Origin of the sequence: Cupriavidus consociatus (assembly GCF_017814975.1) — a bacterium.
GTDB lineage: Bacteria > Pseudomonadota > Gammaproteobacteria > Burkholderiales > Burkholderiaceae > Cupriavidus > Cupriavidus consociatus.
Genome location: NZ_JAGIQA010000006.1, coordinates 1 through 223,379, shown reverse-complemented (window position 1 = coordinate 223,379; position 223,379 = coordinate 1). Strand labels below are relative to the sequence as shown.

213 protein-coding genes and 3 tRNA genes (1 of these 216 running past the window's edge) are annotated in these 223,379 nt (G+C 66.8%); 87 read left to right on the top strand and 129 right to left on the bottom strand.

The window, feature by feature from the left end:
• From J8I82_RS11045 to J8I82_RS11030, 4 genes are all read left to right on the top strand, one after another.
• Nucleotides 1–445, top strand: partial view of a cupin domain-containing protein gene (locus tag J8I82_RS11045; protein WP_209757218.1) — the 3' portion only. The gene continues 62 nt to the left of window position 1, outside the view; only the last 445 of its 507 coding nucleotides appear in the window; its start codon lies off the left edge, out of view; the stop codon is at nucleotides 443–445.
• Between the two features lie 187 nt (nucleotides 446–632).
• Nucleotides 633–881, top strand: a complete 249-nt coding sequence (locus J8I82_RS11040) for a hypothetical protein (protein ID WP_209757216.1) — start codon at nucleotides 633–635, stop codon at nucleotides 879–881.
• Between the two features lie 3 nt (nucleotides 882–884).
• Entirely contained in the window at nucleotides 885–1,178 is a 294-nt protein-coding gene (locus J8I82_RS11035) for a hypothetical protein (RefSeq protein WP_209757214.1), read from the top strand.
• Nucleotides 1,179–1,291: 113 nt separating this feature from the next.
• Nucleotides 1,292–1,516, top strand: coding sequence for a DUF2188 domain-containing protein (locus tag J8I82_RS11030; protein WP_209757212.1), 225 nt, complete (start codon nucleotides 1,292–1,294; stop codon nucleotides 1,514–1,516).
• Between the two features lie 9 nt (nucleotides 1,517–1,525).
• Here the strand turns inward: J8I82_RS11030 and J8I82_RS11025 are convergent, their stop codons facing one another.
• Both J8I82_RS11025 and J8I82_RS11020 read right to left on the bottom strand, forming a co-directional pair.
• Nucleotides 1,526–1,693 (bottom strand): hypothetical protein, encoded by a 168-nt coding sequence (locus J8I82_RS11025; RefSeq protein WP_209757210.1) that lies wholly within the window; start codon nucleotides 1,691–1,693, stop codon nucleotides 1,526–1,528.
• A gap of 108 nt (nucleotides 1,694–1,801) precedes the next feature.
• On the bottom strand, nucleotides 1,802–2,083 hold the full coding sequence (locus J8I82_RS11020; protein ID WP_245179611.1) for a hypothetical protein: 282 nt from the start codon (nucleotides 2,081–2,083) through the stop codon (nucleotides 1,802–1,804).
• A gap of 124 nt (nucleotides 2,084–2,207) precedes the next feature.
• Here J8I82_RS11020 and J8I82_RS11015 point away from each other — a divergent pair, with 124 nt between their 5' ends.
• Together J8I82_RS11015 and J8I82_RS11010 are read left to right on the top strand one after the other, a co-directional pair.
• Nucleotides 2,208–2,693 (top strand): DUF927 domain-containing protein, encoded by a 486-nt coding sequence (locus J8I82_RS11015; protein ID WP_209757208.1) that lies wholly within the window; start codon nucleotides 2,208–2,210, stop codon nucleotides 2,691–2,693.
• Nucleotides 2,665–2,991, top strand: coding sequence for a hypothetical protein (locus tag J8I82_RS11010; protein ID WP_209757206.1), 327 nt, complete (start codon nucleotides 2,665–2,667; stop codon nucleotides 2,989–2,991). The genes J8I82_RS11015 and J8I82_RS11010 overlap by 29 nt, the downstream gene beginning before the upstream one ends.
• Nucleotides 2,992–3,383: 392 nt before the next feature.
• On the opposite strand, the gene J8I82_RS11005 is transcribed toward J8I82_RS11010, so the two are convergent.
• Complete coding sequence (locus J8I82_RS11005; protein ID WP_209757204.1) at nucleotides 3,384–4,397, bottom strand: DUF932 domain-containing protein; 1,014 nt, start codon at nucleotides 4,395–4,397, stop codon at nucleotides 3,384–3,386.
• A gap of 1,046 nt (nucleotides 4,398–5,443) precedes the next feature.
• Between J8I82_RS11005 and J8I82_RS11000 the strand changes: the two genes are divergently transcribed.
• Nucleotides 5,444–6,568, top strand: a complete 1,125-nt coding sequence (locus J8I82_RS11000) for a sensor histidine kinase (protein ID WP_209757202.1) — start codon at nucleotides 5,444–5,446, stop codon at nucleotides 6,566–6,568.
• A 181-nt stretch (nucleotides 6,569–6,749) separates the two neighbouring features.
• On the opposite strand, the gene J8I82_RS10995 is transcribed toward J8I82_RS11000, so the two are convergent.
• From J8I82_RS10995 to J8I82_RS10950, 10 genes are all read right to left on the bottom strand, one after another.
• Entirely contained in the window at nucleotides 6,750–7,406 is a 657-nt protein-coding gene (locus tag J8I82_RS10995; RefSeq protein ID WP_209757200.1) for a hypothetical protein, read from the bottom strand.
• Nucleotides 7,407–7,425: 19 nt separating this feature from the next.
• Nucleotides 7,426–8,463 carry an AraC family transcriptional regulator gene (locus J8I82_RS10990; RefSeq protein ID WP_209757198.1) on the bottom strand — a complete coding sequence of 346 codons (1,038 nt, stop codon included), beginning with the start codon at nucleotides 8,461–8,463 and terminating at the stop codon, nucleotides 7,426–7,428.
• Nucleotides 8,464–8,599: 136 nt separating this feature from the next.
• Complete coding sequence (locus J8I82_RS10985; protein WP_209757197.1) at nucleotides 8,600–8,932, bottom strand: Rieske (2Fe-2S) protein; 333 nt, start codon at nucleotides 8,930–8,932, stop codon at nucleotides 8,600–8,602.
• Between the two features lie 14 nt (nucleotides 8,933–8,946).
• Nucleotides 8,947–9,372: a carboxymuconolactone decarboxylase family protein gene (locus J8I82_RS10980; RefSeq protein ID WP_209757196.1), complete on the bottom strand. Its 426-nt coding sequence runs from the start codon at nucleotides 9,370–9,372 to the stop codon at nucleotides 8,947–8,949.
• Between the two features lie 19 nt (nucleotides 9,373–9,391).
• Complete coding sequence (locus tag J8I82_RS10975) at nucleotides 9,392–11,041, bottom strand: fatty acid--CoA ligase (protein ID WP_209757194.1); 1,650 nt, start codon at nucleotides 11,039–11,041, stop codon at nucleotides 9,392–9,394.
• An 8-nt stretch (nucleotides 11,042–11,049) separates the two neighbouring features.
• Nucleotides 11,050–11,898 (bottom strand): TauD/TfdA dioxygenase family protein, encoded by an 849-nt coding sequence (locus J8I82_RS10970; RefSeq protein ID WP_209757192.1) that lies wholly within the window; start codon nucleotides 11,896–11,898, stop codon nucleotides 11,050–11,052.
• 16 nt (nucleotides 11,899–11,914) lie between these two features.
• Nucleotides 11,915–12,895 carry a quinone oxidoreductase family protein gene (locus tag J8I82_RS10965; protein WP_209757190.1) on the bottom strand — a complete coding sequence of 327 codons (981 nt, stop codon included), beginning with the start codon at nucleotides 12,893–12,895 and terminating at the stop codon, nucleotides 11,915–11,917.
• Between the two features lie 399 nt (nucleotides 12,896–13,294).
• On the bottom strand, nucleotides 13,295–15,307 hold the full coding sequence (locus J8I82_RS10960) for an acetoacetate--CoA ligase (protein ID WP_209757188.1): 2,013 nt from the start codon (nucleotides 15,305–15,307) through the stop codon (nucleotides 13,295–13,297).
• 65 nt (nucleotides 15,308–15,372) lie between these two features.
• Nucleotides 15,373–16,710, bottom strand: a complete 1,338-nt coding sequence (locus J8I82_RS10955; RefSeq protein WP_209757186.1) for an MFS transporter — start codon at nucleotides 16,708–16,710, stop codon at nucleotides 15,373–15,375.
• A gap of 165 nt (nucleotides 16,711–16,875) precedes the next feature.
• A complete protein-coding gene (locus tag J8I82_RS10950; RefSeq protein WP_209757184.1) occupies nucleotides 16,876–17,934 on the bottom strand; it encodes a beta-keto acid cleavage family enzyme in 1,059 nt (352 codons plus the stop codon).
• Between the two features lie 211 nt (nucleotides 17,935–18,145).
• Between J8I82_RS10950 and J8I82_RS10945 the strand changes: the two genes are divergently transcribed.
• Entirely contained in the window at nucleotides 18,146–19,138 is a 993-nt protein-coding gene (locus tag J8I82_RS10945) for an AraC family transcriptional regulator (RefSeq protein WP_209757342.1), read from the top strand.
• Between the two features lie 4 nt (nucleotides 19,139–19,142).
• Here J8I82_RS10945 and J8I82_RS10940 read toward each other — a convergent pair whose 3' ends face one another.
• Nucleotides 19,143–20,207 (bottom strand): AraC family transcriptional regulator, encoded by a 1,065-nt coding sequence (locus J8I82_RS10940; RefSeq protein WP_209757182.1) that lies wholly within the window; start codon nucleotides 20,205–20,207, stop codon nucleotides 19,143–19,145.
• A gap of 138 nt (nucleotides 20,208–20,345) precedes the next feature.
• Here J8I82_RS10940 and J8I82_RS10935 point away from each other — a divergent pair, with 138 nt between their 5' ends.
• From J8I82_RS10935 to J8I82_RS10915, 5 genes are all read left to right on the top strand, one after another.
• Nucleotides 20,346–21,317: a quinone oxidoreductase family protein gene (locus tag J8I82_RS10935; protein WP_209757180.1), complete on the top strand. Its 972-nt coding sequence runs from the start codon at nucleotides 20,346–20,348 to the stop codon at nucleotides 21,315–21,317.
• A gap of 58 nt (nucleotides 21,318–21,375) precedes the next feature.
• Nucleotides 21,376–22,224, top strand: a complete 849-nt coding sequence (locus J8I82_RS10930) for a TauD/TfdA dioxygenase family protein (protein WP_209757178.1) — start codon at nucleotides 21,376–21,378, stop codon at nucleotides 22,222–22,224.
• Between the two features lie 39 nt (nucleotides 22,225–22,263).
• Nucleotides 22,264–22,812, top strand: a complete 549-nt coding sequence (locus J8I82_RS10925) for an RBBP9/YdeN family alpha/beta hydrolase (RefSeq protein ID WP_209757170.1) — start codon at nucleotides 22,264–22,266, stop codon at nucleotides 22,810–22,812.
• A 67-nt stretch (nucleotides 22,813–22,879) separates the two neighbouring features.
• Nucleotides 22,880–23,932 carry a beta-keto acid cleavage family enzyme gene (locus J8I82_RS10920; RefSeq protein WP_209757339.1) on the top strand — a complete coding sequence of 351 codons (1,053 nt, stop codon included), beginning with the start codon at nucleotides 22,880–22,882 and terminating at the stop codon, nucleotides 23,930–23,932.
• 77 nt (nucleotides 23,933–24,009) lie between these two features.
• The gene (locus J8I82_RS10915; RefSeq protein WP_209757169.1) at nucleotides 24,010–24,981 is read left to right on the top strand and encodes a Bug family tripartite tricarboxylate transporter substrate binding protein; all 972 of its coding nucleotides are present in this window, start codon (nucleotides 24,010–24,012) and stop codon (nucleotides 24,979–24,981) included.
• 519 nt (nucleotides 24,982–25,500) lie between these two features.
• Here the strand turns inward: J8I82_RS10915 and J8I82_RS10910 are convergent.
• The 15 genes from J8I82_RS10910 to J8I82_RS10840 all read right to left on the bottom strand — a co-directional run bounded on the left by J8I82_RS10910 (nucleotide 25,501) and on the right by J8I82_RS10840 (nucleotide 38,462).
• Nucleotides 25,501–25,788 carry a hypothetical protein gene (locus J8I82_RS10910; protein ID WP_209757167.1) on the bottom strand — a complete coding sequence of 96 codons (288 nt, stop codon included), beginning with the start codon at nucleotides 25,786–25,788 and terminating at the stop codon, nucleotides 25,501–25,503.
• Between the two features lie 118 nt (nucleotides 25,789–25,906).
• Nucleotides 25,907–26,137, bottom strand: a complete 231-nt coding sequence (locus J8I82_RS10905; RefSeq protein WP_209757165.1) for a hypothetical protein — start codon at nucleotides 26,135–26,137, stop codon at nucleotides 25,907–25,909.
• A gap of 123 nt (nucleotides 26,138–26,260) precedes the next feature.
• Nucleotides 26,261–26,337, bottom strand: a tRNA-Pro gene (locus J8I82_RS10900).
• A gap of 56 nt (nucleotides 26,338–26,393) precedes the next feature.
• Nucleotides 26,394–26,816, bottom strand: a complete 423-nt coding sequence (locus tag J8I82_RS10895) for a MerR family transcriptional regulator (protein WP_209757162.1) — start codon at nucleotides 26,814–26,816, stop codon at nucleotides 26,394–26,396.
• A gap of 132 nt (nucleotides 26,817–26,948) precedes the next feature.
• Nucleotides 26,949–27,359, bottom strand: coding sequence for an integration host factor subunit alpha (locus J8I82_RS10890; RefSeq protein ID WP_063238522.1), 411 nt, complete (start codon nucleotides 27,357–27,359; stop codon nucleotides 26,949–26,951).
• Nucleotides 27,360–27,448: 89 nt separating this feature from the next.
• Entirely contained in the window at nucleotides 27,449–29,896 is a 2,448-nt protein-coding gene (gene pheT, locus J8I82_RS10885; RefSeq protein ID WP_209757160.1) for a phenylalanine--tRNA ligase subunit beta, read from the bottom strand.
• 59 nt (nucleotides 29,897–29,955) lie between these two features.
• Nucleotides 29,956–30,987 carry a phenylalanine--tRNA ligase subunit alpha gene (pheS, locus tag J8I82_RS10880; RefSeq protein WP_209757158.1) on the bottom strand — a complete coding sequence of 344 codons (1,032 nt, stop codon included), beginning with the start codon at nucleotides 30,985–30,987 and terminating at the stop codon, nucleotides 29,956–29,958.
• Between the two features lie 250 nt (nucleotides 30,988–31,237).
• A complete protein-coding gene (gene rplT / locus J8I82_RS10875) occupies nucleotides 31,238–31,594 on the bottom strand; it encodes a 50S ribosomal protein L20 (RefSeq protein ID WP_008650487.1) in 357 nt (118 codons plus the stop codon).
• A 28-nt stretch (nucleotides 31,595–31,622) separates the two neighbouring features.
• Nucleotides 31,623–31,820: a 50S ribosomal protein L35 gene (gene rpmI, locus J8I82_RS10870; RefSeq protein WP_006575466.1), complete on the bottom strand. Its 198-nt coding sequence runs from the start codon at nucleotides 31,818–31,820 to the stop codon at nucleotides 31,623–31,625.
• Nucleotides 31,821–31,986: 166 nt separating this feature from the next.
• On the bottom strand, nucleotides 31,987–32,508 hold the full coding sequence (infC, locus tag J8I82_RS10865) for a translation initiation factor IF-3 (protein ID WP_081479471.1): 522 nt from the start codon (nucleotides 32,506–32,508) through the stop codon (nucleotides 31,987–31,989).
• Between the two features lie 47 nt (nucleotides 32,509–32,555).
• The gene (gene thrS / locus J8I82_RS10860; protein WP_209757156.1) at nucleotides 32,556–34,463 is read right to left on the bottom strand and encodes a threonine--tRNA ligase; all 1,908 of its coding nucleotides are present in this window, start codon (nucleotides 34,461–34,463) and stop codon (nucleotides 32,556–32,558) included.
• Nucleotides 34,464–34,829: 366 nt separating this feature from the next.
• Nucleotides 34,830–34,906 (bottom strand) — tRNA-Val (locus tag J8I82_RS10855).
• Between the two features lie 21 nt (nucleotides 34,907–34,927).
• A complete protein-coding gene (locus J8I82_RS10850) occupies nucleotides 34,928–37,153 on the bottom strand; it encodes a RelA/SpoT family protein (protein ID WP_209757154.1) in 2,226 nt (741 codons plus the stop codon).
• Between the two features lie 15 nt (nucleotides 37,154–37,168).
• Nucleotides 37,169–37,531, bottom strand: a complete 363-nt coding sequence (locus J8I82_RS10845; RefSeq protein ID WP_063238517.1) for a RidA family protein — start codon at nucleotides 37,529–37,531, stop codon at nucleotides 37,169–37,171.
• 52 nt (nucleotides 37,532–37,583) lie between these two features.
• Nucleotides 37,584–38,462, bottom strand: a complete 879-nt coding sequence (locus J8I82_RS10840) for an alpha/beta fold hydrolase (RefSeq protein ID WP_209757152.1) — start codon at nucleotides 38,460–38,462, stop codon at nucleotides 37,584–37,586.
• A gap of 229 nt (nucleotides 38,463–38,691) precedes the next feature.
• On the opposite strand from J8I82_RS10840, the gene J8I82_RS10835 reads away from it, so the two are divergent.
• Entirely contained in the window at nucleotides 38,692–39,468 is a 777-nt protein-coding gene (locus J8I82_RS10835) for a 3-hydroxybutyrate dehydrogenase (RefSeq protein WP_209757150.1), read from the top strand.
• A gap of 22 nt (nucleotides 39,469–39,490) precedes the next feature.
• On the top strand, nucleotides 39,491–39,979 hold the full coding sequence (locus J8I82_RS10830; RefSeq protein ID WP_209757149.1) for a DUF411 domain-containing protein: 489 nt from the start codon (nucleotides 39,491–39,493) through the stop codon (nucleotides 39,977–39,979).
• A 52-nt stretch (nucleotides 39,980–40,031) separates the two neighbouring features.
• Here the strand turns inward: J8I82_RS10830 and J8I82_RS10825 are convergent, their stop codons facing one another.
• From J8I82_RS10825 to J8I82_RS10815, 3 genes are all read right to left on the bottom strand, one after another.
• Nucleotides 40,032–40,412 carry a putative zinc-binding protein gene (locus J8I82_RS10825; protein ID WP_209757147.1) on the bottom strand — a complete coding sequence of 127 codons (381 nt, stop codon included), beginning with the start codon at nucleotides 40,410–40,412 and terminating at the stop codon, nucleotides 40,032–40,034.
• 202 nt (nucleotides 40,413–40,614) lie between these two features.
• The gene (locus J8I82_RS10820; protein ID WP_029047737.1) at nucleotides 40,615–41,253 is read right to left on the bottom strand and encodes a CoA transferase subunit B; all 639 of its coding nucleotides are present in this window, start codon (nucleotides 41,251–41,253) and stop codon (nucleotides 40,615–40,617) included.
• Nucleotides 41,254–41,265: 12 nt separating this feature from the next.
• Nucleotides 41,266–41,967: a CoA transferase subunit A gene (locus J8I82_RS10815; RefSeq protein WP_209757145.1), complete on the bottom strand. Its 702-nt coding sequence runs from the start codon at nucleotides 41,965–41,967 to the stop codon at nucleotides 41,266–41,268.
• Between the two features lie 189 nt (nucleotides 41,968–42,156).
• On the opposite strand from J8I82_RS10815, the gene J8I82_RS10810 reads away from it, so the two are divergent.
• Nucleotides 42,157–42,702, top strand: a complete 546-nt coding sequence (locus tag J8I82_RS10810; protein ID WP_209757143.1) for a PAS and helix-turn-helix domain-containing protein — start codon at nucleotides 42,157–42,159, stop codon at nucleotides 42,700–42,702.
• A 121-nt stretch (nucleotides 42,703–42,823) separates the two neighbouring features.
• On the opposite strand, the gene J8I82_RS10805 is transcribed toward J8I82_RS10810, so the two are convergent.
• The 5 genes from J8I82_RS10805 to J8I82_RS10785 form a co-directional block, all read right to left on the bottom strand.
• Nucleotides 42,824–43,225 carry an acyl-CoA thioesterase gene (locus J8I82_RS10805; RefSeq protein ID WP_209757141.1) on the bottom strand — a complete coding sequence of 134 codons (402 nt, stop codon included), beginning with the start codon at nucleotides 43,223–43,225 and terminating at the stop codon, nucleotides 42,824–42,826.
• Nucleotides 43,226–43,277: 52 nt separating this feature from the next.
• Nucleotides 43,278–44,306: a DctP family TRAP transporter solute-binding subunit gene (locus J8I82_RS10800; RefSeq protein ID WP_209757139.1), complete on the bottom strand. Its 1,029-nt coding sequence runs from the start codon at nucleotides 44,304–44,306 to the stop codon at nucleotides 43,278–43,280.
• Nucleotides 44,307–44,388: 82 nt separating this feature from the next.
• Nucleotides 44,389–45,693 (bottom strand): TRAP transporter large permease, encoded by a 1,305-nt coding sequence (locus tag J8I82_RS10795; protein ID WP_207951277.1) that lies wholly within the window; start codon nucleotides 45,691–45,693, stop codon nucleotides 44,389–44,391.
• Nucleotides 45,690–46,292: a TRAP transporter small permease gene (locus J8I82_RS10790; protein WP_209757138.1), complete on the bottom strand. Its 603-nt coding sequence runs from the start codon at nucleotides 46,290–46,292 to the stop codon at nucleotides 45,690–45,692. The genes J8I82_RS10795 and J8I82_RS10790 overlap by 4 nt, the downstream gene beginning before the upstream one ends.
• Nucleotides 46,293–46,572: 280 nt before the next feature.
• A complete protein-coding gene (locus J8I82_RS10785) occupies nucleotides 46,573–47,358 on the bottom strand; it encodes an SDR family oxidoreductase (RefSeq protein WP_029049693.1) in 786 nt (261 codons plus the stop codon).
• Nucleotides 47,359–47,660: 302 nt separating this feature from the next.
• Between J8I82_RS10785 and J8I82_RS10780 the strand changes: the two genes are divergently transcribed.
• The gene (locus J8I82_RS10780) at nucleotides 47,661–49,349 is read left to right on the top strand and encodes an electron transfer flavoprotein-ubiquinone oxidoreductase (protein WP_209757136.1); all 1,689 of its coding nucleotides are present in this window, start codon (nucleotides 47,661–47,663) and stop codon (nucleotides 49,347–49,349) included.
• A gap of 80 nt (nucleotides 49,350–49,429) precedes the next feature.
• Here the strand turns inward: J8I82_RS10780 and J8I82_RS10775 are convergent, their stop codons facing one another.
• Nucleotides 49,430–50,350 (bottom strand): flagellar brake protein, encoded by a 921-nt coding sequence (locus J8I82_RS10775; protein ID WP_209757135.1) that lies wholly within the window; start codon nucleotides 50,348–50,350, stop codon nucleotides 49,430–49,432.
• A 244-nt stretch (nucleotides 50,351–50,594) separates the two neighbouring features.
• Between J8I82_RS10775 and J8I82_RS10770 the strand changes: the two genes are divergently transcribed.
• Both J8I82_RS10770 and J8I82_RS10765 read left to right on the top strand, forming a co-directional pair.
• Nucleotides 50,595–51,305, top strand: a complete 711-nt coding sequence (locus tag J8I82_RS10770; RefSeq protein ID WP_209757133.1) for a FadR/GntR family transcriptional regulator — start codon at nucleotides 50,595–50,597, stop codon at nucleotides 51,303–51,305.
• Nucleotides 51,306–51,360: 55 nt separating this feature from the next.
• Complete coding sequence (locus J8I82_RS10765; RefSeq protein WP_209757131.1) at nucleotides 51,361–52,467, top strand: NAD(P)/FAD-dependent oxidoreductase; 1,107 nt, start codon at nucleotides 51,361–51,363, stop codon at nucleotides 52,465–52,467.
• On the opposite strand, the gene J8I82_RS10760 is transcribed toward J8I82_RS10765, so the two are convergent.
• The 5 genes from J8I82_RS10760 to J8I82_RS10740 all read right to left on the bottom strand — a co-directional run bounded on the left by J8I82_RS10760 (nucleotide 52,389) and on the right by J8I82_RS10740 (nucleotide 58,134).
• Nucleotides 52,389–53,660, bottom strand: coding sequence for an MFS transporter (locus tag J8I82_RS10760; RefSeq protein WP_209757129.1), 1,272 nt, complete (start codon nucleotides 53,658–53,660; stop codon nucleotides 52,389–52,391). The genes J8I82_RS10765 and J8I82_RS10760 overlap by 79 nt on opposite strands.
• Before the next feature lies 1 nt (nucleotide 53,661).
• Entirely contained in the window at nucleotides 53,662–54,780 is a 1,119-nt protein-coding gene (aroC, locus tag J8I82_RS10755; RefSeq protein ID WP_209757127.1) for a chorismate synthase, read from the bottom strand.
• A 74-nt stretch (nucleotides 54,781–54,854) separates the two neighbouring features.
• A complete protein-coding gene (locus tag J8I82_RS10750) occupies nucleotides 54,855–55,577 on the bottom strand; it encodes a glutathione S-transferase C-terminal domain-containing protein (protein WP_209757125.1) in 723 nt (240 codons plus the stop codon).
• Between the two features lie 32 nt (nucleotides 55,578–55,609).
• Nucleotides 55,610–57,508: an MFS transporter gene (locus tag J8I82_RS10745; RefSeq protein ID WP_209757123.1), complete on the bottom strand. Its 1,899-nt coding sequence runs from the start codon at nucleotides 57,506–57,508 to the stop codon at nucleotides 55,610–55,612.
• Nucleotides 57,509–57,690: 182 nt separating this feature from the next.
• Nucleotides 57,691–58,134 (bottom strand): CBS domain-containing protein, encoded by a 444-nt coding sequence (locus J8I82_RS10740; RefSeq protein ID WP_133097465.1) that lies wholly within the window; start codon nucleotides 58,132–58,134, stop codon nucleotides 57,691–57,693.
• A gap of 237 nt (nucleotides 58,135–58,371) precedes the next feature.
• Here J8I82_RS10740 and J8I82_RS10735 point away from each other — a divergent pair, with 237 nt between their 5' ends.
• The 3 genes from J8I82_RS10735 to J8I82_RS10725 all read left to right on the top strand — a co-directional run bounded on the left by J8I82_RS10735 (nucleotide 58,372) and on the right by J8I82_RS10725 (nucleotide 60,920).
• A complete protein-coding gene (locus tag J8I82_RS10735) occupies nucleotides 58,372–59,679 on the top strand; it encodes an O-acetylhomoserine aminocarboxypropyltransferase (RefSeq protein WP_209757121.1) in 1,308 nt (435 codons plus the stop codon).
• Nucleotides 59,679–60,503, top strand: coding sequence for an alpha/beta fold hydrolase (locus J8I82_RS10730; RefSeq protein WP_209757119.1), 825 nt, complete (start codon nucleotides 59,679–59,681; stop codon nucleotides 60,501–60,503). The genes J8I82_RS10735 and J8I82_RS10730 overlap by 1 nt, the downstream gene beginning before the upstream one ends.
• Before the next feature lie 99 nt (nucleotides 60,504–60,602).
• Nucleotides 60,603–60,920 carry an Mpo1-like protein gene (locus J8I82_RS10725; RefSeq protein ID WP_209757117.1) on the top strand — a complete coding sequence of 106 codons (318 nt, stop codon included), beginning with the start codon at nucleotides 60,603–60,605 and terminating at the stop codon, nucleotides 60,918–60,920.
• Nucleotides 60,921–60,947: 27 nt separating this feature from the next.
• On the opposite strand, the gene J8I82_RS10720 is transcribed toward J8I82_RS10725, so the two are convergent.
• Nucleotides 60,948–62,288, bottom strand: a complete 1,341-nt coding sequence (locus tag J8I82_RS10720; protein ID WP_209757115.1) for a YihY family inner membrane protein — start codon at nucleotides 62,286–62,288, stop codon at nucleotides 60,948–60,950.
• A 185-nt stretch (nucleotides 62,289–62,473) separates the two neighbouring features.
• Between J8I82_RS10720 and wrbA the strand changes: the two genes are divergently transcribed.
• The 3 genes from wrbA to J8I82_RS10705 are packed head-to-tail and all read left to right on the top strand — an operon-like array spanning nucleotide 62,474 to nucleotide 64,930.
• Complete coding sequence (gene wrbA, locus J8I82_RS10715; protein ID WP_209757113.1) at nucleotides 62,474–63,076, top strand: NAD(P)H:quinone oxidoreductase; 603 nt, start codon at nucleotides 62,474–62,476, stop codon at nucleotides 63,074–63,076.
• On the top strand, nucleotides 63,073–63,480 hold the full coding sequence (locus J8I82_RS10710; RefSeq protein WP_209757111.1) for a DUF2069 domain-containing protein: 408 nt from the start codon (nucleotides 63,073–63,075) through the stop codon (nucleotides 63,478–63,480). Before wrbA ends, J8I82_RS10710 begins: the two co-directional genes overlap by 4 nt.
• A 31-nt stretch (nucleotides 63,481–63,511) precedes the next feature.
• Entirely contained in the window at nucleotides 63,512–64,930 is a 1,419-nt protein-coding gene (locus J8I82_RS10705) for an FAD-binding oxidoreductase (protein WP_209757109.1), read from the top strand.
• Nucleotides 64,931–64,936: 6 nt separating this feature from the next.
• Here the strand turns inward: J8I82_RS10705 and J8I82_RS10700 are convergent, their stop codons facing one another.
• The 8 genes from J8I82_RS10700 to J8I82_RS10665 all read right to left on the bottom strand — a co-directional run bounded on the left by J8I82_RS10700 (nucleotide 64,937) and on the right by J8I82_RS10665 (nucleotide 73,505).
• Nucleotides 64,937–65,803 (bottom strand): N-formylglutamate amidohydrolase, encoded by an 867-nt coding sequence (locus J8I82_RS10700; protein WP_209757107.1) that lies wholly within the window; start codon nucleotides 65,801–65,803, stop codon nucleotides 64,937–64,939.
• 2 nt (nucleotides 65,804–65,805) lie between these two features.
• The gene (locus tag J8I82_RS10695) at nucleotides 65,806–66,846 is read right to left on the bottom strand and encodes a porin (RefSeq protein ID WP_209757106.1); all 1,041 of its coding nucleotides are present in this window, start codon (nucleotides 66,844–66,846) and stop codon (nucleotides 65,806–65,808) included.
• Nucleotides 66,847–67,011: 165 nt separating this feature from the next.
• A complete protein-coding gene (locus tag J8I82_RS10690) occupies nucleotides 67,012–67,971 on the bottom strand; it encodes an ABC transporter ATP-binding protein (protein ID WP_209757104.1) in 960 nt (319 codons plus the stop codon).
• A complete protein-coding gene (locus tag J8I82_RS10685) occupies nucleotides 67,968–68,936 on the bottom strand; it encodes an ABC transporter ATP-binding protein (RefSeq protein ID WP_209757102.1) in 969 nt (322 codons plus the stop codon). The genes J8I82_RS10690 and J8I82_RS10685 overlap by 4 nt, the downstream gene beginning before the upstream one ends.
• 15 nt (nucleotides 68,937–68,951) lie before the next feature.
• The gene (locus J8I82_RS10680) at nucleotides 68,952–69,911 is read right to left on the bottom strand and encodes an ABC transporter permease (RefSeq protein WP_209757100.1); all 960 of its coding nucleotides are present in this window, start codon (nucleotides 69,909–69,911) and stop codon (nucleotides 68,952–68,954) included.
• Nucleotides 69,912–69,961: 50 nt separating this feature from the next.
• Nucleotides 69,962–70,933 (bottom strand): ABC transporter permease, encoded by a 972-nt coding sequence (locus J8I82_RS10675; protein ID WP_209757098.1) that lies wholly within the window; start codon nucleotides 70,931–70,933, stop codon nucleotides 69,962–69,964.
• Nucleotides 70,934–70,961: 28 nt separating this feature from the next.
• Complete coding sequence (locus J8I82_RS10670; RefSeq protein ID WP_209757096.1) at nucleotides 70,962–72,596, bottom strand: ABC transporter substrate-binding protein; 1,635 nt, start codon at nucleotides 72,594–72,596, stop codon at nucleotides 70,962–70,964.
• Nucleotides 72,597–72,746: 150 nt separating this feature from the next.
• The gene (locus tag J8I82_RS10665) at nucleotides 72,747–73,505 is read right to left on the bottom strand and encodes an IclR family transcriptional regulator (RefSeq protein WP_209757094.1); all 759 of its coding nucleotides are present in this window, start codon (nucleotides 73,503–73,505) and stop codon (nucleotides 72,747–72,749) included.
• A gap of 202 nt (nucleotides 73,506–73,707) precedes the next feature.
• Here J8I82_RS10665 and J8I82_RS10660 point away from each other — a divergent pair, with 202 nt between their 5' ends.
• From J8I82_RS10660 to J8I82_RS10625, 8 genes are all read left to right on the top strand, one after another.
• On the top strand, nucleotides 73,708–75,261 hold the full coding sequence (locus J8I82_RS10660; protein ID WP_209757092.1) for a long-chain-fatty-acid--CoA ligase: 1,554 nt from the start codon (nucleotides 73,708–73,710) through the stop codon (nucleotides 75,259–75,261).
• Nucleotides 75,262–75,833: 572 nt separating this feature from the next.
• Entirely contained in the window at nucleotides 75,834–76,814 is a 981-nt protein-coding gene (locus J8I82_RS10655; protein ID WP_209757090.1) for a Bug family tripartite tricarboxylate transporter substrate binding protein, read from the top strand.
• Between the two features lie 242 nt (nucleotides 76,815–77,056).
• Nucleotides 77,057–79,900, top strand: coding sequence for a winged helix-turn-helix domain-containing protein (locus J8I82_RS10650; RefSeq protein ID WP_209757088.1), 2,844 nt, complete (start codon nucleotides 77,057–77,059; stop codon nucleotides 79,898–79,900).
• A 298-nt stretch (nucleotides 79,901–80,198) separates the two neighbouring features.
• On the top strand, nucleotides 80,199–81,338 hold the full coding sequence (locus J8I82_RS10645) for an acyl-CoA dehydrogenase family protein (RefSeq protein ID WP_209757086.1): 1,140 nt from the start codon (nucleotides 80,199–80,201) through the stop codon (nucleotides 81,336–81,338).
• Between the two features lie 37 nt (nucleotides 81,339–81,375).
• Complete coding sequence (locus J8I82_RS10640) at nucleotides 81,376–82,563, top strand: lipid-transfer protein (RefSeq protein ID WP_209757084.1); 1,188 nt, start codon at nucleotides 81,376–81,378, stop codon at nucleotides 82,561–82,563.
• 26 nt (nucleotides 82,564–82,589) lie between these two features.
• Nucleotides 82,590–83,030 carry a MaoC family dehydratase N-terminal domain-containing protein gene (locus J8I82_RS10635; protein WP_209757082.1) on the top strand — a complete coding sequence of 147 codons (441 nt, stop codon included), beginning with the start codon at nucleotides 82,590–82,592 and terminating at the stop codon, nucleotides 83,028–83,030.
• A gap of 14 nt (nucleotides 83,031–83,044) precedes the next feature.
• Nucleotides 83,045–83,473 carry a MaoC family dehydratase gene (locus tag J8I82_RS10630; protein WP_209757080.1) on the top strand — a complete coding sequence of 143 codons (429 nt, stop codon included), beginning with the start codon at nucleotides 83,045–83,047 and terminating at the stop codon, nucleotides 83,471–83,473.
• 27 nt (nucleotides 83,474–83,500) lie between these two features.
• A complete protein-coding gene (locus tag J8I82_RS10625; RefSeq protein WP_209757078.1) occupies nucleotides 83,501–84,325 on the top strand; it encodes an SDR family NAD(P)-dependent oxidoreductase in 825 nt (274 codons plus the stop codon).
• Nucleotides 84,326–84,601: 276 nt separating this feature from the next.
• Here the strand turns inward: J8I82_RS10625 and J8I82_RS10620 are convergent, their stop codons facing one another.
• Nucleotides 84,602–88,111, bottom strand: a complete 3,510-nt coding sequence (locus J8I82_RS10620; protein WP_209757076.1) for a pyruvate carboxylase — start codon at nucleotides 88,109–88,111, stop codon at nucleotides 84,602–84,604.
• A 713-nt stretch (nucleotides 88,112–88,824) separates the two neighbouring features.
• Here J8I82_RS10620 and J8I82_RS10615 point away from each other — a divergent pair.
• The gene (locus J8I82_RS10615; protein WP_209757074.1) at nucleotides 88,825–89,595 is read left to right on the top strand and encodes a ferredoxin--NADP reductase; all 771 of its coding nucleotides are present in this window, start codon (nucleotides 88,825–88,827) and stop codon (nucleotides 89,593–89,595) included.
• A 64-nt stretch (nucleotides 89,596–89,659) separates the two neighbouring features.
• Here the strand turns inward: J8I82_RS10615 and J8I82_RS10610 are convergent, their stop codons facing one another.
• A complete protein-coding gene (locus tag J8I82_RS10610) occupies nucleotides 89,660–89,914 on the bottom strand; it encodes an RNA-binding protein (RefSeq protein ID WP_209757072.1) in 255 nt (84 codons plus the stop codon).
• A gap of 227 nt (nucleotides 89,915–90,141) precedes the next feature.
• On the opposite strand from J8I82_RS10610, the gene J8I82_RS10605 reads away from it, so the two are divergent.
• Nucleotides 90,142–90,492: a hypothetical protein gene (locus J8I82_RS10605; protein ID WP_209757070.1), complete on the top strand. Its 351-nt coding sequence runs from the start codon at nucleotides 90,142–90,144 to the stop codon at nucleotides 90,490–90,492.
• A 115-nt stretch (nucleotides 90,493–90,607) separates the two neighbouring features.
• On the opposite strand, the gene J8I82_RS10600 is transcribed toward J8I82_RS10605, so the two are convergent.
• The 6 genes from J8I82_RS10600 to cysS form a co-directional block, all read right to left on the bottom strand.
• Nucleotides 90,608–90,701 (bottom strand) — tRNA-Ser (locus J8I82_RS10600).
• Nucleotides 90,702–90,831: 130 nt separating this feature from the next.
• Nucleotides 90,832–92,082, bottom strand: coding sequence for an aspartate kinase (locus J8I82_RS10595; protein WP_063238703.1), 1,251 nt, complete (start codon nucleotides 92,080–92,082; stop codon nucleotides 90,832–90,834).
• Between the two features lie 133 nt (nucleotides 92,083–92,215).
• A complete protein-coding gene (gene tilS, locus J8I82_RS10590; protein ID WP_209757068.1) occupies nucleotides 92,216–93,655 on the bottom strand; it encodes a tRNA lysidine(34) synthetase TilS in 1,440 nt (479 codons plus the stop codon).
• The gene (locus J8I82_RS10585) at nucleotides 93,621–94,592 is read right to left on the bottom strand and encodes an acetyl-CoA carboxylase carboxyltransferase subunit alpha (RefSeq protein ID WP_029046926.1); all 972 of its coding nucleotides are present in this window, start codon (nucleotides 94,590–94,592) and stop codon (nucleotides 93,621–93,623) included. Before J8I82_RS10585 ends, tilS begins: the two co-directional genes overlap by 35 nt.
• A gap of 115 nt (nucleotides 94,593–94,707) precedes the next feature.
• Nucleotides 94,708–95,523, bottom strand: a complete 816-nt coding sequence (locus tag J8I82_RS10580; protein WP_209757066.1) for a DNA-3-methyladenine glycosylase family protein — start codon at nucleotides 95,521–95,523, stop codon at nucleotides 94,708–94,710.
• The gene (gene cysS / locus J8I82_RS10575) at nucleotides 95,520–96,908 is read right to left on the bottom strand and encodes a cysteine--tRNA ligase (RefSeq protein ID WP_209757064.1); all 1,389 of its coding nucleotides are present in this window, start codon (nucleotides 96,906–96,908) and stop codon (nucleotides 95,520–95,522) included. The genes J8I82_RS10580 and cysS overlap by 4 nt, the downstream gene beginning before the upstream one ends.
• Nucleotides 96,909–97,113: 205 nt before the next feature.
• On the opposite strand from cysS, the gene J8I82_RS10570 reads away from it, so the two are divergent.
• The 4 genes from J8I82_RS10570 (at nucleotide 97,114) to J8I82_RS10555 (ending at nucleotide 99,921) form a co-directional block, all read left to right on the top strand.
• The gene (locus J8I82_RS10570) at nucleotides 97,114–97,869 is read left to right on the top strand and encodes a tetratricopeptide repeat protein (protein ID WP_209757062.1); all 756 of its coding nucleotides are present in this window, start codon (nucleotides 97,114–97,116) and stop codon (nucleotides 97,867–97,869) included.
• Between the two features lie 72 nt (nucleotides 97,870–97,941).
• A complete protein-coding gene (locus J8I82_RS10565; RefSeq protein ID WP_133097495.1) occupies nucleotides 97,942–98,526 on the top strand; it encodes a peptidylprolyl isomerase in 585 nt (194 codons plus the stop codon).
• A gap of 20 nt (nucleotides 98,527–98,546) precedes the next feature.
• Nucleotides 98,547–99,047, top strand: a complete 501-nt coding sequence (locus J8I82_RS10560; RefSeq protein WP_029046921.1) for a peptidylprolyl isomerase — start codon at nucleotides 98,547–98,549, stop codon at nucleotides 99,045–99,047.
• Nucleotides 99,048–99,123: 76 nt separating this feature from the next.
• Complete coding sequence (locus J8I82_RS10555) at nucleotides 99,124–99,921, top strand: UDP-2,3-diacylglucosamine diphosphatase (RefSeq protein WP_209757060.1); 798 nt, start codon at nucleotides 99,124–99,126, stop codon at nucleotides 99,919–99,921.
• A gap of 45 nt (nucleotides 99,922–99,966) precedes the next feature.
• Here J8I82_RS10555 and cysE read toward each other — a convergent pair whose 3' ends face one another.
• Nucleotides 99,967–100,710 carry a serine O-acetyltransferase gene (gene cysE, locus J8I82_RS10550; protein WP_209757058.1) on the bottom strand — a complete coding sequence of 248 codons (744 nt, stop codon included), beginning with the start codon at nucleotides 100,708–100,710 and terminating at the stop codon, nucleotides 99,967–99,969.
• Between the two features lie 308 nt (nucleotides 100,711–101,018).
• A complete protein-coding gene (locus J8I82_RS10545; RefSeq protein ID WP_209757056.1) occupies nucleotides 101,019–101,867 on the bottom strand; it encodes an RNA methyltransferase in 849 nt (282 codons plus the stop codon).
• A 191-nt stretch (nucleotides 101,868–102,058) separates the two neighbouring features.
• On the opposite strand from J8I82_RS10545, the gene J8I82_RS10540 reads away from it, so the two are divergent.
• The 6 genes from J8I82_RS10540 to J8I82_RS10515 all read left to right on the top strand — a co-directional run bounded on the left by J8I82_RS10540 (nucleotide 102,059) and on the right by J8I82_RS10515 (nucleotide 108,904).
• A complete protein-coding gene (locus J8I82_RS10540; protein WP_209757054.1) occupies nucleotides 102,059–102,880 on the top strand; it encodes an inositol monophosphatase family protein in 822 nt (273 codons plus the stop codon).
• A gap of 224 nt (nucleotides 102,881–103,104) precedes the next feature.
• Nucleotides 103,105–103,320: an HP1242/YdcH family protein gene (locus J8I82_RS10535; protein ID WP_209757052.1), complete on the top strand. Its 216-nt coding sequence runs from the start codon at nucleotides 103,105–103,107 to the stop codon at nucleotides 103,318–103,320.
• A gap of 14 nt (nucleotides 103,321–103,334) precedes the next feature.
• Nucleotides 103,335–104,450, top strand: a complete 1,116-nt coding sequence (ppk2, locus tag J8I82_RS10530) for a polyphosphate kinase 2 (protein WP_245179610.1) — start codon at nucleotides 103,335–103,337, stop codon at nucleotides 104,448–104,450.
• A 63-nt stretch (nucleotides 104,451–104,513) separates the two neighbouring features.
• Nucleotides 104,514–104,948, top strand: a complete 435-nt coding sequence (locus J8I82_RS10525; protein WP_209757050.1) for a universal stress protein — start codon at nucleotides 104,514–104,516, stop codon at nucleotides 104,946–104,948.
• A gap of 216 nt (nucleotides 104,949–105,164) precedes the next feature.
• Nucleotides 105,165–107,873: a DNA mismatch repair protein MutS gene (gene mutS, locus J8I82_RS10520; RefSeq protein WP_245179624.1), complete on the top strand. Its 2,709-nt coding sequence runs from the start codon at nucleotides 105,165–105,167 to the stop codon at nucleotides 107,871–107,873.
• A complete protein-coding gene (locus J8I82_RS10515) occupies nucleotides 107,870–108,904 on the top strand; it encodes a metallophosphoesterase (protein ID WP_209757046.1) in 1,035 nt (344 codons plus the stop codon). The genes mutS and J8I82_RS10515 overlap by 4 nt, the downstream gene beginning before the upstream one ends.
• 82 nt (nucleotides 108,905–108,986) lie before the next feature.
• Here the strand turns inward: J8I82_RS10515 and J8I82_RS10510 are convergent, their stop codons facing one another.
• Nucleotides 108,987–109,514 (bottom strand): FKBP-type peptidyl-prolyl cis-trans isomerase, encoded by a 528-nt coding sequence (locus tag J8I82_RS10510; RefSeq protein ID WP_029046911.1) that lies wholly within the window; start codon nucleotides 109,512–109,514, stop codon nucleotides 108,987–108,989.
• Nucleotides 109,515–109,525: 11 nt separating this feature from the next.
• Here J8I82_RS10510 and J8I82_RS10505 point away from each other — a divergent pair, with 11 nt between their 5' ends.
• Both J8I82_RS10505 and J8I82_RS38265 read left to right on the top strand, forming a co-directional pair.
• Nucleotides 109,526–110,731 carry a cupin domain-containing protein gene (locus J8I82_RS10505; protein WP_209757044.1) on the top strand — a complete coding sequence of 402 codons (1,206 nt, stop codon included), beginning with the start codon at nucleotides 109,526–109,528 and terminating at the stop codon, nucleotides 110,729–110,731.
• Between the two features lie 198 nt (nucleotides 110,732–110,929).
• The gene (locus tag J8I82_RS38265) at nucleotides 110,930–111,172 is read left to right on the top strand and encodes a hypothetical protein (protein ID WP_245179608.1); all 243 of its coding nucleotides are present in this window, start codon (nucleotides 110,930–110,932) and stop codon (nucleotides 111,170–111,172) included.
• A gap of 76 nt (nucleotides 111,173–111,248) precedes the next feature.
• Here J8I82_RS38265 and J8I82_RS10500 read toward each other — a convergent pair whose 3' ends face one another.
• The 7 genes from J8I82_RS10500 to J8I82_RS10470 form a co-directional block, all read right to left on the bottom strand.
• Nucleotides 111,249–112,037, bottom strand: a complete 789-nt coding sequence (locus tag J8I82_RS10500) for an MBL fold metallo-hydrolase (protein ID WP_209757042.1) — start codon at nucleotides 112,035–112,037, stop codon at nucleotides 111,249–111,251.
• 72 nt (nucleotides 112,038–112,109) lie between these two features.
• Nucleotides 112,110–113,342 (bottom strand): NlpB/DapX family lipoprotein, encoded by a 1,233-nt coding sequence (gene bamC / locus J8I82_RS10495; RefSeq protein ID WP_209757040.1) that lies wholly within the window; start codon nucleotides 113,340–113,342, stop codon nucleotides 112,110–112,112.
• Between the two features lie 48 nt (nucleotides 113,343–113,390).
• Entirely contained in the window at nucleotides 113,391–114,275 is an 885-nt protein-coding gene (dapA, locus tag J8I82_RS10490) for a 4-hydroxy-tetrahydrodipicolinate synthase (protein WP_209757038.1), read from the bottom strand.
• A 147-nt stretch (nucleotides 114,276–114,422) separates the two neighbouring features.
• Nucleotides 114,423–115,013, bottom strand: a complete 591-nt coding sequence (locus tag J8I82_RS10485; protein ID WP_209757036.1) for a class I SAM-dependent methyltransferase — start codon at nucleotides 115,011–115,013, stop codon at nucleotides 114,423–114,425.
• Between the two features lie 11 nt (nucleotides 115,014–115,024).
• Nucleotides 115,025–115,690, bottom strand: coding sequence for a site-2 protease family protein (locus J8I82_RS10480; RefSeq protein WP_209757034.1), 666 nt, complete (start codon nucleotides 115,688–115,690; stop codon nucleotides 115,025–115,027).
• 85 nt (nucleotides 115,691–115,775) lie between these two features.
• Nucleotides 115,776–116,399, bottom strand: coding sequence for an L-threonylcarbamoyladenylate synthase (locus J8I82_RS10475; protein ID WP_209757032.1), 624 nt, complete (start codon nucleotides 116,397–116,399; stop codon nucleotides 115,776–115,778).
• Between the two features lie 28 nt (nucleotides 116,400–116,427).
• The gene (locus J8I82_RS10470) at nucleotides 116,428–117,273 is read right to left on the bottom strand and encodes a 3',5'-nucleoside bisphosphate phosphatase (RefSeq protein WP_209757030.1); all 846 of its coding nucleotides are present in this window, start codon (nucleotides 117,271–117,273) and stop codon (nucleotides 116,428–116,430) included.
• Between the two features lie 183 nt (nucleotides 117,274–117,456).
• Between J8I82_RS10470 and J8I82_RS10465 the strand changes: the two genes are divergently transcribed.
• Nucleotides 117,457–118,539, top strand: coding sequence for an NAD(P)/FAD-dependent oxidoreductase (locus tag J8I82_RS10465; RefSeq protein WP_209757335.1), 1,083 nt, complete (start codon nucleotides 117,457–117,459; stop codon nucleotides 118,537–118,539).
• Nucleotides 118,540–118,554: 15 nt separating this feature from the next.
• Here J8I82_RS10465 and J8I82_RS10460 read toward each other — a convergent pair whose 3' ends face one another.
• Nucleotides 118,555–119,448, bottom strand: coding sequence for an alpha/beta fold hydrolase (locus tag J8I82_RS10460; RefSeq protein WP_209757027.1), 894 nt, complete (start codon nucleotides 119,446–119,448; stop codon nucleotides 118,555–118,557).
• A gap of 159 nt (nucleotides 119,449–119,607) precedes the next feature.
• Here J8I82_RS10460 and J8I82_RS10455 point away from each other — a divergent pair, with 159 nt between their 5' ends.
• Nucleotides 119,608–121,347: an acetate--CoA ligase gene (locus tag J8I82_RS10455; protein WP_209757025.1), complete on the top strand. Its 1,740-nt coding sequence runs from the start codon at nucleotides 119,608–119,610 to the stop codon at nucleotides 121,345–121,347.
• Here the strand turns inward: J8I82_RS10455 and J8I82_RS10450 are convergent.
• The gene (locus J8I82_RS10450; RefSeq protein WP_209757023.1) at nucleotides 121,344–122,198 is read right to left on the bottom strand and encodes a ferritin-like domain-containing protein; all 855 of its coding nucleotides are present in this window, start codon (nucleotides 122,196–122,198) and stop codon (nucleotides 121,344–121,346) included. The genes J8I82_RS10455 and J8I82_RS10450 overlap by 4 nt on opposite strands.
• A 148-nt stretch (nucleotides 122,199–122,346) precedes the next feature.
• Here J8I82_RS10450 and J8I82_RS10445 point away from each other — a divergent pair, with 148 nt between their 5' ends.
• The 3 genes from J8I82_RS10445 to J8I82_RS10435 all read left to right on the top strand — a co-directional run bounded on the left by J8I82_RS10445 (nucleotide 122,347) and on the right by J8I82_RS10435 (nucleotide 124,487).
• Entirely contained in the window at nucleotides 122,347–122,871 is a 525-nt protein-coding gene (locus tag J8I82_RS10445; protein ID WP_209757021.1) for a gamma carbonic anhydrase family protein, read from the top strand.
• 48 nt (nucleotides 122,872–122,919) lie between these two features.
• Nucleotides 122,920–123,927: an Hsp33 family molecular chaperone HslO gene (hslO, locus tag J8I82_RS10440; protein ID WP_209757019.1), complete on the top strand. Its 1,008-nt coding sequence runs from the start codon at nucleotides 122,920–122,922 to the stop codon at nucleotides 123,925–123,927.
• Between the two features lie 128 nt (nucleotides 123,928–124,055).
• Nucleotides 124,056–124,487 (top strand): hypothetical protein, encoded by a 432-nt coding sequence (locus J8I82_RS10435; RefSeq protein ID WP_209757017.1) that lies wholly within the window; start codon nucleotides 124,056–124,058, stop codon nucleotides 124,485–124,487.
• A 39-nt stretch (nucleotides 124,488–124,526) separates the two neighbouring features.
• Here the strand turns inward: J8I82_RS10435 and ftsB are convergent, their stop codons facing one another.
• The 12 genes from ftsB to edd all read right to left on the bottom strand — a co-directional run bounded on the left by ftsB (nucleotide 124,527) and on the right by edd (nucleotide 137,516).
• On the bottom strand, nucleotides 124,527–124,868 hold the full coding sequence (gene ftsB, locus J8I82_RS10430; protein WP_029046895.1) for a cell division protein FtsB: 342 nt from the start codon (nucleotides 124,866–124,868) through the stop codon (nucleotides 124,527–124,529).
• A gap of 168 nt (nucleotides 124,869–125,036) precedes the next feature.
• On the bottom strand, nucleotides 125,037–126,326 hold the full coding sequence (gene eno, locus J8I82_RS10425) for a phosphopyruvate hydratase (RefSeq protein WP_209757015.1): 1,290 nt from the start codon (nucleotides 126,324–126,326) through the stop codon (nucleotides 125,037–125,039).
• Between the two features lie 88 nt (nucleotides 126,327–126,414).
• Nucleotides 126,415–126,708: a DUF1330 domain-containing protein gene (locus tag J8I82_RS10420; protein ID WP_010808997.1), complete on the bottom strand. Its 294-nt coding sequence runs from the start codon at nucleotides 126,706–126,708 to the stop codon at nucleotides 126,415–126,417.
• A gap of 91 nt (nucleotides 126,709–126,799) precedes the next feature.
• Nucleotides 126,800–127,669, bottom strand: a complete 870-nt coding sequence (gene kdsA / locus J8I82_RS10415) for a 3-deoxy-8-phosphooctulonate synthase (RefSeq protein WP_209757000.1) — start codon at nucleotides 127,667–127,669, stop codon at nucleotides 126,800–126,802.
• Nucleotides 127,670–127,696: 27 nt separating this feature from the next.
• The gene (pyrG, locus tag J8I82_RS10410) at nucleotides 127,697–129,349 is read right to left on the bottom strand and encodes a CTP synthase (RefSeq protein WP_209756998.1); all 1,653 of its coding nucleotides are present in this window, start codon (nucleotides 129,347–129,349) and stop codon (nucleotides 127,697–127,699) included.
• Nucleotides 129,350–129,514: 165 nt separating this feature from the next.
• The gene (locus J8I82_RS10405; RefSeq protein ID WP_209756996.1) at nucleotides 129,515–130,321 is read right to left on the bottom strand and encodes an alpha/beta fold hydrolase; all 807 of its coding nucleotides are present in this window, start codon (nucleotides 130,319–130,321) and stop codon (nucleotides 129,515–129,517) included.
• 12 nt (nucleotides 130,322–130,333) lie between these two features.
• On the bottom strand, nucleotides 130,334–131,155 hold the full coding sequence (locus J8I82_RS10400; RefSeq protein WP_209756994.1) for a proteasome-type protease: 822 nt from the start codon (nucleotides 131,153–131,155) through the stop codon (nucleotides 130,334–130,336).
• 132 nt (nucleotides 131,156–131,287) lie between these two features.
• Nucleotides 131,288–132,133 (bottom strand): transglutaminase family protein, encoded by an 846-nt coding sequence (locus J8I82_RS10395; protein WP_209756992.1) that lies wholly within the window; start codon nucleotides 132,131–132,133, stop codon nucleotides 131,288–131,290.
• A 51-nt stretch (nucleotides 132,134–132,184) separates the two neighbouring features.
• A complete protein-coding gene (locus tag J8I82_RS10390) occupies nucleotides 132,185–133,138 on the bottom strand; it encodes an alpha-E domain-containing protein (RefSeq protein WP_209756990.1) in 954 nt (317 codons plus the stop codon).
• Between the two features lie 67 nt (nucleotides 133,139–133,205).
• Entirely contained in the window at nucleotides 133,206–134,681 is a 1,476-nt protein-coding gene (locus J8I82_RS10385; RefSeq protein WP_209756988.1) for a circularly permuted type 2 ATP-grasp protein, read from the bottom strand.
• Between the two features lie 314 nt (nucleotides 134,682–134,995).
• Nucleotides 134,996–135,481, bottom strand: coding sequence for a gluconokinase (locus J8I82_RS10380; RefSeq protein WP_209756987.1), 486 nt, complete (start codon nucleotides 135,479–135,481; stop codon nucleotides 134,996–134,998).
• A 139-nt stretch (nucleotides 135,482–135,620) separates the two neighbouring features.
• Entirely contained in the window at nucleotides 135,621–137,516 is a 1,896-nt protein-coding gene (gene edd, locus J8I82_RS10375; RefSeq protein WP_209756986.1) for a phosphogluconate dehydratase, read from the bottom strand.
• Nucleotides 137,517–137,771: 255 nt separating this feature from the next.
• Here edd and J8I82_RS10370 point away from each other — a divergent pair, with 255 nt between their 5' ends.
• On the top strand, nucleotides 137,772–138,722 hold the full coding sequence (locus J8I82_RS10370) for a MurR/RpiR family transcriptional regulator (RefSeq protein ID WP_209756984.1): 951 nt from the start codon (nucleotides 137,772–137,774) through the stop codon (nucleotides 138,720–138,722).
• On the opposite strand, the gene J8I82_RS10365 is transcribed toward J8I82_RS10370, so the two are convergent.
• The 4 genes from J8I82_RS10365 to J8I82_RS10350 all read right to left on the bottom strand — a co-directional run bounded on the left by J8I82_RS10365 (nucleotide 138,719) and on the right by J8I82_RS10350 (nucleotide 144,096).
• Nucleotides 138,719–141,166 (bottom strand): DNA internalization-related competence protein ComEC/Rec2, encoded by a 2,448-nt coding sequence (locus J8I82_RS10365; protein WP_209756982.1) that lies wholly within the window; start codon nucleotides 141,164–141,166, stop codon nucleotides 138,719–138,721. The genes J8I82_RS10370 and J8I82_RS10365 overlap by 4 nt on opposite strands.
• 71 nt (nucleotides 141,167–141,237) lie before the next feature.
• A complete protein-coding gene (locus J8I82_RS10360) occupies nucleotides 141,238–142,089 on the bottom strand; it encodes a TatD family hydrolase (RefSeq protein WP_209756980.1) in 852 nt (283 codons plus the stop codon).
• A 23-nt stretch (nucleotides 142,090–142,112) separates the two neighbouring features.
• Nucleotides 142,113–142,853 (bottom strand): lipoprotein-releasing ABC transporter ATP-binding protein LolD, encoded by a 741-nt coding sequence (gene lolD, locus J8I82_RS10355; protein WP_209756978.1) that lies wholly within the window; start codon nucleotides 142,851–142,853, stop codon nucleotides 142,113–142,115.
• Nucleotides 142,846–144,096 carry a lipoprotein-releasing ABC transporter permease subunit gene (locus J8I82_RS10350; protein WP_209756976.1) on the bottom strand — a complete coding sequence of 417 codons (1,251 nt, stop codon included), beginning with the start codon at nucleotides 144,094–144,096 and terminating at the stop codon, nucleotides 142,846–142,848. The genes lolD and J8I82_RS10350 overlap by 8 nt, the downstream gene beginning before the upstream one ends.
• Before the next feature lie 147 nt (nucleotides 144,097–144,243).
• Here J8I82_RS10350 and J8I82_RS10345 point away from each other — a divergent pair, with 147 nt between their 5' ends.
• Both J8I82_RS10345 and recJ read left to right on the top strand, forming a co-directional pair.
• A complete protein-coding gene (locus J8I82_RS10345; RefSeq protein WP_209757333.1) occupies nucleotides 144,244–145,350 on the top strand; it encodes a hypothetical protein in 1,107 nt (368 codons plus the stop codon).
• Between the two features lie 62 nt (nucleotides 145,351–145,412).
• The gene (recJ, locus tag J8I82_RS10340; protein WP_209756974.1) at nucleotides 145,413–147,110 is read left to right on the top strand and encodes a single-stranded-DNA-specific exonuclease RecJ; all 1,698 of its coding nucleotides are present in this window, start codon (nucleotides 145,413–145,415) and stop codon (nucleotides 147,108–147,110) included.
• Nucleotides 147,111–147,137: 27 nt separating this feature from the next.
• On the opposite strand, the gene J8I82_RS10335 is transcribed toward recJ, so the two are convergent.
• Nucleotides 147,138–147,851: a peptidoglycan DD-metalloendopeptidase family protein gene (locus J8I82_RS10335; RefSeq protein ID WP_209756972.1), complete on the bottom strand. Its 714-nt coding sequence runs from the start codon at nucleotides 147,849–147,851 to the stop codon at nucleotides 147,138–147,140.
• A gap of 202 nt (nucleotides 147,852–148,053) precedes the next feature.
• Here J8I82_RS10335 and prfB point away from each other — a divergent pair.
• From prfB to J8I82_RS10315, 4 genes are all read left to right on the top strand, one after another.
• Nucleotides 148,054–149,158, top strand: a protein-coding gene (gene prfB / locus J8I82_RS10330) for a peptide chain release factor 2 (RefSeq protein WP_209756970.1) whose coding sequence is annotated in 2 segments (ribosomal slippage) — nucleotides 148,054–148,134 and nucleotides 148,136–149,158 — 1,104 coding nt in all. Because the reading frame shifts where the segments join, the coding sequence is not laid out codon by codon here.
• Nucleotides 149,159–149,299: 141 nt separating this feature from the next.
• Nucleotides 149,300–150,058, top strand: coding sequence for an SDR family oxidoreductase (locus J8I82_RS10325; RefSeq protein WP_209756968.1), 759 nt, complete (start codon nucleotides 149,300–149,302; stop codon nucleotides 150,056–150,058).
• 51 nt (nucleotides 150,059–150,109) lie between these two features.
• Nucleotides 150,110–151,666, top strand: a complete 1,557-nt coding sequence (gene lysS, locus J8I82_RS10320; protein WP_209756966.1) for a lysine--tRNA ligase — start codon at nucleotides 150,110–150,112, stop codon at nucleotides 151,664–151,666.
• Nucleotides 151,667–151,907: 241 nt separating this feature from the next.
• On the top strand, nucleotides 151,908–152,672 hold the full coding sequence (locus tag J8I82_RS10315) for a glycine zipper 2TM domain-containing protein (RefSeq protein WP_209756964.1): 765 nt from the start codon (nucleotides 151,908–151,910) through the stop codon (nucleotides 152,670–152,672).
• A gap of 77 nt (nucleotides 152,673–152,749) precedes the next feature.
• On the opposite strand, the gene iscX is transcribed toward J8I82_RS10315, so the two are convergent.
• From iscX to uvrB, 15 genes are all read right to left on the bottom strand, one after another.
• Nucleotides 152,750–152,944 (bottom strand): Fe-S cluster assembly protein IscX, encoded by a 195-nt coding sequence (iscX, locus tag J8I82_RS10310; RefSeq protein WP_209756962.1) that lies wholly within the window; start codon nucleotides 152,942–152,944, stop codon nucleotides 152,750–152,752.
• Nucleotides 152,945–152,978: 34 nt separating this feature from the next.
• Nucleotides 152,979–153,317, bottom strand: a complete 339-nt coding sequence (gene fdx, locus J8I82_RS10305; RefSeq protein WP_209756960.1) for an ISC system 2Fe-2S type ferredoxin — start codon at nucleotides 153,315–153,317, stop codon at nucleotides 152,979–152,981.
• A 40-nt stretch (nucleotides 153,318–153,357) separates the two neighbouring features.
• On the bottom strand, nucleotides 153,358–155,223 hold the full coding sequence (gene hscA / locus J8I82_RS10300) for a Fe-S protein assembly chaperone HscA (protein WP_209756958.1): 1,866 nt from the start codon (nucleotides 155,221–155,223) through the stop codon (nucleotides 153,358–153,360).
• A gap of 96 nt (nucleotides 155,224–155,319) precedes the next feature.
• On the bottom strand, nucleotides 155,320–155,838 hold the full coding sequence (gene hscB, locus J8I82_RS10295) for a Fe-S protein assembly co-chaperone HscB (RefSeq protein ID WP_209756957.1): 519 nt from the start codon (nucleotides 155,836–155,838) through the stop codon (nucleotides 155,320–155,322).
• 55 nt (nucleotides 155,839–155,893) lie between these two features.
• Nucleotides 155,894–156,133 (bottom strand): DUF3565 domain-containing protein, encoded by a 240-nt coding sequence (locus J8I82_RS10290; protein WP_209756955.1) that lies wholly within the window; start codon nucleotides 156,131–156,133, stop codon nucleotides 155,894–155,896.
• Between the two features lie 30 nt (nucleotides 156,134–156,163).
• Nucleotides 156,164–156,484, bottom strand: coding sequence for an iron-sulfur cluster assembly protein IscA (gene iscA, locus J8I82_RS10285; protein WP_010809024.1), 321 nt, complete (start codon nucleotides 156,482–156,484; stop codon nucleotides 156,164–156,166).
• Nucleotides 156,485–156,525: 41 nt separating this feature from the next.
• Nucleotides 156,526–156,924: a Fe-S cluster assembly scaffold IscU gene (gene iscU / locus J8I82_RS10280; protein ID WP_010809025.1), complete on the bottom strand. Its 399-nt coding sequence runs from the start codon at nucleotides 156,922–156,924 to the stop codon at nucleotides 156,526–156,528.
• A 75-nt stretch (nucleotides 156,925–156,999) separates the two neighbouring features.
• On the bottom strand, nucleotides 157,000–158,223 hold the full coding sequence (locus J8I82_RS10275) for an IscS subfamily cysteine desulfurase (protein WP_284183053.1): 1,224 nt from the start codon (nucleotides 158,221–158,223) through the stop codon (nucleotides 157,000–157,002).
• Nucleotides 158,224–158,290: 67 nt separating this feature from the next.
• Nucleotides 158,291–158,845: a Fe-S cluster assembly transcriptional regulator IscR gene (iscR, locus tag J8I82_RS10270; RefSeq protein ID WP_209756951.1), complete on the bottom strand. Its 555-nt coding sequence runs from the start codon at nucleotides 158,843–158,845 to the stop codon at nucleotides 158,291–158,293.
• A 96-nt stretch (nucleotides 158,846–158,941) separates the two neighbouring features.
• Nucleotides 158,942–161,026, bottom strand: coding sequence for a site-specific recombinase (locus tag J8I82_RS10265; RefSeq protein WP_209756949.1), 2,085 nt, complete (start codon nucleotides 161,024–161,026; stop codon nucleotides 158,942–158,944).
• Nucleotides 161,027–161,113: 87 nt separating this feature from the next.
• Entirely contained in the window at nucleotides 161,114–161,602 is a 489-nt protein-coding gene (locus J8I82_RS10260; protein ID WP_209756947.1) for a low molecular weight protein-tyrosine-phosphatase, read from the bottom strand.
• A 154-nt stretch (nucleotides 161,603–161,756) separates the two neighbouring features.
• Nucleotides 161,757–161,999 (bottom strand): hypothetical protein, encoded by a 243-nt coding sequence (locus J8I82_RS10255; RefSeq protein ID WP_209756945.1) that lies wholly within the window; start codon nucleotides 161,997–161,999, stop codon nucleotides 161,757–161,759.
• Nucleotides 162,000–162,035: 36 nt separating this feature from the next.
• Nucleotides 162,036–162,257, bottom strand: coding sequence for a hypothetical protein (locus J8I82_RS10250; RefSeq protein ID WP_209756942.1), 222 nt, complete (start codon nucleotides 162,255–162,257; stop codon nucleotides 162,036–162,038).
• A 20-nt stretch (nucleotides 162,258–162,277) separates the two neighbouring features.
• On the bottom strand, nucleotides 162,278–162,580 hold the full coding sequence (locus J8I82_RS10245; protein ID WP_209756940.1) for a putative quinol monooxygenase: 303 nt from the start codon (nucleotides 162,578–162,580) through the stop codon (nucleotides 162,278–162,280).
• A 75-nt stretch (nucleotides 162,581–162,655) separates the two neighbouring features.
• Nucleotides 162,656–164,740, bottom strand: a complete 2,085-nt coding sequence (gene uvrB / locus J8I82_RS10240) for an excinuclease ABC subunit UvrB (protein ID WP_209756939.1) — start codon at nucleotides 164,738–164,740, stop codon at nucleotides 162,656–162,658.
• A gap of 246 nt (nucleotides 164,741–164,986) precedes the next feature.
• On the opposite strand from uvrB, the gene J8I82_RS10235 reads away from it, so the two are divergent.
• Both J8I82_RS10235 and J8I82_RS10230 read left to right on the top strand, forming a co-directional pair.
• Nucleotides 164,987–166,183 carry an amino acid aminotransferase gene (locus tag J8I82_RS10235; RefSeq protein ID WP_209756937.1) on the top strand — a complete coding sequence of 399 codons (1,197 nt, stop codon included), beginning with the start codon at nucleotides 164,987–164,989 and terminating at the stop codon, nucleotides 166,181–166,183.
• A gap of 316 nt (nucleotides 166,184–166,499) precedes the next feature.
• Nucleotides 166,500–167,756 (top strand): polyhydroxyalkanoate depolymerase, encoded by a 1,257-nt coding sequence (locus J8I82_RS10230; RefSeq protein ID WP_209756935.1) that lies wholly within the window; start codon nucleotides 166,500–166,502, stop codon nucleotides 167,754–167,756.
• 45 nt (nucleotides 167,757–167,801) lie between these two features.
• Here the strand turns inward: J8I82_RS10230 and J8I82_RS10225 are convergent, their stop codons facing one another.
• Complete coding sequence (locus tag J8I82_RS10225; RefSeq protein WP_209756933.1) at nucleotides 167,802–168,458, bottom strand: TetR/AcrR family transcriptional regulator; 657 nt, start codon at nucleotides 168,456–168,458, stop codon at nucleotides 167,802–167,804.
• 312 nt (nucleotides 168,459–168,770) lie between these two features.
• Here J8I82_RS10225 and rsxB point away from each other — a divergent pair, with 312 nt between their 5' ends.
• Together rsxB and nth are read left to right on the top strand one after the other, a co-directional pair.
• Nucleotides 168,771–169,580: an electron transport complex subunit RsxB gene (gene rsxB, locus J8I82_RS10220; RefSeq protein WP_209756931.1), complete on the top strand. Its 810-nt coding sequence runs from the start codon at nucleotides 168,771–168,773 to the stop codon at nucleotides 169,578–169,580.
• Complete coding sequence (nth, locus tag J8I82_RS10215) at nucleotides 169,577–170,221, top strand: endonuclease III (RefSeq protein WP_209756929.1); 645 nt, start codon at nucleotides 169,577–169,579, stop codon at nucleotides 170,219–170,221. The genes rsxB and nth overlap by 4 nt, the downstream gene beginning before the upstream one ends.
• An 18-nt stretch (nucleotides 170,222–170,239) precedes the next feature.
• Here the strand turns inward: nth and J8I82_RS10210 are convergent, their stop codons facing one another.
• A complete protein-coding gene (locus J8I82_RS10210) occupies nucleotides 170,240–170,866 on the bottom strand; it encodes a TetR/AcrR family transcriptional regulator (RefSeq protein WP_209756927.1) in 627 nt (208 codons plus the stop codon).
• A gap of 87 nt (nucleotides 170,867–170,953) precedes the next feature.
• Here J8I82_RS10210 and J8I82_RS10205 point away from each other — a divergent pair, with 87 nt between their 5' ends.
• From J8I82_RS10205 to J8I82_RS10195, 3 genes are read left to right on the top strand one after another with little or no spacing between them, the layout of a single operon-like run.
• On the top strand, nucleotides 170,954–172,519 hold the full coding sequence (locus J8I82_RS10205) for a flavin-containing monooxygenase (protein ID WP_209756925.1): 1,566 nt from the start codon (nucleotides 170,954–170,956) through the stop codon (nucleotides 172,517–172,519).
• Nucleotides 172,516–173,496 (top strand): alpha/beta fold hydrolase, encoded by a 981-nt coding sequence (locus J8I82_RS10200; protein ID WP_209756923.1) that lies wholly within the window; start codon nucleotides 172,516–172,518, stop codon nucleotides 173,494–173,496. The genes J8I82_RS10205 and J8I82_RS10200 overlap by 4 nt, the downstream gene beginning before the upstream one ends.
• Before the next feature lie 17 nt (nucleotides 173,497–173,513).
• A complete protein-coding gene (locus tag J8I82_RS10195) occupies nucleotides 173,514–174,239 on the top strand; it encodes a Coq4 family protein (RefSeq protein ID WP_209756922.1) in 726 nt (241 codons plus the stop codon).
• Nucleotides 174,240–174,314: 75 nt separating this feature from the next.
• Here the strand turns inward: J8I82_RS10195 and J8I82_RS10190 are convergent, their stop codons facing one another.
• Both J8I82_RS10190 and J8I82_RS10185 read right to left on the bottom strand, forming a co-directional pair.
• Nucleotides 174,315–174,902 carry a malonic semialdehyde reductase gene (locus J8I82_RS10190; RefSeq protein ID WP_209756921.1) on the bottom strand — a complete coding sequence of 196 codons (588 nt, stop codon included), beginning with the start codon at nucleotides 174,900–174,902 and terminating at the stop codon, nucleotides 174,315–174,317.
• 88 nt (nucleotides 174,903–174,990) lie between these two features.
• Entirely contained in the window at nucleotides 174,991–175,932 is a 942-nt protein-coding gene (locus tag J8I82_RS10185; RefSeq protein WP_209756920.1) for a DMT family transporter, read from the bottom strand.
• A gap of 91 nt (nucleotides 175,933–176,023) precedes the next feature.
• Here J8I82_RS10185 and J8I82_RS10180 point away from each other — a divergent pair, with 91 nt between their 5' ends.
• On the top strand, nucleotides 176,024–176,455 hold the full coding sequence (locus J8I82_RS10180; RefSeq protein ID WP_209756919.1) for a DUF1841 family protein: 432 nt from the start codon (nucleotides 176,024–176,026) through the stop codon (nucleotides 176,453–176,455).
• Nucleotides 176,456–176,595: 140 nt separating this feature from the next.
• Nucleotides 176,596–177,876: a phospholipase A gene (locus tag J8I82_RS10175; protein ID WP_209756918.1), complete on the top strand. Its 1,281-nt coding sequence runs from the start codon at nucleotides 176,596–176,598 to the stop codon at nucleotides 177,874–177,876.
• A gap of 27 nt (nucleotides 177,877–177,903) precedes the next feature.
• Here the strand turns inward: J8I82_RS10175 and J8I82_RS10170 are convergent, their stop codons facing one another.
• Nucleotides 177,904–178,341: a thioredoxin family protein gene (locus J8I82_RS10170; protein ID WP_209756917.1), complete on the bottom strand. Its 438-nt coding sequence runs from the start codon at nucleotides 178,339–178,341 to the stop codon at nucleotides 177,904–177,906.
• Between the two features lie 85 nt (nucleotides 178,342–178,426).
• Nucleotides 178,427–178,981: a nucleotide exchange factor GrpE gene (gene grpE, locus J8I82_RS10165; RefSeq protein ID WP_209756916.1), complete on the bottom strand. Its 555-nt coding sequence runs from the start codon at nucleotides 178,979–178,981 to the stop codon at nucleotides 178,427–178,429.
• Between grpE and J8I82_RS10160 the strand changes: the two genes are divergently transcribed.
• Nucleotides 178,980–179,429: a hypothetical protein gene (locus J8I82_RS10160; RefSeq protein ID WP_209757357.1), complete on the top strand. Its 450-nt coding sequence runs from the start codon at nucleotides 178,980–178,982 to the stop codon at nucleotides 179,427–179,429. The genes grpE and J8I82_RS10160 overlap by 2 nt on opposite strands.
• Before the next feature lie 87 nt (nucleotides 179,430–179,516).
• Here the strand turns inward: J8I82_RS10160 and J8I82_RS10155 are convergent, their stop codons facing one another.
• The 3 genes from J8I82_RS10155 to hrcA all read right to left on the bottom strand — a co-directional run bounded on the left by J8I82_RS10155 (nucleotide 179,517) and on the right by hrcA (nucleotide 182,165).
• Complete coding sequence (locus J8I82_RS10155; RefSeq protein ID WP_209756914.1) at nucleotides 179,517–179,912, bottom strand: RNA-binding S4 domain-containing protein; 396 nt, start codon at nucleotides 179,910–179,912, stop codon at nucleotides 179,517–179,519.
• Nucleotides 179,909–181,024: a ferrochelatase gene (gene hemH, locus J8I82_RS10150; protein ID WP_209756912.1), complete on the bottom strand. Its 1,116-nt coding sequence runs from the start codon at nucleotides 181,022–181,024 to the stop codon at nucleotides 179,909–179,911. The genes J8I82_RS10155 and hemH overlap by 4 nt, the downstream gene beginning before the upstream one ends.
• 103 nt (nucleotides 181,025–181,127) lie before the next feature.
• A complete protein-coding gene (hrcA, locus tag J8I82_RS10145; protein WP_209756910.1) occupies nucleotides 181,128–182,165 on the bottom strand; it encodes a heat-inducible transcriptional repressor HrcA in 1,038 nt (345 codons plus the stop codon).
• A gap of 103 nt (nucleotides 182,166–182,268) precedes the next feature.
• Here hrcA and J8I82_RS10140 point away from each other — a divergent pair, with 103 nt between their 5' ends.
• From J8I82_RS10140 to mprA, 4 genes are all read left to right on the top strand, one after another.
• A complete protein-coding gene (locus tag J8I82_RS10140) occupies nucleotides 182,269–183,186 on the top strand; it encodes an NAD kinase (protein ID WP_209756908.1) in 918 nt (305 codons plus the stop codon).
• A 78-nt stretch (nucleotides 183,187–183,264) separates the two neighbouring features.
• Complete coding sequence (recN, locus tag J8I82_RS10135; RefSeq protein WP_209756906.1) at nucleotides 183,265–185,013, top strand: DNA repair protein RecN; 1,749 nt, start codon at nucleotides 183,265–183,267, stop codon at nucleotides 185,011–185,013.
• 78 nt (nucleotides 185,014–185,091) lie between these two features.
• Complete coding sequence (locus tag J8I82_RS10130; RefSeq protein ID WP_209756903.1) at nucleotides 185,092–185,535, top strand: hypothetical protein; 444 nt, start codon at nucleotides 185,092–185,094, stop codon at nucleotides 185,533–185,535.
• Between the two features lie 137 nt (nucleotides 185,536–185,672).
• Nucleotides 185,673–187,313 (top strand): MprA protease, GlyGly-CTERM protein-sorting domain-containing form, encoded by a 1,641-nt coding sequence (gene mprA / locus J8I82_RS10125; protein ID WP_209756901.1) that lies wholly within the window; start codon nucleotides 185,673–185,675, stop codon nucleotides 187,311–187,313.
• A gap of 26 nt (nucleotides 187,314–187,339) precedes the next feature.
• Here mprA and rrtA read toward each other — a convergent pair whose 3' ends face one another.
• The gene (rrtA, locus tag J8I82_RS10120; RefSeq protein WP_284183052.1) at nucleotides 187,340–187,963 is read right to left on the bottom strand and encodes a rhombosortase; all 624 of its coding nucleotides are present in this window, start codon (nucleotides 187,961–187,963) and stop codon (nucleotides 187,340–187,342) included.
• A 25-nt stretch (nucleotides 187,964–187,988) separates the two neighbouring features.
• Nucleotides 187,989–190,880 (bottom strand): bifunctional [glutamate--ammonia ligase]-adenylyl-L-tyrosine phosphorylase/[glutamate--ammonia-ligase] adenylyltransferase, encoded by a 2,892-nt coding sequence (gene glnE / locus J8I82_RS10115; protein WP_431831541.1) that lies wholly within the window; start codon nucleotides 190,878–190,880, stop codon nucleotides 187,989–187,991.
• A gap of 297 nt (nucleotides 190,881–191,177) precedes the next feature.
• Between glnE and J8I82_RS10110 the strand changes: the two genes are divergently transcribed.
• The 3 genes from J8I82_RS10110 to tldD all read left to right on the top strand — a co-directional run bounded on the left by J8I82_RS10110 (nucleotide 191,178) and on the right by tldD (nucleotide 198,023).
• The gene (locus J8I82_RS10110) at nucleotides 191,178–195,572 is read left to right on the top strand and encodes a YhdP family protein (protein ID WP_209756898.1); all 4,395 of its coding nucleotides are present in this window, start codon (nucleotides 191,178–191,180) and stop codon (nucleotides 195,570–195,572) included.
• A gap of 50 nt (nucleotides 195,573–195,622) precedes the next feature.
• Nucleotides 195,623–196,444: a carbon-nitrogen hydrolase family protein gene (locus J8I82_RS10105; RefSeq protein ID WP_209756896.1), complete on the top strand. Its 822-nt coding sequence runs from the start codon at nucleotides 195,623–195,625 to the stop codon at nucleotides 196,442–196,444.
• 118 nt (nucleotides 196,445–196,562) lie between these two features.
• Nucleotides 196,563–198,023 carry a metalloprotease TldD gene (gene tldD / locus J8I82_RS10100; protein ID WP_209756894.1) on the top strand — a complete coding sequence of 487 codons (1,461 nt, stop codon included), beginning with the start codon at nucleotides 196,563–196,565 and terminating at the stop codon, nucleotides 198,021–198,023.
• A gap of 52 nt (nucleotides 198,024–198,075) precedes the next feature.
• Here the strand turns inward: tldD and J8I82_RS10095 are convergent, their stop codons facing one another.
• Both J8I82_RS10095 and J8I82_RS10090 read right to left on the bottom strand, forming a co-directional pair.
• On the bottom strand, nucleotides 198,076–199,140 hold the full coding sequence (locus J8I82_RS10095) for a class I SAM-dependent methyltransferase (protein ID WP_209756892.1): 1,065 nt from the start codon (nucleotides 199,138–199,140) through the stop codon (nucleotides 198,076–198,078).
• 119 nt (nucleotides 199,141–199,259) lie between these two features.
• Complete coding sequence (locus tag J8I82_RS10090; RefSeq protein WP_209756890.1) at nucleotides 199,260–199,430, bottom strand: hypothetical protein; 171 nt, start codon at nucleotides 199,428–199,430, stop codon at nucleotides 199,260–199,262.
• A 169-nt stretch (nucleotides 199,431–199,599) separates the two neighbouring features.
• Between J8I82_RS10090 and aroG the strand changes: the two genes are divergently transcribed.
• Entirely contained in the window at nucleotides 199,600–200,679 is a 1,080-nt protein-coding gene (aroG, locus tag J8I82_RS10085) for a 3-deoxy-7-phosphoheptulonate synthase AroG (protein WP_209756888.1), read from the top strand.
• A 34-nt stretch (nucleotides 200,680–200,713) separates the two neighbouring features.
• On the opposite strand, the gene J8I82_RS10080 is transcribed toward aroG, so the two are convergent.
• The 6 genes from J8I82_RS10080 to nosZ all read right to left on the bottom strand — a co-directional run bounded on the left by J8I82_RS10080 (nucleotide 200,714) and on the right by nosZ (nucleotide 208,881).
• A complete protein-coding gene (locus J8I82_RS10080; protein ID WP_209756886.1) occupies nucleotides 200,714–201,247 on the bottom strand; it encodes a nitrous oxide reductase accessory protein NosL in 534 nt (177 codons plus the stop codon).
• Complete coding sequence (locus J8I82_RS10075; protein WP_209756884.1) at nucleotides 201,247–202,086, bottom strand: ABC transporter permease; 840 nt, start codon at nucleotides 202,084–202,086, stop codon at nucleotides 201,247–201,249. The genes J8I82_RS10080 and J8I82_RS10075 overlap by 1 nt, the downstream gene beginning before the upstream one ends.
• Nucleotides 202,083–203,009 (bottom strand): ABC transporter ATP-binding protein, encoded by a 927-nt coding sequence (locus J8I82_RS10070; RefSeq protein ID WP_245179606.1) that lies wholly within the window; start codon nucleotides 203,007–203,009, stop codon nucleotides 202,083–202,085. Before J8I82_RS10070 ends, J8I82_RS10075 begins: the two co-directional genes overlap by 4 nt.
• Nucleotide 203,010: 1 nt before the next feature.
• Nucleotides 203,011–204,267: a nitrous oxide reductase family maturation protein NosD gene (locus J8I82_RS10065; RefSeq protein WP_209756880.1), complete on the bottom strand. Its 1,257-nt coding sequence runs from the start codon at nucleotides 204,265–204,267 to the stop codon at nucleotides 203,011–203,013.
• Nucleotides 204,264–206,873: a NosR/NirI family protein gene (locus tag J8I82_RS10060; protein WP_209756878.1), complete on the bottom strand. Its 2,610-nt coding sequence runs from the start codon at nucleotides 206,871–206,873 to the stop codon at nucleotides 204,264–204,266. The genes J8I82_RS10065 and J8I82_RS10060 overlap by 4 nt, the downstream gene beginning before the upstream one ends.
• A gap of 70 nt (nucleotides 206,874–206,943) precedes the next feature.
• Nucleotides 206,944–208,881 carry a TAT-dependent nitrous-oxide reductase gene (gene nosZ, locus J8I82_RS10055; protein ID WP_209756876.1) on the bottom strand — a complete coding sequence of 646 codons (1,938 nt, stop codon included), beginning with the start codon at nucleotides 208,879–208,881 and terminating at the stop codon, nucleotides 206,944–206,946.
• Between the two features lie 332 nt (nucleotides 208,882–209,213).
• Between nosZ and J8I82_RS10050 the strand changes: the two genes are divergently transcribed.
• The gene (locus J8I82_RS10050; RefSeq protein WP_209757320.1) at nucleotides 209,214–210,227 is read left to right on the top strand and encodes an FAD:protein FMN transferase; all 1,014 of its coding nucleotides are present in this window, start codon (nucleotides 209,214–209,216) and stop codon (nucleotides 210,225–210,227) included.
• An 89-nt stretch (nucleotides 210,228–210,316) separates the two neighbouring features.
• Here J8I82_RS10050 and J8I82_RS10045 read toward each other — a convergent pair whose 3' ends face one another.
• Nucleotides 210,317–210,715: a c-type cytochrome gene (locus tag J8I82_RS10045; protein ID WP_209756874.1), complete on the bottom strand. Its 399-nt coding sequence runs from the start codon at nucleotides 210,713–210,715 to the stop codon at nucleotides 210,317–210,319.
• Nucleotides 210,716–210,725: 10 nt separating this feature from the next.
• Nucleotides 210,726–211,073, bottom strand: coding sequence for a c-type cytochrome (locus J8I82_RS10040; protein WP_209756872.1), 348 nt, complete (start codon nucleotides 211,071–211,073; stop codon nucleotides 210,726–210,728).
• Between the two features lie 557 nt (nucleotides 211,074–211,630).
• Between J8I82_RS10040 and J8I82_RS10035 the strand changes: the two genes are divergently transcribed.
• From J8I82_RS10035 to J8I82_RS10025, 3 genes are read left to right on the top strand one after another with little or no spacing between them, the layout of a single operon-like run.
• Nucleotides 211,631–212,521 (top strand): AAA family ATPase, encoded by an 891-nt coding sequence (locus J8I82_RS10035; protein ID WP_209756870.1) that lies wholly within the window; start codon nucleotides 211,631–211,633, stop codon nucleotides 212,519–212,521.
• A 14-nt stretch (nucleotides 212,522–212,535) separates the two neighbouring features.
• Entirely contained in the window at nucleotides 212,536–213,129 is a 594-nt protein-coding gene (locus J8I82_RS10030; protein WP_209756868.1) for a GNAT family N-acetyltransferase, read from the top strand.
• Nucleotides 213,130–213,159: 30 nt separating this feature from the next.
• Nucleotides 213,160–214,335 (top strand): vWA domain-containing protein, encoded by a 1,176-nt coding sequence (locus J8I82_RS10025; protein WP_029046819.1) that lies wholly within the window; start codon nucleotides 213,160–213,162, stop codon nucleotides 214,333–214,335.
• An 86-nt stretch (nucleotides 214,336–214,421) separates the two neighbouring features.
• Here J8I82_RS10025 and J8I82_RS10020 read toward each other — a convergent pair whose 3' ends face one another.
• Complete coding sequence (locus J8I82_RS10020) at nucleotides 214,422–215,330, bottom strand: LysR family transcriptional regulator (RefSeq protein WP_209756865.1); 909 nt, start codon at nucleotides 215,328–215,330, stop codon at nucleotides 214,422–214,424.
• A 125-nt stretch (nucleotides 215,331–215,455) separates the two neighbouring features.
• On the opposite strand from J8I82_RS10020, the gene J8I82_RS10015 reads away from it, so the two are divergent.
• The 3 genes from J8I82_RS10015 to J8I82_RS10005 all read left to right on the top strand — a co-directional run bounded on the left by J8I82_RS10015 (nucleotide 215,456) and on the right by J8I82_RS10005 (nucleotide 218,375).
• The gene (locus J8I82_RS10015; RefSeq protein WP_209756863.1) at nucleotides 215,456–216,442 is read left to right on the top strand and encodes a Bug family tripartite tricarboxylate transporter substrate binding protein; all 987 of its coding nucleotides are present in this window, start codon (nucleotides 215,456–215,458) and stop codon (nucleotides 216,440–216,442) included.
• Between the two features lie 13 nt (nucleotides 216,443–216,455).
• A complete protein-coding gene (locus J8I82_RS10010) occupies nucleotides 216,456–217,343 on the top strand; it encodes an N-formylglutamate amidohydrolase (protein WP_209756861.1) in 888 nt (295 codons plus the stop codon).
• A 264-nt stretch (nucleotides 217,344–217,607) separates the two neighbouring features.
• The gene (locus tag J8I82_RS10005) at nucleotides 217,608–218,375 is read left to right on the top strand and encodes a BspC domain-containing protein (protein ID WP_431831540.1); all 768 of its coding nucleotides are present in this window, start codon (nucleotides 217,608–217,610) and stop codon (nucleotides 218,373–218,375) included.
• 84 nt (nucleotides 218,376–218,459) lie between these two features.
• Here the strand turns inward: J8I82_RS10005 and J8I82_RS10000 are convergent, their stop codons facing one another.
• Nucleotides 218,460–219,602: a M14 family metallopeptidase gene (locus J8I82_RS10000; RefSeq protein WP_209756858.1), complete on the bottom strand. Its 1,143-nt coding sequence runs from the start codon at nucleotides 219,600–219,602 to the stop codon at nucleotides 218,460–218,462.
• Between the two features lie 41 nt (nucleotides 219,603–219,643).
• Nucleotides 219,644–220,429, bottom strand: a complete 786-nt coding sequence (gene yaaA / locus J8I82_RS09995; RefSeq protein ID WP_209756856.1) for a peroxide stress protein YaaA — start codon at nucleotides 220,427–220,429, stop codon at nucleotides 219,644–219,646.
• A 49-nt stretch (nucleotides 220,430–220,478) separates the two neighbouring features.
• Here yaaA and J8I82_RS09990 point away from each other — a divergent pair, with 49 nt between their 5' ends.
• Together J8I82_RS09990 and J8I82_RS09985 are read left to right on the top strand one after the other, a co-directional pair.
• Nucleotides 220,479–221,027, top strand: a complete 549-nt coding sequence (locus tag J8I82_RS09990; protein WP_209756854.1) for a PIN domain-containing protein — start codon at nucleotides 220,479–220,481, stop codon at nucleotides 221,025–221,027.
• Nucleotides 221,028–221,098: 71 nt separating this feature from the next.
• Nucleotides 221,099–222,271 (top strand): pyridoxal phosphate-dependent aminotransferase, encoded by a 1,173-nt coding sequence (locus tag J8I82_RS09985; protein ID WP_209756852.1) that lies wholly within the window; start codon nucleotides 221,099–221,101, stop codon nucleotides 222,269–222,271.
• A gap of 122 nt (nucleotides 222,272–222,393) precedes the next feature.
• On the opposite strand, the gene J8I82_RS09980 is transcribed toward J8I82_RS09985, so the two are convergent.
• Entirely contained in the window at nucleotides 222,394–223,038 is a 645-nt protein-coding gene (locus J8I82_RS09980; protein WP_209756850.1) for a glutathione S-transferase, read from the bottom strand.
• 186 nt (nucleotides 223,039–223,224) lie between these two features.
• Between J8I82_RS09980 and J8I82_RS09975 the strand changes: the two genes are divergently transcribed.
• Nucleotides 223,225–223,379, top strand: a 155-nt coding sequence (locus J8I82_RS09975) for a 3-hydroxyacyl-CoA dehydrogenase NAD-binding domain-containing protein (RefSeq protein WP_245179618.1), incomplete at its 3' end; no start/stop codon positions are given.

Sequence of the window (223,379 nt, the reverse complement as noted above, 5' to 3'; positions counted from 1 at the left end):
GGAAGGCGGCTTCTACCGCGAGACCTACCGCAGCGAAGAACGCGTCGTGTGCGCCGACCAGCGTACGCGCGAAGCCTGTACCGCGATCTACTACATGCTGTGCGGCAACGACTATTCGGCGTGGCACCGCATCCGTTCCGACGAGTTGTGGCACTTTCATGCCGGTTCACCGATAGACGTGCACAGCATCGCCGACGGTGGCATCGTCACGCAGCGTCTCGGCGATCCGCTGCGCCACCCCGGCGCATCCGTCCAGGCGGTGGTACCCGCCGGCCGATGGTTTGCCGCGGAACGCGTTGACCTGGGCGACGGCGTCGACTTTGCGCTGGTCGGTTGCACCGTGTCACCCGCCTTCCAGTTCAGCGAGTTCGAACTGGCCGATGCGGCCGCGCTGGCGAGCCTGGCAAGCGGCCATGACGCTCTGCTGCGCCGGCTCTCGCGATAGCGCGCGGCAAAAAACAGCCCGCTGCCGCGGGGTGCGGGCGGACCGGTCAGGACTGCGGCGCCAGTCTACGCGGCCACGGCGCGCGCCCATTGGCAAAGAACCCGGGTATCCCCACCGCTTTTTCCATCGACAGTCCGCGCAGCAGCGCTATACTGTATATCCATACAGTACTTTTCCAGTGCGCCCCATGTCACCCGAACCCGCCAACTGCCCCGTCTGCGGCGCCGCCGCCGAGCGCCTGCGCGCCGCGCCGCGCGGCTATCGCTACACCTGCCCCAGCTGCGGCACCTTCCAGATCAGCTCTCGTGCGCTGTCGCGCCGTCCCGGCCTGCCCGCCTCGGCGCGCGAGGATATCCGCCGGCTGCGCGCCTACGGCCACCTCCCGCTGCTGGACCTGACCCGGGATGGCGTCAGCATCAGTCCCGGCAGGCCCTGACCGATGGGCAACAACAAGCTCGCTTCCCGCTGCCACGTGCCGGCAGCGGCGCCCGACAGCTACCCGGTCCCGGGTGCCAACGGCATCCTGGGCCGCATCCCCGGCCATTACATTGCCGCCGCACTGGGCACGCTCGGCCCCGCCACGCGCGACGCCCCCGCCCACCGCGAAGTGCTGCTCGAAGCCGGCCACGCCGGCACGGTACGGCTGTTTGTTGAAAAGAAGCAGGCGCGCCATGGCCGGTACACGCATTACTACTGGTCCGCATACCGTGCCGAGCCAGAGCAACGGCCGTAGCAGGTGTGTCTTGCCGGTGTCTCATGCACGGCGCACGGATGTCGGACAACGACCGATACCGGCACGCCGCGCAGGCATCGAGACTGGATGCATCGACACAACCGGAGACCGCCATGCCAGGCAACAACATCCATGTCGTTCCCGTCGAGCACGGCTGGGCAATCGAATCCGAGGGCGGCACCGGCGGGCGCCAGCTGTTTGCGTCGCAGGAAGACGCGATCGCCGCCGGCACGGAAAAAGCGAAGCAACTGCGCGTCGAACTACTGGTTCACGGCCGCGACGGCCAGATCCGCATGCGCAACAGCTTCGGCAACGACCCGTCCGATATCAAGGGGTAGTGGTACAGGCTACTCGCCAGCGGACTCCTGCCCGCTGCCACCGAGATACAACCCCTCGACGCGCGACCGCGTCGCATAGTAGGCAAGTATCAACGACGCGGTCAGCGCAAGTCCCGCCACCGCCAGCGCGATACAGGTGGTACCGGCAATCCCCATCCCATGGTCCTTGTCCGACATGCCGTCCTCCGTCGTTGCAACAGGGCGATGATCCTGTCATGCCATGGCCGCAGCCAGAGCATTCACTATAGGCGCAATGCGGAAACGCCTGCGGCAAAGGTCACGCGTTCATGAACGCTTGCATTCGACCTTCTCTTCATATTCCCCGTCGTCGTCCCATTTACGCTCAATCAGGCACGGACCGTCGCGGAACTTCTCCTTGTGCTCATAACCGCGCGGACCGCCCTTGCACTTGCGCTCTTCCTTGTATTCGCCATCCCGCTTGACCTCGCGCTCGATCTTGCAGGGGCCGCTGCGGAATTTCTCCTTGTACTCGCCGCCGGCATGTGAGACGGACGAGGCCAGCAGGCAGGAGAAGATGACGATGGGGGTAAGGTGTGTGCGTGCCATGGGAGCGACCTGCGCGAGGGACCACCGAGCATAACAACCGCCGCCGCGAGCGGCTGTATCAAAGCGTTACGGCGCATCCCATCCGTGCGCCCCGGAAGGTCTGGCCGCCCTGCATAACGATGGCGTGCTGATCCTGGATGAACTGTCGCAGATCGATCCGCGGGAGGCGGGTGACGCCGCCTATCTGCTGGCGAACGGACAGGGCAAGGTGCGCGCCACGCGGACCGGCACGGCGCGGCAAGCCGCCCACTGGCGCCTGCTGTTCCTGTCGGCGGGCGAGGAATCGCTGTCGACGCTGATGTTGGGGGTGGGCAAGAAGGCCAATGCCGGGCAGGAAATCCGCCTCGCCGATTTCGAAGCCGACGCCGGCGCAGGCATGGGCGCCTTCGAAACGCTCCACGGCCACGCCACTTCCGGGGAATTGTCGGTGGCGATCAAGGCCGCTGCGGCCCGTTACTACGGTACCGTGGGCATCGCGTGGCAGGGGCTGGCAGGACGGCGAATCGTGGCGGGCTGCCAAAGCCTGTTTCAACTCCTGGCTGGAATCGTTCGGCGGCGCCAGCAACCGCGAGGAACGCGCCATGCTGGCCCAGGTGCGTGCGTTTTTTGAGACCCACGGTGCCAGCCGCTTCGAATACCTGGCATCCGATCAAGATCAGCGCATCCCCAACCGTGCCGGGTTCTACCGCAATGGCGAGGCGGGCCAGCGCGAATTCCTGGTACTGTCCGAAGCCTTCCGGCGCGAGGTATGCCAAGACTTCGATCCCAAGACGGTAGTGCGTGCACTGGTTTCAGCCGGCTGGCTGGCGTTGGATGGCGGCAAGCCGCAGCGGCGCGAGCGTTTGCCCGGTCTTGGCCGGGTGCGCTGCTATGTCTTCACCTCGCGGATGTGGGAGGACGAATCTTGACCTAGACTTCCCGCTTCTTCGCCAGGCTTAGAATTGCGCGTGTCCCGAATGTCCCGCAGGTCCCAAGGGCTGCAAACCCAATGGCTTCAAGGAATTGCGGGCGATCGGGAATGGGACATAGGACATGCCCCCCGAATGTCCCACGTGTCCAACGTGGGGCCCCAGCAAGATAGCGACGACGTGCCCCGCACCAGGCTGGGACACCGACGGACATACCAGTCCTCCTCTCGCGTCCCAAGGCAGAGCAGCCGAAAACCCCTTGCCAGACAAGGCTGCGGAACCCTTGGGACACGCGGGACATGTGGGACACGCGAAAACTCGGTGAAGCCGACATGCCCCCCATCGGACATGTGAGACACAGGACATGCTTTCGAATCCGACGTGTACCGCTGCTACAGTGCAAGTTCGTTCCGGATCCGCGCATACGCGCTGCTCTTGAAGTCATTGCCGGCGCCGAACATCTGGTGTGCGAAAGGAACATCCTTGACGCGCTGGACATGATCGACCCACGCCGTGATGGCATTCAATGCCCCCCACCAGGTCTCCGTTTCCGCCGGCACCGGCTGGTTGCTCGCGCGCTGCCGGCAGCCATCCCGGCGAATACTCAACATCGCCTGGCGTGATGCGCGTATGTGGTCGAGACGGGTTGCGTAGGCCTGGGCCATGGCCTTGTTGGTCGCCGCCGACGCTGGTCGCAGGGGGTCTGGCAGAATTTTCTCCAGAAAGGCTTTGAAAGCAGCGTTGTCACAGGCTGCAGCCGCCATTTTCCGCATGATCTCCTGCTGAGCCGATTGATCGGCCAGCAGCAGCCTAAAAAATGCCCTGGCTTCATACTTCAACTGACCGAGGGTCAGATCATGCCCCCGCCGGAAAAACGTGCCGGCCTCGCGCGCGCGCGTGGCCAACGTCAAGGTGTTGTTGCAGACCACGCGGACCGTGGTCAGGCGGATATCGATCGCGCGCGAGCCGTCGTGACTGTTGCTGAAGAGCAGATAGGTATTGAGTTCATCGCTGTCCCCCACTCGAATGGGTTGGGTAAGTGCCCCCTGCAGCCACACCACCTCGCCCTGCTTGAGATAGCCGCCGGTCTCATACTTGCCGCCGCCAAGCAACTCATCGAACAGCGCCATGCCGTCACGATTCTGGAGCGGCTGGAACTGCGGGTGCACCACACCCAGCACGCGCCCTGACTGGCCCCGCTTGCGATCGTCCCGTACGATCGCGACGCGCTGTGGCACCTGCGATTTGGGCTCCCTGGTCACAGACAGGAGTTTCGTGCTGACCGTCCAGTCCAGCCCGCCGGCGCGGATGGCGCCCTCCAGATCCGGCGGGGCTGGCAACGGCTCACCAAGCCCGTGCCAGGGGACCTCGCCCACATAGAACATCTTGCCAATCAGGTGCGGCATTTTCAGCTCCCAGATAGATGTTTGCAGCCATGACAGGCTCCCATGTAGTTTCTCCGTACAGAGTTCGCCTGCCATTGCCACCGTTTTCGACGGACCAGCCCTTTCCGGCGGGGCACTACGTGACTAGCCACATGGCCAAATCGCCGATGATGTTGCGCAATCTCCTTGCAGTCGCGGAAGGTTGACCCAAAGAGAATTTGTGCAGCGCCCGCGAGGAAGCGAGTCGCGTGAAAAAAAGAAGGCCGGCAAGCGCGCCCTTAGCGCGGCAGTGTGTCGTGATCGCGCGGATTGGCGCTTGGACACGAACCTGATCTTCATACGCGGTGCCCCATCTGTTGCAACGCTTCTATGCTGTTCCTGAAATGCGGTATCCAACCAGGTATCCCACGGCCACCCCAACCCGCGCTTTGCATCGGTGAGCAGGGGCAATCAGATTGATCGGACGGCTAGTGCTCCTGCAAAGTGCCCGGGTCAATTGATTATTACGTCAAGGCGGGCAAAAAAATGTGCCCTAGATAACACGACAGCGGGTTACGGGGTTGCGTTTCATACAGCCGAGCGGCTGCACTATGCAATTCGTCAGGAACCAGAGCGCACGAAACTTCCGACCGACCGAATGCCGTCTGACCCAGGCACCGCTTCAAGACCGCAAACAAGTGCGACGAGAAACGATCGACGCCGGCCACCGCTCCCGTTAACGTTCCCAGACACTGCTATCTCAGTCACGTCCGAAGGAGCGCTACATTCTGCTGCTACGCAACCTAAGATAGTGGGCGGTTGGGCTGGGTTACCAGTGGTGGTTACCGGTTACCAGTGGTTACCACGCAACCCGGGAGGCATGTCCGGCCTCGACTAAGCCCCCTTCGCCCGACGACTGGCCACAGAGCAGCATCGGCAGCAGTATCGCGCTCATTTACCGCGCCAGGAACATATGAACCTTGGATCACCTGCAGGCGACCATTCGACGCGCCTTGATTTCCCGTACTTGGCCAAAAGTCCTATTCTCCAGACGTGCAGGGTCCTAACAATCTCTTTCGTGAGCAGGCATGCGGCTAGCTGACTTTATCTTGCGGGACATGGCGCATATTTTGGCCGAATGGGAGGCATTTGCGACGACCATGCTGCCGGCCGCAAGAAACCTGAATTCCCTGGCACTACGCGACCACGCACCCCAGATCCTGCAGGCCGTGGCCAAGGATCTGTCGACCCTGCAGACGGAGGAGGCTCAGCGTGAAAAATCACTGGGACGAGCCCCCAAGCTGCCAGGGGCGCCGGAAACTGCGGCGCAAACTCATGCCCTGATGCGCGCACGCGCCGGCTTCAATATTAACCAGTTGGTCGCTGAGTACCGGGCCCTTCGTGCCAGCGTGCTGCGGTTGTGGATGGACGAGTTCCAGTTGGTCGCCGCGGACTTGGATGACATGGTGAGGTTCAACGAAGCTATCGATCAGGCAGTCGCGGAATCAGTGGACTTTTTCAATGCGCAGGTAGAGCAGTCTCGCAATCTTTTGCTCGGGATGCTGGGGCATGATCTGCGCAGTCCGCTGCAGACTATCCTGGCGACCGCCGAATATTTATCCGCACTGAACGCCGGGGAGAAGGTCTCGGAAGCCGCAGCACGATTGATTCGAAGCGGTGCCAGCATGAATGCCCTTCTGAATGATCTTTGTGATTTCAACCGAACACAACTCGGCTTGGGGATCAACGTCGATCCCAATCACGTCGATCTGGCTAATGTGGTTGCCGACATCGTGGATCAGTTGCGTGCAGCCAATCCAGACCGTCGCATCGATCTGGAGGTGAAGGGCAACATGCTGGGGGTCTGGGACGGTTCGCGCCTGCAGCAGTTGCTTTCTAATCTGGTCCTCAATGCGATCAGGTACGGCGCACCGGACAAGCCGGTTCGGGTTGTGGTAACCGGTCATGACACGGACGTCCGGCTCGAGGTTATAAACAGCGGGGCCGCCATTGACGGGCAGACGCTGGAGCGGATCTTTGACCCGCTGACCAGAGGCCTGAATGCAGAAGACAACAAGATGAGTGGCCTCGGGCTTGGGCTGTACATCGCGAGCGAAATTGCTAAAGCACATCAGGGATCAATCGACGTTCGGTCAGACCAATCGGAAACCGCATTTGACGTGCGTCTGCCGCGCGTCGCGCTTAGCAAATGACTGGAGTCTGAACGTGGTGCAAAGACGTATGTAGGCGCAGCATCGCATTGCAATCGCCAAGGGCGGTACACGACCCATCTCAGCTATTGGCTTTCGATCGACTGCAACGACAGCTTTCGAGTGCAAAGCCGTCGTTTCTCAGCGAGAGCCAGGTCCGCGATCTTTGGTCAAATCGGCTGCATTATGTACCAGCCGCTTGCCTCGAAATGGACCAACTCACGAACAGGCTTGCAGCAGGCCTGTGTTGCGTCCACCTGGTGCTGCAAATTCGGCACTTGTGCTCGCACGCTTCGGTCAGCACACCGCTGGCAACCAATCGGAAATACATTGCGGAGAGGGGATGCAATGCGTCGTGGCCGTGGGAAGTCCGCGCGTCGCTGCGCAGGGCTTCGCATTGTCGGCAAAGCACCGTCTCCGCCGGCTTCATGGCCGGCTTGGATGCCTCATTCACCTGGGATTTGCAGGGCCTGGCTTGGCGATCCGCTTCCGCATTTATCGCTGGCCAGCTCGAGCGCATTCGCCGGACCGCCGTCCAGTACAACACACGCATCGCACTGGAACCCGTATGGACGGCTGCCAGACGGCAACGCTCGCTCTGGTGATGCATGGGGATGCCAAACTCCACTGCCGAAGCGAAGCACACGACCCTCTCGTGGGCGTCGCCTTGATCCAGGATATCGTTGATCACCGCGGACACGTTCCGGGCGTAGTCGCCGACACCATCGAGAGTCCGCAAGATCGACTGGCGATGCACCCGCCGGCTCATCGTCCGCACCTCGCGATGCAGGCGGCCCAGTGTCGGCAGCATGGCATCGGCCGATTTTCTTTGGTTCTGCATGGTTGGTTCCTTGTTCCCGTCACGGCGCAGACGCGGATTGGACCGAGTCCGCAGGCCGACCGCGCCATTCCGACACACTGCAACCAAACCGCATGGCGAACCACCTGGAAAAAACGCAAAGCGAAGTGAATCCAAGCAATGCTGCAACTTCCGAGAGCGGTCGTTCAATATTTGCGATGTAGCGCACCGCGAGATCGGCGCGCACTTCATGGAGAATCGTCAGGTAGCTCTGGCCGGAAAGCCGGAGCTTGCGATGGACCGTGCGGCGATCGATCCCCAACTGCCGGGCGACCTCGTCGGCCGAGCATTTGCCTTGCGGCAGCATGCATGCAACCAGCCGCCTCACATTGTCAGGCATGCTTTCCCCCCGTTCGGCGAGCATGGAATCGAGATGTCTGCGCGCTTCGGATACTGTGGAACGGTCGTAGGCCTTCAACGGGACTTCGAGGTCGTCGGCGCGATACGTGATGCCGTCGAACTCCTGGCTGAACGACACCGTTGCGCCGAACAGTCGGGTATGCGTGGCCGTGTTGGCGGGTGCCGCGTGGGTGAAATAGACGCGGTGCGGTACCAGGGGCACGCCGTGCAGGCGCCCGAGCAGGCAATGCAGCGCGCGATGGATCGCCCCGACAACCAGCTCGATGGATTGGCGCAGGCCGCCGTCACCCGTGCCGAGCAGTTCGGCCCGCACCGTGACCAGTTCGCCGGATCCTTCGATATGAAGCGAAAGCGCCTCGTTGTGCAGGCGCAGATAGCGTGCCATCGCATCGAGAGCCATGCGCAGACTGGGCGCTTCCCGCATGGCAAGCCCCAGGGGGCCCAGGTCGGCGAGCTGGCGGGATTCGGCCATGCGCAGGCCGAAGTCGATCTGGCCTGACGCGGCCGCCGAGGCCTCGAGGAGATGGCTCACGGCCTCGACCGGGACGCGGATGTCCGTGTCGAGCAGGGCATAGCGGCTCAGGCTGGCCTTGGCCAAAAGCTGATGGGGATTCAGTCCTGCGGACCGCGCCACTTCGGCGTAGTTGGCCAGACTCCCGCTGCGCAGCAGGTAGGGCATGGTGTGTCTCCAGAAGTCTCGGGATGCCGGCGAAGGTGCCCCCGGCGCCGTCATACCGCAAGTCGCATGGACTGATAAAAATGCCGCGAGGAGAGATGCATCCAGCCAAACCTCGGTGGGCAGGGCAGTGCCCGGATCATGGCGTGCCGGCGCCGTCCACCAGCAACGCCAGGCTGTCTCCAGTCGCCTGGACGGTAAATCTACGCGGGCACAGGCTTGCCGAGCCGGGCTCACAGGGCTTCGCGAGATCGAACCGCAAGCCGTGGGCGGGGCATTGCAGGACGGTCCCCTGCAGCTTCCCGCTGGCCAGTGACGCGCCGTTGTGGGGACAAGAGTTGTCGATGGCGTGGAAGGTCCCGTCGATGTTGAACAGCACGATGCTCCTGCCGTCGATAAAGATGAGCTTGCGCTGGCCGGGCGAGAGTTCGTCCATCCTGGCGACCGTGACTGGCTTCTGCGTGACGTCCATCTGGGTTTCCTCCGTCATGCCACCGCACGCTCGTTGGCGTCCCCAACGTCCGTGACGTCCGATCCATTGCGCGCGCGCTCCAGTTCCTCGATCAGCAGCGGGCCGCCGAGGCTCATCGAGTGAATGCCCAGCACGCTGACGAGTTGCAGCACCGCGGTGATCTGTTCCCGCGTGGCCCCAAGTTCGAGCGCCTTGCGGATATGGCGCTGCGTACCAGACGCGTACAGGTGCGTGCAGGACGCGTCCACCGCAATGCAGATGAACTCGATGGTTTTTGGGTCCAGCACGCCCGCCTTCAGCGGATGCATGCCCATTGCCACGAACCGTTCCGTCCAGACCGGATCGAGTTCAGCGGCCGCATCCCAGTCAGAATTCCAGTAGCCGCTGGCCCGCAGTTCATCGCAGACTGGCGTGGCGGTCGGATCGGCATCACGGTTCATGCTGGTCTCCAGGGACGGGTTATTGGACGGCACGCTCGCGCAGCAACTTCTTGTTGATCTTGCCGACGCTCGTCTTCGGGATCTCGGCGACGAAGGCGATGCGGTCCGGATCGGGTACCGCGTACTTGCTGATGCGCTTCGAATCGACGTGCTGCATCAGTCCGTCACGGATCGCTTCCACGCCCACGTTCGCGTCGGGCTTGCGCACCACGAACGCCATCGGCCGTTCGCCCCACTTCTCGTCACGCACGCCGACCACCGCGCACTCCTGCACGCCGGCCACGCCCGTGATCAGGCTTTCGACCTCGATGGAGGACACCCACTCGCCGCCCGTCTTGATCACGTCCTTGATGCGGTCGACGATCCGGACGAAGCCATCCTGGCCCATGACGGCGATATCCTGCGTATGCAGGTAGCTGGCGGCCCAAAGTTCTTCCGATGCTTCCGGCTTGCCGACATAACCCTTCGTCAGGAAAGGCGAGCGCAGCACGACTTCGCCCTGTTGCTTCCCGTCGCGCGCTACGTCATTCAGGTTGCCGTCGACAATGCGGAAGTCGACGAACGGCACCGGGCGGCCGGTTGCGCAGCGCATCCGCACCTCTTCCTGGCGATCCTTCGGCTGGTATCCCGGCGGCAGTTGCGCCAGGGAGACGATGGGGCCGGTTTCCGACATGCCATAGGCGGTGAACACGTCCATGCCACGATCGAGCGCCGCCTCGCACAGCGCCGGCGGCATGGCCGAACCGCCGATGATCAGCTTCCAGCCGGACAGGTCCTTGCCTTGCACGTCGGACGCATCGAGCAGCATCTGGAGGATAGTCGGCACGCAGTGGGAGAACGTCACGCCCTCCGACTCGCGCAGGCTGACCAGCCGCTCGGGGATGTAGCGGCCTGGCAGCACGGTCTTGAGCCCCAGCATGATCGCGATGTACGGCATGCCCCAGGCCAGCACGTGGAACATGGGCGTGATCGGCATGTAGACGTCCTCACGGTGCAGGCGCTGCCCCTCGCGCGGCGAGCACAGGCTCATGGCGGTGGACATCGCATGCATGACGATGTCGCGGTGGCTGTAGGCGACACCTTTGGGGTCGCCGGTCGTGCCGGTCGTGTAGAACGTCGCGGCCTTGGTCCGTTCGTCGAACTCGGGGAAGTCGAAGTCGGCCGAAGCCTGGTCCATCAGCGCCTCGTATTCGCCGGCCAACGGCAGGGTATTGGCCGGAACCGCCTCACCGTCGGCGATGACGATCACGCGCCGCAACGACTTCAGTTCCGCCTTGATCTCCTCCAGCATGGGGACGAAGTCGGCATGTACGAGGATGACTTCCGCCTTCGAGTCGTTCAGCGTATAGAGGATCTGCTGCGCCGATAGCCGCACATTCACCGTGAACAGCGTGGCGCCCATCATCGGAATGGCGAAATAGCTTTCGAGGTAGCGGTGGCTGTCCCAGTCCATGACCGCGACGGTGGTGCCGTGGCGGACGTTCAGCGCCCGCAGCACGGAGGCGAGCTGGCCGATGCGCTCGCGGAATTGCCTGAAGCGGTAGCGGCGCTCGCCGCGGTACGTGATTTCCTGCTCGCCGTGGATGCTCATCGCATTCAGCAGCAACTGCTTGACCAGCAGCGGGAAGGCATAGGCCGACGGCGTCGGCGTGATCAGGTTCTCTTGCATGTCGGTGCTCAGAAAGGCTTGGTTCCGATGATCCCGGCGCGCTCCATCTTGCGATGGCATGGCGGGTAGTCCATGACGGCGTAGTGCTGCGTGGCGCTGTTGTCCCAGATCGCCACGCTGTTGGGCTGCCAGCGCCAGCGCACCTGGTATTCGGGGATGGTGGCCTGGCTGATGAGGTAGCGCAGCAGGTCGGCAGCGCCAGGATTGGCGTCGGCGCCATAGCGCACGCGGGCGGGCGTGTGGAAATTGGTGAAGTGGGTCGTGAAGACGTTGACGTAGAGGACCTTCTCGCCAGTCTCAGGGTGGGTGCGCACGACGGGGTGCTCCGCATCCGGGTACTGCGCCTTGAGCGCCAGCCGCTTCTCGATGGGCATCACGGCCCCGAACGTCGCTTCGATGCTGTGGCGGGCACGCAGATCTGCGATCTCGGCCTTGACGTGTGCCGGCAGCCGCTCATAGGCCAGTACCATGTTGGCCCACATGGTGTCGCCCCCGACCGGCGGGCATTCAACGCAGCGCAGCACCGCGCCGAACTGCGGCGCCTCGCGCCAGGTGGTGTCGGAGTGCCAGGAATTCTCGTAGCGGTCGTTTGGCTGCGCCGGCGTGCGGTAGATCCGCACCAGGCCCGGATGCTCCGGGTCGCTGCCGGCGACCGGGTGATCTTCCAGTTCGCCGAAGCGGCGGGCGAAGGCCACGTGTTCCGCGCGGCTGATGTGCTGGTCACGCAGGAAGATGACACGGTGCTCCAGCAGCGCGCTACGGAGTTCGGCAAAGAGGCCGTCGTCGTGGATGGCGTCGGCGAGCTTCACGCCGGTGATTTCTGCGCCCAGCGCATGGGTCAGTTGCTCGATATGCATGATGCGGGTCCCGTCGTCAGAGGATGAAGACCGACGAGCCTGTCGTCTTGCGCGACTCCAGGTCGCGGTGGGCCTGCGCCGCATCTTCCAGGCCGTAGCGCTGGTTGGTCTCGATGCGGATGCGGCCGGACGCCACGTGGTCGAACAGTTCGCCTGCGAGGGCGGCTTTTTCGACGGGGTCGGCGATGTAGTCGGCCAGCGCCGGGCGGGTCAGGTAAGGCGAACCCTTGAGGCCGAGGATGTGTGGATTGAACGGCGGGATCGGGCCCGACGACGTGCCCACGCACACCACCAGGCCACGGCGCTTGACTGAGTCCAGGCTGGCTTCGAAAGTGTCCTTGCCGACGCTGTCGAGCACTACATTGACGCCGACGCCGTCGGTCAGTTCGCGCACGCGCTTGGCGATGTCCTCGGTGCTGTAGTTGATGGTGTGGTCACAACCGTGGGCGCGCGCCACTTCGGCCTTGGCTTCGCTGGAGACGGTGCCAATCACCGTCAGTCCGAGCAGCTTGGCCCATTGCGACACGATCAGCCCGACCCCGCCGGCAGCGGCGTGCAGCAGGATGGTGTCGCCGCGCTTGTAGTCATAGATGCGGCGCATCAGGTAGGACGACGTCAGGCCGCGCATGGTCATCGCGGCGGCGGTCTCGCAGGCGATGCCGTCGGGCAGGCGGATCAGCGGGGCAGCGGGGATCAGGCGCTCGGTGCAGTAGGCGCCGAGCGTGTTGTAGGCGCCGGTGTAGGTCACGCGATCGCCGACCGACACATTGGTCACGTCCGGCCCCACGGCCACCACCACGCCAGCGCCCTCGGTGCCGATGCCCGACGGCAGCGGCGCCGGATACAGGCCGGTGCGGAAATAGATGTCGGCAAAGTTCAGCCCCACAGCTTCGTGGCGCAGTCGCACCTGGCCCGGGCCGGGTTCTCCGACTTCAACATCTTCATAACGGAGGACCTCGGGACCACCGGTTTCATGAAAGCGGACAGCTTTAGCCATCTTTGTCTCCTGATTCGTTCTGTGATTGGTTGGGGTTACCGGGCGACCGCGGCGCGCGGCTCGCGCGCAAAGCCGGCATTCCCAGGCCAGGCTCTCGGGATTCGCCATGGGCTCCACTATAGGTGCCCGATGTATTGGCCTTTTCATTTGAGGCGCCATAGTTTTTCGTTTGTGCGCCACCCCGCGGGAAGTGCTGTGCGTTGGCCAAACATGCAGGGGTGGGGTCGAGCGGGGGACCTTGCGCGCTATCGGCAGGTTGCGGGACGTGTCGGGATATCGCCGCAGTATCTCCCGCGGCAGATTGGCCCACCCCATTGGCAAAATGCGTGCGCCCCCGTGGGCGCACGAATCACCCTCAGCGGAGAAAGGTCAAACTCGGCATCTGTGATTGACTGGGGATTAGTGGGCGGCCGCAGCGCGGTCGTGCGCAAAGCCGGCATACCAGGCCAGGCTTTCGGGATTCGCCATGGTGTCGGGATTCGCCACTTTCTCCAGTGGCTGCCCCAACAGCAGTTTCTTGATCGGCAGTTCCATCTTCTTGCCGGACAGCGTGCGCGGGATGGCGGCCACCTGGAAGACGTCGTTGGGCACGTGCCGGGCGGACAGCGCCACCTTGATGCGCTCGCGGATGGTGCCCTGCAGTTCGGGCGTCAGTTCGACGTCGGGCCGCAGCACGACGAACAGCGGCATGTAGGACTCGCGGCCCAGGTATTCAAGGTCGACGACCATGCTGTCCAGCACCTCTGGCAGTTCCTCGACGGCGCGGTACAGCTCGCTCGTGCCCATGCGGATGCCGTGCCGGTTGATGGTGGCGTCCGAGCGGCCGTAGATGACGGCTCCGCCGCGTGGCGTGATGCGCACCCAGTCGCCGTGGCGCCAGATGCCGGGGTAGGTGTCGAAGTAGCTGTCGCGGTAGCGCAGGTTGTCCTGGTCGTTCCAGAAGCAGAGCGGCATCGACGGCATGGGCGCGGTGCAGACCAGTTCGCCGACCTCGTCGATCAGCGGCCGGCCGGCTTCGTCGAAGGCCTCGACGCGGGCGCCCAGGCAGCGGCACTGCATCTCGCCGAGGTAGACGGGCAGCGTCGGCACGCCGGCCACGAAGCAGCCCGCGAAGTCGGTGCCGCCGGACAGTGCGTTGATCCAGACGGGGCCGACGTGGTCGAGGATCCAGCGGTAGCCCTCCGGCGACAGCGGCGATCCGGTCGACCCGATGCCGCGCAGGTGCGACAGGTCGGCCACGGCACGCGGCTCGACGCCGGCCTTCAGGCACGACTGGAAGTAGGCAGCGCCGGCGCCAAAGAAGTCGATCTTCTCCTCACCGATGAAACGCCAGAGCGTCTCCATGTTCGGGTAGCCGGGGTTGCCGTCGAACAGGCACACCGTCGCCCCGGCGAGCAGGCCGCCGACCTGCAGGTTCCACATGATCCAGCCGGTGCTGGCCTGCCAGTAGAAGCGGTCGCCCGGATTCAGGTCGAGATGCAGCGTGGTGAGCTTGACATGCTCCAGCACGATGCCGCCCTGCGAGTGCACGATGGGCTTGGGCAGGCCGGTCGTCCCGGACGAGTAGACGATCCACAGCGGGTGGTCGAAGGGCACGAGTTCCGGGTCGAGCGGGACGTCCATCGCCGTCGCTTCGGCCCAGGTGATGCCGCCGCGGAAGTCGTAGCACGATGTTTCCTGCGCCAGACCGGGCACCAGGATGACGCGCTCCACGCTCGGCAACTGCTCGAGCAAGGTGTGCAGCAGCGGCTGGCGATTGAACGCCTTGCCGCCATAGCGATAACCGTCGACGGCGATCAGCACCTTGGGCTCGATCTGGCGAAAGCGATCCAGGACCGCCAGCTCGCCCATATCCGGAGAGCAGGCGGACCACACCGCACCAATGCTCGCCACCGCCAGGAACGCAACAATGGTCTGGGGGGTGTTGGGCAGGAACGCCGCCACGCGGTCGCCCCGGTCCACACCCATGCCGCGCAGTGTCGCGGCCACCGACGCCACCTGGCGTTCGAGTTCGGCCCAGCTTATCTCGCCTGTCTCGCCGGACTCGTTGCGATGGACGATGGCGGGGTGTTCTGCGGTGGCGTGGCGGAACACCTGCTCGACGTAGTTCATCTGCACGCCGGGGAACCAGGTCGCGCCCGGCATGCCGGCGTCCGCGAGCGCCACGCGAGGCGGGCGTGGCGTCCGGATGTCGGCCCATTGCCACAGCGCCAGCCAGAAGGCGTCGATCTCTTCCACCGACCACTGCCACAAGGCGTTGTAGTCGGCGAAGACAAGGCCGCGCTCCTGCTCGATCCAGCGCATGAAGGCCGTGATGCGCGCGCGGCGGACGACATCCGGCGAAGGCGCCCACGCGGGGGCTTCGGCTTCAGGCAAGCGGGCTACGGACGCCGAGGTAGTGGAATTGCACATTGCTGGATACTCAAGGTGGCTGCGTCGTGTCACGACACAGCCGGAAGGTGAAAGTCAGCGCGGTCTCAGGCGGATACCGCGACCGGGGACACTGCGGGCGTGGCGGCATCGATGCGGACGTCGGCAACCTTGGCCAGGTCCGCTTCATACGTACGCATGGCGCGCAGGAAGCACAGCGCGGCAAGCAGCCCGAAGGCAGGCATGACCGCAAGCGCCGTCTGCAGGCCCCACGCATCGGATACCAGGCCGCCCACGAAGGGCCCGACAGCCAGCCCGAGGAGGTTCTGGAACAGGGCCAGCATTGCCGCCCCCGTAGAACGCAGGCCGGGATGGATCACGTTGAACACCACGCTGGAAGCGGGCGCGACCGTGCACATCATCAGCAGGCCGCCGAAGGCAGTCAGCAGAAACTGCGCGTTGGCACCCATCGGGACGCCGAAGGCGGTCATGAAAACCAGCAGCGTCGCGGTGGACAGCGAGGCCATCAGCACCAGCTTGTTGCGCGGACGACGGACAGCGACGGCATCGGCCGCCACGCCCCAGAAGAAGGATCCCGCTGCGCCGCAGAGCACGATGATCGCGGCCAGCATGGCCGCCTTGTCGGCGGCGGCGCCGTGATACCGGTTGAAGTAGCTGGGCAGCCACGACCAGATCGTCGAGACGACAATGAGCTGGCACGCCGCGCCGATGCATGTCCACCAGACGGTAGGTGAACCAGTCAGTGCGCGCACGGTCTGCGTGACGAAGCCCATCGTCGATGGCTGGCGCTCGGTGCGCGGTGCAATCTCTACGGTCTTGTAATCCGGCACCAGCAAGTACAGGACGGCCAGGATCAGGCCGGGAACTCCAACCACGCCGAACGCGGCTTCCCAGCCCCAGCGCGCTGCGACGACGCCGCCCAGCACTACGCCCAGCACGGAGCCGATCGATGCCGCCGCGAGGAAGGCGCCCAGCAGCGTGGCGCGCAGCCGCTTGGGAAACAGGCTCGCGATCAGGGCGCCGCCGACCGAGCCGTATCCAGTTTCGCCCGCACCGACGATGGCACGGGCCAGGAAGAGCTGGCTGTAGTTGCGGGTGAACATGCAGGAGATCGTGGCAAGGCTCCACACCGTTGCCATCACGAAAATACTCTTGACCCGCCCGAAGCGGTCGGCGAGCAGCGCCACCGGCAGGCCGCCAGCGGCAACGACGATCGAGATGATCGACACCAGGCCGCCGAGCTGCATGTCCGACAGCCCCCAGGCAGCTTTCAGGTGCGGGAACAGCGAGACGATGACCTGCCGGTCGATGTAGTCGAACAGCATCAGCGCGAAGGTCATGGCAAAGGCGAACCAGGCCTTCGGCTTGCTGACGAGGTAGCCGTCGCGGTCATTGTTGCCCGGGGCGGCGGAATGGAAGTTCATGATGCGGTCTCCGAGTCGGGGGCTTTTTCTTTGAAAGCCCCCTGTGTATTCGGTCGGTGCGGTCGGTGCGGTCGGTGCGGTCGGTGCGGTCGGTGCGGTCGGTGCGGTCGGTGCGGTCGGTGCGGTCGGTGCCTGGCCCACGCTGGTGGGCCAGGCGGCACGCCGTCAGGCTACGGCGCGCAGCGGCACGCCCCGGACTCCCGGCAGACGGTTGGGCGCCATGCCGTTGGCAGCGAGCGTCTCGTCGACGCTGTCGTACCAGGTGCCAATGCGGTAGATCTCGCGCGCTTCCTTGCCGCTGGCAATTTCGCGGCCGAGTTCATTGGCGACGCGCACGCACTGCTGGATCTGCTGCACAGAGGTCATGCGGTTGCCGCGCTGGTCCGTCAGCGTGTCTTCCGTGCCGACGCGCGGATGGAAGCCCATGGCCATCGACATCATGTTGATCGGCAGGACATTGCGCAGAAGAGACTCGGACGTGACACAGATGCCATCTGCCGCGCGTTGCAGGAGATGCATGAAGTTGAACGGGTTGGGGCCGTCCACGCCACCGGCGATGCCGATCCAGGTCAGGTTCACCGGGCCCTTGTAGATGCCGCGCCGGATCATGCGCTCGAGCGTCTCGTAGGAGTGAATACCGGCGAGCTGGAAGTGCGGCTGGATGCCGGCAGCCTGCAGGCGTCGCAGGTGCTCCTCCACCCAGCCCGGGCCGGCCGGCACGGTCATTTCGCGGTAGGCATGCTGCAAGGCCGGCTCGGAAAGAGTCGTACCCGCCACGGTGTCGGGCGTCATCAGTTCCATGATGTTCATCTGGGTGGTGTTGATGGCCACCGTCACCTGGTCCGGCTTGGGATCGAGTTCCGCCAACATGTGCCGGGTGTCATCCGACAGCCACTTCGCTGCCTGGCCTTCGTCTTCCGGCGCGAACGAGATCGAGCCGCCCACCTGGATGATCATCTCAGGCACGGCCTTGCGCACGCCGGCGATCAGTTCGTTGAACTTCGACAGGCGCTTGGAGCCTTTGCCGTCCAACTCCCGCACATGCAGGTGGAGCACGCGGGCGCCAGCCTCATAGCAGTCGACTGCCTTCTGGATCTGCTCCTCCATGGTCACTGCGATGTCCTCCGGGAAGTCGGAGGGCATCCACTCGGGGGCGTACGGCGCGACGGTGATGACCACCTTCTGTTGATTTTCGGGGTGGAGCGAATCGTCAAGGAATTGCATGGTTGTCTCCTGTGGGAAAGGCGCTGCTTTGGCGCTCCTGGGCTTGCCGGGAGGCGCGGTTCGGCATGGGCTCCACTGTAGGCGGGCGATGCATTAAACTTTTCGCTTCAGGCGCCATAGTTTTTCGTTTTCGCGCCACTCCGCGTAAACGCGAAGAAGTAACGCGTGCGCGGCCTTTCCAAATGACGAGGACAAGAAAGTGGCCGATCCGATGGTCCGCGCACGGGCCCTGAGTGGCTTTTTGCAGGTGGCAAGACGCTTCGGGCTGGCTCCGCAGGATCTTCTGCGGCAAGTCGGTCTGGATGCGGCCGTGCTGGCGGATTCCGAGCGCCGCCTGCCCATTTCATCCGTTTGCCAATTACTGGAGACGGCTGCCGGAAAGTCCAACTGTGCGACGTTCGGGTTGCAGATGGCCGATACACGCCAGCCCTTCGATTTCGGCATGATCGAGCTGGTGCTGTCGCACAAGCGCACGTTGCGCGAGGTCTTGCTGGCTGCGGTGCAGTACCGCCATTTGCTGAACGAAGCCCTGACCATCCATGTGGAGAGCGGCGGCGACAAGGTCGTGGTGCGCGAGGAGATCATGGCGTCCCCAGGCATTTCGACGCGTCAGGCGACGGAACTCGCGGTCGGGCTGCTGTCGCGCACCTGCGTTGGACTGCTGGGCGAGCATTGGAAGCCCTGGAGCGTAAATTTCACGCATCCGGCTCCGGAAGACCGGCGTTTTCATCGCCAGTTTTTTGGCTGCCCGGTCGAGTTCGACAGCGACTTCAACGGTCTCGTCTGCGCGGCGGCGGATCTGGATCGCCCCAATCCCAATGCGGACCCTGAGCTGGTGAAGTACGCCGAAAGCATGGCCCGTCCGCTCAATGTTTCGGGTCCCGAGTCCATCGTGCTCGACGTGCGCAAGACCATCCACCTTTTGCTGCCGATCGAACAAGCCACCGTGGACGAGGTCGCCCTGTATCTGCATCTGAGCGTGCGGACCATGCAGCGTCAGCTTGAGGCGACGGGCACGAGTTTCTCGAACCTTGTCGAGGACGTGCGCCAGGAGCTTGCCGTGCGGTACCTGACCAACAGGCGCTACCCCATCGGTCAGGTGGCGACGCTGCTGGGCTATTCCCGCCAGTCCTCGTTTACGCAGTGGTTCACTGCACGATTCGGTACTACCCCGCGTGCCTGGCGTGCCGCGCGCGGCAAGTAGCGGGTCATTTGGCGCGCGTGTTCGGGTGGGATGGCCGTGTGGCGCGCCAGGTGCGCGGCGCCATGCCGAAGCGCCGGGAAAACCATTGGGTAAAGGACGCCTGCTGTGTGTAACCGAGCAGCGAGGCTACCCGCCCGATCGGGTAGCGCTCGTTGCTCATATAACGGACGGCAAGCTCCTGCCGTACTTCATCGAGCAGGTTTGAAAACGTGGTCTCCGCGTCTTCGAGATGGCGCTGAAGGGATCGCACGCTCAGGTGCAGGTGACGCGCCACGTGCTCGGTCGTGGCCTGCTCGACCGGGAGCAACAGGTAGATCGCGTTGCGGACCTCGGCGCTGATGGTCTGCCGGCCGCCGGCGCTGGCGGACTCGGCGAGTCCCTCCGCGTAGCGCACCAGTTCGGGATCCGCCATCGGGTTCAGCCGGTCCAAATCGCTCGCAAGGCAGACGAAGCCGTTGAACTCGCTCTCGAACACCAGCGGGCAGCCGAAGATCCGGCTGTGGACCCGGAGGTCCGCCGGGGCGGCATGCGTGAAATGTATGCTGGCGGGACGCCAGTCCGGTCCCAGCACCGCGCCACAGGTACGCACCAGGACGCCGACTGCAAGCTCCATTGTCTGCCGCGGCCAGACGCCGATATCACAGAGATTTTCCTCACGAACAATCACCTGCGAACCGGTGGTCTCGACGTAAAGTCCGAGGGCGTCATTGAGCAGGTGACGGTAATGCATCATCGCATTCAATACTTCCCGCAACGTCCGCTTGTGCGCGAGCAGCACGCCGATGACGCCAAAGTCGAACGCCGTGCGCGCTTCGGCCATCTGGATGCCCACGGAAGGCGTCGATGATTCCGCAGCGGTCGCTTCGAGCAGGTGACACAGCGACGCAAACGGAATGCGCTGTTCCCGGTTCATCAGGGTGGCCGGGTCAAGGCCGAATCGGCGCATGAACTCGTGAGGGTTCAGGCCGAGCCGCAGGGCTACCTGCGGGTAGCTGGTGAGCGCAGCGGCTCGCGCATCAGGACTGTTTTCCGACACTTGGTTTCTCTGGCGAGTGATGGTCACTGGCATGCCTCGGTGTTTACGCGCACTGGCGCCAATTATTAAAAACATGGCGCGAAAACTAAAAGGCAATTCGCGCTGCCGCCATATAGTAGCCAACAACTTCACCGCGTGCTGCAGACAGCCAGCGCTAATTGGGAGAACTAGATGCCACAGGCAATCCGCTTGTACGAAACCGGGGGCCCGGAAGTCCTGAAGCTCGAAGACGTGGACGTCGGCGAGCCGGGACCAGGCCAAGCGCGCGTGCGACATAGCTATATCGCCGTCAACTTTATCGACGTCTATCACCGCACTGGCTACTACCCACTGGCCCTGCCGAGTGGCCTGGGCTCGGATGCCGTGGGGGTCGTCGAGGCGGTCGGCCCCGGCGTGACTGATGTTCGCGCGGGTGACCGCGTCGGCTACCTGATGGGACCCCAGGGCGCCTATTCAGATGTTCGCGTGATGCCTGCGAACGTCCTGATTCCCCTGCCCGATGGCGTCTCCGATCGTACGGCGTCAACGCTGATCATGAAGGGAATGACCGCCCAGTACCTGTTCCGCCAGGTCTACCCGCTCAAGGGTGGGGAGACGATTCTCTACCACGCCGCGGCGGGCGGTGTAGGTCTGATTGCCTGCCAATGGGCGCGCGCCTTGGGTGTGACGATGATCGGCACCGTCAGCAGCGACGAGAAAGCCGAGATCGCCAGGGCGAACGGCTGTACGCACACGATCGTCACGTCTCGCGAAAACATCGCCGAGCGCGTGCGCGAACTTACCGACGGCAAGGGCGTGCCAGTGGTGTTCGATTCCGTCGGCAAGGACACGCTGCAGGCGTCGCTGGACAGCCTTCAGGTGCGCGGCACCTTGGTCAGCAATGGGAGCAGTTCGGGCCCGGTGTCGTTCGATGCGCTGACCCTCGCGCTGAAGGGCTCCATCTGGGTCACGCGCCCGGCGATGGCGCACTACGCAACGCCGCGCTCGCACATGCTGTCGATGGCTACGGAACTGTTCGATCTCGTGCTGGCCGGAAAGATCTCGAGCGAACCGAAACAGACCTACGCGCTGCGCGACGCCGCCGACGCCCATCGCGCGCTGGAATCGCGGCAGACGACTGGCGCCACCGTGCTGGTGCCTTGAACAGCGCGCATAGCACTGGAACCTCCGCATCGACCGAACTTCTTCTCCCTATTGCACCATGCGAATCGAGCAACTGACTCATGCGCTGGGCGCCGAAATCACCGGTGTCAAGCTGGCCGATGCCATTCACGACGACGCTCTGTTTGCGGAACTCCGCAAGGCCTTGCTCAGGCACCGTGTGCTGTTTCTCCGTGGGCAGGATTTCACTCGCGCCGAGCATGCCGCGTTCGCACGCCGCTTCGGCGAACTGGAGGATCATCCGGTCGCGGGCTCGGACCCGGAAAACCCCGGCCTCGTCCGCATCTACAAGAAGCCCGACCAGCCGCCTGACCGCTATGAGAACGCCTGGCATTCGGATGCCACGTGGCGTGAAGCGCCGCCATTTGGCGCCGTGCTGCGATGCGTGGAATGCCCGCCACTCGGCGGCGACACCATGTGGGCGAACATGGTCCTCGCCTATGAAAAACTGCCGGACCGGGTCAAGACGCAGATCGCTGACCTGCGTGCCCGTCACAGCATCGAGGCCACCTTCGGCGCGGCCATGCCGATGGAGAAGCGGCTTGCCCTCAAGGCGCAATACCCCGACGCCGAGCACCCGGTGGTCCGGACGCACCCGGAGACCGGCGAAAAGCTCCTGTACGTCAATGTATTCACTACGCACTTCACCAACTTCCACACCGCGGCGCATGTCCGCTATGGCCAGGATGCCAACCCGGGAGCCGGCGAGCTGCTCCGGTACCTGATCAGCCAGGCATACGTCCCCGAGTACCAGGTGCGCTGGCGCTGGCAACCCAACAGCGTGGCGATCTGGGACAACAGTGCCACACAGCACTACGCCGTCATGGACTACCCGCCCTGCCATCGCAAGATGGAGCGAGCCGGAATCATCGGCAGCAAGCCGTTCTGAGTCGGGACAGTGATCCACCAAACCAAGGCATGCCCTGAAATGAACCCTACGATTCTGATCGTCCCCGGCCTGCGCGATCACGTGGCCGAACACTGGCAGACACTGCTGGAAGCGCAATTGCCCAACGCCGTCTCCGTGCCACCGCTTGAACGGGACAGGCTGAGCTGCGCGGCGCGCGTGGCGGCGCTGGATGCGGTACTGGCCCGCATCAGCGGCCCCGTGATCCTGGTCGCCCATAGCGCCGGTGTCATGACGACCGTGCACTGGGCAAGGCAGTGCGACCGGCAGATTCACGGCGCCTTGCTCGCAACGCCGCCCGACATGGAAACCCCGTTGCCGGCCGGGCATACACCACGCGACGAACTCGAGCGGAATGGCTGGCTGCCGATTCCCCGCGTTGCGCTGCCGTTCCCGAGCATCGTGGCGGCGAGCCGCAATGATCCGCTGGCCAGCTTCGCGCGGGTGGCAGAAATGGCTAACGACTGGGGCAGCCGCCTCGCCGAGCTTGGTGAAGTCGGCCACCTCAATCCTGCCGCCGGCTATGGCGAATGGCCGCTGGCGCGCGACCTGATCCGCGAACTGATCTGACCGATTGGGGCCATCGATCCCCGTTGCAGCATCCATTTCAATCCAGATTCCAACCAAGGAGACAACCGTGCAATTCCTTGATGATTCCCTGTTGCCCGAGAACCAGGAACCCCTGGTCATCCAGGTGGCACCCTACGGCCCGCAGTGGCTGCCCAGCGACTCGGACGATATCGCTGTGAGTATGGATGAACAGGTCCAGAAAGCGGTCGATTGCTATAACGCCGGCGCCACGGTGCTGCACGTGCATGTGCGCGAGGCCGATGGCAAAGGCAGCAAGCGGCTGTCCATGTTCAACGAACTGCTTGCACGCCTGCGCGAAGCCGTACCGAAGATGATTCTGCAGGTGGGCGGCTCCATTTCCTTTGCGCCAGAGAACGACGGGGCGGCTGCCAAATGGCTGAGCGACGATACGCGCCACATGCTGGCTGAACTTAGCCCCAAGCCGGACCAGGTGACGATCGTGGTCAACAGCGCCACGATGAACGTCACCGAGATGCATCCGCCGGAGGAATACGCGGGGACGTCCATGGCCGAGCCGGCGATGTACGAGGCGTACCGCAACATGTCCTACGAGGCCGGGCCCGTGTTTGTGGAAGAGCATCTCAAGCGCCTGCAAGCCGCCGGCATCCAGCCGCATTTCATGGTCGGCCAGATCGCCAAGATGGAATCCATCGAGCGGCTGATTCGCCGAGGCATCTACAAAGGGCCGCTGCTGGTGAACTGGGTACAGCTCGGCGGGGGCTCCGAAGGACCGAATCCGCGCAACCTGCTGGAAATGGCCAACCGCTTGCCCGATAACGCGGTCTTCACCGTGGAGTCCTTTATGCGCTACGTCCATCCGCTGACCACAATGGCGATCGCAATGGGCTTCCATGCGCGCTGCGGCATCGAAGACACGCTTTGGGGCCGCAAGGGAGAGCGTATGACGTCCGTGCAGCAAGTGGAGCGCCTGGTGAACATGTCCCGCAGCCTGTACCGGGAAGTGGCGACCGCTGACGAGGCCCGTCGCATCTATCGTATCGGCGAGCAGTACGAGACCACGGACGAGACGCTCAGGAAGGTGGGCTACCTGCCCAACCGCAAAGAGGGCCGGACCGGTCAGCCGTCCTGGACGGCCTGAGGCGCGACCACTGATCAAAACCGGGCCCGCTCGCGCATCGAACCAGCGGGTTCCAGCAATCACGATTGGAGACAAGAATGTCCATCTGGAGATCGCTCGGTCTGGCAGCCGGTATGCTCCTTACGTCTGGCTATGTGCATGCGGCGCCCGCCGATTCGGGGCCGATCCGGATCATTGTTACCGGCCCAGCCGGGGGGACGGTGGACACCATCGCCAGGGTGTTTGCTGGTTCAATGCCGTCCGTCATTCCCAACGCGGTGCCTGTCGTGGAGAATCTGCCGGGCGGCAGCGGCGTCGTTGCAATTCGCGAGCTCCTGAAATCGCCGAAGAACGGATCGACGCTGCTGATCGGAACCAACGCTTTCGCGTCAGAAGCTCCCCATATCATCAAGATGTCAGTCGACCCGCTGAAAGCGTTGACGCCGGTGACCGACCTGGCGCGAAGCGGGCTGGTGTTCGTGGCCGGCAACAGCGTGCCTGTGAGCACTTTCCAGGAAGCGCTTAGCTATGCCAGACAGAATCGGGGCAAGACGCAATACGCATCATTTGGGCTCGGGACCCAGTCCCATATCCTCGGCGTAGAACTGAACAGGATTGCCGGGCTCGATATGGTGCATGTCGCGTACAAGGGATCTCCGCCGGCGTTGACTGACATCATGGGTGGCCATGTGCAGTTCATGTTCGACGGTCCGGCCACATCGCTGCCATTCGTGAAGTCCAACCGGTTGAAGGCCCTTGCAACCACGGCGCCTCAGCGTCTTTCCAGCCTTCCGAGCGTTCCTACCGTCGCGGAGCTGGGCTATCCGAAGTTGACGCAAGTCGTATGGATCGGACTATGGATTGCCTCCGGCACGTCGCCCGATGTCAGCGCCCAGCTACGCAAGTCGGCCATGGCCATCGTGCAGTCGCCTGCATTCCGCAAGAAGATTGCGGAGATCGGGATGGAGCCCCCGCTAGGCGTGCCCATGGAAGAACTGGCGGCTCAGTTGAGCGAGTCGTCCCGGCGCCATGCCCAGAAGCTGAAGGAGATCGGCTATGTTCCGGACTAGGCGGCCTCGATTGTTTCAAATGGCTGTGGCGGACGGGGAACTAAATGTACCGACCGCCAGCAGAAGTCCGTTTTTGAGATTGGAGCCGACGTTCGAATGACGGGGCAAGGCGATGGACATGTGGCTGGAACTGGCCGAACTCGGCCGTCGGACATCGACTCGCCCCTGAAATCGGCGATGAACCAAAAAAAGATTCGAGCCGAACCACTGAACACCGCCGGATAGCGCCGCCTTGCCGGCGCATTGAGCAATTCCGTGCCAGCGAACGACTGCCTGGCTTGCCATCCCAAGGAGCCAGCCAATCAACCAGGCACTACTTTTTCGCTCGCGCGGTCCACCGCGACGGCGCTCGGCTAATACGTGCAGCGATGCCTGCCAGCGGCTGACGCTGCCGCATCGTGCCAGTAACGTCGACGATAAAGCCCGTTTGGATTGGCTGCCTACGTGAAGCCCTATCGTGCCTTCACCGCCAGCAACAACACGCCATGGCCTGCTGCTGCCGGCAGGCGAGCAACGCCGTCACTGTCCTTTGCGAGCAATTGACAATGAGTCATCCGGCGCCTGCGGCTCCTTGCGCAGGAACGCCGGAACATCATAGTCATCGTCCGGACTGGACAGTTCGGAGACGTGGCGCCGTACGCGAAACCGCATGCCATTCTCGCCATGGACGCACATGGTGACGTAATCTGCGTTCTCCAGCCTGCGGGTTCTCGCTCGATCGAGATAAACGATGACCTTCCAGGCCACCCACAGGCCGACCAGCACCAGCGAGATCGTTCCGACGAGAATGATGACTGTATCGTGCATAGCCATGCTCCGTTCAGCGTGACGACCTAAAGCGACAAAGAGCGGCTGCAAACCCCAAAGCATCCACTGGGCAAACCTCCCTTGGTGCGAGCCATCCGCGTCTAAGGGTATTCGAGAACTAGAGCCTGCCCGCGGCCGGCGGCATTCCCGGCTGTGCCCTTAGCGCCTCATACAATTGAGCCGGTCCGAGCAGAATATCATCCGGCAGATCTGCTCCGACCCGCATGGGTTTGCCGAAGCCGGCACGCGCGACCTCGCCATCGAGCGGCTGGTCAACGAATCGCCGAAGATGGGCTGGCTGATCGCTGGCCCCCGAAACGATCAGGCCGTTGACGAACCTGATGGACATGCGCTGCCCCCCATCGTCAGCCAGCTTGGCGCGCTGTGGGGGACAACGTGGGGGACAAATCGGCCGCGACACCTGAAAAACAAAACGGGTTACAGACTTGCATCTGTAACCCGTTGATTTGACTGGTCGGGGCGAGAGGATTTGAACCTCCGACCACCTGCACCCCATGCAGGTACGCTACCAGGCTGCGCTACGCCCCGAAAGAAGAAGATTATATCAGAAGCATTTCCCGTATGACTAGCTCCGGGCGCACAAATTATCCGCGCTTAGCGATCTCGCGCAACTGCGCGAGCAGGTGCTGCACCTCGACCAGTTCGTTGCGCAGACCGGCTACATCGATCGACAAGGCTGCCGGGCTTTCCTCGCGGCGTTCGTCAGCGGCTTCCGCCGCAGCGGCGGTGTGATGACGTCCTTCGTCGAGCCGGTTGCGTGCGCCGTTGATGGTGAAGCCCTGCTCGTACAGCAGCTCGCGGATGCGCCGGATCAGCAGCACTTCATGGTGCTGGTAGTAGCGGCGGTTGCCGCGGCGCTTGACCGGCTTGAGCTGCGTGAACTCCTGCTCCCAGTAGCGCAGGACATGCGGCTTGACGGCGCAAAGCTCGCTCACCTCACCGATGGTGAAGTAGCGCTTGGCCGGGATCGGCGGCAACGCGATGCGTTCGCTGGATTTGTCCGACATGCAGTGTGTAGACGAGCGTCAGGCCATGCCGGCCATAAGGTTGGCGCGCAGGTTTTGCGCGCCCAGAAGGATACCGATGCAGGCCTGCGGAAGCAATCCGCCTTTCGGGTGAAGCGATAACGCGGCAAAGCGTCAGCCGGCGATATCCGCGCGCTCTTCGACCAGGCCCTTGAGTTTCTGGCTGGCGTGGAACGTCACGACCCGGCGCGCGGTGATCGGAATCACTTCACCGGTCTTGGGATTGCGGCCGGGACGCTGCGGCTTGTCGCGCAACTGGAAATTGCCGAAGCCGGACAGCTTGACGCTGTCGCCCTGCTCCAGCGCTTCGCGGATGACGTCGAAGAAGGCTTCGACCATGTCCTTGGATTCGCGCTTGTTCAGGCCGACCTGGTCGAACAGCATCTCGGCAAGTTCGGCCTTGGTCAGCGTGGGAACTTCGGGCGCGCGCGTATCCGGCGTCGCGTCGTCAAGGGTGGAAGCCTGCCGGTCGCTCATGTCACCCAGTGCTGCAGCGGTCATGGAATTCGCGTCTCGATCATTCATGTCGATCGCTCTAGTGTCTGTCTGGCGATCCGCCCGGGGCCAGGCCCGGGCGCCCTTGTTTATCGTAAGCCGTCGCTAGTGGCGTCGGTCTAGCCGCGCAGCCGGGCCTGGAAGGCCTCTGTCAGCGCGTCGACCATGCAGCGCACTGCGCTGTCGACGGTTTCGTCCTGGAGGGTCGACCCAGTATCTTGCAAGGTCACCCGGAACGCAAGGCTTTTCTCGTCCGCGCCGATGGCGGCCGAAGCGGCCTTGGGGCGGAACTCGTCAAACAGCACCAGGCCCTGGCAGAAGCGGCCATAGCCCTGCTTTTCCAGCGCTGCGCGCATGGCGTCGAGCATGTCCTGCACGCGTACCGATTGCTTCACCACCACTGCCAGGTCGCGCACGGCGGCCGGGAACTTGGAGATTTCGGTGTACGCAGGCAGGCCGGTCTCGCGCAGCGCGTCGAGCTCCAGTTCGAACAGCACCGGTGCGTGCTGCAGTTCGTATTCCTGCAGCCAGCGCGGATGCAGTTCACCGACCACGCCAACCGGCTTGCCATCGACCAGCACGCGCGCGGCGCGGCCAGGATGCAGCGCCGGGTGCGCCACCGGCTCGAAGCGCGGCACGCGCGGATGGAACAGCGCCTCGACATCGCCCTTCACGTCGAAGAAATCGACATTGCGCGTGGCGATCCCCCACTGCTCTTCGAACGCCGGGCCATAGGCGATGCCCGCGGCCATCATCGGCTGGTGGTAGCCGGCCACCGTCAGGCCGCCATCCTTCACGTTCTCGTCGCGATGGAACACGCGGCCCACTTCAAACATGCGCACGCGCGCGGCCTTGCGGTTCAGGTTGTAGCGCACCTTGTCGACCAGGCCGCCGACCAGCGACGAACGCATCACGGCCAGCTGGCTGGCGATCGGGTTCAGCAGGCGGATCGGCTTGTCGTTGGCGGCGAAGTCGCGCTCCCACTTCTCTTCGACGAAGGCGAAGTTGATGACTTCCTGGTAGTCGCGCGCAGCCAGCGCGTGGCGCACCACGTGCGTCGAACGGCGGGCTTCGTGGGTCGGACGCATTTCGCTTTCGGCGACCGGCGGACGCGCCGGGATGCGCTCGAAGCCGTAGATGCGCGCGACTTCCTCGATCAGGTCTTCCTCGATCTCGATGTCGAAGCGGTAGCTCGGCGGTGTGACTTCAAACACTTCGCCTTCGGCGCCTTGCGCGCGCGTGAACGGCAGTTGCAGACGCTGGAACACATCGGCGATGGCGGCCGGCGACAGCTCGATGCCCAGTACGCGCTCGGCGCGCGCCACGCGCAGGCTGACTGGCTTGCGCACCGGCAGGTTGACCACGTGGTCGTCCACCGGACCGGCCTGGCCGCCGCAGATCTCGAGGATCAACGCCGTGATGCGCTCGATATGCTCGACTGTGGTGGCGTAGTCCACGCCGCGCTCGAAACGGTGCCCAGCGTCGGTCGAGAAGTTGTAGCGGCGGCTGCGGCCCTGGATCGCGGCCGGCCACCAGAATGCGGCTTCGAGGTAGATGTCGGTGGTGTCCAGCGTGACGGCAGTGCTGTCGCCACCCATGATGCCGGCCAGGCTTTCGATTTCCTTGTCATCGGCGATCACGCCGACCTGCTCGTCGACCTCGATGGTATTGCCGTTCAGCAGCTTGATCTGTTCGCCCTTGCGGCCCCAGCGCACGTCGAGGCCGCCGTGGATCTTGTGCAGGTCGAACACGTGCGACGGACGGCCCAGCTCCAGCATCACGTAGTTCGAGATATCGACCAGCGCGGACACGCTGCGCTGGCCCGAGCGCTCCAGGCGCTGCACCATCCACTGCGGCGTGACGGCACGCGCATTGACGCCGCGGATGATGCGGCCGGAGAAGCGGCCGCACAGGTCGGGCGCCGACACCTTGACCGGCAGCTTGTCCTGGATCGTCACCGGCACCGGCTTCATGTCGGGCAGGTTCAGCGCGGCACCGGTCAGGGCCGCCACTTCGCGCGCAACGCCGTGGATCGACAGGCAATCCGCCTTGTTCGGCGTCAGCTTGATGACGAAGACCTGGTCATCCAGGTCAAGGTACTCGCGGATATTCTGGCCGACCGACGCATCTTCCGGCAGTACCAACAGGCCGCCGTGCTCTTCGGACAGCTTCAGTTCACGCGCCGAGCACAGCATGCCGTAGCTGTCCACGCCACGCAGCTTGCCGACCTTGATCTCGAACGGCTGGCCGCCGTCCTCTGCCGGCGGCAGCATCGCGCCGACCAGTGCGCACGGCACCTTGATGCCGGGCTTGACGTTGGGCGCGCCGCAGACGATCTGCAGGGTTTCGCCGGTGCCGGCATCGACCTGGCACACGTTGAGGCGGTCAGCGTTGGGATGTCGCTCGGTCGACAGCACGTGCGCGACCACCACCTTGTCGAACGGCGGCGCGACCGGGCCCACCTCTTCCACTTCCAGCCCAGCCATGGTCAGGCTGTGCGACAGCGCGTCGGTGGAAATCTTTTCAGGGTTGGCGAAGGTGCGAAGCCAGGATTCCGAGAATTGCATGGCGCTTCTGATCCGGTAAGTATTCTGTGTAGTCGGTGACGAGTTTGACGATGCGCCTGTCAGGCGAACTGGCGCAGGAAGCGCACGTCGCCCTCGAAGAACAGGCGCAGGTCGTTGATGCCATAGCGCAGCATGGTCAGGCGCTCGAGGCCGGAGCCGAACGCGAAACCGATATAGCGCTCGGGATCGAGGCCCATGTTGCGCAGCACGTTCGGGTGCACCTGCCCCGAACCGGAAATTTCCAGCCATTTCCCATTGCCGAAGGCCATGTCGATTTCCGCCGACGGCTCGGTGAACGGGAAGTACGACGGACGGAAGCGCACGTGGATGTCATCGCGCTCGAAGAACTTGCGCAGGAAATCGGTGTACACGCCCTTCAGGTCGGCAAAGCTGACGTCCTCGCCGATCCACAGGCCTTCCACCTGGTTGAACATCGGCGAGTGGGTGGCGTCGCTGTCGACGCGATAGGTGCGGCCAGGGCAGATCACCTTGATCGGCGGCATCGCCTTGCCCGCGTACTTCTCCACGTGCATCTTCGCGTAGCGCACCTGCATCGGGCTGGTGTGCGTGCGCAGCAGCAGGAGCTTGTCGTCGCTGTCGCGGCCGTCGACGTAGAAGGTATCCTGCATCGAACGCGCCGGATGGTTGTCCGGGTTGTTCAGCGCGGTGAAGTTCATCCAGTCGGTTTCGATCTCGGGGCCGTCGGCCACGTCGAAGCCGATCGAGCCGAAGATCTGCTCGACACGCTCCCACGTGCGCATCACCGGATGCAGGCTGCCGCGGCCAACCGCGCGGCCCGGCAGCGTGACGTCGATGGCTTCGGCGGCCAGGCGTGCGTTCATCAGCGCATCGGCCAGCGCCTGGCGTCGCGCCTGCAGCGCGGCTTCCACTTGCTGCTTGACCTGGTTGATGCGCGCGCCCTCGCTCTTGCGGGTCTCCGGGTCAAGCTTGCCGAGGCCCTTGAGCAGTTCGGTCAGCGCGCCGGTCTTGCCCAGGAAGCGGGCCTTTTCGTTTTCCAGCGTGGCGTTGTCATTGGCGGCGGCGAAAGCGGCCTGGGCGTCAGCGACGATTTGGTCCAGATCCTGGGACATGGCGGCGGTCGTGGAGTGTTCTGACGTCGGCGGTGCAATGTCAAAAGACAAAGCCGGCCCGACGCGGGTTGGCACTACGTGCGGTATGCGTTTCCGGATGCCGCCTCGATAACAAACGCAAAGCGGTATCCGGAACCGCAAATAAAAACGGGGCTCGGTGAGGAGCCCCGTTTCAGCGGACCTTGCGGTCAGCGGTCGACCTTGCGGTCGGTGCTTGCCCGGCGGCGCTTACGCGCTGCCGCAGCCGGCATCAGGCAACGGTGGCTTTCACCTGGTTGACGATGGCGGCAAAGGCAGGCTTGTCGTGAATAGCCATGTCCGACAGCACCTTGCGGTCCAGTTCAATCGAGGCCTTCTTCAGACCGTTCATGAACACGCTGTAGGTCATGCCATGCTCACGCGTCGCGGCATTGATACGCGCAATCCACAGAGCGCGGAACACGCGCTTCTTGTTGCGGCGATCGCGGTACGCGTACTGACCAGCACGCATGACCGCCTGCTTGGCGATGCGATAGACATTATTGCGACGGCCGCGGTAACCCTTGGCAGCGTCGATAACTTTCTTGTGACGGGCCCGTGCAGTGACCCCACGCTTTACTCGAGGCATGTAATTCTCCTTTCGTTTTCGTCAGGGGTTATGCGTAAGGCATCATCGCGCGAACCGACTTCAGGTTCGTCTCATGGACGTCCTGAGTACCGCGCAGTTGACGCTTGTTCTTGGTGGTCTTCTTGGTCAGGATGTGACGCTTGAAGGCCTGGCCACGCTTGAACGAACCGTTCGGACGGGCAGTAAAGCGCTTGGAAGCGCTTTTCTTCGTCTTCATCTTCGGCATGAAAAACTCCAGCTCATATGACATGCATGCAGGTGGACGGCTCACGCCGACGCTTGCAAGACCCGCATCCACTTGTTGTTGCACGATGCCCTTGCGGGCACGCGCGACTTCCGCACGAAGCAACGCCGGGAAGCACTGGCATCCCGGCCGCGGCACCGCGCAAGAATTACTTCTTCTTCTTGGGGGCGAGCACCATCACCATCTGGCGCCCTTCCATCTTCGGCATCTGCTCGACCTGACCGATCTCTTCCAGATCCGCCTTCAGGCGTTCGAGCATGCGCGCGCCGATTTCCTGGTGGGCCATCTCGCGACCACGGAACCGCAGCGTGATCTTGGTCTTGTCGCCATCTTCCAGGAAGCGCTTCAGGTTGCGCAGCTTGACGTTGTAGTCGCCATCATCCGTACCCGGCCGGAACTTGACTTCCTTGACCTGGATGATCTTCTGCTTCAGCTTGGCCTCGTGGGCGCGCTTGGCTTCCTCGTACTTGAACTTCCCGTAATCCATGATCCGGGCGACGGGCGGAGTCGCGTTGGGGGCGATCTCCACCAGGTCCAAGTCCTTGTCCTCAGCCAGCCGCAGAGCGTCCATGAACTTGACGATGCCGAGCTGCTCGTTATCAACCCCTACCAGGCGCAGTTCAGGCGCGCTGATTTCCCGGTTGATGCGATGACCTTTGTCCGTAGCGATGTTGCGTTACCTCAAGAAGACAAAAAAACAAGCCGTGCTCACCACCCTCAGGCTTTGCTGGCGACGTCGTGTTGCAGACGCTCAACAAACGCGGAGACGGGCATCACACCCAGATCCACGTTGCCACGGGCACGCACGGCCACTTGATTGGCATCCCTTTCCTTGTCGCCTACCACTAGCAGGTAAGGAACCTTCTGAAGGGAATGCTCGCGGATTTTATACGTAATTTTCTCGTTGCGCAAATCGGCCTTGGCCCTAAACCCTTGTTTTTGCAGCAATTGCACGACGTTTTCGGCGTATTCGGCCTGCGAATCCGCAATATTCATGACCACTACCTGCTCCGGCGCAAGCCAGGCGGGCAGCGCGCCGGCGTGGTTTTCCAGCAAAATGCCCAGGAAGCGCTCGAATGAGCCCAGGATCGCGCGATGCAGCATCACCGGGCGCTTGCGCGAGTTGTCCTCGGAGACGTATTCGGCACCCAGGCGCTCCGGCAGCACCAGGTCGAGCTGCAACGTGCCGCATTGCCACGAGCGGCCGATCGCGTCCTTGATGTGGTACTCCACCTTCGGGCCATAGAACGCGCCCTCGCCCGGCAGCTCTTCCCATTCCACGCCGCAGGCGCGCAGCGCCAGGCGCAGGCCTTCCTCGGCGTGGTCCCAGACCTCGTCGGAGCCGGCGCGCTGATCGGGGCGCAGTGACAGCTTCACCGAAACGTTCTTGAAGCCGAAGTCGTCGTAGACCGAGAAGGCCAGTTCATTGAACGCCTTGGCCTCGGCCACGATCTGCTCTTCCGTGCAGAAGATGTGGGCATCGTCCTGCACAAAGCCGCGCACGCGCATCAGGCCATGCAGCGCGCCCGAAGGCTCGTTGCGGTGGCAGGCGCCAAACTCAGCCAGGCGCAGCGGCAGGTCGCGGTACGAGCGCAGGCCGTGGTTGAAGATCTGCACGTGGCCCGGGCAGTTCATCGGCTTGATCGCGTAGTCGTGCTTCTCCGACTCCGTCACAAACATGTTCTCTTTGTAGTTCTGCCAGTGGCCGGACTTTTCCCAGAGCGAACGGTCCATCACCTGCGGCGTGCGCACCTCGTCGTAGCCAGCGTCGCCCAGGCGGCCGCGCATGTATTGCTCGACGGCCTGCCACACCTGCCAGCCCTTCGGGTGCCAGAACACCATGCCGGGCGCCTCTTCCTGCAGGTGGAACAGGTCGAGCGTCTTGCCCAGCTTGCGGTGGTCGCGCTTCTCGGCCTCTTCCAGCATGTGCAGGTAGGCTTCCTGGTCTTCCTTTTTGGCCCAGGCCGTGCCGTAGACGCGCTGCAGCATCTCGTTGTTGGAGTCGCCGCGCCAGTAGGCGCCGGCCACCTTCATCAGCTTGAAGACCTTGAGCTTGCCCGTCGACGGCACATGGGGGCCGCGGCACAGGTCGACGAAATTGCCTTCGCGGTACAGGCCGATTTCCTGGTCGGCCGGGATCGACGCGATGATCTCGGCCTTGTACTTCTCGCCCATCGACTCGAACAGCGCCACCGCCTCATCGCGGTTCCACACTTCGCGCGTGACCTTCTCGTCCTTGCGGGAGAGCTCCGTCATCTTCTTCTCGATGGCGGCCAGGTCTTCCGGCGTGAAGGGACGCTTGTAGGCGAAGTCGTAATAGAAGCCATTCTCGATCACCGGCCCGATCGTTACCTGCGCTTCCGGATACAGTTCCTTGACGGCATAGGCAAGCAAGTGCGCCGTGGAGTGGCGGATGACGTCGACGCCGTCGGCGTCCTTGTCCGTGACGATGGCCAGCTGGGCGTCGTCCTCGATCCTGTAGCTCGTGTCGACCAGCTTGCCGTCCACCTTGCCGGCCAGCGCGGCCTTGGCCAGGCCGGTGCCGATGCTCTGCGCCACTTCGGCAACCGTTACCGGGCCCGGGAACTCGCGGCGGGACCCATCCGGCAGCGTGATTGCGATCATTTGGACTCTCCAGGATTCCGCCGGCGGCGCGCTGCGCCTGAGCCGGGCGGATCAAACTGCATCTTGCGGGCACCGGTCCGCGGCTGCGCGACCCGGCGATTGTTCGATTGTTTTTTGCTGCACACTTCGCACCGCCGAAACGCGCGAGAGCGGCAGCTTATCAGGCTGCCGGCAGGCGACAGACGAAAAAAAACGCGGCCAAGGCCGCGTTTCTCTTTGTCAAACCCGTTTCAACCGGGTCGGAAGGCGCACCTCGACTACTGTCGCTTGCCAGCGGTAGTAGTTCGCGGTGTCATAAACATGGTGCCTTTCCGTTCCATTTCAGGTTGAATCGGACTTGCCGCACTTCGTTGTACTGCAATTCGTTGGTAGGCTCGATTGGACTCGAACCAACGACCCCCACCATGTCAAGGTGGTGCTCTAACCAGCTGAGCTACGAGCCTAGCGAAGACGCAAGTATAGCATCACTTTCTTTTTGCCTGCAATACCCCCTGCACCTCTTCGATCAGTGACAACGCGCGCTGCAACTGCGTGGCCTCCGACACCTCCGCGGTGAACTGCATGCGTGCCACGCCCTTGCTCGACAACGTCTTTACGCCGGTGACGTTGATCTTCTCGCGCGACAGCACCTCCGAGATATCGCGCAGCAGCCCTTGCCGGTCAATCGCTTCGACATGGATGTCGACCGGATAGACCGCGGCATGGCTCTTCTTGCCCCACTCGGTCTGGATAACCCGCTCCGGCGCGCGCGCCGACAATTGCTGGAAGGTATGGCAGTTGCGCCGGTGGATCGACACCCCGCGTCCGCGCGTGACAAAGCCGACGATATCGTCCGGCGGCGCCGGCTTGCAGCAGCGCGACATCTGCGTCATCAGCGAATCCACGCCCACCACCAGCACGCCGCTCTTGGCGCCACGCGCCACGCTGGTCGCGCGGCTCTTCTTGGTGACGGCGTCTTCTTCGCTGAGCGGCGCCTGAATTTCGCCTTCCGGGTGACGCAGCGCGTGCTCGACATGGCGCAGGCTGAACTCGTCCTTTGCCACCGCGGCAAACAGGTCGTCGGGCGTCTTGAAGCTCAGCCGCGCGGCCAGGTCTTCCAGCTTGACCGCGGTCTTGCCCTCGCGCTGCAGGGTCTTGTCGATCAGCGCGCGGCCCTGCGCGATGGTCTCCTGCGAATCGAGCGCATTGAACCACGCCCGCACCTTGGCGCGCGCACGGCTGCTGGCCAGGTAGCCAAGCTCCGCGTTGAGCCAGTCGCGCGACGGCCCGCCCTGCTTGACCGCGATGATCTCGACAGTCTGGCCGTTCTTCAGCGTGGTATTCTGCGGCACCATGGTGCCGTCCACGCGCGCGCCGCGGCAGCGGTGGCCCAGGTCGCTGTGCAGGTAATAGGCAAAGTCCAGCGGCGTGGCGCCCTGCGGCAGCGCCACCACGCGGGCCTGCGGTGTCAGCACATAGATGTGGTCGTCGATCGCGGCGTGCTTGAGCTGCTCCCACTCGTCGTGCGCCACGCTGTGGTCGGCATCATCCTTCCATGCCAGCAGCTGGCGCAGCCAGGCGATTTTCTCGTCGTAGCGTTCGCTGGCGGAGAACTGCCCACCGTAGCCCTTGCTGCCCGCTTCCTTGTAGCGCCAGTGGGCCGCCACGCCGTATTCGGCGAAGTGGTGCATCTCGTGCGTGCGGATCTGCACCTCGAAGGCGCGGCCATCATCGCCGATCACCACCGTGTGCAGCGACTTGTAGCCGTTGGCCTTGGGGCGCGAAATGTAATCGTCGAACTCGCGCGGGATCGGCTGCCAGATGTGGTGGACGATACCCAGCACCGTATAGCAGTCCTTGATATCGTCGACGATCACGCGGAAGGCGCGCACATCGTACAGGTCGGCGAAATCCAGCTCCTTGCCGCGCATCTTCTTCCAGATGCTGTAGATGTGCTTGGGCCGGCCGCTCACCTCGGCACGAATGCCCGCGGCCGTCAGCTCGGACTGCAGCCGCGCGATCGCGCCGGCGATATAGCCTTCGCGCTCGATGCGCTTTTCGTCCAGCAGCCTGGCGATGCGCTTGTAGGTGTCGGGCTGCTCGAAGCGGAACGCCAGGTCTTCCAGTTCCCACTTCATCTGCCAGATACCCAGGCGGTTGGCCAGCGGCGCGTAGATGTCGAGCGTTTCGCGCGCCACGCCCGGGGTCGGCGTGCGCTTGGTCTCGGCCATCCAGCGCAGCGTCTGCAGCCGCGAGGCCAGCCGCACCAGCACCACGCGGATGTCCTGCGCGAACGCCAGCAGCATCTTGCGCAGCGCCTCGACCTGTTCGTGGCGCGCCTGCGCCTCGTTCTTCGACGGCGCGGCCGCTTCCACATCAGGGCGATTGCCGGCGATGGCACCAATGCGCAGCAGTTGCCGCACACCATTGACCAGCCGCGCCACTTCCTCGCCGAAGCGCGGCTCGATCTCGGCTTCGGTCTCGGGCACGAATGCCGCCAACCCGAACAGGCAGGCGGCCGCGCGCGCGGCATCGTCTACGCGCAGGCCATCGAGAATGCGCAGCATCCCCTCGGCGTGCGCCTGCACAGTCTCGCCCGTAGGCAGCGCCACGCCGGTGCCGTGCTCGCGCACGTACGCCAGCGCACGGCCCACCAGTTCAGCATCCGGAATGCCTACGACCCGGCCAGCCAGGTCGGTCGACGTCACCATGTCCCTACGCCTGCATCAGTTGAGCGCAGCGGTCACCACCACTTCGATCAGGTAATCGGGATTGGCCAGGCGGGCTTCCACCGTCGCGCGGGGGGGCGTGTTGCCTTGTGGCACCCAGGCGTCCCAGACCTCGTTCATCTCGCCGATCAGATCGACATTGGTGAGGAAGATCTGGCACGACAGGATGCGGGTCTTGTCGCTGCCGGCCTCGGCCAGCAGCCGGTCGATATGGCCGAGCACCTCGCGCGTCTGGCCGCGGATATCGGCCTTGGGGTCGACCTCGGGCACCTGTCCGGCGAGGTAGACCACGCCGTTGTAGACCGCATATTCGGACAAACGCTTGCCCACGTGGGCGCGCTTCAGTTCAAGGTTACTCATGACAATGCGTTGATCGATAAAAGGACAAAGCCGCCGTGCGATGCGCGCAAACTCACCCGACAAAAAACTGCCGGGCGATCGCGATCTGCGCCGGATCGACAAAGGTTGGTGCATGCCCCACTTCAGGGACTTCCACCGAGCTCACATGCTTGCCGCGCGCCACCATCTCGGCGACGGTCTCGCGCAGCAGCAGGTCGGACTGGGCGCCGCGCACCACCAGCACCGAGGCTTCAATGGCCTCGAAGCTGCGCCACAGCGCGGCCTCGCCCGCCGCCACCGTTTCCGGCGTGGACTTGCGGAAGGGCATGGCCAGCTGCGGGTCGTAATGCAAGCCCCATTCCAGGCCATCGCCGCCCTGCACCGGCTTCAGGATGGCGGCGTTCAGCTCGCGCCACTGCTCCGGCGTGTGGCGGCCGAACGAAGCGCTGATGGTCTGCAGGTAAGCCAGGCCCTCCTCGAAGGTCTTGAAGCGTACCGGCAGGCCCAGGTAGGCACCGATGCGCTCCACCGCCGACGGCGCGATCCTGGGGCCAACGTCGTTCAGCAGCAGCTTGCGCACCGGCGACCCGGGCAGCCCCGCCAGCCCCATGCCGATCAGCCCGCCCATCGAGGTGCCGAACCAGTCCACCTTCTCCACGTTGAGCCGCGCGATCAGGGTGACCATGTCGGACACGTACTGCGGCACGATGTAGCTGTCCGGATTGACCAGCCATTCCGAGCGGCCGCGCCCGACCACGTCGGGGCATACCACGCGATAGTCGCCGCACAGCGCGCTGGCAACCGCATCAAAGTCGCGGCCGGTGCGCGTCAGCCCGTGCGCGCACACCAGCACGCGAGGATTCGCGGGATCCCCCCATTCGTGATAGGCCATGCGGTGCAGGCCCGCCGGACTGATGCACTGGACAAAACCGAGGCGCGGACTGGCAGACATCTGGACTCCCTGACGGACGCGGCCGGGGCCGCGAAAAAGCGGCGCTGCCGGTGGTTGAGCAAAACTGGATTGTACGCCGCACCGGGTACAATGCCACAGCACACTGTCTGCGCCACCGCACGCGCCCGCACGTCGATGCGTGCCGGTGCGTGGCTGTGCCAGACCAGGCGGTCCCGGCCACCCGGGCCGCCCTTTCCTTTCTGTGGAATCTCTCTCGATGGAGGCTTACATGCTCAAAGGCAAGACCGCTCTGGTAACTGGCTCGACCAGCGGTATCGGGCTCGGCATCGCAAAGGCGCTGGCGGCCCAGGGCGCCAACATCATCGTCAATGGCTTTGGTGACGCGGACGCCGCAAAGAACGAGATCGCGCAGGCCGGCCAGGGCATCCAGGTCGGCTACCACGGCGCGGACATGAGCAAGGCGGCAGAGATCGAGGACATGATGCGCTATGCGCAGTCCGACTTCGGCGGCGCCGACATCCTGGTCAACAACGCCGGCATCCAGCACGTGGCCCCGATCGAGGACTTTCCCACCGAGCGCTGGGACGCGATCATCGCCATCAACCTGACTTCCGCGTTCCACACCACCCGCCTTGCACTGCCCGGCATGCGCCAGAAGAACTGGGGCCGCATCATCAACGTGGCCTCGGCGCACGGGCTGGTGGCGTCGGCACAGAAATCGGCCTACGTGGCAGCCAAGCATGGCATCGTCGGTTTGACCAAGGTGACCGCGCTGGAAACCGCGCAGACCGGCGTGACCGCCAACGCGATCTGCCCTGGCTGGGTGCTGACGCCGCTGGTGCAGAAGCAGGTCGAAGCCCGCGCGCAGAAGGAAGGCATCCCGGTCGAGCAGGCCAAGCGCGAGCTGGTGCTGGAGAAGCAGCCCTCGGGCGAGTTCGTGACGCCCGACGAACTGGGCGCGCTGGCCGTGTTCCTGTCGTCCGACGCGGCCCGCCAGGTACGTGGCGCGATCTGGAACATGGATGGCGGCTGGGTGGCGCAGTAAGGCGGCACAGCAAGGAGCAACGATGCAACGACGACGTTTTCTCGGCACCCTGGGCGCGCTGGCGCTCGGCACGCTCGCCGTGGGTGTGCCGGGGCCCGCGGCCGATGCCTTTGCGCAGGCCAAGCCCCTCGCCATCGAGGTCTACAAGAGCCCGCTGTGCGGCTGCTGCGAGGAATGGGTCAAGCACCTGCGTGCCAACGGCTTCGCCGTGACGGTGCATGACGTCGAGGATACCGGCGACTACCGCAAGCGCTTCGGCATGCCGGAGCGCTTTGGCTCCTGCCACACCGGCTATATCGGCGGCTACGCGATCGAAGGGCACGTGCCGGCAGCCGATATCCGCAAGCTGCTGGCAGCCAAGCCCAAGGCGGTGGGGCTGGCGGTGCCTGGCATGCCGGTCGGTTCGCCAGGCATGGAACAGGGTTCGCGCAAGGATCCCTTCGACGTGCTGCTGGTCAAGGCCGACGGCGCGGCCTCGGTGTTCACCCGTTACAACAAGCCGGCGGCCTGACGCGCCACCTTGCCGGATGCGCCGCCGCGCGTCCGGCCTGCCCTACACGGCCCTACACACCCGCAAGGCGCTCCAGAGCCGCCTCGACTTCCCGCCACACCGCCTCGGTCTCGCCCTCGGTGCATTCGCCGTGCTGGCGCTTGACCGCACCCAGCCGATTCAGCACCAGGTGCTGGTCCGGCACCACGCCCACGTTTGCCAGGCAAGCCTGCACGCACGCCAGCGGGCAGCCGTCCAGCGCCAGGATCGGCCGGCCTGATCGCGCTACGCGCGTCAGCGCCGGCACGCTACCGCCCACGCCGCTGATGCACGACATTTCGGCGCGGCCGCCGCGGTCCAGCCGCACCGCGCAGGCATTGGCCAGTTGCGCCACGCTGGAGCAGCCGGAGCAGGCGTACACCAGTGGCAGGGATCGGGTGGGGGAAGCCGGCATCGCGCACCTTCCGTCAGGACTTGTATTGGCAGGACCACGCCTGCTGGGAAGCGGCCAGCATAGTCACATGTGCGGGGACGGGCCATTCGCCGATAGAGCTAGCCCGCACGGCCGATCGGCGTAGTCAGCTCCCGGGCACCAAATGAAAAAGCCCTGTGGCGCAATGCGCCACAGGGCCCGTCAGGCAATGCCGGAGGCTTGCTTACAGCAGCGGCGCGCCGGTCTTGGCCTGGATTTCCTCGCGGCTGACGCCCGGGGCGGTCTCGACCAGCTTCAGGCCGTCGGCAGTCACGTCCATCACGCCCAGGTCGGTGATGATGCGATTGACCACGCCCACGCCGGTCAGCGGCAGGTTGCACTGCTTCAGGATCTTGATGTCCTCGGTGCCGTCCTTTTTCTTGGCGGTGTGTTCCATCAGCACCACCACGCGGCCGACGCCGGCGACCAGGTCCATCGCACCGCCCATGCCCTTGACCATCTTGCCCGGGATCATCCAGTTGGCCAGGTCGCCCTTCTCGCTGACCTGCATCGCGCCCAGGATGGCCAGGTTGATGTGGCCGCCGCGGATCATCGCGAAGGAATCGGCCGACGAGAAGATCGACGAGCCCGGCAGCGTCGTCACGGTCTGCTTGCCGGCATTGATCATGTCGGCGTCGACCTGGTCTTCAGTCGGGAACGGGCCGATGCCCAGCAGGCCGTTCTCGGACTGCAGCCACACTTCCATGCCCTCGGGCACCCAGTTCGCGACCAGCGTCGGCAGGCCGATGCCCAGGTTGACGTAGAAACCGTCCTGCAGCTCGGCCGCGGCGCGCGCGGCCATTTCGTCACGTGTCCATGCCATGATGGTGTCTCCTTAGCTGGCCGCGCGCACGGTGCGCTGCTCGATGCGTTTCTCGGGGTTGGTGTTCAGCACCAGGCGCTTCACGAAGATGCCGGCCAGGTGGATCTCGTCCGGGTCCAGCTCGCCGGTCTCGACGATCTGCTCGACCTCGGCCACGGTGAACTTGCCCGCCATCGCGCACATCGGGTTGAAGTTGCGCGCGGTGCGGCGGAACACCAGGTTGCCGGCCTTGTCGGCCTTCCAGGCCTTGACCAGCGCCACGTCGGCGGTCAGCGAACGCTCCATCACGTACTTCTCGCCATCGAACTCGCGGATTTCCTTGCCTTCGGCGACGATGGTGCCGACCCCGGTCTTGGTGAAGAACGCCGGGATGCCGGAGCCGCCGGCGCGCAGCTTCTCGGCCAGGGTGCCTTGCGGGGTGAATTCCAGCTCAAGTTCGCCGGCCAGGTACTGGCGCTCGAATTCCTTGTTCTCGCCCACGTAGGACGAGATCATCTTCCTGATCTGGCGGGTGGCCAGCAGCAGGCCCAGGCCGAAGCCGTCGACGCCGGCATTGTTGGAGATGCAGGTGAGCTGCTTGGCGCCGCTGTCGCGCAGCGCGACGATCAGTGCCTCGGGGATGCCGCACAGGCCGAAACCGCCAACGGCGATCGTCTGGCCGTCGCGGACGACGCCTGCAAGCGCTTCTGCGGCGCTGGCGTAGACCTTGTTCATGTTCGCTCCTTCCTCGGTAGTTCCTCGGGGTTCCGCTGTCGTGCTTCCGCCGCCCGCTTGTGCGGTGGGCGACGCAGGGAAATTGTAACGGTACAATCGGCGCAGTCGGCGACCGGCGCCGTCTCTCGTCCGACCGACAGGATACGCAAGCCCCGCCGGCTACGCCATTACGTAAAAATACATAAGTAGATGCCCGCCATCGACTACCGGACCGCTTTCCAATTCGCCCCCGTGGGCCTGGTGCTGTCACGCGAGCGCGTGATCGAGGACTGCAACGAAGAAGTCTGCCGCATCTTTGGCACCACGCGCGAGGCTCTGCTGGGCCAGTCGTTCCAGGTACTCTACCCCACCGCCGACGAATTCGAGCGCACCGGCGCCCGCATCGCGCCGATCATGAACAAGCATGGCATGTATTCGGACGAGCGCATCATGAAACGCGCGGGCGGCGAACTGTTCTGGTGCCACGTAACTGGCCGCGCGCTGGACCGCGCGCAGCCGCTGGGCGCGGGGATCTGGACCTTTGAGGACCTGTCGCAGAAGCGGCAGGTGACGGCCGAACTGACCGCGCGCGAACGCGAGATCGCGGCGCAACTGGTGGAAGGGAAAACCAGCAAGCAGATCGGCAAGCTGCTGGCGATCAGCCCGCGCACGGTGGACATCTACCGGGCGCGGCTGATGAAGAAGTACGGGGCGAGTACGTCGGTGGACCTGGTGCAGCGGCTGGTGAACCACTAGACAAGCACCACCAGACAAACACCTACCGCAACGAGATCGGTTTTGGGTGCGCCCAGGCCGCCCGGACTGGCCTAAGCAAAGTGTTCTCCCTCTCCCGCATGCGGGAGAGGGGAGCAAACCGTCAGTCTTCGATAATCGCGCGGATCTCCGGCGGCACCGGCACCGATTTTTCCTCCGCGTAATCACACCACACCACCTTCGCCCCACCTTCGGCCCACACCACGCCAGGCAGATCGGTGCGCCGGATTTCCATGCTCGTCTCGAAACTGGTACGCCCCAGTTGCCCCGCATAAACCCGGCATTCAATATCGCCCGGATAGCGCAACTGCTTCAGGAAGGTCATATGCGCATTGATGATGACCGGCCCCTGCCCTTGCGGATCCTTGCCACCACGCCCCAGCGACGCGAACCACTCGATACGCGCCTGCTCCAGGTACTGGAAATAGACGGTGTTGTTGACATGGCCCATCGCATCCATGTCGCCCCACCGGATCGGCATGACCACCGTATAGACGTGTTTCATCAGAACCTCCAATGCAACAGGCCCGCCAACACTGGCGGGCCTGCTTGATGGCTTAGCGCTTGGCGATCGCGCCTTCAGCCTTGGTCACCAGGTCGGTGCCGATCTGCTTCTTCCACTTGTCATAGACCTTGGCGGTCGCCTTGCGGAAGGCGTCATGCTCGGCCGGGGTCAGGTGCGTGACCTTGACGCCGTGGGTTTCCATTTCCTTCCAGGCGGGTGCGCCGGCCTCGGCCAGGCCCTTGCGGGCCAGCGCGATCTCCTGCTTGCCGGCGTCGATGGCGGCCTGCCTGACGATCTCGCGGTCGGCCGGGGTCCAGCTTTCCCAGATCTGCTTGTTGACCACGAAGATCAGCGGGTCAGCCACGTAGCCCCATGTGGTGACGAACTTCTGGCCCACTGTGTACAGCTTGGCGGCGGCGAACACCGACTGCGGATTCTCCTGGCCATCGACCGCGCCCGAGGCCATCGCCGGCTGCGCGTCGGCCCAGCTCATCTGGGTCGGGTTGGCGCCCAGCGCGTTGAAGGTCTCGATGTACAGCGGCGAGCCCACCACGCGCAGCTTCAGGCCCTTGAGATCTTCCGGCTTGCGCAGCTCGCGCTTGGAGTTCGACACCTCGCGGAAGCCGTTCTCGCCCCAGGCCAGCGGCACCACGCCGGCCTTCTCCAGCGTAGAGAAGATCGACTTGCCGACTTCGCCCTGCGTCAGCGCGTCCAGCGCCTTGTAGTCGGGCATCAGGAACGGCAGGGAGAACAGGTTCAGTTCCTTGACCTGCGGCGACCAGTTGATGGTCGAGCCGACCGCCATATCGATCACGCCCTGGCGGATCGCCGAGAACTCGCGGGTCTGGTCGCCGGCCACCAGCGAGGTGCCGGGGTACAGCTTGATATTGATGCGGCCATTGGTGCGCTGCTTCACCAGGTCGGCCCAGATCTCGCCGCCCTTGCCCCACGGGAAGGCCGGGCCGAGCACCAGCGACATCTTGTACTCGGACTTGTAGGTCTGGGCCATCGCGCCGGCAGGGGCGAAGGCGGAAGCGGCAATGGCGGCGGCCGTTGCAAGCATCAGGGCACGACGTTTCATTTCATCTCCTCTCGGGAAAGGTCAGTTCTTGTTTGTGAATGCAGAAAGACGTCAACAGCGATCAACGGGCGATCAATAGCGATCAATAGCCGAGGTACTCCGGCAGCCAGGTCGCCAGCGGCGGATAGGCCAGCACCATCAGCATGGCGATGAACATGGCCAGCAGCATCCAGATCACCCAGGGCACGGTTTCTTCCATGCGCACGCGGGCGATCCGGCACGACACCATCAGGTTCACGGCCAGCGGCGGCGTGAACTGGCCGAGCGCAACCTTCAGCGTCAGCACCACGCCGAACCACACCGGGTTCCAGTGGAAGGCGTTGGCGATCGGCAGCAGCAGCGGCACGAAGATCAGGAAGATCGAGATGCCGTCGAGGAACATGCCGACCGTCATCAGCAGCAGCACGATCAGCGCCAGCACGCCGTATTCGCCCAGCCCCGAGGTGGCGATCGCCTGCGCCAGCGGATCGATCACGCCGAGTGTCGACAGCGCATAGGCGAAGATGCCGGCCAGCGCGACCACCAGCAGGATCACCGCCGAGGTTTCGGCCGCTTCCTGGAAGATCGTGAACAGGTCGCGCATGCCGATGCTGCGATACACCACCATGCCGACGAAGAGGCCATAGACGACAGCGACCACGGCAGCTTCGGTCGGCGTGAACCAGCCCGCGCGCATGCCGCCGAGGATCAGGAACGGCGCCACCAGGCCCCATGCCGCTTCGCGCAGGCTCTTCCAGAACGGCGGGCGCGGCAGCGCGGCTTCGGCAGCGCCCATGTTGTGCTTGCGCGCCAGCCACACTGCCGGCACGATCAGCGCGACGCCGGCCAGCACGCCGGGGATCATGCCCGCGGCGAACAGCGCCGGCACCGACGCCCCGGGCACCAGCACGCTGTAGATGATGAAGGCCACCGACGGCGGGATCAGGATGTCGGTCGCGGCCGCCGCGCCGACCACCGCGGCGCTGTACGAGCCGGGATAGCCGGCACGCGACATCGCCGCGATCATCACGCCGCCGACCGCGGCCGCGTTGGCCGGGCCGGAACCGGAAATGCCGCCGAGGAACATCGCCACAAGGATCGCCACCAGCGGCAGCATGCCCGGTCCGCGCCCGACCACGGCAATGGCGAAGGTCACCAGCCGCTGCGCCACGCCGGAACGGTCGAAGATCGACCCCACCAGCACGAACATCGGAATCGCCAGCAGCGGGTACTTGGCCAGCCCGGCGTAGAAGTTCTGCGGCACCGCCAGCAGGCCGAACATCTGGGTATCCAGGTTGGACAGGCCGATCGCAACCAGGCCGCCCAGCCCCAGCGACACGCCGATGGGCACCCCCAGCAGCATCAGGCCGATAAAGACCACGAACAGGATGATGGCAACCAGCGTCATTGCAAACGCTCCTTCTCCATCCGGTTCTCTTCATGCAGCGTCTTGAGCGCTCGCACGTTGCGCAGCGCCAGGCCCAGCGCGCGCAGCGCAATGCCGGCCGACAGCACCGGCAGCCAGATCGAGTACCACCAGCTCGGCACGCCGATGCCGGGCGAGGTTTCGCCGAAGGTGTACTCATCCCACGTAATGCGCGCGCCCAGCACCGCCAGCGCGATGAACATCACCGCCACCGCCATTGCCGACAGGATCGCCAGCCGGCGCTGGCGCGCCCCGCTGCCGCGCTCAAAGAAGAATTCGATGCGGATATTGCGATCGCGTGCCACCGCCGCGCTGCCGGCGACCAGCGCCAGCACAATCATCAGGAAGACCGAGAATTCCTCGGTCCAGGCAAACGACTCGTCGGTGAAATAGCGGACTACCACGTTGGCAAAGGTGATGCCGACCAGCAGCAGCATCACGATCACGCCAATCCAGTCCTCGAGGCGGGGTGAAACCCGGAATTCAGCGTCCTGCGCTTCGTCTGCCGCCCGCGGAATCACCGCGGAATCGACGACGTGTTGCGGCACGGCATTGCGCCGTGCCTCTTCTTGTTGCTCCATCTCCCCGGCCTCCGGTCCAGGGCCGCTTCGGGCCATGCGGCCACTGCGGCATTTTTTGCTTGTATGTAAAGACTTAGTCTAAAGACATGGCGGATTATGCCAAGACTGGCACACCGTGCATCAACTTTCTTTTATCGGAAACGGGAAGCCGCGCTCGAAAGCCCGCCCCCAAGGGGACCGGATAGCCCTGGGGTGGCCCATTGCATGCGCCGCCGCGCGCTTGTGGCGCGCGGGCGGGGAGCGGTCGGAAAGCCGGGCGGCGCTGCGCCGTCGGCCGCGCTCAGACCATGCCGTCGTCGGCGGTAATCACGGCGCCGTTGATGAATTGCGACTGGTCGGACGCCAGCAGCAACAGCAGGCCGTCAAGATCGTCGGGCTTGCCCAGGCGCTTGCGCGGCAGCATCTGGATCAGTTTCTGGCCGGCGTCCGAGTCCCAGTGATGGTGGTTGATCTCGGTATCGATATAGCCGGGACAGATGGCGTTGGTATTGATGCCGTGGCGCGCCCATTCCAGCGCCATGGCCTTGGTCATGTGCACCACCGACGCCTTGCTCATGCAATAGATGCCGATTTGCGACAGCACCTTCAGGCCAGCCACCGACGCGACATTGACGATGCGCGCCTGCGGCAGCGGGCTGCCGTTCTTCTCGGCGCCCTTGGCCCGCGCGATCATGCGCTTGGCGACTTCCTGCGCGACGAAGAAGGCGCCGCGCGTATTGGTGTCGAAGACGAAATCGAAATCGTCGGGCGTGACATCGGTCAGCTTCTGCGTGGTCGACACACCCGAGTTGTTGACCAGGATGTCGATCGAGCCGGCTTCGGTTTCCGCATGCGCCACGGCTGCGCGGATACTGTCCGGATCGGTGACGTCCAGCCGCACCACGTGCGCGCTGCCGCCCTCGGCCTCGATTGCCGCACGCAGTTCCTTGAGACGCTCGGTGCGGCGCGAGGCCAGCACGACCTTGGCGCCAGCTGCCGCCAGCACCGTGGCGAAACGCGAGCCCAGCCCGCTCGAAGCGCCGGTGACCAGCGCTACCTTGCCTTCCAGATTGATCGACAAACCCATGATGACCTCTTGTGCGGGCGCCCTTCCAGCCTCTTCGGGTGCGGAAGGCAGCATATCGAAAAAAAGAACGACCGTTCCAAAAAAATCCTTGCCTGTGGGTGGCGAGTCCCGGACAATGCCGGAGATTCTAAGAACTTGGCCTACAAAGGGAAAGAGGGAAAACGAGCGATCCGGCCGGCTATCGGCCGCAAACAGCCGTCAAAATCCATCCCGATGCCCCGCCGGCGCAAGTTCGAGCAGAACGATCACCGCACTTCCCACAATTGCATAGCTAGCAGCAAAGAAATAGAGGGTTAGAGACAATGGATCAGCAACAGCTCCTGGAGCAGTTCGGCCCGCGTGAAGCCATGGAATACGACGTGGTCGTCGTCGGCGGCGGCCCCGCCGGCCTGGCCACGGCCATCCGCCTGAAGCAACTCGCGCAGGAGAAGGGCAGCGACGTCAACGTATGCGTGCTGGAAAAGGGTTCCGAGCCCGGCGCGCATATCCTGTCGGGCGCCATCATGGATCCGCGCGCCCTCAACGAGCTGTTCCCGAACTGGCAGGAACTGGGCGCGCCGCTGAACCAGCCGGTCACCGAAGACAAGTTCCTGTTCCTGAACGAGTCGGGCTCGAAGGGCACGCCGCCCGCGCTGCTGCCCGAGTGCTTCCACAACCACGGCAACTACATCATCAGCCTGTCGAACTTCGTGCGCTGGCTGGGCCAGCAGGCCGAGGCGCTGGGCGTCGAAATCTTCCCGGGCTTCCCGGCCGCCGAGGTGCTGTATAACGAAGACGGCTCGGTCAAGGGCGTGGCCACCGGCAACATGGGCATCAGCAAGGAAGGCGAGCCCACTGACAACTTCCAGCTCGGCATGGAACTGCATGCCAAGTACACCATCTTCGCCGAAGGCGCGCGCGGCCACCTGGGCAGGCAGCTGATCGACAAGTTCGGCCTGGCTGCCGGCAAGGATCCGCAGAGCTATGGCATCGGCCTGAAGGAATTGTGGGAAATCGACCCGGCCAAGCACAAGCCCGGCCTGGTGGTTCACACCGCAGGCTGGCCGCTGGATCCGGCCACCTACGGCGGCTCGTTCCTGTACCACATGGAAGACAACAAGGTCGCGGTCGGCTTTGTGGTCGGCCTGGACTACACCAACCCTTGGCTGTCGCCGTTCGAGGAATTCCAGCGCTTCAAGACGCACCCGGAAATCCGCCAGTACTTCGAAGGCGGAAAGCGCCTGTCGTACGGCGCGCGCGCCATCACCGCCGGCGGCCTGCTGTCGCTGCCCAAGACCGTGTTCCCGGGCGGCGCGCTGGTCGGCTGCGATGCCGGCTACCTGAACGCCTCGCGCATCAAGGGCAGCCACGCCGCGATCAAGACCGGCATGCTGGCCGCCGAGGCCGCCTATGACGCGCTGCAGGGCGGCCGCCAGCACGACGAGCTGACCGCCTACCCCGCCGCGTTCGAGCAGAGCTGGCTGTACAAGGAGCTGCTGCAGGCCAAGAACTTCAAGCAATGGTTCAAGAAGGGCCGCACCACCGCGACGCTGATGACCGGCATCGAGCAATGGCTGCTGCCCAAGCTCGGCATCCGCAACCCGCCCTGGACCATCCACCGCGTCAAGCCGGACCATGTGTACCTGAAGCCGGCGGCCGAGTGCGAGAAGATCGTCTACCCGAAGCCGGATGGCAAGCTGACCTTCGATCGCCTCAGCTCGGTGTTCATCAGCAACACCAACCACGAGGAAAACCAGCCGGCGCACCTGACGCTGAAGGACGCCAGCGTGCCGGTCAGCATCAACTGGGACAAGTTCGCCGGCCCCGAGTCGCGCTACTGCCCGGCGGGTGTGTACGAGTTCGTGCAGGACGAGACCTCGGGCAAGGAACGGCTGCAGATCAACGCGCAGAACTGCGTGCACTGCAAGACCTGCGATATCAAGGACCCGACGCAGAACATCGTGTGGGTCACGCCGGAAGGCGGCGGCGGTCCGAACTACGTCGGCATGTAAGGCTCCCGGCGCGCAAGCGCCCGGCGCATGGAACGGCACCGGTTTCCCGGTGCCGTTTTTTTTGACTGGCGGCGTGCAGGCTACAGCGGCAGGCGCGTCGTCGACAGCAGCTGTTCGTAGATGTAGCACTGCAGCAGCGCCATCTCGCGCTCTGCAAGCAGGTCGAAGGCCACGCCGAAGGCAGGGAAATCGCCATCCTCCTGGCCGATCGCGCCTGGCGCCGCCCTGACCCAGCCGTCGACGATGACTTCACTGTCGAACGACGCGGCCCGGAGCTGGAAACGCAGCCGCACGCGGCTGCCCGGCGCGGGCGACGGCGCGGTGGTCTGCACCAGCGCACCGCCGGTGCTGAGGTCGGACAGCAACGCCAGCCGCGCCGTGCCCGCCCGCACCGCGACGGACACGCCATGATCGCCGTCGTCGTCTTCCGGGGGCTCGGTCAGGTATGCCGCCAGCCGCGTCGGCACGCGCGCCGCCTTGCGGACCGGGGTCGCATGCAGGTTGGTCGGCGCCGACAGCACCAGGTAGCGGAACGGACTGCGGCAGACGGCGGTGATGGTCGAAGTAAAGCTGTGGATCGCCTGTCCGGAGAAGCCGCGCAGCAGCACGGTGTCGCCCGCCTGCAGCGGCAGGTCGCGTCCGCCCAGCTGCGGCCAGGTCACGAACAGCCCCTGCTCGATAAAGCCGATCAGGCGGCTGGCGGCGGCGCGTGCGGACTCGCCTTCATGCTTGATGTGGAGCAGCGTGCCGACCTGCAGGCCGAGCGGCCCGGGCATCGCGCGAGCGCCGGTATCGGCATCGGTATCGCCGCTGTGGTCGCCGTCGTCACTGTCGCTGCCATTGCCGGCGCGGCAGAGCACGCCGTGCCGGAACACCAGCGCAAGGTCGCGCGCATCGGGGATGACGCTGCCGCTGCCGAGCACCAGGTTGCCGTCGCCGTCGAGCAGCGACCAGGGCAGCGGGTGTCCGACCGGAAGATCGTTGGGAGTGAGCTGGATCATGGCTGTTTGCAAAGGGCCCCGCGCTTGTCGCCGCGCACGGTGCATGGCAAATCCACGGCGGAGCTGCCGGGCAGTATTCGCCACCTGTATCCGGGTTCTATCGGCCGCAGGCCGCAGAAGTTGAGCGAATACCGACGGGTGTAGGCCGACATGTGTAGCACCGGCCATTTACGGAAAACTTGACGCGCGACAACTTCGGCGCCACAATCGCACAAAGCTGTCTGACAGCCTGACATATCCATCCATGACCCTGCACCGCCCGGCCTCGCTGGCCAGCCGCATCGCCCAGTCTTTGCACGACGACATCCTCGCCGGCCGCTACACCGCGGGCGGACGCCTGCCCGCGGAAGCAAGCCTGGCCGACACCTTCGGTGTGAGCCGGCCGATCGTGCGCGAAGCCATCGCCCAGCTCAAGGCCGACGGCGTGCTGGTCACGCGCAAGGGCTCTGGCGCTTTTGTTTCGGAAACCCCGGGGGGCCAGGCCTGGCGCGTGGCGAGCGCGCCGGATGGCGGGCCCACGCTGGCGCAGCTGTTCGAGTTGCGCCGCGTGGTCGAAACCGCCTGCGCCGAGATGGCGGCCGAGCGCCGCACCACGGCCGATGTCGACGCGATCCGCGCCGCGCTCGCTGCCATGCAGGCGCAGGCCGACGGCCATGGCGACATGGCCAGCGCGGCCGCCGCCGACATGGCTTTCCACCACGCCATCGCCGAAGCCGCGCACAACCCCTGTTTCACCGGGCTGACCGATTTCGTCAGCCAGCAAATGCTGGCGGCACGCCAACGCGCCTGGGAGAACACCGCGCGGCTCGGCGCCGCCACCGGCGCCCCGCGCGCAGCCGACATCGAGCACACCGCGCTGGCCGACGCGATCGCCGCCGGCAATGCCGCGGCGGCGCGCGAGGCCGCGCAGCGGCACCTGTCCGCGGCGGCGGCGCGGCTGGGGCTGGCGGGCTGACGCCCGCCACAAAGTAATGAGCACGGCAACAAACCACAGCAACAAGGAAACGAGCATGGAAAAGGTGGACTGCGTCGTCATCGGCGCCGGTGTCGTAGGACTGGCAGCCGCGCGCGCCCTTGCGCTGCAGGGCCGCGAGGTGATCATCCTGGAAGCGGAGAACGCCTTCGGCACCATCACCAGCGCGCGCAACAGCGAAGTCATCCACGCCGGCATCTACTATCCCGCCGGTTCGCTGAAGGCAGAGTTATGTGTACGCGGCAAGGCCATGCTGTACGACTACTGCGCCACGCACCACGTGGCGCACCAGCGCTGCGGCAAGCTGATCGTCGCTACCAGCGCGGCGCAGGTGGCCACGCTCGACGGCATCCGCGCCAAGGCGGCGGCCAACGGCGTTGACGACTTGCGGCTGCTCTCGCGTGACGAAGCGCAGGCGCTGGAGCCGCAGCTGCAATGCCATGCCGCGCTGCTGTCGCCCTCCACCGGCATCGTTGACAGCCACGGCCTCATGACCGCGCTGCTGGGGGATGCCGAGAACGCGGGGGCGATGCTGGCGGTGCAGTCGCCGGTGCTGGGCGGCGCGATCACGGCGGACGGGATCCGGCTGGAAGTAGGCAGCGAGGATGGCGGCGCCACCACGCTGCTGGCGCGCACGGTGGTGAACTCGGCAGGCCTGACCGCGCCGGAACTGGCGCGCCGCCTCGAGGGCATGCCCGAGGCCCATATCCCGCCGCAGTATTACGCCAAGGGCTGCTATTTCACGCTGGCCGGGCGCGCGCCGTTCACACGGCTGATCTACCCGGTGCCCGAAGCCGCCGGCCTGGGCGTGCACCTGACGCTGGACCTCGGCGGCCAGGCGCGCTTCGGCCCTAACGTGCGCTGGATCGACGATATCGAGTACAGCGTCGACCCGGCCGATGCCGACAGTTTCTATGACGAGGTACGCCGCTACTGGCCGGGACTGGCCGACGGCGCGCTGCAGCCGGGCTATGCCGGCATTCGCCCCAAGATCAGCGGCCCGCACGAGCTGGCGGCGGACTTCCGCATCGACGGCCCCGCCGTGCACGGCGTGCCGGGGCTGCTTCACCTGTTCGGTATCGAGTCGCCGGGGCTGACCTCGTCACTGGCGATCGCCGAGCGCGTCTGCGCCGCGCTGGCCTGAGTCGCATCGCCGCCTGCGCGGAAGCTCATCGCCGCGCAGAAGGCGCCGGCCGCCGCGGCCACGGCGGCCAGCCCGAAGGTGTGTTCGGGCGCCAGCGCATTCCAGGTCCAGCCCATCACCAGCCCGCCCAGCGTGCCGCCGACGCCGTAGGAAATGCCGGTGTACAGCGCCTGCCCGCGCCCCTGCAACGGGCCGGCGAACCACGCCTGCAGCCGCTTCAGGCTGGCACTGTGGTGCGCGGCGAAGGTGGCCGCGTGCAACACCTGCACCAGCGCCATCAGCCAGGCAAACTGCGCGAAGTAGCCGGTCAGGCCAAAGCGGACGGCCGCCAGCACGAATGTGCCCGCCAGGATGGTTCGCAGCGCGAAGCGCGCGAACAACAGGCCCTGGTAGTAGAAGAAGACGATCTCCGCGACCACGCCAATGGTCCACATCACGCCGATGGCGAACTTGCTGTAGCCAAGCTTCTCCAGCCACAGCGAATAGAACACGTACAGCGCGGCGTGCGCGAACATCATCAGGAAGGCCGACGCCAGGAACCACGCCACGTCCGGCCGGCGCAGCAGCGGCAATGCCCGCGGCGCGGGCAGGCGCGGCCCGTCATCGGCGGCATCGCGCATGGTCAGCACCACGCCCGCCAGAATCGCCAGCAGGCCGCTGGCCACCCACGGGAAGGCGCGCATGCCGACCGCCTCGAACAGCGCGCCGCCGGCCAGCACCGCGCCGATAAAGCCGACCGAGCCGAACATGCGGATGCGGCCATAGCTATGGTCGAAGGCGCCGTGGCGGCGCAGCGTGGAGATCGTGAGGGCATCGCCCAGCGGCGACATCGCGCTGGTGAGCAGGCTCAGCGTCAGCATCATCGCCATCATGCCGCCGTAGCTGCCCACGCCGGGCAGCATCAGGAACGCCAGCAGCGAGGTGAACGCGCTCACGCGCAGGATGCGCACGCGCGTGTGCATCACATCGGACAGCCAGCCCCACAGGTAGGGCCCGACGATGCGGCTGACCTGGAAGCTGGCCATCAGCACGCCGATCTGCACCGGATCGAAACCGCGATCGGCGAAATACAGGCTCACGTACGGCGAGATGACGCCGACGTAGCCGTAGTAGCCGAGATAGAAGAGCCCGAAGCGGGCATAGTCCGGGCGAGCGGCGCCCGCTGCGCCGCCAGCCTCAGGAAAGGTGGTCAACTCAGCGCGTTGGCCGGCCTGCGCCGGCCTGCGCCGGAATATGCGGCGTGTCGGTCTTGACGTCGCCGCACTGCGCGCGGTGGCGCAGCGCGTGGTCCATCAGCACCAGCGCCAGCATGGCCTCGGCGATCGGCGTGGCGCGGATGCCGACGCACGGGTCGTGGCGGCCGAAGGTCTCGACCGTGGCGGCGTTGCCGGCCTTGTCGATCGACTCGCGCGGCGTGCGGATCGAGGACGTCGGCTTGATCGCCAGCGACACGGTGACGTCCTGCCCGGTGGAAATGCCACCGAGCACACCGCCGGCATTGTTGGTGCGGAAGCCCTCGGCGGTCAGCTCGTCGCCATGGACACTGCCGCGTTGCGACACGCTGTCGAAGCCGGCGCCGATCTCCACGCCCTTGACCGCGTTGATGCCCATCATCGCATGCGCGATGTCGGCGTCGAGGCGGTCGAACAATGGCTCGCCCAGCCCGACCGGCACGTTGCTGGCCACCACCTCGATGCGCGCGCCGACCGAATCGCCGTCGCGGCGCAGCGCGTCCATATAGGTTTCCAGCTCGGGAATGATGTCGGCGTTGGGCGCGAAGAACGGGTTTTCGGGCACATGCGACCAGTCGGCGAACGGCACCGCGATCTCGCCCAGTTGCGACATGTAGCCCCGGATCTCGGTGCCGTACTGCTCGCGCAGCCATTTCTTGGCCACCGCCGCCGCTGCCACCACCGGCGCTGTCAGGCGCGCCGACGAGCGGCCGCCGCCGCGATAGTCGCGGATACCGTACTTCTGCCAGTAGGTGTAGTCGGCATGGCCCGGGCGGAAGGTCTCGACGATATTGCCGTAGTCCTTGCTGCGCTGGTCGGTATTGCGGATCAGCAGGCAGATCGGCGTGCCGGTGGTCTTGCCCTCGAACACGCCGGACAGGATCTCGACCTGGTCGGGTTCCTTGCGTTGGGTGACGTGGCGCGAGGTGCCCGGCTTGCGGCGGTCCAGGTCGCCCTGGATATCGGCCTCGCTCAGCGCCATGCCCGGCGGGCAGCCATCCACCACCGCGCCGATGGCGGGGCCGTGCGATTCGCCGAAGGTGGTGACAGTGAAGAGCAGGCCAAGGGTGTTGCCGGACATGATGGAAACCGCACAGGAATTGGGGACGGCCTCCATTGTAAGGCCATTGCCCGCCCGCGGGCGGCCCGGCTGGCTCAGGCTGCCGCGGTTTCCGGTGCGAATCCGGGGTAGAACTCCGCCCGCATCCGGTCCATATAGGCGACGAGGTTGGCATGCCCTTCCGCCGCGGTGCGGATCGGCGTGTCGAACGTGGGGCACAGCAGGCTGCCGGCAAAGGCGAACAGCGTGGCGTCGGCGCCGCATGGCTTGTCGCCCATCAGGTAGCGCTTGTCGCCCAGGATATCGGCGATCGAGGCCACGCCCTTGCTGGCCAGCGCCACCAGTTCTTCCTCGCTGTGCCGGCCCAGGCCCTGCCCCCACAGCGTCTTCCTGACCTTGTAGCGCACCAGCCGCTCGGCCAGGCCGCGCACCGGCGCCGGCACGCCGCGGAAGAACTGCGCCGGCCCTTTGTCGAAATTGGCCTGGTCGAGCCACCGCACCCGCGCCACCGCCCAGTACAGGTGATCTTCCATCAGCTTCTCGGCGGCCCAGGCGATGCCGCGCTCGGCCGGGCTCAGGCCGGCGTCGAAGTCGATGTGGTAGGTCTTCTCGATATGCCAGCGGATCATGGTCGAGTCCGCCACGATCCGGCCCATGTCGTCCAGGTACGGCAGCTTGCCCTTGGGCGCGCGCCGCAGGCTGCCGGGGCGGGCGTGGTACGGAAGGCCGGCAAGCTTGAGCAGCATCTCGGCCTTGGTGACAAACGGGCTGGCGTCAGGCAGCCCGAAGGCCGGACCGAAGGTATAGAGCGTGATCATCGTGGGTCGGGTCCGCTTAGGGAAACATGCGTTCAGCGCCAGTCGCCGCGCAGCGTCTGCACCATCTGCTGCAGCCCCTCGGGCGTGGCCGTCTCCGGCGGCACCGGCTCGCCCACCACCAGTTCCAGCCGGTTCAGGATGCCGCGGCGGAACGGCCGCGACATCGCCGGCGCGTCCTTGCGCGAGAAGAAGCTGCCCCACAGCCCTCGCAACGCCATCGGCACCACCGGCACCGGCGTGCGGCGGATGATCTGCTGCACGCCCTGGCGGAACGGGTTGATCTCGCCGGTGGCGGTGATCTTGCCCTCCGGGAAGATGCAGACCAGGTCCCCTTCCTGCAGTGCCTGCGCCACGCTGTCATAGGCGCGCCTGAGCATCTCCGGGTTTTCGTGGGCGGGCGCAATCGGGATCGCGCGGGCCTGGCGGAAGAACCACGACAGCAGCGGCACGCCGAAGATGCGGTAGTCCATGACGAAGCGCACCGGACGCGGGCTGCATGCCATCAGCACCACCGCATCGGCAAAGCTGACATGGTTGCAGACCAGCACGGCGGGCCCGTCGGCGGGAATGCGCTCGGCGTTCACGCGGCGCAGCCGGTACAACGTATGCACCAGGATCCAGGCGATAAAGCGCAGCAGGAATTCCGGCACCAGCGAGTAGATATAGACCGCCACCACCGCATTGAGCAGCCCCACCACCAGGTACAGCTGCGGAATGCTGTAGCCGGCCATCGCCATCGCCACGCCCAGCAGCGACGCTGCGATCATGAAGAAGCTGTTCAGGATATTGTTGGCGGCGATGATGCGCGCGCGGTGGGTGGGCGCGCTGCGGCTCTGGATCAGCGCGTACAGCGGCACGCTGTAGAAGCCCCCGAACATCGCCAGCAGGAACAGGTCGGCCAGCACGCGCCAGTGCCGCGCCTCGGCCAGGAAGCCGCCGATGCCGGTCAGCGCGGCCGGCGGCTGCCCGTGGCTGGCAAAGTACAGGTCGATGGCGAACACCGTCATGCCGATCGAGCCGAACGGCACCAGCCCTACCTCGACATGGCGCCCGGACAGCCGCTCGCACAGCAGCGAGCCGGTACCGATGCCCAGCGAGAACACCGCCAGCAGCAGCGTGACCACGTTCTGGTCGCCGCCCAGCACGTCCTTGGCATAGCTGAAGAAGGAGGTCAGGAAGGTCGCGCCGAGGAACCACAGCCACGAGATCCCGAGCAGGCTCTGGAATACCGTGCGGTTGCCGTGCGCCAGCACCAGGTTGCGCCAGGTCTCGGAAAACGGGTTCCAGTTGATGCGCAGTTCAGGCTGGGGCGCCGGCGACACCGGGATCCGGCCCGACACCACGCGCCCGGCCACGGCGATCGCCACGCACACGGCGCCGACGTACAGCGGCCCCACCACCGTGCCGCCCTGCTGCAGTCCCGCCAGCTCGCCACCGACCAGCGTGCCGATCAGGATCGCGACGAAGGTGCCCATCTCGACCAGCCCGTTGCCGCCGACCAGCTCGCTTTCATCCAGGTGCTGCGGCAGGTAGGCAAATTTGACCGGCCCGAACAGCGTCGAATGCAGCCCCATCAGGAAGGTGCCGGCGTAGAGCAGCGGCGCGCTATGCCAGGCAAAGCCGGCCAGGCCCAGCACCATGATGGCGATTTCCAGCGACTTCACCAGCCGGATCAGGCGCGACTTCTCGATCTTGTCGGCGACCTGCCCGCTGGTGGCGGAGAACAGCACGAACGGCGCGATAAAGATGGCCGAGATCAGGAAGGCGGCGCTGCGCGCGTCCACGCCCTCGAACAGCGCCGTGTGGTAGGTCACCAGCGAGGTGAAGGCGACCTTGAAGACGTTGTCGTTCATCGCGCCCAGGAACTGGGTCCAGAAGAACGGGGCGAAGCGGCGCGCGCCGAGCAGTCGGAACTGGCTGTGTTGGCTCATGGATGACCGGTCGGCCTGCTAGGGCCGCCGCGGAAATGGATACGCCGGCAAGTTTGCCGGAGCCGGAAACCGGCCGCCATCATGCCACCACCACGCGGCCGCGCAGCGCCAGTCGCAACAATTTTCCGAAGGGACCTACAGGATGGGCTGCCCGCCGGCCGGGGCCGGCGCAGGCCGGGCGTTCAGGCCCGCTCTTCCGGCCAGTCGCGGATATAGGCCTTGAGCATCTTGTTCTCGAAGCTCTGGTCCTCGACCACCGCCTTGGCAACGTCGTAGAAGGAAATCACCCCCATCAGCGTGCGGTTGTCGAGCACCGGCAGGTAGCGGGTGTGACGCTCAAGCATCATCCGGCGGACTTCGTTCACGTCGGTTTCCATGGTGCAGGTCAGCGGCGCATCGTCCATCACCTTGCGGATGCTGCTGGTGCCGAGGGTGCCGCCGTTGCGGGCCAGGGTCTCGATGATCTCGCGGAAAGTCAGCATCCCGACCAGGTCGCCGTATTCCATCACCACCAGCGAGCCGATGTCGCGCTCTGCCATGGTGTTGACTGCGAGCAGCAAGGAGGTGTCAGGCGTCACGGTGTAGAGCGTATTGCCCTTGATCTGCAGGATGTCGCTGACTTTCATGTTGGTCTCCGCTGCCTTGTACTGAGCTGTGCTGATTTGCGCCGAACGCATCGCGGGGGCGATGCCGGTCGCTTCGTTATCTGTTCCGGGATGTGCGGGCAGAGATGCCCGTGCGACCGATCCTAGCCCAAACCAGCCGGCAAAGTAAAGCAGGAGGCCGGTTTGCGGGTGATCGGCCAGCGTGGGCGTGCGCACGATGCTACGATGCTGGCCGGAGACAACCACACCCGACCGACCATGTCCGGAACCCGCTTCGATACGCTGGCGCTGCACGCCGGCGCCGCGCCCGACCCCGCCACCGGGGCGCGCGCGACCCCCATCCACCTGACCACCTCCTTCGTGTTCCGCGACAGCGAGCACGCGGCGTCGCTGTTCAACATGGAGCGAGCGGGCCACGTCTATTCGCGCATCTCCAACCCGACCGTGGCCGTGCTGGAAGAGCGCATCGCCGCGCTGGAGAACGGCGCCGGCGCGATCGCCACCGCCTCGGGCCAGGCCGCGCTGCACCTCGCCGTGGCCACGCTGATGGGCGCAGGCTCGCACGTGGTGGCCTCGTCGGCGCTGTACGGCGGCTCGCACAACCTGCTGCACTACACGCTGCGCCGCTTCGGCATCGAGACCACCTTCGTCAAGGCGCGCGACATCGACGCCTGGCGCGCCGCGATCCGCCCCAACACCAGGCTGCTGTTCGGCGAGACGCTGGGCAATCCGGGCCTGGACGTGCTCGACATCCCCACGCTGGCGCAGCTCGGCCAGGACCACGGCATCCCGCTGCTGGTCGATTCGACCTTCACCACGCCCTACCTGATGCGGCCGTTCGATCTCGGCGCGGGCCTGCTCTACCACTCGGCCACCAAGTTCCTGGGCGGCCATGGCACCACCATCGGCGGCGTGCTGGTGGAAGGCGGGACGTTCGACTTCGAGAAGTCGGGCCGCTTCCCGGAGCTGTCAGAGCCGTACGAAGGCTTCCACAACATGGTGTTCACCGAGGAAAGCACGGTGGCGCCCTTCCTGCTGCGCGCGCGCCGCGAAGGCCTGCGCGACTTCGGCGCCTGCATGAACCCGATGGCTGCGTGGCAGCTGCTGCAGGGCGTGGAGACGCTGCCGCTGCGCATGAGCCGCCATGTCGACAACACCCGCAAGGTGGTGCAGTTCCTGGCCTCGAACCCGATGGTGGAATCGGTGTCCTACCCCGAGCTGGAATCGCACCCCGACTACGAGCTGGCCAAGCGCCTGCTGCCGCGCGGCTGCGGCGCGGTGTTCAGCTTCAATCTGAAGGGCAACCGCCTGGCGGGCCAGCGCTTTATCGAAAGCATGTCGCTGTTCTCGCACCTCGCCAATGTCGGCGATGCGCGGTCGCTGGTGATCCACCCGGCGTCGACCACGCACTTCCGCATGGACGCGGCGGCGCTGCAGTCAGCCGGTATCGCCGAAGGCACGATCCGCCTGTCGATCGGCCTGGAAGATCCCGACGACCTGATCGACGACCTCAAGCGCGGCCTGAAGGCCGCCGAGAAGACCATGAGCAAGGGAGGCCAGGCCTGATGGAACTGAACGTTGCGGGCCAGACGGCCTACGCCTATACCGGCGGCAAACCCTTCGATTCCGCCCTGCCCTGCGCCGTATTCGTCCATGGCGCGCAGAACGACCACAGCGTGTGGGCGCTGCAGACGCGCTGGTTCGCCAACCACGGCTTCTCGGTGCTGGCGGTGGACCTGCCCGGCCACAACCGCAGCCAGGGCACGCCGCTGGCCACCGTCGAGGCAATGGCCGACTGGGTGATGGCGCTGGTGGCCGCCACCGGCGTCAAGGCGCCGGCCTTCGTGTTCGGGCACAGCATGGGTTCGCTGATCGCGCTGGAATGCGCGGCGCGGCATCCGCAGGCGGTGCGCGGCATCGCCCTGCTGGCCACGGCCTATCCGATGAAGGTTTCCGATGCGCTGCTCGATGCCTCGCTGAACCGCGAGAGCGAGGCCATCGCCATGGTCAACGCCTGGTCGCATTCGAGCCTGGCCAACAAGCCCTCGTCGCCGGGTCCCGGTGCCTGGATGCACGGCGGCAGCCAGCGGCTGATGGAGCGCGTGTCGCGCAACAACCCCCAGGCACACGTGTTCCACAACGACTTCTCCGCCTGCAATGCCTATGCGCACGGCGAGCAAGCCGCCGCCGCGGCGGCCTGCCCGGCGCTGTTCATCACCGGCAGCAAGGACATGATGACCTCGCCCAAGGCGGCGCAGGCGCTGGCCGGCAAGATGGCAAAGGCGAGCATGGTATCGGTGCCATGCGGGCATGCGCTGATGGGCGAGCGCCCGGACGAAGTGCTGGACGCGCTGGCGGGCTTTGCGCGCAAGGTGGTGGCGGCCGGCTGATGGTGCGCCGGATGGCTGGCCGGCCACGCCGGCGGCCATCCTCCCTGCAGGGGCATGGAAGGTCTACACTGCGCAAAACGAGACCTGCCGGAGACAGCCATGGCCCACGCCCGCGCGCGCGAGTTCGAGAACTTCGCGGCCTTCTACCCCTACTACCTGAGCGAGCACCAGGACCGCACCTGTCGGCGGCTGCATTTCATCGGCTCGACCGTGGCCCTGCTATGCCTCGTCGCGCTGGTAGTGACCGGCAATGCATGGTGGCTGCTCGGCGCCGTCGTCGCCGGCTATGCCTTCGCCTGGGTCGGCCATTTCGGCTTCGAGAAAAACCGGCCGGCGACCTTCCGCCATCCGCTCTACAGCCTGATGGGCGACTGGGTCATGTACACCGATATCTGGCGCGGAAAGATTCCGTTCTGAGCGCGAGCGCCGTGCCCTTGCCGGGCTTCACACCTGCCCGTGCCAGCCCGGTGGCACCACTTCCAATGTGCGCCGCTGCGGCGCGGCGTCGCCGGTTGCGGGCGGCAGGCCGGATGGCTGCTGGTTGAAGACCGCCTCCAGTGTCTGGTCCAGCAACGGATTGTGCAGCACCGACCTGAGCGACTCGGCGCCACGGAGTTGCTGCGCCAGCGCCGTGCGCGGCAGCCGCGGCAGGTTCAGCACCAGCCGGTCGTGCAGCATGCGCAGCGTCACCTGCGACGGATCGCACAGCAAGGCCCAGTGGGCCTGCCCGCGCTCCTGCTGTAGCCGTCCCACCAGGTGCATGGCCTTCAGCTTGCCGAGCAGCCCGGCCAGGTAATCCGCTTCCACGCGCAGCTTGCGGCCCAGGTCCAGTTCGCCCACGCTGCGCGGCACCTCGTCGCGGGCGCGGTAGAGCAGCAGCAGCACACCCAGCGCGTCGAAGAACTCGCTGCCGGCAAAGGTGCGGCGGCGCCAGTAGCCCTGCCGGATGACCGGCAGGTTGGCGGCGATGGTGGCGCCCAGCAGCGTCACCAGCCAGCTAAGGTAGATCCACAGCAGGAAGATCGGCAGCGCCGCAAAGGTGCCGTAGACCGCCGTATAGGCCGGGATATGCGTGATGAAATAGCCGAAGCCGCGCTTGGCGAACTCGAACGCGATCGCGGCCACCAGGCCGGCGACGATGGCATCGCGCCACTCGACGTAGGCGTTGGGCACAGCGGTGTACAGGAAGGCAAAGGCCAGCGCCGACAGCAGCACCGGCGTCGCACTGACCAGCAGGCCGATCCCCACCGGCATGGTGCCGACGTAGCCCGCCGAGATCGAGATCAGGTACGAGCTGATCGACAGGCTCGCACCGATCAGCACCGGGCCGAAGGTCAGCACCGCCCAGAACACCAGCACACGCTGCGCCAGCGGCCGCCGCTGCTTGACGCGCCAGATCGCGTTGAGCGCGTCCTCCACCGTCAGCATGGTCAGCACCGACGTCACCATCAGTCCGCCCAGGCCCATCGCCGTCAGCCCGCGCGCGCTCTTGGCGAACTGGCCGATGTAGCGCGAGATCGATTCGCTGACGTTGCCGGGAATCAGGTTCTGGAACAGGAACGCCTCGATGGCATTGCGGAAGTCGCGGAACACCGGGAACGCGGCCAGCAGCGCGAACGCGACCGTCAGCACCGGCACCACGGCCAGCACGGTGGTAAATGTCAGGCTCGCGGACACCTGCGGCAGCCGGTCCTCGCCAGCGCGGCGCGCGACATAGCGCGCCAGTGCGCGGACCTTCTGCAGGTTCCATTCCCTGCGCAGACGGGCGGCGCGGGTACCAAGCATGCGTCAGCAATCTCCTGGATAGATGGGTCGGTTTGAACGATGGCAGCGGCCGGCAAGCGGACGGGCAACTGCCGGGATGCGGAAGCGGCGCTTCGCGGGGGAGCGCGCGCGGGGGCACCTCTATAATACGCGCATTGCCTGCGGCACCCGCCGCCCCCTTCCGGCAGCGCCGGCCATTCCGCTCCATGACCGACATCCTCGTCCTGTATTACAGCCGCCACGGCAGCACCCGCAAACTCGCCGAACTGATCGCCCACGGCATCGACAGCGTCCCCGGCGCCCAGGCACGCCTGCGCACGGTGCCGCCGGTCTCGACCGTGTGCGAGGCCACCGCCCCCGACATCCCCGCCGACGGCCCGCCCTATGCCGAGCTGCGCGACCTGGAGGAGTGCGCGGGGCTGGCGCTGGGCAGCCCTACGCGCTTCGGCAACATGGCCGCGCCGGTCAAATATTTCCTGGACGGCACCGTGGCCCAGTGGCTGTCGGGCGCGCTGACCGGCAAGCCCGCCTGCGTGTTCACCGCCACCGGCAGCCTGCACGGCGGCCAGGAAACCACGCTGCTGTCGATGATGCTGCCGCTGCTGCACCACGGCATGCTCATCATGGGCCTGCCCTATTCCGAGAAGGGCCTGATGACGACCACCTCGGGCGGCACACCGTACGGCCCCAGCCACCATGCCTATGTCGACAACCGCGGCCCCGTCACCGACGACGAGTCGGCGCTGGCGATGGCCATGGGCCGGCGCCTGGCGCAAACCGCGCTGCGCCTGTCAGGAGCACACGCATGAACGCGCCCGCAGACAGCGACAGCGCGCTGCACAGCCCCTGGCTGCACCGGATCAGCGCGGGCAGCCTGGTGGCGCTGATGGTGCTGTGCATTGCCTGGGAATGGTTCCTGGCACCGCTGCGTCCCGGCGGCTCGTGGCTGATCATCAAGTTCCTGCCGCTGCTGCTGCCGCTGCGCGGCGTGCTGACGCGCAACCGCTACACCATGCAGTGGTCATCGATGCTGATCCTGCTGTTCTTCACCGAGGGCATCGTGCGCGCCACCAGCGACCGCGGCTTCTCGGCGACGCTGGCCTGGGTGGAGGTGGCGCTGACGCTGGTGTTCTTCGCCAGCACCATCCTGTACCTGCGGCCGTACAAGCGCCGCGCCCGTGCGGCCGCCAAGGCAGCGCCGCAAGAGCGCTGAGCCGGCGCCCCCACGAATCGATTCCCCGCCCATGACCTCGTCCCAAGATTCCTTCCTCGCCCTGTGCCGCGCCGCGCTGGGCCCGCAGCACGTGCTGACCGGGGCTGCCGACAAGGCCCCCTACCTGACCGACTGGCGCAAGCGCTATTGCGGCGAGGCGCTGGCCGTGCTGCGCCCCGGCACCACCGAAGAAGTCGCGGCCGCGGTCCATGCCTGCCATGCGCACAAGGTGGCGGTGGTGCCGCAGGGCGGCAATACCGGCCTGTGCGGCGGCGCCACGCCGGCGGCCGGGCGCGATGCGGTGGTACTGTCGCTGCAGCGGCTCAACCGCATCCGCCAGGTCGATCCGCTCAACAACACCATCACCGTCGAAGCCGGCATGGTGCTCCAGCACCTGCAGGAGGTGGCGCGCGAGCACGGCCGGCTGTTTCCGCTGAGCCTGGCGGCCGAGGGCAGCTGCACCATCGGCGGCAACCTGTCGACCAATGCCGGCGGCACCGCGGTGCTGCGCTACGGCAATACGCGCGAGCTGTGCCTGGGGCTGGAGGTGGTGACGCCGACGGGCGACACCTGGCATGGCCTGCGCGGCCTGCGCAAGGACAATACCGGTTACGACCTGCGCGACCTGTATATCGGCGCCGAAGGCACGCTCGGCATCATTACCGCCGCCGTGATGAAGCTGTTTCCGCTGCCGCGCGCCTCGGTCACCGCGCTGGCCGCGGTGCAGAGCCCGCGTGCCGCGCTGGCGCTGCTGGCGATCGCGCAGTCGCATGCGGGTGCGATGCTGACCGGCTTCGAGCTGATGTCGGCGCGCTGCATGGCGCTGGTGACGCAGCACTACCCCCAGCTGCGCTACCCGTTCGCCGACATCCACCCGCAGCTGGTGCTGATGGAGCTATCCGACAGCGAGGGCGAAGCCCACGCGCGCGCCATCTTCGAAACGCTGATGAACGCCGCCTTCGACGCCGGCGTGGTGCTTGACGCCGTGGTGGCCGAATCGGTGCAGCAGTCGCGCGACTTCTGGAACCTGCGCGAGCATATCCCGCTGGCGCAGGTCGAGGACGGCAAGAACATCAAGCACGATATCGCCGTGCCGGTCTCGCGCGTGGCGGATTTCATCGAGACCACCGACGCGCTGCTGCAGAACGCCCTCCCCGGCGCGCGCATGGTGACCTTCGGCCACCTTGGCGACGGCAACCTGCATTACAACGTGTCGCCGCCGGAAGGCATCGACCATGACGCCTTCCTTGCCAACCAGGACCAGGTCAACCGCATCGTGCACCACAGCGTGCGCTCGCACTGCGGCTCGATCTCGGCCGAGCATGGCGTGGGCCAGCTCAAGCGCGAGGCACTGCAGCACTACAAGAGCGAGGTCGAGCTGGCGCTGATGCGTGCGATCAAGGGCGCGCTGGACCCGCTGGGACTGATGAACCCGGGCAAGGTGCTCTGAGCCCGCTCATGCGCCGCGCGCCAGCTCCGCGCGGATATGCTCGGCCACGCGCTCGAGCAGCTGGTCGAGGTGGCCGCGCAGGCGGGCAAACCCTTCATGCTGCACGAAGCGTGCCTCGTCCAGGTACAGCGCGCGGTTGATCTCTATCTGCAGGCTGTAGCGCCCGCGCGCCGGGTCCGAATACGCCGTCACCAGTTCCGCGCCCTTGTACGGCCAGTTGATGCCGACATGGTAGCCAAAGCCGCGCAGGCATTGGCCGACCAGCTCGATAAACGCTTCCGCGCACGTGGTGCCGTCGCGGTTGCTGATGACAAAGTCAGGCCGCTCCGAGCCGTCGTCCACGTTCATGGCATTGCCGCGCGACTTCATCGAATGGCAGTCGATATGCCACACCGCACCGAAGCGCGCATGGTGCGCCGCCATCGCGCGGGCAAGTGCGGCATGGTAGGGATCGTAGTAGGCCTTCAGCAGATGCTCGGCCATGGCAGGCGACAGCGGCGCACCGTAGACCGGCACGCCCGGCAGCGCCAGCCGGCGCAGCACGCCCATGCCGCGGCGGGCCTTGTCGCTGGGCCGTAGCGCGAACGGCAGGGCGCCGTCGACCAGCGCCGGGTCGATATCGTCGCGGGCGCGGTTCACGTCCACCAGCCAGCGCGGGAATTCCGCGCACAGCAGCGTGCCGCCCACGGCCGGCGCGTGCGCGAACAGCCTGTCGACATAGGCGTCCCAGCCTGTCAGCAGGGCTTCGGGCGGGGCCGCCAGCGGCAGCGCGGACGGCAGACTACCGGCGCGGGCCTGCCCGCTGTGCGGAGAATCGACCACCAGCGGCAACGCCGCGCCAGCGGGTTCGGTCAGCGTATAAGGAAGCGTCATACTCAGAATTTGTGCTGGATGCCGATGCCGGCCGTGGTCACGGTATCGCCAGCCCTGTGCGAGTTCTGGTCCTCTCGGTCAAAGAAAACATAAGGCATGGTGCGCTTGCTGAGGCGGTAGCCATAGGCGGCCTGCATTTTCTTCAGCCGGCCTTGCGGGTCGCGCTGCACCGCGCGCTCCATGTAATTGATGGTGAGGCTGTGCGCACCGTATGGCACGGTGAAGCCAACCAGCCAGTACGGCACGTCGGTGCGCGTGGTGGCGGTGCCGACGTAGCGGTCGCGCCCGTAGATCCCGTACACGTTGACCACGGTGAAGTCATAGGACGCCACCACCTGCACCTTGTCGCGGAAGTCGTTGGCGAGCAGCCCGCCGGTCTTGGCATCGCGCGCATAGCCGAGGCCCGCCCCGAACTTGCCTGCCGCATAGTTCAGGCCAATGTCGTACTGGCGGAAATCGTCCTCCGCCTTCACCGGCGAGCTGGCGTTGGGCGTGGCCGGATCAGGGCCGGCCAGGTTCACGCGCGCCCGCACGGAAAGGCCGCCAAAGTCGGGCGTCACGTAGCCGAGCGCATTGGACACGCGGTTGCGCGCATTCAGCACCTTGGTGCCGATCGCGGTGGCGCCGGCATCGTGGATGGCAAAGTCGATATTCTGCGTCACCTGCGAATAGATCGGCGAACCGACGATGGTGGCGGAATCCAGCCGTCCCAGCGCAAACGCGCCAAAGCCGCCCTGCAGCCCGATGAAGGCATTGCGGAACTGCGGGTTGGTGGCCATGCCGCTGTCGGCGGAAAAGCCCTGCTCCAGGCCGAATGCGGCACGCAGTCCACCGCCGAGGTCTTCGCTGCCGCGCATGCCCCAGCGCGAGGCGTTGTCGACCATCTGCGTTGCCGAGCCGCCCGGCCCCTTCTGGTATTCGATGTCGGTATCGATACGGCCGTACAGCGTCAACGATGCGTCGGCCGCGGCCGACAGCAGCGCCAGCGCGCCGCCGAGGCAGGCATGACGCAAGTGCGGCCGGTCTGCTCTGTGTTGGATCATGGCTCTTCTCCCTTCCCTGGTTGGCGTTGCATGACATCCCCCGTTGGATTTCCCGTCTCTGCCAGTTCGTTCCTGCTTGCGGACGCGAACGCTCCCCGCCGTCCCGCCTCGGCGGGAAGGCAACGCAAGGCACGGAGCGAGAGCGCGGCCGCGTGCGGCGGCTAGCTAGTCATTCAGGTGGCAGGCGGACAGGCGTCCGCCGACATCGCGCAGCACCGGTACTTCGGCCGCGCAGCGTGCGCTGGCATGTGGGCAGCGCGGATGGAAGGCGCAGCCGGTGGGCGGCGCCAGCGGGCTTGGCAACTCGCCGCGGATCGGCTGGTGGCTGGCGGCGCCACCGCCCAGCCGCGGCGCATCGGCCAGCAACGCACGGGTATAGGGATGGTTGGGCGCGCCGAAGATCGTGCGCGCATCGCCGCTCTCGACGATGCGGCCCAGGTACATGATCGCGACGCGGTCGGACATGTGCTCCACCACCGCCAGGTTGTGGCTGATAAAGACATAGGTCAGCCCATGCTCGCGCCGCAGCTGCATGAACAGGTTGATGATCTGCGCCTGCACCGAGACATCGAGCGCCGACACGGCTTCATCGCAGATCAGCAGCCGCGGGTGCAGCGCCAGCGCGCGGGCGATCGCCACGCGCTGGCGCTGGCCGCCGGAAAACTCGTGCGGATAGCGCTCGGCGTAGCTGGGGTCGAGCCCGACCTGCTGCAACAGTTCCCCGGCCAGCTCCGTCGCCCGCGCGCGGCTGACCATGCGGTGGTAGACCGCGCCCTCGGTAATGGCCTGGCCGATGCGCAGCCGCGGGTTGAGCGAAGCATAGGGATTCTGGAACACCATCTGCACCGCGCGGTGATAGCCGGCCGATGCGACATCGGCGCGCTGGCCTTCCCACGCGATCTCGCCGCCGCTCTGCGGCAGCAGCCCGGCCAGCATGCGGCCCAGCGTGGATTTGCCGCAGCCGGACTCGCCGACCACGCCCAGCACCTCGCCCTTGCGCACCTGCAGCGAGACCTCGTTGACGGCGTGCACGGCCTGCACCGGCTTGCCGGCCACGCGGCCCAGCAGGCCGGGCTTGAGCGAAAAGCGTTTCTGCAGCTGGCGGGTTTCAAGCAGCACGGTCATGCCGACTCCAATGGATAAAAACAGCGCAGCGTGCGGCCGCGCACCACGGTTGCCGCGGGCGGCTGGCCGCAGGCCTCGCGCACGCGCGGGCAGCGCGGCGCGAAGGCGCATCCCGGCGGCAGCGCTGCCAGTGCCGGCGCGGCGCCGGGAATCGCGCGCAGCGTGGCGCCGCGCATTTCGGGCGTGGGCAATGAATCGAGCAGTCCGCGCGTGTACGGATGCAACGGCCGCGCGATCAGCTCGGCCACCGGCCCCTGCTCCACCACCTTGCCCGCATACATCACGCAGACGCGGTCGACCAGGTCCTTGACCACCGCCAGGTCATGGCTGATCCAGATCGCGGCGGCGCCGGTGTCGCGCACCAGCTGCTTCATCTCGTACAGGATCTGCGCCTGGATGGTGACGTCCAGCGCCGTGGTGGGCTCGTCGGCAATGATCAGGTCGGGCTGGTTGATCAACGCGTTGGCGATCGCCACGCGCTGGCGCATGCCGCCGGACAACTCGTGCGGATAGGCGCGCATGCGCTCCCCCGGCGCCGGGATGCCAACGCGCGCCAGCGCATCGATCGCCTGCTGATGCGCCTGCGCGCGGGTGCGGCGGTGGTGCACCCGCACGGTCTCGACCAGCTGGTCGCCGACGCGCATCACCGGGTTCAGCGACATCATCGGGTCCTGGAACACCATCGCGATGCGGTCACCGCGCAGCGCCTGCCACTGGCGCGGCGAGCACGCCAGCAGCTCCTGCCCCTTGAAGCGGACCGAGCCGCCAGTGACGCGCCCGGGCGGGTCCAGCAGGTTCATCAGCGAGAACGCCGTCACTGACTTGCCCGAGCCGGACTCGCCAACGATGCCGAGGATTTCGCCTGGCTCCAGCGTGAACGAGACGTCGTCGACGGCCTTCAGTGCCTTGCGACCGTTGGCGAATGCAAAGCTGGTGCTCAGCCCGCAGACTTCCAGTAGTGCCATGTCCGTCTCCCGGCCTCAGCCTTCCAGCCGCGGGTTCAGCACGCGGCGCAGGCGGTCGCCCACCAGGTTGATCGAGCCGATCAGCAGGACCAGGGCCACGCCCGGGAAAATGCTGATCCAGTACTTGTTCGACAGCATGTATTCGAAGCCGTTGGCGATCAGCATGCCCAGCGACGGCTGCGTGCGCGGCAGGCCGATGCCGAGGAAGCTCATGGTCGCCTCCAGCGTGATGGCATGCGCGATCTGCAGCGTGCCGGTCACCACCAGCGGCGCCATGCAGTTGGGCAGGATATGGCGGAACATCACGCGCAGCGCCGGCAGCCCCTGGCCCAGCGCCGCCTCGACATACTCCTTGCGCCGCTCCACCTGCGCCGCACCGCGCACCGTGCGCGCAAAGTAGGCCCACTGCACGATCACCAGCGCCAGCAGCGTCTTGTCCACGCCCTGCCCCAGCACGGCCAGCAGGATCAGCGCCACCAGCACCGCCGGCAGGCTCAGCTGCAGGTCGACCACGCGCATGATCGCGGCATCGACCACACCGCCGAAATAAGCCGCCGCGAGGCCAACGGCGCTGCCGACCATCAGCGCAACCACCGCGCTGATCACGCCCACGCCCACGCTGATGCGGATGCCGTAGAAGATCGCGCTGACCAGGTCGCGGCCGGCGCCGTCGGTGCCGAGCCAGTAGTGCGCGTTGCCTTCATAGCCGGCGCTGCCGGGCGGCAACTCGGAATCGATCACCGATACCGAGGCCAGGTCATACGGGTTCTGCGGGCTGATGACATGGGCGAGCGCGGCCACCAGCAGCAGAGCGACGAGCAGCACCAGTGCCGCCGCCGCGACGCGGTTGGCGACGAAGCGGCGCAGCAGCGTGGGCCGCATGGAGGGCGGCGCGATGGGCAGCGGCGCGGCATGCGCCGCGGTTGCCGCCAGCGCCGGCACGGCAGTGTCAGGTTGGGATGCAGGCAGGGTCATCGGTTCTCGTTCGATTTCTATGGCTTCTGTGGGGATGGATGCAGCCGGGCTCAGCCCGCCTTGTGGCGCAGCCGCGGATCGAGCACCACGTAGAGCAGGTCGACCACCAGGTTCAGCACCACGAACAGCACCAGCGTGACCAGCAGGTAAGCCACCACCACCGGGCGGTCCAGCGCCAGCACCGAATCGATGATCAGCTTGCCCATGCCCGGCCACGAGAACACCGACTCGGTCACCACAGAGAAAGCGATCAGGTGGCCGAATTCCAGCCCGACCACGGTGACGATCGGGATCAGCACATTGGGCACCACGTGGCGCAGCACCAGCCGCGACCCGCCCACGCCCTTGGCACGCGCAAACTTGATGTACTCCTGCCCCGCCACGTCGCGCGTGCCGGCCTCGGCCAGCCGCGCCACCAGCGAGATCTTGAACAGCGACAGCGTCAGCGCCGGCAGCAGCAGGAAGCGGATGCCTTCCCAACTGGTCACCGACAGCGGCATGCCGAGCACATTGGTGACCGGACCGCGTCCGCCCGATGGCAGCCAGCCCAGGTTCACCGAGAACACCAGGATGCCGATCATGCCGACCCAGAACGTCGGCATGATCACGCCGCCCAGCGAGGCCGCCATCAGCGCGCGCGCCAGCCGGCTGTCCGGCCTGAGCCCGGCGAACACGCCCATCGGGATGCCGATGCCCAGCGACAGCAGCAGCGCGGTCACGGCCAGCTCCAGCGTGGCCGGCACGCGGCTGACGATCAGCTCGATCGCGGGACGGTTGTAGATGAAGGATTCGCCCAGGTCGCCGCGCAGCGCGCCCCGCATGAAGCGCAGGTATTGCTGCGGCACCGGCAGGTCCAGCCCGAGCGCGTGGCGCGCGTCGGCGATTTCCTGCTCGGTGGCGGTGGGGCTGACCAGCAGGTGGACCGGGTCGCCGATCAGGTTGACCGCGCAGAAGGTCAGCACCGACATCAGCCACAGCACGACGAGACTTTGCAGCAGCCGCTTCAACAGGGTTTCGAGCATAGCGATCAGGACGGAAGGCGGTGAATCGTCAGGGTTGTGCCGCAGCGGCCGCTGCCGGCGCTGCGGGGCGGATATTGGCGGCGTAGGTAAAGCCGTCAGCGCGCGGCTGCACCACCAGCCCGGCGCGGTAGGCCCAGGCGGCGCGCAGGTGGTGCAGCGGCACGATGCCGGTGTCGGCGGCCAGCATCTCGGCGGCACGGCGCTGCAACTGCTCGCGCTGCGCCGGCGCCATGGTGCGCATGGAGGTTTCGACCAGCGCGTCCAGTGCGGGATTGGCATAGCCGCTGCGGTTGTTCGCCCCCAGGCCGGCGGGCTTGTCCTGCCTGTGCGCCACCGCGACCAGCGGCTCGAGCGAATCGCCGCTGACCGCCCCGATGCCGAGCAGGAAGACGCTGAACTCAGGCTTGCCGCCCTCGCCGCCCGAGGTGGCACGGGTGATATAGACCGAGTACGGCAACGTGCGCACCTCGGTGCGGATGCCGGTGCGGGTCAGCATCTGGCCCACCGCCTCGCAGGTCTTGGCGTCGTTCAGGTAGCGGTCGCTCGGGCAATGCAGCGTCAGGCGGAAGCCGTCGGGATAGCCGGCCGCGATGAGCAGCCGGCGCACTTCCGCGGCATCGGCGCGCGGCGCGGGAACGCCCGGCGCAAAGCCGAAGAAGCCTGCCGGCACCATCTGCCCGGCGGGCACAGAATCCCCTTTGGTGACGCGCGCTGCGATCAGGTCGCGGTCGATTGCGAGGCTGATGGCCTGGCGCACGCGCACATCGCGCAGCGGGTTGACGGGCAGTGGCCGGCCGGCGGCATCCTGCACGTAGGGCGACACCGCCCGCCCCTGGTCAAGCTGCAGGTAGTTGAGCATGTACGACGTCGCCGACACCGTGCGGATGCGGCCATTGGTGCGCGCGAAGGCTTCGGCAATGCTGGCCGACGAGGCATCGATCACGTCAACCAGCCCCGACAGCAGCGCCGACGCCCGCGCCGGCTCCTTGGGGATGAACTGGAACACCACGCGCTCCCACGGCTGCGCGCCGCCCCAGTAGCCGGGGTTGCGCGCCAGCGTCAGCTGCTGGCCGTGCTCCCATGCCACCAGACGATACGGGCCGGTGCCGATGCTCGCCGGGCCATGGGCGAAGTCCGCCTCGCGCAGGCCCTGCCCCAGCCCGTGCGGCAGCATCGCCACCATGCCGATGTGTTGCGGCAGCACCGGATTAGGCGTGCGGGTGCGCACGCGCAGCGTCAGCGGGCCAGTGGCCTCGACCGTCTCGATCGACTTCAGGTAGGTGCGGAAGGTACGCGCGCCGGGCAGCTTGCGCGCGCGCTCGATCGAATAGCGCGCGTCCTCGGCGCTGAACGAGGCGCCATTACTGAACTTCACGCCGGGGCGCAGCAGGAACTCCCAGCTGTGGTCGTCCAGCTGGCGCCAGCTGGTGGCGAGCAGCGGCACCGGGCGCAAGGCGTTGTCGAGGCCGACCAGGGTTTCGTACACGTGGCCCCAGAGGTTGCGGCCAGCGGCGTCGAGCACGTGCGGATCGGCAGCGCTGACCTCGGCCTTGTAGCCGATGCGCAGGTCGGCGGCATGCGTCGGGCGGCTTGCCGCTGCAACTGCGGACAGGGCCAAGACAATCGCCAGCGTGGCATGGGGAAATCTCGTTGATCGAAACATTGTTTCATTTATCGATACGATGTATCGAAGAATAAAACATCAGCGTGAGAGCAGTAACGAGGGTTTACCCGGAAAAATAAAAAATCAGGACAAACGAAAAGCGGCGCCGAAGCGCCGCTCATAATTGAAAATTGTTACGCGATCGCGGCGTCAGCCGCCCGCATACCCCAACGCTCGCGACAGCGCAGCGGCCTCTTCCACCACCATCGCGACATGCCGGTCCAGTGCCTCGGGCGTGGTCCGGCTGGCCGGGCTGGCAATGCTCAGCGATGCCACCACCGCTCCGCCGTGGTCGCGCAACGGCGCCGCCGCCGACACCGCGTCGGCATCGCGCTCGCCCAGCGACACGGCGTGCCCGGCGGCACGGATCGCGGCAAGCTCCTCGCGCAACTGCTCGGTCGTGACGATGGTGCGCTCGGTAAAGCGCTCCAGGCTGTGCGCCGCCACGGCGTCGATCACCTCGGGCGCTGCGAACGCCAGCAGCAACTTGCCTGACGCCCCCACATGCAGTGGCCTCCGGTTGCCCACCTCGGTATGCACGCGCACCGATTGCGACGACTCGTGCCGCGCCACGCAGACCGATTCCAGCCCGTCGCGCACGCGCACGATCACGTTCTCGCCGCAGGCCGCGCCGATCGCCGCCAGCCGCGGCGCCACCACCTTGACCAGGTCGAACTGGTCGCGCGCGGCATTGCCCACCAGCAAGGCGTTGTAGCTGAGCTTGTAGACCGCGGCCGCAGGCTCGCGCGCGATCATGCCGCGATGCTCCAGCGTGGCCAGCAGGCGGAAGGCGCGCGCCTTGGTCAGCCCCGCGCGGCGGGCCAGTTCGGTCACCCCCAGCGAAGGATGCTCGGCCACCAGCATCAGCAGGCCCAGCGCCTCGTCCACCGCGTCAACGATGTATGTCATCGAGTCTTCTTACCTGTATTCAGAAATGTCCCATCGCGGATTGTAGCGGCCGGCGCCAGCAGCGGGGCCGCGCGCGCTTCCGCCCGGCAAACCCTGCCTTCGGCAGATCCGAATTCCATAATCGCCGGGCGTCGCACAATACAGCCAATCCGGCCTGACCATGCGCCGGCCCAACGTCAAGAAAGCAAGAACGGAGACAACGGTGTACCTGACCCGAACCCTGCACCGTTCGCTGCAACAGCAGCCGGACGAGATCGTCACCATCTTCCGCGGCCGGCGCCGCAGCTACCGCGAGTTCTGTGAGCGCGTCGCGCGCCTGGCCGGCGCGCTGCAGGCGCTCGGCATGCGGCCCAACGACCGCGTCGGGATCCTGGCACAGAACTCGGACCGCTACCTCGAGTTCGCCATGGCCGCGTGGTGGGGCGGTGGCGTGCTCAACCCGGTCAACGTGCGCTGGAGCGTGCCGGAGGTGGTCTATTCGCTCGATGACTGCGACACCGGCATCCTGCTGGTCGACGACCAGTTCCTGCCAATGGCCGACGGCATTCGCGCCGCGGCGCGGCGCGAGCCGGTGCTGATCCATGCCGGCGACGGCGAAGCGCCCGCCGGCATGCTGTCCTATGAGCGGATGATCGACGAGGCCTCGCCGGTGCCGGATGCGCAGCGCGGCGGCGACGACCTCGCCATCGTCATGTACACCGGCGGCACCACGGGCTTTCCCAAGGGCGTCATGCAGACCCACGGCTCGCTATGGTGCGGCACCCTGCAGCGCATGGCCGACACCCCGCCGCTGAAGGGGGGCCGCGTGCTGCATACCAACCCCTTCTTCCATATCGCCGCGATCGCGCGCGTGCTGATGCAGTTCATCGCGGGCGAGACCCACGTCATCCTGCCGTCGTTCGAAGCACGCGAGGTGCTGGAAACCATCGAGCGCGAACGCATCACCGAGCTGGGCATGGTGCCGACCACCATCCAGATGCTGATCCATCACCCCGACTTCGACAGGTGCGATCTCGGCAGCGTCCAGCGGCTGGGCTACGGCGCGTCGCCAATCAGCGCAGCAGTGCTGGAACAGGCCATGGAGAAGCTGCCCGGCGTCGAGTTTGCGCACTCGTACGGCATGACCGAATCGATGATCGTCACCACCAACCCGCCCGGCAACCATGGCAGCGCGGCGCGCGCGCAGGGGCTGCATCTGTCGGCGGGCTGCGCCGGCATCGGCATCGAGGTGAAGATCGCCGACGCCGACGGCAACGAAGTCCCCCGCGGCACCGTCGGCGAGATCCTGGTGCGCAGCGGCGGCGTCACACCCGGCTACTGGAACCGCCCCGAAGACACCGCCCGCGCGCTGCGCGACGGCTGGCTGCATACCGGCGACGGCGCGTACATGAACCAGCAGGGCTACATCTTTATCGTCGACCGCATCAAGGACATGATCGTCAGCGGCGGCGAGAACGTCTATTCGGCTGAGGTCGAGAACGTCATCGGCCGCCATCCCGCGGTGGCGATGAGCGCGGTGATCGGCGTGCCGCACGAGAAATGGGGCGAGGCCGTGCATGCCGTGGTGGTGCTGAAGGCTGGCGCGCAGGCGACGGAAGACGAGATCCGCGAGCATTGCCGGGCGCATATCGCCGGCTATAAATGCCCGAAGAGCGTGGAGTTCCGCCAGGCGCTGCCGCTGTCCGGCGCCGGCAAGATCCTCAAGCGGGACCTGCGCGCGCCGCACTGGCAAGGCAAGGCACGCGCGGTGAACTGAGCGTCGGTGGCCTCGGGGCGAATAGGCCGGACCGGCGCCGTCCTCCGGGCAGCCGTCTCAGGCCATTTTCACATCCTGCGCGGCCACGCACGCGGTGCGGCCGTGGCCGCTGAAGGTCCAGACGGTGAATGGGTCCGCCGCACTGCGATGCTGCGTCCAGCGGGTCTTGCACGACGCGCACTGATGCTCGCGCGTCTGGCACGGGACGCCCGCGCCGACGCTGCGCCACTGTGCCTCCCCCACACTACCTGCGACCGGCCAGCGCGATCTTCGATCCAGCGCTCGAACAGCGTCGCGAGGCGGGCATGGCAGGCACCTTCAGTATCGTTCGCTTCGGCGCTGGCCTGCGCCAGTGCCAGCCTGCGGGCACGGCGGCTGAGCGCGCGCACCTCTTCCCTGAGTTCGCTCAGCAGCGGCAGCGGCAGCGGCAGCGGCAGCGGCAGCGGTCTAGGGTAGACACTGATAGGACTATCCCACCCCGCCCGTTCCGGTGGGGGGGGCCACCCCCTCCCATCCGCTACCTTGGTCGTATCTCGCCATTCCCACACCGTTGATCCACCGAGGCAAACGACATGCGCAGCAAGACCTCCCTGATTGCATTCGCCCTGATCGCCTGTAGCGCCTGGAGCGCCGCATGCGGCGCGCAAACCTATCCGTCGCGCCCGATCACGCTGGTGGTCCCGGGGCCGCCCGGCGGCGCCACCGACACGCTGGCGCGCGCGCTGGCCGAAGACATGGGCAAGCGCCTGGGACAGACCGTCATCGTCGACAACAAGCCCGGCGGCGCCGGCGTGATCGCGGTGCAGGCCATTACGCGCGGCGCGCCTGACGGCTATACGATGCTGCTCAGCCACTCGTCGCCGCTGATCAACACGCCGCACCTGTACCGCAATGTGCAGTACGACGTTCGCCGCGACCTGTCCTTTATCACCGAGCTGTGCGTCGGCAAGATCGTGCTGGCCGTCAGCCGGGACGTGCCGGTCAAGAGCGTGCAGGAGCTGCTCGACTGGGCCGCGAAGAACAAGGGCAAGGTCAGCTACGGCTCGTATGGCGTCGGCACCTTTCCGCACCTGGTGGGCTCGCACCTGAACCAGACCCGCAACCTCGACATGGCGCACGTCGCCTACAAGGGCGAGGCGCCCATGGTGCAGGACATGATCGCCGGCAATGTGTCGTGGGTGATCGGCTCGATGACCACGCTGGGACCGCATTTCAAGAGCGGCCGCATACGCCCGCTGGCCGTGATGGGCGAGCAGCGCATCAAGGAACTGCCCGAGGTGCCGACCATGGCCGAGGCCGGGCTCAAGGAGCACGAGCTGCGCTCGCCGGCGTGGTTCGGCCTGTTCGTGCGCTCTGGCACGCCGGCGGCGATCCTGTCGCGGCTGGAAACGGAAGCGCGCGCGTCGATTGTCTCGCCCGGCATGCGCACGCGTCTGGACGCGCTGGCCATGGAACCGGTCGGCAACAGCCCGGCCGAATTCCGGCGCGAATTTGATGCCACCGAGCCGGTGATCGCGCGCATGATCAAGACCAGCGGCGCCACCGCCGAATAGCGCAAGCCCTCACCCACCTGCTCGGGTGGCGCATGTGCTGACTGCGCCCGGGCATGCACATGACGCTGACACGGCACCGGGCATGCCGATGTCTGTACCGGGGCGGTCTCGCCGGGCCGTGGTTTCTGCCATTACAATCGCGGCAACAACCGCCTCTTGTCCCGCCGGGGCCGGAGGCCTGGCGCCTGCGAGCCAGCGCCGCCTTGCATGGCTCGCACAGGCTTGCTGATTCCGCCGCACCGATGCCCCACTCGCCAGCCAACCCTCCGTCGCCACCCGGCAGCCAGTCGACCACGCTGCCCTCGCCGCCGTCGCGCCCGGCATCGCTGCGCAGCGCCGCGCGCGTGGTCGCGCGCGAACGGCTGCTGACGCAGCTGACCGAGGCGCGCCGCCGGCGCTGCATCGTGCTGCAAGGGCCGGCCGGCTACGGCAAGACCGCGCTGCTGAGCGCCTGGCGCCTTGACCTGCTGGCGCTGAGCTTCGACATGGCCGCGCTGGCGCTGGAACCCGCCGACAACGAGCGCCAGCGCTGGCTCGACCGCATGCTTGCCTGCCTGGCCGAAATCAGTCCCGACATCACGCGCGAGGCCGTGCTGCTGGCCGAGCGCGGCACCGACGACGAAGCCGTGGAGCGCGCCATCGTGGCGCTGGTGCGCGGCATCGGGGCGCATTCGCGCGAAGTGACGCTGGTGCTCGACGACGCGCAGCATCTGGGCTCTTCCCGCGTGCTGCAGCCGCTGCAATGGCTGCTCGACTACGCCCCGCCCAACTTCCACCTGGTGCTCGCCACACGCGCGGCGCTGCCGCTGTCGCTGGGGCGCCTGCGCGACCAGGGCCAGCTGCTGGAACTGGATCAGCGCGATCTGCGCTTCACGCTGGCCGAATCGCAGCACTTCCTGCGGACCCAGCTGGGCGAGATCAGCGCGCGTGATGCGCGCCTGCTGCACGAGCTGGCCGACGGCTGGGTCGCCGGGCTGCAGCTGTTCGCCGCGCACTGGAAACGCAAGAAGGCCAGCGCCAGCGGCCTGACCTTCGCCAGCGGCCTGGTGCAGGCCAATGTGCAGGACGCCGGTGCCTTCGCCGAATATTTCGAGCGCGAAGTCCTGTCGCGGCTGGCACCCGACGAAGCCGAGCTGCTGGTGCGCGCGGCCGCGTGCGAGCGCTTTACCGCATCGCTGTGCCAGGCGCTGGGCGAACAGGCGATGGGCGAGCACGAGGTGCTGGCCCTGCTGACGCGGCTGGAGCAGGAGAACCTCTTCATCACCCCCACGCCCGGTCCCGAGCGCGAAGCCTGGTACCGCCTGCACCCGCTGCTGCGCGAGACCCTGGCCGAGCGCTTCCGCGCGCGCGGTGAAGCGCAGCAGCGCGCCATCCACGGCGCCGCCTGGCGCTGGTTCCGCGACCACCGGATGCTGGCCGAGGCCGTCCGCCACGCCGTGCTCGCCGGCGATGCAGGCACCGCCGCCGAACTGGTGGAGCGCTATGCCGACACGCTGATCGCGCGCGGCGAAGTGCGCAAGGCGCTGGGTCTGCTACGCCTGCTGCCCGCCAGCGAGGTCGAGGCACGTCCGGGCCTGCGGCTGCTGGCGCTGCGCATGCAGATGTTCACGCGCGACCTCGACGGCTGCGCGGCGGCGGCCGACCGGCTCGAAGCCGATATCGGATCCGGGCCCGACAGCACCTCGCTGCGCTACCGGCTCGCGCTGCTGCGCTTCGGCCTGGTGCTGCTGCGCGACGACACCGCCGGCGCGCTGGCCTTGCTGCCCGAGGTGGAAGCCGCGCCGGCAGACACCACGCCCTTCTACATGGGCTCGCGCAACAACCTGCTGTCGCTGCTGTACATGCACCTGGGCGACTATGAGCGCGCGCGCGCGCTCCAGGTCTCCGCGCCGCCCCTGCTGGTCGACGGCGTGCCGCTGCTGGGCACCGCCAGCGGCATGCTCAACGGCCGCTGCCTGATCGGGTTCAGCCATGCGATGGAAGGCAACATGACGCAGGTCGAGCGCATCAGCCGCGACGTGCTGCGCGAAGTCGAGCAGGTGGGGCACGGCGGCGCCGGCGCCGAGCCGGAGTACTTTGCCGCCGCGCTGCTGGGCGAAGTGCTGTACGAGCACAACGACCTGGACGCCGCGCGCAAGCTGCTCGAAGACCGCGTCGACGTGATGGAGCGCGTGTCGATCCCCGATTCCGTGCTGCGCGTGCATACCGTGCTGGCCGCGGCGCACTGGATCATCGGCCACCGGCTCGATGCCTTCGCCCAGCTGGATCGGCTGGAAGACTATGGCACGCAGCAGCGGCTGGACCGGCTGGTTGCCCAGAGCCTGTCCAACCAGGTCCGCCTGCACGTGGCCAGCGGCGACATTGCCACGGCCGAAGCGGTGCTGGCGCGGCTCGATGCCATTGCCGCGCGCCACCGCCATGCGCCGCGCGGCTTCCTCGACGCGATCCACATGGTGACCGAGCGGGCCCACGTGATGGCCAGCCTGGCGCATGACGACCTGCGCGCGGCCTGGACGCGGCTGGCGCCGCTGATTGCCTACTGCGAGACGCGCGGCTGGCAGCGCCACGTGGCGCAGCTGCACATGCTGGCCGCGGTGGTTGCCACGCGCCGCGGCGAACCTGTCGCGGCGCGCGAGCATGCGCTCGAAGGCCTTCGCCGCGGGCACCGGCTCGGGCTGATGCGCAGCCTGATCGACGCCTTTCCCGGGTCGATGCGGCAGATCGACGACATCGCCGGCACGCCCGGGCTCGATCCGGTGCTGGCGTTCTACATCGAGCGGCTGCAGCAGGCCTTACCGCAGCGGGAACCGGCCGGCGCGGCGGCAACCGGCGCAGTGCCCGCGGGACCGGCAGAGGGCCGCACCGAGGAACTGAGCGAGCGCGAGGCCGACGTGGTGCGCCTGCTCGGCCAGGCGCTGCCGAACAAGAAGATCGCGCGCACGCTGGGCCTGTCGCCGGAGACGGTGAAATGGCACCTGCGCAACATTTTCCGCAAGCTCGACGTGGGCAGCCGCGACGAGGCGGTGGCGCGCGTGCGCGACCGCGAACTTGGCCTGGGCAGCCAGCCGGCCGACGGGGCACGCTGACACCGCTCAAGCGCGCCCGAGGGCTTACCCCCTTTCCCTCTGCGCGGCGCGGGCCTGATATAACGCGCCTGATACCAATCCAGCTCCCGCCCTTTGGGCGGGACAACCCGCGCCCACCCCACCACCTGACGCGGGTGGTGTTCGCCTCCCCCCTCCCCCCAGTACCTTAGCGACATGCCAGTGGCCCGGCCCGCAACCAGCCGGCGACCTGTGCCCGAACCACTTTCCCAGAAAACTTGTCGCGCCGCAGACCGCACGCCGCGGGCATCAACTTGCGGACTGACATCCGGAGACCTCCATGGACATCCAACGCACGATCTTCCGCGACGACCACGAGATGTTCCGCATCACGGTGCGGCGCTTCCTTGAGCGCGAATGCCTGCCCCGCCAGGCGGAGTGGGACAAGGCCGGCAAGGTCGACCGAGAGACCTGGCTCAAGGCCGGCCGCGAAGGGCTGCTGTGCGTGACGCTGCCGACCGAGTACGGCGGCGGCGGCGGCGACTTCGGCCACTCCGCCATCTTCAACGAAGAGCAGGCGCGCGCCGGCATCAGCGGCCCGGGCTTCGGCGTGCATTCCGACATCATCGCGCCATACATCGCCCGCATCGGTAACGAGGAACAGAAGCAGCGCTGGCTGCCCAAGGTCTGCTCGGGCGAAACCATCCTGGCCATCGGCATGACCGAGCCGGGCACCGGCAGCGACCTCAAGGCGATCCGCACCACCGCGATCCGCGAGGGCGACGAATACGTCATCAACGGCAGCAAGACCTTCATCTCCAACGGCCTGAACGCCGACCTGATCATCATGATCTGCAAGACCGACCCGAGCGCCGGCTCGCGCGGCGTCAGCCTGATCGTGGTCGAAGCCGACCGCGAAGGCTTCCGCCGCGGCCGCAAGCTCGACAAGGTCGGGCAGCACGCGCAGGACACCGCCGAGCTGTTCTTCGACAACGTGCGCGTGCCGGTGGCCAACCTGCTCGGCGAAGAAGGCAAGGGCTTCGGCTACCTGATGGCCGAACTGCCGCAGGAACGCCTGTCGATTGCCATCAGCGCCGCGGCCAAGCTCGAAGTCTCGCTGGAGCACACGCTGGCCTACGTCAAGGACCGCAAGGCCTTCAACCAGACCGTGTGGGACTTCCAGAACACCAAGTTCAAGCTGGCCGACATCAAGGCGCAGGCGATCGCCGTGCGGCTGATGATCGACCACTACCTGGGCGAGCACATCCGCCGCCGCCTGACGCTGGAAGAAGCCGCGGTGGCCAAGCTGTACGCGACCGAGGCGCTGGGCCAGGCGCTGGACCAGATGGTGCAGCTGCACGGCGGCTACGGCTACATGCTCGAGTACCCGGTGGCGCGCGCCTTTGCCGATTCACGCGTCACGCGCATCTACGGCGGCACCAGCGAAGTGATGCGCGAACTGATCTCGCGCAAGCTGTAACCCCACAAGTATCCAGAACATCCATCGGAGCACACACATGACTCGCAAGGTTTTCATCGCCGGCGCCGGCATGATTCCGTTCAGGAAGCCGGGCAGCAGCGACACCTATGACGTGATGGGCGCAACGGCCGTGCGCCAGGCGCTGGAAGACGCCGGCCTGAGCTATGAAGATGTGCAGCAGGCCTATGCCGGCTACGTCTATGGCGATTCCACCTGCGGCCAGAAGGCGCTGTACCAGGTCGGCATGACCGGCATCCCGGTGGTCAACGTCAACAACAATTGCGCAACCGGCTCGACCGCCCTCTTCCTGGCGCGCCAGGCGGTGCAGAGCGGCGCCGTGGATTGCGCGCTGGCAGTCGGCTTCGAGTACATGCAGCCCGGCGCGCTCAAGTCACGCTGGGACGACCGCGCCCCGGCGCTGGAGCGCGCCCTCAACCTGGTCGACGAACTGGTCGACCGCAAGGACCTGCCCAACGCCATCCGCCAGTTCTCCGGCGCGGGCAAGGCCCACATGGACAAGTACGGCACCAGACTCGAGACCTTCGCCAGGATCCGCGCCAAGGCCAGCCGCCATGCCGCCAACAATCCGCTGGCCGTGTTCCGCAACGTCTTGACTCCCGAAGAAGTGCTGGCCGCGCCCGCGCTGTGGGAAGGCGTGCTGACGCGCCTGATGGCGTGCCCGCCGACTTGCGGCGCGGCGGCCGCCATCGTGGTGTCGGAGGACTTCGCGCGCAGGAAAGGACTGAACACCGACGTGCTGATCGCCGGCCAGTCCCTGACCACCGACCGGCCCAGCACCTACGACGCGCGCGACATGATCCGCGTGGTCGGCTTCGACATGACCCGCGAGGGTTCGCAACTGGTGTACGAGCAGGCGGGAGTCGGCCCGCAGGATATCGACGTGATCGAACTGCACGACTGCTTCGCGCAGAACGAGCTGCTGACCTATGAAGGCCTGGGCCTGTGCGAGGAAGGCGGTGCCGAGCAGCTGGTCAATGACGGCGACAACACCTACGGTGGCAAGTGGGTGGTCAACCCGTCGGGCGGCCTGCTGTCCAAGGGCCACCCGCTGGGCGCCACAGGGCTGGCGCAGTGCTTCGAGATGGTCCGGCAACTGCGCGGCACCGCCGACAAGCGCCAGGTGGACGGCGCCCGGCTGGCGCTGACGCACAACCTGGGGCTGGGCGGCGCCTGCGTCGTGACGCTGTACCAGAAACACGCCTGAGCGCACGCATCCACGGGAGACTATCCATGATCGACAAGAAACACATCGGCAAGGTCATTGCGGATTTCCGCACGTCCGCGCCGGCCAGCCAGCTGCGCTTCTTCGCCAAGGCCACCGGCCAGACCGATCCGGTCTACCTCGACGAAGCCGCCGCGCGCGACGTCGGCCATCCCGGACTGCCGCTGCCACCGACCTTCCTGTTCTCGCTCGAGCTGGCCAATCCGCCCAGCGCCTGGCGCGACGAACTCGGCATCAGGCCCGAGCGCATCCTGCACGGCGAGCAGTCCTTCACCTACCACCGCATGGCCTACGCGGGCGACGTGCTGCACTTGCGCACCACCATCGAGGACATCTACGACAAGAAGAACGGAGCATTGGAATTCGTGGTGCGCAATACGCGCGTGACCAACCAGGACGGCGAACACGTTGCCGACCTGCGCAGCGTGCTGGTGCAGCGCAACGGCTGAACCGGAGACCCCACATGAGCAAACTGAGTTTCGACCAGGTCAAGGTGGGCGACACCCTGCCGCCGCTGAGGCTGGAACCGATCAACCGCACCACGCTGGCACTGTTCGCCGGCGCATCGAACGACCACAACGCCATCCACATCGACATCGATTACGCACGCAAGGCCGGCATGCCCGACGTGTTCGCGCACGGCATGCTGTCGATGGCCTATCTCGGCCGCCTGCTGACGCAGTGGGTCGACCAGCGCCAGCTGCGCCAGTTCGGCGTGCGCTTCGTCGGCATCACGCACCTGGGCCATCGCATCACCTGCAGCGGCCGCATAGTGGAGAAGCTGGAAGTGGACGGCCCGGATGGCAAAGAGCAGCGCATCAGGCTGGAAATCCAGACCGGCAACCAGTACGGCGAAACCAAGATCCTCGGCGAAGCGGTCGTTGCCCTGTAAATCCAATCGAGCACAAAGGAGTCAGCAATGGGAGCACTTGAAGGCAAGGTGGCACTGGTCACCGGTTCGGGCCGAGGCATCGGCAATGCGATCGCCAGACGCCTGGCGCGCGAAGGCGCGCGGCTGGTCATCAACGACCTCGACGCCGAACCGGCGCAGCAGACGGTAGAAGAGCTGAAGGCAATGGGCGTGGAGGCGGTGGCGTGCGTGGGCAACGTGACCGCGCCGGATTTCGCCGACCGCTTCATCGACACGGCGATGAGCAATTTCAAGAGCATCGACATCATCGTCAACAACGCCGGCTTCACCTGGGACGACGTGGTGCAGAAGATGAGCGACGAACAGTGGTACGCCATCCTGGATTGCCACATGACCGCACCATTCCGCATCCTGCGCGCTGCCTACCCGCATATCAAGGCGCTGGCGGCTGCCGACAAGGAAGCCGGCCGCGAGGTGTACCGCAAGATCGTCAATATCTCGTCGACTTCCGGCCTGAACGGCAACGCCGGCCAGATCAACTACTCCGGCGCCAAGGCCGGCGTGATCGGCATGACCCGCGCCATGGCGCGCGAATGGGGCCGATTCAACGTCAACGTGAACGCGGTGGCCTTCGGCCTGATCCACACCCGCATGACCTCGGCCGACGCAAATGCCGGTGCCACGGTGAACATCGAAGGCCGCGAGATCCGCGTCGGCCTGAACCCGGAAATGCTGAAGTCGCACGCCCAGCGCAACCCGCTCGGCCGCGGCGGCACGCCGGAGGAAGCGGCAGGCGGCGTGTACCTGTTCTGCTCGCCGGATTCGAATTACATCACCGGCCAGGTGATCGCGGTCGCGGGCAACGTGCAGTAGGTTCTCCGGCACTGCAGTTCCTGCAAGGCCCCCGCGGAGACGCCCCGCGGGGGCTGCTGTTCTCCGCATGGAACGATGCGCCAGGCACCGCTCGCGGCTCGCCGCCCGCGCCACATCAGCCCGCCGTAGCAGCCAAGCAACTCGCCATAGAATGCGCGCGCCTCGGCGAGGTCGCGCACGGCAGCTGCCACGCTGCTGGCGCAACGCATCGCGCAGGCTGCGCAGGGCATGGCGCGGGCGCCGGCCTGGCGCCGCGCTGCCGCGGCGCCAGCCACGTCACTCCGCCGGCTTCAACTCGATCAACAGGTCCTTCGCCGCCACCCGGTCGCCCTGCTTCACGTGCACCACGGCGATCTCGCAGTCGCGCTCGGCCGCAATATGGGTTTCCATCTTCATCGCCTCCAGCGCCAGCAGCGTCGTGCCCGCGGCCACGCGCTGCCCCGGCTGCACCGCCACGGTCACGATCGAGCCCGGCATGGGCGCGGCGACATGCAGCGGATTGTCGGGCTCGGCCACCGGACGGCTCCGGCGCGCGGATGCCGTTTGCGTGGTGCTGCGCTGCTCGACCAGTGCCGTGCGCGATTGCCCGTTCAGTTCGAACTGGACCTTGATGCGGCCTTCCTCGGCATCGGGGTGCGTGCCTTGCAGCGAAACCAACAGCGTCTTGCCGGCGGCGATGTCGATGGCCACTTCTTCCTGCGGCTGCAGGCCGTACAGGAATGCCGGCGTCGGCACCACCGAGGTGTCGCTGTAGTTGCGCACATGCGCGTGGTATTCCACAGCCTGCTTCGGGTACATCAGGTACGACGCCAGCTGGCGGTCGTCGAGCGGCTCCTCGCACGCCGCTTCCGCGGCGGCACGCGCGGCATCGAGGTCGACCGACGGAATCTGGTCGCCGGGCCGGTACGGCGCGGGCGGTTCGCCGCGCAGCACCTTGCGCGACAGCCCCGCGGGGAAACCGTCGGGCGGGAAGCCCAGTTCGCCCTTGAACAGCGACACCACCGATTCCGGGAAAGCGATTTCCTTGGCCGGGTCGCACACGTCCGCGGCCGTCATGTCATTGGCCACCATCATCAGGGCCATGTCGCCGACCACCTTGGAGGTCGGCGTTACCTTGACGATATCGCCGAACATCTGGTTGACCTCGGCATACGCCTGCGACACCTCGGTCCAGCGATGCTCGATGCCGAGCGAGCGCGCCTGTTCGCGCAGGTTGGTGTACTGGCCGCCGGGCATCTCGTGGCGGTACACGTCGGCGGTGCCGGCGCGGATCTCGGATTCGAACGGCGCGTAGTAGCGGCGCACGCCTTCCCAGTACATCGAGGCTTCGTGCAGGCGCTCCAGGCTCAGGCCGGGATCGCGCTCGCTGCCGGCCAGCGCCGCGGCGATGCTCGACAGGTTGGGCTGCGAAGTCAGCCCGCTCATCGCATCGAGCGCGCCGTCCACCGCATCGCAGCCGGCCTCGATCGCGGCCAGTGCCGACGCGGCCGAAATGCCGCTGGTGTCGTGCGTATGGAAATGCACCGGCAGCCCGGTCTCTTCCTTGAGCGCCTTGACAAGCGCAGCCGCAGCCTGCGGGCGGCAGATGCCGGCCATGTCCTTGATGCCAAGCACGTTCACGCCGGCCTGCTGCAGTTCGCGCGCGATGCCGACGTAGTACTTCAGGTCGTACTTCGAGCGCTTCGGGTCGAACAGATCGCCGGTGTAGCAGATCGCGCCTTCGCACAGCGCGCCGCTTTCGCGCACAGCATCGATCGCCACGCGCATGTTGCGCACCCAGTTGAGCGAATCGAACACGCGGAACACATCAACCCCCGCACTGGCCGCCTGGCGCACGAAGAAGCGCACCACGTTGTCCGCATAGTTGGTGTAGCCGACGGCATTGGAGCCGCGCAGCAGCATCTGGAACAGCACGTTCGGCACGCGCTCGCGCAATTGTTCAAGGCGCTGCCACGGGTCTTCCTTCAGGAAGCGCAGCGCCACGTCGAAAGTCGCGCCGCCCCAGCATTCCAGCGAGAACAGCTGCGACAGCTCGCGCGCATAGAACGGCGCAATCGGCAGCATGTCGGCGGTGCGCATGCGCGTGGCGAACAACGACTGGTGCGCGTCGCGCATGGTGGTGTCGGTCAGCAGCACCTGCTTCTGCTCGAGCATCCACTTCGAGAACTTCTCGGCGCCAAGTTCGCGCAGGCGGTCGCGCATGCCGTAAGGCAGCGGCCTGCTGTTGTCGACCGCGGGCAGCACCGGCTGCGGTAGCGGCAACGGCGGCAGCGTCCGGCCGGTCATTTCCGTGTGGCCGTTGACGCTGATCTCGCCCAGGTAGCGCAGCAGCTTGGTGGCGCGGTCCAGGCGCTTGGTGAATTCGAGCAGTTCCGGCGTCTTGTCGATAAAGCGCGTGGTGACATCGCCGGCGCGGAACGCGGGATGGTTGATGACGTTCTCGAGGAACTGCAGGTTCGAGGCCACGCCGCGGATGCGGAACTCGCGCAGCGCGCGGTCCATGCGCCGGATCGACTCGGGCGCGGTCGGCGCCCAGGTGGTGACCTTGACCAGCAGCGAATCGTAGTACGGCGTGATCACCGCGCCGCCATAGGCGGTGCCGGCATCCAGGCGCACGCCGAAGCCGGCGGCGCTGCGGTACGCGGTGAGGCGGCCGTAGTCAGGCAGGAAGCCGTTCTCGGGATCCTCGGTCGTGATCCGGCATTGCAGCGCGTGGCCGTTCAGGTGGATATCCTCCTGGACCGGCACGCCCGCGGCGCGCACGACAATGTCGCCGTTCTCGTTGCGCGTGTTCTCGGTCATGCCGATATGGCCGCCTTCCGTGATCCGGATCTGCGCCTTGACGATATCGACCCCGGTGACCATCTCGGTGACCGTGTGCTCGACCTGGATGCGCGGGTTGACTTCGATGAAGTAGAACTGGCCGGAATCGGCATCCATCAGGAACTCGATCGTGCCGGCATGGGTATAGCCGACCGCGCGCATCAGCCGCATCGCCGCTTCGCACAACTCGGCACGGCCGGCATCGTCGAGGTAAGGCGCGGGCGCACGCTCGACAACCTTTTGGTTGCGCCGCTGCACGGTACAGTCGCGCTCGTACAGGTGCACAAGATTGCCATGCGTGTCGCCGAGCGCCTGCACTTCGACGTGGCGCGCGTTGCGCACCAGCTTCTCGACATAGACCTCGTCGTTGCCGAACGCCGCCAGCGCCTCGCGCCGCGCCGCCGCCAGCGAGCCTTCCAGGTCCTGCTCGCTCTCCAGGATGCGCATGCCGCGCCCGCCGCCGCCCCAGCTCGCCTTGAGCATCAGCGGATAGCCAATGCCCGCGGCCAGCCGCTTGCAGGCTTCCAGGTCATGCGGCAGCGGGTCGGTGGCCGGCATCACCGGCACGCCCGCCTCGATCGCCGCATTGCGCGCCGCCACCTTGTTGCCAAGCTTGCGCATCACCTCCGGCGACGGGCCGATCCAGCGAATGCCGGCATCCATCACCGCCTGCGCGAAGTCCGGATTCTCCGACAGGAAGCCGTAGCCCGGATGAATGGCATCGACCTTCGCATGGCGCGCGATGCGCAGGATGTCGTCGATATCGAGATAGGCCGCGAGCGGCTTCTTGCCCTCGCCGACCAGATAGCTCTCGTCAGCCTTGAAGCGATGCAGGGCGAGGCGGTCTTCCTTGGAATAGATCGCCACGGTCCGGATATTCATCTCGGCCGCGGCCCGCATCACGCGGATCGCGATCTCGGAACGGTTGGCAATCAGCAGGGATTTGATGGGAGCGTAGTTCATGGCACGCACAAGGCAATGAGACGGCGCGCGGGGGGCGCGGCAGCTCGAGTCATTCGAAGGAACAGCGCCACGGCAGGTGCCGTGGCCGGCGGCTAGTCGAAATGCGCAAACTGCGCAAAGGGTGTGTGTGAATCCATCCAGTCGTCATGCCTTGCCACGGCCGCCCAGGCCCAGTTGGTACGCTGGGGTGCCGGCTTGCCGCCGCAGCAATCGTCGTGGCGGTGGCCGGCACGTGGCTGGCTGGCGTCTGCGGCAAGCGCGCGGCATTCTGCGCCAGTTGCGCCGGCTGCATTGGTTCCGTAGTACATCGCGAAGCATTCCTGTTCAAGACCAAGGGCGCCTGCCCTGCAACGCAATGCGATCGTCGGGTCACGGCAGCTTTGCCGGCACGACGGCTGGACGTGCGGCGGGGTCTCGGAGCGCAAAAAGCGGGCCAAGCCGGATTTCGTTGATTTCGCAAGATCCGGCACTGCAATCCGGGCAAACGGGTTTCAGAAATGAAATTCCGGATTTCATTGCTGCGCATAACCCTATCCCGGGCGGGGTTCCGTCGACGCCGCCCGGGCACGTCCGCCGCTACCGTTTTACAATACGCGACGAAGTGGATCATTGCGTTCCCGTGATCCGCCGCCTTGCCGGTACCGCCGACAGGCGTACATGTCCGGTCACCATCTTCCCCGGCGGCTTGCCCGCGGGCCTTGGCGTTTTCTTCGATGAGCAACCTCTACCAGCAATCCATCCTCTCCGTTCACCACTGGACCGACACGCTGTTCAGCTTCACCTGCACGCGCGACCCGGGTTTCCGCTTCGAAAACGGCCAGTTCGCCATGGTCGGCCTGGAAGTCAATGGCCGCCCGCTGCTGCGTGCCTACAGCATCGCCAGCGCCAACTATGAAGAAACCCTGGAATTCTTCAGCATCAAGGTGCCGGATGGCCCGTTGACGTCGCGCCTGCAACACCTGCGCGAAGGCGACCAGATTTTTGTCGGAAAGAAGCCGACCGGCACCCTGCTGGTCGAAAACCTGCTGCCCGGCAAGACCCTGTGGCTGCTGGCCACCGGCACCGGCCTGGCCCCGTTCCTGTCGATCATCCGCGATCCCGAGGTCTACGCGCGCTACGACAAGATCGTGCTGACCCACACCTGCCGCTATGTCGACGAACTGGCCTACCAGCAACTGCTGAACGAGCACCTGCCCGAGCATGAGTACCTGGGCGAGATGGTGCGTGAGAAGCTGGTTTATTTCCCCACCGTCACGCGCGAAGATTTCCACACGCGCGGCCGCATCACCGAGCTGATCGAGTCTGGCGAACTGTTCGAGCGCCTGGGTGTGCCCCCGTTCTCGATCGAAAACGACCGCCTGATGCTGTGCGGCAGCCCCGACATGCTCAAGGAAATCCGCGTCATGCTGGAGGAGCGTGGCTTCGAGGAAGGCAATATGAGCGAGCCCGGCCACTTCGTGCTCGAAAAGGCCTTCGTCGGCTAAGCGCCGGCACCCCGCAGGCACGGCCTGCAGCCTGCGGGACTTCGCGCCCGCAGGTCCTTCCCGCCTATTCGAAGCGCTCCGTGAGCACCATTGCCTCAACCTGGCGCTTCTTCCAGAACAGATGATTGATGCGCGGCTGCAGCATCCGCAGCGCGGCGTCCTCCACTGCATTGAAATGCACCGCCACCGCCGGACGCGAGCCATCCCCCGGCAGGCGCTCGAGCTCGTCGAACGCCGGGAATCCGTAGCGGATGAGGAAATCGCGGATCTCGTCGTCGGTGGTTTCCACGTCGACGTTCGAAAGCATCAGCACACTCATTGACGTCTCCTGAAGCCCTGAATGCCCTTGCGGGCGCGTCCCTGAATTAGGTTTATGGCAGGCAGCGCCAGAACGCAAATCGCGGGCCTGGCGGCGTGCCATTGCCCTTCCCTTGCACTGACACGCAGGTCCGGCCCGCCGACATCGGATTCTGGCAATTCCGGACACGGCACATATGATGGTGTCAAGGAAGCCGCCCGGCTGCCCGGCTATCAAGGAGGGACAAAATGCCGATATCGACAAGATGGCTGCTGACCGGCTTGCTGGCACTGTGCAGCGCCTCGGCAGCCCTGGGGCAGCAATCCCCGCCAAAGGGCGCCGCAGGTGCCATCTCGGAAGCCGTGCAGGAAGGCAGCAACCCCTACCGCCCGCCGTCGGCTCCCACGCTCGACCCCGACCAGATCACGCGCGACAAATGCGAATCGCTGAAAGAGCAGTACAACGCCGCATCGAAGAAGCGCACGTACCAGTCGACCGCCACGGCGACACAGAACGCGCAAGGCCGGCCGGTACCAAAGGTCGAGCGCGACAAGTCTCGCAAGGAACTGCAGCAGGCGTATCGGGACAATTGCACGTAGCGGGGCACGGCGGGCCGGCTGGAACCGCGGGCCACAAGGAACAGCGCTGCAAAAACGGCGCCCAGAAAAACAAAACCCCGGAAGACCGCGATCTTCCGGGGTTCGCCGCCATTGCTGGCGGAGACGGAGGGATTCGAACCCTCGATCCAGGTTTTGGCCCGGATGCTCCCTTAGCAGGGGAGTGCCTTCGACCTCTCGGCCACGTCTCCCAAACTTGCGTTGTGTGAGGGAGCCACACAACGAAGCGCGTATTCTAACGACGCCAAGCGGGTTGGTCAATGAAAAATCGATGACTCAACACAAAATCTGCAGCGCCGTCAGAACATGCTTACGAACGGATCACGCCTGTTCCAGTTCGAAGGCCTTGTGCAGGGCGCGCACGGCCAGCTCCATGTACTTCTCGTCGATCAGCACCGAGATCTTGATTTCCGAGGTGGAGATCATCTGGATGTTGATGCCCTCTTCCGACAGCGTGCGGAACATCTTGCTGGCGATGCCCACGTGCGAACGCATGCCAACGCCCACCACCGACACCTTCGACACCTTCGGGTCGCCCGAAACGCTGCCCGCGCCAATGTGCGTCTTCACGCCGTCGTCCAGGATCGCCAGCGCACGCTGGTAGTCGGCGCGCGGCACGGTGAAGGTGAAGTCGGTCTTGCCGTCGACGGACTGGTTCTGGATGATCATGTCGACGTCGATGTTGGCGTCGGCGATCGGGCCCAGGATCTGGTAGGCGATGCCCGGCTTGTCCGGCACGCCCAGAACGGTGATCTTGGCCTCGTCACGGGCAAAGGCGATGCCGGAGATGACGGCTGCTTCCATTTCAGACTCTTCCTCAAAAGTGATCAGCGTGCCCGAGTGCATTTCCTGCTCGAGCGGCATAAGCGGGTCGGTCAGCGACGACAGCACGCGGGTCTTCACGCGGTACTTGCCGGCGAACTCCACCGAGCGGATCTGCAGCACCTTGGAGCCGAGGCTGGCCATTTCCAGCATTTCCTCGAAGGTGATCTGGTCCAGGCGGCGGGCGTCCTCGACCACGCGCGGGTCGGTGGTGTACACGCCGTCGACATCGGTGTAGATCAGGCACTCGTCGGCTTCGATTGCGGCTGCAATGGCCACGGCCGAGGTGTCCGAGCCGCCGCGGCCCAGCGTGGTGATGTTGCCGTCGTCGTCGATGCCCTGGAAGCCGGTGATCACAACCACGCGGCCGGCGTCGAGGTCGCCGAGGATGCGCTCGTCGTCGATCGATTCGATACGCGCCTTGGTGTACGACGAGTCGGTCTTCACCGGCACTTGCCAGCCGGTGTAGCTGACCGCGTCGATGTTCTCGCCGTGCAGGGCGATTGCCAGCAGTGCCACGCTGGCCTGTTCGCCGGTGGAGGCGAGCATGTCCAGTTCACGCGGATTCGGCTGCGGCGAAATTTCCTTGGCGAGTCCCAGCAGGCGATTGGTTTCGCCCGACATGGCCGAAGGCACCACGACTACGCGGTGACCGGCGCGGTGCCACTTGGCAACGCGCTTGGCGACATTCTTGATGCGTTCCGTGGAACCCATCGAAGTGCCGCCGTATTTGTGAACGATGAGAGCCATCTTCTTGTCGACGCCAGCGATTGTGCAAAGCTTTCGAAAATACACGAACAAGGCTTATCAGGCAAGGCGAAGCCGAGGTTTGCGGGTTTCCCGATGTGCTCTACGCGGCGGGTCGCCGCAACGGCGGGCGCGCTCAGCGCGGAGCGCCCGGCACTTGAGGTGGCTGCGCATGCCATTCGATGCGCCAGCGCGGCGCCGCCGAGTCCGCCGGCCAGCGGCGGTGCATGCCGAGGCCGGCGGCAAACACGAGGATGTCGCCTGCCCACAGCAGTGGCAGCCAAGCCCGGCGCCAGGCGGGGATGCCAGCTTCCTGGCAGGCTTGCTTGAGCGCCCGCGCCGGGCCGCCGGGGCGCAGCACCAGCCGTTCTCCGCCGGCACGCTGCGCCAGCCGCAGCGGCTGGCGCAGCACGGCTTCCGGCACGCCGAAGCTGTCGTCACGGTAGAAGCGCAGCTCGCCGCGCCATGTGGGCACGACGATGCGGTCCTCGCCGCGCCAGTCGAGCGATACAGTTTCGGGAGGTTGCGCAGGTGGCGGCGTGCAGGCCAGCACACGGTCGCGGAAGCGGCGCAGAACCAGGCCGTCGTGGGCGATGGCAGGCTCGCCGCCCTCGTGCGCGACCAGTTGCGTGCGCATCGCCGCCAGCCGCGCGGTCGATGGCGCGCGCGCGCCGAGGTCGCGCAGCCACAGCCGCAGCACCGCATCGGCCTGCGGCGCCGGCAGCGCGCGCAAACCGGCAAGGTCGAGTTCGGCCAGCGTATCGGCATCGCGGCCCGGATGCGCCAGCTGCGCCATCGCCGCGGCGGCCAACTGGTCGATCAGCTCGCTGGCCTGTGCGAAATGCGCTGCGGCCTGGACCACGTTGGCGCGCAGCGCGGGGAACGCCGACACCAGCGCCGGCAGCTGCGCGCGCAAGGCGTTGCGGGCATAGCGCGCATCCGCATTGGAGGGATCGTCGATCCAGCGCAGCGCATTGGCGGCGCAATAGGCATCGATCTCATCGCGGCTCACGTCCAGCCACGGCCGCAGCAGCATCACGCCGCCCTGCGCATCGAGCGGCCGGATAGCCGGCATGCCGGCCATGCCAGCCACGCCCGCGCCGCGAAACAGCCGCAGCAGCACGGTCTCGACCTGGTCGTCCTGGTGGTGTGCGAACAGCAGCAGGCGCGCCCCGCTGTCGGCGCACATCGCCGCCAGCGCCGCATAGCGGGCGCGGCGCGCGGCGGCTTCCACGCCCTCGCCCGCCGCGGGCCGTACCGCCACCCGGCGCACGAAATAACCGACCTGCCACTGCGCGCACAACGCCTCGCAGAAGCTGTCCCATTCGTCGGCGGCATCCTGCAGCCCGTGATGCACGTGCAGCGCCACCACGCGCGCCGCCGTGCCCTGCGTGGCGGCGCACGCGGCATGCAGCAGTGCGACCGAATCGCGACCGCCCGACAACGCCACCGCGATCACCGGCGCGCCGTCCCCAGAAACAACAAAGGCCGCACCGCCCTGCAGGGCCTGTGCGACCTTGTCGGTCAGCCGGGCGGACGGATCATTCCGGGGCGCCGGTTTCCTTGAACTTGCCATAGGCCAGCAGGCGCTCGTAGCGGCGCGCCTGCAGCTCCTTCACGCTGATGCCCTGGAACTGGCGCAGCGACTCGGCCAGCGTACGCTTGAGCAACGCCGCCATGGCCTTGTGATCGCGGTGCGCGCCACCGAGCGGCTCGTTGACGATCTTGTCGATCAGCCCCAGCGCCTTCAGGCGGTGCGCGGTCAGGCCCAGTGCCTCGGCGGCTTCCGGCGCCTTCTCGGCGGTCTTCCACAGGATCGAGGCGCAGCCTTCCGGCGAGATCACGGCGTAGGTGGCGAACTGCAGCATCTGCACCACGTCGCCCACGGCGATCGCCAGCGCGCCACCCGAACCGCCTTCACCGATGATGGTGGCAATCAGGGGCACCTTCAGGCCGGCCATCACGTACAGGTTGTGGCCGATGGCCTCGGACTGGCCGCGCTCTTCCGCGTCGATGCCGGGGAACGCGCCCGGGGTGTCGACGAAGGTGAAGATCGGCAGGCCGAACTTGTCCGCCAGCTCCATCAGGCGCTTGGCCTTGCGGTAGCCTTCGGGCTTGGGCATGCCGAAATTGCGCAGGGCGCGCTCTTTCGTGTCACGGCCCTTCTGGTGGCCGATCACCATGCACGCCTGGCCATTGAAGCGCGCCAGGCCGCCGACGATCGACAGGTCGTCGGCAAAGGTGCGGTCGCCGTGCAGTTCGTGGAAATCGGTGAAGATCTCGCGCACGTAGTCCAGCGTATACGGGCGCTGGGGATGGCGGGCGATCTGCGCAACCTGCCATGGGGTCAGGTTGGCATAGATGTCTTTGGTCAGCTGCTGGCTCTTGCCGGCCAGCCGCGAAATCTCTTCGGAAATATCGACAGCCGAATCGTCCTGCACGAAGCGCAGTTCTTCGATTTTTGCCTCGAGTTCGGCAATGGGCTGCTCAAAATCCAGGAAGGTGGTTTTCATAAAATCACACGTACCTGTCTGTGAAGGGGCGCATTCTACCGGAAATTGACCGCCATCTTAGCGCCTGCCAGATAGCGTGCAATGCACCTGCTTCTGATTTTTCTTGTTCCGATGCCTAGTAGGTCACAGGCAACGGGTCCAGACTACGCCACATATACCAGGTTGCCACCGTCCGCCACGGCTCCCAGTTGGCCGCCACCTCGCGCGCCTCGCTGCGCGTGACCGGTTCGCCGCTGAAATAGTTGGCGGAAATCGCATTGATCAGTCCGATATCATCGAGCGGCAGCACGTTGGGCCGCATCAGATTGAACATCAGAAACATCTCGGCGGTCCAGCGGCCGATGCCACGGATCTGCGTCAGCTCCGCGATCACCGCTTCGTCGTCCATCTGCGCCCATTCGGCCACGTGCACCCGGCCCGCCTTGAAGTGGTCGGCCAGGTCGATCATGTACTCCGCCTTGCGCTTGGACAATCCGCAGCCGGCCAGCTTCTCGGTGCCCGCGCGCAGAAACTGTGCCGGCGTCAGCTTGGGACAGGCCGCGTGCAGGCGCTCCCACACCGACTGCGCCGCCTTGACCGAGATCTGCTGGCCTACCACCGCGCGCGCCAGCGTGACGAACGGATCGCCGCGCGACACCAGGTGCGCCGGGCCATAGCTCGGGATCATCTTGCGCAGGATACGGTCGCGCTTCATCAGGTCGGCGCAGGCTTCGTCCCAGTAAGCGGGACGGACCGCATCGATGACGGTCTCGACCGGCAGCGGTACCGCGTCGGCCTCGGGCAATACCGCCTTGGCATTGCGCGTGGCCTTGCCGTCGGACAGCGGTGCCTCGCTGGCGCCGGCCTTGGCCGGACGCGGGCCGGACGTCTTCGGCCGGCCGGCGGCGGCCGGCACGGCGGCGTTGGCGGGCTTGCGCGCGGCAGCGTTCAAGCACGCCTCCACTCGGTCGCGCCACCCGGCTTGTCTTCCAGCACAATGCCGGCGGCAAGCAGTTCGGCGCGGATGCGGTCGGCTTCGGCAAAGTTGCGCTCGGCCTTGGCCGCCTTGCGCGCGGCGATGCTGGCTTCGATTTCCTCGGCGCCGGGACCGTCCGCAGACTTGCCGCCCTGCAGGAAGGTATGCGGATCGCGCTCGAGCAGCCCCAGCGTGCCGGCCAGCCCCTTGAGCTGGCGCGCGGCGGCGGTGGAGCCGGTGCGGTTGATCTCGCTGGCCAGGTCGAACAGCACTGACATCGCGATCGGCGTGTTGAAGTCGTCGCCCATGGCTTCGGCGAAGCGCCTGGCATGCGGCTCGTCCCAGTCGACCGCGCAGCCGCCGGGCTGCGTGTCCTTCAGCGCGGTGTACAGGCGCGTCAGCGCATGGCGCGCGTCGTCCAGGTGTGCGTCGCTGTAGTTGAGCGGGCTGCGGTAGTGCGCGCGAAGGATGAAGAAACGCACGACTTCGGCGTCGTATGCCTTCAACACTTCGCGGATCGTGAAGAAATTGCCGAGCGACTTGGACATTTTTTCGTCGTTGATGCGCACGAAGCCGTTATGCATCCACATGTTGACGAACGGCTTGCCGCTGGCCCCTTCCGATTGCGCGATCTCGTTCTCATGGTGCGGAAACTGCAAATCCGCCCCCCCGCCATGGATGTCGAAATGCTCGCCCAGCAGCGCGCAGCTCATGGCGGAGCATTCAATGTGCCAGCCCGGACGGCCGCTGCCCCACTTCGAATCCCACCTGGTCTCGGGCGGCTCGCTGGCCTTGGCGGATTTCCACAGCACGAAGTCGAGCGGATCCTGCTTGGCGTCGTTGGCACTGACGCGCTCGCCCGCGCGCAGGTCTTCCAGCGACTTGCCGGACAACTTGCCATAGCCGTCAAACTTGCGCACCGAGTAATTCACGTCGCCATCGCTGGCCTGGTAGGCCAGGCCCTTCGCTTCCAGCTTGCCGATCATGTCGAGCATCTGCGGCACGTAGTCGGTCGCGCGCGGCTCGTGGTCGGGACGGATCACGCCCAGCGCGGCGGCGTCCTCGTGCATGTACTGGATGAAGCGCGTGGTCAGCGCGCCGATGGTTTCGCCATTCTCGGCGGCGCGTCGGATGATCTTGTCGTCGATATCCGTGATGTTCTGCACATATGTCACCTCGTAGCCGGCGGCACGCAGCCAGCGATGCACCATGTCGAACACCACCATCACGCGCGCGTGGCCGACGTGGCAGTAGTCGTACACCGTCATGCCGCAGACATAGATGCGGACCTTGCCGGGTTCGATGGGCACGAATGGCTGCTTCTCACGCGCGAGCGTGTTGTAGATGTTCAGAGGCTGCATGAAACGAAGTGAATGGTCAGGGGAGGCGGCACTGGCGCAATTCTGCCGCGCCCCATATCTTACCGGAAGGCGATGTGCCGGTAGGCCGCGCGCCGGTGGACTTGCCGCGGCCGCCCGCGCTTGCCAACGCTTGCCCGGGCCATGGCTTTAGTGCCGGCCGTGCCGCTTTGCTAGAATGCCGCCGAGTATAACGGACCAGTCTTCAATGAGCCTGCTGCTGCCCTCCTCGCCTACCACCGCGCTCGCCGCCGCGTCGATCGGCGCGCCTGCACGCCCGCTCCGTCCGCGTCCCGCATTGGCCGCCGCGGCTGCCCTGGCCCTGGCCGCCGCACTGGCCGGGCCCGCGCAGGCACAGCACGGGCCGCTGTCGCTGCCCGCGCCCACCTCGCCGCTGGATGGCATCCGCTCGACCGACCCCGGCATGACCCAGGCCCAGCAGGCCGCCAACGCGCGCCGCTATGACGACGCCATCAAGGGATTCGACCGCGTGATCGCGGCCAATCCGCGCAACGCGCAGGCACGGTTCCAGCGCGCCTGGGCGCTGGCGCAGTCCGGGCGCGAGGACGCCGCCATCCAGGCCTTCACGGAAATGGCGGCGGACTTCCCCGAGCTGCCCGAGCCCCACAACAACCTGGCACTGCTCTATGCCAAGCGTGGCGACCTGAAGCGCGCCGAGGCCGAACTGCTGCTGGCCACCGAGGTCAAGCCGGCCTTTGCCATCGCCTACACCAATCTGGGCGACGTCTACCGGCGCCTGGCCGAGCAGGCCTATGCCGAGGCGCTGCGCCGCAATCCGGCCGATACCCGCGCCAGCGCCGGGCTGCGCCAGCTGCGCCCGGAGGCAGCCACCGGCACGCCAGCGGCGACGGGCACGACCGGGACCCCCGCTGCGCCGGCCGGCAGCCGCAAGCCGGCTCCGGCCCAGCGCCCGGCCCCGGCCAGCGTCCCGGCCGCCAACTGACGCCCCTGCCAACAATGTCCGGGCGCAATCGCGTCCGGGCCGTTTGAATCCCGACTCACCGGAGTTCCATCCATGATCCGTTCCCGTCGCATCGCCCTGGCCGCGCTGACCGCAGGTGCACTCGCGTTGTCTTCGTTCAGCGCGCTGGCGCAGCAGAAGGCCGCCGAGCGCGTCCAGTTCGTCACCAGCGCCGGCAAGTTCACGGTCGAGCTGTACCCGGACGTGGCGCCCAAGACCGTGGCCAACTTTCTGGAATACGTGAAAAGCGGCTTCTATAGCGGCACCATCTTCCATCGCGTGATCAACGGCTTCATGGTGCAGGGCGGCGGCTTCGACCGCGACATGAAGGAAAAGCCCACGCGCGCGCCGATTCCCCTGGAAGCCCGCGGCGGCCTGAAGAACAAGGCCGGCACGCTGGCCATGGCGCGTACCAGCAACCCCGATTCGGCCACCGCGCAGTTCTTCGTCAATGTGGTGGATAATCCGAATCTCGACTACCCGCAGCCGGACGGCAACGGCTACGCAGTCTTCGGCAAGGTGGTGGAAGGCATGGACACGATCGACAAGATCAAGAGCGTGCCGACCACGGCCTACGGCCCCATGCGCAATGTGCCGGCCTCGCCGATCGTGATCGAGTCGGCCACTGTCGTCAAATAACACACCGTACAGAGGAAACCATGTCCAAGGTCCAGCTCCATACCAACCAGGGTGTCATCACCATCGAACTCGACGCCGAGAAGGCGCCGAAATCGGTCGAGAACTTCCTGTCGTACGTCCGCAAGGGCCACTACGACAACACCATCTTCCACCGCGTGATCAAGAACTTCATGATCCAGGGTGGCGGCTTCGAGCCCGGCATGAAGCAAAAGGGCACGGACGCCCCGATCGAGAACGAAGCCGGCAATGGCCTGAAGAACGACCGCTACACCGTGGCCATGGCACGCACCAACGCGCCCCATTCGGCCACCGCGCAGTTCTTCATCAACGTGGTCGACAATGACTTCCTGAACTTCACCTCGCCGACCCCGCAGGGCTTCGGCTACGCCGTGTTCGGCAAGGTGGTCGAAGGCACCGACGTGGTCGACCAGATCAAGGGCGTGCGCACCGGCAGCTCGGGCTTCCACCAGGACGTGCCGCTCGAAGACGTGGTGATCGAGAAGGCCACCGTCGTCGAATAATCGCCGAGCAAGCCATGTCCCCTGATTGCGGTTACGCGCGCCCGGCCTGGCCGGCACCTCCTTCCCGGCCCCGCGCATGACCGCAATCCCCCGCACGCCGGTGGCCGGTCCCCTCGAGGTACAGGCGCCGGCGTGGTTCATTTCAGACCTGCATCTCACGCCTGGCATGCCACGCACGCTGGCGGCCTTAGAGCGCACGCTCGAGCGCGCCGCTCACGACGCGCGCACGCTGTTCATCCTGGGCGATTTTTTTGAATTCTGGATCGGCGACGAGGAAACCGACTCGCCGTTCGCACAACGCGTGGCCGGCGCCCTGCGCGCGCTGGCCACGCGCGGCGTTGCCGTCTACCTGATGCACGGCAATCGCGATTTCCTGCTGGGCGAGCGTTTTTCCGGCGCCGCGGGCGCGCAGTTGCTGCCCGACCCCACGGTGATCGATTGCGCCGGCCAGCGCGTGGTGCTCAGCCACGGCGACATGCTGTGCATCGACGACGAGCGCTACAACCGTTTCCGCCGCTGGACCCGCAAGGGCTGGGTGCAGCGGCTGTTCCTGGCGCTGCCGCTGCGTACGCGACTGGGCATTGCACGCAAGCTGCGCGCGGACAGTGAAGGCAACCGCGCGCGCCAGGCCGCCAAGGGCAACAGCGTACCGATGGTCTACGGCGACGTGGCGCCCGCTGCCGCGGCCGAGCTTTTCGGCATGGCCGGGGCCAGGCTGATGGTGCATGGCCACACCCATCGCCCGGCGCGCCACGAACACGCTGCGGGCGTGCGCTGGGTGCTGACCGACTGGGACCTGGATGGAGGCCATCCGCGCGCCGCGGTGCTGCAACTCGACGGCGGCGGGTTCCGACTGCTGCCGCAGACCGACTGAGTTCGCGCAAAAAAGAAAACGGCCGTTACCGGCCGCCTTCTTTCCTTACTTCATCAGCTTGCGCAACTCGCTGGCATCGAAGCGGTCGTTCGGCGTGTTCTCCAGATGCTCGCCCAGCCGGTCCAGCGCGGCCAGCACGGCCTCGATGCGCTCGTGCTGGCGCGCGGCATTGTCGATCAGGCTCTTGAGCGCCAGCGACACCGGGTCGTCCGCGTTCGGCGTGATGCCGTAGGCCGAGAACTCCTGCTTGGCGCCCTGCTGCGCCGCCGGCGCATCGGGCAGGATGATGCGCGCCGGCACGCCCACCGCGGTCGCGCCCGGCGGCACCGGCTTGAGCACCACGGCGTTGGAGCCCACGCGCGCGCCATCGCCCACCACGAAGCCGCCCAGCACCTTGGCGCCCGCGCTCACCACCACGTTGGCGCCCAGCGTCGGATGCCGCTTCTGGCCTTTGTACAGCGAGGTGCCGCCCAACGTCACGCCCTGGTAGATGGTGCAGTCGTCGCCGATCTCGGCGGTCTCGCCGATCACCACGCCCATGCCGTGGTCGATAAACACCCTTCGCCCCAGCTTCACCGCCGGATGGATCTCGATGCCGGTCAGAAAGCGCGACCAGTGCGAGATCCAGCGTCCCAGCCAATGAAAGCCTCCGTTCCAGCACGCGTTTGCAAAGCGGTGGAAGACCACGGCATGCAGGCCGGGGTAGCAGGTCAGGACTTCCAGGCGGCTGCGCGCGGCGGGATCGCGCAGCATGATCGTGTCGATATCTTCCTTAAGGCGAGAGAACATCTTGGTCGTGTCGTGTTGCCGCGCCGTGCGCCGCGCCACGCAAGGCTTGCGCCTGGGGCAGGGTCGCCGGCGAGGTCGGTGGCCGGTGGGGACGGGATCAGGGAGTGTAAGTGATTTGCGGCCGGCGTTCTGGCGCCGGCCATTGGCCCCGGATCCGTCAGGGATTTTGCAGCGGCAGTGCGGCGATCAACATCGCCCCGGCGCGCGCCAACCCGCCGCGACGGGCCGACAGCGTGCGCGCTTGCCACGTACGCCTGCGTCGTCCAGCCTCGAAATGCTGCGGGTTGCTGCCACTGTGCCTGCTCCTGTTACGCCTTCCGGTCCGGCCGCTCCTGCGCCATCAGCATATGCTTGGCGATGCCGCGCAGGATATTGACTTCCTCGCGCTCCAGCCCGCTGCGGGCCAGCAGGCGGCGCAGCCGCGACATCAGCTTGCGCGGATTGGCGGGGTCGAGAAAGCCGATCGCTTCCAGGCCCGCCTGCAGGTGTCCGAACATGGCCTCGACCTGCTCCGCCGTAGCCGGCTCACCAGCATAGCCGATATTGGCGCCCGCGTCCGCCGCCGCAACGGCGGGGGAGATTGCATCGAGCAGCGCCAGCCGCATCTCGTAGGCGATCAGTTGCACGGCTTGTGCCAGGTTGAGCGAGGCATAGGCGGGGTTGGCGGGGATATGCGTGACCGCCGCGCAGCGCTCGACCACTTCGTTGGGCAGGCCGTAGCGCTCGTTGCCAAAGACAAAGGCGATATCGCCGCTGCCGGCCAGCGTCCGGCAGGCTCGCGCTGCGGCGGCGCGCGGCAGCAGCCGGGGCGGCCCGAACTCGCGCTGGCGCGCCGTCATGGCCACCGTCAGCGCCGCGCCGGCCAGGGCCGCGTCGATCTGGTCGACGATCACGGCGCCGGCCAGCACGTCGTCGGCGCCACTGGCCATGGCGATGGCATCGGCATGGCCCAGCACGCCGGGTTCGCGCGGCGAGACCAGCACCAGGCTGCCGAAGCCCATGGTCTTGATCGCCCGCGCGACCGAGCCAACGTTGCCCGGGTGGCTGGTTTCGACCAGCACGAAGCGCACGCGGCCGAAGCCATCGGGTTCCGCGCCGGTTGCTTGTGGTGCATCAGGCTCGCTCGCAGGGCGGCTCGTATCATTTGCCGGGTTCATATACAATTCGGGGTTCTTCTCTGGCGCGGCGCCAGGTCATGGCGTGCCCGCAAGACTTTCGCGGCACATCCAGTTCAGACCGGCGACGCCCCTGCGTTCTTCTACAATCCGTTGTGTTGTCAGCTGCCCATGAGCGGGCGCGCGGTGCCGTGGCGCCCCGCCGCATATTCATGGCCGGCCTGGAGAGATTCATGCATCCGATGCTCAATATCGCCGTCAAGGCGGCCCGCAAGGCGGGATCCATCATCAACCGCGCGTCGCTCGACGTCGATCTGGTGCGCGTCTCGCGCAAGCAACACAACGATTTCGTTACCGAGGTCGACCGCGCCGCCGAAGCCGCGATCATCGAGGTCATCCGCACCGCCTACCCGGACCACGCCATTCTAGCGGAAGAGTCCGGCCAGTCCTGGGCCGAGGGCGAAGAGGCCCACGAATACACCTGGGTCATCGACCCGCTCGACGGCACCACCAACTTCATCCACGGCTTCCCCCAGTACGCGGTCTCGATCGCCCAGCTGCACCGCGGCACGCCGGTGCAGGCCGTGGTCTACGATCCGACCCGCGACGAGCTGTTCACCGCCAGCAAGGGCGCCGGCGCCTTCCTGAACAACCGCCGCATCCGCGTGACCCGCCGCGACAAGCTGGCCGACTGCCTGATTGGCACCGGCTTCCCGTTCCGCGACCTGGAAGGCGTGGATGAATACCTCGAGGTCTTTTCGCTGATGACGCGCAGCTGCGCCGGCCTGCGCCGCCCGGGCGCCGCCGCGCTGGACCTGGCCTATGTCGCCTGCGGCCGCCTGGACGGCTTCTTCGAGAGCGGCCTGAAGCCGTGGGACATGGCCGCCGGCATGCTGCTGATCACCGAGTCGGGCGGCCTGGTCGGCAACTACAACGGCGAGCCGCGCCAGATGGAGCAAGGCGAAGTGCTGGCGGGCAACCCCAAGGCCTTTGCCCAGATGGTGCGCCTGCTGTCGCCGTACTCGCTCGACAACGCCAAGCCGGCCACTGCCTGAGCCGGTGGCATGGCCTGAGGGCCATCGCCTGCACAAACGCCCGTCGCGCCCCGGCGGGCGTTTTGCTTTCCAGCCGCGATCCTTGGCGGCGCGCAGAGACTATTCGCATATTTCCCGCCGCCCCGGCCGGCCATGATCCCCGTCAAGGTCGCGCTGCCCTGCCCTCCCCAGAATAAATCCATGCGCCACGACCGTGCGCGCGGATCAAGCCGAGGAGAGCCCGCATGTTTCCCGAATACCGCGACCAGATCTCGCTCCTGAAGACGCAGGACGCCCACTTCGCCCGCCTGTTCCATCGCCACAATGCGCTGGACCAGGAGATCCACAACATGGAGGCAGGGCTGGTGCCGGCCTCGGGCTTCGAAATCGAGCGGCTGAAAAAGGAGAAGCTGCAGATCAAGGACCAGCTCTACCAGATCCTGCGCCAGCGTGTGGCCTGAACGAAGGACTGCACATGACCGATCGCGACACGCCAGCCGCCCCTGCCCACACCCGTTCGCAGCCCCATGCCCGCCCTGCCTCGCGCGGCGATGTGCTGCCGACCAATACGGCCCTGTCCGCCGAACGCAATCAAATCGGCGGCGCCGTCGATGCCGCCGTGCAGGTGGCCGCCAGCAGCATGCAGGACATCCTCGCCAGCCGCGCCGGCCAGGGTGCCAGCATGCTCGACGCCATGCGCACGCTGCTCGACGGCCTGGCGCCCGATGAGGCCGCGCAGCTGCGCGACCTCATCCTGGAAGGCGATCCCGGCGCCTGGCAGGCGGGGCGCCGGCGGCAGCCCGACGATGAACTGGCGGCCGGCTGGCGCGACGGGGCCTACCCTTACCAGAACCTGATGTCGCGCCGCAATTACGAAAAGCAGAAATACCGGCTGCAGGTCGAACTGCTCAAGTTCCAGGCCTGGGTACGCGAAACCGGGCAGCGCGTGGTGATCCTGTTCGAAGGCCGCGATGCCGCCGGCAAGGGCGGCACCATCAAACGCTTCATGGAACACATGAACCCGCGCGGCGCCCGCGTGGTGGCACTTGAAAAGCCGACGGAATCCGAACGCGGCCAGTGGTACTTCCAGCGCTACGTGCAGCATCTGCCGGCCGCCGGTGAAATCGTGCTGTTCGACCGCTCCTGGTACAACCGCGCCGGCGTCGAACATGTGATGGGCTTCTGCTCCTCGCATGAGTACCAGGACTTCCTGCAACAGGCCCCGGAGTTCGAGCGCCACCTGGTACGCAGCGGCATCCACCTGTTCAAGTTCTGGTTCTCGGTCAGCCAGAATGAGCAGCGCCGACGCTTCCGCGAACGCGAGATCCACCCGCTCAAGCAGTGGAAGCTCAGCCCGGTCGACATTGCTTCGCTCGACAAATGGGACGAGTACACGCGCGCCAAGGAGGCGATGTTCGCGCATACCGACACCGCCGACGCGCCGTGGACTGTGATCCGGTCGGATTGCAAGAAGCGCGCGCGGCTCAATGCGCTGCGCTACATCCTGTCGCGCTTTCCCTATGCAAACCGGGACACCACTGCAATCGGCCAGGCCGATCCGCTGATCGTCGGGCGCGCGCTGGCCAACTGACTCCCAGGCGGCAACGCAAGACGCCGCCCTACCGCTTTCGCCTCACTCACCAGAAAAGGACCTATGTTCAAGCATATCCTGCTCCCCGTCGACGGCTCGGAGCTTTCGCACAAGGCCGTTGCCGCCGCCATCCAGTTTGCCCGCACCGCGGCGGCGCGGCTCACGCCGTACATGTGCGTGGAGAGCTATCCGTATGTGCTTTCCAGCGACAGCTCGCACGAAAAGCGCGAGGTGTACCAGCAGCGCGTGGAAGCCGAGGCGCGCCAGGAACTCGCCAGGGTCGAGGCCGCGGCAGCACTGGCAGGTGTGCCATGTACGGGCCACGTCTCCAGCGCCTCGGTGCCGTACCAGGGCATCATCCATGCGGCCAGAGAGCTAGGCTGCGACGTCATCTTCATGGCCTCGCACGGCCGCAAGGGGCTCAGCGGGCTGCTGCTGGGTAGCGAAACGCAGAAAGTGCTGACCCATAGCGACATCCCGGTGCTGGTGTTCCGCTGATCCAGGGCCCGCACCCCCGCCTGCGGCACGTCGGCGGCGGCACCGTGCTGTACCATATCGCCCATATTCGAAAACGCCCCTTCGTGCCGCGGCCACAGGCCGCCGGACCAGCGCCCGGCCGCCCCCGCGGGGGCGCTTTTCCGCGACACGCAAGGCGGCGCTCCGAGCGGATCGGGCGGCACAACGCAGGCCCACCGCCAGACAGGCTAAATGGCAATGGGATTGCAGAAGAAAACCGACCCTGAACAGGCACAGGCAGACGCCGCAGGCAGCCGACACACGCCAATGATGCAGCAGTACCTTCGCATCAAGGCAGACCACCCCGACACCCTGCTGTTCTATCGCATGGGTGACTTCTACGAGCTGTTCCACGACGACGCCGAGAAGGCCGCGCGCCTGCTCGACATCACGCTGACCGCTCGCGGCGCCTCGAATGGCGTACCGATCCGGATGGCCGGCATTCCCTTCCATTCGGCCGACCAGTACCTGGCCCGGCTGGTGAAGCTGGGCGAGTCGGTGGCGATCTGCGAGCAGATCGGCGATCCCGCCACCAGCAAGGGGCCGGTGGAGCGCAAGGTGGTGCGCATCGTCACGCCGGGCACGCTGACCGACGCGGCGCTGCTGCCGGACAAGGTTGACACTTTCCTGATGGCGGTGCACCAGCAGACCACGCGCCGCGGCATCAGCAAGACCGGGCTGGCGTGGCTGAACCTGGCCAGCGGCGAACTGCGCCTGATGGAGTGCGAGGTGGCGCAACTGGGCCGAGAGCTGGAGCGCATCCGCCCGGCCGAGCTGCTCTATGCCGACGGCATTGACCTGCCGGCGCTGGCCTGCGCGCGCACGCGCCTGCCCGAATGGCATTTCGACCAGGATGCCGGCGCGCGTCGATTGCGCGAGCAATTGGGCGTGGCCAGCCTCGATCCGTTTGGTTGCGCCGGGCTGGGCGCGGCGATCGGCGCCGCCGGCGCGCTGCTGAACTACGCCGCCACCACGCAGGGCCAGTCGCTGCGCCACGTGCAGGGCCTGAAGGTCGAGCGTGAATCGGAGTACATCGGCCTGGATTCAGCCACGCGCCGCAACCTCGAACTGACCGAGACGCTGCGCGGCGGCGAGTCGCCGACGCTGTTCTCGCTGCTGGATACCTGCTGCACCACGATGGGCAGCCGCGCGCTGCGCCACTGGCTGCACCATCCGCTGCGCGACCCGGCCGTGCCGCAGGCGCGGCAACAGGCCATCGGCGTGCTGATCGACCAGGGCACCGATTCGCTGCGTGCCGCGCTGCGCCGGCTGGCCGACGTCGAGCGCATCACCTCGCGCCTGGCGCTGCTGAGCGCGCGCCCGCGCGACCTGTCCTCGCTGCGCGACACGCTGCGTGCGCTGCCCGACGTGCAGGCCTGCATCCGCGACGGGCAGGACAGCGCGCTGCTGGCGCAGACGCTGCAGGATCTGGCCGTACCGCAGGCGTCCCTGGACCTGCTGGTGCGCGCGGTCGCCGAAGAACCAGCGACCGTGGTGCGCGACGGCGGCGTGATTGCGCGCGGCTATGACACCGACCTGGACGAGCTGCGCGATATCTCCGAGAACTGCGGCCACTTCCTGATCGACCTGGAAGCGCGCGAACGCACTCGCACCGGCATTGCCAACCTGCGCGTCGAGTTCAACCGCGTGCACGGCTTCTATATCGAGGTCACCAACGGCCAGGCCGACAAGGTGCCCGACGACTACCGCCGCCGCCAGACGCTGAAGAATGCCGAGCGCTATATCACGCCAGAGCTGAAGGCGTTCGAGGACAAGGCGCTGTCGGCGCAGGACCGCGCGCTCGCGCGCGAGAAGCTGCTCTACGACGGCCTGCTGCAGGCGCTGCTGCCCCATATCGGCGAGCTGCAGCGCGTGGCCGGCGCGCTGGCGCGCCTCGATGTGCTGGCGGCGCTGGCCGAGCGCGCGCAGACGCTGGACTGGTCCGCGCCCGAGCGCGTGCGCGAGAACGTGGTCGACATCGTGCAGGGCCGCCACCCGGTCGTGGAAGGCCAGCTGGCGGCGGAATCGGTGGCGTTTATCGCCAACGACTGCCAGCTCAACGAAGCGCGCAAGCTGCTGCTGATCACCGGCCCCAACATGGGCGGCAAGTCGACCTTCATGCGCCAGTCCGCGCTGATCGTGCTGCTGGCCTGCGTGGGCGCCTACGTGCCGGCGCGGCGCGCCGTGATCGGCCCGATCGACCGCATCTTTACCCGCATCGGCGCGGCCGACGACCTGGCGGGGGGGCGCTCCACCTTCATGGTGGAGATGACCGAAGCCGCCGGCATCCTGCACCACGCCACGCCGTCTTCGCTGGTGCTGATGGACGAGATCGGCCGCGGCACGTCCACCTTCGACGGGCTGGCGCTGGCGTGGGCGATCGCGCGCCACCTGCTGTCGCACAACCGCAGCCATACGCTGTTCGCGACGCATTATTTCGAGCTGACGCAGCTGCCGCAGGAATTTCCGCAGGCCGCCAACGTACACCTGTCCGCGGTCGAGCACGGCGACGGTATCGTGTTCCTGCATGCGGTGCAGGATGGCCCCGCCAGCCAGAGCTATGGCCTGCAGGTGGCGCAGCTGGCCGGCGTGCCGCAGCCGGTGATCCGCGCCGCGCGCAAGCACCTGGCGTGGCTGGAGCAGCAATCGGCCGATGCAACGCCGACGCCCCAGCTCGACCTGTTCGCCGCGCCGACGGTGCCGGACACCGATGACGACGAGGGCGATGAGGACGAGAGCAACGGCCTTGCCTCGGCCACGCCGCAGCTGGCCGAACTGGCACCGGAACATGCCGCGCTGATCGACACGCTGGCCGACCTGGACCCGGACAGCCTGACGCCGCGTGCCGCGCTCGATGCGTTGTACCGTCTCAAAGCGCTTGCAGGCGAGGCGGTCGGCACGGCATGAACGCCAGGCGCCGGCACGCCGGCCGGATCCTCGCCGCGGCATTGCTGCTGTGCGCGGCCAGTACCGCATGGCCGGCCCCCGCCGGCCGCGGGGGCAAGGCCGCGCCCAAGCCAAAGGTGAACCGCGTCGCGCTGATCGCCGACCTGCCGCAATGGCCCGCCGCCGAAGCCAACGCCACTGCCCTGCTCGACAGCTTTGCCGAACGCAGGCTCGACCTGGTGATCCACGCCGGCGGCATCAAGGGCGATACCGAGTCCTGCAGCGACGGCATCCTGACGAGCCGCCAGCAGCTGCTCGCCCAGTCGCCGTTGCCGCTGCTCTACGTGCCGGGCGAAACCGACTGGGCCGAATGCCGGCTCCCGGTCAACGGCAAGTTCGATTCGGTCGAGCGGCTAAACCGCCTGCGCGAGCTGTTCTTCCCCGAGGATGCCACGCTGGGACAGCATCCGCGCCCGGTGGTGCGGCAGTCCGACCAGGCCCTGTTCCGCACCTTCCGCGAGAACGCTCGTCTCACGCTGGGCGACATCCTGATCGTCGGCCTGAACGTGCCTGGCGACAACAACCACTACCGCAACGAGGGCGGGCGCAACAGCGAGTTCGAAGACCGGCGTGAGGCCAACCGCCAGTGGCTGGCACGCGCGTTCTCGCTGGCACGGCAGCGCGACATGAACGGCATCGTCGTGGTGGCCCATGCCGACCCGCACTTCGCCAACGGCTGGGAGAAGAAAGGCCGCCCGACGCTGCTGGACGGTTTCATGCGCCACCGCACTCGCGACGGCTACCTGGAGTTCAAGCGCCAGCTGCGCGACCTCAGCGCGCGCTTTTCCGGCCAGGTGCTGCTGGTGCATGCGGGCGAGAGTGGCTTCGGCATCGACAAGCCTCTACGCGACAACGCCGGCAAGGTGCTGCAGAATTTCACGCGGGTTTCGCTACCGAACAACTCGGTGGCGCAATGGGCTGAACTGGTGATCACGCCGAACGCGGCGGCACCGTTCTCGGTTTCGCTCAAAGACGCGCCGACCACGCCCTGAGCCGCTGTGTTGAATCCATGAAGACGCCCATGAAAAAAGCCGGCCAAGCCGGCTTCCTTCATGGACCGCGGAGGGCACGGGATCAGTGCAGCGTGCGCGGGGTATCGTCGTCCTCGTCCTCGTCAACCACCTCGATGCCCGAGGCGCCGTGGGCGTGGCCGTGCTCGATTTCCTCGGCGGTGGCCTCGCGCACTTCGGAGACCTTCAGCCAGAAGCGCAGCGCCATGCCGGCGAGCGGGTGGTTGCCGTCGAGCACCACCTTGTCTTCGGCAACGTCGGTCACGGTGTAGATGACGGAGTCTTCTTCATCGCCGTCCTCGGGCATGCCTTCGAACTGCATGCCGACTTCCAGCGGCTCGGGGAAACGATCGCGCGGCTCGACCTTGACCAGTTCGGCATCGTAGTCGCCAAAGGCATCTTCGGGCTCGAGCTGCAGCTGGGTCTCGAAGCCGGTGTCATGCCCGTCGAGCGCTTCCTCGATCTTGGGGAACGTGCCATCATACCCGCCGTGCAAGTAGACCATGGCTTCATCTGACTCCTCGATCAGATTGCCTTGCGCGTCCGACAGCTTGTACATCACGGACACTACCGTGTTCTTAGCGATTTTCAATTCTTGACTCCATGAACGATTCCGCATTATACGCGCAGGCCCTGCCCCCTGGCCCCGTCGATCCAGACACTCCGCTCGACCTGCTTGGTGGCATGACGCCGGCTGCATTCATGCGGGATGTCTGGCACCGCAAGCCACTGCTGATTCGACAGGCGGTACCCGGAATCGTGCCGCCTGTGTCGCGCGATGCGCTTTTCGACCTTGCCGACCGCGACGAAGTCGAATCGCGCCTGGTGACGCACTTCCGCAATCGCTGGAAGCTCGAACATGGTCCATTTGCGCGCGAAAACCTACCCGCCGTCAAGACCCGCCAGTGGACTTTGCTGGTGCAGGGCGTGAACCTGCACGATGCCGCCGCGGCCGAGCTGATGGGCCGCTTCCGCTTCGTGCCCGATGCGCGCCTGGACGACCTGATGATCAGTTACGCTTCCGATGGCGGCGGCGTCGGTCCGCACTTCGATTCCTACGACGTGTTCCTGCTGCAAGTCTCGGGCCGGCGCCGCTGGCGCATCTCGTCGCAGACCAGCCTGGAACTGGTCCCCGACATGCCACTGAAGATCCTTGCCGATTTCAGCGCCGAGGAGGAATGGGTGCTGGAGCCCGGCGACATGCTGTATCTGCCGCCGCAATACGCCCACGACGGCGTGGCCGAAGGCGAATGCATGACCTGCTCGATCGGCTTCCGTGCCCCGGCCTACCGCGAACTGGCGGGCCACTTCCTGGCGTGGCTTTCCGAAACGGTGGAGGACAACGAAGACCTGAGCGGGCGTTACGCCGATGCCGGCGAACGTGCGGCAACGAAGCCTGCGCAACTGCCTGCCGGCATGGCCAAGGCAGTGGCAGATCGGCTCAAGGCGCTGCAATGGAATTCGCAGATGGTGTCGGAATTTCTTGGTTCGCATCTGTCCGAACCCAAGCCCGGAGTGGAATTCGCCGAGATATCCGACCTGCCGCAGCGCCGTTATGAGAAACTTGCGGCCCAGCATGGCGTCGTTCTTGCGTCTGCCTCGATTGCACTTTACGACCGGAACAATTTCTTCCTCAATGGAGAAGCCTACGAGCCTCCGGCCGAACTGATGCCGTGGTTGAAGAAGCTGGCCGATAATCGCCACCTTAGCGGCAATGACGTTTCGGCTTGCGCCGACCTGCCTGACCTGATGGAGACTTTTCATCACTGGACACAGGAGGGATGGCTACAACTGGGACCGCGGCTGTAATAATGCGTAACATTGCAATTCAGTAAATTTCGGCGCTACACAAGCCGGGAAAACGCGGATATAATCGTTGGCTGGCTAGTACTGTGTCCACTGCATATGTCGGCACCCGGGAGGGCCTCTATTTTGCAGTTCAAGAGCGATAATTACCGGTAATTATTCATCGCCTGTTTTTCGTTATTACAAGTTAAAGGACGAACAATGAAGAAGTCTCTCCTGATCGCATCGCTGCTGGCCGCTGTTGCTCTCGCCGCTTGCGGCAAGAAGGAAGAACCGGCTGCTCCGGCCGCTGACACGGCTGCTCCGGCTGCTGCCGCTCCGGCTGCTGAAGCTTCGGCTCCGGCTGCTGAAGCCCCGGCTGCTGCCGCTGCTGACGCTTCGGCCCCGGCTGCTGATGCATCGGCTCCGGCTGCTGACGCTTCGGCTCCGGCTGCCAAGCAGTAATCGGTTTCGACCGACAAAAAAACCGGCCTTCGGGCCGGTTTTTTTATTGCGCGCCGCAAAGCGCGTGGTGCGCGCTTCAGCCGCGCACCACCTGCCAGTCCAGCCCCATTTCCTGATCGGCTACCAGCACCTCCGAAGGCAATGCGCCCAGCGCCGCGGCCAGCGCGCCAGTGGCCAGTTCACGCGTGTTGTTCTGCTTGCTCAGGTGCGCCGCCACGACGCGGTTCAGGCCGGCATGCGCGACCTGCCCCAGGATGCTCGCCGCCACCTCATTGGCCAGATGGCCGAAGTCACCGCCAATGCGCCGCTTCAGCGACGCCGGGTAGACCGAGTTGCGCAGCATCTCGCGGTCGTGATTGCACTCCAGCACCAGCGCATCGACACCTGAAAGGCGCGCCGTCACATAGGGCGTTTCCATGCCCGCATCGGTCAGCACACCCAGGCGCGACTGCCCATCGGACAGCACGAACTGCAGCGGCTCGCGCGCGTCGTGCGGTACCGTGTACGGCATCACCTGGAGGCCGCCAATGGCAAAGGCGTGGTCCGCGCCGCAGACGCGCACATCGGCGAGGTCGGCGCCGCGCATATGCGAGGTCGCCAGCCAGGTGCCATGGCTGGTGTAGACCGCCAGCCGGTGCCGTGCCGCAAAGGCGTAGGCCGAGCCAACATGGTCGCCATGCTCGTGCGTGACCAGCACGGCGTCGAGCTGGTCGGGCGTGACGCCAAGCCGCTCCAGGCGCCGCGCCGTCTCGCGGATGCCGAAGCCGCAGTCGAGCAGCACGCGCGTGGTGGAGGTGTCTTCGCGGGATTCGATCAGCAGCGAGTTGCCCTCGCTGCCGCTGCCGAGGAAGGCGAAGCGCATCATGGCCTCGCCCTCCCCGCCGTGCAGTTGGCAGGCCGGCCAGGACGGCCGGTGGTTGAGCCGGTCACCGCCGGCTCAGTGCAGTTGCTCGTCGAGCAGGGACAGGATGCGCTTGCCGATTTCGCCGTTCTCCGGCTGGCCGGCATCGTTGAGCACCGTCACCAGCGTGCCGCTGCCGGTGCCCTTGAGCGCCACGCGGTATTTCTTGGCGGTCTTGGGATCATCCGGCTTGGTGAACAGCTTGGAGAAGAAGCCACGGTTGTCGACATTGGTGCGCGGATCGACGTAGCGCACGTAGTAGAGGCCCTGGGCACGGTCGCGGTCTTCGATGGTGAAGTTGACGCGATCCAGCGACAGCCCCACCGAGCGCCAGGCGCGATCGAACGGCTCCGGCAGCTGCAGCGCCGGGGCGCCATTGACCTGGGCCAGGTAGGACTTCTGCGCAGCACCGCCGGCTGCGGCAGCCGTGGTGCCCGCGGCGCCAGCCGCGGCCGCGTCGGCCGCCGTCGCGTTGTTGCCAGCCGGAGCCGGGTTCTTGGCCATGCGGTCGGCCTGCTCCTTCTGCACGCCGAGGCGTTGCGCCAGGCGCGACAGGAATTCGGCCTCCAGCTCGGGATCGGCCGGACGCGGGGTCCAGACGGTGCTGGACTTGTCGATGCCGGTCAGTTGCTCCTGCGCGCCGCGGTGGCTGATGAACACTTCCAGCGTGCCGTTCTGCGCGCGCTCGACGCGGGTGCGGAACTTGTCGCGCTCGGAAGTCGAATACAGGCCGTCAAACACCTTGCCGATGGTATTGCGGATGATGTCCTGCGGGATCTTGGCGCGGTTCTCAGCCCAGTCGGTTTCCATGATGCCGGTCTCGGGCGAGTCCTGCACCAGCAGGAAACCGCTTTCCTGCCAGAAGCCGCGCAGTTGCTGCCACAGCTGGTCGCCGCGCATGCCGTTGCTGATCACCAGCCAGCGCGTGTTGCCGTCGCGCTCCATGCGGACGCCCTGCGCCGAGGGCAGTACGTTCTCGGTCGGGGATTGCTCGCGCACCTTGGTCGCCTGGCTGTAGGTCGACAGCGTCGAGGTGCCGTTGGCATCGGGCACCGAGTAGCGGCGGTCGCCTTCCAGCTTGGTCAGGTCGGGCGGGATGTCCAGGGTAGGCGTGCGTTTCGACGCCGACGACTTGTAGTCGATCTTGTCGGGCTGCATCGCTTCGTTGAGGCTGCTGCAGCCGGTGATCACGCCCGCGGCCAGCACGGGCACAACCAGGGCGGCGCGGCGGACTTGCGTCGCGCCGCGGCGGTTAAGCTTCGATTTCATTGACACGCAATCCTAGTTGAGGGAGCGACAGCAAGACGCCGCGGTAAATCAGGCCAGCAGGCCGGCGGCGGCCAGTGCCTTGCGTACGGTTTCGTGGTTGGCTTCGGACAGCGGCGTCAGCGGCAGGCGGATACCGCCTGCCATCTTGCCCATCTGTTGCAGTGCCCACTTCACCGGGATCGGATTGGCTTCGACAAACATGGCCTTGTTCAGTCCGATCAGTTCCATGTGCAGGCGGCGCGCGGTGACGACGTCGCCCTTCAGTGCCGCCGCGCACATTTCGTGCATCTTGCGCGGGGCCACGTTCGCGGTGACCGAGATATTGCCCTTGCCGCCCAGCAGGATCAGCGCGACCGCGGTGGGATCGTCGCCGCTGTAGATGGCAAAGCTTTCCGGCGCGTCGTTGATCAGCTGCGCGGCCCGGTCGATATTGCCCGTGGCTTCCTTGACGCCGACGATGCCCGGCACCTGCGCCAGGCGCAGGATGGTGTCGTTGCTCATGTCGGCAACGGTGCGGCCCGGCACGTTGTACAGCAGCACCGGCAGTTCCACCGCTTCCGCGATGGTGCGGAAATGGCGGTACATGCCTTCCTGGGTCGGCTTGTTGTAGTACGGCACGACCTGCAGCGATGCGTCAGCACCCACCTTCTTGGCAAAGGCGGTCAGCTCGATCGCCTCCTTGGTGGAGTTGCCGCCGGTGCCCGCGATGATCGGGATGCGCTTGCCGGCCTGCTCCACGGCCACGCGGATCAGCTCGCAGTGCTCCTCGACGGAAACCGTCGGGGATTCACCGGTCGTGCCGACGATCACGATGCCGTCGGTACCCTCGGCGACGTGCCAGTCGACCAGTGCGCGCAGGGCCGGGAAGTCCAGGCTTCCGTCCTCATGCATCGGAGTGACGATGGCGACGATGCTGCCGGTAATCTGTGTCATAACGTTAAGGAATTCGGGATCGAATAACGGGATTGTACCGGAACCGCAGGCGGCTTCGACCGCCGGCGGCAGGCGGGATGATTCGGGGTTGATACCAACTGTTTCAACGTGTGCAGCGGCATTCTCGCCGACAGCGCACGTGCGCTTTCAGGGGTCCAGGCGGTAGCGTGCCGGGGTGGCCGCATCCGGGGCCGTGGCGGCCTCGCGCACCGCACACAGGCGCTGCACGAAGGCTGTTTTCGGCACTTCCTGGACGCCGTCTTCATAAGCTATGACGCGCAGTCCCTGCGCGCGCGCCACATCGAGCAACTCTCCGGGACGCAGCAGAAAATCGGGCCGCGACGGCTTGCCAACGGTCTCGTTGCCCGCCGCAAAGGTCTCATACAGCCACACTCCGCCTGGCGCCAGCGCTGCGGCCAGGTGCGGCCACAGCGGGCGGTGCAGGTAGTTGGTGACGATGATGGCGTCGAATGGCGCCTCGTCAGCCAGCGGCCAGGTCCCCTGCTCCAGGTCGGCCACGCGGCCGGTCACGCCGGGCGGCAGCGCGGCGATGGCGGCGGCATCGCGGTCAACGGCCAGCACCGCATGCCCGCGCGCGGCAAGCCAGGCGGCATGGCGGCCGCTGCCACAGGCCAGGTCGAGCACGCGGGCGCCCGGACGCAGCAGGTGCGCCCAGCGGGTGACCCACGCGGAAGGCGCGGACAGGCCGGCATGCGGCGCGGCTGGAACGTTGCTCATGGCAAGCCCCGTCAGTGCAGCAGCATCACGACCGGGCGCAGCATCAGCTCGATCAGCGACATCAGCACATTGACCACCGGCGTCATCCAGATGGTGGTGATCACGCCAGCGGCGACCAGCGCAAGCACCACGAAGATCCCATAGGGCTCGATGCGCGACACCGCGCGCGCCACGCCCTGCGGCAGCAGCGCTGTCAGCACGCGGCCACCGTCAAGCGGCGGCACCGGGAACAGGTTGAAGGCGGCCACCACCAGGTTGACGCGCACCCCCGCCAGCGCCATTTCGCCAAAGAATGGTTCGCGCACGCCGCCCCAGGTCAGGCCGATCGCCAGCAGCACCCAGACAAAGGCCTGCACCACGTTGCTGGCGGGGCCCGCCAGCGCCACCCACATGCCATGCCAGCGCGGATTGCGCAGGCGCTCGAACACCACCGGCACCGGCTTGGCATAGCCGAACACGAACTGGCCGCTGGTCATGATGTAGAGCAGCAGCGGCACCGCCACGGTGCCGATCGGGTCGATATGGCGGATCGGGTTCAAGCTGACGCGCCCGAGCGAATAGGCCGTGTTGTCGCCAAACACTTTGGCCACATAACCGTGCGACGCCTCGTGCAGCGTGATGGCGAACAGCACCGGCAGGGCGTAGACCGCGAAGGTCTGGATAAGGGAGGAATCCATGACGGCTATTGTAACGGGCCGCCGCCTTGCCAGGCTTACGGCGGTGCACCTGTGGCGGCGGCGCAGCGCCGGTGGCGCCCGAGGTTCAGAGCCCGAAGCGCGAGATGTCGCCGCGGCCGGCGCGCACCAGCTCGGGCTCGCCGCTGGTCAGGTCGATCACCGTGGTCGGCTGGGCCGGCGCCGGCCCGCCACAGACCACCAGGTCGAGCTGCTTTTCCAGCCGGGCGCGGATTTCCGCCGGGTCGTTGAGTGGCTCGTCATCGCCGGGCATCTGCAGCGTGGCCGAGATCAGCGGCTCGCCGGCTTCGCCCAGCAGCTCCAGCGGGATGGCGTGGTCGGGCACGCGCACGCCGATGGTCTTGCGCGCCGGGTGCGACAGGCGCCGCGGCACTTCCTTGGTGGCTTCCAGGATAAAGACGTACGGCCCGGGCGTGGCGCCCTTGATCCAGCGGTACTGGCGGTTGTCGACGCGGGCGAAGTTGCCGAGCTCGGACAAATCGCGGCACATCAGCGTCAGGTGGTGGCGATCGTCGATGCCGCGCAGCCGGCGCAGGCGCTCGACCGCGTGCTTGTCGTCGAGCTGGCAGGCGAGCGCGTAGCTGGAATCAGTCGGCAGCGCGATCAGTCCGCCCTTCTGCAGGATCTGCGCGGCCTGCTTGATCAGGCGCGACTGCGGGTTGAGCGGATGGATCTCGAAGTACTGGGACATGCAGGGCGCCTTTCGTTGGGCTGGCTGGTTACCAGTCGTGCCAGACCGGCGTGACCATTGACGGCAGTGGCGGCAGCGTGCCGAGCTCGACCCGGCCTTCGCCGGGCCCGTGGAAATCCGAGCCGCGCGAGGCCAGCAGCCCGTAGTGGCGCGCCACCTCGGCATAGCGGCGGTACTGGTCCGGCGTGTGGCTGCCGGTCACGACCTCGACGGCGCCGCCGCCGAGCGACTTGAATTCGTCGAACAGTGCATCGTGCTGGGTATCGGTGTAGTGATAGCGGCCGGGGTGCGCCAGCACGGCGATGCCGCCGGCGGTGCGGATCCAGCCGACCGCCTCGGCCAGGCTGGCCCACCGGTGGCCGACATAGCCGGGCCGGCCTTCCGACAGGTATTCGCTGAACACGTCGCCGATGGTTGCGCAGTGGCCCTGGTCAACCAGCCAGCGCGCGAAATGGGTGCGCGAGATCAGGTCGGGATTGCCTACGTACTTCAGTGCGCCGGCGTAGGCCCCCTCGATGCCGACCCTGGCCAGCGCCTCGCCGATGTCGCGCGCACGCCGGGCGCGTCCGGAACGGGTGTCGGTCAGGCCATCGATCAGCTCGGGACAGAACGGGTCGATCTGCAGGCCGACGATATGCACGGTCTGCCCGGCCCACGTCACCGAGATCTCCACGCCCGGCACATAGCGCATGCCGAATTCCTCGGCGGCGGCGCGCGCCGCGGCTTGCCCGCCGAGTTCGTCGTGGTCGGTCAGCGCCCAGTACGCGACCCCCGCGTCGCGCGCGATTTCCGCCACCGCGCGCGGCGACAGCGTGCCGTCGGACACGGTGGAATGGCAGTGCAGGTCGGCGTTGATGGCGTGGGCGTTTTGCATGGGCCTCATTCTACTCCGGTCGCCCTTTGCCTGCGTGGCGCCGCCGGCGTAAACGGAGGTGATCCGGCGCCCATGGGCAAAGCCCTGCCGGCAACGCTGGCGTCGCCGGGAAACGGGCTGGCGCGGGGTATAGTCGGGCTTTGCACCATCTTCCGCGGGCCGTCCGCGCCTGCCTTGCCCACCATGTCCACCGACACCACCACCGCCGCCACGCCTGCCGTCACCACCACTGACGTCCTGATCGTGGGCGCCGGCCCGGTCGGGCTGTTCGCCGCCTTCCAGGCCGGCGTGCTCGGCCTCAAATGTGAACTGATCGACGTGCTTGATCGCGCCGGCGGCCAGTGCACCGAGCTGTATCCCGAAAAGCCGATCTACGACATCCCGGCCGTGCCCGGCTGCCTGGCGCAGGAACTGGTGGACCGGTTGCTGGACCAATGCGCGCCGTTCGCCTTCCCGATGCATTTCAACCAGCGCGCCGAAAGCGTGTCCGAAATTCCCGGCGCGCCAGCGCAGGACGGCCATCCGGCCCACCAGCGCATGCTGGTCGCCACCGATGGCGGCAAGCGCTTCGATGTCGCGGCGGTGCTGGTCTGCTCCGGGGCGGGCGCGTTCGCGCCGCAGCGCGTTGCGCTGCCGGAAGCCGCGGCGCTGGAAGACCGCCACGTGCACTACGCTGTGCGCGATGTATCGCGCTTTGCCGGCAAGCGGGTGATCGTCGCCGGCGGAGGCGACTCGGCGCTGGACTGGGCGCTGGCGCTGCGCAAGATGGCGGCGCGCGTGACGCTGCTGCACCGGCGCGAGGGCTTCCGCGCCGCCGACGGCACCGTGGCCGAGATGCGCGCTGCGGTGGCGGCCGGCGAGATGGACTTCGTGGTCGGCATGCTGGGCGCCCTGCGCACTGACGGCGATGCACTGGCCGAAGTGGAAGTGCGCACCCGCGACGGCAGCCAGCTGCTGCCCGCCGATGAACTGGTGGCGCTGTACGGCCTGGTATCCGAGCCCGGCCCGATCGCGCAATGGGACATGGACATGCGTGCGGGCCGCATCCTGGTCGACACCACCACGTATGAAAGCTCGCGCCGCGGCATCTTTGCCGCGGGCGATATCGCCTTCTATCCCAACAAGCAGAAGCTGATCCTGTCCGGCTTCCACGAAGCCGCGCTGGCGCTGCGCAAGGCGTATCACTACGCCTTTCCGGAGAAGGCGCTGGTGCATGTCCACACCAGCAACAACGCCGCGCTGAAGGAAAAACTCACCCACGCCTGAACGCGGGCGCCAACCCTACCGGCAGAACGACTCGACCAGCTCGGCCACCGCGGCCGGCTGGTCGTGGTGCAGCATGTGGCCGGCGTCATCAATCACGGCCTCGCGGAAATCGCGGAAGGCGCGGAATCGCTCCTTGAACTCGTCGATGCCCTGCTTGTGGGCAATATGGCGCAGCGTCTCCGAATCGCGCGCCTCGACATGCAACACCGGCGCGCTGACCTGTTCCCAGACCGCCATCACTTCATCGAGCCGGTACAGCATCGGGTTGACCAGCTTGTGCGCCGGGTCGCCCAGGATTTCCCAGCGGCCATCGGCATTGCGTCGCGACCAGTGCGCGGCCAGGAACGCGGCGCGGTCGTCGGGCAGGCGCGGGTTAGTCTTCTGCAGGCGCGCAGCGACACCGTCGACACTGTCGTAGGTCTTCAGCTCTGCGCCAATGCGCAACTCGTCCAGCCAGCGCGCGTAGCGCCTGGGAGCATGCGCCGGCCGTGTTGCCGTCATACCGAAGCCTTCCAGGTCCACCACGCGGCGCACGCGCTCGGGGCGGATACCGGCATACAGGCAGATCACGTTGGCGCCCATGCTGTGGCCCACCAGGTCGACCTGTCCTTCCGGCTGGTAGTGGTCGAGCAGCGCCTCCAGGTCGGCGATGTAGTCGGGGAACCAGTACGACTGCGTGCCGGGATGGCGCGAGGGCCAGTCGGTCTCGCCAAAGCCGCGCCAGTCGGGAGCGATCACGTGCCAGTCGCCGCGCAGATGGTCGACCAGGAACTGGAACGAGGCCGCCACATCCATCCAGCCATGCAGCATGAACAGCTTGCGCGCGCCGGGCCTGCCCCAGTGGCGCACGTGATAGCGCAGCCCGCGCAACGTGATAAATTCAGACCGCGAGGTTTCCTTGATTGTCATTGTCTCCACCCTGGCGTCGGGTTCTTCCTGCCACGGGGGCTGGCGAAGGGAAGCCCGACAAAATAGAACGATCGTTCGCTTGCAGCGCATTATAGCGGCCAGTGCGATTTGCAGCTTGCCGCGCCGGTGAACGGACCGGAGACCTTCAGGAGACCTTGGATGGCCGCAGCTGCCTTGCCGGCAAGCCGGCGCGACGACTACCGCGCGCTGTACGAATCCTTCCGCTGGGAAATCCCCCCGAATTTCAACATTGCCGAAGCCTGCTGCGGCCGCTGGGCGCGGGATCCGGCAACCATGGACCGCATCGCCGTCTATACCGAGCACGAGGATGGCCGGCGCAACGCGCATACCTTTGCCTACATCCAGGCCGAGGCCAACCGGCTCTCGGCGGCGCTGCGCAACCTTGGCGTGGCGCGCGGCGACCGCGTGGCAATCGTGATGCCGCAGCGGATCGAGACCGTGATCGCCCATATGGCGATCTACCAGCTGGGCGCGATCGCGATGCCGCTGTCGATGCTGTTCGGGCCTGAGGCGCTGGCCTACCGCATCGCGCACAGCGAAGCCAGCGTGGCGATAGCCGACGAAACCTCGATCGACAACGTGCTCGCCGCGCGCCCGGAATGTCCGGCGCTGGCCACCGTGATTGCCGCCGGCGATGCGCACGGACGCGGCGACCACGACTGGGACATGCTGCTGGCCGCGCAGCTGCCCACCTTCACCGCCGAAGAGACCAAGGCCGACGAGGCCGCCGTGCTGATCTACACCAGCGGCACCACCGGTCCGCCCAAGGGCGCGCTGATCCCGCACCGCGCGCTGGTCGGCAACCTGACCGGCTTTGTCTGCTCGCAGAACTGGTATCCGCAGGACGACGACGTGTTCTGGAGTCCGGCCGACTGGGCCTGGACCGGCGGGCTGTGGGATGCGCTGATGCCGGCACTGTACTTCGGAAAGCCCATCGTGGGCTATCAGGGCCGCTTCTCCGCCGAGCGCGCCTTCGAATTGCTCGAGCGCTACGCTGTCACCAACACCTTCCTGTTCCCGACCGCGCTCAAGCAGATGATGAAGGCCTGCCCCGAGCCGCGGCAGCGCTATGGCATCAGGCTGCGCGCCTTGATGAGCGCCGGCGAAGCGGTTGGCGAGACCGTGTTCGGCTGGTGCCGCGATGCGCTCGGCGTGATCGTCAACGAGATGTTCGGCCAGACCGAGATCAACTACATCGTCGGCAACTGCACCGCGCAAAACGACGACGAGCGCCTGGGCTGGCCGGCGCGGCCCGGCTCGATGGGGCGCCCCTATCCCGGCCATCGCGTGCAGGTGATCGACGATGAAGGCCGCCCCTGCGCGCCGGGCGAAGACGGCGAGGTCGCGGTCTGCGCCACCGATAGCGCCGGGCATCCGGACCCGGTGTTCTTCCTCGGCTACTGGAAGAACGAGGCGGCGACCGCCGCCAAGTACGTCGAGCGCGACGGCCTGCGCTGGTGCCGCACCGGCGACCTCGCGCGCGTCGATGCCGACGGCTACCTGTGGTACCAGGGCCGCGCCGACGATGTATTCAAGTCCTCGGGCTACCGCATCGGGCCGAGCGAAATCGAGAACTGCCTGCTCAAGCATCCCGCGGTGTCCAACTGCGCCGTGGTGCCCTCGCCCGATCCCGAGCGTGGCGCGGTGGTCAAGGCCTTCGTGGTGCTGACGCCAGCGGTGGCGCGCTCCTTCGAGGGCGACGCTGCGCTGGTCGCTGAATTGCAGGCGCATGTGCGCGGGCAACTGGCTCCGTACGAGTATCCGAAGGCGATCGAGTTCATCGACCAGTTGCCGATGACGACCACCGGGAAGATACAGCGGCGGGTGCTGCGGTTGCTGGAGGAAGAGCGCGCGGCGCAGCGCCGGCAGTCTGCCTAGCCGGCCGACGCTTCCAGCCAGGCCAGTTCATCTTCCTCGAACCCGGCCGCACGCCGTGCGTCGAGGTTGAACGGCCCGCGCAGCTTCGGCGCACCATACTGCTGCGCCAGCTGGGCGTAGGTCGTCACTGGATCCAGCCCGCGCTGCGCGCACAGCCAGCGATACCAGTGGTTGCCGATCGCGACATGGCCCACTTCATCGCGCAGGATAATGTCGATGATCGCCGCGGCGGCATGGTCGCCCACGTTGGCCAGCCTGGCCCGCACCGGCGGCGAGGCGTCCAGCCCGCGCGCCTCCAGCGTGCGCGGCACCAGCGCCATGCGCGCCAGCACGTCGCCGGCGGTCTTGCCGGTCATCTCCCACAGGCTGTTGTGGGCCGGAAAATCGCCGTAGTCCGCGCCCAGCGTGCCGAGGTGGTCGGCCAGCAGCGTGAAGTGCAGCGCTTCCTCGTCCGCCACGCGCAGCCAGTCGCGGTAGTAGCGGGGCGGCATGCCGGCGAAGCGCCACGCCGCGTCCAGCGCCAGATTGATGGCATTGAACTCGATGTGGCACAGCGCATGGATCATGTTGGCGCGCCCCGCCAGGGTCTGCAGCGAGCGGCGGCGCCCGACGTACTGCGGCGCGACCAGCTCGGGGCGCGCGGGGCGCCCGGGAATGACCTGCGCCGGGCCCCCTTCGATGGCTTCTTCGGCACGCAGCGCCGCATCGGGCAGCGCCAGGGTCTCGCGGTACAGCGCCCGCGCAGCACCGGCTTTCTCCCGCGGATCGGTCATGCATAGCACCGCCAGCGCGCGATGGCGCGGCGAAAGTGACGGATCAGGCGAAGTGGCGGCGGGAGTTTTTTCTGGCATGGGCGTAAAATCCGGACTGCCGCCATTGTAGGGCCTCGCCGGCACCCGCCCTTGTGCCTGGCCAAGCAGTTCCCCACAGGCTCCGCTGACTCTTTAAAGTCCGGCTGCAACCCCCATTTCAACATAAGCCTTTCGTGCAGGAGACCTCATGGCGCTTTACCAACTTGGCGACGTCAAGCCCAATATCGACAGCGAAGCCTACGTGGCGCCGGAAGCCACCGTCATCGGCAACGTGACCCTCAAGTCCCGCGCCAGCGCCTGGCCCGGTGTCGTGATCCGCGGCGACAACGAGCCGATCGTGGTGGGGCATGACACCAATATCCAGGAGGGTTCGGTTCTGCACACCGACCCCGGCTGTCCGCTGACCCTGGGCGACAAGGTCTCAATCGGCCACCAGGCCATGCTGCACGGTTGCACCGTCGGCGAAGGCTCGCTGATCGGCATCCAGGCCGTGGTGCTGAACCGTGCCGTGATCGGCAAGGAATGCCTGGTCGGCGCGGGCGCCGTGATCACCGAGGGCAAGGTCTTCCCGGACCGCTCGCTGATCCTGGGCGCGCCGGCCAAGGTGGTGCGGCAGCTGACCGACGAGGACGTCGCCAACCTGTACCGCAACGCCGAGACCTACGCCTCGCGGCAGGCCATGTACAAGCAACAGCTCAAGCGCATCGGCTGAGCCCGACCGGCGCCGCGGCGGCATTCATCGCATTACTCGACAGACAACGTGACCCAGACTACCCCCACTACCCCCGACACCCTGCAGAAGTTCCTGTTCGACGCCGCGCCCGTGCGCGGCGAACTGGTGCGCATGGAAGCCACCTGGCAGGAAGTGCTGGGCCGCCACAGCTATCCCACGCCGGTGCGCCGGCTGCTGGGCGAGATGATGGCCGCCGCGGCACTGCTGTCGGCCAACCTGAAGTTCAACGGCGCGCTGGTGATGCAGCTGCACGGCGACGGCCCGGTGCGGATGCTGGTGGTGGAATGCCTGTCCGACCTGTCGATGCGTGCCACCGCCAAGCTGGCCGAGGGCGCGGAGATTGCCGACGACGCCACGCTGGCCGACCTGGTCCATGCGCACGGCCACGGCCGCTTTGCCATCACGCTCGATCCCAAGGACAAGCTGCCGGGCCAGCAGCCGTACCAGGGCATCGTGCCGCTGGCCGACGAGCATGGTCCGCTGCCGTCGATCAGCGCGGTGCTGGAGCACTACATGAAGGCCTCCGAGCAGCTTGACACGCGCCTGTGGCTGGCCGCCGACGACCGCGTGGCCGCCGGCATGCTGCTGCAGAAGCTGCCCTCCTACGGCGGTACCGCCGACGTGGGCGAGACCGGCGCACCGCTGGCCAGCCATGCCAGGGCCCAGGACCTGGATACCTGGGATCGCGCGGTGCAGCTGGGCACCACGCTCAAGGCCGAAGAACTGCTGGCCGAGTCGCCCGAGACGCTGCTGCGCCGCCTGTTCTGGGAAGACCTGCAGGACGCCGGCCTGCGCGTGTTTGAGCCGATGACGCCGCATTTCCATTGCTCGTGCTCCCGTCCCAAGGTGGCAGGCATGCTGCAGTCGCTGGGGCGCGAAGAGATCGAGGGCATCATCGCCGAGCGCGGCAACGTGGAGATCCATTGCGATTTCTGCGGCCAGCGCTATGAGTTCGACCCGGTCGACTGCGCCCAGCTGTTCTCGGCCACGCATGTCGCCACCGGCGCCGGGGCCGGCGCGCACCAGCACCACTGAGGCGGCATTCCGCGGCTTGATCCGTGGCGAGCCTGGTTCGTGGCGGGTCCGGCGCAGCGGAAACATCCGGCGCGCCGCCCGGTCCAACGGCTGTACGAATCGCTGTACGCGCGAGCCTGAGAACCGCCATGTCCGCCGAAGCTTCCCTGCCCTTGCCCGAATCCAGCGCCACGACGGCGGCCACCGCGTGCGGGCGGCTGCGTGGCGCTTCTGCATTCGCCGCGGCCTGCACCCTGCTGCTGGCGGCCGGCTGCGCGCAGATCCCGCGCGACGCCAACGGCTCGCCACCGACGGAGCGGCTCGCGCCGAACGCCATGCCACCGGCCCGACTGACACCAGAAGCTCGCCAGAAGCTCGATGCCCTGAACAAGGAGGTGCTGCGCGAGCAGGCCGACGCCATCGCACGGCAGCAACAGGCCGAGGCCTATGCGCGCGCGGCATATGCCTATCCCAATACCAGCTGGAACCTGTTCTACGGGGGATGGGGCGGCGGCCACTGGGGTGGCGGCGTCAGCGTGGGAATGCCCGGCTACTGGGGCGGATATCCGTACTGGTGGTGACGGCGGCCAGGATGCCGCCAGCAGGAAACAGATCGTTGATCAGTGCCCGCCGCGCCCGGCGACGGAATTCGCCGGCGGCGGCAGCGGCGGCGTGGCGCTGACCTTGGGCGCCGGTGCCACGAACTGCACGAACACCTCGCCTTCCCTCACCATGCCCAGCTCATAGCGCGCTCGTTCCTCGATCGCGCCGGTGCCGTCCTGCAGGTCGGCGACTTCTCCTTCCAGCTTGGCATTGCGCAGCTTGAGCGTCTGGTTGCGGGTACCTTGCTCGGTCAGCTGCCGGTTCAGGTCCCAGACACGCAGCCAGCCACCCTTGCCCAGCCAGAGCGGATACTGGACCGCGAGCAGCAGCACAAACAACAGCAGCGAAATCAGACGCATGAAAGGTGGCGGACGAGAGATTCCGCACAATGATCTGCGAAGTCAGCCCGGAAGGCAATTGCCAGGCAGATTTCGATACAAAAACGGCGGTGGCCGGATGTTATCCGTGCCACCGCCCTTTTACAGCCACTTCGTCACGCCCACACTGACGGGCGCGACGGGCAAGGATCAGCGCAGGTTGTAGAACGCGCCCTTGCCCGGATAGCTGGCGATATCGCCCAGGTCTTCCTCGATGCGCAGCAGCTGGTTGTACTTGGCCATGCGGTCCGAGCGCGACAGCGAGCCGGTCTTGATCTGGCCGGCATTGGTGCCCACGGCGATGTCGGCAATGGTGCTGTCTTCGGTTTCGCCCGAGCGGTGCGAGATCACGGCGGTGTAGCCCGCGCGCTTGGCCATCTCGATGGCGGCGAAGGTCTCGGTCAGGGTGCCGATCTGGTTGATCTTGATCAGGATCGAGTTGCCGATGCCCTTCTCGATGCCTTCCTTCAGGATCTTGGTGTTGGTGACGAACAGGTCGTCGCCCACCAGCTGCACGCGCTTGCCGAGCTTGTCGGTCAGCGTCTTCCAGCCGTCCCAGTCGCCTTCGGCCATGCCGTCCTCGATCGACACGATCGGGAACTTGTCGCACAGGTTGGCCAGGTAGTCGGCGAACTGGGTCGACGACAGCTTCAGGCCTTCGCCTTCCAGCTGGTACACGCCTTCGCCTTCGTGGTAGAACTCGCTGGCGGCGCAGTCCAGCGCCAGCAGCACGTCTTCACCGGCGCGGTAGCCGGCCTTCTCGATGGCTTGCACGATGGTGTTCAGGCACTCCTCGTTGGACGAGAAGTTCGGGGCAAAGCCGCCCTCGTCGCCCACCGCGGTGGACATGCCCTTGTCGGCCAGGATCTTCTTCAGCGCGTGGAAGATTTCGGCGCCGCAACGCAGCGCTTCGCGGAAGCTGGTCTGCGACACCGGCATGACCATGAATTCCTGGATGTCCAGGCTGTTGTTGGCGTGCGCGCCGCCGTTGACGATGTTCATCATCGGCACCGGCAGTTGCATCGCGCCCGAACCGCCGAAGTAGCGGTACAGCGGCAGGCCGGCTTCTTCAGCGGCGGCCTTGGCCACGGCCATCGATACGGCCAGCATGGCGTTGGCGCCCAGACGGCCCTTGTTCTCGGTGCCGTCGAGGTCGATCAGGGTGCGGTCCAGGAAGGCCTGCTCGGAGGCGTCCAGGCCCATGATGGCTTCGGAGATTTCGGTGTTGATGTGCTCGACGGCCTTCAGCACGCCCTTGCCCAGGTAGCGCGACTTGTCGCCGTCACGCAGTTCGATGGCTTCGCGCGAACCGGTCGACGCACCCGACGGCACCGCCGCACGGCCCATCACGCCCGATTCCAGCAGCACGTCGCACTCGACGGTGGGGTTGCCGCGCGAGTCGAGAACCTCGCGACCGATGATATCTACGATTGCACTCATGAATTCCTCTCTGACTGTTGATTCTTGCTGCTGCTGATTACTTCAACCTGTGCCCGTGTCAGGCGCATGTCAATCTGCCCGACAACCCTCAGGCAGCGCCTTCCACGACGATCATGTTCATCTTTGCTGCATGCTCGCGCGCCTTGCGGGCAGCGCGATAGGCTTCGCCGTCGTGGAACGACCTGGCGGCTTCATAGCTGGGGAATTTCAGCACCACGACGCGGGTCGGCGCCCACTCGCCCTCCAGCGGCTCGGTCTTGCCGCCGCGTACCAGCACTTCGGCGCCATGGATCTGCATGGCCTTGCTCGACAGCACTTTGTATTCTTCGTACTGCTGGGGGTCGGTCACGTCGACGTAGGCGATGATATAGCCCGCGGCCATGGAGAATCTCCCGATTTTTTGTATTGTCTTTCGATATGGTTTGTCACCACCGCCACCAGCAAGGGCACGGTGATGACAAACCCGGCCTGCTTCAGGCGCAGGCCGGCCAGCCGAAGTTGTCTTCCAGGAAGCCGGCGCGCTTGACCAGCGTGTCGAGTTCCTTGAGCACGGCCAGCAGTTCCTTCATGCGCGACAGGGGCACCGCATTGGGGCCGTCGGACATCGCCTTGCTCGGATCCGGGTGCGTTTCCATGAACAGGCCCGCCACGCCGGTGGCGACGGCGGCGCGGGACAGCACCGGCACGAATTCGCGCTGACCGCCCGAGCTGGTGCCCTGGCCGCCCGGCAGCTGCACCGAGTGGGTGGCGTCGAACACCACCGGGGCACCGGTCTCGCGCATGATTGCCAGCGAGCGCATGTCGGACACGAGGTTGTTGTAGCCGAACGAGACGCCGCGTTCGCAGGCCATGAAGACGTCATCCGGCAGGCCTGCGTCGCGCGCGGCATCGCGGGCCTTGTCGATCACGTTCTTCATGTCGCCCGGCGCCAGGAACTGGCCCTTCTTGATGTTCACCGGCTTGCCGCTCTGGGCGCAGGCGCGGATGAAATCAGTCTGGCGGCACAGGAAGGCCGGCGTCTGCAGCACGTCGACCACGGCGGCGACGGGCTTGATCTCGTCGATCTCGTGGATGTCGGTCAGCACCGGCACGCCGACCTCGCGCTTGACGGTCGCCAGGATCTCCAGGCCTTTCTCCATCCCCAGGCCGCGGAACGACTTGCCGGACGAACGGTTGGCCTTGTCGAACGACGACTTGTAGATGAACGGGATGCCCAGCTCAGCGGTGATGGCCTTGAGCTCGCCGGCAGTATCCAGCGCCATCTGCTCGGACTCGATCACGCACGGACCGGCGATCAGGAAGAATGGCTTGTCGAGGCCGACCTCGAATCCACAGAGTTTCATGACAGACTCCTCTCTTGCCGCCTGGCCTCAGGCGCCCTTGCGCTGCTGGCTGGCCAGCGCGGCTTCGACGTAGGCCTTGAACAGCGGATGGCCGTCACGCGGCGTCGAGGTGAATTCCGGGTGGAACTGCACGCCGACGAACCACGGGTGCATCGACTCCGGCAGTTCCATCATTTCCGGCAGGTTCTCGGTCGGGGTACGGGCCGAGATCACCATGCCGGCGTTTTCCAGCGTCGGCACGTAGTGGTTGTTGACCTCGTAGCGGTGACGGTGGCGCTCGTTGACGTCCGCGCCATAGATGGCATTGGCCTTCGTGCCTTCCTTGACCGGCACGCGCTGCGCGCCCAGGCGCATGGTGCCGCCCAGGTCGGATTCGGCCGAGCGCTGCTCGACCTTGCCTTCGCGGTCGACCCACTCGGTGATCAGCGCGACCACCGGGTGTTCGGTCTCGAGGTTGAATTCGGTCGAGTTGGCGTCAGCCATATTGGCCACGTGGCGGGCAAACTCGATCACGGCCAGCTGCATGCCCAGGCAGATGCCCAGGTACGGCACCTTGTTCTCGCGTGCGTACTGGATCGCGCGGATCTTGCCTTCCGTGCCGCGCTTGCCGAAGCCGCCCGGCACCAGGATGGCGTCGAGCGGGTCCAGCACTTCGAGGTGGCCCGATTCCAGTTCCTCGGAATCGATGTACTCGATGTTGACACGCGTGGCGGTGTGCATGCCGGCGTGGCGCAGCGCCTCGATCAGCGACTTGTACGACTCGGTCAGGTCGACGTACTTGCCGACCATGCCGATGGTGATTTCGTGCTCGGGATTTTCCTGGGCGTTGACCAGCTTCTGCCACATCGCCAGGTCGGCCGGTTTCGGGTCCAGGCGCAGTTCCTCGCAGATCAGGCGGTCGAGCCCCTGTTCGTTGAGCATCTGCGGAATCTTGTAGATGCTGTCCGCGTCCCACACCGAGATCACGGCGTCTTGCGGGATATTGGCGAACAGCGAGATCTTGGCGCGCTCGTCGTCCGGGATCGGGCGGTCGGCGCGGCACAGCAGCGCGGTCGGCGAAATGCCGATTTCACGCAGCTTCTGCACCGAGTGCTGGGTCGGCTTGGTCTTCAGCTCGCCGGCGCTGGCAATGAACGGCACCAGCGTCAGGTGCACGAAGGCAGCGTGGTTGCGCCCCATGCGCAGGCTCATCTGGCGCGCGGCTTCCAGGAACGGCAGCGATTCGATGTCACCCACGGTACCGCCGATTTCCACCAGCGCCACGTCGGCCTTGCCGTCGTGCGAGGCAGCGGCGCCCTTTTCGATGAAGGCCTGGATCTCGTTGGTGATATGCGGAATCACCTGCACGGTCTTGCCGAGGTATTCGCCACGGCGCTCCTTGCGGATCACCGATTCGTAGATCTGGCCGGTGGTGAAGTTGTTCGACTTGCGCATCTTGGCCGAGACGAAGCGCTCGTAGTGGCCGAGATCGAGGTCGGTTTCCGCACCGTCTTCCGTGACAAACACCTCGCCATGCTGGAAGGGGCTCATCGTGCCGGGATCGACGTTGATGTAGGGATCTAGCTTGAGGAGGGTGACTTTGAGGCCGCGCGACTCAAGAATGGCCGCGAGCGAGGCAGCAGCGATGCCCTTGCCGAGAGAAGAGACGACGCCACCGGTGACGAAGACGAATTTGGTCATAAACCGAGCTTGCCGGGGAAATCGGGATTATACATGAGAGCCCGGCCCGCGCCGACCCGGAAATTGTGACAACCCCGCTGGCCAATCGCTTGCCTGGCGGGGGCTGGACGGGGATTTTCCGCGGGCCACACGGCAGGCTGCGCCGCATGCGCCGCATGAGGGGGATCAACGCCCGTCGCGGCGCATCGCCCCGATCAGGTCGCGCACCAGTTGCGCCGTTTCCTGCGGCCGCTCCATCGGGTACAAATGGCCGCCCTCGATAAAACGCAAGTTTTCGCCCACCAGCTTGCGGGTCGCTGCGAGCCCGCACTGGCGCACCTCGCGCGAGCGCGTACCGGCGACAAAGCCGACCGGCACTGGCGCGCCCCGCCGGAGCTTGCGCCCCAGGCTGGTAGGCAGTGTGCGGTAGATCCAGTATTCGACCTCGCGGTCAAAGCGCAAGCGCCTCTCGTTGTCCTTGCCGGTCGGCTCGGTGCCGTGGAGCGCATAGTCGCGCAGCACCTCCTGGTCCCACACGGCAAAATTCGGCTTGCTGCGGAAGTGCTGCCACACGGCCTCGGCATCCGGCCAGTGTGTACGCCGGTTCCTGGTCACCGCCGCCGGACCGGGTTTCTCGTCGATGCCAAGCACCTGCGCCGTCTTCAGCAGCGAGGCGCGCCAGCCGGCAATGATCGGCGAATCCAGCATCACCACGCCGCGCACCCATTCGGGCCGGCGCAGCGCCGCCATCATCGACAGAAAACCGCCCAGCGAATGGCCCACCAGCCAGACCGGCTCCCGGTACTGGCGCCCCACTTCCGCGAGCAGTTCCTCCACCAGGTGCGGCCAGCCACGCGTGACCGGAAACTGGGGCCGGTGGCCATAACGGTCCACGGCGCGGAACTCGAACTCGTTGTCCAACTCGCCAAACAGCTTGCGGTACGTCGTGACCGGGAAGCCGTTGGCATGCGAAAAATGGATGATCTCGCGCATCGCCGTCCCGCCTTATTCCTGGGTGCGGGAGGGATTGCGCCTGGCGCGCACCGGCTGTCCCCAGCAGTCGCCCTCGCCGCTGCGCGCCAGCGGGAAGTCGGCATGCAGTGCCGGATCCCATTCGGGGTTGTGGATCTCGCCGAACACCTGCCGCAGGCGATGGCCCCATGTATCGCGGATCATGCGGAAATAGGCGTTGCGCTCATCGATGTTGACGAACCGGGTCACGCACAGTGAATCCGCCTCGTAGACCAGCAGGTCAAGCGGCAAACCCACGGAAATATTCGACTTCAGCGTCGAATCCATCGAGATCAGCGCGCATTTTGCGCCCTCGGCCAGCGGCAGCGAAGGATGCACGACGCGGTCGATGATGGGCTTGCCGTACTTGGCCTCGCCGATCTGGAAATAACAGTTTTCCGGCGTGGCTTCGACGAAGTTGCCGGCGGCATAGATGTTGAACAGCCGCTGCCGCTCGCCACGGACCTGGCCACCGAAGATCAGGCTGACATTGAATTCGATGCCGGCATCGCGCAGCGCATGCGCGTCGCGCTTGTGCACCTGGCGCACGGCGTCGCCGACGATGGACGCCGCTTCAAACATGTCGCGCGCATTCCACAGCGAGCGCTTGTCGTCGTGGTTCTCCGCCAGGATCTGGCGCACAGACTGGCTGATTGCGAGATTGCCCGCGGTCATCAGCACCATCACGCGGTCGCCGGGCTCTTCGAACACCGTCATCTTGCGTGCCGTCGAGATGGCGTCCACTCCGGCGTTGGTGCGGGAATCGGACAGGAATACCAGGCCGGCATCCAGCCGCATGGCTACACAGTACGTCATGGTCTTGTTCTGGTGTTCTTGTCGGACGGCCGGGAGTGGCCGGCCGGTGGCCTGCATTAACGGATTCTAGCGCCGCTGCCGCGTCTCGGTGCCGGTTCTGGAATGGGGCACCTAATTGGCGCGGTGCCGGAGCTAGGTCGGGTCGGCAAGCGGCGTGATCACGACATTGACTTCGAGCGTCTCGCCGGCACCGCCCTCCAGGATGCCCCGGACCGGTGCGGCGGACTGGTAGTCGCGCCCCACGGCGAGGCGGACATGACGTTCGTCGGTGAGGCAGCCGTGGGTGATGTCGATGCTGCACCAGATTTCGCGCTGCGGGTCCAGGCAAACGTCGGCCCACGCATGGCTGGCCAGTTCGGTGGCGGCGGGATCGTAGAAGTAGCCGCTCACATAGCGCGCCGGGACGCCGAGCGCGCGGCACGCCGCCACCATCACCTGCGCCTGGTCCTGGCACACGCCGCTGCCCAGGCCGAACGCCTCGGCGGCGGAGGTCCCGACATCGGTGGTATTGGGCTTGTAGCGCACGCGTTCGCCGATGGCCTGGGCCAGTGCCAGCAAGGCGGGAATCTCGTGGCCCGAAGCCAGGAACGGTGCGGCGAAGGCCTGCATCTCGCGCGGCGCCGTGGTCAGCGGCGTGCTTCCGAGGAAGTACAGCGGCGACACGCGCGATTCGCCGGCCGGGGGCGCATCGCAGAAGGCATGGTGGCCGTCGCGATCAAGGTCGCCATGCGGCGGCAGCACTTCCACCTCGCCGCTGGCCTCGATGGCGATGGTGTCCGCCGGGCCTGCGACGGTGAAGTTGTGCACGATATTGCCGAAGCCATCGCGCGCTTCCGAAGGGTTGCCAGGCGTGTTCAGCTGCCAGCTGTGCACGGTCTGCAGCGGGCCAGAGCGCGGCTCGAGCCGCAGCTCGTGCACGCTGCGGCGCACCGGCTCGGCATAGCGGTAGACAGTATGGTGGTGGATCTTGTATTTCACGGTATCAGGGCGCGGCGGCGGCAGCACATGGTCGCCACCGGCGTGCCCATGTCAGGCTGCCTGCAGCGGCACCAGGAAATCCCGGCTGATGCCATTGCCGAGATCGCCGATGCGCTCCAGGAAGCTGGTCAGGTACGCGTGCAGGCCGACGGCAAAGATATCGTCGATGCGCGCGTACTTCAGGTCGGCGTGGAGTTTACCAGCCTGCCGCTCGGTCTCCGCCGACTGCTGGTTGCTCACCATGGCCAGGATTGTCACCACCTCGTCCATGCTCGACACCAGCGAGCGCGGCATGTCGGGGCGCAGCACCAGCAGTTCGGCCACGCGCTGGGGCGTGACCACCGCGCGATAGACCTTGCGGTAGACCTCGAAGCCGGACACCGAGCGCAGCACCGCTGCCCAGTGGTAGAAGTCATTCTGCTCGCGGTTGGGATTGCTGTCGTCGCTGCCCGAGGCCTGGAACTTGACGTCGAGGATCCGCGCGGTATTGTCGGCGCGCTCCAGGAAGGTGCCCAGCCGCATGAAGTGGAAGGCATCGTCCTTGAGCATGGTGCCGAACTGCACGCCGCGCGCCAGGTGCGAGCGGAACTTGACCCACTCGAAGAAGCGCGACGGGTCTTCCCTGAGCACGCCGTCGGCAATCATGCGCTGCACGTCGAGCCAGGTGGTGTTGACGGTTTCCCAGACTTCGGTGGTCAGCGAGCCGCGCACCGCGCGCGCGTTCTCGCGTGCCGCGCGCAGGCAACTCATGATCGAAGACACGTTGGTCATGTCGCGCACCATGAAATCGATCACATCGTCGCGCGACAGCAGGCCGTACTTGTGGTCGAAGGCCTGCGTCAGCTCCGAGATATCGAGCATGGCCCACCAGCCCTGCTCGGCCACCTCGGCCGACTGCGGCAGCAGCGAAGTCTGGTAGTTGACGTCGAGCATGCGCGCGGTGTTTTCCGCGCGCTCGGTGTAGCGGGCCATCCAGAACAGGTGGTCGGCGGTACGGCTCAGCATGTGGGCTCTCCTCGCATGGCGGCGGCGGCGTTGTTGCCGGTCCCGGCCGCGTGATGGGCTGTCGTCGTCATCGTTCGAGCACCCACGTGTCCTTGGTGCCGCCCCCTTGCGAGGAATTGACCACCAGCGAGCCCTCGCGCAGCGCCACGCGCGTCAGCCCGCCGGGCACCATGCGCACCTCCTTGCCCGACAGCACGAACGGGCGCAGGTCGATATGGCGCGGGGCGATGCCCGACTCCACATAGGTCGGGCAGGTCGACAGCGCCAGCGTCGGCTGCGCGATGTACTGCTCGGGCCTGGCCTTGACCACCTCGCGAAAGGCATCGATCTCGGCGCGCGTCGCGGCCGGTCCCACCAGCATGCCGTAGCCGCCGGCGCCGTGGGTTTCCTTGACCACCAGATCGTCCATATGCTCGAGCACGTATTGCAGGTCGTCGGGGCGCCGGCACATGTACGTCGGTACGTTGCTGAGGATGACCTCCTCGCCGAGGTAGAAGCGGATCATGTCGGGCACGTACGGATAGATCGATTTGTCATCCGCCACGCCGGTGCCAATCGCATTGCAGATGGTCACGTTGCCGGCGCGGTAGACCGACAGCAGCCCGGCCGCGCCGAGCGCGGAATCGTGCCGGAATACCAGCGGGTCGAGGAAGTCGTCGTCGACGCGCCGGTAGATCACGTCGATGCGCTGTGGCCCCTGCGTGGTGCGCATGAACAGGTGGTCGTCCTCGACGAACAGGTCGCTGCCTTCGACCAGTTCCACGCCCATCTGCTGCGCCAGGAAGGCGTGCTCGAAGTACGCCGAGTTGTACATGCCCGGGGTCAGCACCACCACCGTGGGATCGGCGATCGCCTGCGGCGATACGCCGCGCAGCATGTCGAGCAGCAGGTCCGGATAGTGCGCCACCGGCGCGACACGGTTGCGCGCGAACAGGTCCGGGAACAGCCGCATCATCATCTTGCGGTTTTCCAGCATGTACGACACGCCGGAGGGCACGCGCAGGTTGTCTTCCAGCACGTAGAACTCGCCCTCGCCGGCACGCACCACGTCGATGCCGGCAACGTGCGCATAGATGTCGTGCGGCACGTTCACGCCGAGCATCTCGGGCCGGTATTGAGCGTTGTTGTAGATCTGGTCGGGCGGGATCACGCCGGCGCGGATGATGTCCTGGCCGTGGTAGATATCGTGGATGAACCGGTTCAGCGCGGCCACGCGCTGGCGCAGGCCCTTTTCGAGCAGCGCCCATTCGCTGGCCGGGAAAATGCGCGGGATCACGTCGAACGGGATGGTGCGCTCAGTGCCGCTGTTGGCCTCATCCTTGTCGCCATAGACGGCAAAGGTAATGCCCACGCGCCGGAAGATCAGGTCCGCTTCCGCCCGCTTGTTGTCCATGGTGCCGCCGGACTGTCGCGCCAGCCAGTCAGCGAAATGCCGGTAATGCGGGCGTACCGCCCCGTCGGGCAAAGCCTGCCCTGCCTGGATGACCGTGGGCGGCCCGTCGGCGCGCCAGTCCAGCATCTCGTCGAAAAACCGCCCCGCCATGATGGCCGTTCCTCCATGTAGTGGGCGTCTGGGTGCTGCCACTGCTCCGCATCCGGCCGCCCTGGTTTGACCTGGCTGTCCTGCCACAAGCCCGCCGCGCGGTGCCCGGGATGGTCTCCGATGAGCATTGGCGCGGCGATGCTGTCGAGTCACTGGCCCTTTCAGCATACCTGTACCGGCGAAAGCCGCAAGCTTGCGGACCGTGGCCGGCACGGAAAGTGAGCTAGCAAGATGTCTGCCAGCGCACGCAAAAACGGCCGCCAGCGGAGCTGGCGGCCGTCATGGAACGGAGCGGATGATCGCGGGCGAAAGGTTCAGCGAGCGGAAGCCTGCAGGATAGTGTCCACCAGGACTTCGGGCGGCTGGCGGATATCGAGCTCCAGCGCGTCGAGCGGCGCTTCGAGCGTATCGAACTGGCTCTGCAGCAGTTCGGGATTGAAGAAGTGGTCGGTGCGGGCGGACAGGCGCCCGGCGATCAGTGCGGCATCGCCCTTCATGTGGACGAAGGTCACGCCGCCGTCGTGCGGCATCAGCCGGTCGCGGTACGCCTGGCGCAAGGCCGAGCAGGTGAACACGTGAGTCCGGCCTTCGGCGCGCGCCGCGTCGATGGCGGCGCGCATTGCCGCCAGCCAGGGCCAGCGGTCCTCGTCGGTCAGCGGGATGCCCGCATGCATCTTGGCCTTGTTGGCCTCGCTGTGGAATTCGTCCGCGTCATGGAAGCCGCAGCCCAGTCGCTGCGCCAGCAGCTGGCCGACCGTGGTCTTGCCGCTGCCGGAAACGCCCATCAGGATATAGATCATGTCTGCTCCGTCGGTCTTGGTATCGTCTTGCCGTATTGCTGTGGTGCTGTCTTGTTTTCGGATGGCCTCGCGACCCTGGCCAATGCCCGGGGCCGCTCCCGTCGTTCCCGCGCCGGCGGCAACGACGAGCGTGCATAGGCTATTGTGCGACGGATTGCGCCGCCACGGCAGCCACGGATGCGCCGGGCGCGGTGCCGGCATCCGCTTCGGACAGGTCGAGTGCGCTGCCCCCCTCTTCCGCGACGCGCGCGTGGCGCCGGAACGAACCGAACAACCCCCGTCCAAGGCTGAACCGGGCGAATTCGTCGGCCGGCGCCAGTGCCGGCTCGCGGGCAGCGAACTCGACCTCGTCACCCAGCCATTGCAGCACGCCGGCCACCGCGTCGACGCGGATACGGTCGCCGTCGCGCACGCGGGCCAGCGCGCCGCCGGCCAGTGCTTCGGGGCCGACGTGGATCACCGCAGGCACCTTGCCGGACGCGCCCGACATGCGGCCGTCGGTCACCAGCGCCACCTTGTGCCCGGCGTCCTGCAGCGCGCCCAGCACCGGCGTCAGGCGGTGCAGCTCAGGCATGCCGTTGGCGTTGGGGCCCTGGAAGCGAACCACAGCGATCAGGTCGCCGTTGAGTTCGCCGGCGTCGAACGCCGCCTGCAGCGCTTCCTGCGCGTCGAAGACGCGCACCGGCGCCTCCACCACGCGGTGCTCTCGCGCCACGGCCGAAACCTTGATCACGCCGCGACCCAGGTTGCCCTGCATCAGCCGCAGCCCGCCTTCGGGTGAGAACGGCGCCGCGGCGCTGGCAACGACCTGGGCGTCGCCGCTTGCCGTCGCCCCTTCGCGCCATTGCAGCACGCCATCGCGCATCACCGGCTCCTGCGTGTACCGTGCCAGGCCAGGGCCCGCGACGGTCTGCACATCCTCATGCAGCAGCCCGGCCTGCAGCAGCTCGCGGATGATCAGCCCGGCACCGCCGGCGGCATGGAAGTGGTTCACGTCGGCGGAGCCGTTCGGGTACACCCGCGCCAGCAGCGGCGTGATGCGCGACAGGTGGTCGAAATCGTCCCAGTCGATGATGATGCCCGCGGCACGGGCCATCGCCACCAGGTGGATCGTGTGGTTGGTGGAGCCGCCCGTCGCCAGCAGGCCGACCATGGCATTGGCCACGGCGCGCTCGTCGACGATGCGCGCCAGCGGCAGGTACTCGCTGCCGCGCGCACTCAGCGCGATCGCACGCTGCGCCGCCGCTGCGGTCAGCGCGTCGCGCAGGCCGCTGTCCGGGTGGACGAAGGCCGCGCCGGGCAGGTGCAGGCCCATGATTTCCATCAGGAACTGGTTGCTGTTGGCGGTGCCATAGAAGGTGCAGGTGCCGGCGCCGTGGTAGGCCTGGCACTCGGCCTCGAGCAGCGCATCGCGGCCAACCTGGCCGGTGGCGTAAAGCTGGCGCACGCGCGCCTTCTCCTTGTTGGACAGGCCGGTAGCCATCGGGCCCGCCGGCACGAACACGACCGGCAGGTGGCCGAACTGCAGCGCGCCCATCAGCAGGCCCGGCACGATCTTGTCGCATACGCCCAGCATCAGGGCCGCATCGAAGGTGTTATGCGACAACGCGATGGCAGTGGCCATGGCAATCGCATCGCGCGAGAACAGCGACAGCTCCATGCCGGGATTGCCCTGCGTGATGCCATCGCACATCGCCGGCACGCCGCCCGCCACCTGCGCCACGGCCCCGACAGCGCGCGCGGCTTCGCGAATCACGCCGGGGTAACGCTCATAGGGCTGGTGGGCCGACAGCATGTCGTTGTAAGCGGTCACGATACCGAGGTTGGGCGCATGGTCGACGCGCAGCTTCAGCTTGTCGTTGGCGGGCAGCGCGGCAAAGCCGTGCGCCAGATTGGCGCAGGACATGCCGCGCAGCGGCCCCAGCTCGGCTTGCGCACGCTCGCATCGCGCGAGGTAGGCGGCACGGCTGGCGCGGCTGCGGGCAACGATGCGATCAGTGACGGACAACAACTCGGCATGGACGGCGATGGGCATGGCGGAGACGTTCCTTTTGTCGGGGCGTCGCACCAAAGCGGCGCGATCGCATGTAGATTTTCTACATTATTACCGATAGCAATGCCGCCGTCGACTGGATCATGCATCACAATGGCGCCAACATCTGTTCAGGCTCCAGGATTGCGGGCAAACCCTGACAGCCAGTCATGCACAATTCCGGACATGATGTCACGCCAACGGATGTAGAATATCTACAATCAAAAAGCCCGACCAACCTGATATCCGCCCGCCGCCATGCGCGACCGAATCCTTGCCGTCTACGACACGCTCCGCCCCTCCGAACGCCGACTGGCGGACTACGTCGCCGAGCACGGCGCCGCCGTAATCCGCCTGTCGATGCCCGAACTGGCCGAGCGCGCAGGCGTGTCGCAGCCCACCATTGCTCGGTTCTGCGCCGCGCTGGGCTACGACGGCTTCCGCGAGTTCAAGCTGCAGTTCGCCCAGAACGTCGGCGGCGGCATGCCCTTCGTGCACCAGGACGTGGAGGCCCACGACCGCCCCGCCGACATAGCCGGCAAGGTGTTCGACCGCACCATCGCCACGCTGATGAGCGTGCGCAACGCGCTGTCGGCCGACCAGATCGAACACGGCATCCACCTGCTGGCCCGCGCCCGCCGCATCGAGTTCTACGGCTGCGGCAATTCCGGCATCGTTGCACTCGACATCCAGCACAAGTTCTTCCGCCTCGGCATCCCGACCGTCGCCTATTCCGACCCCCATGTATTCAGCATGTCCGCAGCGCTGCTCGGCGCCGGCGACGTGGCGGTACTGGTTTCCAACAGCGGCCGCACCTGGGACATGCTGACCGCCGCCACGCTGGCGCGCAGCAGCGGCGCCAGCGTGCTCGCGATCACCCACAGCGGCTCGCCGCTGGCCAGGCTTGCCGATGTCTGCGTGTTTTCCGACGTCGAGGAAGACAGCGAGGTCTATACACCGATGACCTCCCGCATCAGCCACCTGGTGCTTGGCGACGTGCTGGCCGCGGGCGTGGCACTGGAGCGCGCGGAATCGGTTGCCGCCGGGCTGCAGCGCGCCAAGGCGCACCTGCGCGAGCGCCGCATCGCGGGCGCCGAGCCGGCACGCACGCTGCCGCCTGCCCGAGGCCGCGCCACGGCCCAGCCGGCTGCCGCAGAGGCGCAGCCCGCCCCGGTGGCCACGCGCGCGCGACGCCGCAAGCCCCGCTAGCGCGGCGCATCCGTCCGGGCGCGCCAATAACGCGGCTCGGCCTGCCGGAAGCCCGACAGCGTAAAACCCGCCGGCGCGGTGGACATGGTCACCGCGCCGGTTTCGTCAGTGCGGTAGCGCGCGATGCCGGCGCGTCCGTAGCGCTCCCATACGTCGGCACGCGGGTGGTGGTAGCGGTTGGCATAGCCAAGCTGGAATACCGCCGCCTGGGGCCGCACCGCGTCCAGCCACTCGGCACCGGAAGAGGTGCCGCTGCCATGGTGCGCCACCACCATCACGTCGGCATGCAGCGCTTCGGGCGGCAGCCTGTCGATCAGCGCGCGTTCTTCGGCCACGCCGATATCGCCGGTCAGCAACAGGCGATGCCGCCCCGTCGCCACGCTCAGCACGCAGCTACGGGCATTGCTGGCGATCGCCGCCTGCTGCGACTGCGATGGCAGCGGATGCAGCACCGTAAAACGCACACCCTCCCAGTCCCATTGCTGACCGGCCGCGCACGGCGCCCAGCCCGACGCTGGTGGCCCGAGCAACGCATGGTCCGGCGGCGCGCCGGTACTGCGCGCCGCGACGGCCACCGCCGCCGACACGTCCGCCACACCACCGGCATGATCCGCGTCTTCATGGCTGACCATCAGCTGATCAAGCCGGCCAACGCCCTGGCCACGCAGCACCGGCACCACCACTTGCGCGCCCGCGCTGGCCCCCGATGCATAGCCAGGGCCCGTGTCGTACAGCAGCGCATGCGCACGCGTCTGCACCAGCACCGCGGTCCCCTGCCCCACGTCGAGCATCATCGCGCGGAACTCGCCATGCGCCACGGGCGGGCCTCGCGCCAATACGAGCGGCAATACCAGCAGGCCGCCATGCAGACGCGCCGCGGTACTGGCGGGCGGCGCCAGCAACAGCGCAATCCCGAGCAAGGCAAGCAACAGCGGCAACGGACCCGATGCCGGCGCTTCCCAGATGGCCCACGGCAGACCGGAAAGCCAACCCAGCAACGCGGCCAGCCACACCATGGCCTGATGCGCAACGGCGAGCAACGGCGCTGCCAGCATTGCCGGCGCGGCGGCGGCAGCCAGCGACAGCGGCGTCACCAACAGGCTGACCACCGGGATCGCGATTGCATTGGCTAGCGGCGACGCCACCGACACCTGCTGGAACAGCAACAGCGTCAGCGGCACCAGTCCGGCTGTCACCGCCCATTGCGTTCGCGCTGCGGCGTCAAGCGTGGCACGCAGGCGTTGCCAGCGGGTTTCAGGTGCGCCACGCGCGGATCGGGCAGCGTAAAAGATCACCGCCACCGCGCCGAAAGACAGCCAGAAGCCCGGCGACATCACCGCCCACGGATCCAGCAGCAAGGCGGCGAGTGCCGCCCAGGCCAGCACCACCGACGCCGGCGGCGCCCGCCCGGCCCATACCGCCAGCGCGGCCACGCATAGCATTGCCACCGTGCGCAACGCGGGGACCTGCATCCCGGCAAGCAGTCCGTATGTCACCGCACCGGCTACCGCCGTCAGCAGGGCCGCATACCTGGCCGGCAACCGCAGTGGCAGCGGCCGGCGCAGCCTTCGCCCCAGCCCGAACGAATGCCGCCACAGCATGCCGGTGAACGAGCCAGCCATGCCGGCGATCATGGTGATGTGCAAACCTGAAATGCTGACCAGGTGGCTGATGCCGGTACGCCGGAAGAGCTGCCAGTCTTCCGTGTCGATGCCGCGCTGGTCGCCGATCACCAGCGCGATCAGCACGGGGCCATAGCGCGCATCGGCCGGCAGCGCCGCGCGCAGGTGATCGCGCACGGCCGCGCGCCACGCTTCGATGCGCCATGCGAGGCGTTCCCGTGTTGCCTCCTGCGGCGGATCATGCGCACGTCGTACGTAACCCGTCGCGCCGTAGCCCTGCGCCAGCAGCCAGTAGGCATAGTCGAAACCGAAGGGATTGGCCAGTCCGCGCGGGCGCCGCAGGCGTACCGTCAGGGTGTAGCGCTGGCCGGGGTACAGGTCAGGCGGCGCGTCGCGCCAGTGGAGAAGCAGCCGGCCAGGAACCTTCGCCCTGGGTTCGTCCGACCCATCCGCCTCCTTCGCCCCCTCTGGCACGGCCCCCTCGACGGTCAGCGCAAAGCGGACGCCGCCCGCTGATTCGGACGGCAATCCGGAAACCACGCCGCGCACATCGAGATCGCGCGATTCAAGCGCGACCGGTAGCCAGTCGCGCAAGCGCATGTCGGCGCGCCATGCCGCCCAGCAGAGCGCGGCGCCAAAGGCCAGGACGGCAAGTACCAGGCCTCGCCATGCCGGATGCAGGCGCCTGCCACACACCAGCATCGCGATGCCGGCCAGCGCCAGTCCGGAAGCGGCCATGCGCACGATGTCCTGCCGCGGCAGCGTTGCCTGCTGCTGCAGCACCCAGCATCCCGCGACGAACGCCGCCACGAACACCCGCACGGCACCTCCCCGGCTGATTGCACACAGCCAGAGTTGTAACCGCACGATGCAGCGGAAAGCTTGTCAGCCTGTCAGGAAGGCGTGGAAGTTGTGTGTCCGGCCGGCGCCATGGACTCGGCGAAGGCCGCCAGCCGCGGCAGTGCATCGACGGCATTGCGCCACGTTGCCTGCGCCAGCGCCGTGGCATCGATGCCGCGCAGCTCGCCCAGCACGCGCGCCACGCCAGCGACTTCGGCGGGGGTGTTGCGTACCTTGTGCTGCTCGCCGAACTGGTCATCGGAAAGCCACGCGGGAGCAATATCGGGCGCGTCGGTTTCCAGCACCAGCGCCTCCAGCGGCATGTCTGCAGCCAGCCGGCGAATCTGGCGCGCGCGGCTGAAGGTCAGGTTGCCGCCGAAGCCGAGCTTGAAGCCCTGCTCGACAAAGCGCCGCGCCTGCTCATGGCTGCCGTTGAACGCATGCGCAATACCGCGCTTCACACCCAGCTTGCGCAGCTGCGCGCCGACCTGGTCCTGCGACTTGCGCACATGCAGCAGCACCGGCAGGTCGAATTCGCGCGCGATTCTGAGCTGCTCGGCATAGAGCCAGGTCTGGTGATTGCTATCGAGACCGGCAACAAAGAAATCGAGCCCGATCTCGCCGATGCCGACGAAGCGCGGATCGCCCATGCTGGCCGCAACCTCGCGCCGCAGCGCATCGATATCGGCCTGCCCTGTACCGGGCGAACAGAGCGGGTGGATGCCGAGTGCGTAGACACAGCGCGCGTCCTCGTGCGCCAGCGCGCGCACCGCCTCGAAATTCCACATCGCCACCGCCGGCACGACGATGCCGCGTACGCCGGCGGCCTCGGCCGCGTCGGCGACCTGGCGCCGGTCAGCGTCGAATTCGCGCGCGTCGAGATGGCAGTGGGTGTCGATCCACATGGTGCGGTGCCGGGGGACCTGGCTCAGCGTTCCTGGTGCAGGTGGCCGTCGCGCAGTCGCAGCACGCGGTCGCAGCGGCCCGCCAGGTCGAGGTCGTGGGTGACGATGACGAAGCTGGTGCCTAGCGTGCGCGACAGTTCGAGCATCAGATCGTAGACGCCGCCGGCGGTATGGTCGTCGAGGTTGCCGGTCGGCTCGTCGGCCAGCACGCAGGCCGGCTGCCCCACCAGCGCGCGCGCGATCGCCACACGCTGCCGCTCGCCGCCGGACAGCTCGCCAGGCCGGTGCTTTGAGCGGCCGCCCAGCCCCACGCGCTCCAGCATGGCCTGCGCCGTGCCGCGTGCATCGTGCTGCGTCATGCCGCGGATGCGCATCGGCATTGCCACGTTGTCGAGCGCGGTGAATTCCGGCAGCAGGTGATGGAACTGGTAGACAAAGCCCAGCGAGCGGTTGCGCACCACATTGCGCTCGCGCTCGCGCAGCGCCGTGAACGGCTTGCCGAGCAGCGCAACGCGGCCCGAGTCGGGATTGTCGAGCCCGCCCAGCACATGCAGCAGCGTGCTTTTGCCGGAGCCGGACGCGCCGACGATGGCGACCTTCTCGCCGGCATTGACGCGCACGTCCACGCCGCGCAGCACTTCAACATCGAGCCCACCCTGGCGAAAGCGCTTGGTCAGGCCCTCCGCAACCAGCACCGGCGAACCGGTGCCCGGCTGGCCCGCCGCGTTGGCGGCGGTATCCGCTTGCAGCACGGCTTCACTCATAGCGCAGCGCCTCCGCCGGGTTGACGCGGGCGGCACGCCAGCTGGGATAGAGCGTGGCCAGCGTGGCCAGCACGAAGGAAATGATGCCGATGGTGGCGATATCGTTCACGCGGGGATCCGAAGGCAATTCACTGATGAAATAGATGTCGCGCGGCAGGAACTGCACGCTGAGCACGCGCTCGATAAACGGCACGATCACGTCGATATTGGTCGCGATCAGCGTACCGCCGGCCACGCCCAGGATGGTGCCGATAAAGCCGATGGCGACGCCCTGCACGATAAAGATCTTCATGATCGAGCGCGGCTGCGCGCCCATGGTGCGCAGGATGGCGATATCGGCCTGCTTGTCGGTCACGGTCATCACCAGCGTCGACACCAGGTTGAAGGCCGCCACCGCGATGATCAGCGTCAGGATGATGAACATCATGCGCTTCTCGGTCTGCACCGCGGCGAACCAGTTGCGGTTCTGCTTGGACCAGTCGCGCAGGTAGAGCTCGCCCGACATGGTGCCGGCGAGCTGCTGCGCCACCTGCGGCGCGCGCTGCATGTCCTGCAGCTTCAGCCGCACGCCGGTAGGGCCGCTGAGGCGGAACAGCGTCTCGGCGTCGTGCATGTTGACCAGCGCCAGCGCGCTGTCGAACTCGAAGTGGCCGGACGAGAAAATGCCGGTCACGGTGAACTGCTTGAGCCGCGGCAGCACGCCGGCCGGCGTGATGGTGCCCTGCGGCGCGACCAGCGTGACCTTGTCGCCGACCTGCACGCCCATGGCATTGGCCAGCTCGTTGCCCAGCGCGATGCCGAATTCGCCGGGTATCAGCGCCTTCATGCTGCCGGACTTGAACTGGCTGCCGATGTCCGAGACCTTGGGCTCCTGCGACGGCTCGACGCCGCGCAGCAGGACGCCGCGCACGGCGTCGTCGCGGGTCAGCATGGCCTGTGCGGCCACATAGGGCGCGGCGCCGACCACTTCCTTGTTCTGCATCGCCTCGGCCGCGGTGTGCTGCCAGTCGGGCAGCGACGACGGGCCGATGACCTCGATATGTGCCAGCACCGACAGCATGCGGTCGCGCACCTCTTTCTGGAAGCCGTTCATCACCGACAGCACCACGATCAGCGCGGCCACGCCCAGGGCGATCCCGAACATCGAGATCATCGAGATGAATGAAATGAAGGTGTTGCGGCTGGCGCGCTTGCTTGCGCGGGTGTATCGCCAGCCGATCTGCCACTCGTAGGGAAAGTTCAAGAGGATTCCTGTTGTTTCGGGACATCGCCGCACGCCCTGCGAGGGGCGCCGGCGGCACTCATGAGGGCCATGGCAGGCGCCCTCCACGAGACTCGGGAGCGGCGCGGGACTGGCATCGGCCAGCCGGAAGTTTACAATCTCGCCACCATGATGACGCACCTGACCCTGATTGTGCCCTTTTCCGTCCCGCCGGGCGCCGGCGACGACGGCCGTGACGACGTCATTCCCGGCGCGCTGCTGCGGCAGTTGGAGCTGCCTGCGCTCGGAAAGTTGCTGACGCGGGCCACGCCCGGCCCGCGCGAGCGGCACGACGACCCGTTCCTGCGCAGCCTGCCGCAGGAGCGCTGGCTGGCCGGCAAGACGGGGCTCGACACAGGCCGGGTGCCGTCGGCGCCTTATATGCGGCTGGCCGACAGCGGCGCGGCGGCGCCGGCGCCGGACGGCCAGCACTGGGCCTGCCTGCAGCCGGTGCATATCCACGCGGCGCGCGACCACCTGGTGCTGATGCCGCCGGCGCATCTCGGCCTCCGGCCGGATGAGGCGGCCGCGCTGCACACTGCCATCGAGCCGCTGGTGCAGGAATCCGGCATCGCGCTGGAGACGCCCTGCCCTGTGCGCTGGTACCTCCCCGAGTCCGTGTTCGGCCCGCTGGAAGCGACCACGCCCCTGCGTGCGGCGGGGCGCAACATCGATATCTGGATGCAGGCCGGCGAGCGTGCCCGCGACTGGCGCCGGGTACAGAACGAGATCCAGATGACCTGGTTCGACCACCCCGTCAACCAGGCCCGCGAGGCGCGCGGCGAGCTGCCGGTGAACTCGGTCTGGCTGTACGGCGGCGGCGCGCTGCAGGCCGTGCCGCGCCTGGCCGACACGGTACTGAGCGGCGACCCGTTCCTGGCCGGGCTGGCGCTGGCCGCCGGCAGCCGCGTGCTGCCGGTGCCAGCGGGACTGGCCGGCGTGGCGGCGCCCGGGGGATCGGTGCTGGCGATGCTGGAACTGGCCACCGAAGCCCACATCACGGAGGACTGGGGCCTGTGGATCGAACGCATGCATGCGCTCGATGCCGACTGGTTCGCGCCGGCGCTGGAGGCGCTGGCCGCAGGCGGCATCGGCGGCGTGACGCTGGTGCTGGGCGGCGAGAACCACTTTGCCGAGTTCACCGTGACCCGCGCCGACCTGCGCAAGTTCTGGCGCGGCATGGGCCAGCGCGGCGACTGGCGCGCCCTGCTGTCCGACCTCGCCTTTGCCGCCTGAACGCCGCGCTACGCCACCCAACGCCGCCCCCCTCCTACCGCAAGAACAAGAACGCCCCGCCCATGACCCGGATCGCCATCCGCACCTATTCTTCCGAACACGTCACCACGCTGGCCGCCGCGGGCCTGCATCCCACGCTGGCCCGCATCCTGGCCGCGCGCGGTGTGGCCCGTACCGCCGAGCTGGCGACCGACCTGCCTGAACTGGTGCCACCGGGCGCCATGAAGGGCATCGGCAATGCTGCCATCTACCTGGCCGACGCCATCGCCGCCGGCAAGCGCCTGCTGATCGTCGCCGATTATGACTGCGACGGCGCCACTGCCTGCGCGGTCGGGGTGCGGGGGCTGCGCATGCTGGGCGCGCGGGTCGAGTACATCGTTCCCAACCGCTTCGAGTATGGCTACGGCCTGACGCCGGAGATCGTGGCGCTGGCGGCCAGGCAGCAGCCGGACGTGATCGTCACCGTCGACAACGGCATTGCCAGCGTCGATGGCGTGGCCGCGGCCAATGCGCTGGGGATCGACGTGGTGGTGACCGATCACCACCTGCCGGGCGCCGAACTGCCCGACGCCGCGGTGATCGTCAACCCGAACCAGCCGGGCTGCGAATTCCCGAGCAAGAACCTGGCGGGCGTGGGCGTGATGTTCTACGTGCTGCTGGCGCTGCGCGCCGAACTGCGCCGGCGCGGCGTCTACACCCAGGCCACCCAGCCGCCGCTGCAGACGCTGCTCGATCTGGTGGCGCTTGGCACCGTCGCCGACGTGGTCAAGCTTGACACCAACAACCGCATCCTGGTGGCGCAGGGCCTGCGGCGGATGCGCGCGGGACGCATGCATCCGGGCGTGGCGGCGCTGTTCCGCGCCGCGGGCCGCGAGGCGTCGCGTGCCAATACCTTCGACCTCGGCTTCGGGCTGGGCCCGCGCCTGAACGCGGCAGGCCGGCTGGCGGACATGTCGCTGGGCATCGAATGCCTGCTGACCGACGATGCCAACCGCGCCTGGGAAATCGCCCAGGAACTGGACAGCATGAACCGCGAGCGGCGCGATATCGAGGCCGGCATGCAGCAGGAGGCCTTGCAAATACTTGAGCAGCCGCTGGCCGGGCCGGATCCGTCGGCGCGCTTTACCGTCAGCGTGTTCAACGACACCTGGCACCAGGGCGTGATCGGCATCGTCGCGTCGCGGCTCAAGGACAAGTTCCACCGCCCCACCATCACCTTCGCGCCCGGCGACGAAGCCACCATCAAGGGCTCGGGCCGCTCGATCCCAGGCTTCCACCTGCGCGACGCGCTCGACCTGGTGTCCAAGCGCTGCCCCGGCATGATGGTCAAGTTCGGCGGCCATGCCATGGCGGCCGGCCTGACCGTGCGCGCCGAGCGGTTTGCGGAGTTCCAGGAAGCCTTCGAAGCGGTCGGCAAGGAATGGCTGACCGACGACCAGCTCGCGCGCGTGATCGAGACCGACGGCGATATCGAGGACCACTGCTTCAGCCCCGAATTCGTCACCCTGCTGGAGCAGCAGGTGTGGGGCCAGGGCTTCCCGGCCCCGACTTTTTGCGGCGAGTTCGACGTGCTGCGCCAGAGCGTGCTCAAGGGCAAGCACCTGAAGCTGCAGCTCGGGCGCGGCAGCCAGCGCTTCGACGCGATCTGGTTCAACCACGCCGAATCGCTCGGGGCCAGCGCGCAGGTGGCCTACCGGCTCGACAACAACACGTTCAACGGCGTCACGCGCGTACAGCTGGTGATCGAGCACGCGCAATAGCGTGCCGGCCGGGTCATCGCCCCGGCCCTAGCCGCGCGCAGGCAGGTAGGCCGCCGGATCGACCGGCTTGCCGTTGGCGCGCACCTCGAAGTGCAGTTCGCTGGCGCTGGCGCCCATGCGGCCCACGTCCTGCCCGGCCGAAACCGTGGCGCCCTCGCTGACCAGCGGCTGGTCCAGGTTGCCGTAGACGGTCAGCCAGTCGTCATTGTGCTTGACGATCACCAGCATGCCGTAGCCGCGCAGGTTGCCGACATGGATGGCCCGACCGGCCGCGGCGGCGCGCACCGTGCCATTGGCCGGCACGGCAATGGTCAGGCCTTTGCTGCCGGGCGGCGCATAGCGCGTGGTGACGCGGCCGTCGGCCGGCCATTGCAGGCGGATGCTGCTGGCGGGCGGCCTTGACGCGCCGCTGTCGACACGCGCGGTATCGGTGACGGACTGGCCGGTGCCGGTCGAGGCGGCGGCACTGCCGCCGGACGGCCGCACGCGGATCAACTGGCCCACTTCGATCTGGCTGGGACTGGAGATGTCGCTGTTCCAGCGGGTCAGGTCGCGCACGGTGCGGCCGTGCTTGCGGGCGATCGAATAAAGCGTATCCCCACGCTCCACGCGGTAATAGCCATCCGGCACGGGGCCGCCGGTAGTGCCGCAGCCGACCGCGGCCGCGGCGGCGGTGGCGGCCAGCAGCAGGCCCAGCGCGCGGCGCCGGCCTGGCTTGATGTCATGTCTGGTTTTCGTCATGCGTCCCTGTTTGTCTTCATGCCGGGGGCGGCTTGCGAATGCCTATTATCGCCGCGTGCGCTGCCCGGCACCGCCGGATAGACCATCGCACGCCCTTTCCGTTCGCCGCGGGGCATGCCGGGGCCCGCGCAATCCCCGAATCCACGACCGATCCCGGGCATCAATCCGCTATAATTCAAGGTTTTCGAAGCGCAGGAACATCATGGAAGCAGAACGCCTCAACGCCATCTCCGGTGCCATCTCCGATCTCCGTTCCCGGACGGAAGATCTACGGGGGTATCTTTGACTACGATGTCAAAGTAGGAAGGCTGGACGAAGTCAACGGCCTGCTTGAAGACCCGGACGTCTGGAACAACCCCAAGCGCGCCCAGGATCTCGGCAAGGAAAAGAAGGCCCTCGAGGGCGTCGTAGGCGTTCTGGGCAAGCTCACGGACGACCTTGGCGGCGCCGAGGAGCTGTTCGAGCTCGCCAAGGAAGAAGGCGACGACGAGACCCTCGAATCGATCGAAACCGACGTCGAGGGCTTCGAGCAGATCGTGGCGGGCATGGAATTCCGCCGCATGTTCTCCGGCGAGATGGACCAGGCCAACGCCTTTATCGACATCCAGGCCGGCGCCGGCGGCACCGAAGCGTGCGACTGGGCCTCGATGCTGCTGCGCCAGTACCTGAAGTACTGCGAGCGCAAGGGCTTCAAGGCGGAGGTGCTGGAAGAGTCCGAAGGCGACGTGGCCGGCATCAAGAGCGCGACCATCAAGATCGAGGGCGAATACGCCTTCGGCTACCTGCGTACCGAGACCGGCGTGCACCGCCTGGTGCGCAAGTCGCCATTCGATTCGTCGGGCGGGCGCCATACCTCGTTCTCGTCGGTGTTCGTCTACCCCGAGGTGGACGACTCGTTCGAAGTGGAAGTCAACCCGGCTGACCTGCGGGTGGACACGTACCGCGCCTCGGGCGCCGGCGGCCAGCACATCAACAAGACCGATTCGGCCGTGCGGATCACGCACATCCCCACCGGCATCGTGGTGCAGTGCCAGAACGACCGCTCGCAGCACCGCAACCGTGCCGAGGCCATGTCGATGCTGAAGTCGCGCCTGTACGAGCACGAGATGCGCAAGCGCCAGGCCGAGGCCGACAAGCTGGAAGCCGGCAAGACCGACGTGGGCTGGGGCCACCAGATCCGCTCCTACGTGCTGGACCAGAGCCGCATCAAGGACCTGCGCACCAACGTGGAAATGTCCAACACCCAGAAGGTGCTGGACGGCGACCTGGACCCGTTCATCGAGGCCAGCCTCAAGCAGGGACTGTAAGGCCGTGCCGGGCTGCCCGCCCCGCGCCCTCGGCGCGGCGGCGGCAGCCACGGCGGCACAGCAACATCGCCGTATTCGCTGTATCACAGCTGTACCTCACTGCTGTACCGCCGCACTTGCGGCCTTTCCGACCGGGGCACCATGAGCGAAGCCAATCACCTCTACATCATCACCGGCGCCTCGCGCGGGCTGGGCGCGGCACTGACGAACGCCCTGCTCGTGCCGGGCAACCGCCTGATCTGCGTCGCGCGCAGCCGCAACAACGAGCTGGAGCGCATCGCCACCATGAGCGGCGTGCCGGTGGCCTGGCACCTGCAGGACCTGTCCCAGGCCGGCCCCGCGGCCACCTGGCTGGCCAGCGTGATCGATACCCTCGACCAGCCGCCGGCCAGCGCCACGCTGATCCTGAACGCCGGCGTGGTCGAGCCGATCGGCCCGGTCTCGCGCCTGCAGGAAAGCACGCTGGTGCCGCACCTGCTGACCAACCTGGCGGCGCCGATGACGATGACCGCGGCCTTCCTGGAGCGCACCGAGAAGTTCGACTGCCCGCGCAAGCTGCTGGCGATCTCTTCCGGAGCGGCGCGCCGCCCGATCGAGGGCTGGAGTGCCTACTGCGCTGGCAAGGCGGGCCTGGACATGTTCATGCGCTCGGTCAACGCCGAGTACGCGCAGGCACCCGCACCGCGCACCGTGCGCGCGGTGGCGCTGGCGCCGGGCGTGATCGATACCGGCATGCAGAACGTGATCCGCAACGCCGACTTTGCCCAGGTGCAGCGCTTCCGCGACCTGAAGGCGAACGAGCAGCTCGCTTCCGCCGAGGAAACCGCGGGCCGCATCGTCGCCTACCTGCACCGCCCGGATTTCGGCAGCAACGAGCTGGACGATCTCCGCAACTACTGAAGCCATACTGAACCCGCGCGCGGCCCGCCGCGTGTGACGCTACAAGACATCATGACCGAACCGAATCACGCCCAGGCCAAGTCGCAGGCCAAGCCAGCCGCCGCAGACACGCCCGCCGTCGACGAGAACAAGATCATCGCGGAGCGGCGCGAGAAACTGGCCGCCCTGCGCCAGCAAGGCGTGGCCTTCCCCAACGATTTCCGCCCCACCCACCAGGCCGCCGCGCTGCACGCGCAGTATGGCGAGACCGACCAGGCCGCGTTCGAAGCCAGCCCGGTCGAAGTCTCGATCGCCGGCCGCATGATGCTCAAGCGCGTGATGGGCAAGGCCAGCTTTGCCACCGTTCAGGACGGCAGCGGCCAGATCCAGTTCTATATCACCCGCGACAAGGTGGGCGAAGAGGTCTACGCCGCATTCAAGCATTGGGACCTGGGCGACATCATCAGCGCCCGCGGCGAGCTGTTCCGCACCAACAAGGGCGAGCTGTCGGTGCAGGTGCGCGAGCTGCGCCTGCTGTCCAAGTCGCTGCGCCCGCTGCCGGACAAATTCCACGGCCTGGCCGACCAGGAAACGAAGTACCGCCAGCGCTATGTCGACCTGATCGTGTCGCCGGAAACGCGCAACACCTTCCGCGCACGCACCAACGCGATCTCGTCGCTGCGCCGCCATATGGCCGACGCCGGCTTCATGGAGGTGGAAACGCCGATGCTGCACCCGATCCCGGGCGGCGCCGCGGCCAAGCCGTTCATCACGCACCACAATGCGCTGGACATGCAGATGTTCATGCGCATCGCGCCCGAGCTGTACCTGAAGCGGCTGATCGTCGGCGGCTTCGAGCGCGTGTTCGAGATCAACCGCAACTTCCGCAACGAGGGGGTGAGCCCGCGCCACAACCCCGAGTTCACCATGATGGAGTTCTACGCGGCCTACACGGACTACCGCTGGCTGATGGACTTCACCGAAGACCTGATCCGCAAGGCCGCGATCGACGCTCGCGGCAGCGCCGTGCTGACCTACCAGGAGCGCGAACTGGACCTGTCCAGGCCGTTCCACCGCCTGACCATCTGCCAGGCGATCCAGAAGTTCGCACCGCAGTACACCGACGCGCAACTGGCCGATGCGGAATTCCTGCGTGTTGAGCTGAAGAAATTCGGCGTCAACACCAACGCGCCCCAGTTCCTCAATGCCGGGCTGGGCACGCTGCAGCTGGTGCTGTTCGAGGAAACCGCCGAGAGCCAGCTGTGGGAGCCGACCTTTATCGTCGACTACCCGGTCGAGGTCTCGCCGCTGGCGCGCGCTTCCGACACCGTGCCGGGCATCACCGAGCGTTTCGAGCTGTTCATCACCGGCCGCGAGATCGCCAACGGCTTCTCGGAGCTGAATGATGCCGAGGACCAGGCCGACCGCTTCCGCAAGCAGGTCGAGCAGAAGGATGCCGGCGACGAGGAGGCGATGTACTTCGACGCCGACTATATCCGCGCGCTGGAATACGGCATGCCCCCGACGGGCGGCTGCGGTATCGGCATCGACCGCCTGGTGATGCTGCTGACGGATAGCCCGAATATCCGTGACGTCATCCTGTTCCCGCACCTGCGCAAGGAAGACTGACGCTCTGCTCGCGCCCCGCTTCCGTATGCGGAAGCGGGGCGCGAGCGTGTACTTCAAGTCCCTTCCCTTCAGTCGCCGTTTTGTTACAGCGCCGCCGCTCCTTTTCCCCAAATCCCTCGTAACCCACTGACACAAAAGGCCTTTTCCGCCTACATATATTTACAAAAACAAACGGAAAACGCCGCCCGCTTCCGCCAAACTGGTTCCATCCCATCGCGGCCATCGCCGCACCGGAGCCACAATGCAGAGCCAAGCCACTTCGCACGACCACACCCCCTCCCCGCTGCCGCCGCAACGCCGGCTGCATCCGCTGATCGGCGCGGCAGCCGTGGCCGTGGTCATTGCCAGCCTGACCGCCGTAGCCGCCGTCACCGGCGTGCTTCCGATCAGCAAGGCCAACCCTGACCTGCAGGCACAGCAAAGCCAACCAGCGACACAGGCGCCGCAAGGGCCTCTGCCTGTCACCACGCAGACCGCGCCGCCGCCGGGCAGCACTACCCGACCGCCTGTCTATGACGACGGCCAGCCAGCGGCATCGCGCCAGAACGCCACCGCCTCGCAGCCAACGCAAGCGGCGCCCCGTACCGCTCCGGCGCGCCAGGCCGCCCAGCGCGACAGCGAGCCCCGCGCCAGCCACCGCGCCGACACCGAGCGCCCGGCCGCCAAGGGCAGCCCGTATGCCGGCCGCATCGTCGCCGTCACGCCGATACAGGCCCAGAAGCCCAACACCAGCGGCCTGGGCGCGCTCGGCGGCGCCGTGGTCGGCGGCCTGCTTGGCAACCAGGTGGGCAAGGGCAATGGCCGCATCGTCGGCACGGTTGTCGGTGCGGTGGGTGGCGGTGTCGCGGGCAACCAGATCGAGAAGGCCGTGAGCAAGGACACGCACTATGAAGTACGCGTGCGCATGGATGACGGCAGCCACCGCACCTTCACGTATGAAAAGGATCCCGCGGTGCAGGTCGGCGAGCGCGTGCATATGGAGAACGGTGCGCTGGTCAGAGGCTGACACCCACGCGCGCGCAGTACCAACGGAAAAGGCCGGCGATCACGCCGGCCTTTCTGCTTCATCCCGATACCAAAAGCTTATTCCGCTTCCTGGATCCACGCCTGCTGGATCGCTTCCAGGATCTTCTCGCCCGAGCGCGCCGGATCGTCGGCGAAGCCGTCGAGCTGCAGCACCCAGCTGCGCAGCTCGGTAAAGCGCACGCCGGCCGGGTCGACGTCAGGATACTTGTCGTACAGCGCGGCGGCGATATCGTAGGTATCGGTCCACTTCATGGGTTCGTTCTCCGCTGAGATCTGTGCCGGCGGCTCAGTGGCCTTCCTTGGCGTGGTTGATGGTGTACTTGGGAATCTCGACGGTCAGGTCTTCCTCATCGACGATGGCCTGGCACGACAGGCGCGAATTCGGCTCCAGGCCCCAGGCCTTGTCGAGCAGGTCCTCTTCCTTCTCTTGCGCCTCGTTGAGCGAGTCGAAGCCTTCGCGCACGATCACATGGCAAGTGGTGCAGGCACAGGATTTCTCGCACGCGTGTTCGAGATCGATCCCGTGGGAAAGCAGGGAGTCGAGGACGCTGACGCCCTTCTCGGCTTCGATCACCTTCCCTTCCGGGCAGTATTCGACGTGGGGCAAAACAATGATCTGTGGCATGTCGTTTCCTGGGTTCTGTAGTGCGGTGCAGGCGTGGTGATCAGCCCAGTTCCTGCACCTTGCGCCCGGCCAGCGCGCTCTTGATCGAGCGGTCCATGCGGCGGGCGGCGAATTCATCGGTGCCGTGCGACAGTTTTTCCACCGTGGCGCGGATCGCCAGATGGTCTTCACCCCTGGCGATCTCGCGCACGCCGGCGATCAGCGCTTCGACCTGCGCGCGCTCCTCGGCCGACAGCAGGTCGCCATCGGTCTCGAGCGCACGCTCGGTGGCCTCGACCAGGCGGTCGGCCTCGACGCGTTCCTCGGCCAGCGCGCGGCTCTTCATGTCGTGCTCGGCCTCGCGGAAGCTGTCCTGCAGCATGCGCGCGATATCGTCGTCGGCGAGCCCGTACGACGGCTTGACCGTCACCGAGGCTTCCACGCCCGAATGCGTCTCGCGCGCGGTCACCGACAGCAGGCCGTCGGCATCGACCTGGTAGGTCACGCGGATGCGCGCCGCGCCGGCCACCATCGGCGGGATGCCGCGCAGCTCGAAGCGCGCCAGCGAGCGGCAGTCGCTGGCCAGCTCGCGCTCGCCCTGCAGCACGTGGATCGCCATCGCGGTCTGCCCGTCCTTGAAGGTGGTGAATTCCTGCGCGCGCGCCACCGGGATGGTGCTGTTGCGCGGGATGATCTTCTCCACCAGCCCGCCCATGGTCTCGACGCCCAGCGACAGCGGGATCACGTCGAGCAGCAGCCAGTCTTCTCCCGGCGCGTGATTGCCGGCCAGCAGGTTGGCCTGCATCGCGGCGCCGAGCGCCACCACGCGGTCGGGGTCGAGATTGGTCAGCGGAGTCTGGCCGAAGTAATCGCCCACCGCCTTGCGGATCGATGGCATGCGCGTGGCGCCGCCGACCAGCACCACGCCCTTGACGTCGTCGGGCGTCACGCCGGCGTCTCGCAGCGCCTTGCGCACCGGCACCAGCGTCTTCTGCACCAGGTGCGCGGTGATCTGTTCGAAGGTCTCGTCGGTCAGCGTCAGGTGGACGATCTCGCCCGACTCGAGCACCGCATCGATCACGGTGCTGTCCGCTTCCGAGAGCGCTTCCTTGGCGGCACGGGCACGCACCATCAGCAGGCGCATGTCCTGCGCCGACAGCGGCTGCAGGCTGGCCTGCTCGACGATCCAGCACAGCAGGCGCTGGTCGAAATCATCGCCGCCCAGCGCCGAATCGCCACCGGTAGCCATCACTTCGAACACGCCGCGCGTGAGCTTGAGCACCGAGATATCGAAGGTGCCGCCGCCCAGGTCATAGACCGCGTAGACGCCTTCGGCCGCGTTGTCCAGGCCATAGGCAATCGCTGCGGCGGTCGGCTCGTTCAGCAGGCGCAGCACTTCCAGGCCGGCCAGGCGCGCGGCGTCCTTGGTCGCCTGGCGCTGCGCTTCATCGAAATATGCCGGCACGGTGATGACCGCGCCGACGAGGTCGTCGCCCAGCGTGTCTTCGGCGCGCTGGCGCAGCGTGGCCAGGATCTCGGCCGAGATTTCCACCGGGCTCTTCACGCCCGCGGCGGTCTTGATCTGCACCATGCCCGGCGCATCGACGAAGTCGTACGGGCTGTGCTCGATATTGGCCACGTCGCGCAGCCCGCGGCCCATGAAGCGCTTGACCGAGACGATGGTGTTCTTGGGGTCGCGCACCGCTTCGTCCTGGGCCCGGTAGCCGATATGCGCGGTACGGTCCGGCAGGTAGCGCACGACCGAGGGCAGCAGCGCGCGGCCGCGCTCGTCGCCCAGCACCTCGGGGATGCTGCTGCGCACCGCGGCCACCAGCGAGTTGGTGGTGCCGAGGTCGATGCCGACGGCCAGGCGGCGTTGATGGGGCGCCGGCGACATGCCGGGTTCGGAAATCTGGAGCAGTGCCATGGTAATTCTTCGCTGTCTTGTACGGCAGGGGAAACCGCCATGCGGGCGGTTTTCAAGCCGGGCGCCATTGTGTCACGGCCCCGGCAATCGTGCCGGTCAGTCTTCCAGCCGGTCGATGGCCTCGCTGGTATCGTGCTCGATCTTCTCGATAAACATCAGTTGGCGCACCGCGCCGCCGGCTGCTTCATTGTCGCCGGCGTCAAGCAACGCGCCCAGTGCGGCGTGGCGCTCGCGTTTTTCCTGGCGCAGCTCGCGCAGCAGCGCATCGAGGTCGTCCACGTCGCGCGCTTCCGCCGCTTCCTGCAGCGCTTCGCGCCACTCCATCTGCTGCATCAGGAAGGCCGGCGACATGGCGGTGTTGTTCTCCGCCTGCACGTCGACGCCGCGCAGCTTCAGCAGGTAGGTCGCGCGGCGCAGCGGCTGGCGCAGCGTACGGTATGCTTCATTGGCATGCGCGGCCCACTGCATGGCCACGCGGCGCTCGGCATCGCCGGCGTTGGCGAAGCGGTCCGGGTGCGCCTGAGACTGCACGGTGCGATAGGCCGCATCCAGCGCGGCCTCGTCGACGCCGAACTGCGCCGGCAAGCCGAACAGCGCAAAAAAATCGTCTTTCAACTGCTTCCCCAAGAAAAAAGAGCGGCCGCGCCGCCCCTTCGTCCATTCGCCGCCATCACCGGCCGGCAGGCTGGCTGGCCCGCGCCAGGCCCCACTCCGCCAGCGGTTCGTTGCGGTCGCACTTCAGGCAGTTCACCCGCATGCCGACCATGCCGGCGCGGCCCTGTTCGCTCTGCGTCCACGGCCGCAACTGCCACGGCGGATCATGCCGGACGTGTTGGCCATGGCCACAATCGAGTTCGGCCACCCAATGGCCTTCCTCGTCCCGGTGGAACCCGGTGATGCTGCGCTCCACCGATGCTGTCCGTTGCGTTGGCGATACTGCTCAGACCGTGAAGGACTCGCCGCAGCCGCACTCGTCCTTGACGTTGGGGTTGTTGAAGCGGAATCCTTCGTTCAACCCTTCGCGCGCATAGTCGAGTTCAGTGCCGTCGATATACGGCAGGCTCTTGGCGTCAACGATGACCTTGATGCCGTGCGACTCGAACACCGCGTCTTCGGGCAGCAGTTCGTCCACATACTCCAGCTTGTAGGCCAGGCCCGAGCAGCCGGTGGTCTTCACGCCCAGGCGCAGGCCCACGCCCTTGCCGCGGCGTTCCAGGTAGCGGGCGACGTGCTTGGCCGCCTTCTCGGTCATCGTGATCATCGTTGCGTCTTCCTTCGTGCTTCGCTTGTCGATCGACAGGATCAGGCGGCCTTCTGCTCGGCGCCGTGCTTCTTCTTGTAGTCTTCGACAGCGGCCTTGATCGCGTCTTCAGCCAGGATCGAGCAGTGGATCTTCACCGGCGGCAGTGCCAGTTCCTCGGCGATCTGGGTGTTCTTGATCTCGAGCGCCTGGTCCACGGTCTTGCCCTTGACCCACTCGGTCACCAGCGACGACGAGGCGATGGCCGAGCCACAGCCGTAGGTCTTGAACTTGGCGTCTTCGATCACGCCAGCCTCGTTGACCTTGATCTGCAGCTTCATCACGTCGCCGCAAGCCGGGGCGCCGACCATGCCGGTGCCGACCGCATCGTCGTTCTTGTCGAACGAACCGACGTTGCGGGGGTTTTCATAGTGGTCGAGAACCTTTGTGCTGTATGACATTTTGCTTACCTCTTGCGTATCTTTTACGGGGGTATTGCTGTTATCTTTGCTGGATCCTGCAGGCGTTCAGCGCGCTTAGTGCGCGGCCCACTGGATCGAATTCAGGTCGACGCCGTCCTTGAACATTTCCCACAGCGGCGACAGATCGCGCAGCTTGCCGATCTTGGACTTGAGCAGCTCGACGGTGTAGTCGATCTCCTGCTCGGTGGTGAAGCGGCCCACCGTGAAGCGGATCGAGCTGTGCGCCAGCTCGTCGTTGCGGCCCAGCGCGCGCAGCACGTACGACGGCTCCAGCGAAGCCGAGGTGCAGGCCGAACCCGACGACACCGCCACGTCCTTGATCGCCATGATCAGCGACTCGCCTTCGACGAAGTTGAAGCTGACGTTCAGGTTGTGCGGCACGCGGTGCTCCAGGTCACCGTTCAGGTAGACCTCTTCCATGTCCGACAGGCCGTTCCACAGGCGGTCACGCAGCATGCGGATGCGTTCGTTTTCCGTGGCCATCTCTTCGCGGGCGATGCGGAAGGCTTCGCCCATGCCGACGATCTGGTGCGGGGCCAGCGTGCCCGAGCGCATGCCGCGCTCATGGCCGCCGCCGTGCATCTGCGCCTCGATGCGCACGCGCGGCTTGCGGCGCACGTACAGAGCGCCGATGCCCTTCGGGCCATAGGTCTTGTGGGCAGAGAACGACATCAGGTCGCACTTCAGCTTGTTCAGGTCGATCACCACCTTGCCGGTCGCCTGCGCGGCGTCGCAATGGAAGATGATGCCCTTCTCGCGGCAGATCTCGCCGATCTGCTCGACGTCCTGGATCACGCCGATCTCGTTGTTGACCAGCATCACCGAGACCAGGGTCGTGTCCGGGCGCAGTGCCTGCTTGAACACGTCAATGTCGAGCAGGCCGTTATCCTTGACGTCCAGGTAGGTCACCTCGAAGCCCTGGCGCTCCAGTTCGCGCGTGGTGTCGAGCACGGCCTTGTGCTCGGTCTTCACGGTGATGATGTGCTTGCCCTTGCCCGAATAGAAGTTCGCGGCACCCTTGATCGCCAGGTTGTCCGATTCGGTCGCACCCGACGTCCACACGATCTCGCGCGGGTCGGCGCCGACCAGTGCGGCGACCTGCTCACGCGCTTCTTCCACCGCGCGCTCCGCGTCCCAGCCGTACGCATGGCTGCGCGAGGCGGGGTTGCCGAACTGCTCGCGCAGGTACGGAATCATCTTGTCCGCCACGCGCGGGTCCACCGGCGTGGTGGCCGAGTAATCCATGTAGATGGGGAAATGTGGGGTGCTCATCGTTATGACTGCCTTTTAGGGACCGCTGTATCGCTGATTACTGTCGTTGCCTGCCGCGTGCCTTTGGTAGACCTCAGGACTGGGCCAGGCTGAATACTGAATTCACCATCCTCGCCCGAACCGGCTTTTCCTGCTTGTCCGCCTTGCCACGCGCCGCGGCGGCGGCCGGCTGCGCGGCTTCCTCGCGCATGTCATGCAGCACCGCCGGCTGGCGGGCGCGCTGCTGGTCGACCAGGTTCTTGAGCGAGACGGAGTCGAGGTACTCGACCATCTTCTGGTTCAGCGTTGCCCACAGTTCGTGGGTCATGCAACGCCCGGAGCCGTCATCTCCGTTACAATTACCCTTCCCACCACACTGGGTGGCGTCCAGCGGCTCGTCAACGGCGATGATGATGTCCGCCACCGTGACGTCCTCGGCCTTGCGCGCCAGGCTGTAGCCACCGCCCGGGCCGCGCACGCTTTCGACGATCTCATGCCGGCGCAGCTTGCCGAACAGCTGTTCCAGGTAGGACAGCGAGATCTTCTGGCGCTGGCTGATGCCGGCGAGCGTCACCGGTCCCTGATCCTGGCGCATGGCCAGGTCGATCATCGCAGTGACCGCGAAGCGGCCTTTGGTGGTCAGTCTCATGGTGCAGGGCTCTGGGGGTAAAGCGAAATACTTGATCGTTTCCGTCAAGTATAAAGGTACCCGACTAATTCAGTCAACTACCCATGCCGCAGCGCATCAAGCGCTGCGCTCGCCGGAAGCCGTCTCGGGCCTTGCCGCGCGCGGCGGCATCACCAGCGAGAGCGGGTATTTCAGGATGCGGCGCCGCACGGCGGCGCTCAGATCCGCGCGGTCGACCCGCCGCAAATTGCGTGATCGCAGCGCCATATTGAAGGCCAGCGCAAAGCTGACGCCAACGTTCAGCACCCCCATCAGCGCAATCCCGGCCACCGCCAGCCACAGCGACGGCATGCGCAGCGCATCCAGTCCCAGCACGCCGATCGCGGTGCCGACCGAGCCGGTCGACAGCGTCACATGGCGCACTTCCATATGCGGCCCGACGAAGCTAAGGATCTCCGGCCCCAGGCCCAGCAGGAAGCCCAGCGACACATTGGCGACGATGCCCGGCAGGTTGCCCTTCCAGAAGTCCGCCAGGCGCGTTGCGCCGTGCGCGCCCAGCACATAGTGCAGGCGCCGGTTGTAGGCTATCACGTCATGCACGCGGTGCAGCGCGAACCAGTTGTCGGCCCACCCGGCGATCAGGCTCGACAGCCACAGCAGCACGCCGGTAAAGGCGGCGTAGAGCGGCGTCGGCCCGAGGATCGAGAATGACTCGATGGTGGCGATGGCCTTGGCCGGCGTGATCAGGTTGGCGCCCAGCAGCTTGTGCGCGAGCCACTGGATGGCCAGCGCCACCGGGAACACCACCGCCAGGTTGCCGACGATCGCCGCCGCGTTGGAGCGGATCATGGCGATGGTGTCGTCCACAAAGATCTCGCGCCCTTCCGGACGCCCCGCCGCGTCAAGCCGGTGCGCCAGCGCCGGGCCGGTCATCGCCGGTTGCTTGGTCGCCAGTGTGAAGTGCGCGAAGTGGATGGCGAGGAAGCTCCCCGCATAGTTGAGCGAGGCCAGCAGGCCTTCGCTGAACTTGTCCAGATGCAGGCCGTAGATCACGAACTTCAGGTACACCGTGGCCACCGTGATCAGGCCGCCGCCCGCTGCCGCGCGCACCAGCTCGGCGTATTCCTTGCGGTCGCGCGTGATGTAGTGTTCGCCGGTCTCGGCCGAGCGCTCCACCACCTTGCGCGCCAGTTGCGCGAACGAGGTGCCCGCCAGGTGCGACAGGCTGCGGCGCGCCTGCGTCGAGCGGATCAGTTCCGCCACCAGGTGCGGATGCATGCCGGGGCGGCCGGGCTCGACCCAGGCCGCCAGCAGCAGCTCGATGCGGTGCAGTTGCACCTTCATGCGTTCGATCTGGAACACCACCTCGATCGACACGCCGTTCTCCTCCAGGTCCTGGTAGACCTGCCGGGCGGCATCGTGGCAGCCATCCAGCAGCGCCCGGAAATAGTTCAGGCCCTGGCCGAAGCTTTCATCGTCGTGCTGCAGGCCATCCACTCGAAGTGCGTCTATCGCGGCGTCCAGCTGGAAAAACGGCGTGTCTTCCACGCGCCCGCGCAGCCGCGAGCGGATCGCCTGGCTCAGCCCCGTAGCGCGCACCTGGCTGACCAGCACCGCGATGCTGGTCGCAAGCGTCTGGCCCAGCGCCGCGCGGTAGTTGCTCATGCCGCCGACGGCCTCGGTGCCTTGCTGCAGCACCCGCGACAGCCGCGCCACCAGCTCGTCGTCGATGGCTTCCACCCATTCAGCGTCCTCGTCACCGACGAACACCAGCGCGAACAGTCCGGCCATGTCGTTGCGGTTGAGCGGCGGCGGCAAGAAGCGGTTCTGCAGCCGGCTCACCATCTCGCTGACGAAGCCCGGATGCAGGGACACTCCGGTGTCGCAGAACAGGCCGGTCGGGTCGTTATCGCGCACGATGCTGCGCATCGTCAGCGCGAAGCGCTCGGCCCAGTCGGGATGGCGCTCCAGCACCTGCAGCAGGTAGCGCAGCCGTACGTGCTCGGAATGGCTGCGGTCCGTGGCGGGCTCCTCGCCGTTCGCGCTGAGGCTGCCCTCACGGCGTATCCAGTAGCCCAGCTCGATCAGCCAGCGGTTGCGCTCGGCCAGCGGCGCCCCGGGATCGGCCGCGGCCAGGACGGCGTCGAGTTGCAGGCTGGCATTGCGCGATTCGCGCCATTTGCGGAACAGGGTTCGGAGCATGGAAATCTGGTGGAATCGGCCCGCCGGGCGCGGCGCCGGTGGCGTCGCGGCGCGGGCCGCGCGGGATGGATGCTCGCGGGTGCCGGCTCAGCCGGCGGGAGCTTGCAGGCGCTGGCGAAGCATCTCGATCAGCCCGTCGCAGGCGTCCTCGACATAGTCGAGCACGCGCTCGAAGCCGTCGCCCTCGCCGTAGTACGGATCGGGCACTTCTTCTGCGTCGTGGCGGGTGGCGAAGCTCATCAGCAGGCGCAACTTGTCGCCGGCGTCGGGATGGAGCCGGGTCAGGCCGGCGAGGTTTTCGCGATCCATCGCCAGGATCAGGTCGAAGCGGTCGAAGTCGGGCAGGCCGACCTTGCGCGCGCGCAGCGCCGACAGGTCGTAACCGCGGCGCAGCGCGGCGCGCTGGGTACGCGGATCGGGCGCGCGGCCCAGGTGGTACTCATGGGTGCCGGCCGAGTCCAGTTCGACCAGCGACTCCAGCCCGGCTGCGGCGAGCTTGGCGCGCAGCACCCCCTCCGCCGTAGGCGAGCGGCAGATGTTGCCCATGCAACACATCAGAATGGCGTATTTCTTCATCGGTCGGTTGGCAGCCGGAGCTGGAGTCAGCGCAAGCGCACCCGCGGCACGGCACTCAAGGCCTTGCCCGGTAGTTGGCGAGGCGCAATTCTAACCGCCTGCCCGGGACAGACCGCCAATGCCTTCCGGCCCGCCCCGCGGCGCCGGGCCCTGCCTAGGCAAGTTGTTTGGCCAGGCGCTCGCCGTGCGCAAACCCGGCCACCAAGGCGGCTTCGGCGGATTTGAAATGATCGGTGATGAGCGAGGTCTCGGTCAGCGTGCCGGCGGCGCGGATATTGGTCCCGGGGCGGCAGACGCGCACCGTGTACGACCATTCGCTTTGCGAGCGTTGCTTGACCTGGACCTGCACCTCGTGGGTTTCATAGACCTTCTTCTTCCACTCGCCGACTTCGGTCATTGTGTGTTCTCCTCGGGAAATGGGACAGGATAGCGTCTAGTTGACCTCGCCGGCATCGATGGCCCGCATCGCCGCGGCCTCGGCCAGCGCGACGGCCGCCTCCTGCGTGGGCGCATCGCCGGCGATGGCCTCATAGGTCGGCCCGGCCGGCTCGCCAAAGGCATCGGCAATGCGCATCTGCCCCGCAAAGCCCCCTGCGGCATTGGGCACCGCGGTGGCCACGACCAGATAGCCCCCATACTCGAACTGGCGTTCCATGGCAGCTCCTTGCGCCCGGCTCACGCCGGCAGCTTTGCCGCCAGCACCTCCAGCTTCTGGATCGGCGGCGTACCCATGAACAGTTCCGGCGCCCTGGCCATCAGCTCGGCGGCAACCTTGCCGGCCAGGTGCGCCTCGCGCGCGGCCTCATCGGCAAAGGCATCGAAGATGCCGAACATCGACGGCCCCAGCCGCAGCGCAAACCAGGCCGCGGTGCCACTTTCCTGCTGCGCCAGCGCCAGTCCGTCGCGCAGGAACTGTTCGACTTCCTGCTCCTTGCCGGGTCGCGCCTCCAGCGGCACCCACAGGCCAAGCTTCACCATGATGCGTCTCCGGGATCGGTCATGACGCTTTTCACTATAGGCCAGCCGCGGCGCACGCCAGCGCCGCCGCCGGGCTCAGGCCGGCGGGAGCGCGCCCTCGCCGCTGGCGCCGAACACCTGCGCCTTGAGCTTGGCCAGCTGGTCGCGCACCTGCGCCGCCTGCTCGAACTCCAGGTTGCGGGCATGGTCGAGCATGAGCTTTTCCAGCCGCTTGATTTCCCTGGACACCTGCTTTTCGCTCATGTCCTCGTAGCGCGCCTGCTCCTGCGCGGCCTGCAGCTCCGCCTTGGCATCGCTGGCGTTGTAGACGCCGTCGATGATGTCCTTGATGCGCTTGACCACACCGCGCGGAACGATGCCGTTGGCCTCGTTGAAGGCGATCTGCTTGGCACGGCGGCGCTCGGTCTCGCTGATGGCCCTCTGCATCGAGTCGGTCATGCGGTCGGCATACAGGATGGCGGTGCCATTGACGTTGCGCGCGGCGCGGCCGATGGTCTGGATCAGCGAGCGCTCGGCGCGCAGGAAGCCTTCCTTGTCCGCGTCCAGGATCGCCACCAGCGAGACCTCGGGGATATCCAGCCCCTCGCGCAGCAGGTTGATGCCGACCAGCACGTCGAAGGTGCCCAGGCGCAGGTCGCGGATGATCTCGACGCGCTCCACCGTATCGATGTCCGAGTGCAGGTAGCGCACCTTGACGCCGTTCTCTGACAGGAACTCGGTCAGCTGCTCGGCCATGCGCTTGGTCAGCGTGGTCACCAGCACGCGCTCGTTGACCTCCACGCGCGCGTGGATTTCCGACAGCAGGTCGTCCACCTGCGTGGTCGCCGGGCGCACGATGATGGTCGGGTCGACCAGCCCGGTCGGGCGCACCACCTGCTCCACCACCTGCCCGGCATGCTCCTGCTCGAACTGCGCCGGCGTCGCCGTGACGAACATGACCTGGCGCATCTTGCGCTCGAACTCGTCGAACTTGAGCGGCCGGTTGTCCAGCGCCGACGGCAGCCGGAAGCCGTATTCGACCAGCGTGGTCTTGCGCGCGCGGTCGCCGTTGTACATGCCGTTGAGCTGGCCGATCAGCACGTGCGACTCGTCCAGGAACATCAGCGCATCGGACGGCAGGTAGTCGACCAGCGTCGGTGGCGGCTCCCCCGGGCGCGCGCCGGACAGGTGGCGCGAATAGTTCTCGATGCCCTTGCAGAAGCCGAGCTCCGAAAGCATCTCGAGATCGAAGCGCGTACGCTGCTCCAGCCGCTGCGCCTCGACCAGCCGGTTTTCCTTATGGAAGAACTCCAGCCGGTCGCGCAGCTCGTCCTTGATCGCCTCGATCGCGCGCAGCACGGTCTCGCGCGGCGTCACATAGTGGCTCGACGGGTAGACGGTAAAGCGCGGGATCTTCTGCTTCACGCGGCCGGTCAGCGGGTCGAAGAATTGCAGCGATTCCACTTCGTCGTCAAACATCTCCAGCCGCACCGCCATCTCGGCGTGTTCCGCCGGGAAGATGTCGATGGTGTCGCCGCGCACGCGGAACGTGCCGCGCTGGAAATCGGTCTCGTTGCGGGTGTACTGCATCGCGATCAGGCGCGCGATCACGTCGCGCTGGCTGATCTTGTCGCCGGCCCGCAAAGTGAGAATCATCTGGTGGTATTCGTTCGGGTTGCCGATACCATAGATCGCCGAGACCGTCGCCACGATCACCGTGTCCCGGCGCTCCAGCAGGCTCTTGGTCGCCGACAGCCGCATCTGCTCGATATGCTCGTTGATCGACGAGTCCTTCTCGATGAACAGGTCGCGCTGCGGGACGTAGGCCTCCGGCTGGTAGTAGTCGTAGTAGCTGACGAAGTACTCGACCGCATTGCGCGGGAAGAACTCGCGGAACTCGGCGTAAAGCTGGGCCGCCAGCGTCTTGTTGGGCGCGAACACGATCGCCGGCCGTCCCATCCGGGCGATCACGTTGGCCATGGTGAAGGTCTTGCCTGACCCGGTCACGCCCAGCAGTGTCTGGTACGAGAGGCCGTCCTCCACCCCCTCCACCAGCTGGCGGATCGCTTCCGGCTGGTCCCCGGCGGGCGCGAACGGCTGGTACAGCTGGAACGGGGAGCCGGCAAATGTGACGAATTTGCTTTCGTCCAGGGCCGGCGCGGCTTCTGCGAGGTTCGACATAGGGGGCGGAATAGCGGGAGAAGTAATAAAGAAGTAACGAAAGAAGTGATGGCGAGATCAGGGAAAAACCTCAGGAAAACGGGCGGATACGCTAGAATCTTGGGGTTGACAGCCCCCGCTTCAAGCCGTCCCCAACGGCGTGGGGCCGATTCCGCCCAGAACGGAACGGGGCCTGCCAGCCGCCAGCGCAGTCCGGAGCATTCTACGCCTTCCCGTTTTCTTTCATTGCCGACCACGAGATTCCAAATGAGTTTGTTTTCTGCCGTCGAGATGGCCCCGCGTGACCCGATCCTGGGCCTCAACGAAGCCTTCAATGCCGACACCCGCGCCACCAAGGTCAACCTGGGCGTTGGCGTGTACTTCACCGACGAAGGGAAAATCCCCCTGCTGCGCGCCGTCCAGGAGGCAGAAAAAGCCCGTCTGACCACCGCCACCCCGCGTGGCTACCTGCCGATCGAAGGCATCGCCGCCTATGACCAGGCCGTGCAGACGCTGCTGTTCGGCAAGGAATCGCCGCTGATCACCGAAGGCCGGGTTGTGACGGCCCAGGCACTGGGCGGCACCGGCGCACTGAAGATCGGCGCCGACTTCCTCAAGCGCCTGTACCCGGACGCCAAGGTCGCCATCAGCGACCCGAGCTGGGAAAACCACCGCGCGCTGTTCGAAGCCGCCGGTTTCCCGGTGGTCAACTACGCGTACTACGACGCTGCCAGCCACGGCCTGAACTTCGCCGGCATGGTGGAATCGCTGAAGTCGTACCCGGCCAACACCATCGTCGTGCTGCACGCCTGCTGCCACAACCCGACCGGTGTCGACCTGTCGGCCGAGCAGTGGAAGCAAGTGGTGGAGCTGGTCAAGGAACGCAACCTGATCCCGTTCCTGGACATGGCCTACCAGGGCTTCGCCGAAGGCATCGACGCCGACGGTGCGGCCGTGCGCCTGTTCGCCGACTCCGGCCTGCCGTTCTTCGTGTCGAGCTCCTTCTCGAAGAGCTTCTCGCTGTACGGCGAGCGCGTCGGCGCGCTGTCGATCGTCACCACCGGCAAGGAAGAAGCCCAGCGCGTGATGTCGCAGGTCAAGCGCGTGATCCGCACCAATTACTCCAACCCGCCGACGCACGGCGGCACCGTGGTCGCCACCGTGCTGAACAGCCCGGAACTGCGCGCCATGTGGGAAGAAGAACTGGCCGAGATGCGCGACCGCATCAAGCTGATGCGCCATGCGCTGGTGGACAAGCTGGCCGCCAAGGGCGTGCCGGGCGACTTTTCCTTCGTCAAGGCCCAGCGGGGCATGTTCTCCTATTCGGGCCTGACCTCGGCCCAGGTGGACCGCCTGCGCAACGAGCACGGCATCTACGCCGTCGGCACCGGCCGCATCTGCGTGGCGGCGCTGAACAGCCGCAACATCGATGCGGTGGTCGATGCGATCGCAGCGGTAATGTAATGACCGACAGCGTTGCTGCACGGCAACGGGCGGCAACGCGTCGCAACTGGCGCAAGCATCACAAAACGTCATAAAAAAAGCGGCCTCGGCCGCTTTTTGCATTTGTTTTCAGTCTTGTAGGACAGTGTCATCCAAAAATCAGGCCAATGGCTTATTGTGTTCCGCAGATAGGGAAGTACCTTAAGGTATATGCTGCAAAGCAAGATCGTTAGCACGACCGTTCGATACCGGGCATAATCCGCGACGATCCCAGGTGTATTGTCAGTACATTAGTACTTGGTGGTACGTGACCATAAGTAAGACAGGCAGAAACGGCATGCTCTACCAATTGCATGAGTTCCAGCGCTCGATCCTGCACCCGCTCACCGCATGGGCCCAGGCGACCGCCAAGACGTTCACCAATCCCCTCAGCCCGATGTCGCTGGTGCCCGGCGCCCCCCGGCTTGCGGCGGGCTACGAGCTGCTGTACCGGCTCGGCAAGGAATACGAAAAGCCGGCGTTCGACATCAAGTCGGTGCGCTCCAACGGCCGCGACATCCCCATCGTCGAGCAGTCCGTGCTGGAAAAGCCCTTCTGCAAGCTGCTGCGCTTCAAGCGCTATGCCGACGACCCGGAAACCATCAAGCTGCTGAAGGACGAGCCGGTGGTGCTGGTGTGCGCGCCGCTGTCGGGCCACCATGCCACGTTGCTGCGCGACACCGTGCGCACGCTGCTGCAGGACCACAAGGTCTACGTGACGGACTGGATCGACGCGCGCATGGTCCCGATTGAAGACGGCGTCTTCCACCTGTCGGACTACATCTACTACATCCAGGAATTCATCCGCCATATCGGCGCCGAAAACCTGCATGTGATTTCGGTGTGCCAGCCGACCGTGCCGGTACTGGCCGCGATCTCGCTGATGGCTTCCGCCGGCGAGACCACGCCGCGCACCATGACCATGATGGGTGGCCCGATCGATGCCCGCAAGAGCCCGACCGCCGTCAACTCCCTGGCCATCAACAAGTCGTTCGAGTGGTTCGAGAACAACGTCATCTACACCGTGCCGGCCAACTACCCCGGCCACGGCCGTCGCGTATACCCCGGCTTCCTGCAGCATGCCGGCTTTGTGGCGATGAACCCGGACCGGCACCTGTCCTCGCACTATGACTATTACCTGAGCCTGGTCGAGGGCGACGCCGACGACGCCGAGGCGCATGTGCGCTTCTACGACGAGTACAACGCGGTGCTGGACATGGCCGCCGAGTATTATCTCGACACCATTCGCGAAGTGTTCCAGGAATTCCGCCTGGCCAACGGCACGTGGGCCATCGATGGCAAGCCGGTGCGGCCGCAGGATATCAAGGGCACCGCGCTGATGACGGTGGAAGGCGAACTGGACGATATCTCGGGCGCGGGCCAGACCGCCGCCGCGCACGACCTGTGCAGCGGCATCCCGAAAGACCGCAAGCAGCACGTGACCGCGCCGCGTTGCGGCCACTACGGGATTTTTTCGGGCCGGCGCTGGCGCGAGGACATCTATCCAGACCTGCGCGATTTCATCCGCAAGTACCACCAGCCCGCGGCAAAATAATGCTGCCGCAGACAAGACAACGCCCGCGATCGCGGGCGTTTCTTTTTATGTCGCGCTCTCGGGACAGCAGGAACGCTTCAGGTAGCAGAGCAGCATCTCGGTATGCAGCTCGGCAAAGCGCTCGTGCTCGTGCTGCGACGCCACGTCGCGCCCGGTCACGGCGCTGATGGTGTAGCGGTTGGACAGCACGTAGTAACCCAGTGCCGAGATCGTCAGGTAGAACTGCGGCACGTCGATGTTGTCGCGAAAGACGCCCTGCTGCTGGCCCCGGTGGATCACGTCGGCCAGCACATCCACGACCGGGTTGATCAGCTGCTGCAGTTGTGCGGATTTCTTCAGGTGGCGGGCTTCGTGCAGGTTCTCGCTGTTGATCAGGCGGATGAACTCGGGGTGCTCGTAGTACCAATCCCAGACGAAACGGGCCAGCGTGCGCACGCCGGCGATCGGGTCTTCGTCGACCAGGTGCAGCTTTTCTTCAGCGGCGCGGAATTCGGCGTACTGTTTTTCCAGCACGGCCAGGAACAGCCCTTCCTTGCTGCCGTAGTAGTAATACAGCATGCGTTCGTTGGTTTCCGCGCGTCGGGCAATCTGGTCGACGCGGGCGCCGGCCAGACCACCCTTGGCGAACTCCTCGGTGGCCGCAGCGAGGATGCGTCGGCGCGTCCCTTCGGGGTCGCGTTTGGTCTTGGTCTCTGTTGACATGGATGGCAGGTCGATCGTTGCGCGGATTATGGCACACGCCGGAATGCGGCAATCCGGCTGCGCGACGCGCATCATCGCCGTTTCTGTCCATCGGCGAAATCGGGGATAATCCTTGCGGCGCGAGGGCTCGGAGAAGCCCGACCGGGCCGCTGGGGCCCGCCGGCGACGGTTACGCCGGCTTATTGTGCGCCGGCGCAGCCCCGCCGGGTGTTTCCCGGCCCGCAGTTATGTCGCCAAGCACGCACAGCGCCGCCCCATAAATGTCCAGTCCTGTACTGATCCGGTTTGTCTCCTGAATTCCAGCCTGTTGTCGTGAATCCCGCCGTCAAGTCCCTTGCCAACCGCATCGAGGCGTTACTGCCCCAGACCCAGTGCACCAAATGCGGATTCAACGGCTGCCGCCCCTACGCCGAGGCCATGGCCGCCGGCGAAGCGGCCTGCAACCGGTGCCCGCCGGGCGGCGCGGAAGGCGTGCGCCGGCTGGCCGGGGCGCTCGGCGTCGAACCCATGCCACTCGATCCCGAACGCGGCACCGAGCAACCGCGCGCGGTTGCGCTGATCGACGAGAGCCTGTGCATCGGATGCACCCTTTGCATCCAGGCATGCCCGGTCGATGCCATTGCCGGCGCCGCCAAGCAGATGCACACGGTAATTCCAGAACTGTGTACCGGCTGCGACCTGTGTGTGGCGCCCTGCCCGGTCGACTGCATTGCCATGATTCCGGTCACCGGCGAGCGCACCGGCTGGGACGCCTGGTCGCCGGCCCAGGCCGACGCTGCCCACGCGCGCTACCTGGCGCGCCAGGCCAGACTGGTGCGCGAGCGCGAGGAAAACGACGCGCGCCTGGCCGCCAAGGCCGCGGCCAAGCTGGCCGCGGTGCAGGCCGAAGCCCCGCAAGACGATGCCGAGCGCGCCGCGCAGGAACGCAAGCGCGCCATCATCCAGGCTGCGATCGAGCGCGCCCGCCAGAAGCAGCAGGCCGCGCGGCCGCGCAATACCGAAAACGTCTCGCCCGCAGTTCAGGCGCAGATCGACGCCGCCGAAGCGCGCCGCGCGCGCGCCGGCCTGACCGAGCCAGCCGTCGGCCCCAACGCCAAACCCGATCCAGAACAACAACAATGAACGCCGCCAAGTGCCGTGCCATTTTCGAGACGCTGCGCGAAGTCAACCCGGCGCCGGCCACCGAACTGGAATACAGTTCGCCGTTCGAGCTGCTGATTGCCGTGCTGCTGTCGGCGCAGGCCACCGACGTCGGCGTCAACAAGGCCACGCGCCGGCTATTCCCGGTCGCGCACACGCCGCAGCAGATGCTCGACCTCGGCGAGGCCGGGCTGAGCGAATACATCAAGACCATCGGCCTCTACAAGACCAAGGCCAAGCATGTGATCGAGACGTGCCGCATCCTGGTCGAACGGCACGGCGGCAAGGTGCCGCCCAACCGCGAAGCGCTGGAAGCACTGCCTGGGGTGGGACGCAAGACCGCCAACGTGGTCCTCAATACCGCTTTTGGCGAGCCCACCATTGCGGTCGATACGCATATCTTCCGGGTCGCGAACCGCACCGGACTGGCGCCCGGCAAGGATGTGCAAGTGGTCGAGCAGAAGCTGCTCAAGTGCGTGCCGCCCGAATTCCTGCACGATGCGCACCACTGGCTGATCCTGCACGGCCGCTACGTGTGCAAGGCGCGCAAGCCGGAATGCTGGCACTGCGTAATCGAGCCGCTGTGCGAATTCAGGGAAAAGACGGAAGCGCCGCAGCTGTAAGCGCCCTGGCGGCGGGCCTCAGTGCGGCTCGCTCGCCAGCACCATGGCCAGCTGCAGTGCCGTGCGCGCCACCACCTCGACGTCGGGCGTGTAGCCCTGTCCGATCCAGCGCAGGGCGACATGGATGACCCCACCCGCCACGCCCGCGGTCAGCAACGGATTGAGCTGCCGGCCCGGCGGCAGCAGCGCCTGCGCCAGCAGGCCGCCAAATTCGCTCAGTGAATCCGCCAGTGCGCCATCGACCAGCTTGCTGACGCCGCGGATCTCCACCAGGAATACCCGTGCCGAACGGGGCTCGGACTGCAAGGCCCCGAAATAGGCGCGCAGCATCGCCAGCGCCCGGTTGGGGCCACCGCCGCCTGCCGCCTCCCCGGCGCGGGCCAGTGTCTGCAGCAAGCGGTGGGTGACGGCCTGGAACGACGCCAGCAGCAGTGCCTCGCTGTTGGCGAATGACTCGTAGAAATAGCGCTCGGTGAGGCCGGCGGCCTCGCATACGGCTTTCACGGTGGCGCTCTGGTAGCCACGCTCGCCATAGACCTGCACCGCCGCGGCAATCAGCTGGCCGCGGCGCTGGGCGCGCCGTTCTTCGGCTTCGGCGCCGCGGTAGCGGCGTGCGGAGGTGAGCTCGGTGGTCATGTGCGCCATTATGACATTCCCTATTGTCAGATGCCTTGTCTTATCGCTTCTGACAACCTATGTTGTCAGAAGCGCCACTCGCCCCGGATGCCTGACATGACCGCACCCCGTCCCGATGATGCCGTCCTGGATGTCCTGATCGTAGGGGCCGGCCTGTCCGGCATCGGCGCCGCGCGCCACCTGCAGATGCGCTGCCCTGGCAAGCACTACGCCATCCTGGAAGCCCGCGACGCCATCGGCGGCACGTGGGACCTGTTCCGCTACCCCGGCATCCGCTCCGACTCGGACATGTACACGCTGGGCTACCGCTTCAAGCCGTGGCGTGGCGCCAAGGCCATCGCCGACGGGCCGTCGATCCGGGCCTATATCCGCGAGACCGCCGAGGAAGCCGGCATCACCCCGCATATCCGCTTCGGCCACAAGGTCGTCAGTGCCGCGTGGGACAGCGCAGCCGCCTGCTGGGCGGTCGAGGCCGAACGCACGGCGGATCGCAGCCGTCTGCGCCTGCGTGCCCGCCTGCTCTATGTCTGCGCCGGCTATTACAGCTATGCCGAAGGCCACCGCCCGGCGTTCGACGGCGAGGAGCACTTCCGCGGCCGCATCCTGCATCCGCAGTTCTGGGACGAATCGCTCGACTACGGCGGCAAGCGTGTAGTGGTGATCGGCAGCGGCGCCACAGCGGTCACGCTGGTGCCCGAGATGTCAAAACGCGCCGCCCACGTGACCATGCTGCAACGCTCGCCTACCTACATCGTGACGCGCCCCGCCCAGGACGCGATCGCCCACAAGCTGCGCCGGCTGCTGCCTGAGCGGCTGGCCTACGGCGCCACGCGCTGGAAGAACGTGCTGCTTGGCATGATGTTCTTCCAGCTGGCGCGGCGGCGGCCGGAGCGCACCCGGCAAAAGCTGATCGGCATGGCGGCGGCGCAGCTGGCGCCGGGTTACGACGTCGCCACGCACCTCACGCCCCGCTACAACCCGTGGGACCAGCGCCTGTGCCTGGTGCCCGATGGCGACCTGTTCGGCGCCATCCGCGACGGGCGCGCCACGGTGGAGACCGATACCATCGAGCGCTTCACCGAACACGGCATCGTGCTGGCCAGCGGCAAGGCGCTCGCCGCGGATATCGTGGTCGTGGCCACCGGGTTGAAGCTGAACATGCTGGGCGACATCGTGGTCAGCGTCGACGGCGAGCCGCGCCGCCCCGCTGAATCGTTCGCGTACAAGGGGATGATGCTGAGCGACGTGCCCAACCTGGTGCTCGCCTTCGGCTACACCAACGCCTCGTGGACGCTCAAGGCCGACCTCACCGCCGAGTACGTCTGCCGCCTGCTGCGGCATATGGACCGCCATGGGCACCGTGTCGCAGTGCCGCGCGCGCCCGCCGGCATGCAACCCGCACCGTTCCTGGATTTCACTTCGGGTTATGTGCAACGCGCCGGCACCGTGCTGCCCCGTCAAGGCGACCGCAAGCCTTGGCGCGTCTATCAGAACTACCTGAAAGACATGCTGACGATCCGGCACGGGCGCATCGCCGACGGCGTACTGCAGTTCGATGTCCCGACTTCCTCCACCCATGCTGGCCGCCCCCATCGCGACAGCCAGGGCCCCACCGAAACCAGTACCGTGCCGGCCGTTGCCGCCAGCGAGGTGCAATCGTGACCATCGCGCTGACAATCGCCGGCTTGCTGATCGGGCTGCTCGTGGTGCTGGGCGCCGCGCTATGGCTGTACACGTTGCGCACCGTGCGGCGCATCGAGGCGGCAATGCCGCCGCGTGGACGCCTTGTCGATGTGCCCGGCGCGCGGCTGCACGTGGTCGAGCGCGGCCAGGGTCCCGCCGTGCTGCTGGTGCATGGCCTCTCCGGACAGCTGGAGAATTTCGGTTACGGCATGATCGAACCGCTCGCCTGCCATTTCCGCGTGATCGCCGTCGACCGCCCCGGGGCTGGCCACTCGACGCGCGCGGCAGGCACCGCAGCGGATCTGCCGGCACAGGCCGAGGCACTCGCGGCGCTGTGCGACCAGCTTGGGCTGGAGAAACCGCTGGTGGTCGGCCACTCGCTTGGCGGTGCAATCGCGCTGGCACTGGCCATCCATCACCCCGGGCACGTCGGCGGCCTGGCGCTGATCGCGCCGCTCACTCATCCGCCCAAGGCGATTTCGCCGGTATTCCAGGCGATGACCCTGCCGCGCGCGTTGCGCCGGCTGCTGGCGTGGACGCTGGTGGTGCCGATGTCGGAACGGCGCCGGGAAGAAGTCATGGATATCGTGTTCGGTCCCGACCCGTTCCCGCTCGATTTCCCGACGCGGGGCGGCGGCCTGCTGGCGCTGCGGCCCTCCCATTTCCTCGCCGCTTCCGAAGACCTGATCGGTGCCGCGCGAAGCCTGCCGGCAATGCTGCCGCACTATGGCTCGCTGCGCGTGCCGGTGAGCGTGCTGTACGGTCGCGATGACCGCATCCTCGACTTTGCCGAGCATGGCGAAGCGCTGGTTGCCAGGGTGCCTGGCGCCACGCTGACACTGGTAGACGGCGGCCATATGCTGCCGGTGACCGCCATCGACACCTGCGTCGATTTTGTGCGCGACGCCGCCGCGCCGCTGCATGCACCGGCCCCCGGCCCAGTCCAGTTCGCCTGATTCACGGAGCCTCTGCCATGGCCATCCCGACCGCCTCCAATCCCTACAAGCAAGATGTCTTCACCGCATTGCGGGCCGTGCGCAAGCTGCTCGCGAACGGCAACGACACCGAGCAGGTGTTCCGCATCATGCGCGCGCTGAACGGCCCGTCGATGCCGCGCAACTTCAGCCGCCTGCTGCGCACGCACGATGGCAGGCGCATGGTCTACCAGCGCATCGAACTGGCCGAGCGCCTGTCCGATCCCGTCTATGTCGCCAGCTTCGCACCGGGCACCGTCGGCGCGGCCTATCGCGCGTTCCTGGAAAAGACCGGCTACAGCGCGGACGGCCTGGCCAAGGTCTCGAACCTCGACCAGGAGCCCGTGATCGAGGACGCCTACCTGTGGTTCGGCCGGCGTACCCGGGATATCCACGACATCTGGCACGTGCTCACAGGCTACCGGGCCGACGAAAGCCTGGGCGAAGCCGCGCTGGTGGCGTTCAGCTACGCGCAGACCGGCGGCAAGGGATGGGCGTTCATCGCCATCGCGGCGTCGCTGAAAAGCCTGCGCGTGACCGGCAGCCTGGCCTTTGCGCGCGCCGTGCTGGAGGGCTACCGGCTGGGACGCCGCGCCGGCTGGCTGCTCGGCGAGGACTACGAACGGCTGTTGCACGAACCGCTCGACGCTGCCCGTGCACGGCTCGGCATTGCCGAGCCCGGTCGCTACCTTGCCTGCAATCCCGTCCAGGAATGGACTGCCTGAGATGGCGGCGCGTCACAAAAAAGCGACACAATGTGTCGCTTTTTCTATTCCCCGCACCACCGGCGCGCGGTGTCTTCAGAAGATGCGGCAGGCTTCGTCGAACGACAGGCGCGGCAGGCGCGGATGCAGCTTGTCGGCAACGCCGTAGCCCAGGTTGACCAGGAAGTTGACCGACCACTTGCCATCGGGGAAGAAGGCCGCGTTGACCTTGTCGGCGTCGAAACCGCCCATCGGGCCGCAATCCAGGCCCAGCGCACGTGCAGCCAGGATAAAGTAACCGCCTTGCAGCGAGCTGTTCATCAGGGCGTCGCGGGCGATCTTCTCATCGTTGCCGGCATACCAGGCACGCGCGTCGGCGTGCGGGAACAGGCGCGGCAGCTGGTCGTGGAAGGCCTTGTCGAAGGCGATGATCGCGGTGACCGGCGCGGAGCGGGTCTTCTCGACGTTGCCGGCCGACACGCAATCCACCAGGCGCGCCTTTTCGGCAGCGCTCTTGACGAAAACGATGCGTGCCGGGCCGCTGTTGGCGGCGGTCGGACCGAACTTCATCGCGTCATAGATCTGGTGCAGGACGGCGTCTTCCACGTGCCGGTCCTGCCACACGCTGTGGGTGCGGGCCTCGGTGAACAGTTGCGCCAGCGCGGCTTGGTCGATCTGGGACATGCGGCTCTTTCCTATCCAAGAAATGTAAGAAGCCGCGATTCTACCGAAGGGCCAGGATGCGCCGCGCCAGCGCCTTTGACCGACCCGTTCAATTCTCTTGCATGTCGCCACGGGCCGGCGTCGGCGCGCTGCTCCGCCGCGTCAGCCAAAGCACGCCGGCCAGGATCAGTCCGCCGCCCACGGCCTGCGTGCCGCCGATATGCTCGCCGAGCAGCAACGCCGCCAGCAGCACCGTGACCACCGGTTCGAGCGTCGACAGCATAGAAGCCTGCGCCGCGCCAAGCCGTTGCAGCCCGGCGAAGAAGGTCAGGATCGCCAGCACCGTCGACAGCAGCGCGATCGCCGCCAGCGCCAGCCAGCCGCCGGCGCTGGCGGGAAACTGCGGCGGCACCCCTGCGCCAAGGCGCAGCAGGCCGACCGCGCCGTAGACCAGCGCGGCCGCGGTGCAGATCACCGTGGTGGTGGCGATCGGGTTGACACCGGCGGTCACGCGCGCGCCGACGATGATGTAGACGGAATAGATCACCGCCGCAGCCAGGCCCAGCGCGATGCCCAGCGGCGAACCCTCGCCGCCGCCAACGGTCAGCCCGGCCCCCACCGAGCACAGAATCAGCGCGATGACGGCCGCCGTGGTCAGCCGCTCTTTCAGAAATACCGCGGCCAGGATCGTCACGAACAACGGGTACAGGTACAGCAGCAGCGCCACCAGGCTGGCCTGCGCATGGTTCAGCGCACTGAAAAAGCAGAATGACTGGCCGACGTAGCCGATGCCGCCCATCGCCGCCAGCGCCAGCACGCGCCGCCACGGCGGGACGCCGATGCCGCGCGTGCGCATGACCCACGCCAGCGCCACCGCCGCCAGCACGAAACGTACGAGCAGCAGCCCGTAGACGTCGGCACCGGCCGCATAGGCAAAGCGCGCAAAGATCGCCATGGCGCCGAAGGCGCTGGCCGACACCGCGATCAGCAGCACGCCGGTGAGCTTGGCGCGGGCCTGTTCGTGGGCGGTGGTGGAGGCGGAGACGGTCATGAAGCTGGCGGGAAGTCGGCGATCCCGCATTCTACTTGGCGCCGCCAGCGCGCCAGCGGTCGCCGCGCCCCTCGTTTACAATGGCGCCACCATGTTTAATCCCTCACGAGAAGAAGTCCGCCGGTTCTTCTGCGAAGCCTGGCAGAAGCAGATAGCGGGCAGCGTGCTGACGCCGCTGGAAGTCATTGCCGTCGACTGGATCGGCGAGCATCCCGAGTATCACGACCTGCTGCGCGACACCGAAGGCGCGCTGACGCAGGACTACACCCCCGAGCAAGGCCAGACCAACCCGTTCCTGCACCTGGCGATGCACCTGTCGATCTCGGAACAGGTGTCCGTCGACCAGCCACGCGGCATTCGCGAGGCTTACGAGGCGCTTGCGCGCCGGCTCGATTCGCCGCACGAGGCCCAGCACCAGATGATGGAATGTCTGGGCGAGATGCTGTGGCAGGCACAGCGCAGCGGCCTGCCTCCGGACGGCGACCAGTACGTCGACAGCGTACGCCGGCGCGCGCTGCGCTGAGCGCAGCACTCCTGCCGGCCGCTGACCGGCTGCGTACATTTCGTCACAACCCGTTTTCTACCGCATGGTAGGCTTTGCGGGTTCCGAAATTTCCCAATGCCGCGCGCGCCGCTCAGGCCGCGACCGCGGTGTCCAGCATCATGTCCCGATCGACCCTGCCCCGCCGGCTGGTGCCTGCCAGCCGCGCCGTTGCCCCCTTCTGCCTGTCGTTGGCGCTGGCCTGGCCCCTGGCCGGCCAGGCCGGCGTGGCGCTGCTGCAGCCGCCGCGCGTAATCGACGGCAACCAGCCGCTGACGCTGACGCTGGTGGTCAGCGCCGACGGCGCGACGCGCCGTTACCGGATTCCGGATACGCTGGAAGTCACCGCGTCGAGCGAGATGCAGGCGCCGGTACGACTGGTCCTGTGGCGCGAGGTGTCCGGACCTGCCATGGTCAACCTGCGCCGCGGCGAGCACCGCGCCATCCGCTACACCGCGACCCTGCCGCCACAGTTGCGCGGCCAGGTGCGGCTGGACGCGACCGGCATCGACGCCGCGCCGGTGGTGGTCACGCTCAACCGGCTGCCCCAGCCTGGCGAGGCGGCCACTGCCCCGCCCGCGGTAGCCGCTAAGCCGGGGCCCGCTGGCGAAGCTGCGGAGGCGACCCCGGTTCCCATCACGCCGGTGACCAGCGCAAGCGCCACCGCCCCGGCGCCGGCGGACCTGCGCGACAGCGCGCGCCTGTCGTTCTACGACCCGATGTACTTCATCGTCGGCGCGCACGATGGCGCCAACGCGAAGTTCCAGTTCAGCTTCAAGTACCGGATCTTCGAGGGCGAGGACCCGGCATCGAAAAGCCTGTTCGACAACCTCTACCTGGGCTTCACGCAGTTCTCGCTGTGGGACCTGTCGGAGCAGTCCAAGCCGTTCCGCGACACCAACTACCGCCCGAGCCTGTTCTATTACCTTTCCGACACCGGCGTGCGCAACCGCGCCATCAGCCGGCTGTCACTGGCGGCCGGCGTGGAGCACGAGTCCAACGGCCGCAGCGGCGACGAGTCGCGCAGCATCAACACCGTGTTCGTCAAGCCGACGTTCTACTTCGGCGACCAGAACGACTGGCACTGGCGTGTCGCGCCCAAGCTCTACGCCTACGTGGAGAAGGGCGACAACCCGGACATCGCCCACTACCGCGGCTATATGGACCTTGGCATCGCATATGGGCGTCCGGATTCCTGGGAGTTCTCCGCCACGCTGCGCAAGGGCACGCGCAAGTGGTACGGCAGCGTCGATGCGCAGGTCACTTATCCGTTGGCGCGGCTGCTGCCGGGTACGGCGGGTTACCTGATGGCGGGTTACTTCGTCGGCTACGGCGAAAGCCTGCTCGACTACAACCACAAGCTGCCCTGGCAGTTCCGCATCGGCTACGCGCTGTCGCGCTAAAGCCCTGACACGGCCTGGCTTGCCGGTTCACCCCGCCGGCGGCTTGCCGCCCGCCTTCAGCCTGGCGTTGGCAACCGCGGCGGCAAACTGGCCGTGGCCATGCCAGCCGGTAGCGCGGCCCAGCTTCTTGCCGCTCTGGAAGAACATGAACACCGGGATGCCGTGCAGGCCGAAGCGCTTGCCCAGTGAGGGGTGCTCATAGACGTTGGCATGCAGCCAGTGCAGGCCCAGCGCCCGGATTGGTTCGGGATTGGCGAGCATGGCTTTCTTTGCCATCTCGCAATTGAAGCAATCCACGCCCCAGAAGAACACGCACACCAGCGCATCGCCGCCCCGCGCGATCGCGGCATCGATACTGGCGCCGTCAACCTGGCGCATGCCGAAGGCGTCGAAGGCGCGGTGGTCGAGGTGGGGTGCCGCGGCCTGGTCCGCGGACGGCACGCCGGCCGGCGATTCGCTTGACATGATTGGCTCCCGCAAGGGCAAAAAAAGCAAAACGCCCGGGCCTGAACTGCACCGGGCGCAACGTGTCAGCCGCTAAGTGGTCAGCTTACTTCGGTGCCGCCACCGTCACCAGCGCCGGGCGCAGCACGCGGTCGGCAATGGTATAGCCGCGCTGCAGCACGGTGACGACGGTGTTGGGTTCCTGGTCGGCGGGCACCATCGAAATGGCCTGGTGGCGGTGCGGGTCGAACTTCTCGCCGACCGGGTTCAGTTCCACGATCTTGCCGCGTTCGAACGCGGCGGCCAGCTGGCGCGCGGTCAGTTCGATGCCTTCGCGCAGCTTGGCGATATCGCCGGAACCGTCCGCCAGCGCGGCCTGCAGGCTGTCCATCACCGGCAGCAGGTTGTCGGCGAAGTTCTCGATGGCGAATTTGTGCGCCTTGGTGACGTCTTCCTGCGCCCGGCGGCGGATGTTCTCGCCTTCTGCGACCGCGCGCATGTACAAGTCGTAGTGCTCACGCGCCTTGGCTTCCAGGGCGGCCAGCTGGGCCGCCACCTCCTCCACGGCGGCAGCCTCCGGCGCGGCGCTCTCCTGCGCGGCGGCAGCGCTGGCTTCGTCGTTGGGCGTCGGGGTGGATGGCGTCTGCTTCTGTTCTTCCATGTCGATCCGTATCAATGCATTGGCGCGACCGTCCGTGGGCACGGCCGCGGTGGGTCAATCGGCGTGTTTAGCGGCAATTGGTGGCGTCGCGCCGGATTTCAAGAGTGGCGCCGGCGAGACGCCGGAAACAAGCGGTTACAAAGGCGCGACTTATGCAATTGAGGCCTTATTGCTTTGCTGCACTGCACTCACTAAGATTCACATTAAGAAAAATGACAAAAATGACGAGGGCCTGGAGATGGTTCATTTTTGTGCCGCTTCCGAAAGGTTGGCCATGCATAAGCTGCCAGTCGTGACGCTCTGCCTCGTGGCCGCCCTCGCGGTCATGACCGCCTTTATCTGCCTGTCCGGCGCCTTCGCGCCGCGCGATACCGAGTATGGCAGTGGCAAGGCGGTGTTCAAGCACTACATCGTTCCTATCGTCAGCCAGGAAGTCTCGCAGGAATAGGCGCCCGCGCAACTTTCCGGCACATACGCCTGCACCGCGGCGGCCCCGGCATTGTGCCGGCGCCGCCGCGTGTCATTCCTGCCAGCCTCAGTCCCGGAAGTCATCGATGCGGCGGCGGTCGCGCTTGGTCGGGCGCCCCTGCAACTGGGCGGCGGGCTCCGGCTGCAGCCGGCGGCGCTCGGCCTCGGCCTGCCGGCGTGCCTGGCTGTCGGCACTCTCTTCATACAGCGTTTGCGCCACCGGTGCCGGGCCGCGCGCCGGGGCAATGCCCTTCACCTGCAGTTCCCAGCGCTGCTGGTGCGCTTCGAGTGCGACCTTGTCGCCAGGCCGCACTTCGCGCGAGTTCTTGACCAGCTGACCGTTGACGGTCACCTTGCCCCGCTCCACCGCCTCGGCCGCAAGCGAGCGCGTCTTGAAGAAGCGCGCGCACCATAGCCATTTGTCGATGCGCTGGCGGGCATCCGATTCGAAATCCACGTTCATGCTGCGGCTCCCCGGGTCTGCGCACGCGAGCGGCGCGCTTCAAGTTCATGCGGGTGCGGCGTGTTGAGCGGCCATCCCTGCAGGTGCTGCAGGGCAATCTCCGCCATCGCCGCCACCCACGGCGCCGAGTCGTTCATGCAAGGAATAAAGTGGAACTCCTTGCCGCCCGCGACCTTGAACTCGGTCTGCCCTTCCATCGCGATTTCCTCCAGCGTCTCGATGCAGTCCGCCGGGAAACCCGGGCAGAACACGTCGACCCGGCCGGCGCCAACCTTGCCCAGTTCCGCCAGTGTCGGGGCCGTGTATGGCTGCAGCCACTCCGCCTTGCCGAAACGAGACTGAAACGTCACCTGGTACTGCCCCGGCTGCAAGCCCAGTGCGTCGGCGAGCAGGCGGCCGGTCTTCAGGCACTCGCAGTGATACGGGTCCCCCAGCTCGAGCGTGCGCCGCGGCACGCCGTGGAACGACAGGATCAGCTTGTCGCCGCGCGCAAAATCGGGCATGCCATGCCGTGACCAGTAGGCTCCGACCTGCTGGTGCAGCGCCGAGATATAAGCCGGGTGGTCATGGAAATGTTTGACCAGCCGCAGCTCGGGCTGGTTGCGCCATTGGCCAAGCACGCGGAACACTTCGTCGAACGCGGTCGCGGTAGTGGTGCCGGAATACTGCGGATACATCGGCAGCACCAGTACCTGCTCGCAGCCCTGGCGGCGCAGCGCTTCCATCACCGAGGCGATCGACGGGTTGCCGTAGCGCATGGCGCACGCCACCGTCACCTCATGGCCGTTCTGGTTCAGCAGCCGCTGCAGCGCATGCGCCTGGCGCTCGCTGTAGACCAGCAGCGGCGAGCCGGTCATGTGTGCCTCGCGCAACCAGATCGACTCGTACTTCAGCGCCGACGCGCGCGAACGCAGCGGCAGGATCACGCCATGCAGCAGCGGCAGCCAGGCGGCGCGCGGAATCTCGACCACGCGCGGGTCGGACAGGAATTCCTTCAGGTAGCGCCCCACCGCCCTGGGCGTGGGTGCATCGGGGGTGCCCAGGTTGACCAGCAGGATCGCCGTGCGCGGCGCCTGCCCGTGCTGGTAGACCGGTTCGGGTGAAAACGTCATGTCGCTTCCGGGTTGGCGCGCGGCCGGGAACGCGCCATGGCGGCGCGCCGGCAAAGTCGGCGCTCGGTAGGATTGGGGCAGCTTGTCAGACCGGCCAGCCGCGTCACTGGTTCTGGCTCAGCGCGCTGGACAGCAGCCGCGCGGTGATGTCGACGATCGGGATCACGCGCTCGTATGCCATGCGGGTCGGACCGATCACGCCGAGGGTGCCGACGATCTGTCCGTCGACCTCGTAAGGCGCGGTGATGACCGCCATGTCTTCCAGCGGCACCAGCTGGCTTTCGCCGCCGATGAAGATCTGCACGCCCTGGGCGTGGCTGGAGACGTCGAGCAGCTGCAGCAGGCTGGTCTTGTGCTCGAACACGTCGAACAGCCGGCGCAGCTTGTCCATGCTGGAAGACAGGTCTTCCACTTCCAGCAGCTTGCGCTCGCCGCTGATATAGACGTGGTCGTCTTCCTCGTCGTCGGCCACGCTGCCGGCCTCGACCGCCGCCTGCATCAGCTGCGACATGTCGCGGCGCAGGTCCTGCAGCTCGACGCGCAGGTGGCTGCGCACGGCGTCGAAGCTCATGCCGCCGTAGTGCGAATTGAAGTAGTTGGCCGCCTCGATCAGCTGGGCCGGCGTGTATGACAGCTCGGTCTGGATGATCCGGTTCTGCACATCGCCCTCGGGACTGACGATGATCAGCAGGATGCGCTTGTCGGACAGGCGCATGAATTCGATCTGCCGGAACGCCTGCGCGCGCCGGGGAGTCATCACCACGCCGGCGAAGTGCGACAGGTTGGACAGCGTGCGCGCCGCCGCCGTGATCATGCGCTGCGGCCCCAGCTGCTGGGCGCCGAGCTGGCCCTGGATCTGGCCGGTCAGCTCGGCCAGGTCGGCGTTACGCTCCAGCGGCTTGGCCGTCAGCATGGAATCGACGAAAAGCCGGTACCCGCGCGGCGTCGGGATGCGGCCGGCCGACGTGTGCGGACTGGCGATAAAGCCCATTTCCTCCAGATCGGACATCACATTGCGGATGGTCGCCGGCGACAAGTCCAACCCCGAGTATTTCGACAGGGTGCGGGATCCGACCGGCTGGCCTTCGGCGATGTAGCGCTCGATCAGGGTCTTGAGCAGCGTTTTGGAACGTTCATCCATGATGCCCCGATTTTACGCAAGTTTTAGACCTTCTGGCGCCCCGCCTGGGTTGCGGCGCCCGCGCCTGCTGGCAACGGCAGCGGCGGTATGGTCTAATCCCGCCATGTCCGCCCCCCCGAGAGCCAGCGCCTTGCGCACTTCGTTCAACACCGTCGCCCTGGTGGGCCGCTACTCGACTGCCGGCATCGAAGGACCGCTGGAGGAGATCGCCTCTTATATCCTGCGCAACGGCCAGGATGTGGTGTTCGAGCGCGAAACCGCGCTGGCCACCGGGCTGACCGCCTACCCTGCCCTGTCGGCCGAAGAAATCGGCAAGCAGGCCGACGTGGCGGTGGTGCTGGGCGGCGACGGCACGCTGCTGGGCATTGCCCGGCAGCTGGCCGGCTACGACGTGCCGCTGATCGGGGTCAACCACGGGCGGCTCGGGTTCATGACCGACATCGCGCTGGAAGATGTGCACACGGTGCTGCCCGACATGCTCGACGGCCGCTACGAGGCCGAGAACCGGCTGCTGCTCGAATCCCGCGTAATACGCGACGATAGCGTCATTTTTTCCGCGCTGGCACTGAACGACGTGGTGGTAAACCGCTCGGGCATTTCAGGCATGGTCGAGCTGGCGGTGTCCGTTGACGGTAACTTTATGTACAACCAGCGTTCGGACGGCCTGATCGTATCGACCGCGACCGGCTCGACCGCCTACGCGCTGTCCGCCGGCGGCCCGATCCTGCACCCGACGCTGTCGGGCGTGGTGCTGGTGCCGATCGCGCCGCACGCGCTGTCGAACCGCCCGATCGTGCTGCCGCACGATGCCGAAGTCACCATCGAGGTCGCCAGCGCGCGCGACGCCAGCGTCAATTTCGACATGCAGTCGCTGACCTCGCTGCTGCCCGGCGACCGTATCGTGGTGCGGCGCTCGGAGAAGAGCATCAACCTGCTGCACCCGGTGGGCTACAACTACTACGCCACGCTGCGCAAGAAGCTGCACTGGCACGAATACCCGTCCGAAGACAACCGCCTCTGAGCCGCCCCCAGAGCCCGAGCTAGCCATCCCGATCCGACGCCAGCCCGACCTCCCGGACCGACCTCACTTTCCGCCACGATGCTGCGCAGCCTGTCCATCCGCGATTTCGTCATCGTCGACACGCTCGACCTGGATTTCACCCCTGGCTTCACCGTCTTTACCGGCGAGACCGGCGCCGGCAAGTCGATCCTGATCGACGCCCTGGCGCTGGTGCTGGGCGAGCGGGCCGATGCCGGCATCGTGCGCGAAGGCGCCCCACGCGCCAGCATCAGCGCCACCTTCTCGACCCACCCGGCACTCGACGCCTGGCTGGCCGAGCGCGAGCTCAACGCCGAAGACGAAGATGGCGCCGGCTCGGTGCTGCTGCGGCGCACGGTCGATGCCGGCGGCCGCAGCAAGGCCTTTATCAACGGCGCCGCGGCCACGCTGGCGCAGTTGCGCGAAGTGGGGGACCAGCTGGTCGACATCCACGGGCAGCACGCGCATCAGCTGCTGCTGCGCCCGGATGCGCAGCGCCTGCTGTTCGACGCCCACGCCGGGCTGACCCAGCAGGCCGGCGCGGTAGCCGAGGCCTGGCGCGCGTGGCGCGCCTGCGTGCGCCAGCGCGAGGCGGTCGAGCACCAGTCGCGCGAGATGCAGCTCGAGCGCGAGCGGCTGGAGTGGCAGGTAGGCGAGCTCGACAAGCTCAATCCGCAGCCGGGCGAATGGGAAGAGATCCAGGCCGAGTACAACCGCCTGTCGCACGCCGCCGGCCTGATCGACGGCAGCCGCGCGGCGCTTGACGCGCTGTCCGAGGCCGACGGCTCGGTGCTGTCGGCGCTGAACACGATCGTGCACCGGCTGCAGCAGCTGGCCGACGTCGACCCGGCGCTGCGCGACGTGCTGGCCGCGCTCGAGCCGGCCCAGGTGCAGGCCGAGGAAGCCGCGCATTCGCTGACCCGCTACGTCGACCGGCTCGAGCTCGATCCCGAACGGCTGCAGGCCGTCGAGGAACGCATGCAGGCGCTGCACGCCACCGCGCGCAAGTACCGCCTGCCTCCGGAGCAGCTGCCCGAGGAGCTGCTGACGCGCCGCCAGCAGCTCGACGACCTGCAGGCCGCGCAGGACCTGAACAAGGTGATGGCGCGCGAAGCCGCCGCCAAGGCCGCCTACCTGACGCTGGCGCAACACCTCAGCCATGCGCGCAAGCAAGCGGCGCAGGCGCTGTCGGCGGCGGTCACCGACGCCATGCAGGGCCTGTCGATGGCGGGCGGCAGCTTCGTCGCCGCGCTGAACACGCTGGAAGAAGGCCAGAGCTACGGCATGGAGCAGGTCGAGTTCCTGGTGGCCGGCCATGCCGGCGTCAGCGCGCGGCCGCTGGCGCGGGTTGCGTCCGGCGGCGAGCTGGCGCGCATCAGCCTGGCGATCTCGGTGATCACCAGCGAGGCCTCGCCCACGCCGACGCTGATCTTCGACGAAGTCGACACCGGCATCGGCGGCGCAGTCGCCGAAGTCGTCGGCCGACGGCTGCAGGAACTGGGCCGCGCGCGCCAGGTGCTGTGCGTGACCCACTTGCCGCAGGTCGCCGCGCAGGCCGGCACGCACCTGCTGGTCAGCAAGGAAACCACCGATGGCGGTGATGGCTCGGTCACGCGCTCGCGCATCCGCGTGCTCGACCCGGCCGGGCGCGTGGTCGAGACTGCGCGCATGCTGGGGGGCGCCACCGTCACCGCGACCACGTTGCAGCATGCCGAAGAGATGCTGGCGCAAGGCGCCGACGCCCAGGCCGGCGCCGCGCTGCGCGGCACGGCCAAGGAAAGCCGGCGCGGCCGCCGCGCGGCCGGCTGACGCCCCGGCATTGCCCCCGCATCGTCCTCACAGCGCTCGCATCGGCGTACCCGACCCAACTTTCACAGGAGCCCCACCATGACCCGCAACGCGCCGCCGGCAGGCCGCCGCCACCGCCCCTTGCGCGCCGTCCTGGCCTTGGCCACCGCGGCCACCGCCGCACTGCTGGCACTGTCTGGCTGCAAGGCCCAGTCGGGGCCTTACGCGCCACCGCCCGGCAGCATTACCGACGACCGCGCGGTGGGCGACATCATGGTCAAGTTCAAGCCGCCCGCGGTCGAAATGTCGGAGGATGCCGGCAAGCTGCTGGCCGAGATCAAGGGCCCGATCCGCTATGTGGTCAAGCGCCCCATGTCGGGCGGGGTCTGGCTGGTGACGGCGATCTCCAAGTCGGCGGATGCCACCATCGACCAGGCGGTTGATACGCTGCGCGCCACCCCACGTATCGAGACCGCCGAGCCGGACCGGCTGATCCAGCCGAACCGCACCATGCCGACCAGCCGGGATATGCCCAAGAGCTGAGTTTGCCCGCTGAGTCCGTTGCGGAAGCGGCGGGTTCTAAGCCTTCGGTACCCCTTGCGCATCTGGCGCGGATCGTATTCCCTACATAGGATCCCCCTGCGCGCCCGAGGGCGTCCGGGGTGCCTCTGGAGGAATACATGCTGCATCCCGCGCAGTCCGTCTTCCGTCACTGCTTCGCGTTGCGCCACTGGCGGGCAGCCCTGATCACCATCGCTGCGCTTTGTGGCGCGGCACCCATCGCCGCAGGCGCCGCGCCGTCCTCGACTTCAGCCGCAGCCCCGGCCTACACCGGCCAGATCATCGTGCGCTGGCGCGATGGCACCACCTCCACCGTGACCAGCAAGGAGCCGGCCGCGTCGGCGGCGTCAGCAGCGAGCCCGCTGCAGCAACTGCGCGAGCGCACCGGCATCGCCGCCACGCTGCGCCGGCCCATGGGCGGGAACATGGACCTGCTGCAGGTGCCGGACGAACTCGCTGCCGACCCGGAAGCCGCCGCCGCCCGCCTGCGCCAGGACCCGCGCGTGGCCGACGCCGTGCCGGACCGCTGGCTGCGGCTGCACGATACCGTGCCCAATGACCCGGAGTTCCGTGCCAACCAGCCATACCTGCTGGGCACCGGCACCACGGTCGGCGGCGTCAACCTGCCGCGCGCCTGGGACCGAACGCGCGGCAGCGGCGGCATCGTGATCGCGGTGGTCGATACCGGCGTGCTGCAACACCCCGACCTGGCCGCCCGGCTGCTGCAGGGCTATGACTTCATCAGCAGCGCCGCCGTCTCCAACGATGGCGACGATGGACGCGACGGCGATTCTACCGACCCCGGCGACAATGTCCCGTCCGGCTTCACCTGCCCGGGCAGTTCCTCGCCGACCACCGAAGCCACGGCCAACAGCTGGCACGGCACGCGCGTGGCCAGCGTGCTGGGCGCGGTCACCAACAACGGCGAAGGCATTGCCGGCGTCGACTGGAGCGCGAGAGTCCTGCCGGTGCGGGTGTCGGGACGCTGCGGCGCGCTGCTGTCCGATACGGTCGACGGCATGCGCTGGGCGGGCGGCCTGTCGGTGCCGAATGTGCCGGCCAATCCAAACCCGGCGCGGGTGGTCAATATCAGCCTTGGTGGCGGCACCTGCAGCAGTATCGAGCAGCAGGCGGTCAACGACCTGAACGCGCGCGGCGTGGTGGTGGTGGCGGCAGCGGGCAACAACCGCAGCGCGGTCGAAGCGCCGGCCGATTGCCGCGGTGTGATCGCGGTCACGGCCCACGCCAACGACGGCGAGAACGCCACCTATGCCAATGTCGGGCCGCAGGTGGCGATCAGCGCGCCGGGCGGCGGCTGCGGCAACTCACGCGTACAGAACGGGGCGTGCACCACCACGCCGTCGGTGATCCGCACGTTGAGCAACAACGGCGGCACATCGATCGGCGACTACACGGTGTCGTCGTCACAGGGCACCAGCTTCGCGGCGCCGATGGTGTCGGGCGTGGTCGCGATGATGTTTGCGCTGAACGGGTCGCTGTCGCCGGCGCAAGTAACCGCGGCGCTGAAGTCCTCGGCGCGGCCGCATCCATCCGGCACCTTCTGCACCACCAATCAAGGCGTGTGCGGCGCCGGCCTGCTGGATGCCGACAACGCGCTGGCCGCGGCGGTGTCGGCCCCGCCGGCGGCCGCCGCGCCGGCACCGTCCGGCGGTGGCGGTGGCGGCGCGGTGCCACGCTGGCTCGCGCTCGCGTTGGCCGGGACCGGCCTGCTCGGCTTCGCGCTGCGTCGGCGCGCATGACGCTTGCCCTGCCGCGCGGATGCGGCTCAGTCGCCGGCGCTGCGCAGCGGCCGCCGCGCCAGCCACCACTCCTGCACCACCCAGCACAGCAGCCCGGCCACCGCGCCGGCTGCGTGCGCGGCGCGCACCACGCCGAAACCCCATGACGGATCGAAGACAACCGGCGCCAGCCACGACTGCTCCAGCCACACCTTGGCCAGCACGCCCAGGCACAGCAGCACGCCGAGCACGCGCGACAACCCGGGCGCGCGCAAGAGGCCGAGCCCGCCCCACAGAGCCAGCCCGTGCAAGGCGCCGGACAAGCCGCCATACCAGCCAACCGATGGCACGCGTAGCAGCGCCGCCTGTACGGCAACCCCGCAAGCCAGCAGCACCAGCAGCGTGGCGCGCGCCCGCGCCGTGCGCCCGGCCAGCGCCATCAGGCCGGCGGCCGCCAGTGCGTTGGCCAGCCAGTGCATCGCGCCCAGGTGCACCCACATGGCGGTGGCCAGCCGCCACCACTGGCCGTCGAGCCGCACCGCATCGCGCAGGTAGAGGCCGTGCGCGTGCCACCACGGCAGGAAGGTGAAACAGGCGGACAGCGCCCAGACCAGCGCGATCGCCGCCAGCAGCCCCGGCCATGAGGTACCGGCGGGACGGCCCGGGGCCACCGCGGCCGGCGTGGCTGTCGTAGCCTCAGCCTTCACCAAACACGGCCTGCCACAGCGTGCGCACCTGCGCCGTCTGCGCGGCGACCGATTCCGCCGCCACGCGCGCGTGCGCCTGGCCGTCGAGCCGCAACTGGTGCTGGCGCGCGCGGAACAGCCGGTAGGCGCCGCCCACCGCCACGGCCAGCGCGGCATCGATCAGCCCGAGTGCGCCGGCTTCGCGCAGCAGCGCAATATTGCCCGCGTTGCGCGTCAGCTGCGGATGCGCGCGGCTGTGCAGCAGCACCAGGTACTGCACCGTGAATTCGATGTCGACCATGCCGCCGCGGTCGTGCTTGAGGTCAAACAGGCTGGTCGGATTGGGATGGCCTTCGGCCACCTTGCGACGCATCTGCACGATCTCGTCGCGCAGCACCGCGGCATCGCGCTCCTGGCACAGCACCTCGTCGCGCAGCGCCTCGAAGCGCTCGCCGATGGCCGCATCGCCGGCACAGAAGCGCGCGCGCGTCAGGGCCTGGTGTTCCCAAACCCATGCGGTGTTGTCGCCCTCGCGCAGCTGGTAGCGGCGGAAGGCGTCGAAGCTGGTGACCAGCAGGCCGGCCGCGCCGTTGGGGCGCAACCGCGTATCGACGTCGAACAGCGCACCGGCCGCGGTATGGCTGGTGAGCCAGGTGATCAGCCGGCGCGCGAAGGCGGCGTAGACATCGGGCGCGCGCTCGTGCTCGTCGTCATACAGGAAGATGATATCGAGGTCCGAGGCATAGCCCAGCTCCTTGCCGCCGAGCCGGCCGTAGGCGATCACCGCGAAGCGCGGCGTGTCGCGATGGCGCGTGGCGAGCTGGCGCCACACCGTCTGCAGCGTGGCATCGAGCATGGCGTCGGCCAGGTCCGACAGCCGGTCGGCCACCTGCTCCACCGTCAGCATGCCGTGCAGGTCCTGCAGCAGTACGCGGAAGGTCTCGGCATGGTGCTCGCGGCGCAGGATGTCCATCTGGTGCTCGACCTGCCCTTCGGCGGCCAGCAGCCGCTCGTGCAGGCGCTTGCGGAACGCGGCCCAGTCGGGCGCGCCGGCCAGCGCATCGCTGTCGAGCAGTTCGTCGAGCAGCTGCGGGTGGCGCGTCAGGTAGGACGCGGCCCAGCGCGAGGCATGCAGCGTCTGCGCGACGCGGTCCATCGCCTGCGGGTACTCGGACAGCAGCGACAGGTAGGAGGCGCGCCGGCTGATGGCCTCGAGGAAGTCGATAAAGCGCGCGATGGTGCTGTCGGCGTCGTCCTGGCGCGCGGCCAGGTCGAGCGCGCGGTTCACCAGCTGGTCGAAACGGGCGCGGCTGGACTCTGACAGCGCGCGGTAGCGCAGCGACGACGCGATCGCGCGCAGCCGGTCGAGCAGGCCAGTGCAGTCGGTGAAGCCGGCCGCCTGCAAGCGCCGGCACGGCGTGGCGTCGTCGCCGCACCTACCCTGCTCGCCCTGTGCCTGCGCGGCGGCGTCCTCCTGCGGGTTGTCCTGCGCGCGCGCGGCATTGTCGTCGAGCACGATGTCGGGCCACAGCGCTTCGCACGGCGCGGCGTCGGGATCGGAGAAGGTGGCCTCGAACTGCTGCGCCACCGGCTCCTGCAGCGCCGCCAGCCGCGCCAGCAGCTCGCTCCAGCTGGCGCAGCCCATCATCCGCGCCACCGCCAGCTGCTCGTCTTCCGAGGTCGGCAGGTGATGGGTCTGGGCGTCGTCGCGGTACTGCAGGCGGTGCTCCAGCTGGCGCAGGAAGCGGTAGGCGTCGCCCAGCTGTCCGGCCTGGCCGGAAGGCAGCAGGCCGCGCTCGACCGCCACCCCCAGCACTTCCAGCGTGGGCCGCACACGCAGCGCGGGATCCTGGCCGCCGCGGATCAGCTGGAACACCTGCGCCATGAATTCGATCTCGCGGATACCGCCGCGGCCGAGCTTGATATTGAAGGAGCGCTGGTTGACACCATGGCCCGCCAGCCCGCCGCTGCGCTTGGCGGCCTCGCTGCGGATCTGCGCATGCAGCGAGCGGATCGCCGCGATCACGCCGTAGTCCAGGTAGCGGCGGAACACGAACGGCGTGGTCAGGCGCGCCAGCAGGCCGGCGGTGCGCTGCGCGTGCGGCGTGTCGAGCGCCGACACCACGCGGCCCTTGATCCAGGCGTAGCGCTCCCATTCGCGCCCCTGCACCACCAGGTATTCCTCCAGCATGCCGAGGCTGCACGCCAGCGGACCGGCGTCGCCATTGGGCCGCAGCCGCATGTCGACGCGGAACACGTAGCCGTCGGCGGTCACCTCGGCAAGCAGGTTGATCAGGCGGCGCCCGAGGCGGATGAAATACTCATGGTTGGACAGGCTGCGCGTGCCGCCCTGCGTGTCGCCGTCTTCGTCATACAGGAAGATCAGGTCGATGTCGGACGAGACGTTGAGCTCGCGCCCGCCGAGCTTGCCCATGCCGACCACCACCAGCTCCTGCACCTCGCCGCTTTGCTCCCCGACCGGGCGGCCAAAGGTAGCGGCGAGATCGGCGCCGAGCACCGCCAGGCCATGCTGGATCGTCAGTTCGGCCAGGTCGGTCATGGCGCCGGTGATTTCGCCCAGCGCCGCCAGGCCGCGCAGGTCACGCTCGATCACCGCGCACATGACCTCGGCGCGCAGCCGGCGCAACGTGCGCTTGGTGGCTTCCTCGGCATCGGCCGAGGGTTCGTGCAGCGCCTGCAGCCGCGCCTCCATCCACGCGCGCGTGAGCGGCTGTCCGGCGGCCGCCGCGATCACTGCGGGCAGTTCGGGACGTGCCTGCAGCACCCGGCGCGCGTAATGCGAATACGCTGCCGAGTACAATACGTGGCCGCCGCAGACGGCCGCCGGCAGACCCGGCGGCAATGCCTGCGCCGCAGTGACGGCAAAGGCGCCGGCGGTCATGGTTCCGACGCCCTCGGCGGCAGCAAGCGCCGCCGCCGGATCCGCCAGATCAGCGGGTGCCGGGGTGGCGCCCGCGCCATGTTGGTCGGAGGGATCGCCAGCGGCGGAACTCGTCGGGTCAGAGACAGTCATTCCAGTAATTTGAAATGCGAGAAAAGGTGCGGCCGGTACCGGCGGCAGATCAGGCGTGCCCGGACAATGTTGCCCCGATTCACGCTGCGCGCGGTGCGCGCATTCTTGTTGTAGCCGGCCGGGCACCAGATTGGAGAGCGGCTAGTATTGTCGGATAATCTGCGCATGTCCAGCCGCGCTCCACAACCCGCTGACGGTTCTCCCCCCAATGGCGGCGCGGGGGGGCATGTGGCCGCCGTTACGCTGCCGGCTCCGGCCAACGATACCGCCAAGAGCCCCCAAGACAGCTCAGCTGACAACACCGCCAACAACGCCGCGAACCACCCCGCTTCGCCACCACCCGCTCATTCCTTGGCCGCTCCAGGTATCGATTCTCCTGCGCTGACGCGCCCTGCGCGCCTGCGTGGCCTCGCCGGCGCCGGCGCACGCGCGCTCGTTGGCATGGTGCGCCACCCGTTCTGGCGCGGCCTGGGTCGCGCGCTGCTACGGCTGGCGCTGGTGCTCGGCGTGCTGGCGCTGGTGGCAGGCCTGCTGATCCGATTCGTGCTATGGCCGCAGGCATCGGCCGCGCGTGAATGGCTGGAGGAACGCGGCACGCTCGCGCTGTCGGCACAGGTCAGCATCGGCGCACTCGATACCTACTGGGATGGCTGGCACCCCGCCTTCCGCGCCCGCGACCTGCGCGCCGTGGACGATGGCAAGCGCGTGCTGCTGTCGACCGCCACGCTCGATGGCAAGCTGTCGTGGCGCTCGCTGTTCAGCATGGGCCTGCAGTTTGTCAGCCTGGGCGCCACCGGCACAGACATCCTGGTGCGCCGCACGCCCGATGGCAAGCTGCTGGTCGGCGGCATGCCGGTCGATGCCACCGGCGGCCAGGAAGAGGACGACCGCTTCCTGGGCTGGCTGATGTCGCAGGGCCGCGTGTCGCTGTCCGACGGCAGGCTGCGCTGGCTCGACGAAAAGGCCGGCCTGCCGCAGCTCGATATCGGTGAAATCCTCCTTGACACCCGCCGCGACGGCACGCGCCATACCGTGACGCTGGAAGCGCGCTCGCCGGCGCTGGGCCCGCGCCCGCTGGTGGTCAAGTCCGCCTTCACCAACGATTACCTGCACAGCGCCGGCAACTGGCGCTACTGGAGCGGCCAGGCAAGCTGGAACGTGGCCCAGCTGGAATTGCCGGTGCTGCAGCGCTACCTGGCCATGTTCGAGGGCGTGGCGAGCGGCACCTTCAGCACCGACGGCAGCATTGAATTCCGCCAGGGCCGCATCGTGCGCAGCCAGACCCGGCTGCGCGCCAGCGGCGTCGACCTGCAGCTGGCCGGCGCCGCCGCGCCGCTGCGGCTGGCCAATGCGCAGGCCTTCCTGCTGCACCGGACCGAACGCGACGGCAGCAACCTGCTCACCGTCGACACGCTGCTGTGGCAGCCGCAGCCTGCCAACGGCCAGGCGGCACCCGCCGACGCCAGCCGGCGCGAAGGCATGCGCAAGGTCGAACTCGGCTGGGCTTATGCGAAGGACGGAAACCTGCGCAAGTTCACGCTGAAGGCACCTACGCTGGACCTGAACACCGTGCGCGCGCTGGCCAGCTCGATGCCGCTGGAGACCGCGGTGCTGCGCCAGCTGCGCGCGCTGCAGCCGGCCGGCCACATCGACAACCTCAACGTCAGCTGGAGCCGCGAGCGCGCCGGCATGCTCGACCGCAGCGGCGGCAAGCCACACTACGGCGTGCAGGGCACGCTGCGCGACGTCTCGGTCAACGGCCAGCCGGCGGTGCCGGCCCTGGATGCCAAAGGCCGTCCGCGCCTGGGCACGCCCGGTTTCTCGCGCCTGTCGGGCACGTTCTCGTTCGACGACCAGCAAGGCAATGCGCGCTTCGAAGGCAATGGCGCGTCGCTGGTGATGCCCGGGCTGTTCGAGGAGGCGCGCGTGCCGTTCGACCAGATCGGCGGCGATGTACGCTGGCACCACGCCGGCGGCAAGCTGGTGGTGACGCTGGACGGCATCCGCTTTGCCAACGCGGATGCCGCGGGCTCGGTGCGCGGCAGCTGGCGCGCCGGCGGGGACGGCACCTCCGGCATCGCCGATTTGAGCGGCGAGATGACCCGCGCCCAGGTCGCGCGCGTGCCCCGCTACCTGCCGCTGACCATCCCGGCGGGCACGCGGCACTACCTGGCGGGCGCGCTGATGAGTGGCGACGCGGCGGGCGTCAGCTTCCTGCTTAAGGGCGACCTGGAGCATTTCCCGTTCCACGCGCCGTTCGAAAAGGCGGGCGAATTCCGCGTCGACGTGCCGATCGAGCGCGTCAGCTACCAGATAGCGCCGCACGAGACTGGCGCGGGAGGCGTGCCGCTGTGGCCGGTGTTCACCGACATCGCCGGACAGGTCACGTTCGACCGTGGCGGCATGGCCTTCCTGGCACGGCGCGCCACGGTGCACGACATCCCGGGCGTGGTGCTGCAGGACGTCAGCGGCCGCATCGACGACCTCAGCGAACATGGCCGTCTCGCCATCGACGGCGGCGCCAGCGGGCCGGTGCAGGGCTTCCTGCGCTATATCGCCGCTTCGCCGGTGCGCGAATGGACCGCGCACGTGGCCGACGCGGCGCGCGCGCATGGCAACGGCGAGCTCAGGCTCAAGCTCGACATGCCGCTGGAGCACGCCAGCGCGGCCAAGGTGGAGGGCCGTTTCCGCTTCCCCGGCAACGACGTGGTGCTCAGCCCGCAACTGCCGGCATTCGGCAATGCCAGCGGGGACATCACATTCAACGAGCACGGGTTCGGGCTGGAGAACCTGCGCGCGCGCTTCCTGGGCGGCGAAGTGAAGCTCGGCGGCGGCACCCAGCCGGAAGGGGGCACCCGCGTCACCGCGAGCGGAACCGTCTCCGCCGCGGGCCTGCGCGAGGCCGCGGCAGGCTCGGCACTGGCCCCGCTGGCGGCCAGGCTGGAAGGCAGCACCGGCTACAACACCGTGATCGCGGTGCGCGAACGCGAGCTGCAGGTGCAGTTGAATTCCTCGCTCAACGGCATGGCGATCGGATTGCCGGCACCGCTGGCCAAGACGGCGCCGCATGACCTGCCGCTGCGCGTCGAACTGCGCCCCGCGCCCGGCCGCGCCGGCGTCGACGAACTGGCGCTGCAGCTGGGCAACGCCCTCAACGCACGCTACCTGGTGCGCCGCGACCAGAACGGCGGCAACGGCATCGAAGTCGTCGCCGGCGGCATCGGCGTGCAGCAGGCGGCGCCGGCGCCGACGGCCGGCGTCAGCGCCGCGGCGACCTTCGACCGGCTCGACATCGACGCCTGGCGCGCGGCCTTCGCCGGACCGGCGAGCTCCACCGGCGATGGCACGCGCCCCTCGCCCTTCCTGCCGGGGCGCATTGCGCTGCGCGCCGGCACGCTCCATGGCATGGGCCGCACGCTCGACGACGTGGCGCTAGACGCCACGCGCGAGGGCGACGGCTGGAACGCCAGGATCGAATCGCGCCAGATCGCGGGCGCCGTGCAATGGCAGCCGGCCGCCTCCGGTGCCGGTGCCGGTGCCGGTGCGGGTGCGGGTGCGGGTGCCGGTCCCAACGCCACGGGCGCGCTGCAACTGCGCCTGTCGCGCCTGAGCGTGCCCGATGCCAGCGACGAGCGCAACGTGGTCGACGCGCTCGCCAGCAGCATCGACGAACTACCCGCCATTGACCTGGTCGCCGAGCAGTTCATGCTGCGCGGCCACGACTTCGGCAAGCTGGAGGTCAAGGCGCATACCGGCACCAGCGGCACCGCCCCGGTCTGGACCCTGGACAAGCTGAAGATCGAACAGCCCGATGCCACGCTGACCGGCCACGGCAGCTGGCGCGTGCCGCGCCGCCTGCGCGCCGAAGGCAATGCCGAGCGCCGCACCCTGCTGTCGTTCGTCATCGACATCGGCGACGCCGGCGCCACGCTGAACCGGCTGGGGCTGCCGCACACGCTGCGCGACGGCAAGGGCAAGCTGGAAGGCCGCGTGGCATGGCGCGGCTCGCCGCTGTCGATCGACTACCCGACGTTGTCCGGCAAGCTGTCGCTCGACCTGGAGAACGGCCAGATCCTGAGCGTCGAACCGGGCGCGGCGCGGCTGCTGGGCGTGCTCAGCCTGCAGGGCCTGCTGCGCTTTGCCACGCTGGACTTCCGCAGCCTGTCGGGCCGCGGCCTGCTGTTCGACCGCATTTCCGGCGCCGGCACGATCGAGAACGGCGTCGGCACCATCCAGGATTTCGAACTCAAGAGCCCGCAGATCATCGCCAGCATGAGCGGCACCGCCAACCTGCTGCGCGAGACCCAGGACCTGCGCGTAGACGTGGTGCCGCGCATCAATGCCACCTCGACCTCGGTGGCGGCCGCCTTTATCAACCCGGTGCTGGGCATCGGCACGCTCGCCGCGCAGTTGCTGTTTGCCGACGAATTCTCCAAGGTGTTCACCCAGCACTACAGCATCACAGGCAGTTGGGCCAACCCGCAGATCGGCAAAGTGGAGGAGAATAAAGCGCAAGGCCCCCGCTTCCAGAACCGCGCCGAGCCCGCGCTGCCACGCTGAAGCCGCTGCCGTCCGAGAGAGATAAAGAGCCCAAGAGGAAACCAACGCCCATGACTGCCCCCGCCCCATTCCGCGTGGCCGCCGTGCAGACCGTTACCGGCACTTCACTCGATGCCAACCTGGCGCGCGCCGAGGCGCTGATCGCCGAGGCCGCCGCCGGCGGCGCGCAGCTGGTGCTGCTGCCCGAGTACTTCTGCATGATGGGCCGCTCCGAAGCGGACAAGGTGGCCGTGCGCGAGCACGACGGCGACGGCCCGGTGCAGCAGTTCCTGGCCAACGCCGCACGCCGCCACGGCATCTGGCTGGTAGGCGGCACGCTGCCGATGTGGTGCGACGACCCCGCGCGCGTGTACAACACCTCGCTCGCCTTCGACCCGCGCGGCGAGCGCGTGGCGCGCTACGACAAGATCCACCTGTTCGGCTTCACGCGCGGCGCTGAAAGCTATGACGAATCGCGCACCATCCTGGCCGGCCGCACCCCGGTCAGCTTCGATGCGCCCTGCGGCCGCGTGGCCATGTCGGTGTGCTACGACCTGCGCTTTCCCGAGCTATACCGCGGCCTGGCGGCCGGCGCAGGCACCAGCCTGATCCTGATGCCGGCCGCCTTCACCTACACCACCGGCCAGGCGCACTGGGAAATCCTGCTGCGCGCCCGCGCCATCGAAAACCAGTGCTATGTGCTGGCCGCCGCACAGGGCGGCAAGCACGAGAACGGACGCCGCACCTGGGGCCATTCGATGCTGGTCGACCCGTGGGGCGAAGTGCTGGCGATGCTGCCCGAAGGCGAAGGCGTGGTGGCCGGCAGCATAGACCCGGCGCGGCTGGAAGAAGTCAGGCAAAACCTGCCGGCACTGCGTCACCGGGTGCTGTAGCATGTACGCAACCGCGGGGCCGCCGCATGCGGTTGCATGCGGCGGCCCCACCAGGCATTTCACGCTACCGGCAAGATCCATGGCTGGCCGGGGCGGCAAACAGAAGAAAGGACATCTCATGAACGCCGGCGATCTCGGAATCCGCAACCTGGCCACCGCGCAGCAACTGCTGCTGGCGCCATACGGCCTGGACGAGGCCAAGCTGCAGCGCGTGCTGGCCGATATCTTCACGCACAAGGTCGACTATGCCGACCTGTACTTCCAGTACACGCGCAATGAGGCGTGGAGCCTGGAAGAAGGCATCGTCAAGTCGGGCAGCTTCAGCATCGACCAGGGCGTGGGCGTGCGCGCCGTGTCGGGCGACAAGACTGCCTTCGCCTATTCGGACGACATCAGCCTGGCCGCGCTGTCGCAGGCGGCAGCCGCCACCCGCACCATCGGCCGCGCCGGCAACGGCCGCGTCAAGGTGGCGGGCGAACTGGCCTCGCACGCCGGCCGCAACCTGTACGCGCCCAACGACCCGCTCGATTCGATGGCCGCCGCCGAAAAGGTGGCGCTGCTCGAGCGCATCGAACGCATGGCGCGCGCCAAGGACCCGCGCGTGGTGCAGGTGATGGCCGGCCTGGCCGGCGAGTACGACGTGGTGCTGGTGGCGCGCAGCGACGGCGTGATCGCCGCCGACGTGCGCCCGCTGGTGCGCGTGTCGGTGACGGTGATCGCCGAACAGGGCGGGCGCCGCGAGATCGGCTCGTCGGGGGGCGGCGGCCGCTATGCCTACGGTTATTTCACCGACGACCTGCTGCAGAAGTACGTGGACGAGGCCGTGTTGTCGGCGCTGGTCAACCTGGACGCCCGCCCCGCCCCGGCCGGCGCGATGACCGTCGTGCTGGGCCCGGGCTGGCCCGGCGTGCTGCTGCACGAGGCCGTCGGCCATGGCCTGGAGGGCGACTTCAACCGCAAGGGCTCGTCGGCCTTCGCCGGCCGCATGGGCGAGCGCGTCGCGGCCAGGGGCGTGACCGTGGTCGATGACGGCACGCTGGCCAACCGCCGCGGCTCGCTCAACCTGGACGACGAAGGCAACCCGACCCAGTGCACCACGCTGATCGAGGACGGCATCCTGCGCGGCTATATCCAGGACACGCTCAACGCGCGCCTGATGAAGATGCCGGTCACCGGCAACGCGCGCCGCGAAAGCTATGCCGCGCTGCCGATGCCGCGCATGACCAACACCTACATGCTCAACGGCGACAAGGACCCGCAGGAGATCATCGCCAGCGTCAAGCGCGGCCTGTATGCGGTCAATTTCGGCGGCGGCCAGGTGGATATCACCAACGGCAAGTTCGTGTTCTCGGCGAGCGAGGCATACATGATCGAGGATGGCAAGATCACGTACCCGGTCAAGGGCGCGACGCTGGTCGGCAACGGCCCCGAATCGCTGAAGGACGTCACCATGATCGGCAACGACATGCGCCTGGATTCCGGCGTTGGCGTCTGCGGCAAGGAAGGCCAGAGCGTGCCGGTAGGCGTGGGCCAGCCGACGCTGCGGATCGAAAACATGACGGTGGGCGGCACGGCCTGACGCTGCATCGCCCCAATGAAACGGGACCCGCGGGTCCCGTTTTTCATGGTGCCTACGGTCCGAGCGGCCGCGCTTCGTACACCAGATTGAACGGCGTCTGCGCCGCCCTCCGGAACCTGCCGAAGCCTGCCTGTTCGGCCACCCCGCGCATGCGCGCCTCGCCTGCCTGCGCCCCGAGGCATAGCCCCACCTCCTGCGAGCGCGACGCCGGCGTGCAGATGAATGTGGAAGCGGAATAGAACACGCGCCCGACGGGATTGAGGTTGTCTTCCAGCTTGTCGTTGGCAAACGGCTCGACAATCATCCATGCGCCGTCCGGCCGCAGCGTCTCGCGCACGTGCCGCGCCGCGCCCACCGGGTCGCCCATGTCGTGCAGGCAGTCGAACACCGCCACCAGGTCGTAGTCCCTGCCGGCGTAGTCCTTGGCGCTGGCGACTTCGAAGCGCACGCGGTCGCCCACGCCCGCGCGCCGCGCGGCCTCGGTGGCATGGCGTACCGACGGCTCGTGGTAATCGAAGCCGACAAAGCGCGAGGCCGGATAGGCCTGCGCCATGATGATGGTCGACGCGCCATGGCCGCAACCCACATCAGCCACGCTGGCGCCGCGCTTGAGCCGCGCCTCGATGCCATCGAGCGCGGGGATCCACTCCGAGACCAGATGCGCGGCATAGCCCGGCCGGAAAAAGCGTTCGGTGCCGTGGAACAGCGCCGGGTCATGTTCATGCCAGCCCAGCCCGCGCCCGTTGCGGAAGATGTCGATCATTTTCGGGATGGCGCGGAACTGCGCCACCGCAATCTGGAACGCGCCGGGAATGAACGCCGGACTGCCCTCTTGCGCCAGCGCGAAGGCCTGTTCTTCGTTCAGGCTGAATTCCGCGCTGTCGGGATCGTAGTCGACGTAGCCGCTGGCGGCCTGGGCCGACAGCCATTCGCGCAGGTAGCGCACGTCGGTATGAGTCTTCTGCGCCAGCACGTCGGCGGTCATCGGCTTTTCCGCCATGGCCTTGTACAGGCCCAGTTCATCGCCGACCACCACGGTGGCAGCGTGCATCACCGCGCCGATATCGTGGACGAACTTCTCCATGAAGGCGTTCAGCCTCGCCTCGTCGACGCTCATGATGCACCTCCCCGTGCGCTCCCTCCCGTTCAATATAGGCTGCAGCCCTTGCCGATACAGCAGGAAATGGCGCACGGCGACACGCTCTCGCGCGGCGTTGCGGACACTTGCCAACCCTGTCAAAAGGCGCTATAAAGATGCTTCGTCGCGCCGCAGGCAACCAAAGCGCCGCGAAATTTTACCGTGCGGCGCGCAATTTCCTGCCTTTCTGCCACGCAGTGCAGCACAAATCCAGCGCCCATCGACAAAATCGAATCAAGCTGACCCCAGCCAACGTCCTTTTCCGCCATGTCCGCTAAGTTTTACTTTTACTTCTTTAGCGATCTCACACCGCTGGCGGATAGGGAGGGACGGCTGTAAGCGCCCCGAATACAAAAGAAACCGCCAGCGACCCTGGCGGTTTTTTTATACCTGTTTGTTTCCCACTCTCACGACCTCACAAGAAATCCCGGAGCCATCATGCTGAAGAACACCGACGACCTGCGCATTCGCGAACTCAAGGAGCTGCTGCCGCCGGCGCACCTGATCCGCGAATTTGGCTGCTCAGAAGCGGCTTCGGACGTGATCTACGGCGCGCGCCAGGCCATGCACCGCATCCTGCACGGCATGGATGACCGGCTCATCGTCATCATCGGCCCGTGCTCGATCCACGATACCCGGGCCGCGCTGGAATACGCCAAGCTGCTCAAGGTGCAGCGCGACCGCTTCGCCAACGAGCTGGAAGTGGTGATGCGCGTCTACTTCGAGAAGCCGCGCACCACGGTGGGCTGGAAGGGCCTGATCAACGACCCGCACATGGACGGCAGCTTCAAGATCAACGACGGCCTGCGCACCGCGCGCGAGCTGCTGCTGAACATCAGCGAGATGGGTGTGCCGACCGGCACCGAATACCTCGACATGATCAGCCCGCAATACATCGCCGACCTGGTCAGCTGGGGCGCGATCGGCGCGCGCACCACCGAGTCGCAGGTGCACCGCGAACTGGCCTCGGGACTGTCGTGCCCGGTGGGCTTCAAGAACGGCACCGACGGCAACGTCAAGATCGCGGTGGACGCAATCAAGGCCGCGTCGCAGCCGCACCATTTCCTGTCGGTAACCAAGGGCGGCCATTCGGCGATCGTGTCGACCTCGGGCAACGAGGACTGCCACGTCATCCTGCGCGGCGGCAAGGCGCCCAACTACGACGCCGCCAGCGTGCAGGAAGCCTGCGACGCCATCTCCAAGGCCGGGCTGGCCTCGCGCCTGATGATCGATGCCTCGCATGCCAACAGCAGCAAGAAGCATGAGAACCAGATCCCGGTGTGCGAAGACATCGGCCGCCAGATCGCCGACGGCGACCAGCGCATCATCGGCGTGATGGTCGAATCGCACCTGGTGGCAGGCCGCCAGGACCACGTGCAGGGCACGCCGGTGGAGAACCTGACCTATGGCCAGTCGGTCACCGATGCGTGCATCGGCTGGGATGAATCGGTCAAGGTGCTGGAAGGCCTGGCGGAATCGGTGCGCCAGCGCCGCCTGGTGCCGGGCAGCGGCAACTGAGCCATCAAACGCGTGCGCCTTGCATGACTACCGGCTACATCCGGCTGTCATGCATGGCGCCGCCGCTGAGGTCCGCCAGTTCGGGCGTCACCTCGGCGTAGCGCAGCAGCTTGCCGCCATGGCGGGCGATAAAGGCGCTGGCATCGCTTTCGGCGCGGAAGCTCGCCAGCGTCGGCCCCATCGATCCGTGGCGCCCACTGCCGGCGACATACACGCCGGTGGTGGCATCGAACCAGTGGCCGCGCGGCCGTTCCCAGTCAGCCCGCGCCATGTCCTGCACGAACACCGCGCGCACCGGCCTGACCTGCTCGGGCCGCAGCAGTGCGTGGAACAGTTCCACTGTGTCGCAAAACCACTGCGGGCGCGCCTCGCCGGCATAGAAGATCTGCGCCTTGGGGCCTGGATAGTCGGCCAGCAGCATGCCATCCAGCACGCAGGCGGTGGCAGACTCGATTTCCTGCGGCTGCGCGGCGCCTTCCGGCTTCTTGCCGCAGGCGGCAACAAAGACCGTGGCACCGGCCATGGCAAGCATCAGGTGGCGGCGACGCAAAGAAGATGGGGAACACATCAGCGGAATCTCCTGGCAGCCAGAACCAGCGGCACGGCAATCCACGCCAGCAGCGCCGCACCGGTGGGCCAGGGGCTGGCCAGCGCCGGCGGCACGATGCTGGCAACACCGCCGGCGCTGCGCAACTGGTCGAGTGAAAAGGCATTGACGATGCGGAACAGGTCCGCGGGATTCAGCAGCAGCAGCCACGCGATCCAATCGGTACCGGACCCGCTGGCGCCGGCCTCCCCCGCGCCAGCAACCAGCAGCCCGAGCAGCAGCAAGTCGAACACCAGCACGAAAAAGAACCACAGGCCGATCGCCAGGCCCGATGCCTGCGCGCGGTCGCGCGACAGCACCGACAGCCACAACGCCAGGCTCAGGAACGCCAGGCCCAGCAGCCCGGCGCTGGCGACAAAGCCGAGGTAGTGGTACAGGCCGGGCCAGCCGAACTGGCGCGCCAGCAGCAATGCCATCAGCGCAAAGCCGCCGGCGGTGGCAAGCAGCAGTGCTGCGGCCAGCCCGAGGTACTTGCCCAGCAGCATCTCGCCGCGCGTCAGCGGCAACGACAGCAGCAGGTCCAGCGAGCCGCGCTCGCGCTCGCCCACCACGGCATCGAAGCCGAGCAGCAGCGCGATCATGGGCACCAGGTAGATCACCAGGCTCACCAGGCTGGTGATGACGAACTCCAGCGAACGCGGTCCGAGCACACCCTGCTCGGCCCCGCCGAAATAGCCGATCGCCACCGACAGCGCGGTGAAGACGACCGCCACGGCCAGCACCCAGCGGTTGCGCATGCGGTCGCGGAATTCCTTGGCGGCGATTGCTGCCACCTGTCCTGCATCGATGCGCGCGCTCATGCTTGCCCCCGCATGCCGAGGAACAGGTCTTCGAGCGAGGGCTCGCGGATCTGCAGGTCACGCAGGCGGCCAGCAAGCGGCTGCAATGCGGCGAGCACAGGCATCTTGGCAGCAACGGGACAGCGCACGGTCAGTTCATCCGGTGCCCCCTCCACCACTTCGATCATGGCTTCCACCTGCGTCCGCAGCAGATGCAGGGCGTCCTGGCGCGCACGCGGTTCGAGACGCAACAGCAGCGTCAGCGGCAGCGCCGCCTGCGCGCGCAGCGCCTCCAGGCTGCCGGTGGCCTGCAAGCGGCCGCCGGCAAGAATGGCGAAGCGGTCGATGCGCTGCTGCAGTTCGGCCAGGATGTGCGAGGTAATGACGATGGTTACGCCGCGCTCGCGCAGCGCGTTGAGCATCCGGTAGAAGTCGCGGATTGCCGCCGGGTCCAGCCCGTTGGTCGGCTCGTCGAGGAACAGCACGCGCGGCGCGCCGAGCAGCGCCTGCGCAAACCCGAGTCGCTGGCGCATGCCTTTCGAGTACTCGCGCACCGGACGCTTGGCGGCGGCGGACAGGCCGACCCGGTCGAGCATCGGTGCACAGGCATCCGCCTGCACGCCCTTCAGGCGCGCAAGGAAGCGCAGCGTTTCCAGCCCGCTCAGGTTGTCATAGAGCACCAGATGCTCGGGCAGGTAGCCGATCCCGCGCCGCGCCGCGCGAAATGCGCGGCTGCCTACGTCGGCACCCGCGACGCGCAAGGTGCCATGTGTCGGCGGCAACAGCCCCAGCATCATCCTGAACAGCGTGCTCTTGCCCGCGCCGTTGTGCCCGATCAGCCCGAGCAGTTCGCCCTGCCCCACATTAAGACTGACATCATCGACGGCGCGCAGCGAGCCGAAGTGCCGGCTGACGCCGGTCAGCACAATGGCATCCGTGGCCATCTCAGTTGCCGCTGGCCTGAGCATCCCAGTCCCTCCAGTTGGCGCGCACAGGTCGCATTCGCGGATAGGCATCGACCACGCCCGGCGCCCGGATCACCGGGAACTGCCGTGCCGCCAGCCGCAGCGCCTGCAGCGCCGGACTGCCCAGCAGCAGCGTCACCCCCGGGTAGCGCCAGCCGAGCCGGTCGACGAGGTCGTTGGCCTGGTACGGCACGTCGCCCACGCCGTCGCCGTCGCGGTCCCAGCCCAGGTAGCTGCTCCAGTAGTTGCCCTGCCCGCGCCCGCCCCACGGCTCGTCGCGCGCACCCACGTAGCGAACCGGCTCGCGGTTGCCGATGAAATCGTTGCCCTGCACCACGTTGCGGGTCGAGCCGGCCGACAGGTGCACGCCGATCGCATTGCCCAGCACCAGGTTGCCGCGCAGCGTTGCGTACTCGACGTCGTAGACAAAGAAGCCGCGCTGGTTGCCGGCGACCACGTTGCCTTCGATCACCGAGTCCTGCAGCGTGCGCAGCATGATGCCGTGGTCCGCATTGCCCCAGGTGCGGTTGTTGCGCACGACCTGGTCGCGCACTTCCATCAGCGCCAGCCCGCCGCGGTTGCGGTAGCTGTCGTTGCCTTCCCACAGGTTGTGGTACGAGTTCATGTAATGGGTGCCGTAGCGGCTGTAGTGCAGCCGGTTGCCGCGAAAGATGGCATGGTGCGAGACATCGACGTAGAGTGCGTCGCGCACGAAGCTGATATTGTTGTCGAGGATGCGTGCGCCACGCGTGTTGTAGAGCTGCACGCCGTTGCCGCGCTGCGCCGAGTTGTAGTCGCGCTTGCCGGTGATGGTGTTGCGTTCGATGCGGACATCGTCGGCCTTTTCGATCCACAACCCGAACAGGTTGTAGGTCAGGTCGCAATCGCGCACCACCGCGCGGTGTGCGCCGGGGCGGATATAGATGCCGGCGTTCTGGTCCTTCAGGCTGTCGCCGGAGTCGCGCACGATCAGGCCTTCGACCGTCACGTCAGGCGCCACGAGGCGCAGCGTGTCGCCGCGCAGCGCGCCGCTGAGCGTGGGCCGCGCGATGCCGCGCAGCACCAGCGGCTTGTCGACGTCGAAGTTGCCGGTGTAGTGGCCGCGCGCGATCTCGATGGTGTCCCCCGCGCCGGCGGCATCGATCGCCGCCTGCAGCGACTGGCCGGGCTGCACGCGCCAGGTCGCGGCCTGGGTGCATGCTATCCATAAAAGCGCGATACCAGGCATCAGCTTCATGCGGCCAGCGTCCCCATCGCCTTCAACGCCAGGAACAGCACGGCACCGACCAGCAGGTTCTTGAAGCCGACATAGCTCAGCATGTCCATCACGGTAGCGCGCCGGTAGCGGCCGCGCCACCACGGGCCATCCTTGACGTAGCGCTTGCCGGACAGGCGGATCAGCACTTCATAGAGGCTCCAGCCCAGCCACCAGCCGATCACCGCGCCGGCGCGCATCTGTCCGGTGGCGGCCAGCGTCCAGGCAACGGTTGCCGCCAGCGCTAGCGCGAGGCCCGCCAGCTGCAATGCAGCCGCCGTACGCCAGCCCCGCCCGCTCCATGGACACAAGTGATCCCACAGCTCGGCGAGCCAGCGCGCGGCGCCGGCCGTTGTCGCGTATGGCGGCGCCACCGGGTCGGTCGGCATCCGCGGATCGGGGCCCGACGGTTGCTTCGCGTCGGCCAATACTGGCACCAGCGGAATGAAATACCCGTTGCGTCCCACCGGCGTCAGTGGCAGCCCGTCGCGCTCACGATGCTTGCGCTCGCGCGCCAGCGGCGGGCAGCCGCGCGTATCGGTATAGAGCACCATGCAATCGAGGCAATGCAGGCATTCGCGCTGGTCGATGCGGCCATCGGCATCGATCGCCTGTGAGCCGCAGCCCACCGCGCATGCCTTGCAGTGGTTGCAGTCGGGCTTGCGCCGCAGGCCAAACCAGCGGAATGTGCTGGGCATCGCCAGTGCGGCGCCGAGCGGACACAGGTACTTGCAATAAGGCCGTTCGATAAACAGCGACAGTCCCAGCAGCGTGCAGGCGAACAGCCCGTACGGCCACGCGCGGTTCTGGATGCCGACCAGGAAGGTCGTCTTGAACGGTTCGATCTCCGCCAGTATCTCGGCCAGCCCCATCGAAAACACCGACACCGCCAGCAGCCCCATGAACACGCCGTACTTGACCCACTTGAGCCGGTCATGCCAGCGACGCGGCAACTGCCGCTGCCATCGCTTCAGCCCCAGGAAGCGGCCCAGCTTGTAGATCGCCTCGGACAACGAGCCGAATGGGCAAAGCCAGCCGCAGAACAGCCCGCGTCCGAACAGCAGCACGGTGGCGATGATGAAAATCCAGGAGCAGAAGATGAAGGGATCGCTGAGGAACAACGCCCAGTCCCAGCGCAGCAGCAGCGCGTGGAACCATGTCAGCACCTGCGTGATCGACGGCTGCGCCATCGCCCCGAAGCCGACAACGACGATGCTGAGCGCCCAGGCTGTGTACTTGAACGCATTGACCGGCCACTTGTTCTTGTGCGTGGCGTGCCGCGTCAGGCGGTCGCGCAGTGCGTAGACCAACGTGACCGCGCCGAGCAGCGCGATGAACAGAACGATTGCGGTGGCCTGGTTGCGCCAGACCTTGCGCCATGGCGCCTCGGGTTCGTCGATCTGCGGCCGGCCGCCCTGCAGCATTGCTGCCGGCAGCCAGTATGGCGCATCGAAGCTGGCGAAGCTGCGCATGCCGGTGGCACGGTCGACGCGATTGCCGAGGAACGACAGCTTCCATGGATACGCCGCGGAAAACGCCGGCGACCGGATCACGAAAATCGCCGACTCGGTCACCGCCGGCGCGCCCTGCGCCGCGACGCCGTAGAGGTTGAGGTAGTCCAGGTCGCGGAAGGTGAAGGCGTCTGCACCCTGGCGCACCTGCACGCGATCGTAGATGCCGCCACGCACGAAGCCCGAGCCCTTGAACGACTCCGCCCCTTGGGTGCGGATCACGAAAATGGCGTGCTCGCCGGGCTTCAGCTGCGCGCGCAGCCCATGCCAGCCGGCATCGCCCAGCACGCTGCGGCCGATGTCGGGATGGTTCAGGTCACCAAACCACAGTTCGATGAACGGCTCGCCGCTACCGGGCAACCCCACTTGCGCCGGCTGCACAAGCAGCCGCTGCACCAATCCGCCGGCCGCCATTTGCTGCCAGCCATAATGCCTTCCGCTTTCGGCAAACCGCGCCGGTGCCCGCTGCGTCGGCGCCAGGATGCCGACCTGCCGCGCCACCGCCGCGCCCGACGTGGTCAGCACCTGGTTCTGCGCGATCACCGTCACGGTGGCGCCGGAAATGGCATCGACGCCGACCACGCCCTCGTCCGGCCGCGACTGCCCGACCTCGATCTTGTCGGCAACCGACTTGCCGACGTACTGCCGGTTGAAATCGAGCAGCGCCGATTCCGGGATGCCCAGCAGCAGGATCGGCTCGGAATGCTTCAGTACCCTGACGCCGGTGTACTGTCCCCGCGTATCCATGCCGATCAGCGTCACCACCGGCTTGCCGGAATACGCCGGCGTATCGGTGATGTCGGTCGACAGCATCACGTACCCGAGCAGTTCGCGCTTGCCGTCCGCGCCAGTGCGATAGCCCTCGACATAGGGCGGTTGTCCCTTGCGCGGAGAGAAGCTGGTTGCGCCGGGCAGCACTTCAGTGCAGGACACCAGCGAGCACAGGTCCGCCGCGGCGGACAGTTCCGACGGCAAGGTCGCCTCGTATGCGCCGGCGTGTGCCGGCACGGCAACGCCTAGCGCCAGCAGGCACACGGCGAAGCATGCCGCAAGCCATTCGAGAATTGCGTGGATCATGGAATGTTGGGGGCAAGCAGACGACCGGCGCGGCGGCGGGCACCGCGCCAGGTCATCCACGCATGCCGTCTCAGGCCTCGACGATCATGCGGCTGCGCATTTCAAGATGCAGCGCGTGGCAGAAGTGGGTGCAGTAGCACCAGAACACGCCCGGCTTGTCGGCGACAAAGGTCACCGACGCGGTCTCGAGCGGATTGACGATGAAGTTGATGTTGTACTTGGGGATGGCAAACCCGTGCGTCAGGTCTTCGATCTTGTCCAGGTTGGTCAGGATCAGCGTGACCTCGTCGCCCTTCTTCAGCTTGATCTCGCGCAGCGAGAACACCGGCGCCTGCGACGTGATCTTCACCGTCACCTTCCTGCCGTTGCGGAACACGCCCGACTGCTGCGGATCCTTCACCGCCAGCGGGAAATCATCCAGCGCATAGACCTGTTTCGGCCGCAGCAGCTCGCGACGGAAGATGATGAAATCGTGCGGTTCGCTGTGCACCGGATGGTCCGCCAGCAGCACCATCTTGTCGCCCGAGATATCGATCAGCTGCTCGTTTTCGGCATGCAGCGGCCCAACCGGCAGGAAACGATCCTTGGAGAACTTGCAGCCCACTGCCAGGAATTTGCCGTCGGCGGCGATCGTCTCGGACTGCGAGGCGTTGAGGTGGCCGGGCTGGTACTGCACGTCGAGCCGGTCGACCACGTACTTGGCGTTCTTGTCGCCCTTGTGGAAGCGGATCGCCGCCTCGATGTTCCACTTGACGATCTGGCTGTCGAGGAACAGCGTGGTATAGGCATTGCCGCGCCCGTCGAAGGCGGTATGCAGCGGCCCCAGGCCCAGTTCGACCTCGGCGACGATCGCCTCGTCGGGCGTCTCCAGCTTGCCATCGAACCAGTCCAGCACCTTGGCCAGTTCGATCACGGTGCCGGTCGGCGACAACTTGCCAGCGCAGATGAAGTACTTCTGGTCCGGGCTGGCATTGACCCCGTGCGGGTTCTTCGGCACCGAGACGTAGGTAGTCAGCGCGGTCTTCGGGTTGGCGTTGGCCGCGTGCGTGCCGTCGACCACCGGCACCTTCGAGTCGCCGATGGTCTTGAACTTCCCCTCCTTGATCGCGGCCTCGATGCGGGCGATGTTGAAGAACAGGCAGGCGTCGCGCTCGGCCGACATCATGTCTTCATAGCGCGCACCCATCTCGACGTTGTACTGGTTGGTGGCGGCCAGCTTGCCGTCGTACGAGGTCGCGACCAGGTCGCAGTTGCCGTCGATCAGGACCTGCCAGCGTACCGCCATCGTCTGCGCATCGACACAGGTGAACAGCGAGCGGTACTTGCCGGCGTCCTCGGTCGGCGTATTGGGCAGCGGCAAGCCGAACTCCGCGCCGCAGAACACGCGCGTCGTGTAGTTGATGTTCGCATCGACCGGATCGCGTTTGTCGGGGAAGATGCCATGGAAGCCCTGCACGTTGGGCAGGTCGGTGATCTTGTCGCAGATAAAAAAATCGAGCCGGATGCGCGCCAGCCGCGCGTTGATCTTGTCGTTGATCCACGCATAGCGGCCATCGTAGTTGCCGTCCTTGTAGGACGCATGCACGTGGTGCGTGTCGCCGACGGTGTACAGCACGTTGCCGTCGGGACGCGTGCCCATCACGCGCTTGGATTCATTGGTGATGCCCCAGCCCGTCAGCGCATCGGGCACGAAGCACGGGATGCGGTGCAGCTCGCGCCCCGAGGGCAGGCCCAGAACGCGCACGTCACCCGCATGGCCTCCGCTCCACAGGCCGTAGTAGGTATCGAGCTCGCCCGGCTTCAGGTGCACCGACGCACCGGCGTGCGCACTGCCATGCCCTGCCTGGGCACCGCTTGCCGCGGTGGCCGCGGCGGGCGCCCCGCCCTTGTCCGTGCACGCCGCCACGCCGGCCAGCCCGGCCAGCGCCGCGGTGTTGATAAAACGCCTTCGCCCCGGCGCTGCCGGTGCATCGGTGTGTGCCAGTGGGTCTTGCGAATGCCTCGTCATCTTCGATCCTCGAACCGTCATTGCAAGGGGCGGAGGGCTCCGCCCGCTTTCTTCGTTGTGTGTTGGCCTGTTGGTGGCCTGTTGGTGGCCTGTTGGTGGCCTGTTGGTGGCCTGTTGGTGCCGGCTACAGATAGTCGAAGCAGTTGGCGCGAACGAGATTGACGGTCGTCATGGATTCCTTAAATATTCATTTTTAATGCATGTTTTTTCGAAGGCTGGCCGGAGAATGGCGGCACCACAACGTCAACGATCGATGCGGCACGCGCCGCCTACCTGTCATGCGCGCCAAGACCCTACCCGCAACGCTGTCTTCTTCCTCTCGCATCCACGCCATGCGCCGCAACGTGCTGCGCGCCGCAGCGGCCAGCGTGCCGATGCTCGCCACCGCCATGTTCGTCAGGCCCGCGTTGGCCGATGCCACGGTCACGCGGGCATCGCGGCGCCTGCTGGGCACGCAAGTCGATATCGTGGTGCAGGACAGTTCTTACCTGGATGCAAGCACCGGCATCGCCGCCGCCTTTGCGGAGATGGCGCGCCTGGAGCGATTGATGTCGCGCTACCGGCCCGATAGCCAGGTCAGCGCGCTGCAGCGCGCGGCGGGCCGGCAACCGGTGCCGGTCGCACCGGAACTGATGGCAGTGCTGCAAGCGGCGGGGGCGCTGTCGGCGCGCACCGGGGGCGCGTTTGACATCACGGTCGGCGCCTTTGCCGGCTGGCACTTCGGTGAGGACAACACGCGCGTGCCGACTTCCGCCCAGTTGGCACGCGAACGGTCGCTGGTCGACTACCGGCAAGTCATGCTCGACGAACGCCGCGGCGAAGCGATGCTGCTGCGCCCGGGCATGCGCCTGGACCTGGGCGGCATCGCCAAGCTGCCGGTCCTGCAGGCTGGCATGCAGGCATTGCGCAGGCATGGATTGCGTCATGCCATGATCAATGGCGGGGGCGATGTGCTGGCGAGCGGCCAGCTGCAGGGGCGCGACTGGCGCGTCGGCGTGCGCGATCCGCGCGCACCGGCACGGCTGCTGGGCGTGCTGGCGGTATCCGACACCGTGGTAGCGTCATCGGGCGACTATGAGCGCTGCTTCGTGGCCAACGGCAAGCGCTACCACCACGTGCTCGACCCCGCCACCGGCATGCCGGCGGCGGGTCCGCATGGCGTGACGCTGGTGGCTTCAGAGACCGCGGCGGTCAACGGGGTCGGCGCTGCCTTGATGGTGGCGGGCCCGACCGCCGCGGCCGGCCTGCTGCACGGCGCAGCCGGCGTCGACGCGCTGGTCGTCGGCGACGGCAAGCCCTGGCTCACGGCAGGGATGCAGCGCCGGCTGGCAGGCGTGGCGGCATAGGTCGCGCTGGCGCGCCGCCCAAAGAAAAGGCCGCCTGTACCAAGGCGGCCTTTTCCTAACCCAAGGCGCGGCAATCGCCGCGCTACGGCTTACTTCTTCAGCACCAGGTCGCCCGGCAGCGACTCGATATACGCAGCCATATCCTTCAGTTCCTTGCGCGTGAACGGACGCGGCTTGCCATCCTTGCCGGTCACCGCCGGATTGGCGTTGACCTGGCCGGCCATGATCGCATTGGAGCGGCCCACCAGCGCGTTGCCCGACACCTGGTACGACAGCAGCGCGTGATACAGATAGTCGGCATGCTGGCCGGCCAGCTTGGGATAGTCGGGGGAGATCGGCTTGTTCATGCCCGCGCCGTGGCAGGCCACGCAGGCTCCCTTTTCCACCAGCGCCTTGCCGTTGGCGAGGTCGGCGGCCGAAGCCGGCAATGCGGCGGCACCCAGCACGAGTGCGCCGAGCGCGATCGAAAGCGTCTTGAGCGTCTTCATGATGGGTCTCTTACTTCAGGGCGTTGTTCTGGGTATTCGGCTTCTGCTGCGAGTAGTAGGCCGCCACGTCGGCGATGTCCTGCTCGGTCAGCGTGGCGGCGATGCTGCGCATGGTCGGGTGCTTGCGCTCGCCCTTCTGGTACGCCTTCAGCGCATTTTCGATGTACTTGGCGCTCTGGCCGCCCAGCAGCGGCACTTCATAGATCTCGGGGAACGACGCACGGTAGCCCGGAATGCCGTGGCATCCGATGCACATTGCAACCTTGTCCTTGGCAGCGTCTCCATTGCCCTTGACTTCCTGTGCCTGCGCGCCCATTGCAGCCGCGCCCAGCACCACCATCGTGAGGAGCTTTTTCATTGTCTTTGCGGATTGGAAATTAAACCGTGCGTGACCTGCCCTGCCGGGCGGAGACGGTTTCAGAATGCTTCTGGGGAAAGCCTGGCTTGTCGATGGGGTTGCAAGAGGTGCAACCCGCCAGACCCGCCCAGACATTCGGCATCCGGGATCATTGCCGTGATGTGGAACACATTCTGGAACCACCTCGCGCAATCGCCGCGACCCGGGCGGGCCGCTGGGACTTCTGAGCGCGGACTGCCGGATACTGGAGAACTGGACGTGGGGGCGCGTCAAACCGGCGCATTGTACAGCAGGCGACACCTGACAGTCCACTGCAGTCCGGCAACCGCCCGCTGTAGCGGGCCATCTGTCAGCCCCAGCCAACACGAACCGCAAAGGTCTTTTATACTGGCCCACTCCGGGGAAAGCGCACGACCGTTCGCAGACGCTCGATGCCAGGCCCGGACGAACCATACCGCTCATAATGAAAGCGCGCGTGACAGCGCGAAGAGACTGCGCCAAACACGCCAACCCGGCCCGAACCGACCAAGACCGGGCCGTCACCTCCAGGTTGCCTCATGTCAAACACCGCCAACGCTTCCGCCCAAGCTTCTTCCGCCCAGCAGGCCCGTTTCGAGGGCAGTGACCAGTATGTCGCCACCGACGACCTCAAGCTGGCCGTCAACGCCGCGCGCACGCTGCAGCGACCGCTGCTGATCAAGGGCGAGCCCGGCACCGGCAAGACCATGCTGGCCGAGGAAGTGGCCGCCGCGCTGGGCATGCCGCTGCTGCAGTGGCATATCAAGTCGACCACCAAGGCGCAGCAGGGCCTGTACGAATACGACGCGGTCTCGCGCCTGCGCGACTCGCAGCTCGGCGACGATCGCGTGCACGACATCCGCAACTACATCGTCAAGGGCGTGCTGTGGCAGGCCTTCGAGGCCGACGAGCAAGTGGTGCTGCTGATCGACGAGATCGACAAGGCCGACATCGAATTCCCCAACGACCTGCTGCGCGAACTCGACCGCATGGAGTTCTACGTCTACGAGACGCGCGAACTGGTCAAGGCGAAGCACCGTCCGCTGGTGATCATCACCTCGAACAACGAGAAGGAACTGCCCGACGCCTTCCTGCGCCGCTGCTTCTTCCACTACATCAAGTTCCCGGACGCCGACACCATGCAGCAGATCGTCGACGTGCACTACCCCGGCATCAAGCGCGAGCTGGTCGCCGCCGCGCTGGAATCGTTCTACGAGATGCGCAACCTGCCGGGCCTCAAGAAAAAGCCGTCCACGTCCGAGCTGATCGACTGGCTCAAGCTGCTGATGGCCGAGGACATCCCGCCCGAGGCGCTGAAGAGTCCGGACAAGAAGGCAGCGATCCCGCCGCTGCACGGCGCGCTGCTGAAGAACGAGCAGGACGTACACCTGTTCGAGCGCCTGGTGTTCATGAACCGCGCCAACCGCTGAGCGAGCTGCCTGTCATGACCGCTTTTGCCAATCCCGTGACCCTGGCCGGCAAGCACGCCACGCTGGAGCCGCTGCGACCCGAGCATGCCGACGGCCTGCGCGCCGCCTGCGCCGACGGCGAGCTGTACAAACTCTGGTACACCAGCGTGCCCGCGCCCGAGCGCATGGAAGCCGAGATCGCGCGGCGCCTGGGCCTGCAGGAACAGGGCTCGATGCTGCCGTTCGCGGTGCGCGACGCCGCGGGCGAGCTGGCGGGCATGACCACCTACATGAATATCGACGCGGCCAACCGGCGCGTGGAGATCGGCTCCACCTGGTATGCGCGCCGGGTCCAGCGCTCGCCGCTGAACACCGAGTGCAAGCTGATGCTGCTCGGCCATGCCTTCGACCAGCTCGACTGCATCGCCGTGGAATTCCGCACGCACTGGATGAACCAGCAGAGCCGCGCCGCGATCGCGCGCCTCGGCGCCAAGCAGGACGGCGTGCTGCGCAACCACCAGCGCATGCCTGACGGCTCGTTGCGCGATACCGTGGTGTTTTCGATCATCGCCAGCGAATGGCCGACGGTGCGTCAACACCTGCAATTCCAGCTTGACCGTCCGCGCTGAAGCGGCCGCCTATCACCAGAGCAAGGCATCATGCTGATCGACTTCTTCTTCTCGCTGCGCCACGCCAAGCTGCCGGTCTCGGTCAAGGAATACCTGACCATGCTGGAAGCGCTCAAGGCGCAGGTCATCACGCCCTCGATCGACGAGTTCTACTACCTGTCGCGCATGACGCTGGTCAAGGACGAGAAGCACTTCGACAAGTTCGACCAGGCCTTCGCCGCCTACTTCAAGGGCGTGGAAAGCCTGGTCGACTGGAAGTCCGACATCCCGCTCGACTGGCTGCAGAAGACGCTGGAGCGCGAGCTGTCGGCCGAGGAGAAGGCCAAGATCGAGGCCATGGGCGGCCTCGACAAGCTGATGGAGCGCCTCAAGCAGCTGCTCGAAGAGCAGAAGGAAAAGCACGAGGGCGGCAACAAGTGGATCGGCACCGGCGGCACCTCGCCGTTCGGGCACGGCGGCTACAACCCGGAAGGCATCCGCATCGGCGGCCCCAGCAAAGGCAACCGCACCGCGATCAAGGTGTGGGAAGCGCGTACCTACAAGGACTATGACGACCAGGTCGAGCTTGGCACGCGCAACATCAAGGTCGCGCTGCGCCGGCTGCGCCGTTTCGCGCGCGACGGAGCCGATACCGAGCTGGACCTGGACGACACCATCCATTCGACCGCGGCCAATGCCGGCCTGCTCGACATCAAGCTGCGGCCCGAGCGCCACAACAAGGTCAAGGTGCTGATGCTGATGGACGTGGGCGGCTCGATGGACGACCACATCAAGCGCGTGGAAGAACTGTTCTCGGCCACCAAGACCGAGTTCAAGCACCTGGAGTACTACTACTTCCACAACTGCCTGTACGACTACGTGTGGAAGAACAACCGCCGCCGCCACGCCGAGAAGCTGGCGACGTGGGACCTGCTGCACAAGTACACGTCCGACTACAAGATCATCTTCGTCGGCGATGCGACCATGAGCCCGTACGAGATCCTGCAGCCCGGCGGCTCGGTCGAGTACAACAACGCCGAAGCCGGCGCGGTGTGGCTGAACCGCATGACCGAGCAGTTCCCGCACTTCGTCTGGCTCAACCCCGAGCCGGAAGGCTTGTGGCAGTACCGCCAGTCGATCACCGTGATCAACCAGCTGATGAAGGGGCGCATGTATCCCGTCACGCTGGCGGGCCTGGAGCAGGCGATGAAGGTGCTGTCGAAATAAGAACTGCCTGGTTTGCACCCTCTCCCGCTTGCGGGAGAGGGTGCAAACAGCCCGCAACCTGGGCATTTCAGTGACCTCCGGCGACCTCAGCCGGGCCGCGCCAGGTCCGCGCCTTCCATGACCCAGGCACGGAAAGTCCGCAGCGCGGGCAGGTGCTGCTTCTGCTCCGGGTAGCACAGGTAATAGCCCTTCTTGGCCAGCACCTGCGCCGGATGCGCGACCACCAGCGCGCCGGTATCGAGTTCCTGTTCGATCAGGCAGCGCGGGATCAGCGCGATGCCCAGCCCCGACAGCGCCGCCTGTGTCAGCAGCGAGAACTGGTCGAAGCGCGCGCCGCTCCACGCCTGGCGGGTGGCCACGCCCAGCGTGGCGAACCAGTCGGGCCACGCCTCGGGCACGGTGGTGTGGTGCAGCAGCGGGTAGCGCAGCAGCGCATCCGGCGTGCGCGCGACGCCGTCAGGCTCATCGGCCAGCAGGCCCGGGCGGCAGACCGGCAGCACTTCGCGTCCGGTCATGTAGTCAGCCAGGCTGCCTGGCCAGACGCCATCGCCGAAGCGGATCGCCGCATCGAGATCCGGCTCGGAAAAATCGTAGCCCTGCGCATGCGGCACGAATTCCAGCGTCACCTCCGGATGCCGGGCAAAGAACTGCGGCAGGCGCGGGATCAGCCACTTGGCGCCCAACGTCGGCATGCTGGCGATATGCAGCACCCCGCCGCGCCCCTGGCGCGCCATCAACTCGACGGTGGCCGCCTCCAGTTCGTTGAGGCTCGGGCCGATACGCTCCAGGTAGCGCTCTCCTGCCGTGGTCAGCACCAATCGCTGACGCACGCGCTCGAACAATTCGACGCCGAGATAGGCCTCCAGGCTGCGTACCTGCTTGCTGACGGCGCCTTGCGTGACATGCAGTTCGCGTGCGGCCACAGTGAAACTGTTGTGCCGGGCCGCAGTCTCGAAGGCCTGCAACTCGGTCAGCGACGGACACATGCGTCGCATAATTCACCTCTACTTCACGACCAAATGGAATGAGCTAGGGATTTTATTTCGTTTGCGACGGCCGTGCTCGAACGCGCAGAATCAGGAAACCACCTCTGTCTCTCCTTTTCCCTACGAGAACCCTCATGCAACGTCGCCACCTCCTCCGCGTCCTGGCCGCCGCCTCGGCCGCCCTCGCCACCGGCCTGTCGCTCAGCGCCGCCGCCCAGTCCGGCTACCCGATCAAGCCGATCACGCTGGTCGTGCCTTTCCCCGCGGGCGGCACCACCGACATCGTCGCGCGCATCGTCGCCGACAAGCTTGGCCAGCAACTGGGCCAGGCCGTGGTGGTCGACAACCGCGGCGGCGCCGGCGGCAGCATCGGCACCACCTTCCTGTCCAAGGCCGCGCCGGACGGCTACACGCTGGGCATTGCCACGGCCTCGACCCATGGCATCAACCCTGCGGTCTACCCGCGCCTGTCCTACGATGCAACCAAGGACTTCACCACCATCACCAACCTGGCCTCGGTGCCGAACGTGATGAGCATCAACCCGGCGGTCAAGGCCACCGACATGAAGTCTTTCATCGCGCTGGCGCAGTCGCAGCCGAACAAGCTGGCCTATGGCTCCGCCGGCAACGGCAGCGTCTCGCACATGATGGGAGAACTGTTCAAGATGAGCAGCAAGACCGAACTGCTGCATGTGCCGTACAAGGGCGTGGGCCCGGCGCTGAACGACGCGCTGGCCGGCCAGGTGCAGGTGCTGTTCGACAACCTGCCGTCGTCGCTGCCGTTCATCGAAGGCGGCAAGCTGCGCGCACTGGCCGTGGCCGCACCCAAGCGCGTGGCGGCGCTGCCCAATGTGCCGACCTTCGCCGAGCTGGGCCTGGGCGAGGTCAACGACGCCGCCTGGTTCGGCCTGATCGCGCCGGCCAACCTGCCGGCCGACATCCAGAACAAGCTGCATGCCGCCGCCGTCAAGGTGCTGGCGACGCCGGAGGTCAAGGCCAAGCTGGAAAAGCTGGGCGCGACCCCGGTGGGCGACACCCCGGCGCACTTCGCCGCGCAGATCAAGAGCGAAGTGGCCAAGAACAAGCGCGTGGCCGCGGCCGCCAAGATTTCGCTCGACTGACCCCTGGCGCACCATGACCGATACCGACCGAACCATCGCGGATAGTCCGTATTTCCTGTACCAGCCGGAGGGCGAGCCCGCCCCGCTGTTCCTGGATTCGCCGCACAGCGCGACCACCTACCCGACGGACTTCCGCCCCGACCCCGCCCTGCCGCTGCCGCTGCTGCGGCAGGCCGAGGACACCTTCGTCGACGAACTCTACGCCGGCGCGCCGGCGCGCGGCATCCCGCTTTTGTGCGCGGGCTTCCCGCGCAGCTACATCGACGCTAACCGCGCGCTGGAGGAAATCGACGAAGCGCTGCTCGAGGCCCCCTGGCCCGGCGCGAAGCAGGAAACCTCCAAGACCCGACTCGGCAAGGGCCTGGTCTGGCGCGTGCTCGACAGCGGCGAGGCCATCTACGACCGCAAGCTCGCCGTGGAAGAAGTGCAGGTGCGCATCAACCGCTGCTACCTGCCCTACTACGCGCAGTTGCAAAAGCTGGCCGATCACGCCGTCTCCAGCCACGGCAGCGCCTGGCACATCAACTGCCATTCGATGCCGAGCCGCGCCGCGCAATACGCGACCGAGTTCCCTGGCCTGGAGCATCCCGACTTCGTCGTCGGCGACCGAGACGGCACCACCTGCGACAAGCGCTTTACCGACCGCATCGAAGGCGTGCTCAAGGACATGGGCTACGAGGTCTGGCGCAACCACCCGTACAAGGGCGTGGAAATCGTGCGCGTGGTCGGCCAGCCGCAGGCCGGGCGCCACAGCCTGCAGCTCGAAGTCAACCGCAAGCTGTACATGGATGAAGTGGGCCTGACCCACACCGCCGGCTTCGCCAAGCTGCGCCATAACCTGAACGCACTGCTCGACGATCTGCTGCGCTTTACGCGCGCGATGCCCTCGCGCGTGGCTTGAGGCGTTTGCGAATGCACCACGGCCGGGCCGCGCGGATCACCGCGGACCGGTCGCGCGGGTTCCCCGCAGTTGTGCAGCGTGGGAAATATCTGCTAGAAAGCAGGCCGCTTCCTGCGCGTCGTCATTGCGTTAGAAGAATAGGTAACAAGATTTAGGAACTTTGCCGGATAGGTTTCCTCTATCATGGCATTCCTTTGCGAAGCTACCCGGCCTGCCGGCCCCGCGCCGGCAAGCAAATCCCAGAACGCAAACACCGCAAACACTGTGATCCGACGAATTTCCGAACTGCTCGGCAGCCGGCTCCGCATGGTCGCTGCCGCGGTGGCCGGTGCGATCGGGCTGGCGGGCTGCGCCAACATGCCGGCCGACGAGGCCGCCGCCCAGGCCCCTGCCGCCGCCCCGACGGCCGCTCCTGCCCGCCCCGCCCCCGCCCCTGCCGCTTCCTCCACGCCGCCCACCAAGACCATCACCCTGCCCGATCGCGGCCGTGTCAGCCTGTCCGAGTATCGCGCACGCATGCGCGAGCAGCTGATGAAGACCGAGAACGCCAGCAGCGACGTGGCCGACTGCGCCGCGCACGCCAGCTGGGTGGTGCCGCGCTCGGCCACCTACGATGCCCTGAAAATCCCCACCGGCGCGCTCGCCGCCGGGCAGGCCATGACCGAGCCCTGGAGCGGACGCTTCTCGCCCGGCAAGCAGGCCGTGCCAGTCAGCACCGTGGTGACGTTCAACGCCACCGCGCACAAGCGCCGTGGCGACGACTGGCAGCCCGTGCGCGTGCGCTGCGGCTACGACGACGGCATGATGCTGGCGTACGAGCTGCAGGACCCCAGCGGCGCCACCATCAGCGAACCCGCTGCCGCGCCGGCCGTGCCCATGTCGAGCCAGGCCACGTCGTCCGGCAAGAGCCGCAAGGGTGCCAAGGGCAAGAGCACGGCGGCGTCGAAGTCGGGCAAGTCATCGGCGGCCAAGTCGACGAAGTCGGCTTCGGGGTCGGCAAAGGCGAGTAGCAAAACCAAGAAAAAGCAGTAAGCGCTCGGGCGCTTGTGCGTGCGCTTGCTCTCGCCCCTCTCCCGCAAGCGGGAGAGGGGAGCAAACCTGCAACAGCCAAAGGCCTCAGCCCAGGTAATCCAGGATCGCCGGCAGCATCGCCGTGCCCAGCAGGGCGCTGCGCGCGCCGTTCCAGCCCACTGCCGGATCGGGCAAATCGGCGTTGTCCTTGAACGGCATTTCCAGCGTCAGCGCAAGGCAGCCGAAGGTATGGCCGATGTACTTGGAGGCGAGCTTGAGCGCGTCGGCGTTGTACTTGCTGGCGGCGTAGCCGTGCACGTCCTGGAAGTCCGGTGAAGCGCGCTTGAAGGCTTCGATGAAGCGCTGCTGCTCGCGCCGGCGCGCTTCGGTAAAGCCGGGCAGCATCTCGCTGCCGGCGACGAAGTTGTACGGCAAGCCCTCGTCGCCGTGGATATCGAAGAACATGTCGCACCCCGTGGCCTCGATGGCGCGGCGCACGTGGTAGACCTCAGGGCTGGTATCCGCGCTGGGCGACATCCATTCGCGGTTCAGGTTGGCGCCGGCGGCGTTGGTGCGCAGGTTGCCGCGCGCCGAGCCGTCAGGGTTCATGTTCGGCACGATATGGAACACGGCGCGCTCGAGCAGCTTGCGCGCGACCGGATCGCCGGCCCAGATGCCGCTACCTGTCAGCCGCTGCAGCACGCCCTCGACAAACCATTCGGCCATGCTCTCGCCCGGATGCTGGCGCGCGATCATCCAGATGGTCTTCTTGCCGGGGCCGGGCTCGCCCAGCGTGACGCGGGTCATGTCGCGCCCGTCGACCGTGCTGCCCAGATGCGACAGTTGCGCCAGCGGCGAGCGCTGGCAGCTCGCCAGCAGCGACAGGTGGCGCTCATCGGGATAGGGCTCGAAATACGCGAACCAGACGCTGTCGTGCCCGGGCGTGAATTCCACCGTCATCACCTTGCCGTCGAAACGGGTCGGCACGCGGAACCAGTTCGCGCGGTCATACGATGCCACCGCGCGATAGTCACGCCACCCATCCGGGTAAGTGCAGTCGCCCGCGTTGAGGAAGTGCATCCGGCACGCCTGCCCCGCCGCGCCCTGCAGGCGGAAGTGGAACCACTGCCGGAAGTCGGCGTGCGAATCGGCACGGATGCGCAGCCGGATATCGTCGGCACGGTCGAGCGCCTCGACCTCGATGGCACCCGAATCGAAATGCGAGGAGATATGCAGGGCGGAAGGCATGGCTGGCGGTCTCGTTGCGTTAGGGTTCAGTCTTCCGGGGTTCAGTCTTCCAGGCGGCGGCGGAACACCCAGCGGCCGGCATCGGAAGCGGAGGCGTCGAAGGCATAGCCGTCCTCGGCGAAGCGCTTGAGCTTTTCCGGCTCGGTGATGCGGTGCGTGACCGCGTAGCGCGCCATCGTGCCGCGTGCGCGCTTGGCATGGAACGAGATGATCTTGTAGCGCCCGCCCTTCCAGTCCTCGAACACCGGCGTGACGATGCGTGCCTGCAGCACCTTGGGCCGCACCACCTTGAAATACTCTTCCGAGGCAAGGTTGACCAGCACCGCTGCCCCTTCCTGCCTGAGCGCGGCCATGTCGCTGTTGATCATCTGCGTGACATCATCGCCCCAGAACGCATACAGGTCCTTGCCGGCGGTGTTGTCGAGGCGCGTGCCCATCTCCAGCCGGTAAGGCTGCATCCAGTCCAGCGGACGCAGCACGCCGTACAGGCCGGACAGGATGCGCAGGTGCTGCTGCGCGAAGCCGAGGTCCTCGGCGGTCAGCGTCTTCGCATCGAGACCGTCGTAGACGTCGCCGTTGAAGGCCAGCACCGCCTGCTTGCTGTTGGCGGTGGTGAACTCGGACGACCACTCGGCATAGCGCGTGACGTTGAGCACGGCGAGCTTGTCGGAGATGTCCATCAGCGCGCCCACGTCCTGCGGCGCAAGCGTGCGCAGGCGCTCGATCAGCGTGGCGGAACGGTCAATGAAACGCGGCAGCGTATGGGTCTTGATGCGCGGGGGTGTCTCGTAGTCCAGTGACTTGGCGGGAGACAAAACGATGAGCATGGCAAAATCGCGGCAGTAGCCAAGGACAAACCAGCCAAGATTGTAGCGAATGCGCCTCGACAGCACCGGAACCAACTATCCCGCCAGCCCCGCCGGCATCACATCCGCGCCTGCGGACGCACCTTTCGTGGTGCTCGACTCCAATATCTGGGTGGACCTGTTGGTGTTTCGCGACCCGCATGTCGAGCCGATCCGGCACGCGCTGGAAGCCGGCACCATCGCCCCGGTGATCCGCGCCGATTGCCGCGAAGAGCTGCGCCGGGTGCTGGCTTATCCGCAATTTGCCCGCTTCGAGGTCGATATCGACGCCGCGCTGGCCACCGTCGACCGGCTGACCCGCCTCGAACCTCCGCCGCCGCAGGACGAGGCCGACGCCATCAGGCTGCCCCGCTGCAAGGACACCGACGACCAGAAGTTTGTCGAGCTGGCCCACTTTGCCGGCGCGGCGTGCCTGGTGTCGAAGGACAAGGCGGTGCTCAAGCTGCGCAGCCGGCTGCGCCGCTCCAGCGGGGTTGAGGTACTGACGCCGCCGGGCTTTGGCGCCTGGCTGGCCGCCCGGGTCGACAGCACAGCCGACACCGCGGCCGATCCCCTTTAGAATTGCCGGATCGCGCGCGAGGCCGCACCGGCACGCGCGCCCTCCTCTTACCGCATCGATACGCCCGCAACATGTCCGCTGACGCAACGCTCGCCCCCCTGACCCCGCCGCCCTCGCGCCTGCCCGGCGTCGGCACCACAATCTTTACCGTGATGTCGGCTCTGGCCATCGAGAAGAACGCCGTCAACCTGGGCCAGGGTTTCCCGGACTTCGATTGCGACCCGAAGATCGTCGATGCCGTCGCCGGGGCCATGCGCGCCGGCCATAACCAGTACCCGCCGATGGCGGGCGTGCCGCGCCTGCGCCAGGCCATTGCCGACAAGATGGCCGCGCTGTACGGCCACCAGTACAGCTGGGAGTCCGAGATCACCGTCACCGCCGGCGCCACACAGGGCATCCTGACCGCGATCCTGTGCGCCGTGCATCCGGGCGACGAAGTGATCGTGCTCGAACCCTGCTACGACAGCTACCTGCCCGCGATCGAACTGGCCGGCGCCACCGCCGTGCCGGTCATGCTGGAGGCGCCCGAGTTCCGCGTGCCCTTCGACAAGCTCGCCGCCGCGATCACGCCGCGCACGCGCATGATCCTCATCAACACGCCGCACAACCCCACCGGCACGATCTGGCGCGCGGGCGACATGGACAAGCTGGCGCAGATCCTGGCCGGCACTGACATTCTGCTGCTCTCCGACGAGGTCTACGAGCACATGGTCTACGACGGCCAGCGGCATGAATCGGTCTCGCGCCATCCCGAACTGGCGCGGCGCAGCTTCGTGATCTCGAGCTTTGGCAAGACTTATCACGTGACCGGCTGGAAGATCGGCTATGTGGCGGCGCCGGCCGCGCTGATGGCCGAGTTCCGCAAGGTGCACCAGTTCAACGTGTTCACTGTCAATACGCCGGTGCAGCACGGGCTGGCCGACTACATGGCCGACCCCGCGCCGTACCTGCAGCTGTCGGCGTTCTACCAGGCCAAGCGCGATTTCTTCCGCGCCGGGCTGGCCAGTTCGCGCTTCAAGCTGCTGCCGTCGGATGGCACTTACTTCCAGTGCGTCGATTACTCGGCCATTTCCGACCTGAGCGAGGCGGACTTCGCCATGTGGCTGACGCGCGAGATCGGCGTGGCGGCGATTCCGGTGTCGGCGTTCTATACCCAGCCGCGCGAGTCGGGCGTGGTGCGGTTCTGTTTTGCGAAGAAGGAAGAGACGCTGGCGCTGGCGTTGGAAAGGTTGGCGAAGCTTTAAGAAGAAACGGAAACGCCCGCAAATCGCGGGCGTTTTTTGCATCTGAGGGCTATCACAAGCCGGCGCTTTGCTCCCCTCTCCCGCTTGCGGGAGAGGGGCACACACATGGCAAGTCGAACCGCTTACTTCTTGCTCCGGCTCATCATCAGCTCGGTATTCGCCTTGCGGTCCGCATTGACCTTCTGCACCGACTCGCGCTGCGACAGCGTCTTCAGGTAATCCTTGACCGGCAGGTCGGCCAGCATATCCGTGCCATAGATGATCTTGGTGCACGACGACACCAGCGGCAGGTGCACTGCCGCCGCGCAGTCGGCCAGCGTGAAGCTGTCGCCTGCGATAAACGGCGAGAACTTCGCCAGCCTGGCAAACGCCGGGATATAGCGCGCCAGCAGCTTGTGCTGGCGCTCCTTGACGCTGTCGCTGACCTTGCCGCCGAAGAACGCTTCCGGATACAGCTCGCGCGCCGTCAGCTCCAGGTACAGCTCCATGAAGGTGACGATTTCGCGCACCTTGCCCGCCTGCAGCGGGTCCTTCGGCAGCAGCGGCGTCTGCGGGAAGGCCGCTTCCAGGTATTCGACGATGACTTCCGACTCGCACAGTGAGCCGGATTCGGTGATCATGTAGGGCACCTTGCCCGCCGGCGTTGCGGCCGGGTCGGTCTCGCCGATCCAGGCCAGCACCTCTTCGAACGGCACGTTCTTTTCCAGCAGCGCCAGCTTCACTTTGTTGTAGTAGTTGCTGGCGGCAAAGCCGCAGAGCTTAAGCATGTCGTCTCTCTCCGTTGTTGGAATGGTCGCCCGCACGGCACGGGCCTGAGGGGGATTGTGGACCATCCGGAGCCTGCCGTGTCCGGCCTGGCCGATCAGCGCACGCCGCCTGCCCTTCCGGTCTGTTCGGAAAGATGCAAAAAACGTACGATCGTGCTAATTTAACCACAACTTTTGGGACGAATGATGAGCACTTTCACCATCGACACGCTGGGTGTTGTAGGGACCGGCGCCATGGGCCGCGGCATCGCGCAGATCGCCGCGCAGGCTGGCCTGACCGTCAACCTGTATGACGCCAACCCGCAAGCTGTGGCCGCCGCCCGCCAGTACCTGCAGGACAC

Excerpts from the sequence above, each read along its gene's own strand:
- J8I82_RS11040 (WP_209757216.1), top strand. The coding sequence starts at position 633 with ATGTCACCCGAACCCGCCAACTGCCCCGTCTGCGGCGCCGCCGCCGAG.
- J8I82_RS11035 (WP_209757214.1), top strand. The coding sequence starts at position 885 with ATGGGCAACAACAAGCTCGCTTCCCGCTGCCACGTGCCGGCAGCGGCG.
- J8I82_RS11030 (WP_209757212.1), top strand. The coding sequence starts at position 1,292 with ATGCCAGGCAACAACATCCATGTCGTTCCCGTCGAGCACGGCTGGGCA.
- J8I82_RS11025 (WP_209757210.1), bottom strand. The coding sequence starts at position 1,693 with ATGTCGGACAAGGACCATGGGATGGGGATTGCCGGTACCACCTGTATC.
- J8I82_RS11020 (WP_245179611.1), bottom strand. The coding sequence starts at position 2,083 with ATGGCACGCACACACCTTACCCCCATCGTCATCTTCTCCTGCCTGCTG.
- J8I82_RS11010 (WP_209757206.1), top strand. The coding sequence starts at position 2,665 with ATGCTGGCCCAGGTGCGTGCGTTTTTTGAGACCCACGGTGCCAGCCGC.
- J8I82_RS11005 (WP_209757204.1), bottom strand. The coding sequence starts at position 4,397 with ATGCCGCACCTGATTGGCAAGATGTTCTATGTGGGCGAGGTCCCCTGG.
- J8I82_RS11000 (WP_209757202.1), top strand. The coding sequence starts at position 5,444 with ATGCGGCTAGCTGACTTTATCTTGCGGGACATGGCGCATATTTTGGCC.
- J8I82_RS10995 (WP_209757200.1), bottom strand. The coding sequence starts at position 7,406 with ATGCAGAACCAAAGAAAATCGGCCGATGCCATGCTGCCGACACTGGGC.
- J8I82_RS10990 (WP_209757198.1), bottom strand. The coding sequence starts at position 8,463 with ATGCCCTACCTGCTGCGCAGCGGGAGTCTGGCCAACTACGCCGAAGTG.
- J8I82_RS10985 (WP_209757197.1), bottom strand. The coding sequence starts at position 8,932 with ATGGACGTCACGCAGAAGCCAGTCACGGTCGCCAGGATGGACGAACTC.
- J8I82_RS10980 (WP_209757196.1), bottom strand. The coding sequence starts at position 9,372 with ATGAACCGTGATGCCGATCCGACCGCCACGCCAGTCTGCGATGAACTG.
- J8I82_RS10975 (WP_209757194.1), bottom strand. The coding sequence starts at position 11,041 with ATGCAAGAGAACCTGATCACGCCGACGCCGTCGGCCTATGCCTTCCCG.
- J8I82_RS10970 (WP_209757192.1), bottom strand. The coding sequence starts at position 11,898 with ATGCATATCGAGCAACTGACCCATGCGCTGGGCGCAGAAATCACCGGC.
- J8I82_RS10965 (WP_209757190.1), bottom strand. The coding sequence starts at position 12,895 with ATGGCTAAAGCTGTCCGCTTTCATGAAACCGGTGGTCCCGAGGTCCTC.
- J8I82_RS10960 (WP_209757188.1), bottom strand. The coding sequence starts at position 15,307 with ATGTGCAATTCCACTACCTCGGCGTCCGTAGCCCGCTTGCCTGAAGCC.
- J8I82_RS10955 (WP_209757186.1), bottom strand. The coding sequence starts at position 16,710 with ATGAACTTCCATTCCGCCGCCCCGGGCAACAATGACCGCGACGGCTAC.
- J8I82_RS10950 (WP_209757184.1), bottom strand. The coding sequence starts at position 17,934 with ATGCAATTCCTTGACGATTCGCTCCACCCCGAAAATCAACAGAAGGTG.
- J8I82_RS10945 (WP_209757342.1), top strand. The coding sequence starts at position 18,146 with ATGGTCCGCGCACGGGCCCTGAGTGGCTTTTTGCAGGTGGCAAGACGC.
- J8I82_RS10940 (WP_209757182.1), bottom strand. The coding sequence starts at position 20,207 with ATGCCAGTGACCATCACTCGCCAGAGAAACCAAGTGTCGGAAAACAGT.
- J8I82_RS10935 (WP_209757180.1), top strand. The coding sequence starts at position 20,346 with ATGCCACAGGCAATCCGCTTGTACGAAACCGGGGGCCCGGAAGTCCTG.
- J8I82_RS10930 (WP_209757178.1), top strand. The coding sequence starts at position 21,376 with ATGCGAATCGAGCAACTGACTCATGCGCTGGGCGCCGAAATCACCGGT.
- J8I82_RS10925 (WP_209757170.1), top strand. The coding sequence starts at position 22,264 with ATGAACCCTACGATTCTGATCGTCCCCGGCCTGCGCGATCACGTGGCC.
- J8I82_RS10915 (WP_209757169.1), top strand. The coding sequence starts at position 24,010 with ATGTCCATCTGGAGATCGCTCGGTCTGGCAGCCGGTATGCTCCTTACG.
- J8I82_RS10910 (WP_209757167.1), bottom strand. The coding sequence starts at position 25,788 with ATGCACGATACAGTCATCATTCTCGTCGGAACGATCTCGCTGGTGCTG.
- J8I82_RS10905 (WP_209757165.1), bottom strand. The coding sequence starts at position 26,137 with ATGTCCATCAGGTTCGTCAACGGCCTGATCGTTTCGGGGGCCAGCGAT.
- J8I82_RS10895 (WP_209757162.1), bottom strand. The coding sequence starts at position 26,816 with ATGTCGGACAAATCCAGCGAACGCATCGCGTTGCCGCCGATCCCGGCC.
- J8I82_RS10890 (WP_063238522.1), bottom strand. The coding sequence starts at position 27,359 with ATGAATGATCGAGACGCGAATTCCATGACCGCTGCAGCACTGGGTGAC.
- pheT (WP_209757160.1), bottom strand. The coding sequence starts at position 29,896 with ATGCAATTCTCGGAATCCTGGCTTCGCACCTTCGCCAACCCTGAAAAG.
- pheS (WP_209757158.1), bottom strand. The coding sequence starts at position 30,987 with ATGTCCCAGGATCTGGACCAAATCGTCGCTGACGCCCAGGCCGCTTTC.
- rplT (WP_008650487.1), bottom strand. The coding sequence starts at position 31,594 with ATGCCTCGAGTAAAGCGTGGGGTCACTGCACGGGCCCGTCACAAGAAA.
- rpmI (WP_006575466.1), bottom strand. The coding sequence starts at position 31,820 with ATGCCGAAGATGAAGACGAAGAAAAGCGCTTCCAAGCGCTTTACTGCC.
- thrS (WP_209757156.1), bottom strand. The coding sequence starts at position 34,463 with ATGATCGCAATCACGCTGCCGGATGGGTCCCGCCGCGAGTTCCCGGGC.
- J8I82_RS10850 (WP_209757154.1), bottom strand. The coding sequence starts at position 37,153 with ATGGTGACGTCGACCGACCTGGCTGGCCGGGTCGTAGGCATTCCGGAT.
- J8I82_RS10845 (WP_063238517.1), bottom strand. The coding sequence starts at position 37,531 with ATGAGTAACCTTGAACTGAAGCGCGCCCACGTGGGCAAGCGTTTGTCC.
- J8I82_RS10840 (WP_209757152.1), bottom strand. The coding sequence starts at position 38,462 with ATGTCTGCCAGTCCGCGCCTCGGTTTTGTCCAGTGCATCAGTCCGGCG.
- J8I82_RS10835 (WP_209757150.1), top strand. The coding sequence starts at position 38,692 with ATGCTCAAAGGCAAGACCGCTCTGGTAACTGGCTCGACCAGCGGTATC.
- J8I82_RS10830 (WP_209757149.1), top strand. The coding sequence starts at position 39,491 with ATGCAACGACGACGTTTTCTCGGCACCCTGGGCGCGCTGGCGCTCGGC.
- J8I82_RS10825 (WP_209757147.1), bottom strand. The coding sequence starts at position 40,412 with ATGCCGGCTTCCCCCACCCGATCCCTGCCACTGGTGTACGCCTGCTCC.
- J8I82_RS10820 (WP_029047737.1), bottom strand. The coding sequence starts at position 41,253 with ATGGCATGGACACGTGACGAAATGGCCGCGCGCGCCGCGGCCGAGCTG.
- J8I82_RS10815 (WP_209757145.1), bottom strand. The coding sequence starts at position 41,967 with ATGAACAAGGTCTACGCCAGCGCCGCAGAAGCGCTTGCAGGCGTCGTC.
- J8I82_RS10810 (WP_209757143.1), top strand. The coding sequence starts at position 42,157 with ATGCCCGCCATCGACTACCGGACCGCTTTCCAATTCGCCCCCGTGGGC.
- J8I82_RS10805 (WP_209757141.1), bottom strand. The coding sequence starts at position 43,225 with ATGAAACACGTCTATACGGTGGTCATGCCGATCCGGTGGGGCGACATG.
- J8I82_RS10800 (WP_209757139.1), bottom strand. The coding sequence starts at position 44,306 with ATGAAACGTCGTGCCCTGATGCTTGCAACGGCCGCCGCCATTGCCGCT.
- J8I82_RS10795 (WP_207951277.1), bottom strand. The coding sequence starts at position 45,693 with ATGACGCTGGTTGCCATCATCCTGTTCGTGGTCTTTATCGGCCTGATG.
- J8I82_RS10790 (WP_209757138.1), bottom strand. The coding sequence starts at position 46,292 with ATGGAGCAACAAGAAGAGGCACGGCGCAATGCCGTGCCGCAACACGTC.
- J8I82_RS10785 (WP_029049693.1), bottom strand. The coding sequence starts at position 47,358 with ATGGGTTTGTCGATCAATCTGGAAGGCAAGGTAGCGCTGGTCACCGGC.
- J8I82_RS10780 (WP_209757136.1), top strand. The coding sequence starts at position 47,661 with ATGGATCAGCAACAGCTCCTGGAGCAGTTCGGCCCGCGTGAAGCCATG.
- J8I82_RS10775 (WP_209757135.1), bottom strand. The coding sequence starts at position 50,350 with ATGATCCAGCTCACTCCCAACGATCTTCCGGTCGGACACCCGCTGCCC.
- J8I82_RS10770 (WP_209757133.1), top strand. The coding sequence starts at position 50,595 with ATGACCCTGCACCGCCCGGCCTCGCTGGCCAGCCGCATCGCCCAGTCT.
- J8I82_RS10765 (WP_209757131.1), top strand. The coding sequence starts at position 51,361 with ATGGAAAAGGTGGACTGCGTCGTCATCGGCGCCGGTGTCGTAGGACTG.
- aroC (WP_209757127.1), bottom strand. The coding sequence starts at position 54,780 with ATGTCCGGCAACACCCTTGGCCTGCTCTTCACTGTCACCACCTTCGGC.
- J8I82_RS10750 (WP_209757125.1), bottom strand. The coding sequence starts at position 55,577 with ATGATCACGCTCTATACCTTCGGTCCGGCCTTCGGGCTGCCTGACGCC.
- J8I82_RS10745 (WP_209757123.1), bottom strand. The coding sequence starts at position 57,508 with ATGAGCCAACACAGCCAGTTCCGACTGCTCGGCGCGCGCCGCTTCGCC.
- J8I82_RS10740 (WP_133097465.1), bottom strand. The coding sequence starts at position 58,134 with ATGAAAGTCAGCGACATCCTGCAGATCAAGGGCAATACGCTCTACACC.
- J8I82_RS10735 (WP_209757121.1), top strand. The coding sequence starts at position 58,372 with ATGTCCGGAACCCGCTTCGATACGCTGGCGCTGCACGCCGGCGCCGCG.
- J8I82_RS10730 (WP_209757119.1), top strand. The coding sequence starts at position 59,679 with ATGGAACTGAACGTTGCGGGCCAGACGGCCTACGCCTATACCGGCGGC.
- J8I82_RS10725 (WP_209757117.1), top strand. The coding sequence starts at position 60,603 with ATGGCCCACGCCCGCGCGCGCGAGTTCGAGAACTTCGCGGCCTTCTAC.
- J8I82_RS10720 (WP_209757115.1), bottom strand. The coding sequence starts at position 62,288 with ATGCTTGGTACCCGCGCCGCCCGTCTGCGCAGGGAATGGAACCTGCAG.
- wrbA (WP_209757113.1), top strand. The coding sequence starts at position 62,474 with ATGACCGACATCCTCGTCCTGTATTACAGCCGCCACGGCAGCACCCGC.
- J8I82_RS10710 (WP_209757111.1), top strand. The coding sequence starts at position 63,073 with ATGAACGCGCCCGCAGACAGCGACAGCGCGCTGCACAGCCCCTGGCTG.
- J8I82_RS10705 (WP_209757109.1), top strand. The coding sequence starts at position 63,512 with ATGACCTCGTCCCAAGATTCCTTCCTCGCCCTGTGCCGCGCCGCGCTG.
- J8I82_RS10700 (WP_209757107.1), bottom strand. The coding sequence starts at position 65,803 with ATGACGCTTCCTTATACGCTGACCGAACCCGCTGGCGCGGCGTTGCCG.
- J8I82_RS10695 (WP_209757106.1), bottom strand. The coding sequence starts at position 66,846 with ATGATCCAACACAGAGCAGACCGGCCGCACTTGCGTCATGCCTGCCTC.
- J8I82_RS10690 (WP_209757104.1), bottom strand. The coding sequence starts at position 67,971 with ATGACCGTGCTGCTTGAAACCCGCCAGCTGCAGAAACGCTTTTCGCTC.
- J8I82_RS10685 (WP_209757102.1), bottom strand. The coding sequence starts at position 68,936 with ATGGCACTACTGGAAGTCTGCGGGCTGAGCACCAGCTTTGCATTCGCC.
- J8I82_RS10680 (WP_209757100.1), bottom strand. The coding sequence starts at position 69,911 with ATGACCCTGCCTGCATCCCAACCTGACACTGCCGTGCCGGCGCTGGCG.
- J8I82_RS10675 (WP_209757098.1), bottom strand. The coding sequence starts at position 70,933 with ATGCTCGAAACCCTGTTGAAGCGGCTGCTGCAAAGTCTCGTCGTGCTG.
- J8I82_RS10670 (WP_209757096.1), bottom strand. The coding sequence starts at position 72,596 with ATGTTTCGATCAACGAGATTTCCCCATGCCACGCTGGCGATTGTCTTG.
- J8I82_RS10665 (WP_209757094.1), bottom strand. The coding sequence starts at position 73,505 with ATGACATACATCGTTGACGCGGTGGACGAGGCGCTGGGCCTGCTGATG.
- J8I82_RS10655 (WP_209757090.1), top strand. The coding sequence starts at position 75,834 with ATGCGCAGCAAGACCTCCCTGATTGCATTCGCCCTGATCGCCTGTAGC.
- J8I82_RS10650 (WP_209757088.1), top strand. The coding sequence starts at position 77,057 with ATGCCCCACTCGCCAGCCAACCCTCCGTCGCCACCCGGCAGCCAGTCG.
- J8I82_RS10645 (WP_209757086.1), top strand. The coding sequence starts at position 80,199 with ATGGACATCCAACGCACGATCTTCCGCGACGACCACGAGATGTTCCGC.
- J8I82_RS10640 (WP_209757084.1), top strand. The coding sequence starts at position 81,376 with ATGACTCGCAAGGTTTTCATCGCCGGCGCCGGCATGATTCCGTTCAGG.
- J8I82_RS10635 (WP_209757082.1), top strand. The coding sequence starts at position 82,590 with ATGATCGACAAGAAACACATCGGCAAGGTCATTGCGGATTTCCGCACG.
- J8I82_RS10630 (WP_209757080.1), top strand. The coding sequence starts at position 83,045 with ATGAGCAAACTGAGTTTCGACCAGGTCAAGGTGGGCGACACCCTGCCG.
- J8I82_RS10625 (WP_209757078.1), top strand. The coding sequence starts at position 83,501 with ATGGGAGCACTTGAAGGCAAGGTGGCACTGGTCACCGGTTCGGGCCGA.
- J8I82_RS10620 (WP_209757076.1), bottom strand. The coding sequence starts at position 88,111 with ATGAACTACGCTCCCATCAAATCCCTGCTGATTGCCAACCGTTCCGAG.
- J8I82_RS10615 (WP_209757074.1), top strand. The coding sequence starts at position 88,825 with ATGAGCAACCTCTACCAGCAATCCATCCTCTCCGTTCACCACTGGACC.
- J8I82_RS10610 (WP_209757072.1), bottom strand. The coding sequence starts at position 89,914 with ATGAGTGTGCTGATGCTTTCGAACGTCGACGTGGAAACCACCGACGAC.
- J8I82_RS10605 (WP_209757070.1), top strand. The coding sequence starts at position 90,142 with ATGCCGATATCGACAAGATGGCTGCTGACCGGCTTGCTGGCACTGTGC.
- J8I82_RS10595 (WP_063238703.1), bottom strand. The coding sequence starts at position 92,082 with ATGGCTCTCATCGTTCACAAATACGGCGGCACTTCGATGGGTTCCACG.
- tilS (WP_209757068.1), bottom strand. The coding sequence starts at position 93,655 with ATGGCAAGTTCAAGGAAACCGGCGCCCCGGAATGATCCGTCCGCCCGG.
- J8I82_RS10585 (WP_029046926.1), bottom strand. The coding sequence starts at position 94,592 with ATGAAAACCACCTTCCTGGATTTTGAGCAGCCCATTGCCGAACTCGAG.
- cysS (WP_209757064.1), bottom strand. The coding sequence starts at position 96,908 with ATGCAGCCTCTGAACATCTACAACACGCTCGCGCGTGAGAAGCAGCCA.
- J8I82_RS10570 (WP_209757062.1), top strand. The coding sequence starts at position 97,114 with ATGAGCCTGCTGCTGCCCTCCTCGCCTACCACCGCGCTCGCCGCCGCG.
- J8I82_RS10565 (WP_133097495.1), top strand. The coding sequence starts at position 97,942 with ATGATCCGTTCCCGTCGCATCGCCCTGGCCGCGCTGACCGCAGGTGCA.
- J8I82_RS10560 (WP_029046921.1), top strand. The coding sequence starts at position 98,547 with ATGTCCAAGGTCCAGCTCCATACCAACCAGGGTGTCATCACCATCGAA.
- J8I82_RS10555 (WP_209757060.1), top strand. The coding sequence starts at position 99,124 with ATGACCGCAATCCCCCGCACGCCGGTGGCCGGTCCCCTCGAGGTACAG.
- cysE (WP_209757058.1), bottom strand. The coding sequence starts at position 100,710 with ATGTTCTCTCGCCTTAAGGAAGATATCGACACGATCATGCTGCGCGAT.
- J8I82_RS10545 (WP_209757056.1), bottom strand. The coding sequence starts at position 101,867 with ATGAACCCGGCAAATGATACGAGCCGCCCTGCGAGCGAGCCTGATGCA.
- J8I82_RS10540 (WP_209757054.1), top strand. The coding sequence starts at position 102,059 with ATGCATCCGATGCTCAATATCGCCGTCAAGGCGGCCCGCAAGGCGGGA.
- J8I82_RS10535 (WP_209757052.1), top strand. The coding sequence starts at position 103,105 with ATGTTTCCCGAATACCGCGACCAGATCTCGCTCCTGAAGACGCAGGAC.
- ppk2 (WP_245179610.1), top strand. The coding sequence starts at position 103,335 with ATGACCGATCGCGACACGCCAGCCGCCCCTGCCCACACCCGTTCGCAG.
- J8I82_RS10525 (WP_209757050.1), top strand. The coding sequence starts at position 104,514 with ATGTTCAAGCATATCCTGCTCCCCGTCGACGGCTCGGAGCTTTCGCAC.
- mutS (WP_245179624.1), top strand. The coding sequence starts at position 105,165 with ATGGGATTGCAGAAGAAAACCGACCCTGAACAGGCACAGGCAGACGCC.
- J8I82_RS10515 (WP_209757046.1), top strand. The coding sequence starts at position 107,870 with ATGAACGCCAGGCGCCGGCACGCCGGCCGGATCCTCGCCGCGGCATTG.
- J8I82_RS10505 (WP_209757044.1), top strand. The coding sequence starts at position 109,526 with ATGAACGATTCCGCATTATACGCGCAGGCCCTGCCCCCTGGCCCCGTC.
- J8I82_RS38265 (WP_245179608.1), top strand. The coding sequence starts at position 110,930 with ATGAAGAAGTCTCTCCTGATCGCATCGCTGCTGGCCGCTGTTGCTCTC.
- J8I82_RS10500 (WP_209757042.1), bottom strand. The coding sequence starts at position 112,037 with ATGATGCGCTTCGCCTTCCTCGGCAGCGGCAGCGAGGGCAACTCGCTG.
- bamC (WP_209757040.1), bottom strand. The coding sequence starts at position 113,342 with ATGAAATCGAAGCTTAACCGCCGCGGCGCGACGCAAGTCCGCCGCGCC.
- dapA (WP_209757038.1), bottom strand. The coding sequence starts at position 114,275 with ATGACACAGATTACCGGCAGCATCGTCGCCATCGTCACTCCGATGCAT.
- J8I82_RS10485 (WP_209757036.1), bottom strand. The coding sequence starts at position 115,013 with ATGAGCAACGTTCCAGCCGCGCCGCATGCCGGCCTGTCCGCGCCTTCC.
- J8I82_RS10480 (WP_209757034.1), bottom strand. The coding sequence starts at position 115,690 with ATGGATTCCTCCCTTATCCAGACCTTCGCGGTCTACGCCCTGCCGGTG.
- J8I82_RS10475 (WP_209757032.1), bottom strand. The coding sequence starts at position 116,399 with ATGTCCCAGTACTTCGAGATCCATCCGCTCAACCCGCAGTCGCGCCTG.
- J8I82_RS10470 (WP_209757030.1), bottom strand. The coding sequence starts at position 117,273 with ATGCAAAACGCCCACGCCATCAACGCCGACCTGCACTGCCATTCCACC.
- J8I82_RS10465 (WP_209757335.1), top strand. The coding sequence starts at position 117,457 with ATGTCCACCGACACCACCACCGCCGCCACGCCTGCCGTCACCACCACT.
- J8I82_RS10460 (WP_209757027.1), bottom strand. The coding sequence starts at position 119,448 with ATGACAATCAAGGAAACCTCGCGGTCTGAATTTATCACGTTGCGCGGG.
- J8I82_RS10455 (WP_209757025.1), top strand. The coding sequence starts at position 119,608 with ATGGCCGCAGCTGCCTTGCCGGCAAGCCGGCGCGACGACTACCGCGCG.
- J8I82_RS10450 (WP_209757023.1), bottom strand. The coding sequence starts at position 122,198 with ATGCCAGAAAAAACTCCCGCCGCCACTTCGCCTGATCCGTCACTTTCG.
- J8I82_RS10445 (WP_209757021.1), top strand. The coding sequence starts at position 122,347 with ATGGCGCTTTACCAACTTGGCGACGTCAAGCCCAATATCGACAGCGAA.
- J8I82_RS10435 (WP_209757017.1), top strand. The coding sequence starts at position 124,056 with ATGTCCGCCGAAGCTTCCCTGCCCTTGCCCGAATCCAGCGCCACGACG.
- ftsB (WP_029046895.1), bottom strand. The coding sequence starts at position 124,868 with ATGCGTCTGATTTCGCTGCTGTTGTTTGTGCTGCTGCTCGCGGTCCAG.
- eno (WP_209757015.1), bottom strand. The coding sequence starts at position 126,326 with ATGAGTGCAATCGTAGATATCATCGGTCGCGAGGTTCTCGACTCGCGC.
- J8I82_RS10420 (WP_010808997.1), bottom strand. The coding sequence starts at position 126,708 with ATGGCCGCGGGCTATATCATCGCCTACGTCGACGTGACCGACCCCCAG.
- kdsA (WP_209757000.1), bottom strand. The coding sequence starts at position 127,669 with ATGAAACTCTGTGGATTCGAGGTCGGCCTCGACAAGCCATTCTTCCTG.
- pyrG (WP_209756998.1), bottom strand. The coding sequence starts at position 129,349 with ATGACCAAATTCGTCTTCGTCACCGGTGGCGTCGTCTCTTCTCTCGGC.
- J8I82_RS10405 (WP_209756996.1), bottom strand. The coding sequence starts at position 130,321 with ATGCGCGAGATCATCCATTTTTCGCATGCCAACGGCTTCCCGGTCACG.
- J8I82_RS10400 (WP_209756994.1), bottom strand. The coding sequence starts at position 131,155 with ATGACGTACTGTGTAGCCATGCGGCTGGATGCCGGCCTGGTATTCCTG.
- J8I82_RS10390 (WP_209756990.1), bottom strand. The coding sequence starts at position 133,138 with ATGCTGAGCCGTACCGCCGACCACCTGTTCTGGATGGCCCGCTACACC.
- J8I82_RS10385 (WP_209756988.1), bottom strand. The coding sequence starts at position 134,681 with ATGGCGGGGCGGTTTTTCGACGAGATGCTGGACTGGCGCGCCGACGGG.
- J8I82_RS10380 (WP_209756987.1), bottom strand. The coding sequence starts at position 135,481 with ATGATCTATATCCTGATGGGCGTTTCCGGCAGCGGCAAGACCACGGTC.
- edd (WP_209756986.1), bottom strand. The coding sequence starts at position 137,516 with ATGCCCATCGCCGTCCATGCCGAGTTGTTGTCCGTCACTGATCGCATC.
- J8I82_RS10370 (WP_209756984.1), top strand. The coding sequence starts at position 137,772 with ATGCGCGACCGAATCCTTGCCGTCTACGACACGCTCCGCCCCTCCGAA.
- J8I82_RS10360 (WP_209756980.1), bottom strand. The coding sequence starts at position 142,089 with ATGTGGATCGACACCCACTGCCATCTCGACGCGCGCGAATTCGACGCT.
- lolD (WP_209756978.1), bottom strand. The coding sequence starts at position 142,853 with ATGAGTGAAGCCGTGCTGCAAGCGGATACCGCCGCCAACGCGGCGGGC.
- J8I82_RS10345 (WP_209757333.1), top strand. The coding sequence starts at position 144,244 with ATGATGACGCACCTGACCCTGATTGTGCCCTTTTCCGTCCCGCCGGGC.
- recJ (WP_209756974.1), top strand. The coding sequence starts at position 145,413 with ATGACCCGGATCGCCATCCGCACCTATTCTTCCGAACACGTCACCACG.
- J8I82_RS10335 (WP_209756972.1), bottom strand. The coding sequence starts at position 147,851 with ATGACGAAAACCAGACATGACATCAAGCCAGGCCGGCGCCGCGCGCTG.
- J8I82_RS10325 (WP_209756968.1), top strand. The coding sequence starts at position 149,300 with ATGAGCGAAGCCAATCACCTCTACATCATCACCGGCGCCTCGCGCGGG.
- lysS (WP_209756966.1), top strand. The coding sequence starts at position 150,110 with ATGACCGAACCGAATCACGCCCAGGCCAAGTCGCAGGCCAAGCCAGCC.
- J8I82_RS10315 (WP_209756964.1), top strand. The coding sequence starts at position 151,908 with ATGCAGAGCCAAGCCACTTCGCACGACCACACCCCCTCCCCGCTGCCG.
- iscX (WP_209756962.1), bottom strand. The coding sequence starts at position 152,944 with ATGAAGTGGACCGATACCTACGATATCGCCGCCGCGCTGTACGACAAG.
- fdx (WP_209756960.1), bottom strand. The coding sequence starts at position 153,317 with ATGCCACAGATCATTGTTTTGCCCCACGTCGAATACTGCCCGGAAGGG.
- hscA (WP_209756958.1), bottom strand. The coding sequence starts at position 155,223 with ATGGCACTGCTCCAGATTTCCGAACCCGGCATGTCGCCGGCGCCCCAT.
- iscA (WP_010809024.1), bottom strand. The coding sequence starts at position 156,484 with ATGATCACGATGACCGAGAAGGCGGCCAAGCACGTCGCCCGCTACCTG.
- iscU (WP_010809025.1), bottom strand. The coding sequence starts at position 156,924 with ATGTCATACAGCACAAAGGTTCTCGACCACTATGAAAACCCCCGCAAC.
- iscR (WP_209756951.1), bottom strand. The coding sequence starts at position 158,845 with ATGAGACTGACCACCAAAGGCCGCTTCGCGGTCACTGCGATGATCGAC.
- J8I82_RS10265 (WP_209756949.1), bottom strand. The coding sequence starts at position 161,026 with ATGCTCCGAACCCTGTTCCGCAAATGGCGCGAATCGCGCAATGCCAGC.
- J8I82_RS10260 (WP_209756947.1), bottom strand. The coding sequence starts at position 161,602 with ATGAAGAAATACGCCATTCTGATGTGTTGCATGGGCAACATCTGCCGC.
- J8I82_RS10255 (WP_209756945.1), bottom strand. The coding sequence starts at position 161,999 with ATGACCGAAGTCGGCGAGTGGAAGAAGAAGGTCTATGAAACCCACGAG.
- J8I82_RS10250 (WP_209756942.1), bottom strand. The coding sequence starts at position 162,257 with ATGGAACGCCAGTTCGAGTATGGGGGCTATCTGGTCGTGGCCACCGCG.
- J8I82_RS10245 (WP_209756940.1), bottom strand. The coding sequence starts at position 162,580 with ATGGTGAAGCTTGGCCTGTGGGTGCCGCTGGAGGCGCGACCCGGCAAG.
- uvrB (WP_209756939.1), bottom strand. The coding sequence starts at position 164,740 with ATGTCGAACCTCGCAGAAGCCGCGCCGGCCCTGGACGAAAGCAAATTC.
- J8I82_RS10235 (WP_209756937.1), top strand. The coding sequence starts at position 164,987 with ATGAGTTTGTTTTCTGCCGTCGAGATGGCCCCGCGTGACCCGATCCTG.
- J8I82_RS10230 (WP_209756935.1), top strand. The coding sequence starts at position 166,500 with ATGCTCTACCAATTGCATGAGTTCCAGCGCTCGATCCTGCACCCGCTC.
- J8I82_RS10225 (WP_209756933.1), bottom strand. The coding sequence starts at position 168,458 with ATGTCAACAGAGACCAAGACCAAACGCGACCCCGAAGGGACGCGCCGA.
- nth (WP_209756929.1), top strand. The coding sequence starts at position 169,577 with ATGAACGCCGCCAAGTGCCGTGCCATTTTCGAGACGCTGCGCGAAGTC.
- J8I82_RS10210 (WP_209756927.1), bottom strand. The coding sequence starts at position 170,866 with ATGGCGCACATGACCACCGAGCTCACCTCCGCACGCCGCTACCGCGGC.
- J8I82_RS10205 (WP_209756925.1), top strand. The coding sequence starts at position 170,954 with ATGACCGCACCCCGTCCCGATGATGCCGTCCTGGATGTCCTGATCGTA.
- J8I82_RS10195 (WP_209756922.1), top strand. The coding sequence starts at position 173,514 with ATGGCCATCCCGACCGCCTCCAATCCCTACAAGCAAGATGTCTTCACC.
- J8I82_RS10190 (WP_209756921.1), bottom strand. The coding sequence starts at position 174,902 with ATGTCCCAGATCGACCAAGCCGCGCTGGCGCAACTGTTCACCGAGGCC.
- J8I82_RS10185 (WP_209756920.1), bottom strand. The coding sequence starts at position 175,932 with ATGACCGTCTCCGCCTCCACCACCGCCCACGAACAGGCCCGCGCCAAG.
- J8I82_RS10180 (WP_209756919.1), top strand. The coding sequence starts at position 176,024 with ATGTTTAATCCCTCACGAGAAGAAGTCCGCCGGTTCTTCTGCGAAGCC.
- J8I82_RS10175 (WP_209756918.1), top strand. The coding sequence starts at position 176,596 with ATGTCCCGATCGACCCTGCCCCGCCGGCTGGTGCCTGCCAGCCGCGCC.
- J8I82_RS10170 (WP_209756917.1), bottom strand. The coding sequence starts at position 178,341 with ATGTCAAGCGAATCGCCGGCCGGCGTGCCGTCCGCGGACCAGGCCGCG.
- J8I82_RS10160 (WP_209757357.1), top strand. The coding sequence starts at position 178,980 with ATGTCGATCCGTATCAATGCATTGGCGCGACCGTCCGTGGGCACGGCC.
- grpE (WP_209756916.1), bottom strand. The coding sequence starts at position 178,981 with ATGGAAGAACAGAAGCAGACGCCATCCACCCCGACGCCCAACGACGAA.
- J8I82_RS10155 (WP_209756914.1), bottom strand. The coding sequence starts at position 179,912 with ATGAACGTGGATTTCGAATCGGATGCCCGCCAGCGCATCGACAAATGG.
- hemH (WP_209756912.1), bottom strand. The coding sequence starts at position 181,024 with ATGACGTTTTCACCCGAACCGGTCTACCAGCACGGGCAGGCGCCGCGC.
- hrcA (WP_209756910.1), bottom strand. The coding sequence starts at position 182,165 with ATGGATGAACGTTCCAAAACGCTGCTCAAGACCCTGATCGAGCGCTAC.
- J8I82_RS10140 (WP_209756908.1), top strand. The coding sequence starts at position 182,269 with ATGTCCGCCCCCCCGAGAGCCAGCGCCTTGCGCACTTCGTTCAACACC.
- recN (WP_209756906.1), top strand. The coding sequence starts at position 183,265 with ATGCTGCGCAGCCTGTCCATCCGCGATTTCGTCATCGTCGACACGCTC.
- J8I82_RS10130 (WP_209756903.1), top strand. The coding sequence starts at position 185,092 with ATGACCCGCAACGCGCCGCCGGCAGGCCGCCGCCACCGCCCCTTGCGC.
- mprA (WP_209756901.1), top strand. The coding sequence starts at position 185,673 with ATGCTGCATCCCGCGCAGTCCGTCTTCCGTCACTGCTTCGCGTTGCGC.
- glnE (WP_431831541.1), bottom strand. The coding sequence starts at position 190,880 with ATGACCGCCGGCGCCTTTGCCGTCACTGCGGCGCAGGCATTGCCGCCG.
- J8I82_RS10110 (WP_209756898.1), top strand. The coding sequence starts at position 191,178 with ATGTCCAGCCGCGCTCCACAACCCGCTGACGGTTCTCCCCCCAATGGC.
- J8I82_RS10105 (WP_209756896.1), top strand. The coding sequence starts at position 195,623 with ATGACTGCCCCCGCCCCATTCCGCGTGGCCGCCGTGCAGACCGTTACC.
- tldD (WP_209756894.1), top strand. The coding sequence starts at position 196,563 with ATGAACGCCGGCGATCTCGGAATCCGCAACCTGGCCACCGCGCAGCAA.
- J8I82_RS10095 (WP_209756892.1), bottom strand. The coding sequence starts at position 199,140 with ATGAGCGTCGACGAGGCGAGGCTGAACGCCTTCATGGAGAAGTTCGTC.
- J8I82_RS10090 (WP_209756890.1), bottom strand. The coding sequence starts at position 199,430 with ATGGCGGAAAAGGACGTTGGCTGGGGTCAGCTTGATTCGATTTTGTCG.
- aroG (WP_209756888.1), top strand. The coding sequence starts at position 199,600 with ATGCTGAAGAACACCGACGACCTGCGCATTCGCGAACTCAAGGAGCTG.
- J8I82_RS10080 (WP_209756886.1), bottom strand. The coding sequence starts at position 201,247 with ATGTGTTCCCCATCTTCTTTGCGTCGCCGCCACCTGATGCTTGCCATG.
- J8I82_RS10075 (WP_209756884.1), bottom strand. The coding sequence starts at position 202,086 with ATGAGCGCGCGCATCGATGCAGGACAGGTGGCAGCAATCGCCGCCAAG.
- J8I82_RS10070 (WP_245179606.1), bottom strand. The coding sequence starts at position 203,009 with ATGGCCACGGATGCCATTGTGCTGACCGGCGTCAGCCGGCACTTCGGC.
- J8I82_RS10065 (WP_209756880.1), bottom strand. The coding sequence starts at position 204,267 with ATGAAGCTGATGCCTGGTATCGCGCTTTTATGGATAGCATGCACCCAG.
- J8I82_RS10060 (WP_209756878.1), bottom strand. The coding sequence starts at position 206,873 with ATGATCCACGCAATTCTCGAATGGCTTGCGGCATGCTTCGCCGTGTGC.
- nosZ (WP_209756876.1), bottom strand. The coding sequence starts at position 208,881 with ATGACGAGGCATTCGCAAGACCCACTGGCACACACCGATGCACCGGCA.
- J8I82_RS10050 (WP_209757320.1), top strand. The coding sequence starts at position 209,214 with ATGCGCCGCAACGTGCTGCGCGCCGCAGCGGCCAGCGTGCCGATGCTC.
- J8I82_RS10045 (WP_209756874.1), bottom strand. The coding sequence starts at position 210,715 with ATGAAGACGCTCAAGACGCTTTCGATCGCGCTCGGCGCACTCGTGCTG.
- J8I82_RS10040 (WP_209756872.1), bottom strand. The coding sequence starts at position 211,073 with ATGAAAAAGCTCCTCACGATGGTGGTGCTGGGCGCGGCTGCAATGGGC.
- J8I82_RS10035 (WP_209756870.1), top strand. The coding sequence starts at position 211,631 with ATGTCAAACACCGCCAACGCTTCCGCCCAAGCTTCTTCCGCCCAGCAG.
- J8I82_RS10030 (WP_209756868.1), top strand. The coding sequence starts at position 212,536 with ATGACCGCTTTTGCCAATCCCGTGACCCTGGCCGGCAAGCACGCCACG.
- J8I82_RS10025 (WP_029046819.1), top strand. The coding sequence starts at position 213,160 with ATGCTGATCGACTTCTTCTTCTCGCTGCGCCACGCCAAGCTGCCGGTC.
- J8I82_RS10020 (WP_209756865.1), bottom strand. The coding sequence starts at position 215,330 with ATGCGACGCATGTGTCCGTCGCTGACCGAGTTGCAGGCCTTCGAGACT.
- J8I82_RS10015 (WP_209756863.1), top strand. The coding sequence starts at position 215,456 with ATGCAACGTCGCCACCTCCTCCGCGTCCTGGCCGCCGCCTCGGCCGCC.
- J8I82_RS10010 (WP_209756861.1), top strand. The coding sequence starts at position 216,456 with ATGACCGATACCGACCGAACCATCGCGGATAGTCCGTATTTCCTGTAC.
- J8I82_RS10000 (WP_209756858.1), bottom strand. The coding sequence starts at position 219,602 with ATGCCTTCCGCCCTGCATATCTCCTCGCATTTCGATTCGGGTGCCATC.
- yaaA (WP_209756856.1), bottom strand. The coding sequence starts at position 220,429 with ATGCTCATCGTTTTGTCTCCCGCCAAGTCACTGGACTACGAGACACCC.
- J8I82_RS09990 (WP_209756854.1), top strand. The coding sequence starts at position 220,479 with ATGCGCCTCGACAGCACCGGAACCAACTATCCCGCCAGCCCCGCCGGC.
- J8I82_RS09985 (WP_209756852.1), top strand. The coding sequence starts at position 221,099 with ATGTCCGCTGACGCAACGCTCGCCCCCCTGACCCCGCCGCCCTCGCGC.
- J8I82_RS09980 (WP_209756850.1), bottom strand. The coding sequence starts at position 223,038 with ATGCTTAAGCTCTGCGGCTTTGCCGCCAGCAACTACTACAACAAAGTG.